Source organism: Delftia tsuruhatensis (genome assembly GCF_903815225.1).
Lineage (GTDB): Bacteria > Pseudomonadota > Gammaproteobacteria > Burkholderiales > Burkholderiaceae_C > Comamonas > Comamonas tsuruhatensis_A.
In genome coordinates this window covers 1,736,360-1,967,045 of sequence record NZ_LR813084.1, presented here as the reverse complement: position 1 = coordinate 1,967,045, position 230,686 = coordinate 1,736,360, and the positions used below count along the sequence as shown (strand labels likewise).

General features: G+C 67.5%; 189 protein-coding genes, 4 tRNA genes and 1 riboswitch (1 of these 194 only partly in view). Of the genes, 75 read left to right on the top strand and 118 right to left on the bottom strand.

Features of this window, described 5'->3' with window-relative positions; all coding sequences use genetic code 11:
• Positions 1–75 precede the first annotated feature (75 nt).
• From L1Z78_RS08835 to L1Z78_RS08820, 4 genes are all read left to right on the top strand, one after another.
• Entirely contained in the window at positions 76–1,269 is a 1,194-nt protein-coding gene (locus L1Z78_RS08835) for a citrate synthase family protein (protein ID WP_234641149.1), read from the top strand.
• A gap of 114 nt (positions 1,270–1,383) precedes the next feature.
• Complete coding sequence (locus tag L1Z78_RS08830; protein ID WP_054257309.1) at positions 1,384–1,629, top strand: type B 50S ribosomal protein L31; 246 nt, start codon at positions 1,384–1,386, stop codon at positions 1,627–1,629.
• Positions 1,630–1,797: 168 nt separating this feature from the next.
• On the top strand, positions 1,798–3,537 hold the full coding sequence (locus tag L1Z78_RS08825) for a hypothetical protein (RefSeq protein WP_234641148.1): 1,740 nt from the start codon (positions 1,798–1,800) through the stop codon (positions 3,535–3,537).
• A complete protein-coding gene (locus L1Z78_RS08820; RefSeq protein WP_234641147.1) occupies positions 3,534–4,898 on the top strand; it encodes an MATE family efflux transporter in 1,365 nt (454 codons plus the stop codon). Before L1Z78_RS08825 ends, L1Z78_RS08820 begins: the two co-directional genes overlap by 4 nt.
• Positions 4,899–4,934: 36 nt before the next feature.
• On the opposite strand, the gene phoR is transcribed toward L1Z78_RS08820, so the two are convergent.
• From phoR to pstS, 7 genes are all read right to left on the bottom strand, one after another.
• A complete protein-coding gene (gene phoR / locus L1Z78_RS08815) occupies positions 4,935–6,311 on the bottom strand; it encodes a phosphate regulon sensor histidine kinase PhoR (RefSeq protein WP_234641146.1) in 1,377 nt (458 codons plus the stop codon).
• A 122-nt stretch (positions 6,312–6,433) separates the two neighbouring features.
• The gene (phoB, locus tag L1Z78_RS08810; RefSeq protein ID WP_234641145.1) at positions 6,434–7,129 is read right to left on the bottom strand and encodes a phosphate regulon transcriptional regulator PhoB; all 696 of its coding nucleotides are present in this window, start codon (positions 7,127–7,129) and stop codon (positions 6,434–6,436) included.
• An 18-nt stretch (positions 7,130–7,147) separates the two neighbouring features.
• Positions 7,148–7,849 (bottom strand): phosphate signaling complex protein PhoU, encoded by a 702-nt coding sequence (gene phoU / locus L1Z78_RS08805; RefSeq protein WP_016447458.1) that lies wholly within the window; start codon positions 7,847–7,849, stop codon positions 7,148–7,150.
• A 10-nt stretch (positions 7,850–7,859) separates the two neighbouring features.
• On the bottom strand, positions 7,860–8,642 hold the full coding sequence (pstB, locus tag L1Z78_RS08800) for a phosphate ABC transporter ATP-binding protein PstB (RefSeq protein ID WP_234641144.1): 783 nt from the start codon (positions 8,640–8,642) through the stop codon (positions 7,860–7,862).
• Between the two features lie 31 nt (positions 8,643–8,673).
• A complete protein-coding gene (pstA, locus tag L1Z78_RS08795) occupies positions 8,674–9,537 on the bottom strand; it encodes a phosphate ABC transporter permease PstA (RefSeq protein WP_234642128.1) in 864 nt (287 codons plus the stop codon).
• A 20-nt stretch (positions 9,538–9,557) separates the two neighbouring features.
• Entirely contained in the window at positions 9,558–10,496 is a 939-nt protein-coding gene (pstC, locus tag L1Z78_RS08790; RefSeq protein WP_234642127.1) for a phosphate ABC transporter permease subunit PstC, read from the bottom strand.
• A 172-nt stretch (positions 10,497–10,668) separates the two neighbouring features.
• A complete protein-coding gene (pstS, locus tag L1Z78_RS08785) occupies positions 10,669–11,709 on the bottom strand; it encodes a phosphate ABC transporter substrate-binding protein PstS (RefSeq protein ID WP_234641143.1) in 1,041 nt (346 codons plus the stop codon).
• 243 nt (positions 11,710–11,952) lie between these two features.
• Between pstS and L1Z78_RS08780 the strand changes: the two genes are divergently transcribed.
• Positions 11,953–13,437 carry a Ppx/GppA phosphatase family protein gene (locus tag L1Z78_RS08780; protein WP_234641142.1) on the top strand — a complete coding sequence of 495 codons (1,485 nt, stop codon included), beginning with the start codon at positions 11,953–11,955 and terminating at the stop codon, positions 13,435–13,437.
• Between the two features lie 100 nt (positions 13,438–13,537).
• Here L1Z78_RS08780 and ppk1 read toward each other — a convergent pair whose 3' ends face one another.
• Positions 13,538–15,958, bottom strand: a complete 2,421-nt coding sequence (ppk1, locus tag L1Z78_RS08775; RefSeq protein WP_234641141.1) for a polyphosphate kinase 1 — start codon at positions 15,956–15,958, stop codon at positions 13,538–13,540.
• Between the two features lie 242 nt (positions 15,959–16,200).
• Between ppk1 and L1Z78_RS08770 the strand changes: the two genes are divergently transcribed.
• Together L1Z78_RS08770 and L1Z78_RS08765 are read left to right on the top strand one after the other, a co-directional pair.
• Positions 16,201–17,190, top strand: a complete 990-nt coding sequence (locus tag L1Z78_RS08770) for a Ppx/GppA family phosphatase (protein ID WP_234641140.1) — start codon at positions 16,201–16,203, stop codon at positions 17,188–17,190.
• Between the two features lie 111 nt (positions 17,191–17,301).
• Complete coding sequence (locus L1Z78_RS08765; RefSeq protein ID WP_234641139.1) at positions 17,302–19,155, top strand: EAL domain-containing protein; 1,854 nt, start codon at positions 17,302–17,304, stop codon at positions 19,153–19,155.
• 20 nt (positions 19,156–19,175) lie between these two features.
• Here the strand turns inward: L1Z78_RS08765 and glmM are convergent, their stop codons facing one another.
• From glmM to L1Z78_RS08745, 4 genes are all read right to left on the bottom strand, one after another.
• Positions 19,176–20,522, bottom strand: a complete 1,347-nt coding sequence (glmM, locus tag L1Z78_RS08760) for a phosphoglucosamine mutase (RefSeq protein WP_234641138.1) — start codon at positions 20,520–20,522, stop codon at positions 19,176–19,178.
• 20 nt (positions 20,523–20,542) lie between these two features.
• Entirely contained in the window at positions 20,543–21,379 is an 837-nt protein-coding gene (gene folP / locus L1Z78_RS08755) for a dihydropteroate synthase (protein ID WP_234641137.1), read from the bottom strand.
• Between the two features lie 135 nt (positions 21,380–21,514).
• Entirely contained in the window at positions 21,515–23,440 is a 1,926-nt protein-coding gene (gene ftsH, locus L1Z78_RS08750; protein WP_234641136.1) for an ATP-dependent zinc metalloprotease FtsH, read from the bottom strand.
• A gap of 170 nt (positions 23,441–23,610) precedes the next feature.
• Positions 23,611–24,264 carry an RlmE family RNA methyltransferase gene (locus L1Z78_RS08745; protein ID WP_234641135.1) on the bottom strand — a complete coding sequence of 218 codons (654 nt, stop codon included), beginning with the start codon at positions 24,262–24,264 and terminating at the stop codon, positions 23,611–23,613.
• Positions 24,265–24,295: 31 nt separating this feature from the next.
• On the opposite strand from L1Z78_RS08745, the gene L1Z78_RS08740 reads away from it, so the two are divergent.
• Both L1Z78_RS08740 and L1Z78_RS08735 read left to right on the top strand, forming a co-directional pair.
• Complete coding sequence (locus L1Z78_RS08740) at positions 24,296–24,769, top strand: YhbY family RNA-binding protein (protein ID WP_234641134.1); 474 nt, start codon at positions 24,296–24,298, stop codon at positions 24,767–24,769.
• 12 nt (positions 24,770–24,781) lie between these two features.
• Complete coding sequence (locus tag L1Z78_RS08735; RefSeq protein ID WP_234641133.1) at positions 24,782–25,582, top strand: glycosyltransferase; 801 nt, start codon at positions 24,782–24,784, stop codon at positions 25,580–25,582.
• A gap of 74 nt (positions 25,583–25,656) precedes the next feature.
• On the opposite strand, the gene L1Z78_RS08730 is transcribed toward L1Z78_RS08735, so the two are convergent.
• From L1Z78_RS08730 to rpsB, 20 genes are all read right to left on the bottom strand, one after another.
• A complete protein-coding gene (locus tag L1Z78_RS08730) occupies positions 25,657–26,094 on the bottom strand; it encodes a DUF4149 domain-containing protein (RefSeq protein ID WP_234641132.1) in 438 nt (145 codons plus the stop codon).
• Positions 26,095–26,115: 21 nt separating this feature from the next.
• Positions 26,116–26,592, bottom strand: coding sequence for a transcription elongation factor GreA (greA, locus tag L1Z78_RS08725; RefSeq protein ID WP_234641131.1), 477 nt, complete (start codon positions 26,590–26,592; stop codon positions 26,116–26,118).
• A gap of 250 nt (positions 26,593–26,842) precedes the next feature.
• Complete coding sequence (gene carB / locus L1Z78_RS08720; RefSeq protein WP_234641130.1) at positions 26,843–30,091, bottom strand: carbamoyl-phosphate synthase large subunit; 3,249 nt, start codon at positions 30,089–30,091, stop codon at positions 26,843–26,845.
• A complete protein-coding gene (gene carA / locus L1Z78_RS08715) occupies positions 30,084–31,256 on the bottom strand; it encodes a glutamine-hydrolyzing carbamoyl-phosphate synthase small subunit (RefSeq protein ID WP_234641129.1) in 1,173 nt (390 codons plus the stop codon). The genes carB and carA overlap by 8 nt, the downstream gene beginning before the upstream one ends.
• 173 nt (positions 31,257–31,429) lie before the next feature.
• Complete coding sequence (locus L1Z78_RS08710; RefSeq protein ID WP_234641128.1) at positions 31,430–32,221, bottom strand: TrmH family RNA methyltransferase; 792 nt, start codon at positions 32,219–32,221, stop codon at positions 31,430–31,432.
• A 58-nt stretch (positions 32,222–32,279) separates the two neighbouring features.
• Positions 32,280–32,987, bottom strand: coding sequence for a ribonuclease HII (gene rnhB, locus L1Z78_RS08705; protein ID WP_234641127.1), 708 nt, complete (start codon positions 32,985–32,987; stop codon positions 32,280–32,282).
• The gene (lpxB, locus tag L1Z78_RS08700) at positions 32,950–34,140 is read right to left on the bottom strand and encodes a lipid-A-disaccharide synthase (protein ID WP_234641126.1); all 1,191 of its coding nucleotides are present in this window, start codon (positions 34,138–34,140) and stop codon (positions 32,950–32,952) included. The genes rnhB and lpxB overlap by 38 nt, the downstream gene beginning before the upstream one ends.
• Before the next feature lie 21 nt (positions 34,141–34,161).
• Positions 34,162–34,950: an acyl-ACP--UDP-N-acetylglucosamine O-acyltransferase gene (gene lpxA / locus L1Z78_RS08695; RefSeq protein ID WP_234642126.1), complete on the bottom strand. Its 789-nt coding sequence runs from the start codon at positions 34,948–34,950 to the stop codon at positions 34,162–34,164.
• Between the two features lie 16 nt (positions 34,951–34,966).
• Positions 34,967–35,407: a 3-hydroxyacyl-ACP dehydratase FabZ gene (gene fabZ, locus L1Z78_RS08690; protein WP_234641125.1), complete on the bottom strand. Its 441-nt coding sequence runs from the start codon at positions 35,405–35,407 to the stop codon at positions 34,967–34,969.
• Complete coding sequence (lpxD, locus tag L1Z78_RS08685) at positions 35,404–36,411, bottom strand: UDP-3-O-(3-hydroxymyristoyl)glucosamine N-acyltransferase (protein ID WP_234641124.1); 1,008 nt, start codon at positions 36,409–36,411, stop codon at positions 35,404–35,406. The genes fabZ and lpxD overlap by 4 nt, the downstream gene beginning before the upstream one ends.
• 23 nt (positions 36,412–36,434) lie before the next feature.
• Positions 36,435–36,944, bottom strand: a complete 510-nt coding sequence (locus L1Z78_RS08680; RefSeq protein ID WP_234641123.1) for an OmpH family outer membrane protein — start codon at positions 36,942–36,944, stop codon at positions 36,435–36,437.
• Positions 36,944–39,241, bottom strand: a complete 2,298-nt coding sequence (bamA, locus tag L1Z78_RS08675; RefSeq protein WP_234641122.1) for an outer membrane protein assembly factor BamA — start codon at positions 39,239–39,241, stop codon at positions 36,944–36,946. The genes L1Z78_RS08680 and bamA overlap by 1 nt, the downstream gene beginning before the upstream one ends.
• Positions 39,242–39,286: 45 nt before the next feature.
• Positions 39,287–40,657, bottom strand: coding sequence for an RIP metalloprotease RseP (gene rseP / locus L1Z78_RS08670; protein ID WP_234641121.1), 1,371 nt, complete (start codon positions 40,655–40,657; stop codon positions 39,287–39,289).
• An 80-nt stretch (positions 40,658–40,737) separates the two neighbouring features.
• Positions 40,738–41,916, bottom strand: a complete 1,179-nt coding sequence (gene ispC / locus L1Z78_RS08665) for a 1-deoxy-D-xylulose-5-phosphate reductoisomerase (protein ID WP_234641120.1) — start codon at positions 41,914–41,916, stop codon at positions 40,738–40,740.
• Positions 41,913–42,767, bottom strand: a complete 855-nt coding sequence (locus L1Z78_RS08660; RefSeq protein ID WP_234641119.1) for a phosphatidate cytidylyltransferase — start codon at positions 42,765–42,767, stop codon at positions 41,913–41,915. The genes ispC and L1Z78_RS08660 overlap by 4 nt, the downstream gene beginning before the upstream one ends.
• A 13-nt stretch (positions 42,768–42,780) precedes the next feature.
• A complete protein-coding gene (gene uppS, locus L1Z78_RS08655) occupies positions 42,781–43,527 on the bottom strand; it encodes a polyprenyl diphosphate synthase (protein WP_234641118.1) in 747 nt (248 codons plus the stop codon).
• A 35-nt stretch (positions 43,528–43,562) separates the two neighbouring features.
• Positions 43,563–44,123: a ribosome recycling factor gene (gene frr, locus L1Z78_RS08650; protein WP_234641117.1), complete on the bottom strand. Its 561-nt coding sequence runs from the start codon at positions 44,121–44,123 to the stop codon at positions 43,563–43,565.
• Between the two features lie 43 nt (positions 44,124–44,166).
• Positions 44,167–44,889, bottom strand: coding sequence for a UMP kinase (gene pyrH, locus L1Z78_RS08645; RefSeq protein WP_234641116.1), 723 nt, complete (start codon positions 44,887–44,889; stop codon positions 44,167–44,169).
• A gap of 65 nt (positions 44,890–44,954) precedes the next feature.
• Positions 44,955–45,851 carry a translation elongation factor Ts gene (gene tsf, locus L1Z78_RS08640; protein ID WP_234641115.1) on the bottom strand — a complete coding sequence of 299 codons (897 nt, stop codon included), beginning with the start codon at positions 45,849–45,851 and terminating at the stop codon, positions 44,955–44,957.
• A gap of 114 nt (positions 45,852–45,965) precedes the next feature.
• On the bottom strand, positions 45,966–46,718 hold the full coding sequence (gene rpsB, locus L1Z78_RS08635) for a 30S ribosomal protein S2 (protein WP_234641114.1): 753 nt from the start codon (positions 46,716–46,718) through the stop codon (positions 45,966–45,968).
• Positions 46,719–47,085: 367 nt separating this feature from the next.
• Here rpsB and L1Z78_RS08630 point away from each other — a divergent pair, with 367 nt between their 5' ends.
• Positions 47,086–48,357 carry an NAD(P)/FAD-dependent oxidoreductase gene (locus L1Z78_RS08630; RefSeq protein WP_234641113.1) on the top strand — a complete coding sequence of 424 codons (1,272 nt, stop codon included), beginning with the start codon at positions 47,086–47,088 and terminating at the stop codon, positions 48,355–48,357.
• A gap of 30 nt (positions 48,358–48,387) precedes the next feature.
• Here the strand turns inward: L1Z78_RS08630 and L1Z78_RS08625 are convergent, their stop codons facing one another.
• Positions 48,388–49,845, bottom strand: a complete 1,458-nt coding sequence (locus L1Z78_RS08625; RefSeq protein ID WP_234641112.1) for a GGDEF domain-containing protein — start codon at positions 49,843–49,845, stop codon at positions 48,388–48,390.
• Between the two features lie 150 nt (positions 49,846–49,995).
• Here L1Z78_RS08625 and L1Z78_RS08620 point away from each other — a divergent pair, with 150 nt between their 5' ends.
• The gene (locus L1Z78_RS08620; protein WP_234641111.1) at positions 49,996–51,612 is read left to right on the top strand and encodes an NAD(P)H-hydrate dehydratase; all 1,617 of its coding nucleotides are present in this window, start codon (positions 49,996–49,998) and stop codon (positions 51,610–51,612) included.
• Between the two features lie 29 nt (positions 51,613–51,641).
• On the opposite strand, the gene rnr is transcribed toward L1Z78_RS08620, so the two are convergent.
• Positions 51,642–54,200, bottom strand: a complete 2,559-nt coding sequence (gene rnr / locus L1Z78_RS08615) for a ribonuclease R (protein ID WP_234641110.1) — start codon at positions 54,198–54,200, stop codon at positions 51,642–51,644.
• A gap of 34 nt (positions 54,201–54,234) precedes the next feature.
• Between rnr and L1Z78_RS08610 the strand changes: the two genes are divergently transcribed.
• The 4 genes from L1Z78_RS08610 (at position 54,235) to L1Z78_RS08595 (ending at position 55,028) form a co-directional block, all read left to right on the top strand.
• Positions 54,235–54,319 (top strand) — tRNA-Leu (locus L1Z78_RS08610).
• Between the two features lie 157 nt (positions 54,320–54,476).
• Positions 54,477–54,561 (top strand) — tRNA-Leu (locus L1Z78_RS08605).
• Positions 54,562–54,699: 138 nt separating this feature from the next.
• Positions 54,700–54,784: transfer RNA gene (locus L1Z78_RS08600), tRNA-Leu, on the top strand.
• 159 nt (positions 54,785–54,943) lie between these two features.
• Positions 54,944–55,028 (top strand) — tRNA-Leu (locus L1Z78_RS08595).
• A 144-nt stretch (positions 55,029–55,172) separates the two neighbouring features.
• On the opposite strand, the gene L1Z78_RS08590 is transcribed toward L1Z78_RS08595, so the two are convergent.
• Together L1Z78_RS08590 and L1Z78_RS08585 are read right to left on the bottom strand one after the other, a co-directional pair.
• A complete protein-coding gene (locus tag L1Z78_RS08590; protein WP_234642125.1) occupies positions 55,173–57,800 on the bottom strand; it encodes a DUF349 domain-containing protein in 2,628 nt (875 codons plus the stop codon).
• A 155-nt stretch (positions 57,801–57,955) separates the two neighbouring features.
• Positions 57,956–61,771: a DUF748 domain-containing protein gene (locus tag L1Z78_RS08585; protein WP_234641109.1), complete on the bottom strand. Its 3,816-nt coding sequence runs from the start codon at positions 61,769–61,771 to the stop codon at positions 57,956–57,958.
• Between the two features lie 765 nt (positions 61,772–62,536).
• On the opposite strand from L1Z78_RS08585, the gene L1Z78_RS08580 reads away from it, so the two are divergent.
• The 3 genes from L1Z78_RS08580 (at position 62,537) to nrdR (ending at position 65,530) form a co-directional block, all read left to right on the top strand.
• Positions 62,537–63,448, top strand: coding sequence for a lytic transglycosylase domain-containing protein (locus tag L1Z78_RS08580; protein WP_234641108.1), 912 nt, complete (start codon positions 62,537–62,539; stop codon positions 63,446–63,448).
• Positions 63,449–63,595: 147 nt separating this feature from the next.
• Positions 63,596–63,772: riboswitch (ZMP/ZTP riboswitch) on the top strand.
• A 34-nt stretch (positions 63,773–63,806) separates the two neighbouring features.
• Positions 63,807–65,054, top strand: a complete 1,248-nt coding sequence (gene glyA, locus L1Z78_RS08575) for a serine hydroxymethyltransferase (protein ID WP_234641107.1) — start codon at positions 63,807–63,809, stop codon at positions 65,052–65,054.
• Between the two features lie 20 nt (positions 65,055–65,074).
• Positions 65,075–65,530 (top strand): transcriptional regulator NrdR, encoded by a 456-nt coding sequence (nrdR, locus tag L1Z78_RS08570; protein WP_234641106.1) that lies wholly within the window; start codon positions 65,075–65,077, stop codon positions 65,528–65,530.
• A gap of 58 nt (positions 65,531–65,588) precedes the next feature.
• Here nrdR and aroC read toward each other — a convergent pair whose 3' ends face one another.
• The gene (gene aroC, locus L1Z78_RS08565; RefSeq protein WP_234641105.1) at positions 65,589–66,686 is read right to left on the bottom strand and encodes a chorismate synthase; all 1,098 of its coding nucleotides are present in this window, start codon (positions 66,684–66,686) and stop codon (positions 65,589–65,591) included.
• Between the two features lie 184 nt (positions 66,687–66,870).
• Between aroC and L1Z78_RS08560 the strand changes: the two genes are divergently transcribed.
• Positions 66,871–67,776: an AraC family transcriptional regulator gene (locus L1Z78_RS08560; RefSeq protein WP_234641104.1), complete on the top strand. Its 906-nt coding sequence runs from the start codon at positions 66,871–66,873 to the stop codon at positions 67,774–67,776.
• Here L1Z78_RS08560 and L1Z78_RS08555 read toward each other — a convergent pair.
• From L1Z78_RS08555 to L1Z78_RS08545, 3 genes are all read right to left on the bottom strand, one after another.
• Positions 67,763–68,758, bottom strand: a complete 996-nt coding sequence (locus L1Z78_RS08555; RefSeq protein WP_234641103.1) for a Bug family tripartite tricarboxylate transporter substrate binding protein — start codon at positions 68,756–68,758, stop codon at positions 67,763–67,765. The two genes, L1Z78_RS08560 and L1Z78_RS08555, sit on opposite strands and share 14 nt — an antisense overlap.
• A 64-nt stretch (positions 68,759–68,822) precedes the next feature.
• Positions 68,823–70,343 (bottom strand): amidase, encoded by a 1,521-nt coding sequence (locus tag L1Z78_RS08550; protein ID WP_234641102.1) that lies wholly within the window; start codon positions 70,341–70,343, stop codon positions 68,823–68,825.
• A gap of 266 nt (positions 70,344–70,609) precedes the next feature.
• Entirely contained in the window at positions 70,610–71,062 is a 453-nt protein-coding gene (locus L1Z78_RS08545; protein ID WP_234641101.1) for a CBS domain-containing protein, read from the bottom strand.
• 118 nt (positions 71,063–71,180) lie between these two features.
• Between L1Z78_RS08545 and L1Z78_RS08540 the strand changes: the two genes are divergently transcribed.
• Both L1Z78_RS08540 and L1Z78_RS08535 read left to right on the top strand, forming a co-directional pair.
• A complete protein-coding gene (locus L1Z78_RS08540; RefSeq protein WP_234641100.1) occupies positions 71,181–72,479 on the top strand; it encodes an O-acetylhomoserine aminocarboxypropyltransferase in 1,299 nt (432 codons plus the stop codon).
• Between the two features lie 18 nt (positions 72,480–72,497).
• Positions 72,498–73,307, top strand: a complete 810-nt coding sequence (locus tag L1Z78_RS08535; RefSeq protein WP_234641099.1) for an alpha/beta fold hydrolase — start codon at positions 72,498–72,500, stop codon at positions 73,305–73,307.
• A 37-nt stretch (positions 73,308–73,344) separates the two neighbouring features.
• Here the strand turns inward: L1Z78_RS08535 and L1Z78_RS08530 are convergent, their stop codons facing one another.
• The gene (locus L1Z78_RS08530; protein WP_234641098.1) at positions 73,345–74,820 is read right to left on the bottom strand and encodes an acetamidase/formamidase family protein; all 1,476 of its coding nucleotides are present in this window, start codon (positions 74,818–74,820) and stop codon (positions 73,345–73,347) included.
• 160 nt (positions 74,821–74,980) lie between these two features.
• On the opposite strand from L1Z78_RS08530, the gene L1Z78_RS08525 reads away from it, so the two are divergent.
• On the top strand, positions 74,981–77,413 hold the full coding sequence (locus tag L1Z78_RS08525) for an acetamidase/formamidase family protein (protein ID WP_234641097.1): 2,433 nt from the start codon (positions 74,981–74,983) through the stop codon (positions 77,411–77,413).
• A gap of 13 nt (positions 77,414–77,426) precedes the next feature.
• On the opposite strand, the gene L1Z78_RS08520 is transcribed toward L1Z78_RS08525, so the two are convergent.
• Positions 77,427–78,248 (bottom strand): alpha/beta fold hydrolase, encoded by an 822-nt coding sequence (locus L1Z78_RS08520; RefSeq protein ID WP_234641096.1) that lies wholly within the window; start codon positions 78,246–78,248, stop codon positions 77,427–77,429.
• A gap of 214 nt (positions 78,249–78,462) precedes the next feature.
• Between L1Z78_RS08520 and L1Z78_RS08515 the strand changes: the two genes are divergently transcribed.
• Positions 78,463–78,816 carry an Mpo1-like protein gene (locus L1Z78_RS08515; RefSeq protein WP_234641095.1) on the top strand — a complete coding sequence of 118 codons (354 nt, stop codon included), beginning with the start codon at positions 78,463–78,465 and terminating at the stop codon, positions 78,814–78,816.
• On the opposite strand, the gene L1Z78_RS08510 is transcribed toward L1Z78_RS08515, so the two are convergent.
• Entirely contained in the window at positions 78,794–80,170 is a 1,377-nt protein-coding gene (locus L1Z78_RS08510; protein ID WP_234641094.1) for a YihY family inner membrane protein, read from the bottom strand. The genes L1Z78_RS08515 and L1Z78_RS08510 overlap by 23 nt on opposite strands.
• A 107-nt stretch (positions 80,171–80,277) precedes the next feature.
• Between L1Z78_RS08510 and L1Z78_RS08505 the strand changes: the two genes are divergently transcribed.
• Positions 80,278–80,676: a DUF2069 domain-containing protein gene (locus L1Z78_RS08505; RefSeq protein ID WP_234641093.1), complete on the top strand. Its 399-nt coding sequence runs from the start codon at positions 80,278–80,280 to the stop codon at positions 80,674–80,676.
• Positions 80,677–80,719: 43 nt separating this feature from the next.
• Positions 80,720–82,141: an FAD-binding oxidoreductase gene (locus L1Z78_RS08500; RefSeq protein WP_234641092.1), complete on the top strand. Its 1,422-nt coding sequence runs from the start codon at positions 80,720–80,722 to the stop codon at positions 82,139–82,141.
• Between the two features lie 66 nt (positions 82,142–82,207).
• On the opposite strand, the gene L1Z78_RS08495 is transcribed toward L1Z78_RS08500, so the two are convergent.
• Positions 82,208–82,822, bottom strand: coding sequence for a hypothetical protein (locus L1Z78_RS08495; protein WP_234641091.1), 615 nt, complete (start codon positions 82,820–82,822; stop codon positions 82,208–82,210).
• Between the two features lie 177 nt (positions 82,823–82,999).
• On the opposite strand from L1Z78_RS08495, the gene L1Z78_RS08490 reads away from it, so the two are divergent.
• The 3 genes from L1Z78_RS08490 to L1Z78_RS08480 all read left to right on the top strand — a co-directional run bounded on the left by L1Z78_RS08490 (position 83,000) and on the right by L1Z78_RS08480 (position 85,519).
• Positions 83,000–83,824 (top strand): thymidylate synthase, encoded by an 825-nt coding sequence (locus tag L1Z78_RS08490; RefSeq protein WP_234641090.1) that lies wholly within the window; start codon positions 83,000–83,002, stop codon positions 83,822–83,824.
• 16 nt (positions 83,825–83,840) lie between these two features.
• Positions 83,841–84,341: a dihydrofolate reductase gene (locus L1Z78_RS08485; RefSeq protein ID WP_234641089.1), complete on the top strand. Its 501-nt coding sequence runs from the start codon at positions 83,841–83,843 to the stop codon at positions 84,339–84,341.
• A 95-nt stretch (positions 84,342–84,436) separates the two neighbouring features.
• Positions 84,437–85,519, top strand: a complete 1,083-nt coding sequence (locus L1Z78_RS08480) for a metallophosphoesterase (RefSeq protein WP_234641088.1) — start codon at positions 84,437–84,439, stop codon at positions 85,517–85,519.
• Positions 85,520–85,721: 202 nt separating this feature from the next.
• Here the strand turns inward: L1Z78_RS08480 and L1Z78_RS08475 are convergent, their stop codons facing one another.
• The 4 genes from L1Z78_RS08475 to hxpB all read right to left on the bottom strand — a co-directional run bounded on the left by L1Z78_RS08475 (position 85,722) and on the right by hxpB (position 91,108).
• Positions 85,722–88,331 (bottom strand): TonB-dependent siderophore receptor, encoded by a 2,610-nt coding sequence (locus L1Z78_RS08475; protein WP_234641087.1) that lies wholly within the window; start codon positions 88,329–88,331, stop codon positions 85,722–85,724.
• A 267-nt stretch (positions 88,332–88,598) separates the two neighbouring features.
• Positions 88,599–89,633 (bottom strand): FecR family protein, encoded by a 1,035-nt coding sequence (locus L1Z78_RS08470; RefSeq protein WP_234641086.1) that lies wholly within the window; start codon positions 89,631–89,633, stop codon positions 88,599–88,601.
• On the bottom strand, positions 89,630–90,250 hold the full coding sequence (locus L1Z78_RS08465; protein ID WP_234641085.1) for an RNA polymerase sigma factor: 621 nt from the start codon (positions 90,248–90,250) through the stop codon (positions 89,630–89,632). Before L1Z78_RS08465 ends, L1Z78_RS08470 begins: the two co-directional genes overlap by 4 nt.
• A 162-nt stretch (positions 90,251–90,412) precedes the next feature.
• Positions 90,413–91,108 (bottom strand): hexitol phosphatase HxpB, encoded by a 696-nt coding sequence (gene hxpB, locus L1Z78_RS08460; protein ID WP_234641084.1) that lies wholly within the window; start codon positions 91,106–91,108, stop codon positions 90,413–90,415.
• 116 nt (positions 91,109–91,224) lie between these two features.
• Here hxpB and L1Z78_RS08455 point away from each other — a divergent pair, with 116 nt between their 5' ends.
• The gene (locus L1Z78_RS08455) at positions 91,225–91,734 is read left to right on the top strand and encodes a DUF1993 domain-containing protein (protein ID WP_234641083.1); all 510 of its coding nucleotides are present in this window, start codon (positions 91,225–91,227) and stop codon (positions 91,732–91,734) included.
• 37 nt (positions 91,735–91,771) lie between these two features.
• Here the strand turns inward: L1Z78_RS08455 and L1Z78_RS08450 are convergent, their stop codons facing one another.
• From L1Z78_RS08450 to L1Z78_RS08440, 3 genes are all read right to left on the bottom strand, one after another.
• Positions 91,772–93,061, bottom strand: coding sequence for an MFS transporter (locus L1Z78_RS08450; RefSeq protein ID WP_234641082.1), 1,290 nt, complete (start codon positions 93,059–93,061; stop codon positions 91,772–91,774).
• A 105-nt stretch (positions 93,062–93,166) separates the two neighbouring features.
• Positions 93,167–96,799, bottom strand: a complete 3,633-nt coding sequence (locus tag L1Z78_RS08445) for a hydantoinase B/oxoprolinase family protein (protein WP_234641081.1) — start codon at positions 96,797–96,799, stop codon at positions 93,167–93,169.
• A 236-nt stretch (positions 96,800–97,035) separates the two neighbouring features.
• A complete protein-coding gene (locus tag L1Z78_RS08440; RefSeq protein WP_234641080.1) occupies positions 97,036–97,818 on the bottom strand; it encodes a putative hydro-lyase in 783 nt (260 codons plus the stop codon).
• 112 nt (positions 97,819–97,930) lie between these two features.
• On the opposite strand from L1Z78_RS08440, the gene L1Z78_RS08435 reads away from it, so the two are divergent.
• A complete protein-coding gene (locus L1Z78_RS08435; RefSeq protein WP_234641079.1) occupies positions 97,931–98,860 on the top strand; it encodes a LysR family transcriptional regulator in 930 nt (309 codons plus the stop codon).
• Here the strand turns inward: L1Z78_RS08435 and L1Z78_RS08430 are convergent.
• On the bottom strand, positions 98,857–99,792 hold the full coding sequence (locus tag L1Z78_RS08430) for a LysR family transcriptional regulator (RefSeq protein WP_234641078.1): 936 nt from the start codon (positions 99,790–99,792) through the stop codon (positions 98,857–98,859). The genes L1Z78_RS08435 and L1Z78_RS08430 overlap by 4 nt on opposite strands.
• 117 nt (positions 99,793–99,909) lie before the next feature.
• On the opposite strand from L1Z78_RS08430, the gene L1Z78_RS08425 reads away from it, so the two are divergent.
• Genes L1Z78_RS08425 through L1Z78_RS08395 form a run of 7 tightly spaced genes read left to right on the top strand, consistent with a single transcriptional unit; the run spans position 99,910 to position 106,226 of the window.
• Positions 99,910–100,872, top strand: coding sequence for a Bug family tripartite tricarboxylate transporter substrate binding protein (locus tag L1Z78_RS08425; protein ID WP_234641077.1), 963 nt, complete (start codon positions 99,910–99,912; stop codon positions 100,870–100,872).
• A 7-nt stretch (positions 100,873–100,879) separates the two neighbouring features.
• Positions 100,880–101,917: a 4-hydroxythreonine-4-phosphate dehydrogenase PdxA gene (locus tag L1Z78_RS08420; RefSeq protein ID WP_234641076.1), complete on the top strand. Its 1,038-nt coding sequence runs from the start codon at positions 100,880–100,882 to the stop codon at positions 101,915–101,917.
• Positions 101,918–101,941: 24 nt separating this feature from the next.
• Positions 101,942–102,952 (top strand): TRAP transporter substrate-binding protein, encoded by a 1,011-nt coding sequence (locus tag L1Z78_RS08415; protein WP_234641075.1) that lies wholly within the window; start codon positions 101,942–101,944, stop codon positions 102,950–102,952.
• A gap of 36 nt (positions 102,953–102,988) precedes the next feature.
• A complete protein-coding gene (locus tag L1Z78_RS08410) occupies positions 102,989–104,161 on the top strand; it encodes an L-rhamnonate dehydratase (protein ID WP_234641074.1) in 1,173 nt (390 codons plus the stop codon).
• Between the two features lie 11 nt (positions 104,162–104,172).
• The gene (locus L1Z78_RS08405; RefSeq protein WP_418921681.1) at positions 104,173–104,424 is read left to right on the top strand and encodes a hypothetical protein; all 252 of its coding nucleotides are present in this window, start codon (positions 104,173–104,175) and stop codon (positions 104,422–104,424) included.
• A gap of 2 nt (positions 104,425–104,426) precedes the next feature.
• Complete coding sequence (locus L1Z78_RS08400) at positions 104,427–104,927, top strand: TRAP transporter small permease (protein WP_234641073.1); 501 nt, start codon at positions 104,427–104,429, stop codon at positions 104,925–104,927.
• An 18-nt stretch (positions 104,928–104,945) separates the two neighbouring features.
• Positions 104,946–106,226 (top strand): TRAP transporter large permease subunit, encoded by a 1,281-nt coding sequence (locus L1Z78_RS08395; RefSeq protein WP_234641072.1) that lies wholly within the window; start codon positions 104,946–104,948, stop codon positions 106,224–106,226.
• A gap of 61 nt (positions 106,227–106,287) precedes the next feature.
• On the opposite strand, the gene L1Z78_RS08390 is transcribed toward L1Z78_RS08395, so the two are convergent.
• Positions 106,288–110,742: an IPTL-CTERM sorting domain-containing protein gene (locus L1Z78_RS08390; RefSeq protein ID WP_234642124.1), complete on the bottom strand. Its 4,455-nt coding sequence runs from the start codon at positions 110,740–110,742 to the stop codon at positions 106,288–106,290.
• A gap of 183 nt (positions 110,743–110,925) precedes the next feature.
• Between L1Z78_RS08390 and L1Z78_RS08385 the strand changes: the two genes are divergently transcribed.
• Together L1Z78_RS08385 and L1Z78_RS08380 are read left to right on the top strand one after the other, a co-directional pair.
• Entirely contained in the window at positions 110,926–111,279 is a 354-nt protein-coding gene (locus tag L1Z78_RS08385; RefSeq protein WP_234641071.1) for a DUF6916 family protein, read from the top strand.
• A complete protein-coding gene (locus L1Z78_RS08380) occupies positions 111,269–111,775 on the top strand; it encodes a GNAT family N-acetyltransferase (protein WP_234641070.1) in 507 nt (168 codons plus the stop codon). The genes L1Z78_RS08385 and L1Z78_RS08380 overlap by 11 nt, the downstream gene beginning before the upstream one ends.
• Here the strand turns inward: L1Z78_RS08380 and L1Z78_RS08375 are convergent.
• A complete protein-coding gene (locus L1Z78_RS08375) occupies positions 111,762–112,136 on the bottom strand; it encodes a DUF6916 family protein (protein ID WP_234641069.1) in 375 nt (124 codons plus the stop codon). The two genes, L1Z78_RS08380 and L1Z78_RS08375, sit on opposite strands and share 14 nt — an antisense overlap.
• Before the next feature lie 138 nt (positions 112,137–112,274).
• Here L1Z78_RS08375 and L1Z78_RS08370 point away from each other — a divergent pair, with 138 nt between their 5' ends.
• From L1Z78_RS08370 to L1Z78_RS08350, 5 genes are all read left to right on the top strand, one after another.
• Positions 112,275–112,748 carry a phage tail protein gene (locus tag L1Z78_RS08370; protein ID WP_234642123.1) on the top strand — a complete coding sequence of 158 codons (474 nt, stop codon included), beginning with the start codon at positions 112,275–112,277 and terminating at the stop codon, positions 112,746–112,748.
• Entirely contained in the window at positions 112,748–113,248 is a 501-nt protein-coding gene (locus tag L1Z78_RS08365; protein ID WP_234641068.1) for a phage tail protein, read from the top strand. Before L1Z78_RS08370 ends, L1Z78_RS08365 begins: the two co-directional genes overlap by 1 nt.
• A gap of 5 nt (positions 113,249–113,253) precedes the next feature.
• A complete protein-coding gene (locus tag L1Z78_RS08360) occupies positions 113,254–113,766 on the top strand; it encodes a phage tail protein (RefSeq protein WP_234641067.1) in 513 nt (170 codons plus the stop codon).
• Positions 113,767–113,773: 7 nt separating this feature from the next.
• Entirely contained in the window at positions 113,774–118,306 is a 4,533-nt protein-coding gene (locus L1Z78_RS08355) for a choice-of-anchor U domain-containing protein (protein WP_234641066.1), read from the top strand.
• Positions 118,307–118,517: 211 nt separating this feature from the next.
• On the top strand, positions 118,518–119,237 hold the full coding sequence (locus L1Z78_RS08350; RefSeq protein ID WP_234641065.1) for a Crp/Fnr family transcriptional regulator: 720 nt from the start codon (positions 118,518–118,520) through the stop codon (positions 119,235–119,237).
• 4 nt (positions 119,238–119,241) lie between these two features.
• On the opposite strand, the gene L1Z78_RS08345 is transcribed toward L1Z78_RS08350, so the two are convergent.
• Positions 119,242–120,513 carry an amidohydrolase family protein gene (locus L1Z78_RS08345; protein WP_234641064.1) on the bottom strand — a complete coding sequence of 424 codons (1,272 nt, stop codon included), beginning with the start codon at positions 120,511–120,513 and terminating at the stop codon, positions 119,242–119,244.
• Between the two features lie 63 nt (positions 120,514–120,576).
• Positions 120,577–120,816 (bottom strand): hypothetical protein, encoded by a 240-nt coding sequence (locus L1Z78_RS08340; RefSeq protein WP_234641063.1) that lies wholly within the window; start codon positions 120,814–120,816, stop codon positions 120,577–120,579.
• Positions 120,817–121,105: 289 nt separating this feature from the next.
• Here L1Z78_RS08340 and L1Z78_RS08335 point away from each other — a divergent pair, with 289 nt between their 5' ends.
• Entirely contained in the window at positions 121,106–121,531 is a 426-nt protein-coding gene (locus L1Z78_RS08335; RefSeq protein ID WP_234641062.1) for a DUF5131 family protein, read from the top strand.
• Positions 121,532–122,061: 530 nt separating this feature from the next.
• Entirely contained in the window at positions 122,062–122,838 is a 777-nt protein-coding gene (gene xth / locus L1Z78_RS08330) for an exodeoxyribonuclease III (protein WP_234641061.1), read from the top strand.
• 28 nt (positions 122,839–122,866) lie between these two features.
• Here xth and L1Z78_RS08325 read toward each other — a convergent pair whose 3' ends face one another.
• From L1Z78_RS08325 to surE, 32 genes are all read right to left on the bottom strand, one after another.
• Positions 122,867–123,586 carry a hypothetical protein gene (locus L1Z78_RS08325; protein WP_234641060.1) on the bottom strand — a complete coding sequence of 240 codons (720 nt, stop codon included), beginning with the start codon at positions 123,584–123,586 and terminating at the stop codon, positions 122,867–122,869.
• Positions 123,587–123,802: 216 nt separating this feature from the next.
• Positions 123,803–125,362 (bottom strand): nitrogen regulation protein NR(I), encoded by a 1,560-nt coding sequence (gene ntrC, locus L1Z78_RS08320; RefSeq protein WP_234641059.1) that lies wholly within the window; start codon positions 125,360–125,362, stop codon positions 123,803–123,805.
• Between the two features lie 45 nt (positions 125,363–125,407).
• Positions 125,408–126,484 (bottom strand): nitrogen regulation protein NR(II), encoded by a 1,077-nt coding sequence (gene glnL, locus L1Z78_RS08315; RefSeq protein ID WP_234641058.1) that lies wholly within the window; start codon positions 126,482–126,484, stop codon positions 125,408–125,410.
• Positions 126,485–126,514: 30 nt separating this feature from the next.
• Positions 126,515–127,021 (bottom strand): hypothetical protein, encoded by a 507-nt coding sequence (locus L1Z78_RS08310; RefSeq protein ID WP_234641057.1) that lies wholly within the window; start codon positions 127,019–127,021, stop codon positions 126,515–126,517.
• Between the two features lie 179 nt (positions 127,022–127,200).
• Positions 127,201–128,616: a type I glutamate--ammonia ligase gene (glnA, locus tag L1Z78_RS08305; protein WP_234641056.1), complete on the bottom strand. Its 1,416-nt coding sequence runs from the start codon at positions 128,614–128,616 to the stop codon at positions 127,201–127,203.
• 234 nt (positions 128,617–128,850) lie between these two features.
• Positions 128,851–129,669: a competence/damage-inducible protein A gene (locus L1Z78_RS08300; protein WP_234641055.1), complete on the bottom strand. Its 819-nt coding sequence runs from the start codon at positions 129,667–129,669 to the stop codon at positions 128,851–128,853.
• Positions 129,666–130,565: an EI24 domain-containing protein gene (locus L1Z78_RS08295; RefSeq protein ID WP_234642122.1), complete on the bottom strand. Its 900-nt coding sequence runs from the start codon at positions 130,563–130,565 to the stop codon at positions 129,666–129,668. Before L1Z78_RS08295 ends, L1Z78_RS08300 begins: the two co-directional genes overlap by 4 nt.
• A 14-nt stretch (positions 130,566–130,579) precedes the next feature.
• Complete coding sequence (locus L1Z78_RS08290; RefSeq protein WP_234641054.1) at positions 130,580–131,560, bottom strand: sterol desaturase family protein; 981 nt, start codon at positions 131,558–131,560, stop codon at positions 130,580–130,582.
• Positions 131,561–131,599: 39 nt separating this feature from the next.
• Entirely contained in the window at positions 131,600–132,418 is an 819-nt protein-coding gene (locus tag L1Z78_RS08285; RefSeq protein ID WP_234641053.1) for a polysaccharide deacetylase family protein, read from the bottom strand.
• A gap of 8 nt (positions 132,419–132,426) precedes the next feature.
• The gene (locus L1Z78_RS08280; protein ID WP_234641052.1) at positions 132,427–133,533 is read right to left on the bottom strand and encodes a beta-propeller fold lactonase family protein; all 1,107 of its coding nucleotides are present in this window, start codon (positions 133,531–133,533) and stop codon (positions 132,427–132,429) included.
• Between the two features lie 287 nt (positions 133,534–133,820).
• Positions 133,821–134,345: a phosphoribosyltransferase gene (locus L1Z78_RS08275; RefSeq protein WP_234641051.1), complete on the bottom strand. Its 525-nt coding sequence runs from the start codon at positions 134,343–134,345 to the stop codon at positions 133,821–133,823.
• A 43-nt stretch (positions 134,346–134,388) separates the two neighbouring features.
• The gene (locus tag L1Z78_RS08270; protein ID WP_234641050.1) at positions 134,389–135,765 is read right to left on the bottom strand and encodes an adenylosuccinate synthase; all 1,377 of its coding nucleotides are present in this window, start codon (positions 135,763–135,765) and stop codon (positions 134,389–134,391) included.
• A 39-nt stretch (positions 135,766–135,804) separates the two neighbouring features.
• Positions 135,805–136,953 carry an ATP phosphoribosyltransferase regulatory subunit gene (locus L1Z78_RS08265; protein WP_234641049.1) on the bottom strand — a complete coding sequence of 383 codons (1,149 nt, stop codon included), beginning with the start codon at positions 136,951–136,953 and terminating at the stop codon, positions 135,805–135,807.
• A 215-nt stretch (positions 136,954–137,168) separates the two neighbouring features.
• Positions 137,169–138,059 carry a protease modulator HflC gene (gene hflC, locus L1Z78_RS08260; RefSeq protein WP_234641048.1) on the bottom strand — a complete coding sequence of 297 codons (891 nt, stop codon included), beginning with the start codon at positions 138,057–138,059 and terminating at the stop codon, positions 137,169–137,171.
• Positions 138,060–138,071: 12 nt separating this feature from the next.
• Positions 138,072–139,448 carry an FtsH protease activity modulator HflK gene (gene hflK / locus L1Z78_RS08255; RefSeq protein ID WP_234641047.1) on the bottom strand — a complete coding sequence of 459 codons (1,377 nt, stop codon included), beginning with the start codon at positions 139,446–139,448 and terminating at the stop codon, positions 138,072–138,074.
• Between the two features lie 71 nt (positions 139,449–139,519).
• On the bottom strand, positions 139,520–140,734 hold the full coding sequence (gene hflX, locus L1Z78_RS08250; protein WP_234641046.1) for a GTPase HflX: 1,215 nt from the start codon (positions 140,732–140,734) through the stop codon (positions 139,520–139,522).
• Positions 140,735–140,801: 67 nt separating this feature from the next.
• Positions 140,802–141,053 carry an RNA chaperone Hfq gene (hfq, locus tag L1Z78_RS08245; protein ID WP_012206813.1) on the bottom strand — a complete coding sequence of 84 codons (252 nt, stop codon included), beginning with the start codon at positions 141,051–141,053 and terminating at the stop codon, positions 140,802–140,804.
• Positions 141,054–141,155: 102 nt separating this feature from the next.
• Entirely contained in the window at positions 141,156–142,502 is a 1,347-nt protein-coding gene (gene der / locus L1Z78_RS08240) for a ribosome biogenesis GTPase Der (protein ID WP_234641045.1), read from the bottom strand.
• A gap of 15 nt (positions 142,503–142,517) precedes the next feature.
• Positions 142,518–143,675: an outer membrane protein assembly factor BamB gene (bamB, locus tag L1Z78_RS08235; protein WP_234642121.1), complete on the bottom strand. Its 1,158-nt coding sequence runs from the start codon at positions 143,673–143,675 to the stop codon at positions 142,518–142,520.
• Between the two features lie 20 nt (positions 143,676–143,695).
• Entirely contained in the window at positions 143,696–144,379 is a 684-nt protein-coding gene (locus L1Z78_RS08230; RefSeq protein WP_234641044.1) for a YfgM family protein, read from the bottom strand.
• Positions 144,380–144,446: 67 nt separating this feature from the next.
• On the bottom strand, positions 144,447–145,706 hold the full coding sequence (gene hisS / locus L1Z78_RS08225) for a histidine--tRNA ligase (RefSeq protein WP_234642120.1): 1,260 nt from the start codon (positions 145,704–145,706) through the stop codon (positions 144,447–144,449).
• Between the two features lie 184 nt (positions 145,707–145,890).
• Positions 145,891–147,171: a flavodoxin-dependent (E)-4-hydroxy-3-methylbut-2-enyl-diphosphate synthase gene (gene ispG, locus L1Z78_RS08220; RefSeq protein ID WP_234642119.1), complete on the bottom strand. Its 1,281-nt coding sequence runs from the start codon at positions 147,169–147,171 to the stop codon at positions 145,891–145,893.
• Positions 147,172–147,173: 2 nt separating this feature from the next.
• Positions 147,174–148,115 (bottom strand): helix-turn-helix domain-containing protein, encoded by a 942-nt coding sequence (locus tag L1Z78_RS08215; RefSeq protein ID WP_234641043.1) that lies wholly within the window; start codon positions 148,113–148,115, stop codon positions 147,174–147,176.
• Positions 148,108–148,968 (bottom strand): type IV pilus biogenesis/stability protein PilW, encoded by an 861-nt coding sequence (gene pilW / locus L1Z78_RS08210; RefSeq protein ID WP_234641042.1) that lies wholly within the window; start codon positions 148,966–148,968, stop codon positions 148,108–148,110. Before pilW ends, L1Z78_RS08215 begins: the two co-directional genes overlap by 8 nt.
• Positions 148,969–149,016: 48 nt before the next feature.
• Positions 149,017–150,141, bottom strand: a complete 1,125-nt coding sequence (gene rlmN / locus L1Z78_RS08205) for a 23S rRNA (adenine(2503)-C(2))-methyltransferase RlmN (RefSeq protein WP_234641041.1) — start codon at positions 150,139–150,141, stop codon at positions 149,017–149,019.
• A gap of 91 nt (positions 150,142–150,232) precedes the next feature.
• Positions 150,233–150,658, bottom strand: a complete 426-nt coding sequence (gene ndk, locus L1Z78_RS08200) for a nucleoside-diphosphate kinase (RefSeq protein WP_234641040.1) — start codon at positions 150,656–150,658, stop codon at positions 150,233–150,235.
• Positions 150,659–150,764: 106 nt separating this feature from the next.
• Positions 150,765–152,168: a pseudouridine synthase gene (locus L1Z78_RS08195; RefSeq protein WP_234641039.1), complete on the bottom strand. Its 1,404-nt coding sequence runs from the start codon at positions 152,166–152,168 to the stop codon at positions 150,765–150,767.
• Entirely contained in the window at positions 152,165–153,040 is an 876-nt protein-coding gene (scpB, locus tag L1Z78_RS08190) for an SMC-Scp complex subunit ScpB (protein WP_234641038.1), read from the bottom strand. The genes L1Z78_RS08195 and scpB overlap by 4 nt, the downstream gene beginning before the upstream one ends.
• A 110-nt stretch (positions 153,041–153,150) precedes the next feature.
• Positions 153,151–154,221 (bottom strand): RluA family pseudouridine synthase, encoded by a 1,071-nt coding sequence (locus tag L1Z78_RS08185; RefSeq protein WP_234641037.1) that lies wholly within the window; start codon positions 154,219–154,221, stop codon positions 153,151–153,153.
• Positions 154,221–155,108: a peptidoglycan DD-metalloendopeptidase family protein gene (locus L1Z78_RS08180; protein WP_234641036.1), complete on the bottom strand. Its 888-nt coding sequence runs from the start codon at positions 155,106–155,108 to the stop codon at positions 154,221–154,223. Before L1Z78_RS08180 ends, L1Z78_RS08185 begins: the two co-directional genes overlap by 1 nt.
• Before the next feature lie 13 nt (positions 155,109–155,121).
• Entirely contained in the window at positions 155,122–155,910 is a 789-nt protein-coding gene (locus L1Z78_RS08175; protein WP_234641035.1) for a protein-L-isoaspartate(D-aspartate) O-methyltransferase, read from the bottom strand.
• Positions 155,907–156,701, bottom strand: a complete 795-nt coding sequence (gene surE, locus L1Z78_RS08170; protein WP_234641034.1) for a 5'/3'-nucleotidase SurE — start codon at positions 156,699–156,701, stop codon at positions 155,907–155,909. Before surE ends, L1Z78_RS08175 begins: the two co-directional genes overlap by 4 nt.
• Positions 156,702–156,814: 113 nt before the next feature.
• Here surE and L1Z78_RS08165 point away from each other — a divergent pair, with 113 nt between their 5' ends.
• The 5 genes from L1Z78_RS08165 (at position 156,815) to L1Z78_RS08145 (ending at position 164,132) form a co-directional block, all read left to right on the top strand.
• The gene (locus tag L1Z78_RS08165; protein WP_234641033.1) at positions 156,815–157,795 is read left to right on the top strand and encodes an NADPH:quinone oxidoreductase family protein; all 981 of its coding nucleotides are present in this window, start codon (positions 156,815–156,817) and stop codon (positions 157,793–157,795) included.
• 58 nt (positions 157,796–157,853) lie between these two features.
• Positions 157,854–159,440 carry a GGDEF domain-containing protein gene (locus L1Z78_RS08160; RefSeq protein WP_234641032.1) on the top strand — a complete coding sequence of 529 codons (1,587 nt, stop codon included), beginning with the start codon at positions 157,854–157,856 and terminating at the stop codon, positions 159,438–159,440.
• Positions 159,441–159,490: 50 nt separating this feature from the next.
• Positions 159,491–161,125: an alkaline phosphatase D family protein gene (locus L1Z78_RS08155; RefSeq protein WP_234641031.1), complete on the top strand. Its 1,635-nt coding sequence runs from the start codon at positions 159,491–159,493 to the stop codon at positions 161,123–161,125.
• 135 nt (positions 161,126–161,260) lie between these two features.
• Positions 161,261–162,490 carry a sodium/glutamate symporter gene (gene gltS / locus L1Z78_RS08150; protein WP_234642118.1) on the top strand — a complete coding sequence of 410 codons (1,230 nt, stop codon included), beginning with the start codon at positions 161,261–161,263 and terminating at the stop codon, positions 162,488–162,490.
• 22 nt (positions 162,491–162,512) lie between these two features.
• On the top strand, positions 162,513–164,132 hold the full coding sequence (locus L1Z78_RS08145; RefSeq protein ID WP_234641030.1) for a phospholipase D family protein: 1,620 nt from the start codon (positions 162,513–162,515) through the stop codon (positions 164,130–164,132).
• 3 nt (positions 164,133–164,135) lie between these two features.
• On the opposite strand, the gene L1Z78_RS08140 is transcribed toward L1Z78_RS08145, so the two are convergent.
• A complete protein-coding gene (locus tag L1Z78_RS08140; protein WP_234641029.1) occupies positions 164,136–165,452 on the bottom strand; it encodes an NAD(P)/FAD-dependent oxidoreductase in 1,317 nt (438 codons plus the stop codon).
• A gap of 385 nt (positions 165,453–165,837) precedes the next feature.
• Between L1Z78_RS08140 and L1Z78_RS08135 the strand changes: the two genes are divergently transcribed.
• The 3 genes from L1Z78_RS08135 to L1Z78_RS08125 are packed head-to-tail and all read left to right on the top strand — an operon-like array spanning position 165,838 to position 167,257.
• Complete coding sequence (locus tag L1Z78_RS08135) at positions 165,838–166,107, top strand: ParD-like family protein (protein WP_234641028.1); 270 nt, start codon at positions 165,838–165,840, stop codon at positions 166,105–166,107.
• Complete coding sequence (gene map, locus L1Z78_RS08130) at positions 166,104–166,910, top strand: type I methionyl aminopeptidase (protein WP_234641027.1); 807 nt, start codon at positions 166,104–166,106, stop codon at positions 166,908–166,910. The genes L1Z78_RS08135 and map overlap by 4 nt, the downstream gene beginning before the upstream one ends.
• Before the next feature lie 11 nt (positions 166,911–166,921).
• The gene (locus L1Z78_RS08125) at positions 166,922–167,257 is read left to right on the top strand and encodes an SMR family transporter (protein ID WP_234641026.1); all 336 of its coding nucleotides are present in this window, start codon (positions 166,922–166,924) and stop codon (positions 167,255–167,257) included.
• A 30-nt stretch (positions 167,258–167,287) separates the two neighbouring features.
• Here the strand turns inward: L1Z78_RS08125 and L1Z78_RS08120 are convergent, their stop codons facing one another.
• Complete coding sequence (locus L1Z78_RS08120; protein WP_234641025.1) at positions 167,288–168,934, bottom strand: acyl-CoA synthetase; 1,647 nt, start codon at positions 168,932–168,934, stop codon at positions 167,288–167,290.
• On the opposite strand from L1Z78_RS08120, the gene L1Z78_RS08115 reads away from it, so the two are divergent.
• Together L1Z78_RS08115 and L1Z78_RS08110 are read left to right on the top strand one after the other, a co-directional pair.
• Entirely contained in the window at positions 168,924–169,157 is a 234-nt protein-coding gene (locus tag L1Z78_RS08115) for a hypothetical protein (RefSeq protein ID WP_234641024.1), read from the top strand. The two genes, L1Z78_RS08120 and L1Z78_RS08115, sit on opposite strands and share 11 nt — an antisense overlap.
• Positions 169,158–169,728: 571 nt before the next feature.
• Positions 169,729–170,745: a cytochrome-c peroxidase gene (locus tag L1Z78_RS08110; protein WP_234641023.1), complete on the top strand. Its 1,017-nt coding sequence runs from the start codon at positions 169,729–169,731 to the stop codon at positions 170,743–170,745.
• 58 nt (positions 170,746–170,803) lie between these two features.
• Here the strand turns inward: L1Z78_RS08110 and L1Z78_RS08105 are convergent, their stop codons facing one another.
• On the bottom strand, positions 170,804–172,282 hold the full coding sequence (locus L1Z78_RS08105) for a hypothetical protein (protein ID WP_234641022.1): 1,479 nt from the start codon (positions 172,280–172,282) through the stop codon (positions 170,804–170,806).
• Between the two features lie 3 nt (positions 172,283–172,285).
• Positions 172,286–173,614, bottom strand: a complete 1,329-nt coding sequence (locus L1Z78_RS08100) for an SPFH domain-containing protein (RefSeq protein WP_234641021.1) — start codon at positions 173,612–173,614, stop codon at positions 172,286–172,288.
• 252 nt (positions 173,615–173,866) lie between these two features.
• Here L1Z78_RS08100 and L1Z78_RS08095 point away from each other — a divergent pair, with 252 nt between their 5' ends.
• The 4 genes from L1Z78_RS08095 (at position 173,867) to rpoD (ending at position 181,483) form a co-directional block, all read left to right on the top strand.
• On the top strand, positions 173,867–174,592 hold the full coding sequence (locus tag L1Z78_RS08095; protein WP_234641020.1) for a response regulator transcription factor: 726 nt from the start codon (positions 173,867–173,869) through the stop codon (positions 174,590–174,592).
• Complete coding sequence (locus tag L1Z78_RS08090; protein ID WP_234641019.1) at positions 174,589–176,748, top strand: sensor histidine kinase; 2,160 nt, start codon at positions 174,589–174,591, stop codon at positions 176,746–176,748. Before L1Z78_RS08095 ends, L1Z78_RS08090 begins: the two co-directional genes overlap by 4 nt.
• A gap of 60 nt (positions 176,749–176,808) precedes the next feature.
• Positions 176,809–178,809 (top strand): DNA primase, encoded by a 2,001-nt coding sequence (gene dnaG / locus L1Z78_RS08085; RefSeq protein ID WP_234641018.1) that lies wholly within the window; start codon positions 176,809–176,811, stop codon positions 178,807–178,809.
• Between the two features lie 262 nt (positions 178,810–179,071).
• Entirely contained in the window at positions 179,072–181,483 is a 2,412-nt protein-coding gene (rpoD, locus tag L1Z78_RS08080; RefSeq protein ID WP_234641017.1) for an RNA polymerase sigma factor RpoD, read from the top strand.
• A gap of 109 nt (positions 181,484–181,592) precedes the next feature.
• On the opposite strand, the gene L1Z78_RS08075 is transcribed toward rpoD, so the two are convergent.
• Positions 181,593–183,101, bottom strand: a complete 1,509-nt coding sequence (locus L1Z78_RS08075; RefSeq protein ID WP_234641016.1) for a PLP-dependent aminotransferase family protein — start codon at positions 183,099–183,101, stop codon at positions 181,593–181,595.
• A 143-nt stretch (positions 183,102–183,244) separates the two neighbouring features.
• Between L1Z78_RS08075 and gabT the strand changes: the two genes are divergently transcribed.
• The 3 genes from gabT (at position 183,245) to L1Z78_RS08060 (ending at position 187,078) form a co-directional block, all read left to right on the top strand.
• Complete coding sequence (gene gabT, locus L1Z78_RS08070) at positions 183,245–184,537, top strand: 4-aminobutyrate--2-oxoglutarate transaminase (protein WP_234641015.1); 1,293 nt, start codon at positions 183,245–183,247, stop codon at positions 184,535–184,537.
• A 19-nt stretch (positions 184,538–184,556) separates the two neighbouring features.
• The gene (locus L1Z78_RS08065) at positions 184,557–186,014 is read left to right on the top strand and encodes an NAD-dependent succinate-semialdehyde dehydrogenase (protein ID WP_234641014.1); all 1,458 of its coding nucleotides are present in this window, start codon (positions 184,557–184,559) and stop codon (positions 186,012–186,014) included.
• A 101-nt stretch (positions 186,015–186,115) separates the two neighbouring features.
• On the top strand, positions 186,116–187,078 hold the full coding sequence (locus tag L1Z78_RS08060; protein WP_234641013.1) for a ketopantoate reductase family protein: 963 nt from the start codon (positions 186,116–186,118) through the stop codon (positions 187,076–187,078).
• Here the strand turns inward: L1Z78_RS08060 and L1Z78_RS08055 are convergent.
• From L1Z78_RS08055 to L1Z78_RS08030, 6 genes are all read right to left on the bottom strand, one after another.
• Positions 187,066–189,261, bottom strand: coding sequence for a TonB-dependent receptor domain-containing protein (locus L1Z78_RS08055; RefSeq protein ID WP_234641012.1), 2,196 nt, complete (start codon positions 189,259–189,261; stop codon positions 187,066–187,068). The two genes, L1Z78_RS08060 and L1Z78_RS08055, sit on opposite strands and share 13 nt — an antisense overlap.
• 199 nt (positions 189,262–189,460) lie before the next feature.
• Positions 189,461–190,843, bottom strand: a complete 1,383-nt coding sequence (locus L1Z78_RS08050; protein WP_234641011.1) for a sulfite reductase subunit alpha — start codon at positions 190,841–190,843, stop codon at positions 189,461–189,463.
• Positions 190,844–190,888: 45 nt separating this feature from the next.
• Positions 190,889–191,968: an FAD:protein FMN transferase gene (locus L1Z78_RS08045; protein ID WP_234641010.1), complete on the bottom strand. Its 1,080-nt coding sequence runs from the start codon at positions 191,966–191,968 to the stop codon at positions 190,889–190,891.
• A gap of 17 nt (positions 191,969–191,985) precedes the next feature.
• Complete coding sequence (locus L1Z78_RS08040) at positions 191,986–192,804, bottom strand: DUF4198 domain-containing protein (RefSeq protein ID WP_234641009.1); 819 nt, start codon at positions 192,802–192,804, stop codon at positions 191,986–191,988.
• Positions 192,805–192,835: 31 nt separating this feature from the next.
• Positions 192,836–193,363, bottom strand: coding sequence for a DUF2271 domain-containing protein (locus L1Z78_RS08035; protein WP_234641008.1), 528 nt, complete (start codon positions 193,361–193,363; stop codon positions 192,836–192,838).
• A gap of 20 nt (positions 193,364–193,383) precedes the next feature.
• A complete protein-coding gene (locus tag L1Z78_RS08030; RefSeq protein WP_234641007.1) occupies positions 193,384–194,022 on the bottom strand; it encodes a PepSY-associated TM helix domain-containing protein in 639 nt (212 codons plus the stop codon).
• 199 nt (positions 194,023–194,221) lie between these two features.
• On the opposite strand from L1Z78_RS08030, the gene L1Z78_RS08025 reads away from it, so the two are divergent.
• The 7 genes from L1Z78_RS08025 to L1Z78_RS07995 all read left to right on the top strand — a co-directional run bounded on the left by L1Z78_RS08025 (position 194,222) and on the right by L1Z78_RS07995 (position 201,874).
• Complete coding sequence (locus L1Z78_RS08025) at positions 194,222–194,782, top strand: sigma-70 family RNA polymerase sigma factor (protein ID WP_234641006.1); 561 nt, start codon at positions 194,222–194,224, stop codon at positions 194,780–194,782.
• Complete coding sequence (locus tag L1Z78_RS08020) at positions 194,779–195,777, top strand: FecR domain-containing protein (protein ID WP_234641005.1); 999 nt, start codon at positions 194,779–194,781, stop codon at positions 195,775–195,777. Before L1Z78_RS08025 ends, L1Z78_RS08020 begins: the two co-directional genes overlap by 4 nt.
• 104 nt (positions 195,778–195,881) lie before the next feature.
• Positions 195,882–198,380: a TonB-dependent siderophore receptor gene (locus tag L1Z78_RS08015; RefSeq protein ID WP_234641004.1), complete on the top strand. Its 2,499-nt coding sequence runs from the start codon at positions 195,882–195,884 to the stop codon at positions 198,378–198,380.
• 264 nt (positions 198,381–198,644) lie between these two features.
• Positions 198,645–199,682 (top strand): Bug family tripartite tricarboxylate transporter substrate binding protein, encoded by a 1,038-nt coding sequence (locus L1Z78_RS08010; protein WP_234641003.1) that lies wholly within the window; start codon positions 198,645–198,647, stop codon positions 199,680–199,682.
• 141 nt (positions 199,683–199,823) lie between these two features.
• Positions 199,824–200,891 (top strand): Bug family tripartite tricarboxylate transporter substrate binding protein, encoded by a 1,068-nt coding sequence (locus L1Z78_RS08005; RefSeq protein WP_234641002.1) that lies wholly within the window; start codon positions 199,824–199,826, stop codon positions 200,889–200,891.
• A gap of 215 nt (positions 200,892–201,106) precedes the next feature.
• Positions 201,107–201,412, top strand: coding sequence for a winged helix-turn-helix transcriptional regulator (locus L1Z78_RS08000; RefSeq protein WP_234641001.1), 306 nt, complete (start codon positions 201,107–201,109; stop codon positions 201,410–201,412).
• Positions 201,413–201,520: 108 nt separating this feature from the next.
• Positions 201,521–201,874 (top strand): FKBP-type peptidyl-prolyl cis-trans isomerase, encoded by a 354-nt coding sequence (locus L1Z78_RS07995; protein ID WP_234641000.1) that lies wholly within the window; start codon positions 201,521–201,523, stop codon positions 201,872–201,874.
• Between the two features lie 69 nt (positions 201,875–201,943).
• On the opposite strand, the gene L1Z78_RS07990 is transcribed toward L1Z78_RS07995, so the two are convergent.
• The 4 genes from L1Z78_RS07990 to ppsA form a co-directional block, all read right to left on the bottom strand.
• Positions 201,944–202,441: a hypothetical protein gene (locus tag L1Z78_RS07990; protein ID WP_234640999.1), complete on the bottom strand. Its 498-nt coding sequence runs from the start codon at positions 202,439–202,441 to the stop codon at positions 201,944–201,946.
• Between the two features lie 229 nt (positions 202,442–202,670).
• Positions 202,671–204,761, bottom strand: coding sequence for a VC_2705 family sodium/solute symporter (locus L1Z78_RS07985; RefSeq protein WP_234640998.1), 2,091 nt, complete (start codon positions 204,759–204,761; stop codon positions 202,671–202,673).
• On the bottom strand, positions 204,754–205,089 hold the full coding sequence (locus tag L1Z78_RS07980) for a DUF4212 domain-containing protein (protein ID WP_234640997.1): 336 nt from the start codon (positions 205,087–205,089) through the stop codon (positions 204,754–204,756). The genes L1Z78_RS07985 and L1Z78_RS07980 overlap by 8 nt, the downstream gene beginning before the upstream one ends.
• Positions 205,090–205,105: 16 nt before the next feature.
• Positions 205,106–207,496 carry a phosphoenolpyruvate synthase gene (gene ppsA / locus L1Z78_RS07975; RefSeq protein ID WP_234640996.1) on the bottom strand — a complete coding sequence of 797 codons (2,391 nt, stop codon included), beginning with the start codon at positions 207,494–207,496 and terminating at the stop codon, positions 205,106–205,108.
• Between the two features lie 208 nt (positions 207,497–207,704).
• Here ppsA and L1Z78_RS07970 point away from each other — a divergent pair, with 208 nt between their 5' ends.
• Positions 207,705–208,526, top strand: a complete 822-nt coding sequence (locus L1Z78_RS07970; RefSeq protein WP_234640995.1) for a pyruvate, water dikinase regulatory protein — start codon at positions 207,705–207,707, stop codon at positions 208,524–208,526.
• Between the two features lie 10 nt (positions 208,527–208,536).
• On the opposite strand, the gene L1Z78_RS07965 is transcribed toward L1Z78_RS07970, so the two are convergent.
• Positions 208,537–209,481, bottom strand: a complete 945-nt coding sequence (locus tag L1Z78_RS07965) for a LysR family transcriptional regulator (RefSeq protein ID WP_234640994.1) — start codon at positions 209,479–209,481, stop codon at positions 208,537–208,539.
• A gap of 146 nt (positions 209,482–209,627) precedes the next feature.
• Here L1Z78_RS07965 and L1Z78_RS07960 point away from each other — a divergent pair, with 146 nt between their 5' ends.
• Entirely contained in the window at positions 209,628–209,903 is a 276-nt protein-coding gene (locus L1Z78_RS07960) for a DUF2798 domain-containing protein (protein ID WP_234640993.1), read from the top strand.
• Position 209,904: 1 nt separating this feature from the next.
• Here L1Z78_RS07960 and L1Z78_RS07955 read toward each other — a convergent pair whose 3' ends face one another.
• From L1Z78_RS07955 to L1Z78_RS07925, 7 genes are all read right to left on the bottom strand, one after another.
• Complete coding sequence (locus L1Z78_RS07955) at positions 209,905–210,711, bottom strand: heme ABC transporter ATP-binding protein (protein ID WP_418921680.1); 807 nt, start codon at positions 210,709–210,711, stop codon at positions 209,905–209,907.
• Between the two features lie 5 nt (positions 210,712–210,716).
• Positions 210,717–211,817 (bottom strand): FecCD family ABC transporter permease, encoded by a 1,101-nt coding sequence (locus L1Z78_RS07950; protein ID WP_418921679.1) that lies wholly within the window; start codon positions 211,815–211,817, stop codon positions 210,717–210,719.
• Positions 211,814–212,692, bottom strand: a complete 879-nt coding sequence (locus L1Z78_RS07945) for a heme/hemin ABC transporter substrate-binding protein (RefSeq protein WP_234640991.1) — start codon at positions 212,690–212,692, stop codon at positions 211,814–211,816. The genes L1Z78_RS07950 and L1Z78_RS07945 overlap by 4 nt, the downstream gene beginning before the upstream one ends.
• Positions 212,689–213,813 (bottom strand): hemin-degrading factor, encoded by a 1,125-nt coding sequence (locus L1Z78_RS07940; protein WP_234640990.1) that lies wholly within the window; start codon positions 213,811–213,813, stop codon positions 212,689–212,691. The genes L1Z78_RS07945 and L1Z78_RS07940 overlap by 4 nt, the downstream gene beginning before the upstream one ends.
• Positions 213,810–214,151: a hypothetical protein gene (locus L1Z78_RS07935; protein ID WP_234640989.1), complete on the bottom strand. Its 342-nt coding sequence runs from the start codon at positions 214,149–214,151 to the stop codon at positions 213,810–213,812. Before L1Z78_RS07935 ends, L1Z78_RS07940 begins: the two co-directional genes overlap by 4 nt.
• A 63-nt stretch (positions 214,152–214,214) precedes the next feature.
• On the bottom strand, positions 214,215–216,464 hold the full coding sequence (locus tag L1Z78_RS07930) for a TonB-dependent hemoglobin/transferrin/lactoferrin family receptor (RefSeq protein ID WP_234640988.1): 2,250 nt from the start codon (positions 216,462–216,464) through the stop codon (positions 214,215–214,217).
• Between the two features lie 180 nt (positions 216,465–216,644).
• Positions 216,645–217,673, bottom strand: a complete 1,029-nt coding sequence (locus tag L1Z78_RS07925; RefSeq protein WP_234640987.1) for a helix-turn-helix transcriptional regulator — start codon at positions 217,671–217,673, stop codon at positions 216,645–216,647.
• Positions 217,674–217,754: 81 nt separating this feature from the next.
• Here L1Z78_RS07925 and L1Z78_RS07920 point away from each other — a divergent pair, with 81 nt between their 5' ends.
• A complete protein-coding gene (locus tag L1Z78_RS07920) occupies positions 217,755–219,746 on the top strand; it encodes a TonB-dependent receptor domain-containing protein (protein WP_234640986.1) in 1,992 nt (663 codons plus the stop codon).
• A gap of 17 nt (positions 219,747–219,763) precedes the next feature.
• Positions 219,764–221,431, top strand: a complete 1,668-nt coding sequence (locus L1Z78_RS07915) for an alpha/beta hydrolase-fold protein (RefSeq protein WP_234640985.1) — start codon at positions 219,764–219,766, stop codon at positions 221,429–221,431.
• Here L1Z78_RS07915 and L1Z78_RS07910 read toward each other — a convergent pair.
• The 5 genes from L1Z78_RS07910 to L1Z78_RS07890 are packed head-to-tail and all read right to left on the bottom strand — an operon-like array spanning position 221,428 to position 227,941.
• Positions 221,428–222,216, bottom strand: a complete 789-nt coding sequence (locus L1Z78_RS07910; RefSeq protein WP_234640984.1) for an ABC transporter permease — start codon at positions 222,214–222,216, stop codon at positions 221,428–221,430. The two genes, L1Z78_RS07915 and L1Z78_RS07910, sit on opposite strands and share 4 nt — an antisense overlap.
• Positions 222,217–222,220: 4 nt before the next feature.
• Positions 222,221–222,994, bottom strand: coding sequence for an ABC transporter ATP-binding protein (locus L1Z78_RS07905; protein WP_234640983.1), 774 nt, complete (start codon positions 222,992–222,994; stop codon positions 222,221–222,223).
• Between the two features lie 25 nt (positions 222,995–223,019).
• Positions 223,020–224,033, bottom strand: coding sequence for an ABC transporter substrate-binding protein (locus L1Z78_RS07900; protein ID WP_234640982.1), 1,014 nt, complete (start codon positions 224,031–224,033; stop codon positions 223,020–223,022).
• Positions 224,034–224,078: 45 nt separating this feature from the next.
• Positions 224,079–225,824, bottom strand: a complete 1,746-nt coding sequence (locus tag L1Z78_RS07895) for a hydantoinase B/oxoprolinase family protein (protein ID WP_234640981.1) — start codon at positions 225,822–225,824, stop codon at positions 224,079–224,081.
• Positions 225,821–227,941 (bottom strand): hydantoinase/oxoprolinase family protein, encoded by a 2,121-nt coding sequence (locus tag L1Z78_RS07890; protein ID WP_234640980.1) that lies wholly within the window; start codon positions 227,939–227,941, stop codon positions 225,821–225,823. Before L1Z78_RS07890 ends, L1Z78_RS07895 begins: the two co-directional genes overlap by 4 nt.
• A 243-nt stretch (positions 227,942–228,184) precedes the next feature.
• Between L1Z78_RS07890 and L1Z78_RS07885 the strand changes: the two genes are divergently transcribed.
• The gene (locus tag L1Z78_RS07885; protein ID WP_234640979.1) at positions 228,185–228,853 is read left to right on the top strand and encodes a TetR/AcrR family transcriptional regulator; all 669 of its coding nucleotides are present in this window, start codon (positions 228,185–228,187) and stop codon (positions 228,851–228,853) included.
• A gap of 58 nt (positions 228,854–228,911) precedes the next feature.
• Here the strand turns inward: L1Z78_RS07885 and ahpF are convergent, their stop codons facing one another.
• Positions 228,912–230,468 carry an alkyl hydroperoxide reductase subunit F gene (gene ahpF / locus L1Z78_RS07880; protein ID WP_234640978.1) on the bottom strand — a complete coding sequence of 519 codons (1,557 nt, stop codon included), beginning with the start codon at positions 230,466–230,468 and terminating at the stop codon, positions 228,912–228,914.
• Positions 230,469–230,571: 103 nt separating this feature from the next.
• Positions 230,572–230,686 carry the 3' end of an alkyl hydroperoxide reductase subunit C gene (ahpC, locus tag L1Z78_RS07875; protein ID WP_234640977.1) on the bottom strand. 449 nt of this gene lie beyond the right edge of the window, so the window shows 115 of its 564 coding nt (coding positions 450–564); its start codon lies off the right edge, out of view — the gene reads right to left on this strand; it ends in the stop codon at positions 230,572–230,574.

Sequence of the window (230,686 nt, the reverse complement as noted above, 5' to 3'; positions counted from 1 at the left end):
GAAGACCTGCACCTTAGATATGCCAAAAATATTGTCAATATTGATTCAATTAATCAACATACCTATGATTCCTCCATGCCTGACTACCTGAACTCGTCCCAAGCCACGGCGTTGCTGGGCGTGAGCCGTGCCACGCTGTATGCCTATGTCAGCCGCGGACTGCTCCATGCCCACGCCGCTGACTCCCCTCGCGAAAGCCGTTATCTGCGCGACGAGGTAGAGCAGCTGGCGCGCCAGCGCGGCCAGGGGCGCAAGCCGCGCGATGTCGCGCAGGCCGCGCTCAGCTGGGGCCTGCCGGTACTGGAGTCCTCGATCACGCTCATCGAGCAAGGCCGCCTGTACTACCGCGGGGAGGACGCCGCGGACTGGGCCCGCTCGCACACGCTGGAAGAAACGGCCGCCCTGCTCTGGCAATGTCCCGTCGAAACGGCCTTCGCCGCAACCGGCGTCGAGTCCCCCGCCCTGCTGGCCGAGATGCAGGCCCGAATGGCAGGCCAGAGTTGCGAGCAGACGCTGCTGCCGCTGTTCACCATGGCCAGCGACGACACGGCCACGGCCGCCTGGCAGCAGTCGCCCGAGCGGCTGGCGGCCGGCTGCGGCGCGCTTTTGCGCCTGCTCGCCGCGTGCCTGCTGGGCACGGCGCCAGACCCGGCCCCGATCCATCTGCAGTGCGCACGCACCTGGGGGCTGGATGCGCGGGGAGCCGACCTGGTGCGAGCGGCCCTGGTGCTGTGCGCGGACCATGAACTCAATGCCTCCGGCTTTACCGCGCGCTGCGTGGCATCCACAGGAGCAAGCCTGCGCGCCGCCGTGGTGGGCGGACTGGCCGCGTTGACAGGCGGGCGCCATGGCGGCACCACCGCACGCGTCGAGGCACTCTGCGACGAATTGGGCGAGGTGGACACTCCGGCACGGCTGCACCAGCGTCTGGCGCGTGGAGAATCCCTGCCCGGCTTCGGCCACGACCTCTACCTCGAAGGCGACGTGCGCGCGGCGCTGCTGCTCGACATGCTGCCAGGGCACAGCACGGCAGCAGCCCTGGCCGCTCAGGTGATGACATTGACAGGGCAGGCGCCCTCGGTGGATTTCGCACTGGTGGCCGTGCGCAGGCACCTGCGGCTGCCGCCGGGCAGTGCCTTCGGACTGTTCGCGCTGGGCCGCTGCGCCGGCTGGCTGGCCCAGGCACAGGAGCAGCGCGCCACGCGGCAGATCATCCGACCACGTGCCGCCTACACCGGTCCCAGGCCCGCTCGCTTGGCACGGAAGTGATCGTCATGCGATAATGCAGAGCTTTTTCTTGCGGAAAGTACGCTTGATTTGAACCGCTACAAGGGTTGCAGCGGGTCAGGCACGGCTACCGCACTTGCATCAGAAGGAAAGATCATGAAAGAAGGCATCCACCCCAACTACCGCGAAGTTCTGTTCGTGGACCTGTCCAACGGCTTCAAGTTCGTGACCCGCTCCTGCGTGAACACGAAGGAAACCGAGACCTTCGAAGGCAAGGAATACCCCCTGTTCAAGCTGGACACCTCGTCCGAGTCGCACCCCTTCTACACCGGCACGCAAAAGTCGGTGGACAACATGGGCGGCCGCGTCGAGCGCTTCCGCAACCGTTTCGGCAAGAAGTAAATCCAGCTTCTCCCGACCAGAGGGCAGCCCGGGCAACCGGGCTGCCCTTTGTGTTTTGTTCGTGTCTTGTCCGCCCCGGCCAATCCATGCCGGCCCGTCGCTCTCCAGGCTTTTCAGGGGCCTTGCTTCGCGTATTCTTGCGCGGTCCCTGGCCGAAAGTTCTTCCGCGTGAACCAACCCACTCCCGCCATCGTTGCCCAAAGCGCCGTGCGCCGCCTGCCGCGCTGGTCGCTGCTGCTGCTGTGCCTGGCCTATGTCGTGCCCGGCTACGTCGGGCGCAGCCCCTGGCGCATGGCCGACATGGAGGCCTTTGGCTATATGCGGGAGCTCGCCCTGGGCCACACCTCGTGGCTGGCGCCACGCATGGCAGGTCTGCTGCCGGAGTCCGAAGGCCTGCTGTCGTACTGGCTGGGCGCGCTGGCGCTGCAGGGCGCCCCCTCCTGGTTGCACCCCGAGATGGCGGTGCGCCTGCCTTTCGCGGCCATGCTGGTGATCACCTTGATGGCCACCTGGTGGGGGGTGTACTACCTGGCGCGCACCCCTGGCGCGCGCCCGGTCGCCTTTGCGTTTGGCGGAGAGGCACAGCCCACGGACTATGCACGTGCCATGGCCGATGGCGGCCTGCTGGCCCTGGTGGCCTGCCTGGGCCTGGCCCAGCTGTCGCACGAGACCACCAGCTATGTGACACAGCTGGGCTGCGCGGCCCTGCTGTTCTTTGCCGCAGCCGCCATGCCCTATCACGGCCGCACCGCTGTCCTGGCCTTGCTGCTGGGCCTGCCCGGCCTGGCCTTGAGCGGCGCCCCCACCGTGGCCACGCTGTTCGGCCTGGGCGGCGCGGCCATGGCATGTTTTTCTCGCACCTGGGGTGACGAACCCGCGCCGCAACCCCGGGCCGCGCGCACCTGGACGGCCCTGTGGCTGGCCACGGCGGCACTGGCGGCCTTGTTGTGCTGGTGGCTGGACCAGTGGGCCTGGCGCCTGGTGGACAGCGGCACGGCCAAGGAGTGGCAAAGCCTGGTCCGGTTGCAGCTGTGGTTCATCTGGCCCGCCTGGCCGCTGGCCCTGTGGACGCTGTGGGTCTGGCGCCGGCAGATCGCCAAACCCCGGCAATACCCCCATCTGGCCCTGCCGCTGTGGTTTGCCGCCATCCCAGTGGCAGCCTCCCTGAGCACCCTGCCCGCGGACCGCGCCCTGCTGCTGGGCCTGCCGGCCGTTGCCACGCTGGCGGCCTTCGCCCTGCCCACGCTGCGCCGCAGCATCAGCGCGTTGATCGATTGGTTCACACTGCTGTTCTTCAGCGCCGCCGCCATCGGCATCTGGGTGATCTGGGTGTCGATGCAGACCGGCTTGCCCGCCAAGCCGGCCGCCAACGTGGCGCGGCTGGCGCCCCAGTTCGTCCACGAGTTCTCGCTGACGGCCTTTCTGATCGCCGTGGCGGCCACTGCCGCCTGGTGCGTGCTCGTGGCCTGGCGCACCTCGCGCAACCGCGCTGCCATCTGGAAAAGCCTGGTGTTGCCGGCCAGCGGCACCACACTGGCCTGGCTGCTGCTGATGACGCTGTGGTTGCCGCTGCTGGACCATGCGCGCAGCTTCGAGCCGCAGATCCGCCAGGTGCTGCTCAAGCTGCCCAAGGACGACGATTGCGTGCAGACCTACGGCCTGCCACGTGCCCACATCGCGGCGCTGCGCTACTACGGCAACCTCGACACGCAGCGCCTGAGCATGGCAGGGGCCGCGCGCTGCGACTGGATGGTGGCCGAGGAAGAAACCTGGCTGGACCCGCACAGCGCACGCCTGCGGGATGAATGGGAGATCACGGACCGGGTGGTACGCCCCACCGATCGCAAGGATTTCCTGCTGATTCTCAAACGCAAGCCCGAAGCGAACGGCGTCCAGGGCAGGCCATGAGCCAGCCCGCGCACGCGCAGCCGGGGGAGAGTCGCACGATTGCCCAGCACGCACTGACCGTGCTGGCGGGGCAACTGGCCGTGATGGCCTTCGGCGTGACCGACACCATCGTGGCGGGCCGCTACTCCGAGGGCGCGCTGGCCGCGCTGTCCGTGGGATCGGCCATCTTCGTGAGCGTCTATGTGTCGCTGATGGGCATCTTCCAGGCCCTGCTTCCGCTGTGGGCCGAGCAGCGTGGCGCGGGGCAGCCGCAGGCCATCGGCCGCACCCTGCGCCAGTCCATGTATCTGCTGGCCACCGTCTGCGTGCCGGGCATGGGGGTGCTGTTGTGTCCAGGTGCACTGCTGCACTGGGCCGACGTGCCGCCAGACCTGCAGATCGAAGTGCGTGCCTATCTGTACGTGCTGGCCTGGAGCCTGCCGGCCGCCTTGCTGTTTCGCATCTACAGCACCTTGAACCAGGCGCTGGGCCATCCCCTGCTGGTGACCTGGCTGCAGATGCTGTCGCTGCTGCTGAAGATTCCGCTGTCGATCTGGCTGGCCTTCGGCGGCGCCGGCCTGCCCGCCCTGGGGGCTGAAGGCTGCGCCTGGGCCACGCTGGTGGTGAACTACGCCATGGTGGCCCTGGCCATGGCCTTGGTGCGCGGCAAGGCGCTGTACGCGCCACTGGCGCTGTGGCGGCGCATGGAGGCGCCGGACTGGCGCCAGCTTGCCCAGTTCGCCCGCCTGGGCGTGCCCGCAGGCCTGGCCATCCTGGTCGAGGTGACCTCCTTCACGCTGATGGCCCTGTTCGTGGCCCGCCAGGGAACCCTGGCCTCGGCCAGCCACCAGATCGCCGCCAACCTGGCCGCCCTGTGCTACATGGTGCCGCTGTCGCTGGCCATCGCCACCAGTGCACGTGTCAGCTACTGGCGCGGCGCTGGCGACGAAGTCATGGCACGACGCCTGGTGACCATGGGCTGGCGGCTCGCGGCCCTGGCAGGGGTGCTGCTGGCTTCATTGCTGTTCCTGTCGCGCGCGGGCCTGGCCCGCATCTACAGCAGCAATCCCGAGGTGGTGGCCATTACCGCCAGCCTGCTGGCCTGGGTCGCGGCCTATCACGTGGCCGATGCGATACAGACCTTCTGCATCTTCGTGCTGCGCTGCTACCGCATCACGGTGGCACCCCTGGTGATCTACTGCCTGCTGCTGTGGGGTGGCGGGCTGGCAGGCGGGTACTGGCTGGCCTATGGTGCGGAACTGGCGCTGCCCACCTGGCTGCACCCTGGCACTCCGGCCCCTTTCTGGGCCAGCAGCGCCTGCGCCTTGCTGGTGACGGCCCTGGTGTTCAGCGCCATCGTGCGCAAGGTCACCGGCCGCTGAGCGGTGCCGGGACAGGGACAGGAACAGGGACAGGCACTATGCGGCGCGGCTTTCGCGTGCTGCAGGCGCGGCAGGGCGCACACGGCTGGACGGAAAGGTCACCGAGAATTCCGACCCCTGCCCCGGTGTACTGGTGATACCCAGCTTGGCACCATGCCGCTGCAGCACATGCTTGACGATGGCCAGCCCCAGTCCCGTACCACCCGTATCACGCGAGCGGCTGCGGTCCACACGGTAGAAGCGCTCGGTCAGCCGCGCCAGATGCTTGGGCTCGATGCCCGGCCCCGAATCCTGCACCGCAAAGCGTGCCGAGCCGTCGGGCAGTGTCTCCCAGCGCACTTCGATGCGCCCGCCTGCGGGCGTGTAGCGCATGGCATTGGCCAACAGGTTGGAGAAGGCGCTTTGCAGCTCGGCGCTGGCCCCGGCCACCTCGCCCGCTTCGGCCAGCAGTTGTGCCGAAGGAAAGCTCAGGTCGTGCGGCATGGACTGCTTGCGCGTGAGCATGGCCGACAGTCCGCGCGCCTCGTTCTCGCAGCGCTGCATGAGCTGTGCCACGGGCACCCATTCGTTGTTGCCGGGCAGCGGGCTTCCCTCCAGTCGGGACAGGGCCAGCAGATCCTCGACCAGGTGCTGCATGCGCTCGGCCTGCTGGGCCATCAGGCCCAGGTAGCGATTGCGCTCGTCGGGCTCCAACGGAAGGTTCTGCAGCGTCTCGACGAAGCCGACGAGCACGGTCAGGGGCGTGCGGATCTCGTGCGAGACGTTGGCCACGAAGTCGCGGCGCATGGCCTCGGCCTGCTCCAGCGCCGTGACGTCGCGCGCCAGCAGCAGCTTGCGTCCCTCGCCATAGCCGTACAGTTGCACCGACAGCTTGACCGGTCGCGAGGCCGTGCTTTCACGCCCTTGCATCACCAGGTCGCGCGAGAAATCCTGGGTGGCGAAGTAGGCGCTGAACTCGGGATCGCGCACCAGGTTGCCTATGCTTTGCAGCAGGTCGCGTTCGGCATCGAAACCGAACTGCCGCGCCGCAATCTGGTTGCACCATTCGATGCGTCCCTCGGCATCGAGCAGGACCACGCCATTGGGACTGGCCTGCAGGGCCGAGAGGATGTCGTTGAGCCGCTGGTCGCCCTGCTGCACCTGCTGCACGCTTTGGCGCAGCCAGCGGCGCATGCGCACACTGGCCTCGCCCCAGATGCCCGCAAGCTCGGGCGCTTCCGTCAGCTCCGACTGGCGCAGCCAGGACAGCAGGCGCATGGCATTCCAGCTGTCCACCAGCCACCATATCCAGCCGGCGACAAAAGCCCCCGCCAGGGCCGCAACGGCCTGTGCCGCCACGCCGGGGCCTGAAGCCGCCAAGGCATTCCACAGCCACCACCCCAGCAATGCGCCCGCGATCTGGGACGCCAACAAGCGAAAACCTCGCCAACCCATACTTGCGCCTTCTTTGCGTTGTTGTATTCGCTGCCCTGGACAGCGGCGCCCTGGCATGGCCCGCGAGGACCATGCGTGGATTCATGCGGATGGAGCCCGCCTCAGGCCAGCGCCTGCGCGCTGAGCCGGTAGCCGGCACCCCGCACCGTCTCGATCAAGGCACCCGCCATGCCCAGCGCCTCGCGCAGCCGCTTGACGTGCACGTCCACCGTGCGCTCCTCGATGAACACATGGTCGCCCCAGACCTTGTCCAGCAACTGTGCCCGGCTGTGCACCCGCTCGGGATGCTTCATGAGGTAGTGCAGCAGCTTGAACTCGGTGGGACCGACCTTGAGCATGTCACCCTGCCAGCTCACGCGGTGCGCGGCGGCATCGAGCACCAGTTCGCCGATGTTGACCTTGTCCTGGATCTGCTCTGGCGCGCGCCTGCGCAGCACGGCGCGGATGCGCGCCAGCAACTCCTGGGTGGAGAACGGCTTGGTGATGTAGTCATCGGCCCCCGCGTCGAGCCCCGCCACCTTGTCCGGCTCGTCGCCGCGCGCCGTGAGCATCAGGATGGGCACGGCCTTGGTGCGGCTGTCGGCGCGCCATTTGCGCGCCAGCGACAGGCCGCTGGCGCCAGGCAGCATCCAGTCGAGCAGGATCACGTCGGGCAGCACGGCATCGAGCTCGCGCTGCGCCGTCACGCCATCCTCGGCCCAGACGGGCTGAAAGCCGTTGTGGCGCAGGTTGACGGCGATCAGCTCGGCGATGGCGGGCTCGTCCTCGACGATGAGGACCATGGGCATCTTCTTCATCCGGTGTGAGCCTCCTGCTTAGAGCACTGCCGATTCGATGGCATCCATCGTCTGGTGGCGCACATCCTTGCCTTCCACCAGGTAGATGATCAGTTCGGCCACGTTCTTGGAATGGTCGCCGATGCGCTCGATGGCCTTGGCCAGGAACAGCAGGTCCAGGCTGGCCGAGATGGTGCGCGGATCTTCCATCATGTAGGTGATGAGCTTGCGCACGAAGCCGTCGAACTCCTGGTCGATCAGGTCATCCTCCTTGAGGATGGCCACGGCGGCCTTGGTATCCAGGCGCGCGAAGGCGTCCAGCGTCTTGCGCAGCAGGCCCGAGGCCATCTCGGCCGCCGTGCGCAGGTCGCCCGTGGGCAGGGAGCGAGCGGCCCCACTTTCGATGATGGACTTGACCATGCGCGCCATCTTGTGGGCCTCGTCGCCCATGCGCTCCAGATTGGCCGTGGCCTTGGAAAAGGCGATCAGCAGGCGCAGATCGCGCGCCGTGGGCTGGCGCCGGGCGATGATGGAGGACAGTTCGTGGTCTATCTCCACCTCCATGGCATTGACGCGCTTTTCCGCGGCATCGACCTGCTCGACGGCCTCGATGCTGAAGCGCGACAGCGCATAGACGGCCTGGCGGATCTGGGACTCGACAAGGCCGCCGAGCTCCATGACGCGCGCCGAGACGCGGTTCAGTTCGCTGTCGAACTGGCTGGAAAGGTGTTTTTCTGTCATCGCTTGCTCCTTAGCCGAAGCGGCCGGTGATGTAGTCCTCGGTTTCCTTGCGCTGGGGCTTGAAGAACATCTGCTCGGTGTCTCCGAACTCCACGAGGTCGCCCAGGTACATGTAGGCCGTGTAGTCGCTGCAGCGTGCCGCCTGCTGCATGTTGTGCGTCACGATGACGACGGTGTAGTCGTTCTTGAGCTCGGCGATCAGCTCCTCGATCTTGGCCGTGGAGATCGGGTCCAGGGCCGAGCAAGGCTCGTCGAGCAGCAGCACTTCGGGCTTGATGGCGATGCCGCGCGCGATGCACAGGCGCTGCTGCTGGCCACCGGACAGACCCGAGCCGCTTTGCTGCAGCTTGTCCTTGACCTCGCCCCACAGCGCGGCCTTGCGCAGCGCCCACTCGACGCGGTCGTCCATATCGGAGGCGCTGAGGTTCTCGAACAGCTTCACGCCGAAGGCGATGTTGTCGTAGATGGACATGGGAAACGGCGTGGGCTTCTGGAACACCATGCCGACCTTGGCGCGGATCAGGGCCACGTCCTGCTTGCTGGTCAGCAGGTTCTCGCCGTCCAGCATGATCTGGCCCTCCGCGCGCTGCTCGGGGTACAGCTCGAACATGCGGTTGAAGGTGCGCAGCAGCGTGGACTTGCCGCAGCCCGACGGGCCGATGAAGGCCGTGACCTTCTTCTCGGGGATGTCGAGGTTGATGCCCTTGAGGGCGTGGAACTTGCCGTAGTAGAAGTTCAGGTCGCGCACGGCCAGCTTGGCGGAGGTCGACACGGGAGAGGAAGTCGCAGTCATTGCGTGATCCTTGGGTTTGTCTTTTGCTGCATTACTTCTGGCGGGTCAGGAAACGCGCCAGGATGTTGAGGCCGAGCACCGCCACGGTGATCAGGAACACGCCGGCCCAGGCCAGCTGCTGCCAGTTTTCGTAGGGACTCATCGCGAACTTGAAGATGGTCACCGGCAGGCTGGCCATGGGCTTGGACAGGTCGGCGTTCCAGAACTGGTTGTTCAGCGCGGTGAACAGCAGCGGAGCAGTCTCGCCGGCGATGCGGGCCACGGCCAGCAGCACGCCGGTGATCACGCCCGCGCGCGCCGCGCGCAGCGTCACCAGGCTGATGACCTTCCACTTCGGGGTTCCCAGGGCATAGGCGGCCTCGCGCAGGCTGGCCGGCACCAGCACCAGCATGTTCTCGGTGGTACGGATGACGACGGGAATCACGATCAGCGCCAGCGCCACCACGCCCGCGTAACCCGAGAAGCTCTTGAAGCGCGCCACGACCACGGTGTAGACGAACAGGCCGATCACGATGGAGGGCGCGGACAGCAGGATGTCGTTGACGAAGCGCGTGGTGTTGGCAAGCCAGCCGCGCGCGTCGTACTCGGCCAGATAGACACCGGCCATCACGCCGATGGGCGTGCCCACGAAGGTGGCCAGGGCCACCATGATCAGCGAGCCGAAGATGGCGTTGGCGATGCCGCCAGCCTCATTGGGCGGCGGCGTCATCTCGCTGAACAGCGCCAGGCTCATGCCGCCGATGCCCAGCGTGATGGTTTCCCAGAGGATCCAGATCAGCCAGAACACGCCGAAGGCCATGGCCATCAGGGACAGGGTCAGCGCCACCTGGTTGAGACGCTTGCGTCGGGCGTACTTGGCCTGGCGCACACGCGCCAGCTCGGCCGCGCCGATCATCTTTGCGGAAGTGGTGGTGCTCACGAACGTGCCCCTTCATTCTTTTGCAGCCGGTTGAGCAGCACCTTGGAGCAGGCCAGCACCACGAAGGTGATGAAGAACAGCACCAGGCCCAGATAGATCAGGGATGCCTGGTGCAGGCCCTCGCCCGCTTCGGCGAATTCGTTGGCCAATGCGGAAGTGATGCTGTTGGCAGCCTCGAAGACCGACAGCGAGTTGAGCTGGTTCATGTTGCCGATCACGAAGGTCACGGCCATGGTCTCGCCCAGCGCACGGCCCAGTCCCAGCATCACGCCGCCGAGCACGCCGGTCTTGGTATAGGGCAGAACGACCTTCCAGACGACCTCCCAGGTCGTGGAGCCCAGGCCGTAGGCCGACTCCTTGAGCAGGGCCGGCGTCACTTCGAACACGTCGCGCATCACGGAAGCGATGAACGGAATGATCATGATGGCCAGGATGATGCCGGCCGACAGGATGCCGATGCCCACCGGAGGGCCGGAAACGAAGGCCTCCAGATAGGGCACGCCCTTGAACAGCGATTGCAGCGGCTGCTGCACATAGGTGGAAAGCACGGGGCCGAAGACCATCAGGCCCCACATGCCGTAGACGATGGAAGGCACGGCGGCCAGCAGTTCCACGGCCGTGCCCAGCGGGCGCTTGAGCCAGGCCGGGGACAGTTCGGTGAGGAACAGCGCGATCCCGAAGCTCACGGGCACCGCGATCAGCAATGCAATGGCCGAGGTGGCCAGCGTGCCGTAGATCATGACCAGGCCGCCGAATTCGTTCTGCACGGGGTCCCAGACGCTGCGGCCCAGGAAACTCAGGCCGTACTCATGGATGGCAGGCCAGGCGCCCACCAGCAGCGAACCCATGATGGCCAGCAGCAGGCCCAGGGTCAGCAACGCGGCCAGGCGGGCCAGGATTCCAAACAGGCGATCCGCCACGCGCCCCGACAGCATCGGAGGGCGTAGCGGAGAGGGTGTGCGTCGCTGAGGCACCTGTGCAGCGGAGGCGTTCAGCGGGTTCGGGGGCGACGTTGTGGACACGTGGAGCGCCTTTATTCGCGGGTTTAGGGAGCGGGAAGGGCCATGATGCACCTGCCGGCGGCGCGCCATGGCCCTTGTTCAGGGTTTACTTCAGGGAGATCGTGGTGCCGGAGCCGTCCTTGATCTGGCCCCAGGATTGGAAGATCACGTTCTTGACGGCGTCGGGCATGGGCACGTAGTCCAGGTCGGCGGCGGTCTTGTCGCCGGACTTGTACGCCCACTCGAAGAACTTCAGGGAAGCCGCTGCCTGGGCGGGCTTGTCCTGGGCCTTGTGCATGATGATGAAGGTGGCCGAGGTGATGGGCCATGCATCCTTGCCAGGCTGGTTGGTCAGGATCTGGTAGAAGCTCTTGGACCAGTCGGCGCCGGCAGCCGCTGCCTTGAAGGTGGCGTCGTCAGGCGAGACGAAGGCGCCGCCAGCGGTCTGCAGCTGGGTGTAGGTCAGCTTGTTCTGCTTGACGTAGGCGTACTCGACATAGCCGATCGAGTTGGGCAGACGACCCACGAAGGCGGCCACGCCCTCGTTGCCCTTGCCGCCGGCGCCCGTGGGCCAGTTCACGGCCTTGCCTTCGCCCACCTTTTCCTTCCACTCGGCATTGACCTTGGACAGGTAGTTGGTGAAGCCGAAGGTCGTGCCCGAGCCGTCGGCCCGGCGCACGGGGGCGATGGTGGCGTCAGGCAGCTCCACGCCGGGGTTCAGGGCCTTGATGGCAGCGTCATTCCACTTGGTGATCTTGCCCAGGTAGATGTCGCCCAGGACCTGACCGGTCAGCTTCAGCTGGCCGGGCTGGATACCCTTGATGTTGACCACGGGCACGATGCCGCCGATCACGGTGGGGAATTGCACCAGGCCCTTCTTGGCCAGCTCGTCGTCCTTGAGCGGCTCATCGGAGGCACCGAAGTCCACGGTCTTGGCTTCGATCTGCTTGATGCCGGCGCTGGAGCCCACGGACTGGTAGTTGATCTTCACGCCCGTGGCCTTGTGGTAGTCGGCGGCCCACTTGGAGTACAGGGGCGCCGGGAAGCTGGCGCCTGCGCCCGTGGCTTCCTGCTGTGCCAGGGCCTGGCCCAGGCCGCCAGCCGACAGGGCACCAGCCACCAGAATGTGAATCACAGACAACTTCATGTACAGACCTCTTGGGGTTGAAAGATGCGATGGCTGGACTGTAAGAAGGCTTTATGACACGGATGTGACATCGAAAAATTACGTCACAAACGGCGTTGCGTCGACTGTAAGACCCCAGTCATTGCAGTGTCACAATTTCGTCTTAGTCTTGTGCGTCGCACGAGCCGGCACCAGACGGGTGCACCCCTGCCGATGGCGGGCATGCACACTCCCGCTCGACGAATCTTGATTGGCGTTTCTTTCATGGCACCAGAATCCCTGCTCGCCGCCGTTGACCTCGGATCCAACAGCTTTCGCCTCGAAATCGGGCGTGTCGGCAGCCACCAGCGCATAGAGCGCGTGGAGTACCTCAAGGAGACGGTGCGCCAAGGCAACGGACTCAACGAGCACAATGAACTGACCCAGGAGGCCATGCAGCGCGGCTGGGACTGCCTGGCCCGCTTCGGGGAGCGCCTGGCCGGCTTCTCGCCCGAGCAGGTGCGAGCCGTGGCCACGCAGACCCTGCGCGAGGCACGCAACCGAGACATCTTCATTGCCCGCGGCAACACCCTGCTGGGCTTTCCCATCGAAGTCATCTCGGGCGAAGAAGAGGCGCGGCTGATCTACCGTGGCGTCTCCAGCCTGCTGCCGCCTTCGCCCCAGCGCCGGCTGGTGGTGGACATCGGCGGACGCTCCACCGAGGTCATCATCGGCCACCATGGCGAGGCACGCCAGGTGGCCTCCTATCCCATCGGCAGCGTGGCCTGGAGCACGCAGTTCTTTGCCGACGGCGTGCTGTCGCGCGCGCACTTCTCGGCCGCCATCAAGGCCGCCCAGGCCGCGCTGGCCCAGACCGTGTCGGCCTACCCCGGTACCGCCTGGGACTGCGCCTATGCCTCGTCCGGCACGGCCAATGCCGTCGGCGACATCCTGGCCGCCAACGGGCATTCAGCCCGGATGATCACTCCCGGCAGCCTGCGCTGGCTGCACGAGCAACTGATGGAGGCCGGACATGTGGACCGCATCCGCCTGGCCGGCCTCAAGGAAGACCGCCGCGCCGTCATCGCAGGCGGCCTGAGCATACTGATCGCCGCCCTGGGCCTGCTGGGGATCAGCGAACTCGAAGTGGCGCAGGGCGCCCTGCGCCAGGGAGCCCTGCACGACCTGCTGGAGCATGAACCGCCCGCCGACCGGGAGGCCACGGAAATTGCCGCACTGCAGTTGGACTTCGGCATCGACACGGCCCATGCCCAACGCGTGCGCGAGGTCGCGCACTGGGCATGGCAGTCCCTCCAGATCGGGTCGACGCCCGACGCCCTGGCCACCCATGCCCTGGATACGGCGGCAAGCCTCCACGAAATCGGCATGCGCATCTCCTTGAGCGGCTATCACCGCCACGGGGCCTACATCACCGAGCACTGCAGCACGGCCACCTGGCCGCTGGAGCTGCGCACGCGCATCACCCAGCTGGTGCTGGGCCACCAGGGCAAGCTGCGCAAGCTCGAGGACGCCATCGAGGATCCCGCCGTGGCCTGGCCCCTGCTGGCACTGCGCCTGGCCGTGCAGCTGTGCCATGCCCGACGCCTGCCCGACCTGCAGGGCATGCGCCTGCACCGCTCGGACGCCGTCTTTCACCTGACCGCGCCGAAGGGCTGGGCCGGCAGCTACCCGCAATCGGCACAACTGCTGCGCACCGAGGCCGTGGCCTGGCAGAAGACGCCCTGGAGCCTGCAACTGCACCTGCACTGACCTCGCACCCAGTCCAGCCGAAAGGCCCTGTCCGCACATTCACCAGCAGGGCCTTCGCCCATCGCCTCGTCGCCCGGGCGCCAGCAGTGCACCCGGTGGCTCAGGCCCTCGGCCCGTAGCGCTCCATCAGGGCACGCTGCGCACCCAGGCCGGAGGTCGGCAACGGCGCTCGATGGTAGGCGCCATCGGCTTCCAGCGTCCAGGCATCCCGGTTGTCATGCAGATAGGCGACCAGGCACTCGTCGATCACCTGCTGGCGCAATGCCGGATCACGCACGGGCCAAGCCAGCTCCACGCGGCGCATCATGTTGCGGTTCATCCAGTCGGCACTGGACAGCAGCAGTTCCTGCTGCCTGCCCCAGGCGAAGTAGAAGACGCGCGAGTGCTCGAGAAAACGGCCGATCACCGAGCGCACGCGGATATTGTCGGTCCAGCCCCTGCGCTGGGGCGGCAGCATGCAGGCGCTGCGCACGATGAGGTCGATGCGCGCCCCCTGCTGGCCTGCCCGCACCAGGGCCTGCATCAACTGCTCATCGGTCAGTGCGTTCATCTTCAGCACGATACGCGCCTCCTCGCCCCGCGCCGCCGCCTCGCCCACCCGGGCGATCAGCGCCAGCAGGCGATCGTGCAACTGGAACGGCGCGATCACCAACTGGTGCAGCCTGGGCAGACGGTTGTGGCTGGACAGATGGCTGAACACGGCATCCATGTCCGCCGTGATCTGCGCATCGCAGGTCAGTTGGCTGATGTCCGTGTACAGGCGCGCCGTGCGCACGTTGTAGTTGCCCGTGGAAAGATGTCCGTAGCGCTTGAGCTGGCCGCTGCGCTTTTCCCGGCGCGTGATGAGCAGCATCTTGGCGTGCGTCTTGAGGCCCAGCACGCCATAGACCACCTGCGCACCCAGCGCCTCCAGCTTCTCGGCGGAATTGATGTTGGCCTCCTCGTCGAAGCGCGCCTTGAGCTCCAGCACGGCCAGCACCTCCTTGCCCCGGCGCACGGCCTCGGCCAGCAGTTGCATGATCTCGGAGTCCGATCCCGTGCGATAGATGGTCTGCTTGATGGCCAGCACCTCGGGGTCGTTGACGGCTTCGCGCAGCAGCTCCAGCACACCATCGAAGCTCTCGAAGGGCTGGTGGATCAGCACGTCGCGCTTGCGCATCTGGGCCATCACCGAGCGACCCGCCTGCAACTGGTGCGGCCAGGCGGGGCGCCACGGCGGAAACAGCAGCGCAGGGTCATCCACCAGATCCACCAACTGGGATTGGCGCACCAGATTCACGGGGCCCTTGACACGGAACAGCGCCTCGGCCGGCAAGCCGAACTGCCCCAGCAGCAGGTCGGAGAGCATGGGCGAGCAGGCAAAGGAGACCTCCAGCCGCACGGCCTGGCCATAGTGGCGGTGGTGCAGCCCCTGGCGCAAGGCCATGCGCAGGTCGCTGACATCGTCTTCGTCCACCGCCAGGTCCGAATGCCGCGTGACACGGAACTGCGCGAACTCCGCCACCTCGCGCCCCGGAAACAGCTCGGCCAGATGGGCGCGCACGATGCTGGAGATGCTCACGAACAGGCGCTGCCTGCCCGCGATCTTCTCTGGCAGACGCACCAGGCGCGGCAAGGCGCGCGGCACCTTGACGATGGCCACCTCGTTGGCGCGCCCGAAGGCATCGACCCCCTTGAGGCGAACGATGAAATTCAGCGCCTTGTTGGCCACCTGGGGAAACGGATGGGACGGATCCAGCCCGACGGGCATCAACAGGGGCTGGACTTCGCGCAGGAAATACTCGCGGACCCATTTGCGCTGGGCTGCGCTGCGCTCGCCATGGGAGACCACGCGGATGCCCTGGCCGGCAAAGGCGGGCATCAGCGACTGGTTGTACAGCGCATACTGGCGGGCCACCAGTCCGTGGGCTTTGTCCATCAGGGAGCGAAAGCTCTGGAGCGTGTACGGCCCCTTGGCGTCACCCGCCTTGGCCGCCGTCACATGCGGGGCGCAACGTACCTCGAACCACTCATCGAGGTTGGACGAGACGATGCAAAGGAAGCGCAGCCGCTCCAGCAAGGGGACGTCCTCGCGCACGGCCCAGTCCAGCACCCTTTCGTTGAAGGCCAGAATGCAATGGTCACGGTCAAGAAACTGCTGCTGCACGTCATCGCTTTCCGCTGTGGCGCCCAGGCCAGTGTATGCCGCAGCCAGCGCATGCGCGGGCAGCACGGCCCCAGGCCCCGCCGTGGCCTGCGCATGCAGCTCCTGCAAGGCAGCGGACAGGCTCTTGCCCAGCGGTATCAGGGGAGCATCCTGGGAAGCAGGCGTTGCTGCCTCCCGGGCCATGCCCAGCGAAGCAGGACCTCCAGGCGCCCGGCGCGGTTCTTGTTCTGGACCGGCGGCCGCTTGGGGGTCGCCACCGGGATTCGGCGTGAATGTCTGAGGCATGGAGGCTGGAGCCCGGCCTGCACCGGACCCGGTAATCACCCCGCGAACCGCGGGTGCAGGCAGTCTGACGCCTGTTTGTGACATGTTCATGACATCAAGCCTTCCTCTCCATGACAGCCGTCACATGGCTGTGGCTGCAGCTTCGCCTCGGAACCAGGGAGTCGGTCATGCAATCGACACGCTTTCTTCACATTCTCGCTGGTCCGGTCCTGCGGGAAACCCGCCGAAACACTTCAGGCTGTCTTGCCAGGGTGCTAAGCTTGCCCTCCTGCCACGGATACCGTGGGCGGCGGCAAGCCTGCCACCGCCGCCGCGGCATTCCTCGTTTGCGCATGCCTCCTCTCTCCCCCTCCGACAATCGCCTGGCCGCCATCGATATCGGCTCCAACAGCTGCCTGCTGGCCATGGCCCGCAGTGATGGCACGCGGGTGCAACTGCTCAGCCACCGCAAGGAGGCCATACGTCTGGGAAGCGCCCTGGATGCCGAAGGGATGTTGAGCCTGGAAGCCATGCAGCGGGGCTGGGCATGCCTGGAGCGCTATGCGCAGGTGTTGGGCGATCTGCCGCGCCATCGGGTACGCGCCGTGGCCACCCAGACGTTGAGGGAGGCGGCGAACCGCCAGATCTTCCTGGTCCGGGGGCAGCACATCCTGGGATGTGCCATCGAAGTCATCGATGGAGAAGAGGAGGCACGCCTGATCTACCGGGGTGTTGCCCAGACACTGCCCAGCAGACAGCAACGGCGCCTGGTCGTGGACATCGGCGGTCGCTCGACGGAGCTGTGCCTGGGGCAGCAGCGGCAGGTGCTCCAGGCACGCTCCTTCGCATTCGGCAGCGTGACCTGGGCGATGCGGCACTTCGCCAGTGGAGAGCTGTCGGCCCAGGCCATGGCGCAAGCCGAGTCTGCCGTGGCACAGATGCTCGCCCCCCAGGCCCTGCTGTTCGCCGCCAGCCAGTGGGACCACGCCTATGGTTCCTCTGGAACGGCCGGCGCCATCGTCAAGGTGCTGGCCCATGCGCCGAATGCGGCTACGGGCTGGATCACGCGGGAAGGCCTGGACTGGCTGCACGCGCAGCTGCTGCGCGCGGGCCATGTCGACCGGGTGAACATGGACGGCCTCAAGGAAGAGTTGCGGCCCATGATCGGCGGCGGAGTGAGCGTGATGCGCGCCATCTTCTCCTGCCTGGGCATAGAGCGCATGCGTGTGACGCACGGCGCCTTGCGCCATGGCGTGCTCTATGAACTGGCGCAGCGGCTGGACATCCAGGCCAGGAGCCCCAGCCAGGAAGCAAGCATCCGCAAGAACCCTGCCGGCGCCTGATGCCCCATGGGCTTGCGCCCACCGGGCAAACGCCCAAAGGGCATTTTTCGTCGAGTGCTACACTTTGTAAGTTTTTCTTCCTTTTCCTTCACCACCGTCCACCGTTTCGCCATGTCCTCGCCGACGATTGCGTACGACTCTGTGCTCGAACGTCCGTCTTCGATGATGGCGGCGTCCCTGCAGCGCAGCCTGCGCGAACAGCAGGCCCTGCTCGACAACGCCGGCGTCGGCATCGTCTTCATCCGCCAGCGCGTCATCGTCCGCTGCAACCAATGCTATGCCGACATCTTCGGGTATCCCGGGGAACACGCGCTGGTCGGAATGAACAGCGAGCACCTGCACCCCAGCCGCGACGAATTGCGCAGCCTGGGCCGGGAGGCCTACCGGACACTGAGCGCAGGCCTGTCCTTCCGCACCCAGCGCCGCCTGCGCCGCAGGGACGGCAGCCTGTTCTGGGGCGAGCTCACGGGACGCCTCATCAATCCCGCAGATGCGCGCGAGGGCTCCATCTGGATCGTCAGCGACATCGATGAGCGCCTGCGCGCCCAACAGGCCCTGAGCCAGGCCCACGAACTGCTCGAGCAGCAGGTGCGCGACCGCACGCGCGAACTCAGCGCCACGGTGGAGAACCTGCACCGGGAGATCGCCGACCGCAAGCTGGACCAGGAGCGCATCTACTGGATGGCGCACTACGACGCGCTCACCGGCCTGCCCAACCGCACGCTGCTGGCCGAGCGCAGTGCGCGCGCGATCGAACTGGCCAAGGCCAACGACACGCCGCTGGCCGTGATGTTCCTGGACCTGGACCACTTCAAGCATGTCAATGACTCGCTGGGCCATCGCGTGGGTGACGCCCTGCTGGTGGAGATCGCACGCCGCCTGCGCGCCGTGGTGCGCGACCGCGATACCGTGGCACGCATCGGCGGCGACGAGTTCGTGCTGTTGCTGCCCGGAGCCAACGCCCAGGGCGCGGCCCGTGTGGCCGGCAAGTTGCAGGAGGCCTCGCGCCAGGCCTACCAGATCGACCGCCATGAGCTGACCATTGCCCCGTCCATGGGCATTGCCCTGTACCCGCGCGACGGCCATGACATCGATTCGCTGACGCAGGCCGCGGACGCGGCCATGTACCACGCCAAGCAGGCAGGCCGCAACACCTACCGCTTCTTCACCCCCCAGATGCAGGCCCAGTCGCTGCGGGCCCTGCAACTGGAAAACGCGCTGCGCCGCGCACTGGAACGCAATCAGCTGTACCTGCACTACCAGCCACAGATCACGCTGAGCACGGGACGCGTGCGCAGCGTGGAGGCCCTGCTGCGCTGGGAGCACCCCGAACTCGGCTCCGTCTCGCCCGCCGAGTTCATCCCGGTGGCCGAGGACAGCGGCCAGATCCTGCAGATCGGCGAATGGGTGCTTCGCAGCGCCATGAAGCAGTTGCAGGCATGGCGCAACGCAGGCCTGCACGACCTCAAGGTCGCCGTGAATCTTTCAGCCATACAGTTTCACCAGCAGCAACTTCCCGAGATCATCAATCGCATCCTGCTGGACAGCGACCTGCCTGCCGATTCGCTGGAGCTGGAGCTCACCGAGGGAGTCGCCATCCACGATCCGCACCAGGCCACGGCCACCATGGACCGGCTGCGCGAGCACGGCGTGCGCCTGGCCATGGATGACTTCGGCACCGGCTACTCCTCCCTGAGCCAGCTCAAGCGCTTCCAGATCTACAAGCTCAAGATCGACCAGTCCTTCATCCAGGACCTGGACCACGACAGCAACGACCGCGCCATCGTCAGCGCCATCATCCGCATGGCCCAGGCCCTGGGCATGCAGACCACGGCCGAGGGCGTGGAAACCGAGGCCCAGTTGCAATTCCTGCGTGAGCAGGGCTGCGACGAGGCCCAGGGCTACCACTTCAGCCGCCCCCTGGCCCCCGATGCGCTGGAGGCGTTCCTGCGCAGCCAGGCCTGAGCCAGAGGCGCTTTTCCGCCTCAGGCCACCACCGGGGAATTCTTCGCCACGCTGGCCAGCCGTTCGGCACAGCGGCTGGCCTGGTCGCCATCGCGCGCTTCCACCATCACACGCAGCAGCGGCTCCGTGCCGCTGGCACGGATCAGCACGCGGCCCGCATCGCCCAGCTCGGCCTCGACCGCCTGCGTGGCCTGTTGCAGCGATGCGTTGCGCTTCCAGTCCTGCCCGGGTTGCAGCCGCACATTGAGCAGCACCTGAGGAAACAATTGCACCGATGACAGCCACTGCGCAAGGCCCTTGCCCGAACGCACACAGGCCTGCAGCACCTGCAGCGCGCTGACCAGGCCATCGCCCGTGGTGTGCTTGTCCAGCGCCAGCAGATGGCCGGAGCCCTCCCCGCCCAACGTCCAGCCCTGGCGGTGAAGCTCCTCCAGCACATAGCGGTCGCCGACCTTGGCACGCACAAAGCCAACGCCCTGGGATTTCAGTGCCACCTCCACCGCCATGTTGGTCATCAGCGTGCCCACGGCACCGGCAACCGCTTCTCCGCGCGCAAGCCGGTCGGCCACCATCAGATACAGCAGCTCATCGCCGTTGTAGAGACGCCCTGCCGCATCCACCAGCAGCAGCCGGTCGGCATCGCCATCGAGCGCCACGCCGAAATCGGCACGGTTGGCGCGTACCGCCATGACCAGTGCCTCGGGATGGGTGGCACCCACCCCTTCATTGATGTTCAGGCCGTCGGGCGTGCAGCCTATGGCCACCACGTCGGCCCCCAGCTCATGGAAGACCTTGGGCGCAATCTGGTAGGCCGCGCCATGGGCCGCATCGACCACGATCTTCACCCCCTTGAGCGTGAGTGCATGGTCGAAGGTGCTCTTGCAGAACTCGATATAGCGACCCGCAGCATCGTCCAGGCGCCGCGCCTTGCCCAGCGCGGCGGAGTCCGCCCACACGGGGTCCTCGGCCAGTGCATGCTCGACCTCCTCCTCCCAGGCGTCGGGCAGCTTGGTGCCCTGGGCGCTGAAGAACTTGATGCCGTTGTCGTAGTAGGGGTTGTGGCTGGCGCTGATGACCACGCCCAGGCTGGCACGCTGGGCCCGCGTCAGATAGGCCACGCCCGGCGTGGGCAGGGGGCCCAGCAGCATCACATCCACTCCGGCCGAATTGAACCCGGACTCCAGCGCGCTCTCCAGCATGTAGCCTGAGATCCGCGTGTCCTTGCCGATCAGCACCAGGGGGCGGCTTTCCTTGCGCCGCAGCACACGGCCCACGGCATGCGCCAGGCGCAGCGCGAAGTCTGGGGTGATGGGCGAACGGCCGACCAGGCCGCGAATGCCGTCGGTGCCGAAGTATGTGCGTGCCATAGTGCTCCTTGTCGTGTCTTCTATGCGTTGTCCTGCATGGTCTGCCAGACCGCCAATGCTGCCACCGTATCGGCCACGTCGTGCACACGCACCACGCGCGCGCCGCGCTCTACGGCCAGCAGTGCCGCGGCCACGCTGGGCACCATGCGCTGCCCCTGCGGCAGGCCGCTGACCTGGCCCAGAGAACCCTTGCGCGACCAGCCGGCCAGCAGCGGGAAGTCTAGGCCCAGCAGTTCCAGCTGGCGTGCAAGCAGCGAAAAATTCTGTGCCACGCTCTTGCCGAAGCCGATGCCATAGTCCCAGACGATGCGCTCGCGTGCCACGCCCAGGGCCAGCAGTGCATCGCTGCGGCCTTGCAGGAAATCGCGCACGACAGGCACGGCGTCGCCCCGCATGGGACTGGCCTGCATGTCCTGCGGCGTGCCATGCATGTGCATCAGGCAGATGCCGCAGTTCGGATGCGCGGCCACCACCTGCTGCGCACCCGGCTGGCGCAGCGCCCAGATGTCGTTGACGATGTCGGCACCCAGATCAAGCACGGCCTGCATGACTTCGGGCTTGTAGGTATCGACCGAGACCGCAACGCCCAGTTGCACGGCGCCGCGCACCACGGGCAGCACGCGCCGCAACTCCTCATCCAGCGGCACGGCGGGCGACCCGGGCCGGGTGGATTCGCCGCCGATGTCCAGGATATGGGCACCTTCGCCGACCAGTTGCTCGGCATGGCGCAGGGCCTGTTGCGCAGTCGCGTGCCGCCCGCCATCGGAGAACGAATCAGGCGTCACGTTGACGATGCCCATGACCAAAGGACGCGCCAGGTCCAGAACAAAGCGGGAAGTCTGCCATTGATGCGGCATGGAATCTCCTGGAAATCTGCGCCCACGCGGCCCGGGTACAGCACGCACCGGCGCGCGCGATTGAATGGTTTGTCGAAAGCAAAAGGGCCCCTCAGGGCCCTTCGTGCGGGACTGCCCGTCCCTGCGGCAAGCGGATCAGGCCGTGGTGGGCGCGGGATCGGCGTCCACTGCGGGCGTTCCGCCGGAAGAGTTGCCACCATCGGAGGAGGACGGCGGATTGCGCGGCACCCAGTCCTTGGGCGGACGCGGCTCGCGACCGGCCATGATGTCGTCAAGCTGCTCTGCATCGATGGTTTCCCAGTCGAGCATGGCCTTGGCCATGGCGTGCATCTTGTCCGAGTTGTCCTCGATCAGCTTGCGCGCCAGCGCGTACTGCTCGTCGATGATGCGGCGCACTTCCTGGTCAACCTTCTGCATGGTCTGCTCGCTGACGTTGTTGGTCTTCGTCATGGAGCGACCCAGGAAAGGCTCGCCTTCCTGCTCCGCATAGACCATGGGGCCCAGCGCATCGGTCATGCCATAACGGGTGACCATGTCGCGCGCGATCTGCGTGGCGCGCTCGAAGTCGTTGCTCGCGCCCGTGGTCATCTGGTTCATGAACACTTCTTCGGCGATGCGGCCACCGAACAACATGGCGATCTGGTTGAGCATGAACTCCTTGTCATAGGAGTAGCGGTCCTTCTCGGGCAGGCTCATGGTCACGCCCAGGGCACGACCGCGCGGGATGATGGTGACCTTGTGCACGGGGTCGCACTTGGGCAGCAGCTTGCCGATCAGCGCGTGGCCGGCCTCATGGTAGGCCGTGTTGCGGCGCTCCTCCTCGGGCATGACCATGGTCTTGCGCTCGGGGCCCATGATGATCTTGTCCTTGGCCTTCTCGAAGTCCTGCATCTCCACGGTGCGCGCATTGCGGCGTGCAGCCATCAGGGCCGCCTCGTTGCAGAGGTTGGCAAGATCGGCCCCCGACATGCCGGGCGTGCCACGCGCGATGATGGCGGCGTTCACGTCCTGGCCCACGGGGATCTTGCGCATGTGGACATTGAGAATCTGCTCGCGGCCACGGATATCGGGCAACGTGACATACACTTGGCGGTCGAAGCGTCCAGGGCGCAGCAGGGCCGCATCCAGGATGTCGGGGCGGTTGGTCGCCGCCACGACGATCACGCCGAGGTTGGTCTCGAAGCCATCCATCTCCACCAGCATCTGGTTCAAAGTCTGCTCGCGCTCATCATTGCCGCCGCCCAGGCCCGCGCCACGCTGGCGCCCCACGGCATCGATTTCATCGATGAAGATGATGCAGGGAGCGTTCTTCTTGGCATTCTCGAACATGTCGCGCACACGGGCGGCGCCCACGCCGACGAACATTTCCACGAAGTCCGAGCCCGAGATGCTGAAGAACGGCACCTTGGCCTCGCCGGCAATGGACTTGGCCAGCAGCGTCTTGCCAGTGCCAGGAGGACCGACCAGCAACAGGCCGCGCGGAATGCGACCGCCCAGCTTCTGAAACTTGTTGGGGTCCTTGAGGAAGTCCACGACCTCCTTGACCTCCTCCTTGGCTTCGTCGCATCCGGCGACATCGGCGAAGGTCACGGTGTTGTTGTTCTCGTCGAGCATGCGCGCCTTGCTCTTGCCGAAGCTGAAGGCACCGCCCTTGCCGCCACCCTGCATCTGACGCATGAAGTAGACCCACACGCCGATCAACAGCAGCATGGGGCCCCAACTGACGAGCAGCGTCATCAGCACCGAGCCCTCCTCGCGCGGCTTGACGTCGAACTTGACGTTGTTGTTGATCAGGTCGCCCACCAGGCCGCGATCCAGATAGGTGGCCGTGGTGCGCACCTTGCGGTCGTCGTTGGTCGTGGCCACGATCTCGGTACCGCCGGGGCCTTCCTGGATGGTGGCGCTCTTGATGCGATTGCTCCGCACCTCCTCCAGGAACTCGGAGTAGCCGAGATGGGACGCGCCAGCGCCGCCGCGGGTGTCAAACTGTTTGAACACCGTAAACAGCACCATGGCGATGACCAGCCAGACGGCAATTTTTGAAAACCACTGATTGTTCAAGCGGGGCTCCAATGGGAATACAGAGAAAAGGGCTTGCAGCGTGCTCGAAGCCTATCTGCGGTCCATTTTAGGTGTTTCAAGCTGGCTGGTCGCCTATATCCCTCTATAGCAGCCATAGCTTGAAAGCGGTCTTGACCCGCATCAAGCACGCCCACGGGACGGGCCCCGGCCTACTTCAGGCCCATGCCGACCAGAAACGTCTCGGAAGACTTGTCGCGCGAGGACTTGGGCTTGACGGGCTTGACCACCTTGAAGGTCTGGCGGAACAGCGCGACCAGTTCGTCATAGGCCCCTCCGTGGAAAAGCTTCACGACCAGAGCCCCCTCGGATTTCATATGATGGATCGAAAAATCAACCGCGAGCTCGACCAGCAGGGCGATGCGCGCCGCGTCGGTCGTGCCGTTGCCCGACAGGTTGGGCGCCATGTCCGAGACCACCACGTCGGCCTTGCCGCCCTGCATCGCATCCTGCAGTTGCGCAAGCACCGGTGCCTCGCGGAAATCGCCCTGGATGTACTGCACGCCCTCGATGGGCTCCATGGGCAGCAGGTCCAGCGAGATGATGCGGCCATTGAGCTGGCCGACGGCCGCACCCTCGGGAGACAGGCGGCGGCGCACATACTGGCTCCATGCCCCGGGCGCGCAACCCAGATCCACCACGGTGGCACCGGGCCGGATGAGCTTGAACTGCTCGTCTATCTCCTTGAGCTTGTAGGCCGCGCGCGCGCGGTAGCCGTCCTTCTGGGCGGCCTTGACATAGGGGTCGTTGACGTGGCTGTTGAGCCAGGCCTTGTTGACCTTCTTGCTTTTTGTTTGGACTTTCATGCTGGATTCTTTCAGCCTCGATAATACGGCCATGCCCCAAATTCAATTGACTCCCGCCCAGCGCCGGGAACACCGCGCCAACGCACACCACCTGGACCCCGTGGTCCTCATCGGGGGTGACGGCCTGACGGCCGCCGTGCAAAAGGAGGTCAACGCCGCCCTCAATGCACATGGCCTGATCAAGGTCCGTGTCTTCAACGATGACCGCGCCGCACGCGAGCAGATGTACCTGCAACTGTGCGACGAGCTCGGCGCCGCCCCCATCCAGCACATCGGCAAGCTGCTGGTGCTGTGGCGCCCGATGCCGGAAAAGGAAAAGACCGTCGACGAGGACCGCATGCCCGGTCCACGCGACGTCAAGGTGCTCAAGTTCAGCAAGCGCGGCGGCCAGAAGCCCGAGGTCAAGCAGATCCGCGTGCTGGGCAATCAGCGCCTGACGGCCGGTGGCCAGGTCAAGCGCGCCAAGCCCAAGCAGAAGTCGGTCAAGAAGCGCCAGGCAGACTGATTGCCCGTGCCGATGACCGCAGCATCCCTTGCCGCCAGCGGGGCCGAGGCCTCGCAACCGATCTCCGCCAGCCCGGCCGCTCCCGCCCAGCAGCGCTTCGTGATCTGCATGAAGTGGGGCAAGAAGTATGGCCCGGAGTATGTCAACAGGCTCTACGCCATGGTGCGCCGGCATCTGAAGGGCGATTTTCGCTTTGTCTGCCTGACCGATGACGGCGTAGGGATTCGCGGCGAGGTCGAGTGCCTGCCGATTCCCCCGCTGAACCTGCCTGCCGGCATCCCCGAACGCGGCTGGAACAAGCTGGCCACCTTCAGCGCCGATCTGTTCGGCCTGCGTGGAACAGCCTTGTTCCTTGACGTGGATGTAGTCATCACCGGGCCGCTGGACGACTTCTTCACCGAGCCCGGCGAGTTCCTGATCATCCATGACTACAAGCGCCCCTGGCGCATCACGGGCAACTCGTCGGTCTACCGCTTCGAGCTGGGCGCTCACCCCGAGGTGCTGGATTACTTCCGCACCCATTTCGAAGAGATCCGCAACAACTTCCGCAACGAGCAGGCCTACCTGTCGGACATGCTGCACAAGCAGGGCAAGCTGCGCTACTGGCCTGCGGCCTGGTGCCCCAGCTTCAAGTACCACTGCATCCCCACCTGGCCGACCAACTACTGGGCGCCCCCCTTTGTGCCGGAAGGCGCCCGCGTGATCATCTTCCACGGCGAGTGCAACCCGCCCGATGCGCTGGCGGGCCGGCGCAACCGGCGCTTTCGCTACATCCGCCCCGCCACCTGGGTGGCCGATCACTGGCACGAGTAGGCCGCCGCCGTGTGGGCGGCCCGGCAATGAAAAATGCCCGCAGATGCGGGCATTTTTCATGGTCACGGCGAGATTCAGCGGGCAGCACTGCTGCGCCCAGGCGCGGCCACGCGCCAGAGCACCACCAGCGCGCACAGCCACTGGAGCGCATACATCACCGTGCCCACGCTGTGCCACAGCTTGAGGTTGTCGCGCGCAACGATGCGCGGCGACACGCCGTACTGGACCAGAAGCGCCAGCAGCATGCCGCCGATCACAAAGCCCAGGCAGCCCTGGGCCCAGGGCTGCAAGGCCCGCTCCTGGCGACGCCGTGACAGCACAAGCAGCACGGCAGCGCAGGCGACGGACACCCAGGTCTGCGCGGCAAACAACTGCGCCGCCATGAAGCCCGCCACGGCTGGCGTGGGCAGATGGGCGAACAGCATCGGCACGGCCATGAAGCCTATGGACGACAGGCTGCCCCACCACAAGGCGGCGGCCAGCAGGGGAATGCGCTCATGCAGGGTATTCACAGCGTCACGCCTTGGCCCGCATCAGAGATAGCGCACCGATACCACTTCATAGCGGCGCTCGCCACCGGGCGCCTGCACGACGGCGGTGTCGCCCTCTTCCTTGCCGATCAGCGCGCGTGCGATGGGGCTGGAGACATTGATCAGGCCCAGCTTGAGATCGGCCTCGTCCTCGCCCACGATCTGGTACTTGACCATGTCGCCGCTGTCCTCATCCTCGAGCTCGACCGTGGCGCCGAAGACCACGCGGCCGCCGGCATCCACGGCCGCCGGATCGATGATCTGGGCGGCGGACAGCTTGCTCTCGACTTCGGCGATGCGGCCTTCGATGAAGCCCTGGCGGTCCTTGGCAGCTTCGTACTCGGCGTTCTCGCTCAGATCACCCTGGGCACGCGCCTCGGCGATGGCCTGGATCACGGCGGGACGCTCCACGGTCTTCAGGCGGTGCAGCTCGTCCTTGAGCTTTTCGGCTCCGCGCTTGGTGATGGGGATGGTGGCCATTGAAAAGTCTCCATGTTCAGCAAACGCCGCGCGCTGCGCGGCTTCCTCGGTACGGCGGGTCCGCGTTGCAGCGGCAGGGCCTGTACCCCAAAAGCAAACCGCCGCACGTTGCCGCGCGGCGGTTTTCATCAGGTCGTCCGGTCCATTATGCCGCGTTTACCCGCCTGAAGTGGCGGGAAAACCCAACGGCACTGTCGGACAGTTGCCCAGGCTGCGCCCCGTCGAAAACCGGGGCGGCGCCGTCCCCCGATCAGGCGGCCTGCAGCTGGGCGTGCAGCTCCTGCACCGAATGCACGTCCATGTGGCCCATGGACTTCATGCCTTCGACGGCCGCTTCCGCGCCGAAGATGGTGGTGAAGGTGGTCACGCGCGCCAGCAGGGCACTGGTACGGATGGCACGCGAGTCGGCAATGGCGTTGCGGCGCTCTTCCACCGTGTTGATGACCATGACGATCTCGCCGTTCTTGATCATGTCCACGATGTGGGGGCGGCCCTCGGTGACCTTGTTGACCACCTGCACCTCGATGCCGGCCTCGGCGATGGCCGCAGCCGTGCCGCGCGTGGCGCACAGGGCAAAGCCCATGGCGGCCAGCTCCCTGGCCACGGCCACGGCGCGCGGCTTGTCGGCGTTCTTCACGGTCAGGAAGACTTTGCCCGAGGTGGGCAGCGTCACGCCGGCACCCAGCTGGCTCTTGACGAAGGCCTCGCCGAAGGTCTTGCCCACGCCCATGACTTCGCCGGTGGACTTCATCTCGGGGCCGAGGATGGTGTCCACGCCGGGGAACTTCACGAACGGGAAGACCGCTTCCTTGACGCTGAAGTACGGCGGCGTGACTTCCTTGGTGATGCCTTGCTGTGCCAGCGTGTCGCCGGCCATGCAGCGCGCAGCCACCTTGGCCAGCTGGATGCCCGTGGCCTTGGAGACGAAGGGCACGGTGCGCGAGGCGCGCGGGTTGACTTCCAGCACGTAGATCACGTCGCCTTCGGCCGTTTCCTTGATGGCGAACTGCACGTTCATGAGGCCCACCACGTTCAGCGCATTGGCCATGGCGGCGGTCTGGCGCTTGATCTCGGCCACGGTCTCGGGCTTGAGGTAGTACGGCGGCAGCGAGCAGGCGGAGTCGCCCGAGTGCACGCCGGCCTGCTCGATGTGCTCCATCACGCCGCCGATGAAGACGGCGCCTTCGCGGTCGCGCACGCAGTCCACGTCGCACTCGATGGCATTGGACAGGAAGTGGTCCAGCAGCACGGGCGAGTCATTGCTGACCTTGACGGCCTCGCGCATGTAGCGCTCCAGGTCGCGCTGCTCATGCACGATCTCCATGGCGCGGCCGCCCAGCACGTAGCTGGGGCGCACGACCAGGGGATAGCCCAGGCCGGCGGCCTTCTCCAGCGCCTCTGCCTCGGTGCGCGCCGTGGCGTTGGGGGGCTGGCGCAGGCCCAGTTCGTTGAGCAGCTTCTGGAAGCGCTCGCGGTCTTCGGCAGCGTCGATCATGTCGGGCGTGGTGCCGATGATGGGAACGCCTTCCTTTTCCAGGCCCAGCGCCAGCTTCAGCGGTGTCTGGCCACCGTACTGCACGATGACGCCGGCCGGCTTTTCGACGGCCACGACCTCGAGCACATCCTCCAGGGTGAGCGGCTCGAAGTACAAGCGGTCCGAGGTGTCGTAGTCGGTGGACACGGTCTCGGGGTTGCAGTTGACCATGATGGTCTCGTAGCCGTCCTCGCGCATGGCGAGCGCGGCGTGCACGCAGCAGTAGTCGAACTCGATGCCCTGGCCGATGCGGTTTGGACCGCCGCCCAGCACCATGATCTTCTTCTTGTCCGAAGGCGCGGCCTCGCACTCCTCGTCATAGGTCGAGTACATGTAGGCGGTATTGGTCGCGAACTCGGCGGCGCAGGTGTCCACGCGCTTGAACACGGGGCGCACGCCCAGGGCCTTGCGCGCCTCGCGCACGGCCTTGTCGCTGGTGTGCAGCAGCTTGGCCAGGCGGCGGTCGGAGAAGCCTTTTTGCTTGAGCGTGCGCAGCGTCGCGGCGTCCAGGGCCGCCAGGGCTGCGTCGCCCTTTTCCTCGTAGACCTTGTCCAGCTCGAGCTCGATCTTGACGATCTCCTCGATCTGCACCAGGAACCACTTGTCGATCTTGGTGATGTGGTGGACTTCATCCAGCGTCCAGCCGGCCGCGAAGGCATCGCCCACGTACCAGATGCGGTCGGGACCGGGCTCGCCGAGTTCCTTCTCGAGGATCTCGCGGTCCTGGGTCTTCTCGTTCATGCCGTCCACGCCGACTTCCAGGCCGCGCAGCGCCTTCTGGAAGGACTCCTGGAAGGTACGGCCGATGGCCATGACCTCGCCCACGGACTTCATCTGCGTGGTCAGGCGGTTGTCGGCGGCAGGGAACTTCTCGAAGGCGAAACGCGGGATCTTGGTGACCACGTAGTCGATCGAGGGCTCGAACGAGGCCGGCGTCTTGCCGCCCGTGATGTCGTTCTTGAGTTCGTCCAGCGTATAGCCCACGGCCAGCTTGGCGGCAACCTTGGCGATGGGAAAGCCCGTGGCCTTGGACGCCAGCGCCGAGGAACGCGACACGCGCGGATTCATCTCGATGACGATCATGCGGCCGTCCTTGGGATTCACCGAGAACTGCACGTTGGAACCACCCGTGTCCACGCCGATCTCGCGCAGCACCGCCAGCGAGGCGTTGCGCATGATCTGGTACTCCTTGTCGGTCAGGGTCTGCGCGGGGGCCACGGTGATCGAGTCGCCGGTGTGCACGCCCATGGGGTCCAGGTTCTCGATGGAGCAGATGATGATGCAGTTGTCCGCCTTGTCGCGGACCACTTCCATCTCGTACTCCTTCCAGCCCAGCAGCGATTCCTCGATCAGCAGCTCGTTGGTGGGCGAGGCTTCCAGGCCACGCTTGCAGATGGTCTCGAACTCTTCCGGGTTGTAGGCGATGCCGCCGCCCGTGCCGCCCAGCGTGAAGCTGGGGCGGATGACGGTGGGAAAGCCCACGTTCTTTTGCACGGCCCAGGCTTCGTCCATGGAATGCGCGATGCCCGAACGCGCCGAACCCAGGCCGATGCGCGTCATCGCATCCTTGAACTTGAGGCGGTCCTCGGCCTTGTCGATGGCCTCGGGCGTGGCGCCGATCAGCTCGACCTTGTACTTGTGCAGCACGCCGTTGCGCCACAGGTCCAGGGCGCAATTGAGCGCCGTCTGGCCGCCCATGGTCGGCAGGATGGCGTCGGGACGCTCCTTGGCGATGATCTTCTCGACCGTCTGCCAGGTGATGGGCTCGATGTAGGTGACGTCGGCCGTGGCCGGGTCGGTCATGATCGTGGCGGGGTTGCTGTTGATCAGGATGACCTTGTAGCCCTCCTCGCGCAGCGCCTTGCAGGCCTGCACGCCGGAGTAGTCGAATTCGCAGGCTTGGCCGATGACGATGGGGCCGGCGCCAATGATCAGAATGCTTTTGAGGTCGGTGCGCTTAGGCATTTTTGTGTTTCTCCATCAGCGCCGTGAAGCGGTCAAACAGGTAGGCGATATCGTGCGGGCCGGGCGAAGCCTCGGGGTGGCCCTGGAAGCAGAACGCGGGCTTGTCCTTGTGCTCCAGGCCCTGCAGCGTGCCGTCGAACAGGCTGACGTGCGTGGGGCGCAGGGTCTCGGGCAGCGAGTCCAGCTCCACGGCGAAACCGTGGTTCTGGCTGGTGATGCTCACGCGGCCGTTGTCCAGGTCCTTGACGGGGTGGTTGGCTCCGTGGTGGCTGTTGGCCATCTTGAAGGTCCTGGCGCCGGCGGCCAGGGCCATGATCTGGTGGCCCAGGCAGATGCCGAACACGGGCTTGCCGGAGTCCACCAGCTCCCTGGTCGCAGCAATGGCGTAGTCGCAAGGCTCCGGGTCGCCAGGGCCGTTGGACAGGAACACACCATCGGGGTTGAGCGCCAGCACATCCTTGGCGGGCGTCCTGGCCGGCACCACGGTCAGCTTGCAGCCGCGCTCGGCCAGCATGCGCAGGATGTTGAACTTCACGCCGAAGTCATAGGCCACCACGTGAAAGCGCGGCGCCTCCTGCTTGCCGTAGCCTTCGCCCAGCTTCCATTCGGTCTCGGTCCACTCGTAGGGCCTGGTGGTGGTCACCACCTGCGCCAGATCCAGGCCCTTCATGCTGGGGGCGGCCTTGGCGGCGGCCACTGCCTCGTCGATGCGCGCCTGGGTCACCTCCTCGCCGGCTGCCAGACCGACGATGGCGCCATTTTGAGCGCCCTTGTCGCGCAGCAGGCGCGTGAGCTTGCGCGTATCGATGTTGGCGATCGCCACCGTGCCGCTGCGTGCGAGATAGTCGGGCAGGGTCTCGGCTTGGCGGAAGTTGCTCGCCAGCAGCGGCAGGTTCTTAATGATCAGGCCCGCTGCATGGACCTTGCCGGCCTCGACGTCCTCCACATTGACGCCATAGTTGCCGATGTGCGGATACGTGAGCGTCACGATCTGCTGGCAGTAGCTGGGGTCGGTGAGGATTTCCTGGTAGCCGGTGATCGCCGTGTTGAAAACGACTTCACCAACCGTGGTGCCTTGCGCACCGATCGAGTTGCCAACAAAGACCGTGCCGTCTGCGAGCGCCAGGATGGCGGATGGGAATGCTCCCTTGAGAGACAAAAGCACTGGGTTCTCCGGTTCTAATTACGGTTACGCCCAGCGAGCCGCACGGACGGATCCGGTCGGGTTCAGCTTGTCTGCAAGGGGTGGCGAGGAAGCGTCGCTAGGCGTAGTGTGGAATGCTTGAAAGCCGCCCATTATAGGCTGCCAGCGCTTCAGCCTCCCGACAGGGACCGGGATTACCCTTGACGTGAGCCGGCACTCACGCTGCTCGCATGCAGGCATATGGCCGCTGCCGCAGCGACGTTCAAGGACTCCTCGCCACCGGGCTGGCCTATGCGCACATGCAGGGCCGCCTGCCGCATCAAGGCCTCGCCCACGCCCTGCCCTTCATGTCCCATGGCCCAGGCACAAGGCCAGGGCAAGGGCGCCTGCTGGATCAGTTCCCCCTGGTGGGAACTGGTCACGATCAACGGCAGGTTCAGGTCGACCAGATCGTCCGCCGAGACCGACTCGACCAGGTGCAAGCCGAAGTGCGCCCCCATGCCGGCGCGCAGCACCTTCTGGCTCCACAGGGCCGCAGTGCCCTTGAGGGCCACGACCTGGCCAAAGCCGAAGGCCGCGGCACTGCGCAGGATGGAGCCCACGTTGCCGGCATCCTGGACGCGGTCCAGCACCACCGTGGCCACACCTGCACGCAAGGCCGCCGTGGCCTGCCACTCCATCAGAAAGCCGATGCGCGCCGGAGACTCCAGCCCGCTGACTTCGGAGAACAGTGCATCGGCCAACACCACGCACTTGCCGGCCCCCTGCACCCATTGCAGCGGCACCTGGGGCCAGAAGGATTCGGCCACGACGGCCATCGCAGGCTGCACGCCGCGGGCCAGCGCCGCGCGGCACAGGTGATCGCCCTCCAGCCAGACGCGCCCCTGCTTGCGATAGGCCCCACTGTCCTGCGACAGCCTGCGCAAATCCTTGACCAGGGCGTTGTCACGGGACTGGATCAAGGTGGCAGCGGGTTGTCGGCTCATGGCAAGGCTTTCGGAGCAAGGGGAACGAAGACGCCACCGGCGCCGGAGTGGATGCCGCTCAGGCGGACAGCAGCAAGGCCTGCGCGCTCTGCGATGCAGCCGCCACACGGGCGGCGGCCAGCGGCTCGGCCATCTTGGCGATATTCACGACATGGGCCACTGGTGCGAATGAGCGCCTGTGCTCGCCGCAGGCACCGTACTGGCGCAGCGCCGCCAGATGCGCTGCCGTGCCATAGCCCTTGTGGCCGTCGAAGCCGTACTGCGGATGCTGCTCGTGCAGGCGCTCGCACCACCGATCGCGCGTGACCTTGGCGAGAATGGAGGCAGCCGAGATGGCCTGCACCAGGGAATCCCCCTTGACGATGGCTTCGGCCTGCACATCCAGCACGGGCAGTTGATTGCCATCGACCAGCACCAGCACGGGCTTCAGCCGCAGGCCCATCACGGCCCGGCGCATGGCCAGCAGCGTGGCCTGCAGGATGTTGAGGCGGTCGATCTCCTCGACCGAAGCCTCGGCGATGCTGCAGCACAACGCCTTGGCGCGTATCTCATCATAGAGAACCTCGCGGCGTGCAGCCGTGAGCTTCTTGGAGTCATTGAGCCCGTCGATGGGATTGAGGTCATCGAGGATGACGGCGGCGGCCACCACGGGGCCGGCCAGCGGGCCGCGACCCGCCTCGTCCACGCCCGCAACCAGCCCCGGCGCATGCCAGGGCAGGCGCGCCTGTTCAGGCGACAGTGGGGGCAATGATTTTCTCGATCGCATGGGCAGCCAGTTCGGCAGTATCGCGCCGCAACTCATGGTGCAGCGCTGTGAAGCGCTGCACCAGCGCCTCGACGGTTGAAGGGGAATGCTCGCAGGCCTGCAGCCATTGCAGCACGGCCTGACTCAACGCCAGGGGCGTGGCCGCATCCTGGATCAACTCAGGCACGACAAAGTCGCCGCACAGGATGTTGGGCAGGCCCACCCAGGGCTGCAGCTGCTTGCCGCGCATCAGGCGCCAGCTCCAGGGGTGCATGTTGTAGCCGATCACCATGGGACGCTTGTACAGGGCAGCCTCCAGCGTGGCCGTGCCACTGGCGATGAGCGTCACGTCACAGGCCGCCAAGGCATCATGGGACTGGCCTCGCACGATGTGCAGCGACGCCGCCATGCCGGTCTCTTCAGCGACGCGACGCAACTCGTCCAGCTGCGCAGGCACCGCAGGCACTATTATTTTAATAGCTGGCAAAGCCTTGCGAACCAAAGCGGCCGCATGAAAAAAACGCGCGGCCAGGTAACGGATCTCGGAGCGGCGGCTGCCGGGCAGCACGGCAAGCACCAGCCCCTGCTCGTCAAGGCCCAGCCTGCGGCGTGCCGCCGCGCGATCGGGATGCAGCGGAATCACGCTGGCCAGCGGATGGCCGACATAGGTGGCCTCTATGCCATGGCGCGCAAGCAGCTCAGGCTCGAATGGAAAGACGCACAGCACATGGTCGGCCGCATTGCGGATCTTCTCGACCCGGTCGGCACGCCAGGCCCAGATCGACGGACAGACGAAATGCACGGTCTTGACGCCTGCGGCACGCAGATCGGCCTCCAGACCCAGGTTGAAGTCCGGCGCATCGATGCCCACGAACACCGCCGGAGGCTGCCTGAGCAACCGTTGCCGCAATTGCCTGCGGATACCCAGGATTTCAGCCAGCCGGCGAAACACCTCCCAGCTGTAGCCGTGCACGGCCAGGCGCTCGCTGGACCACCAGGCCTCGAAGCCGCGCTGCTGCATCTGTGGCCCGCCGATGCCGAACGCCGATGCCTGCGGCCAGCGGGCCAGCAGGCCGTCCATGAGCAGGGAGGCCAGCAGATCGCCCGAGGTTTCCCCTGCGACCATGGCGATCGACGGGCCCAGGCACCTCGCAGGCGCCGCATTCTCGGTCATGCCATCCTTTCGCGCGCCGGGTCAGCGCGCAATGCCCCGGGTCGAGGCTGCCAGAAAATCCAGCATCAGCGACACATCTTCGGAAGCTTCCGGCATCTCGCCGCAAAGCTGTGCGATGGCCTCGCGGGCAGCGTCCAGCGTCAGACCCTGGCGATACAGCAGCCGGTGCATCTGCTTGACGGCCTGGATGCGCTGCGGCCCGAAGCCGCGCCGACGCAGGCCTTCGATGTTGAAACCCCGCACTGCCAGCGGATTGCCATCCACCATCATGAAGGGCGGCACGTCCTGAGAGATATGACTGGCAAAGCCGGCCATGGCATGGGCCCCCACCTTGGTGAACTGGTGCACGCCCGTCAGCCCACCCAGGATCACATGGTCGCCCACGTGCACATGACCCGCCAGCGTGGCATTGTTGGCCAGGATGGTGTGGCTGCCCACGACGCAATCGTGGGCCACATGCACGTAGGCCATGATCCAGTTGTCGCTGCCGATGCAGGTGACGCCCTGGTCCTGCACGGTTCCCGTGTTGAAGGTGCAGAACTCGCGCACCGTGTTGCGGTCCCCGATCACCAGGCGCGTGGGCTCGCCTGCATATTTCTTGTCCTGGGGCTGCGCCCCCAGGGACGCGAACTGGAAGATCCGATTGTCGCGACCGAGGCTGGTGCGGCCTTCGATCACGCAGTGGGCGCCGATCGATGTACCGGCGCCGATCTCCACATGCGGCCCGATGACGGCATAGGGGCCGACCGACACTGTCGAATCCAGCTGGGCAGCGGAATCGACCAGTGCCGTGGGGTGGATGCGTTCCATGCCAGCCATGTGCCCCTCAGCCCACGTTGCGCATGGTGCACATCAGCTCGGCTTCGCAGGCAACCTCGTCCTCGACCCTGGCCACGCCCTTGAACTTCCAGATGCCGCCGCGCACGCGGTCGATGGTGATCTCCAGCACCAGCTGGTCGCCCGGCTCCACGGGGCGCTTGAAACGCGCACCGTCGATGCCCACGAAGTAGTAGATGTTGTTCTCGTCCGGAACCTGGCCCATGGCGTCGAAGGCCAGCAGGCCCGCGGCCTGCGCCAGCGCCTCCAGGATCAGCACGCCGGGCATGACAGGACGCCCCGGGAAGTGGCCCATGAAATAGGGCTCGTTGAACGTGACGTTCTTGATCGCCCTGATGCGTGTATTGCGCTCAAGCTCCGTGACCTTGTCCACCAGCAGGAAGGGGTAGCGGTGGGGCAGTTGCTTGAGAATTGCGTGAATATCCATCATTGCGTTCCGTTATGGCCTTGATCCGCCGATTGCTGCAGTTGCCGCTCCAGGGCCTTGATGCGTTCACGCATGGAGTGCAGCTGCTTCAGCGTCGCAGCATTTTTTTCCCATTTGGCGTTTTCATCCACGGGAAACATGCCCGTGTAAACACCTGATTGTGTCAGCGAACGGGTCACCACCGTCGCCGCCGAAATATGCACCCGGTCGGCCAGTTGCAGATGGCCCAGCACGATGGCGCCGCCCCCCACGGTGCAATGCGCTCCGATGCGCGCGCTGCCGGCGACTCCCACGCACCCGGCCATCGCCGTGTGCCTGCCGACATGCACGTTGTGCCCGATCTGGATCAGGTTGTCGAGCTTGACGCCGTCCTCGATCACCGTGTCGTCCAGCGCCCCCCGGTCTATGCAGGTATTGGCCCCGATCTCCACGTCATCGCCCACCCGCACGCTGCCCAGCTGCTCGATCTTCACCCAGGCGCCATTCTCCGGTGCGAAGCCGAAGCCGTCAGCCCCCAGCACCACCCCGGAATGCAGCAGGCAGCGTGCCCCCACCTGGCAGTTCTCGCCAACGGTGACGCGCGACTTGAGCACCGTCCCGGCACCGATGCGGGCGCCAGCCTCCACGACACACAACGGCCCGATGGTGGCCGAGGCATCGATCACCGCGCTCTCGTGGACCACGGCGCTCGGATGGATGCCCGCGGGCATCACGGGCAGGCAGTTGCGCCGCCACCACTGGGTGGCGCGCGCGAAATAGGCATAAGGGTCGGGGACCACGATGCAAGGCCCACGCTGCTCTGCGAGCTCGCGCATGGCAGGCGCCACAATAACGCAGGCCGCCTCGGAGGCGGCCAGTTGCTGGCGATAGCGGGGATTGCTCAGAAAGCTGAGATCCCCGGCCCCGGCGGAATCCAGCGGCGCGATGCGGGAGATGGACACCTCCCTGTCGCCACCGACCAGTTCACCTCCGAGTGCATCGAGGATCCGGCCCAACAATACGCTCACGGCTTGCAGCCTTCGACGCCGGCTTACTTGCCGCCGCCGTTCAGCGCCTTGATCACTTTGTCAGTGATGTCGTACTTGGGGTTGATATAGACGGCTTCCTGAAGGATGACATCGTACTTCTCGGCCTCGGCCACCTGCTTGACCACCTTGTTGGCACGGTCCAGCACCTGGGCCAGCTCCTCGTTCTTGCGGGAGTTCAGGTCTTCCTGGAACTCACGGCGCTTGCGCTGGAACTCGCGGTCCTGGTCCACCAGCTGGCGCTGGCGCGAGACGCGCTGGCTCTCGGCCATGGTGGGCGCTTCGCGTTCGAATTTCTCCGATGCGCTCTTGAGTGCGTTGCCCTGGTCGACCAGTTCCTTCTCGCGCTTGGAGAACTCCTGCTCCAGCTTGGACTGCGCAGCCTTGGCGGTCGATGCCTCACGGAAGATACGGTCCGTGTTCACAAAGCCGGCCTTGAACTCCTGGGCATGTGCGGAAACGGCCATGGCGCCAAGCAGCACAGCCAGGGAAAAATGGCTAGATAGAGATTTCATTAGAAAGAGGTTCCGATTTGGAATTGCAGTCGCTGGATTCTATCCCCGGTCTGCTTGCGGATGGGTTGAGCAAAGGCCAGACGCAGCGGGCCCAGCGGGGAAATCCAGCTGATGCCGAGGCCGGTGGAAGCCCGCAGCTCACCGAGATCGAAGTTCTGGTCGGCACCGTAGACATTGCCCACGTCCAGGAATGTAAAAAGTCGCAAAGTCCTGTCATTGCCTGCACCTGGGAAGGGGACCATGAACTCGGCGTTCAGCGTCACCTTCTTGGAGCCGCCCAGGGCGAGATTTTCCTTGGTATCACGCGGCCCCAGCGAGCCCTGCTCGAAGCCTCGGACCGAACCGAGGCCGCCCGAGAAGAAGTTCTTGAACAACGGGAACGGGCGGCCGTTGAGGCCCTTGCCATAGCCCAGCTCACCGTTCAGTGCGATCGTGTACTTCTTGTTCAACGGGATGTACTGCTGGATCTGGTAGTTGGCACGCACATAGCGCGCTTCCCCTCCCACCGACCATTCGGTGTTCAGGCGCTGGTACATGCCCGAGTTGGGCGCCAGCGCGCTGTCACGATTGTCACGCGACCAGCCCAGGGTCAGCGGGATGCCGGTGTTGGCATAGCCGTACTTGTCCGCATAGTCCTTGTAGGCCTGGGGCAGATAGGTGCCGGGCTTGATCTCCGAGCGCTCCACGCCGCCGCCGAAGTACACGGTATCGACCTCGCTGAACGGAACGCCGAAGCGCACGCTGCCGCCCGATGTGACGATCTTGTAGGCCGCATCGTCATAGTAGGGACGGTCCGTGCGGTAGTACAGGTCATAGGTGCGCGAGATGCCCGTGTCCGTGAAATACGGATCGGTGGTCGACAGCACCATGGTACGGCGGTACTTGCTGGTGTTCACGTCCACGCCCAGGTAGTTGCCCGAACCGAACACGTTCTCCTGCTTGATACCGAAGGACAGCGAGACCTTCTCGGCGCTGGAGAAGCCCGCGCCCAGCTGCAGCGACCCCGTGGGCTTTTCGGCCACGGAGATCACCAGGTCCACCTGGTCGGGAGAGCCGGCCACTTCCTGGGTCTCGACATTGACTTCGGTGAAGAAGCCGAGGCGGTCCACACGGTCACGCGACAGGCGGATCTTGTCACCGTCATACCAGGAGGCCTCGTACTGGCGGAACTCGCGACGGATCACTTCATCGCGCGTGCGGTTGTTGCCACTGACGTTGATGCGACGCACATAGGCCCGGCGCGAAGGCTCGGCATGCAGAGTCAGCGCCACGCGGTTGGTGGTGCGATCGATGTCCGGCACGGCTTCGACACGCGCGAACGCAAAGCCGAAGTTGCCGAAATGCTCGGTGAAAGCCTTGGTCGTCGCTGTCACCTGATCGGCGTTGTAGGGCTCGCCGGGCTTGATCTTGACCAGGGACTTGAATTCGTCGTCACGGTCCAGGTAGTTGCCCTCCAGCTTGACGCCGGAGACCACGAAGCGCTCACCTTCGTGGATGTTCACGGTCAGCGAGATGGTCTGCTTGTCGGGCGAGATGGCCACCTGGGTGGAGTCCACCCGGAACTCCAGATAGCCCCGCTGCAGGTAGTAGGAGCGCAGCGTTTCCAGGTCGGCGTTGAGCTTGTTGCGCGCATAGCGGTCCGACTTGGTGTACCAGCTCATCCAGTTGCCGGTGTCCTGATCGAACAGGTCCTTGAGCGTGGACTCACTGAAGGCCTTGTTGCCGACGATATGGATTTCGTTGATGCGGGCGGGCTCCCCCTCGGTCACCGTGAAGGTCAGGTTGACGCGGTTGCGCTCGATGGGCGTGACCGTGGTCACGACTTCGGCACCGTAGAGGCTGCGATTGATGTACTGGCGCTTGAGCTCCTGCTCGGCGCGGTCGGCCAGTGCCTTGTCGAAGGGGCGACCCTCGGCCAGACCCACGTCACGCATGGCCTTTTGCAGGGTTTCCTTGTCGAATTCCTTGGTGCCGGCGAAGTTCACCTCGGCGATGGTGGGTCGCTCCTCGACGACGACGACGAGCACATTGCCATTGGCCTCCAGGCGGATATCCTTGAACAGGCCCAGGGCGAACAGCGAGCGGATGGCGGCGGCCCCCTTGTCGTCGTCATACTGGTCGCCCACGCGCAGCGGGATGGAAGCGAAGACCGTGCCCGGCTCCACGCGCTGCAGGCCTTCGATGCGGATGTCCTGTACCCTGAAGGGCTCCAGCGCCCAGGCTGCATTGGCAGCCAAAACCATGGCGGCCAGGGTCGACGCTGCGCGCACGCCCAGGCGATTGATACGTTTAGTCATGAGTGGATTGGCCGCTGCAGCGGCTTGCCGAAATCGGCTGAAAAGTTAGCCCCAAAGCCGGTTGATATCGTTGAAAAAGGCGACGGACATCATCATCAGCAAAACCGCCACGCCTGCACGCTGCAAGCGTCCGGCCCAGACTTCCGACACGCTGCGGCCAGTCACGCCCTCCCAAAGATAATACATCAGGTGCCCGCCATCGAGCACCGGCAGGGGGAGCAAGTTGAGAACCCCCAGGCTGATGCTGATCAGCGCCAGGAACGACAGGTATTGCACCAGCCCCATGCTGGCCGAGCGGCCCGCGTAGTCGGCGATGGTCAGTGGGCCGCTGATGTTCTTGAGCGAGGCCTCACCTATCACCATGCGCCCCATCATGCGCAGCGTCAGCGACGATAGCTCCCAGGTCCGCTGCACGCCAGCCCACAGGCCTTCCAGCGGACCGCGCTGAACCAGCGCCATCTCTGGCGCGCTGCCGATATAGGCGCTGATGCGCGCAATGCTCTCCTTGCCATCTTCCGAGCGCTCCAGGTCCGGCAACACCGGAATCTGCAGCGACTGGCCATCGCGCTCGACCAGCCACAGCTGCTGTTCGACGCGGCCCGAGGCACCCAGGCGGCGGATGAGATTGCGCAGCTGCGTGCCATCCTCCACGGCGACGGACCCCACACGCAGCACCAGATCGCCCTGGCGCAGCCCCGCTCTTTCGGCTGCGCCCCCCGCCATGACCTTGTCCAGGACTGGCGCCGTCCAGGGCCCCAGCAGCCCCAGGCGCTCGAAGAAGGCTGCATCCGGCTCACCCTGCACCTGGCCGGCCAGTGGCAGACGCAGCTCGGAAGGCGCCGTGCGGCGAGCCTGCTGGACCTCCAGACGCACGGATTCGTCATCCAGTGCGGCACGGGTCAGCAACCAGCGCAGATCGTTGAGCGAGCGCACGTCCTCCCATGCCTGATCGCCCTGGGCCGCACGCAATACGCGGTCGCCCCCCTGCACGCCCGCCACCTGAAGCAACGTGCCGGCCGGTGGCGCCGCCAGGCGCGCCACGGGCTCCTGCATGCCGACCCAGTTGACGATGGCCAGCAGCGCGACGGCGAGCACCAGATTGGCCACGGGACCGGCAGCCACGATGGCGGCACGCGCGCCCAGCGGCTGGGTGTTGAACGCCAGGTGGCGCTGGTCGGCGGGCACCTCGCCCTCGCGCTCGTCGAGCATGCGCACGTAGCCGCCCAGCGGCAGTGCGCCGATGACGAACTCCGTCTCCGAACCCTTGCGCCGCCACCGCAGGAGCGGCCGGCCGAAGCCCACGGAAAAACGCAGCACCTTCACGCCGCAGGCCACGGCGACGCGGTAGTGCCCCCATTCGTGAACGGCGATCAGCACGCCCAGCGCGACCACGAATGCGACTACGGTCAGCAACAATTGATACTCCTTTGAATCCACCGCGGCCCTGCGGGCCTCGGCCAGCGTACCGCGAAGTCAGCAGGGCCGCGCGCCGGGCATCACAGGGACCACTTGCGCACCACCGATTGAGCGACCTCGCGGGCGTGCGCATCGAGTGCCAGCAGGTCCTGCAGGCTGCCCAGTGTAGGCGGCACCAGCGATTCCAGCGTATGCATATTCACAGCATGAATACGATCAAACGACAGGCGCCTCTCGAGGAAGGCGGCCACCGCGACTTCGTTGGAGGCATTGAGCACGGCCGTGGTTCCCTCGCTGGCGCGCAGGGCCTGCCAGGACAGGTGCAGCCCCGGGAAGCGTACGGCATCCGCATCCTCGAAGGTCAGTGCGGCCAGCCGGGCGAAATCCAGTGGCGCAGCGCCGCTGGCAATGCGCCGCGGCCAGGCCAGACCGCAGGCAATGGGCACGCGCATGTCAGGCGTGCCCAGCTGCGCCAGCACCGAGGCATCCTTGAACTGCACCATGGAGTGCACGATCTGCTGCGGATGGATGACGACCTTGATTCTCTCGGGGGCCATGTCGAACAGCCAGCGCGCCTCGATCACCTCCAGCGCCTTGTTCATCATGGTGGCCGAATCCACGGAGATCTTGCGCCCCATGGAGAAGTTCGGATGCGCACAAGCCTGCTCGGGCGTGATCTCTGACAGCGTGGAGGGATCGCGCTGGCGAAAGGGTCCGCCCGATGCGGTGAGCAACAGGCTGTCCACGCGTTCGGGCCAGCTGTCCCGATCCTCGGGCAGGCACTGGAAGATGGCCGAATGCTCGCTGTCTATGGGCAGCAGGGTCGCGCCATGGCGCCGGACCGTCTCCATGAACAGCGCACCACCCACGACCAGAGCCTCCTTGTTGGCCAGCAGCAGGCGCTTGCCCGCCCGTGCGGCGGCAAGGCAAGGCGCCAGTCCGGCAGCGCCGACGATGGCCGCCATGACGGCATCCACCTCGGGATGGGCAGCGATCTGCTCCAGCGCATCCGCAGATTGCAGCACCACGGTGGCAAGCCCGTTGGCCCGCAATTGCTCGGCCAGCCGTCGAGCATGGGGGATGCTGGCCATGACAGCGTAAGCCGGCTTGAACTCGGCACACTGACGCAGCATCAGATCGACCTGCGTGGCCGCGCTGAGCGCAAAGACTTCGTATTGGTCGCGGTGGCGCGCCACCACGTCCAGCGTATTGGTACCGATGGAGCCGGTGGACCCCAGGACGGTGATTTTCTGCTTCATGAATGCGCGAAAGAGGAAAGCATCATGGCCAGCGGCAGGGTCGGCAGCAGGGCATCGACGCGATCGAGCACGCCGCCGTGGCCGGGCAACAGTCCGCTGCTGTCCTTGATACCCACGCTGCGCTTGACCAGGGACTCGACCAGGTCGCCGACCACGCTCATCGCGGCCATGAACAAAGCCGCCAGCAGCAGGAACCAGGCCCCGTGCACCAGCAGCAGCGAATAGAAACTGGGCACGGCCACCGCGTAGTGCCGGTCAGCCCATGCCCAGACCATGGCCAGCACCATGACGCCAGCCACCCCACCCCAGACGCCCTCCCAGCTCTTGCCAGGGCTGATCGATGGAGCCAGCTTGTTCCTGGTGAATTTCAAGCCCAGGGCGCGCCCCGCGAAATAGGCGAAGATGTCCGCCACCCAGACCAGCACCAGCACCGACAGCAGGAAGTTGATGCCCATCATGCGCGCCTGAACCACAGCCACCCAGGCCAGCCATAGCGCCACCACACCTCCCGCCAGACGCACAGGGGCTGCGATGCGCGGCCAACCGGCCACGCCTGCGCGCAACAAAGCCGCGCCGCCCAACACCCACGCAGCACCCGCAACCAGCCATAGCGCCGTCAGGGGCCGCTCCAGCCAGCCTGCGGCCCATGTGGCCAGGCACATCGCCGTGCAGACAGCGCCTATGCCGATGGCACCTGCGGAGCCAAAGCCGTTGATCCGCCCCCATTCCCAGGCGCCCGCGGCCATGAGCACCAGTACCACCACGGCGAACGGAATCCCCGTCGGGTAGAAGAGCGCAGGCAGCAGGATGGCCAGCAGGATCAGGGCGGTGATGACTCGCTGCTTGAGCATGGCTCCCCCTTGTTCAGGTCGTCTTCTGATCTGGCGACGACTGTTGTGACTGTTGTACTTGCGCGGAGGTCTGGCCGAAACGCCGCTCGCGCGAACCAAAGGCGGCGATGGCCTCGTCCAGGCAGGCCTCGTCGAAATCGGGCCAGAGACTGGCGCTGAAGAAAAGCTCGGAATAAGCCGCCTGCCACAGCAGGAAATTGCTGATGCGCATCTCGCCTCCGGTGCGGATCAGCAGGTCCGGATCCGGCACATGGGCCAGCGCCAGTGCCCGGTCCAGGTTTTGCGCGGTGATGGGCCGTCCCTGCTCTGCGAGGCGGGCCGCCGCCTGTGCGATGTCCCAGCGTCCACCATAGTTGAAACAGACATTGAGCACCAGGCGGCTGTTGTGTGCCGTGGCCTGCTCGGCCTGCGCAAGGCCTGCGCAGACCTTGTCCCCCAGGCCGCTGCGGTCCCCGACGAAGTGCAGGCGCACGCCGTCGCGGCTCAGTTGCTGCACTTCCTTGGCCAGGGCATTGGCCAGCAGGCTCATGAGCCCGGAGACCTCCTCCTCGGGGCGGTTCCAGTTCTCGGAGGAGAAGGCAAAGACCGTAAGAACCTGCACGCCGCGCTGGACGCAGGCACGCGCGCAGCGGCGCAGCGATTCCACGCCCTGCTTGTGCCCCGCCAGACGCGGCAGAAAGCGGCGACTGGCCCAGCGACCATTGCCATCCATGATGACGGCAATATGGCGCGGCACTGCGCCGGAGTCTTGGTATGTCAAAGGAGCAGGCCCTGAGGGAGTCGAGGCAGCCCGCCTCAAACCGCCATGATGTCTTGTTCCTTGGCGGCCACCAGCGCATCGATCTCGGCGATGTGCTTGTCGGTCAGCTTCTGGATATCGGCTTCGGAACGCTTTTGATCGTCTTCCGACGCTTCCTTGTCCTTGACCAGCTTCTTGACGGCTTCATTGGCATCGCGGCGCAGGTTGCGCACGGCCACCTTGGATGCCTCGCCTTCGTTGCGCGCCAGCTTGGTCATTTCCTTGCGGCGTTCCTCGCTCATGGGAGGCATGGGCACGCGGATCAGGTCCCCCAGCGAGGCGGGATTCAGGCCCAGGTCGCTTTCGCGGATGGCCTTCTCCACCTTGGCGGACATGCTCTTTTCCCAGGGCTGCACGCTGATGGTGCGCGCGTCCAGCAGCGTCACATTGGCCACCTGGGACAGGGGCACCATGGAGCCGTAGTACTCCACATGGATGGAGTCCAGCAGCGACGGGTTGGCACGGCCGGTGCGCACGCGCGCGAGGTTGTTCTTGAGCGCCTCGATGGACTGGCCCATCTTGGTCTCGGTGGTTTTCCGGATGTCAGCAATCGTCATGTTCTTGTTCCTTGAAGGGCGGTGCAACGCGGTATCAAAACACTCAAGCGTACACCAGCGTGCCCTCGTCATCGCCCATCACCACGCGCTTGAGTGCGCCGGGCTTGACGATGGAGAACACTCGGATGGGCAGCTTCTGGTCGCGGCACAGCGCAAAGGCAGTGGCGTCCATGATGCCCAGATTGCGCGATATGGCCTCATCGAACGCCAGCTTGGTATAGCGGGTCGCAGAGGGATTCTTCATGGGATCGTCGGTATAGACGCCGTCGACCTTGGTGGCCTTGAGCACCACTTCGGCGCCGATCTCGGCACCGCGCAGCGCGGCAGCGGTGTCCGTGGTGAAGAAAGGATTGCCGGTGCCGGCCGCGAAGACCACCACCTTGCCTTCTTCAAGGTATTGCAGCGCCTTGGGGCGCACATAGGGCTCGACGACCTGCTCGATGGCAATGGCCGACATCACCCGGGCCGTCAGGCCCTGCTTGTCCATGGCGTCGGCCAGGGCCAGCGCATTCATCACCGTGGCCAGCATGCCCATGTAGTCGGCGGTGGCGCGGTCCATTCCGACCGAGCCGCCCGCCACGCCACGGAAGATGTTCCCCCCACCGATCACCACCGCCACCTGGACACCGACCTTGGTGACTTCCGCGATCTCGGACACCATGCGCTCGATGGTCGCGCGGTTGATGCCGAAGGCGTCGTCGCCCATGAGCGCCTCACCGGACAGCTTGAGCAGGATGCGCTTGTGGGCCGGTGTGGCGTTGGACATGGTGTTTCTCCGAAATGGTGGGTGGTGATGAATGGTGAAGGGAACGGTTCAGGCGCCGAGGCGGATCAGGCGCCTGCCTTGGCAGCGGCCACCTGGGCAGCCACTTCGGCAGCGAAGTCGTCGACCTTCTTCTCGATGCCTTCGCCGACCACATACAGGGTGAAGCCCTTGACGTTGGTGTTGGCGGCCTTGAGCATCTGGGCCACGGTCTGCTTGCCGTCGGCGGCCTTCACGAAGACCTGGTCGGCCAGCGAGACTTCCTTGAGGTACTTCTGCACCGAGCCCTCGACCATCTTGGCGACGATGTCGGCGGGCTTGCCGGATTCGGCGGCCTTGGCTGCGGCGACGGTGCGCTCCTTCTCGATCAGCTCGGCGGGCACGTCGGCGCTGGTCACGGACACGGGCTTCATGGCGGCCACGTGCATGGCGACGTCCTTGGCAGCAGTGGCATCACCGTCGAACTCGACGACCACGCCGATGCGCGAGCCGTGCAGGTAGGAAGCCAGGCTGGTGCCGTCGAAACGCTTGAAACGGCGGAAAGACATGTTCTCGCCGATCTTGCCGATCAGGCCCTTGCGCACGTCTTCCAGCGTGGGGCCGAAGCCGTCCTGCTCATAGGCCAGGGCGCCCAGGGCAGCCACGTCGGCGGGGTTGTGCTCGGCGATCAGCTTGGCGGCGGCGTTGGCCATGGCGACGAAGCTGTCGTTCTTGGACACGAAGTCGGTTTCGCTGTTGACTTCGATCATGGCGCCCTTGGTGCCGTCGATGAAGGCAGCGATCACGCCCTCGGCGGTCACGCGCGAGGCAGCCTTGCCGGCCTTGGTGCCGAGCTTGACGCGCAGCAGCTCTTCCGCCTTGGCCAGGTCGCCCTCGGCTTCGGTCAGGGCCTTCTTGCATTCCATCATCGGCGCGTCGGTCTTTGCGCGCAGTTCAGCCACCATGCTTGCGGTAATTGCAGCCATCGTATTTCTCCAGTGTCAGTTCGATTCGTTACAGGATTTCGGCTTAAAAAAACGGGGCTACCCAGAGCCCCGCTTTCCTTTCAGCGACGAGGTCGCTCAGCCGGACAAGTGCGATCAGGCAGCGGATTCTTCCACTTCCACGAACTCGTCGCCGTTCTCGCCGGAAGCGGCCTTCACCACATCGGTCAGGGCAGCGGCACGGCCTTCCAGGATCGCATCGGCGATGCCCTGGGCGTACAGTTGCACGGCCTTCGCGGAGTCGTCGTTACCGGGGATGACGTAGTCGATGCCTTCGGGGTTGTGGTTGGAGTCCACCACGCCGACCAGCGGAATGCCCAGCTTCCTGGCTTCGGCCACGGCAATCTTGTGGAAGCCCACGTCGATCACGAAGATGGCGTCGGGCAGGCTGTTCATGTCCTGGATGCCACCGATGTCCTTTTCCAGCTTTTCCAGCTCGCGAACGAACATCAGCTGTTCCTTCTTGCTCATGGACTCCAGGCCGGCTTCCTGCTGGGCCTTCATTTCCTTCAGGCGCTTGATCGACGTCTTGACGGTCTTGAAGTTGGTCAGCATGCCGCCCAGCCAACGCTGGTCGACGTAGGGCACGCCAGCGCGCTGGGCTTCGGCAGCCACCAGCTCGCGGGCCTGGCGCTTGGTGCCGACCATCAGGATGGTGCCGCCATTGGACGCCAGCTGCTTGACGAACTTCTGAGCGTCCTGGAACATCGGCAGCGACTTTTCCAGGTTGATGATGTGGATCTTGTTGCGGTGGCCGAAGATGAACGGAGCCATCTTGGGGTTCCAGAAGCGGGTCTGGTGACCGAAGTGGACGCCAGCTTCCAGCATCTCGCGCATAGTGACGGACATATGAATACCTCAAAGGTTGGGTCTAAAATCCAGCCCGACAATTGCGGCACGTGCGAGAGCCGCAACACCTTGAAGGGACTGGTTTGCGATTGACTTTGCCATGGGCCCCATGGTCATTGCAGGCAGCCTTGAACAGCCCACCGCACCGACAACACCCCGACCACCTCCGGCAGCCCAAAAAGATCAGGGTCAACCCTTAGCAAAGCCGCAAGATTCTAGCACACTGCAAAGACACCTCGCCGCTCGCATCTCACCTGCGAGCGCCTGCGCCTGCCGTCGAGGCAGTGGCCGCAACATCTGCGGCCACTCCTGTAGTGATAGCTTCATCCGCTTGATAATCCAGGCACTTCAGCAGATTCCACCCAAAATGAACATCGCGATTGTGGGCGCCGGCAGCATCGGCGTTGCGACAGCCCACGCACTGGCCCAGGCCGGCCACGAGGTCACCGTCTATGAGCGCCACGGCACGGCCGCCGAAGAGGCCAGTTTCGGTCATGCCGGCTGGCTGGGCCCCAGCCTTTTGCAGCCCTGGAGCCTGCCTGGCACCTCGACCCCCCGGCGCTCACCCACCCTGCCCGGCCGCCAGGCCCTGCCACGACTGGGCTCGGGCGGCCTTGCATCCCAGCTGGGCTGGCTCTGGCAATGGCGCCAGGCACGCCGCGGCCTGCTTCGCAATGGCCAGCCCACGCCGGCCATGGCGGCGCTGGAAGCGCTGACCCAGCACAGCCAGCAACTGCAGCAATCGCTATGGCGCCAGTGGGAGTTCGATCCCGAGTACATCGCGGGCAGCCTGGTCCTACTGGGCAGCGAAGCAGAACACGAACTCCTCAAGCCCGCGCTGGCCGCGCTGGCCGAGGCCGGCACCCGCTGCGAACTCCTGGATGCCGCCCAGACCCGCCTGCGCGAGCCCTCGCTGGGAGAGGATGCACAGATCGCGGGCGCCCTCTATTTTCCTCAGGCAGGCGCGGCCAACGGACGACTTGCCACGCTCATGCAGCGCCAGGTCGCACAGACCGGTGGTGCACGGTTCGAGACACAGCGCACAGTCAGGCAACTGCTGCCCGGGGGCGGAGGACGCACGGCCCGGCTGTTGCTGCAAGACGAGGAGCAGCCGCGCACACACGAGGCCATCGTGTTGTGCGCGGGCGCCGATGCCCCCGGCCTGCTGGCCACTCAGGGCATCCGTCTGCCCCTGACCCCACTGCATGGCTACGGCGTCAGCGCCCCTCTGCGCGAGCTCAGCTACGCCCCCCGCCACGCCATCGTCGACTGGAGCGAACAGATGAACCTGGTGCGCCTGGGCCAGCGCATGCGCATCGTGGCAGGCGCCGAACTGGGACGGCGCGGCCCCATGCACGAAGCCACGCTGCAGCGCATGTACCACCGGCTCAACATGCTGTTTCCGGGCAGCGCCGTGCTGGCATCCGGCGTGCAGATCTGGCAGGGTACGCGCATGTGCACCAGCGATGGCCTGCCCTTGCTGGGCGCCAGCGGCCTGCCCGGGATCTGGCTGAACCTGGGCCACGGCAGCTGCGGGGCCGCCATTGCACAGGGATGCGCCAGCCTGCTGGCCGACCTGATCGGCCAGCGCCCCGTTTTCATGGACACCTCCCTGCTGGACCCGCGCCGTTTCGGCTGACCCTCGCCCGGGCGGCAAGAATCGCACGCATCAGAGGACGCAGGCAGCCACCACGCCATTGCGCCCCCCGGACTTGGCCGCATAGAGCGTGGCATCCGCCACCTGCAGAAACTGCTCCAGCGAGGCATCCCACCCCGCAGGGCCGGACTGCGCAAGCCCCAGACTGGCCGTCACCCGCAAGTTGGCGCCATCCTCCAGCGGCAGGGCTATGGCATCGATCGCCGCACGCAGCCGCTCGGCCACCGCCATGGCCTGCGGCTGCGAGAGGCCGGGCAGCAGGACCGCGAACTCCTCGCCCCCCAGGCGGCCGAACAGATCGGCTTCACGCAGCGCCACCAGGACACTGCGCCCGACCTCGTGCAGCACCCTGTCGCCCACCAGGTGACCATGCACATCGTTGATGCGCTTGAAATGATCCAGATCCATCATCAGCATGGACAGCGACGCCTGCGCGGCACGCTGGCGCTCCAGCATCTGCTGGGCCCGCTGCGTGAAGGCAAGCCGGCTCAACGCGCCGGTGAGGCTGTCGTGGTTGGCGGCAGCGTCGAGCCGGCGCATGGCCTCATCGCGCGAGGAATTCAGGCTGACCACCACCAGGGGCGCCATGGCCAGCAGCGTGATGCCCAGGCGCAACGAGACCGTGGCGCTCATGAAGTGATCCAGATTGGGCAGCGCCACCCAGCCCTCGGCCACCGCCGTCATCTTCCAGACGCAGACCGTCATCGTGATGAGCGCTGTGCCGAACACGTCATAGCTCAGCGCGCACCAGACCAAAGCCGGCACGGGAAAGGCCAGCGCCCCGGGGCCGCCGATCACCACTGCCGCGAAAACGCTGACCACCAGGGAAAGAATCGGCAAGGCGTGCACCAGACCGCGTCGCCAGGCACCGGAGCGCAACGAGCGTGAATGCCGCGCAGCACCCGCCCCCGGCGTCACGGCTGGCAGAGACAGCATCACCGGCAGCACGATGATGCTGTTGGCCAGCTCGGTGGTGAACCAATAGGCCATGCCAGCAACCAGTTCGCGGCCATAGAAGACTGGTGCAATGCCCGCCCCCACCACCATGGAGGCAGCAGCGGCCGCGACGCAGACCACGAACAGGAAGAACATGGCGCGGGGCTGGCGCAGGTCACGGTGATCGCCGGCATGGCGACCGAAAAGCAGGCAGCCTGTCGCCACCCCCGAGAGATTGGACGCCGTAAGCCACAGGGTGAGCGCCAGGTCGCCGCCGGTGGAGAAATCCGCCGCCAGGTAGCCGGCAGTGGCGGCCATCCAGCCATAACGCGTCGCCAGAGCGGGAAAGCGCAGGAACAACCCGAGCAAGACAGCATTGGCAGGCCAGAACGCTGCCAGAAAACCCAGGGGCCGCGTCAGGATGCCGAATATCGAGGCGGCAAAGACGACACAGAAAACGACGGCCATGGCACCCAGCACCGCTGACCAGCGGGAGTCCATGCACGCCAATGCGGCCCTGGTGGGGATCTTCATGCACTATTTTCCCTGGATGGGTGACTCTGCCCAAGACACGAATGTCACTTATCCACCGTTTCTTATATCTTGCCGCACATGGCCTGTCCATCGGATTGTGCCAGCGCAGTCCCCGCGGCGTCGCATCGCTGCTGCCGCTATGCTCGGTGGATGCTGTACATCCCTGCCCTGGCACACCGACCACAGGCCGCCACCCTTGCATCCCAGGTCGGCTGGCCCCTGTTCGACACACAGGCCACGCGCACGCTGGAGCGGCGCCTGGCTGCCACAGGCTGCGAGCCGACGCTGATGCAGCGCGCCGGCCAAGCCCTGGCCCGGCTGGCCCTGGCCCTGGCACCGCACGCGCGCACGGTCTGGATTGCCTGCGGCCCCGGCAACAATGGTGGCGACGGCCTGCAGGCCGCCGCCTGGCTTGCCCGATGGCATGCGGCACAGCCAGGCCCCATGGCCTGCCGCGTCCTCGTGACGTGCACGCGCGAGCGCGGACACATGCCCGCCGACGCACAGTCGGCCTGGGATGCCGCCACCCAGGCCGGCGTGCAGTGGACCGACACCATGCCCGAGGACATGGGAGCACAGGATCTCTGCCTGGATGCTCTGCTGGGCATCGGCCTGCAAAGCCGCAGCAGCCAGGCCCGGCCCGATCCGCGCCTGCTGGCGCTGATGCAGGCACTGCAAGCCAGTCCCTGCCCCGTACTCTGCGTGGACATCGCTTCGGGCCTGGACGCCGACAGCGGACAGTTCCTGCCCCAGTTCACGCCAAGGCACGGAGCCCGCGCAGCAAGGCATACGCTGGCCTTGCTGACATTGCAGCCCGGACTGTTCACGGGAGCCGGCCGCGATGCCTGTGGGCAGATCTGGTGGGATGACCTGGGCTGCGGCCTGCAGCAAGGCGTCGATCCGGCCGGTCCGACGGCCTGCGCCCATCTCTTCACGCCCCCGCCGGATGAGGGACAGGAGCGTCCCCATGCCAGCCACAAGGGCAGCTTTGGCGACGTGGCCGTCCTGGGTGGCGAAGGCCTGGCGCTGCGCGGCATGTCCATGGTGGGCGCGGCCTGGCTGGCCGCACTGGCCGCACTGCACGCAGGGGCCGGCCGCGTGATGCTCTCCCTGCTCGATGAAAACGCCCCGCCCGGCCAGACCGGCCCCGCCTGGCCCGAGATCATGCTGCGCAGCCCCGAAGCCCAGGACTGGCGCACTGCCACCGTGGTCTGCGGCTGCGGCGGTGGGCTGGCAGTGCGACCCTGGATGGCCCAGGTCCTGGAGCAGGCACCCCGTCTGGTGCTCGATGCCGACGGCCTCAATGCCGTGGCCGACGATCCCGCGCTGGGCCGGATGCTCGGCAGCCGCGAGCAACAGGGTTTGCAGACCGTGCTGACACCGCATCCGCTGGAAGCTGCCCGCCTGCTGGGTTGCAGCACCGCCGATGTGCAGTCCCGCAGGCTGGACGCCGCCAGGGAACTGGCACAGCGCTTCCAGTGCACGGCCCTGCTAAAGGGCTCGGGGACGGTGATTGCCTCGCGCACAGGGCTGGCGCAGGGCGTGCGCCCCACCTGCTGGATCAACCCCACGGGCAACGCCAGGCTGGCCACAGGAGGCACCGGCGATGTCCTGGCCGGATTGATCGCTGCCCTCTGGGCCCAGGGCCGCACGGCACCCGAGGCCGCCGCGCTGGCGGCCCACCGGCACGGCAGCGTGGCCGAGCAATGGCCTCGCACGCGGCCCTTCAGCGCCAGCGCACTGGCCGTGCACCTGGGACAGGGCTGAGAAGGGCCTATCCCCCTCCCCGCACCTGATCAGGCCTTGCGCCGGGACTTGGCGGGCTTGCCGACGGTGCCGGCCTTGGTCTTGACGGCGCCCAGCACCTTCTTGCCCAGGGCTCGCAGCGCCTGGACCGGCGACGGCGGCGGCAGTTGCGGCAACGGCCTGCCGGCAGCGGTCTCGGCGGTATAGACGGCATCGGCAGGCGCATCGCTGCCGCGCCTTGCGCTCTTCCTGCCCTTGCGCTGCGCCACCCCGGAAGCCTGGGCAGGAGGCTCGTGCTGCGCGGGAGCATCCGTACGCGCCTGTTGTGCGTACTCGGCCTCCAGCGCCGCCAGGTTCACGCCCTTGACCATGGCCTTGCGTGACGCCTTGCGGCCCTTGTTGCCGGCCGCCGCCGCACTGTCGGAGAAAGGTTTGGCCGGCGCATTGCGCTGGGCACGTTTGTCCCGGGCGTCGCGGCGCCCCCACTTGTCGCTGCCGTAGCCCTCCTCGCGTGCGGCAGGCCGCCCGCTGCGGGTCGTGGGCGCCTGCTCCTCACCTTCACGCACCAGCCGGAAGTCGATGCGGCGGCCATCGAGATCCACCCGGCTGACCTGCACACGCAACCGCGTGCCTATGCCATAGCGTATGCCCGAGCGTTCGCCACGCAATTCCTGGCGCGCCTCATCAAAGCGGAAGTAATCGCCACCCAGCTCGGTGATGTGGACCAGACCCTCCACGTACATGGCATCGAGCGTGACGAAAATGCCGAAGGTGGTCACGGCCGATACCGTGCCCGCGAACTCCTCGCCCAGATGCTCGCGCATGTACTTGCACTTGAGCCATGCCTCCACATCGCGGCTGGCCTCGTCGGCACGGCGCTCGTTGGCACTGCAGTGCAGGCCTGCCGCCTCCCAGGCCTGCACCTCGGCAGCCGCAGCACGCTTGCGCGGCTTTTGCCGGGGTTCGCTGACACGCGAGGCCAGGCGCTTGGCCAGCTTGGCTTCCGCCTCCCCGGGCGTGGGCAGCTCGGGCAGGTGGTAATGCGTGCCTTCGAGCTCGGCCTTGATCACGCGATGCACCAGCAGGTCCGGATAGCGGCGGATCGGGCTGGTGAAGTGGGTATAGGCATCGAACGCCAGCCCGAAGTGGCCCGAATTCTCGGGCGTGTAGAAGGCCTGCATCATGGAGCGCAGCAGCATGGTGTGGATCTGCTGCGCATCAGGCCGGTCCTTGGTCGCGTTGGCGATGGCCTGGAAGTCCGAGGTGGCGGGGTTGTCGCCGATCGACACCCCCACCCCCATGGCCTTGAGATAGTTGCGCAGGATGTCCTGCTTTTCCAGAGAAGGCTTGTCGTGCACGCGGAACAGGCCGACACGGCCGCTTTGCTCGATGAAGTCCGCGCTGCACACGTTGGCCGCCAGCATGGCCTCCTCGATCAGCTTGTGGGCCTCGTTGCGCGTGCGGGGCACGATCTTCTCGATGCGGCCGTTCTCGTCGCAGACGATCTGCGTTTCCGTGGTTTCGAAGTCCACGGCACCACGCGCCTCGCGCGCCTTGAGCAGCGCCTGGTAGACGCCGTGCAGATTCAGCAGATCGCCCACGCGCTCGCTGCGCCGTGCCGCCTCGGGGCCACGGGTATTGGCCAGGATGGCCGCCACCTCGGTATAGGTGAAACGCGCATGGCTGTGCATCACCGCCGGGTAGAACTGGTAGGCATGGACCTCCCCCTTGGCGGTGACCAGCATGTCGCAGACCATGCACAGCCTATCAACGTCGGGATTCAGTGAGCACAGGCCGTTGCTCAGCTTCTCGGGCAGCATGGGGATCACGCGGCGCGGGAAGTAGACACTGGTGGCGCGGTCATAGGCATCGACATCGATGGCGCTGCCGGTGGTCACATAGTGGCTCACATCGGCAATGGCCACCAGCAGGCGCCAGCCTTTGCTGCGCCCGACCTTGGCGGGTTCGCAATAGACGGCGTCGTCGAAGTCGCGCGCATCCTCGCCGTCAATGGTCACCAGCGGCACATCAGTCAGATCGATGCGCTTCTTGCGGTCCGCCGGCCGCACCTTGTCGGGCAGCGCCTTGGCCTGGGCCAGGCAGGCGTCGGAGAACACATGGGGCACCCCGTATTTGCGCACGGCGATCTCGATCTCCATGCCAGGATCATCGACCTCGCCCAGCACTTCGATGATGCGGCCCACGGGCTGACCGAACAGCGCAGGCGCCTCGGTCAACTCGACCACGACCACCTGGCCGATCTTGGCGGAACCCGTGGCATTGGCGGGGATCAGGATGTCCTGGCCGTAGCGCTTGTCCTCGGGAGCCACGAGCCAGACGCCGCTTTCCTGCAGGAAGCGCCCGATGATGTTGTGAGCGGGACGCTCGACGATCTCTACCACCCGCCCTTCGGGACGGCCGCGCCGATCCTGGCGCACGATGCGGACCTTGACCCGGTCCTTGTGCAGCACCGCACGCATTTCGTTGGGAGGCAGGAAGATGTCGCTTTCGCCGTCATCGCGGATGACGAAACCGTGCCCGTCTCGGTGCCCCTGCACACTGCCCCAGATCTCTTCGTTCACGTCGGCACTTTTTGCGCGAGGGTTCATTTTTTTGGTGTACAATCTAAATCTTTCCTGAGATGCCCAGGTGGCGGAATTGGTAGACGCACTAGTTTCAGGTACTAGCGGGTAACTCCGTGGAGGTTCGAGTCCTCTCCTGGGCACCAAGTTTAACGACAACCTGCAGAGGTTGCGATGAACTGAGGAACTATCTTCAACAGAAGACAGCTCCCCTGCTTCATGCCTTGGTCAACGACAGTCTCAAGAAAAATTGAAGATCAGGATCCTGATGCAGAAAATGCAGTAGAATCCCAGCTTCAGCAAGCCCAGGTGGCGGAATTGGTAGACGCACTAGTTTCAGGTACTAGCGGGTAACTCCGTGGAGGTTCGAGTCCTCTCCTGGGCACCAAATATGAAAAGGCCGTTGCGCAAGCAACGGCCTTTTTCTATTGACCTGCAAGACTGCCCCACCCAGGCTTCGAAAAAATTTTGCAACCTTCCCTGGAGCACGGTTTTCACGCCATATAATCCACGGATACTCTGAAATGCCCAGGTGGCGGAATTGGTAGACGCACTAGTTTCAGGTACTAGCGGGTAACTCCGTGGAGGTTCGAGTCCTCTCCTGGGCACCAAACATGACAAGGCCGTTGCGCAAGCAGCGGCCTTTTTCTTTGCCCGCTCCGCCCGCACGACAGCATGACCCGCACCCGGTCGGCGGATGGATAAAAAAACTTTGCAAACTGGCCTGGGGCAGAGATTTCACGCTATATAATTTGCACATACTCTGAAATGCCCAGGTGGCGGAATTGGTAGACGCACTAGTTTCAGGTACTAGCGGGTAACTCCGTGGAGGTTCGAGTCCTCTCCTGGGCACCAAAATTGACAAGGCCGTTGCGCAAGCAACGGCCTTTTTCTTTGACACCACCGGCCTCGCACCTCGGGCCATCCTTCTTTCACGCACAAGAAAAAGGAGCCCTTGGCTCCTTTTTCTTCAAGTGGGCGGGACCAGGCCCGCCATCGTCACTTGCGCAGCAGCTGCCTGAGCACATTCTGCAGGCGACGGGCATTACCCTCGTCACGGGCGGAGGCCAGCACGCGAGCCGCATCGCGGCCCCAGGTCTCCTGGGGAGAAGGATCGTTGCGGCGCGTCAGCAACTGCAGCTGCAGCGCGCGGCGCGCGGTCAGGTGCTCGGCCGGCGTGGGAACGTCGGCTGCTATCTCCAGGCGCAGCAGCGCGTCACCCGCATCGCCCTGAGGCGCCTGGCCCAGGGCCTGAGACCAGGCGCTGCGGACCTGGGGCGAGACACGGCCACCCAGTTGCTGGGCCGCAGGCAGTTGGGCCGCATCACGCGCCTGCCAGGCCGCCAGCAGCTGGGTCAGCGCTTCGCCATGGGCCTGTGCCGCGAGCTTGCGCAGCGCTTCCTGGGCATGTTCCATGGCTTCACGCTGGGCGCGGAAAGCCGGATCCGCCAGGCGGGGACCGCGATCCTCGCGAGGCTCGCGCCCTTCACGCCCGAAGCGTCCGCCCCCCTCGCGGCTGTCACGGCCATCACGACCACGTCCGCCATCGCGGCGGTCGCCAGGACGACCGGTGCGCGCGGCACCACTGTCTTCCTTCTTCATGCCCGGGCGGTCATCGCCACGCACGGCGACCACGGGGCGCACCGTCACCGGCCTGGCTGCCGCTTCTTCAGCACCATTCGCCGCCGCAGGCACCGAGGCCGCAGCAGCCTGGACGGATGCATCGGCGCGGCCGCGCAGCGCCTCCTCCAAGACCTCCACAGCGGCACGGATCTGCTGTACATCGCCCGATGCATTGGCAGCTTCCACCGCCTGCGATGCCTCCAGCACACGGCGATCATGGTCGCTGAGAGCCACCGAGGTGGCACGGGCACCACGCTCGCTGCCCTTGCGATTGAAGGCTTCGTCCAACGGCTTGCGGAAGGCATCCCAGAGCTTTTGCTCGTGCTTGCGATCCAGGGGCACAGCCTGCGCCTCGGCCTGCCAGCGCTGCTGCAGCGCCTTGACGGCATCGATGCGCAGGCTGGGCGCCGCGCCCAGGGCCGTGGCCTCGTCGATCATGGCATGACGGCGCTGCAGGCTGTCCTTCTGCGCGGCATGCAGCGGAGCCTCGGCCAGCGCCATGGCCTGCTTGAACTGGGGCTGCAGCTCGGCAAACAGCTTCTCGCCGATATGGCCGCTTTCACGCCAGCGCTCGGCGAACTGCCTGAGCGCACGTGCCGCGCCCTTCAGGTCTTCACCGTTCGCATGCTGCGCGGCCCAGGCCTTGACCTCTTCGATCAGCGCAAGACGCTGCGCCTTGGACTGGGTGGTCTCGGTGCGCAGCTTCTCGTGCCAGGCCTCCACCACCTTGTGCGCTGCGTTGCAGGCCTCGTCGAACTTCTTCCACAACGCATGGTTGGCTGCGCTGCCCTGATCGGCCAGCTTCCATTGCTCACGCAGGTTGCGCAGCGATTCCTGGATCTTGCGGCCACCCAGTGCCTGCCCTTCAGGCCGGTTCAGCAAAGCCTCCGCCTTGGCCACCAGTTCCTCGCGCAGCTTGTCGGCGTTCTGGCGCGGCCAGCCCTCGGACTCACCAGCCGCCAGCAGCGCCTCGTGCACCTGGGTGACCAGGGCATCGTCCACCAGGCGGCCATGGGCCTTGATGGCGGCACGCACAGCCAGTACGGCGGCAGAACCCGCCTGGCCCTGGCCAGCGGCCGTCTGGGCCTGCAGTTGCTCCAGCGCCTGGGTCAGGGCCGCGGCAGCTGCCGCCACCTGCTCTGCAGATGCCTTGCCCTTGGGCTGGGCCGGGCCACGGGCAGCGGCCGGTGCCTTGGCAGGCTCGGTGGCCACGGCTTCAGGAGGCAGGCCGCGCGCCACGCGCAGCTCATCCGCCCAGACGGGCACGGTCGGCAACGGTGCGGATTCATCGGCGGCTGCCGCCTCGGTCTGCGCCAGGGCCGACTGGAAGGCATCCCAGACCAGGATCAACTGCGCGCTGGCAGCCTCCAGCTGCGGCGGGAAGCGGCCATCCACACTGGCCCAGTTCCCGTCGCCGGTCAGTTCACCGGCCTGTTCCTGCCAGCGGGCCACGTCGGTGCGCAGGTTGTCCAGCACGGCCTGGGCGTCGCGCCAGGGCTTGGTGGACAGGACTTCGATGCGCTGGGCCAGCAAGACAGCCACCTCGCGCTGCACCTGGACACGGTGCTGCAGCTCCTCGATGGCCTTGACACGCTCGGCCAGCCGGGCCTTGAACTGGGACAGCGGCTCGCGCGACAGCGGCGCACCCGCCTTGGCGGCGTCACGCTGCCAGGCAGCGGCCTCGGCCGCGTTGAAGGGCGATGCGACCAGCAGCGCCTGGGCCTTTTCGGCCCATTCCACGGCGATCTTTTCCTGGTCCTTGGTACGGCGGATCTCGTCCAGGCGCTCACGCACCGCGCGGGCTGCGCCCTTGTCGCGCGCACTCAGTTCCTTGAGTACGTCCTGCAGCTGATCGACCGTGGGCTGGGTGGCCAGCCAGTCGCGGATGCGCGCGGCCCGGTCACCCGAGGTTTCAGCGGAGAAGGCGCCGCCCGTGAGCACGTCCAAGGGGTGTTGTTCAGGATTCTTGGCAGAAGCAGGGCTCACTTCAGGTGCATCGGACATGGTGCTGCGGGGGGAAAGAGAAGACATGAATCAATCGTTGAATGCCTGCCAGCCACGGGCTGCCAGACGCGGGCCGGCCGGGCTGCATGCGGGCATGCTAGCCGGACCGGGAAAACCATATTCTCGCCGTTATTTGGAGCACAGCCAAAACCGGGCTACTGCGTGGACAGGCTGAGCTGGGCGCGCGGACTCCACTCCTGGTCCTGCGAGTCCAGCCTGGGAGCTCCCAGGAACAGCCGCTCCAGCGGCAACTGCTGCTGTGCCAGATAGTCTCGCACAGCAACGCCGCGCGCCAGTGCCAGCTCCCGCATCGCGTCGTCGGGAACACTGATCTGGGCAAGCAGGAGGCTGCGCATCTGGTCCGTGGGCAGATCCTTGGCCATGCCGATGACATTGCGCGGCTTGGCAAAGTCAGATCGGCTGTACAACGCCTTGGTCAGTGTCGGCACCTCCGCTTCGGACACTTCGGTGACGGACTCCGCCGACCTGCCATCGCGCAGGGCCTGGCGGCGCTTTTGCGCCAGCAGCAGGCGATCGAGCTGCGCCTGCTTCCATGCCTCCCGGTCCTGTGCCTCGCGCGCCTCCCCGATCACGGTGAGCTTGAGCGCGGGACGTTCCTTGAGCGAGGCAACCACCTTGTCCAGGCTCTCGCGCGCCTTGGCATCGATCTGGGCACGGCCCGGCGCGAAGGCCACCACGCCCGACTCGCTGCTGCCGCCAAAGGCACCGGAGAGCAGCGAGAACGGCGCGGTGACGGCCTTCATGATCAGATTGCCGATGATCTTGAAGATGACCGGCGCCAGCCGGAACTGTGGGTCGTTGAGCGAGCCGCTGACCGGCAGATCCAGGTCGATGACCCCATTGCGGTCAGCCAGCAGCGCCACGGCCAGGCGCACGGGCAGCGAGGCCGGAGCCCCTTGCACGGGCTCGCCGAAGGTCAGCTGGTGCAGCACCAGCTTGTTGCGCGCCGTGAGCTGGCCGTCGGGTTCGATCTTGTAGTCGACGTCCATGCTGAGCTTGCCGCGCTCGATGCCGTGGCCCGCATATTTGATGGAATAGGGAGACAGAGGCGGCAGCTCCAGATCGCGCATCTGGGCACGGATGTCCAGGGCCAGCGGCTTGGCCAGCGGATTGACCTGGCCGGTGATCTCCAGGAAAGCGGTGCCCTGGGCACGGCCACGCAACTCCACATCCGCCAGTTGCGGCCCCTGCTGCCCGGAGGTCTGCTGCGACGAGAAGGCACTCAGGCGCCCTGCCAGCTCGCTGAGATCGGCCGAGTAGTTGGGCTGGATGAAGTAGTCGGAGAACTGCACCCTGCCCCCTGTCAGAACGATGGGGCCGACGTTGACGATGGGGGCCGGACCCGACGCAGGAACGGCAGCAGACGCGGCCTGCGCCGACGTGCCAGCGCCATCGGCAGCGGGCACCGCGTTCTGCGCCAGCGACTGCTCTGACTTGGCCGACTTGACGATGTCCTGCAGGTTGATGCGGCCATTGCGCTGCACGATGACACGCGCAAAGAAATCGCTGAGAGCCGTCTCGCGCACGCTCAGGCGCAGCGGCTGCGCGGGCTGCATCTGCAGATCCAGACCGCGCACGGCCAGCGTCTTCCACGCCAGCAGCTCGTCACGCAATCCCAGCCCCGAGGAAGCTGCGCGATCCGCCGTGGATTCACTGAGCACGGCGGCCACGGCACCTGCGGCAGAACGCGGCGCCGCCGGGGCGGCATCTGCGGCCTGCACAGGCGAGGCCAACGCCGAGCGCATGCGCAGTTCGCTGAGTTCGACATCGCCCTGCACGGCCAGCTCGGGTCCGACCGGCAGGCTGGCAAAGCGCAGCTGGCCGGTGAAATTGCCATCGGCACGCACCAGCTCCACATTGAGCAGGTCGGCGAAATAGGGCTCCAGCGCATGCAATGGCAGGCTGCGCGCCTGCACCTTGCCCTGAAGCGACAGCGGCGCCAGCCCCAGGTCACCGCGCAGACTCAGGGAGCCCGCCTGGACGCGGCGTCCCGACCCCACGTGGGCGGACAGCTCCAGCGGCGTGGTCGCCTGCCTGGCGGCGAGCGGTTCGATGGCTCCCAGCCGCAGGCGCAGCGAGCTCAGGTCCAGGGAGACACTGCGGGGTGCATCGGCTCCCCGCATGGGCGCAGCATCGCGCAGCGTGACCGCACCGCCATCCACCTCCACCGCCTGCAACTTCAGCGCCCAGGGCCTGGACGCGGCCTTGCCCGGGCCGGGCGGCACTGGCGCCGGCGCCGTGGTCGGCAGCCATTGCTCGTACATCCATCGGCCCTGCGTGTCGCGCGCCACGGCCACTTGCGGCTTTTGCAATGCCACGCGCCCCACGGCGACCTGCTGGCGGGCCAGATCGACCTGCACCTGGTCCAGCTGCAATTGTGCGACGGCCACCGGTGCGACCCTGTCCTTCAGGCTCAACTGCTCCACGGCAAGCCGGGCCACATGCGCCACCATGGCAGAGCCGTTCCAGCCCAGGCCGGCATCCGTCTCCAGCACGCCCGACAGCTCGGGCGCGAGATGGGCAGAGAGATAGGGCGCCGCCAGTTGAAGCGGCAGCTGCCGCGCGGAGATAGCCAGTCGGCCCTGCTTGTCGGTCAAGGCGCCACTGAGCATCAGTTGCGCAGGCTTGGCATCCGGCGCGGCCGCACCGGCCTGCAAGAGCAGGCCCGCATCGAAGCTCAGCGGCTGCTCCATGGGCCACCGTATGTCACGCGCGTGCACTGACAGTTGCCGCGCCTGCAAGGCCGCGCCAGCCTTCCCGGCGTCGGGTGCCGCATCACGCCAATGCACGGTGGCATCGGCGATCACGAGCCTGCCCAGGGCCACCTGCCACGGCTGCCGCGCATCGGTGGGCTTGTCCGGGGCCTGCTGCGGAGCATCGGCGGCCGCGCCGTCCACCGCCGCAGGCCCTTGTGCTGCGGACAGCCAGTTGATCCGGCCACGGGCATCGCGGGATGCAAAGACCTCCGGCGCGCTCCACTGCACGGATTCCAGCTCCGCAATGGACTGCAGAGGCTGCACATTCTTGAGAACGGCAGCCAGACGCTCGAAGCGCAGCAGCGGCGCACCCTCACGGTCGCGCAGTTCGGCGCCGGACAGGCTGATCTCGCCACTGATACGCACCACGGCCTGGGGATCCTGCTCGAAGGCGATGTGCAGGTTCGTGTCCAGCACGCCGGCACTCGGCCGGATGGGCGCACTGGAGGGTACGTAGCCAAGATAGGGCGCCAGGTCCACGCCCTGCCAGCTCAGGTCGACCGCGGTCCGGCGCTGGTCCGTGAAAGGCGTGCTCTGGGCGCTGGACTCGAAGCGGCTGCCATTGAGCGCAAAGGACAGATGCGGCAGGACCTTGATGTCCCGCTTGGACTCCAGGTTGCTGATGAAGGGCAGCCGCAGCTGCAACTGGTCCAGCGTGTGCTGGCGCTCCTGCAGATCATCTTGCAGTTCCACCCGGCCATCGCTGAGCGCGATGTTGTACAGCGCGAAGCCCACCGGTCCGGACGGCTCGGGATCACTGGGCTGCGACAGTCTGGCCAGCACGTCGTCCACGTCGAAATGCCCCAGGCTGCGCTGGGTCAGCCGCAGCACCGGTGCATCGACCTCGATGGCGTCCAGCACGGGCATCAGCCTCAGCAGGGACTGGATGCTGGCATTGACATAGATGCGATCGACCTGGAACTGGGATGTCGATGGCTCGTCCTGCGCCGACGCCCCTTCCTGAGCCGCCCGAGCCACACGGAGATCGCGCAGCGTCAGCTCCAGCGACCAGGGCGAAAATTCCACACGTCCCACGGTGACTGCGCGGCCGAGCCTGGCGGAGGCCTGCTTTTCCAGCTGGCTCTTGGCGATGCCAGGCACCAGCGCCCACAGCAACAGCAGCAGCAGGACAAAGACTGCAAGAGTGATGACCAGCCTGCGCAGCCAGCGGTTCCTGAAAAGAAAAGATTGCATGGGGTTCGTTAACGGATACGGCCTCTGCTGCCGGCAGGGGCCAATGGCTGCCATTGCACCAGAAATTGAAGCGCCGGCAACACCTTGGCCGGTGTCGCGGCACATTTCTTGACGTTGCAGCGCCCCTGGAACGACAAAGCCCGGAAGCCTTGAACCGGCTTCCGGGCTTTACGGCAGGCGCAAGGCCTGGCCGTTTTCCGCAGTCAAGGAGAGGATGGTCCTTGCTGCTTGGAAGCAAGAGATTGCTTCCAGGAAGGCCGCGGAGGAAGACTTGAACGACTGCGCCCGAACCGTCGGACGCCACTTTTACCCGTCTTCCGCCTTGGCGGAACGACTGCCTGAGCAGTCGCCTCCAATATAGATTTGCCCCGAGCCCTCAGGCCAGTGCTTTTGCATTTGATTGCAATTTCACGTGCACCCCGTGCAGCTCGGAAGCCGTGTATTTCGATAGCACACCAACCGCTCTCAAACCCCTTCAACCTGTGTTTGCATCCATGCTTTTTTATAATTCATCGATCTAAGAAATTCACATCATAGTATTGACCATGTATTTAGTGACCTCCTAGAATCCGCCAGCGCTCGAATAGAGCGTTTTTTGTTTCCGCTGCCTCACGACTGAGCAGATCCCGCAGGCCTGCATCGCCAAGGTGCCCAGCGCACCCCGCCTCCCGGATCCGCAGCACCCAATCCAGGGTGCCGGCCTCAACGGCCTTCGCTTCCCGGCGAAGGCCGTTTCGGGCTGGCGCCCCTAGAAAGGAAAAAGCTATGCCAGCGTCAGGAAAATTCTTCGCCGCCGCGCGAACGTTCGCCATCGATGTGGCCAACGGTTTTCTTGCCATCATCCACAACAGCTTCGCCCTGCTGGGCCTGGCTGTGGCCTTTCTGGCCATCACCTTGTTCGCCCGTCCCGATCTGCGCGATGCCGGAGAGAGCCAGTTGCGCTCCTGGCTGACCGCCCGCCAGACGGCCGAACTGGGCATGCCCGTCGAGCTCGCCGCCAGCGAGCGCGCGACGGCGACCAATCCCAAGAGCCTGCCCAAGGAGCAGGCGGCCGTGGCCTTCTGGCTCAGCAAGAAATACCGCGTGGCGCCGGAGCCCATCGCTGCCCTGGTCAGCGAGGCCTACGACCTGGGCAAGGCCAACCGCCTGGATCCCACGCTGATCCTGGCCATCATGGCGATCGAGTCGAGCTTCAACCCGTTCGCACAAAGCGCCGTGGGCGCGCAGGGTCTGATGCAGGTGATGACCACGGTGCACACCGACAAGTACGAGAACTTCGGTGGCCAGAACGCTGCGTTCGATCCCGTGAGCAATCTGCGCGTGGGCGTGCGCGTGCTCAAGGAATGCATAGAGCGCGCCGGCTCCATCGAGGGCGGCCTGCGTTACTACGTGGGCGCGGCCAATCTGCCCACCGATGGTGGCTACGCCGCCAAGGTGCTGGCCGAGCACCAGCGCCTGCGCCTTGCGGCAGGCATGCGCGCGGTGCCCTTGATGACAGCCAAGATCGAGCAGCCCAAGCCGGCGGTCCAGGTCGCGGTGACCAAGCCTGTCACACCCGCCACAGCAGCCACGGCCACCGAGGCCGCCGCCACACAGGCACCGGTACCCGTGAGCTCGGGTATTCCGTCCGTGCGCACCGAGCAGGTAGCACTGCAAACCCAGGAGCCGGCCCTGTAGCCGCGCCCCGCCGCGAGATGACGACTGGAGCTGGCCGAGGCCAGCTTTTTTCATGGTGGCCACGGCGCGCACCGCAAAGCGCCGCACGCAAAAGCGGCGTCACCGGCGCAACCGCGGCGCAAGCGGCAGCGCCGGCTCAGCTACACTAACGGGGTACGCAACTGGCGATAGGCGCAGCCGCTTCATGCAGGCTGCCGCTGACGTGGAAACCAGCAGAAGGCCCGGCAGGGACCACCTTCTGTGAACCACCGGGGAGCGTACCGCCCGGGTCCTGTCCAGACGGACGTGGCTTGGAGTGTTCCGCCGTTCGCCTGGGCAGCCCTTGGCCTCAAGGGAATTTCAAGTTCACAGGACTGCCATGTTTCAACGCACCAATACCGTCGAGAAGGTCGACGCCGAAGTCTTTGCCGCCATCCAGGCCGAAAACCTGCGCCAGCAAGAACACATCGAACTGATCGCCAGCGAGAACTACTGCTCGCCCGCCGTGATGGAAGCCCAGGGCTCCCAGCTCACCAACAAGTACGCGGAAGGCTACCCGGGCAAGCGCTACTACGGCGGCTGCGAGAACGTGGACGTGGTCGAGCAGCTCGCCATCGACCGCGTCAAGAAGCTGTTCGGCGCCGAAGCCGCCAATGTGCAGCCCAACTCCGGTTCCCAGGCCAATCAGGCCGTGCTGATGGCCTTCGCCAAGCCCGGCGACACCATCATGGGCATGAGCCTGGCCGAAGGCGGCCACCTGACGCACGGCATGCCGCTGAACATGTCGGGCAAGTGGTTCAACGTGGTCTCCTATGGCCTGAACGCCGAGGAAGCCATCGACTACGACAAGATGGAAGCCCTGGCGCGCGAGCACAAGCCGCGCATCATCGTGGCCGGCGCCTCGGCCTACGCATTGGCCATCGATTTCGAGCGCTTCGCCAAGATCGCAAGGGAAGTCGGCGCGATCTTCTGGGTGGACATGGCCCACTATGCCGGCCTGATCGCCGCAGGCGTCTACCCCAACCCCGTGCCGCACGCCGACGTGGTCACCACCACCACGCACAAGAGCCTGCGCGGCCCGCGCGGCGGCGTGATCCTGATGAAGGCCGAGCACGAGAAGGCCATCAACAGCGCCATCTTCCCCGGCCTGCAAGGCGGCCCGCTGATGCATGTCATCGCCGGCAAGGCCGTGGCCTTCAAGGAAGCACTGTCGCCCGAATTCAAGGCCTATCAGGAACAGGTCGTCAAGAATGCCAAGGTCGTCGCCGAAACGCTGACGGCCCGTGGCCTGCGCATCGTCTCCGGCCGCACGGAAAGCCATGTCATGCTGGTGGACCTTCGCGCCAAGGGCATCACGGGCAAGGCAGCCGAAGCCGCGCTGGGTGCCGCCCACATGACGATCAACAAGAACTCCATCCCCAACGACCCGGAAAAGCCCATGGTCACCAGCGGCATCCGCGTGGGCACGCCCGCCATGACCACGCGCGGCTTCAAGGAAGAGGAAGCCCGCCTGACGGCCAACCTGCTGGCCGACGTGCTGGAGAACCCGAACGACGAGGCCAACCTGGCACGCGTTCGCGCCCAGGTGGCCGAGCTGACGGCGCGCTTTCCGGTCTACGGCGCCTGAGCTGCGCATAGAGAACCGCCATGAAGTGCCCTTTCTGCAGCCATCCGGACACCCAGGTCGTGGAGACCCGCGAGGCCGAGGATGGGGGCTTCATCCGCCGTCGCCGCCAATGCGGCGGCTGCGACAAGCGCTTCACGACCTATGAGCGGCCCGAGGTCAGCTTTCCCGCCATCGCCAAGAAGGACGGGCGGCGCATCGAATACGAGCGCAACAAGTTGCTGGGCTCGTTCAAGATCGCGCTGCGCAAGCGCCCCGTGAGCACCGAACAGATCGATGCCGCCATCGAACGCATCGAGGAACGACTGCGCAACATGGGCGAGCGCGAAGTGCTGTCCAGCCGCCTGGGCGAGATGGTGATGCGCGAGCTCAAGCTGCTCGACAAGGTGGGATACATCCGCTATGCCAGCGTCTACCGCAGCTTCGAGGATGTGGACGACTTCAAGAACGTCATGGATGAGGTGCGCAATCCCGGCTGATGGCCGGGGCCTCGCAGACGAAAAAGCCGCCCTCGGGCGGCTTTTTTCTTGGGGTGCCTCAGGGGGCCGCTGCAGGAATCGGCGCCAGGCCCGAATCCACGTCTCCGCACTGGGCGCGGTGGCGCAGCGCATGGTCCATCACCACCAGTGCCAGCAGTGCCTCGGCGATGGGCGCGGCGCGGATGCCCACGCAGGGATCGTGACGGCCCTTGGTGATGACCTCGGTACTCTGACCATGCACGTCGATGGATTCGCGCGGCGTGATGATGGAGCTGGTCGGCTTGATCCCGATGCGCACCTCCAGGTCCTGGCCCGTGCTGATGCCGCCGACGATGCCACCTGCGTTGTTGCTGCGAAAACCCTCGGGACTGAGGGAATCCCCATGCGTGGTGCCGCGCTGGGCCACGCTATCGAAGCCCGCGCCGATTTCCACGGCCTTCACGGCGTTCAGCCCCATCATCGCGTAGGCGATATCGGCGTCCAGCCGGTCGTACAAGGGCTGGCCCAGGCCCACCGGCATGCCGCTGGCCTGCACGCGCAGCGCGGCGCCGCAGGAGTCGCCCGACTTGCGCAGTGCCTCCATGTACTCCTCATAGCGGGAGACATCGGCCACGGGGGCGAAAAAGGGGTTGTTGCGCACATGCTCCCAGCTCTCGAACGGCAGCGACAGCTCGCCCACCTGGGTCATGCAGGCGCGGAACTCGGTGCCGAACCTCTCCTTGAGCCACTTCTTGGCCACGGCGCCCGCGGCGACCGTGGGCGCCGTCAGGCGCGCCGAGGAACGGCCGCCGCCGCGCGGATCGCGGATGCCGTACTTCTGGAAGTAGGCATAGTCGGCATGGCCGGGCCGGAAGCTCTGCGCGATGTTGGAGTAGTCCTTGCTGCGCTGGTCGGTATTGCGGATGAGCAGCGAGATGGGCGTTCCGGTCGTCTTGCCTTCGTAGACGCCGGAGAGTATCTCCACCGCGTCGGGCTCGTTGCGCTGGGTCACGAACTTGCTGGTGCCGGGGCGGCGGCGGTCCAGGTCGAACTGGATGTCCGCTTCGCTCAGCGCCATGCCGGGCGGGCAGCCATCGATCACGCAGCCTATGGCCGGGCCGTGCGATTCGCCGAAGTTGGTGACTGTGAATAGGGTGCCGAAGGTGTTGCCGCTCATAGGCCGATGATTATGCCCGCGCCGCTGGCGGGCTTGCGCAGGGACATCGGCTGCATGGACGGCACCCTATGCTCGAAAGCTATGAGGCATCCAGATTCGATAGGTGAAAATCCGTGTGGCCGCAGGCGCCAGCCTGGGGAACACTGCCCTGTGCGCCTCGGGCGCCATGCGGGGGATTTTCCGAATGCAGGTCCATTTCGACTCGTCGCGTGTCGCCGACCGCGACAACTTCGCCAGCTACAGCGCACTCACCGATCGCCTGATGTACCCTGCCGCGCGCAGCACCCGTGCCCGCCAGCCGGAGGGTCGCATGCGCCTGGCCAGCGCGGACATCGCAGGGCTGCTGCTGCTGGAGCTCATCCGTCCGCCAGGCCGCAGCGCGCGCAGCCTGCGGCACGGACGGGTGGATGCCTGCTTCGTTTCCGTCCTCGGTGCGGGACCGGTGGTCCTGGACACGGGCGGGTACCGCACCGTCCAGAACGTCGGCGACGTCATCGTGTGGCATGCCGACCAGCCGCACGAATGGCGCTATGAGCACGGCATGTCCAGCATCTGCGTGCGCCTGCCCCTGAACTGGACGCGCATCGCGGGAGCGGACGGGTGGCGCCCCAGGGTGCTGGCGGGCTCCAGTCCCCTGGGCATCCTGGCGGCCTCCCTGGTGCGCCAGATTGCAGCGCTGCCGCAGCCCCGCTGCACGCAGGCGGCCCGCCATCTGCGTTCGGCCCTGCTGCACGGGCTGTCTGCATCGCTGTGGGCCCAGGAGCCCATCACCGGCGATCGCCTGGCCGACGCCAGGCAGTACATGCAGGCGCGGCTGGATGATGCCGAACTGACGCCGGCGCAGGTCGCACAGGCGCTGGGACTTTCAACGCGCAGTCTCGCGCGCCTGTTCGCCGCCGAGGGATCTACCCCCAGCCGCTGGCTCTGGAGCGAGCGCCTGGCCCAGGCACACCGGCTGCTGGCGCAAGGCGAGGTCGGGCGTGTGACCGACGCGGCGCTGGCCTGCGGCTTCACGAGTTTTTCGCATTTCAGCCGTGCTTTCCGGCAGGCCTACGGCATGGCCCCCAGCGCCCTGCTCAGTCGAGCTTGAGGTTGATCGCCTTGACGATGCCGCCATACAGCTCGCGGTCGGCACGGATGCGCTGGGCGAAGGCTTGCGGGGTGCTGGCGGTGACGGAGATGCTCAGCTCATCGAGCCGGCTCTTGATGGCGGGGCTGGCCAGGGCGGCCGCCATGGCGCCATGCAGCCTGTCGATCACGGCCGCCGGCGTTCCCGCGGGGGCCAGGTAACCGAACCACAGATCGATCCTGACACCGGGCACCCCCACCTCGGTCCAGGTGGGTACGTCAGGGAAATGGGGCGAACGCGTGGCACCCGCGGTGGCAATGCAGCGCATCTTGCCACCGCGCACGTGGGCGATGGCATCCGGTCCGCTGAGCATGCCGAAGTCCAGTTCGCCCGACATGATGGCGACCGACATGGGTGCCGCCCCCTTGTAGGGGACGTGGTTGAAGCGCGTGCCCGCATCGCGGTTGAACAGCTCGCCCAGGATGTGCGATATGCCACCAGGCCCCGAAGATCCGAAATTCGCGGGCTTGCCGGATTTGCCCAACGCGACCAGGTCGGCCGGCGTCTTCAGCGGCGAAGCCGTGGGCACGCAAAACAGCATGGGCGCCGTGGCGGCGATCATGATGGGCGCGAAGTCCTTTTCCACATCGTAGGGCAGCCTGGAAAAGGCGCTGGCCGCGATGGCATTGGGCCCCGGATTGCCCACCAGCAGCGTGTATCCGTCCGGTCGGGAACGGGCCACCTGGGCGGAGCCGATGGTACCCGCCGCGCCCGGCCGCGCCTCCACCACGATGGGCTGGCCCAGCGCACGCCCCATGTGCTCCCCCAGCAGGCGGGACAGCACGTCGGTGCTGCCGCCAGCGGGATAGGGGTCGATGATGGTGATACTGCGGCGTGGATAGTCGGCCGCCTGGGCCTGGGCCTGGGCCTGGGCCTGGGCCTGGGCCTGGGCCAGGAATGCGGTGAAGGCCAGGACGATGGCGCCGGCAAGGTGCTTTTTCATGCGTGTCTCCTTGGAATCGATGGCGAGGGCTGCGGTGCAGGCAGCACGGACCGCGGTGGCCGCTCTACAGGGCACGCCAGTCCACGGACTGCTCATGGGCGTGGGCGATGCGGTAGATGGTGGACTCGGCGAAATGCCGGGCCACCAGCATGGCGCCCACCGGCAGGCCGTCGATGCATCCGCAAGGCAGGGACATGGCCGGATGGCCGGTCACGTTGAACGGCAGCGTGTTGGCCACCATGCCCGCGGTCGCTTCCACGAAAGCCAGCGTCTCGGCCTGCCCTTCCGGCAGGCGCTGGGCCACCGACGGCGTGGTCGGCATCAGCAGCGCATCGAAGCCCTGTAGCAGCGCGTCGTAGCCTGCGCGCAGGCTGTGGCCGAAATTGATGGCGCGGGCATAGTAGCGGTGCCCGTTCATGCGGGTCAGGTGCGTGCCCGCCACCAGCGCGGCCCGCACGGTCAGGGGCAGCGTGTCCAGCGCCTGGGCATGCCCCTTGCGAAAGCGCACCATGAGATCCTCGGGATAGCGGTCATGGCGCCCGGTGCCGAAGCCGTCGCCACCGAACAGCGTTCGCAAGGCACCTTCCAGCAAAATGGGCCGGCATGCGCCGGCGGCACGCGCATGCACGGGCAGCGAGACGGACTCCACGGTCGCACCCAGCCGCTGCAGATGCGCTGCGGCCTGGCGCACACGCTGATGGACCCCGGGATGGGCCCCCGGCATGGCAAAGCCCTCCTCCACCACGGCGATGCGCATGCCCGCGATGGGTTGTCCCAGCGCCTCGGTATAGCGCTGCGTGCGCACGTTGCGCTGGCGCGGGTCCACGCCATCGTCGCCGGCGATCACCTCCAGCAGCAGCGCGTTGTCGGCCACGCAGTTCGTCATCGGCCCCAGGTGGTCTATGGTGGGCTCCATCGGCAGCGCGCCGGTATAGGGCACCAGGCCGAAGGTCGGTTTCATGCCGTAGATGCCGCACAGCGCCGCCGGCAGCCGGATGGAGCCTCCCTGGTCGCCACCGATGGCCATGTCCACCTGGCCGGCGCCCACCAGTGCTCCGCAGCCCGAGGAAGAGCCACCGGCCGAATAGCCTCGCCGGTGCGGGTTGTGCACGGGTCCGCTGGCACTGGTGAAGCTGTTGGCCGACAGGCACAGGTTCTCGCAGACCGCCTTGCCCTTGATACGGGCGCCAGCGGCCAGCAGCCGGGTGACCACGGTGGCATCGAAGGACGGCACGTAGCCATCGATCACGGCATTGCCGTTCATCATGGGCACGCCGGCCAGGAAGATGTTGTCCTTGAGCGCCACGCTGCGCCCGGCCAGCGCGCCCTGCGCCGCACCGACGATGTCCGTGCGGCGGTACCAGGCGTTCAGCGGATCCTGCGCCGCCTCGGGCCGCGAGGCATCTCTTGCACCCGGCGAAGGCGCCACATCGAAGGGGGTGGCATCCAGCAGCCGGTAGCAGGCGGCCAGCGGCTGCACGAGGCGGTCATAGGCATCCAGCGAGGCGCTGTCCACGGGCAGCGCGCATTGCATGGCCGCTTCGCGCAGCTGCAACCGGGAAGGGGATTCGATGGACAAGGGCACTCCTTGGAGGATGGGACGGTGTCTTCAATGTAGAAGTCCGTCGCCTGCCCTGCCTGCCCCGGCCTGCCAGCTCGCTTGACTGTGCCTGCCACATCTGGCGGGGAACACACAAAAATACCCCCCACGCTCCCCTTGCTCCGCAAGGTCCGCTGCCCCCGAGGGGGCCGCTATTTGTCTTGGGGCGGCCCGGCGACAAAAAGGCCCCGCCGCAAGGTGCGGCCGGGGCCTTGTCCGGTGGATGCGAGGGATTGCGCGCCCGGCAGGTCTCAGTCCGCGCCCTGGCGCTCGCCTTCGGGCCAGTCTCGGATGTAGGCCTTGAGCATGCGGTTCTCGAAGTTCTGGCTGTCCACCACGGCCTTGGCCACGTCGTACAGGCTGATAACACCCATCAGCATGCGCTTGTCCATCACGGGCATGTAGCGGGCGTGGCGGTCCAGCATCATGCGGCGTACCTCGTCCATCTCGGTCTCCATGGTGCAGGTCATGGGCGCGTCGTCCATGGCCGAACGCACCAGGGTCTCGCCCACGCCGCCGTGCTTGACGAAGCCCTGGATCACCTCGCGGAAAGTCAGCATGCCGACCACATCGCCATGCTCCATGACCACCAGGGAGCCGATGTCGCGCTCCGACATGACCTGGACCGCGCTGGCCAGGCTCTCGTCCGGGGACACCGTGTAGAGGGTGTTGCCCTTGACGCGCAGGATGTCACTTACTTTCATGCCCAATCTCCAAAGTTGTCTGTGTCACCGTGGTGGCGGTGAGCCGCTCCATGAGCCGCTGTCTGGCAGGAAATATAGCCCACAATGCCCGCTTGCCTTGACAACCATGGAGACAGGAATGCCCGGCTACTCGGACCCCGGCTTTGACACCCTGGCGCTGCACGCGGGCGCCCAGCCCGACCCCGCCACCGGCGCGCGCGCCACGCCCATCCATCTGACGACCTCGTTCGTCTTCGAGTCCAGCGACCATGCGGCCTCGCTGTTCAACCTGGAGCGCCCCGGCCACGTCTACAGCCGCATCTCCAATCCCACCAACGCGGTGCTGGAGCAGCGCGTCTCGGCCCTGGAAGGCGGCGTGGGCGCGATTGCGGTGGCCAGCGGCCAGGCGGCGCTGCACCTGTCGGTGGCCACGCTCATGGGCGCGGGCAGCCACATCGTGGCCAGCACGGCGCTGTACGGCGGCTCGCAGAACCTGCTGCACTACACGCTGGCGCGCTTCGGCATAGAGACCACCTTCGTCAAGCCCAGCGACATCGACGCCTGGCGCGCCGCCGTGCGCCCCAACACCCGACTGTTCTTCGGCGAGACCGTGGGCAATCCCGGCCTGGATGTGCTGGACATTCCCACCGTCTCGGCCATCGCCCATGAGGCCGGCGTGCCGCTGCTGGTGGACTCCACGCTGACCTCGCCCTGGCTGATCAAGCCTTTCGAGCACGGTGCGGACATCGTCTACCACTCGGCCACCAAGTTCCTGTCGGGCCACGGCACCGTGGTCGGCGGCATCGTGGTGGACGGCGGCAGCTTCGACTGGGAAAAGTCCGGGCGCTTCCCCGAGCTGACCCAGCCCTACGACGGCTTCCACAACATGGTGTTCAGCGAGGAAAGCAGCACCGGCGCCTTCCTGCTGCGCGCGCGCCGCGAAGGCCTGCGCGACTTCGGCGCCTGCATGAGCCCGCACACGGCCTGGCTGATCCTGCAGGGCATCGAGACCCTGCCGCTGCGCATGGAACGCCACATGCGCAATACGGAGAAGGTCGTGCAGTTCCTGGCCAGCCACCCGCTGGTCAGCCGCGTGGGCCATCCCCTTCTCGATTCACACCCCTCGCACCAGCTCGCGCAGAAGCTGCTGCCGCGTGGTGCCGGTTCGGTGTTCAGCTTCGACATCCGGGGCAACCGCAACCAGGGCAAGAAGTTCATCGAGACGCTCAAGGTCTTCAGCCACCTGGCCAACGTGGGCGACTGCCGCAGCCTGGTCATCCACCCGGCCAGCACCACGCATTTCCGCATGAGCGACGAGGCGCTGGCCGGCGCGGGCATCAGCCAGGGAACCATTCGCCTGTCCATCGGACTGGAGGATGCCGATGACCTGATCGACGATCTCAAGCGCGCCCTCAAGGCCGCCGAGAAGGCTGCATAAGAACACGGGAGAGCTGCAATGAAGATCGACGTACAGGGCCATTCCATCTACGCCTACACCGGCGGCAAGGCCTTCAATCCGGCACAGCCCACGGCCATCCTGATCCACGGAGTGCTGTGCGACCACAGCGTCTGGGCGCTGCAAAGCCGCTACCTGGCCAACCATGGCTGGAACGTGCTGGCCCTGGACCTGCCCGGCCACTGCAAGAGCGCGGGCGACGCACCCGAGAGCGTGGAGGCGGCCGCGGACTTCATCGGCCGACTGATGGACGCCGCCGGCCTGGAGCAGGCCGCGCTGGTCGGCCACAGCTGGGGCAGCCTGATCGCCATGGAGGCCGCCGCCCGCCTGGGTGCGCGCATCAGCCACCTGGTGCTGGTGGGCACGGCCTTCCCGATGAAAGTCTCGCCCGCGCTGCTGGAGTCGGCGCTGCAAACGCCCGAACAGGCCATCCACATGGTCAACGTGTTCTCGCGCGCCACGCTGGCTCCGCCCAGCGGCGCAGGCAGCTGGGTGTTCGGCGCCGGCATGGCGCTGGGCCGGCGCGTGCTGGCCAGCAACGACCGCACCAACCTGCTGCACACCGGCTTCAAGGCCTGCGACAGCTACGCCGGCGGCGAAGCCGCCATGGCGGCCCTGCAATGCCCCGTGCTGTTCGCGCTGGGCGAACAGGACCAGATGACGCCGCCCAAGGCCGCCAAGGGCCTGATCGAGGCAGCCCGGGCCGCGCAGCGCCAGGTCAGCATCGTGCACCTGCCCAGCGGCCACAACCAGATGACCGAGGCGCCCGACCAGACGCTGTTCGCCATCCGGGACTTCCTGGCACGCTGAGCCCCGGCCGGGTCTTGCCTGCCGGGCCCGGCGGCACTCACGTGCCGCGCGCGGGGAAGATGCTCTTCTTCACGAGCGCGTGCACGCCCCAGTTGCCATCCACCACCTGGGTGATGCCGAAGTCCACGGCGATCGACATCAGCGAGATGGCCTCGTCCTCGCCCAGCCCCTGGGTGGTCATGAGGAAGTGGCGCATCTTGTGATAGGCATCGCGCAGCGCCAGGTCCACGGAAGATTTCTTGAAGATCTGGTTTTGCGCATCCGGTCCCAGTTCCGCCAGGTAGTTGGCGTAACTGAAGCCGTGCAGCAGCCATTCGTCCTGGGTTTCGAGCAGCGGATAGGCCAGCTCGGCCAGCGGCGTTCCGGGCAGGTCCGCCTTCTTGTGCAGGATCAGCTGGAAAGTGCCGGTCAGCGAGCATTCGATGGCCGTGCCGCACAGCTCGGAGTCCCCCTGCGAGGCATGCGGATCGCCCACGGTGAAGTTGGCCCCCGGCACGGCCACGGGGAAATACATGGTCGCCCCCTTGCCGATGCGCCAGTTGTCGATGTTGCCGCCCGTGTGGTTGGGCGGGATGGAACTGGCCATCTCCACCTCGGCCGGCGCCACGCCGATGGTGCCGAAGTGCGGGCGCACGGGAACGCGGATATTGCGCAGCACGTTTTCGTTCTTGCTGATCGTGCGGTGGTCCACGGGCACGCCCGGATAGTCGATGGTCGGGTGGACCACGCCGAAGGGGTCGGTCTGCGGCGTCCAGCGGTAGTTGTAGACGGCGCGGGCCCAGTTGCGCTCGCCGGTCGCATCCACCTCGTAGATGGTGACCACCTCGCGCTTTCGGGGCTCGGTGAGCGTATCGCCATAGTGAAAGCCCCAGTTCGCCGCCGCGTTGCTGCCGAAGGTCCGGCCCTTGAACTGCGGGTTGCCCGAGGGGCGGGGCACCACATCGATGATGCGCACTTCCAGCACGTCGCCGGGCTGCGCGCCCTTGATGCGCACCGGCCCCGTGCAGATGTGCACGCCCTGGCCGCCGCCGGCGCCGTTCTTGGCATCCATGGGACCGGCGCCCCGGCGATCGACGCTCTTGCGCTGGCTGTCCCAGTGGAACACGCTCTCGGCGCCAGGGTCGCCACGGACCATGCGTTCGGCATCGTCATTGGCATGGTGGGTCAGCGTCTCCATGGTCACGTAGTCACCCGATTCGACTTCGACCACCGGCTTGGCCGATCTGCTGAAGTAGCCCCAGAGCACGGTGCTGGCAGAGGCGGGAATGTAGTAGTGGCTGGCCATGCCCTGGCCGGTCCGGGCGCCAGCCGTGCCCTGGGCAAAGGCCCGTGACGGCGCCATCGCGCCGCTGATGGCGCCGGCCGAGACCGCGCCGCCGCCGACCACCATGGCGTCGCGCAGGAAAGAGCGGCGCGCGACCTGGAATTCCTCGCGGATCAGCCTCTCATCGGCTGGCGAAGCGCCGTGCTGGCAGCCCGGGCCGCAGATATGTTCTTGGTGGGGGATGGTCATCGAAAATACTCCTGATGCTGTGGATCGGTGCCGGCAGCGCCAGTGTCCAGGCGAGCCGGCCCAGGCCGGTTGTTCCTGCGCGCACAAAAACTTGTCGCGTCTCCCATCTGCTGCGTCGGACTTGGACAGTCAGCGTGGGGAAGTTCATAGTTCGCCCCTGATGCACGACGATCCAAGACGCTTTTCCACCCACGCATTTCCCGATGCCCTGCGACAGGCTGCGCTCAATGAGGCGCTGTCCAGGGCCGGCATCCATGGCGAGGCACATACACCGCCAGCCACCCATCTGGCCCTGCGCAGCTCGCCGCTGGGATCGGTTTTCATCACGCTGGCCACCTCGCCGCTGACACTGCGGGGCGTGGCCACGCGGTTGCGCGGACCGGGCCTGCTCCTGTGCACCCTGCTGCAGGGCAGCGCCGAGGCGACGATCGAGGAGGCCGCGTTCCCTCTCAAGGCTGGCTCCGCCCTGCTGCTGGAGCCGGACCGGGACTGGCAACTGCGGTTGCCCGGCGATGGCCGCCTGCTGCTTGCGCGGCTGGAGTCCTCCAGCTTCCTGTTGCGCCTGCTGCGCTCGTGCCCGCCCGAGGCCAGGCACATCGGCGGGACAGGCGGCGTGGGTGCCATGTGCATGGCCATGGCGGCCTCGCTGGCAGAGCAGATCGACACCCTGGCGCAGGACGATCTGCTGTCGGTGGAGGCCACGCTCACCGACATGCTGGTCACCTGCCTGACACCCCGCGCCGGCAGCCCCGACCAGGGGCAGGCCGAGGCGACCGAGCCGCCAAGCGCCGTGCAGCTTGGCCATTTGCGCCGCATCTGCCGTGCCATCGAAACCCGGCTGGGCGATGTCGAGCTGTCCATCGATGCCATCGCCGACGCCGAAGGGCTGTCCACGCGCTATCTGCAAAAGCTGTTCAAGGGGGCGGCCACCAGCTTCAGCAGCTACCTGCGCGAGCGCCGGCTGGAGCGCTGCCGCATGGACCTGAGCAACCGCTCGCTGCAGCATCTCTCCATCGCCGAGCTGTGCTTTCGCTGGGGCTTTGGCGATGCCGCCAACTTCAGCCGTGCCTTCACGGCCCGCTATGGCCTGTCCCCCAAGGCCTATCGCACCCATCCGGCGCGCGAGCAGGATGCGCCGCCCGGCCAGCGCGGGCGTCCCTCGCCCGCCGAGAGTGTCGTGCAGGGGGCCGAACCGGCCACCGCGCGCTCGGCGCACAGCCCCTTCCAGGCCCTGTTGCGCGACCATGCACGCTATGCCCAGGCGCTGGCCCTGGTGCCCAAACGCTCGGCGCACGCAGACGGCGGCGGTGCGTCGGCCCAGCACTACTACCTGCCGGTCTCCGACAAGACCGTGCACTGGGGCTACCTGAGCCGCTCGCTCAAGCCCGTGCTGTCGGTGCGCTCGGGCGACGTGGTGACCATGGAGACGCTGACCCAGCATGCCTCGGACGACTGGGAGCGCATGATCGAAGGAGACCCGGGTGCCGAAAGCGTGTTCCACTGGACCGCAGCCCAGAAGGCCGTGGACCGGCGCGGCGCAGGCCCGATGGACGCCTCGATCTACGGCCGCGGCGCGGGCGAGGGCTTCGGCGTGCACATCTGCACCGGCCCCATCTATGTGCATGAGGCCGAGCCCGGCGACCTGCTGGAGATACGCATCCTCGACGTGCAGCCGCGCCCCAGCTGCAGCCCCGCCCACCACGGCCGTGTCTTCGGCAGCAACGCCGCCGCCTGGTGGGGCTTTCACTATCGCGACCAGATCATGGAGCCGCGCCAGCGCGAAGTGGTCACCATCTACGAAATCGACCATGCAGTGCCCGAGGAGCCGACGGCCCGCGCTGTCTACAACTACCGCTGGACGCCGCAGACCGACCCCTTCGGTGTGGTCCATGCGACCATCGACTACCCGGGCGTGCCCGTGGACCCCGCCAGCATCACCCGGCGCTTCGGCGTGCTGGACAAGGCCCGCGTGCCGCTGCGCCCGCATTTCGGCATGCTGGCCGTGGCGCCGCGCGAGGCCGGCCTGATCGACTCCATACCGCCGAGCTACTTCGGTGGCAACCTGGACAACTGGCGCGCCGGCAAGGGCGCCACCCTCTACCTGCCCGTATCGGTGCCGGGCGCGCTGTTTTCGGTGGGAGACCCGCACGCCTCCCAAGGCGACTCGGAGCTATGCGGCACGGCCATCGAATGCTCGCTGACCGGCAGCTTCGAGCTGCGGGTGCACAAGCGCGCCGCGCTGGACAACCGTTTCCTCGCGGAACTGGACCACCCTTTCCTGGAGACCGACTCCGAATGGGTGATACAGGGCTTCAGTTTCACCGACCACCTGGCCGAACTGGGCAGCCAGGCGCAGTCCCAGGTCTATCGCAAGTCATCGCTGGAAGGAGCCATGCGCGACGCCTTCCACAAGACCAGGCGCTATCTGATGCTGGCCCATGGGCTCGACGAGGACGAGGCCGTATCGCTGATCTCCGTCGCCGTGGACTTCGCCGTGACGCAAGTGGTGGACGGCAACTGGGGCGTGCACGCCGTGATCAAGAAGACGCTGTTCCCGCCCGAACTCTCGGCGTCCGCGCAGGCGGGCCGCTGAAGTTCGCCCAGGATCAGACCCGCTCCAGGAAACGGGCAATGCGCTGGGCGATGCGCTCGGGCTGCTCGCGGTGGGGCACATGGCCGCCTGCCGCGACGATCTCCACCTCCACCGGTCCACGTGCCCGGTCCCGGATGCGCTCGGGATGCACCAGGGAGCCGAACTCGTCGCGCTCTCCATGGATGACCAGCACCGGGCAGCACACCTGCTCCAGCGCCTCGTCCAGCCGGTAGCCGGCGAAAGGCTCGGACAGCCAGGTGTCGACCCAGGCCGACAGCACCCAGGCCGCCTTGTCGCCATGGTATTTGCGCAACCGGTCAAGCTGGCCGGGCCGGGCGAAGTCGTCCCGGGCAGCCCGTATGCCCTGCAACGTCCGCTCCTCCACGAAAGCCTGTGCGGACTCCGTCACGAGCGCCTTGCACTGCCCGCCAAAGCGTGCGGCCACCATGGCGGCCATGCCGCCTCCCACGCTGTGGCCCAGCACGATGAACCCCTCCAGGCCCAGCGCCTGGTGCACGGCGGCGAATGCCGTGCGCGCTTCCTCGGCCACGAAGCCCGGGCCCAGCGTCCCCGGATACGGGTCCGACTGGCCGAAGCCCAACCGGTCATAGGCCAGCACATCGCGCTGCGTGGCCTGGGCCAATTGCTGCGGGAAATCACGCCACAGCGCCACCGACCCCAGGGAATCGTGCAACAGCACGATGGGCGCACGCGCCGCGGGCCCATCACCGGATGACGGCGCCCGCCAGCGCCTGACATAGATCCGCCCCTGGGGCGTGGCAACGCGGGTTTCGCTCAAGGATTCGGGTTGATCGGTCATGCACGAGGAAAGCATCGGAGACTCCATGCCGGTCAGCGCCGGTCCGGCGGACATCATGCGCCCGCAGGCCGCAGGCAGGCGACGCCATGGCGACGCGCGGGGCCGGATGCGGCACCATTTGCATCTACGGCGGCAGTTTTTGGAGGCTGGCGCCCGTGGGTTCCCCCGCTGGCGAAGCTCCCTGCCGGCGCGTATAACGGGTGCCACCCCATGCACGCGAAGGCCTGCCATGTCCCAAGCTTCCGCCCCCCTGCCCGGCTCCGCCCCAGCGGCCGTGGACCCGCGCCAGTTCAAGAGCTTTGCCGAGTTCTATCCGTTCTACCTGCAAGAGCACAGCAACCGCACCTGCCGGCGCCTGCACTTCGCAGGTTCCACGCTGGCGCTGCTGTGCCTGTTCGCGCTGTTCCTGACGGGCAGCTTCTGGTTCCTGCTGGCCGGGCTGCTGTTCGGCTACGGCTTCGCCTGGATCGGCCATTTCGGCTTCGAGAAGAACCGACCCGCCAGCTTCAAGCGACCGCTGTACAGCTTTCGCGGCGACTGGGTCATGTGGCGCGACCTTCTCACGGGCCGGATCCCTCTGTGACGCCGGATGACGACCGTTGCCGGCCATCGAGCAGATCGGCCAGCGTCATGCCGGCCAGGCCGGTCCGCTCCCACAGCGGCTGCACCGCCTGCGAAGGCGCCAGCAGCAGCCTCTCGACCAGGGGCGCGAGCGGGGTGTGCTGCGGCTCCACGAGCAGCACATAGCGCGGCTCGGGCCCCTCGGTGGCCACCGCAGCGCCAGGCGCCTGCACCGTGCCCACCCAGTCCAGGACGGACAGCGCCTGCAGCACCGGGTCGATCTGCTGCCAATCCACGCGCAGTCGCCGGGCCAGATCACTGGCATACAGGCCCTTGGCTGGCGACCCGCGCTCCTGCGCCAGGTATTGGAGTATCTCCACGGCCATCTCGAACTGCCAGCCCTGCTGGCCCGGCATGCGCTGCACGCCGGTCATCACGATGGGCAGGTAGGCGGTGACCACGGCTCCCAGCAGCACGATGACCCAGGCCACGTAGATCCAGATCAGCAAGATGGGCAGCGTGGCGAAGGTGCCGTAGATCACCGAGTACGTGGGCACGGATGCCAGGTACAGCCCCAGCGCCTTCTTGGCCAGCTCCATGCAGGTGGCCACGAACAGTCCCCCCACCCAGGCATGGCGCCAGCGCACCGCCGTGTTCGGCACATAGTGGTACAGGCCCGCCATGCCCGCAGCCAGCGCCAGGAACTCGATGGAGTCGAAGATGAAGCGCAGCCCTTCGGGCAAGGCATTGACGAGCCCGCGCGAGGCCGACATCACATAGGAGGACAGCACCAGGCTCAGGCCCAGCACCAGTGGCCCCAGCGTGATCGCAGCCCAGTAGATCAGCACGCGCTGGCCCAGCGGCCGCAGCTGGCGCACGCGCCAGATGTTGTTGAGCGTGCGGTCGATGGTCAGGATCAGCGCGATGGCCGTGACCACCAGGATGGAGAAGCCCGCCATGCCCAGCTGGCTGGCCTTGGAGGCGAACTGCGTCAGGTAGCCCAGCACCTGGCGGGCAATGGTCTCGGGAATCAGGCTGTCGATCAGCCAGCGCTCGAGCACGACCTGCACGCGCGAGAAGATGGGAAAGGCGGTGAACAGCGCCAGCGCCACCGTGAAGAACGGCACCAGGGCCAGCACCGTGGTGAAGGTCAGGCTGCTGGCCGTCACGCCCAGCCGGTCCTCGCGAAAGCGTTCGCGCAGCGTGTGCGCGGTATTGCGCCAGGGAAAGCAGCGCAGGCGTTCGCGCCAGGATGGTGGCACCGCAGGCTCGGGCCGCTCCATCAGAGAAAGGCTGCGCTCCCGTTCGGGAGCGGGCAGTGCAACGGCACCGTCCTCCAGGCCACCGGCAGGCTCCTGCCCGGGGCCGCCGCTCATCGCCATATCTCCGCTGCAACGCGCGTGCCTGAAACGGGAACGCGCGTGACCATCCAAGCAATCACATGTTCAAAGGACAAGACCATGGCCGATATGATGCCACCCCGATGACTGATTCCATTTCCCGCCCCGGCGCCGATGTCGCCGCCACCCGCTGGCTGGCGGTCTCCAGCCTCATGGGCCTGATCGTGCTGAGCCTGGCCTGGGAACTGTGGCTGGCGCCCATGCGGCCCGGGGGCTCCTGGCTGGTGCTCAAGGCCCTGCCGCTGGCGGTCCCGCTGGTCGGCCTGCTCAAGCACCGCATGTACACCTACCGCTGGGTCAGCCTGCTGGTCTGGATCTATTTCACCGAGGGCGTCGTGCGCGCCTGGAGCGACCCCGCGCCCGGCCGCTGGCTGGCGCTGATGGAAGTTTTCCTGTGCCTGATGCTGTTCACCGCCTGCGCCCTGCATGTGCGCTGGCGCCAGCGCAGCGCGCGCCGCGCGGCCCAGGCGGTCGGCGGCTGAGTCCCCGTTTTCATGCCTTCACGTCTTTGAAAGAAGTTGCAACATGACTGCACTGCTTGAACGCCTGCGCCAGATCGTCGGCGAAGCCCATGTACTCACCGAGGGCGACCTCGTCGCCTATGAACAGGACTGGCGCCGCCGCGTGCGCGGCAAGTCCCTGGCCGTGGTGCGCCCGGCCAGCACGGCCGAGGTGGCCGCCGTGGTGCGCGAATGCGCGGCCGCAGGCACCAGCATCATCCCCCAGGGCGGCAACACCGGGCTGTCGGTGGGCTCCACGCCCGACGACAGCGGCACGCAGGTCGTGCTCAGCCTCACGCGCCTGAATGCCGTGCGCCACATCGACCGCGACAACCTGAGCTTCACCGTCGAGGCAGGCTGCATCCTGCAAAGCCTGCAGGAGCTGGCCGAGAAGGAAGGCCTGCTCTTTCCCCTGTCGCTGGCGGCCGAAGGCAGCTGCACCATTGGTGGCAACCTGGGCACGAACGCGGGCGGCACCCAGGTCGTGCGCTACGGCAACACCCGCGAGCTGTGCCTGGGCCTGGAAGTGGTCACGGCCCAGGGCGAGATCTGGGACGGCCTCAAGGGCCTGCGCAAGGACAACACCGGCTACGACCTGCGCGATCTGTTCATCGGCAGCGAGGGCACGCTGGGCATCATCACCGCAGCCACCATGAAGCTGTTTCCGCAGCCCGCTGCCCAACTCACGGCCTTTGCCGCCGTGCCATCCATGGAGGCCGCCGTGCGCCTGCTGGGCATGGCGCACCAGCACCTGGGCGCGGGCCTGACGGGCTTCGAGGTGATGGGGCAGTTCGCACTGTCCCTGGTGATCAAGCACATGCCCCAGCTGCGCGTGCCTTTTGCGGGCCTGGACGGCGCGCCTCCCTACTACGTGCTGGTCGAGAATTCGGACAGCGAGTCCGAGCAGCATGCGCGCGAGCGTTTCGAGGCGCTGCTGGAGCTGGCCTTCGAGGACGGCTGCGTGCTCGACGCCGTGGTCGCCGAAAGCCTGTCCCAGGCCCATGAGCTGTGGCATATCCGCGAGAGCATTCCCCTGGCCCAGGCCGAGGAAGGCCTGAACATCAAGCACGACATCTCCATTGCGGCATCGCGCATTCCCGCCTTCGTCGAACACACCGATGCGGTGCTGCAGCGTGAGATCCCGGGTGTGCGCCTGGTCAACTTCGGCCACCTGGGCGACGGCAACCTGCACTACAACGTGCAGGCGCCCGTGGGCGGCGACGCCAAGGCCTTCCTCAATGAGCGCGAGCACCTGGTCAACCACTTGGTCTACGAGGCCGTGGCCGAGTTCGGCGGATCGTTCTCGGCCGAGCACGGCGTGGGCGCGCTCAAGGTGGACAAGCTGCAAAAATACCAGTCCCCCGTGGCGCTTTCCATGATGCGTGCCATCAAGAACGCGCTGGACCCGCAGGGCATCATGAACCCCGGCTGCATCCTGCCGAAATAGGGTCTTGCGGGCCCAGGGACCGCGTGCCCGGCACGGACCGGACAGCGGGCCTGCGCCTTTTTCCCGTCAGGAGGCCGGCCTGGCCTCGATGTTGGCCAGCGTCTTCTTCACCTGATCGGGCCAGGGAATGTCGGCGCCGCTCACGTCGGAGAAATCATCCTGCTTGCCATCGGTCAGGAGCCATACGCGCAATGCATTGCGCGCGGGGTCGATGACGATGGCCCCCATCTCCTCCCCGCCCTGGTGCGGACGCAGTCCGACGATGCTCCAGACGTCGCCCTCCCTGGTCAGCGGACCCACGGTGCGCATATTGCTCAGCAGCGTGGGGTAGCGGCTGCCCAGCAAGGCCTTGAGCCGGTCGGCGAGCACGCTTTGCTCCAGATAGTTGATGCCGTCGTACGGATACTTGCCGATGTACTCGGCCAGGCTGTCCAGGCCGGGCTCGCCCGCCTTGGCCGTCGAGGGCAGGCGTGTCTGCGCCATGGCGGCGGTGGGCGCAGGCGGCTCCACCGTCGCCGCCTGCGCCATGCCGGGCGCCGCGGCGGCCGCCGCGTCCTGCGCCGCGGACGCCTCGGCCTTGGGCGTGGGAACGGAAGGGGAGCGCGGATCGCAGGCCGTCAGCGCCAGCATGGCGATACCCAGCGCGAAACCGGCCTGCCAGGGGGAGAGCATGGAGGACATGCGCAGGACTCCTTGTCAAAGCAGATGCAGAAAAATCCGTGGCGCCGGGGCAAGTGCCTTGGCAGAACGCCGGCGCCTGTCTGCGGGCATTGTCTCACCCGTGGCGGAACGACATGTTTCCAGGGGCATGGAAACCGTCGGACAAGATCGCATCTTCATCCAGGGATAATCCGGCTCATGAACATGACTTCCGCGCCCCGCCCCGCCCGCTCCCAGTACGAAGATTTCATGCGCCGTGTCCATGAGCACGGCGTGTCCAAGACCGACCGTACCGGCACGGGAACGCGCAGCGTGTTCGGCCACCAGATGCGCTTCGACCTGTCCGAGGGCTTTCCGCTGGTGACCACCAAGAAGGTCCACCTCAAGTCCATCATCCTGGAACTGCTGTGGTTCCTGCGCGGCGACAGCAATGTGCGCTGGCTGCAGGAACGCGGCTGCACCATCTGGGACGAATGGGCGCGCGAGGACGGCGACCTGGGCCCGGTCTACGGCGTGCAGTGGCGCAGTTGGCCCACGCCGGACGGTGGCCACATCGACCAGATCGCCGAGGTCGTCAGGCAACTCAAGACCGATCCCGACAGCCGACGCATCATCGTCAGCGCCTGGAACGTGGCCGAGCTGTCGCAGATGGCCCTCATGCCCTGCCACGCCTTCTTCCAGTTCTACGTGGCCGACGGCAAGCTCAGCTGCCAGCTCTACCAGCGCAGCGCCGACATCTTCCTGGGCGTGCCCTTCAACATCGCCAGCTATGCGCTGCTGACCCACATGCTGGCCCAGCAATGCGACCTTCAGGTGGGCGACTTCATCTGGACCGGCGGCGACTGCCACATCTACAACAACCATTTCACCCAGGTCGAGACCCAGCTGGCGCGCCAGCCTTTCGCCTACCCGACGCTGAACATCAAGCGCCGGCCGGAATCGATCTTCGACTACGCCTACGAGGACTTCGAGGTCGTGGGCTACCAGCACCACGCGCCCATCAAGGCGCCCGTGGCCGTCTGAATCCCGGGGCACGCGCATGACCGTCCATCTCATCTACGCACGCTCGGCCAACGGCGTCATCGGCAAGGACAACGCCATGCCCTGGCACCTGCCCGAGGACCTGGCCCATTTCAAGCAGCTGACCCAGGGCTCGGCCGTGGTCATGGGCCGCAAGACCTGGGACTCGCTGCCGGCCCGCTTTCGGCCGCTGCCGGGACGCACCAACATCGTCGTCACACGCCAGGCGGGCTGGTCACCCGAACCCGCCGCCCCCGGCGTGCTGCATGCCGCCAGCCTGGAGCAGGCGCTGGAGATGGGCCATCAGGCCGGCGACAGCGTCTGGGTCATGGGCGGCGCCCAGGTCTATGCCCAGGCCCTTCCGCTGGCCGACAGCATCGAGGTGACTGAAATCGAACGCGACTACGAAGGCGACGCCTTCGCTCCCACGCTGGGCCCCGAGTGGCGGGAAGCCTCGCGCAGCCGCCATGTGGCAGCCAACGGCCTGCCCTACAGCTTTGTGCGCATGCAGCGGCGCTGACACAGTCCTGTCGCAAACGGGGCTGGCGGGCACGACGGGTCTGTGCAGATAATGTCGGTTTTCCAAGCCTGCGCCGTCTTTTGCATCTTTCCGCCATGAGCCTCGTCCAGCCCCTGCCCCCCGGTCCGCTCGACATCGTCGGCGACATCCATGGCGAATCCTCGGCGCTGGAACAGTTGCTGGTGCATCTGGGATATGACGCCCAGGGCCGCCACCCCGAGGGCCGCCGCCTGGTCTTCGTGGGCGACTTCTGCGATCGTGGCCCCGACAGTCCCGGCGTGCTGGCGCTCGTCGTGCCCATGCTGGCCTCGGGCCAGGCGCTGGCCGTGCTGGGCAATCACGAGATCAACCTGCTGCGCGAGGATGCAAAGGACGGCTCTGGCTGGTTCTTCGACAGCCGCGTGGCCTCCGACACCCCCAAGTACGCGCCCTTCGCACGCATGCCTGTGAAGGAGATTCCCGCCACCCTGGGCCTGCTGGGGCGCCTGCCCATCGCACTGGAACGCGAAGACCTGCGCATCGTCCACGCGGCATGGCGTCCTCGGCAGATCGCCATGGCCCGGGAGCTGCCCCTGGGCAGTGCGCGCAGTGCCTACGACCACTACGAATCCGTCGCGGCCCAGCAGGCCCAGGTCAGCAAGGTGGCCGAACGCATGCGTGCCGAGCGGCGCCAGTGGCCCCACGACCTCGAGGACCGCAACTGGCTGCCACCCTTCCTGCCTGCGCACAGCGAGAGCGAACTGGCCAAGGCCATGGTCAACCCGCTCAAGGTGCTGACCTCGGGCGTGGAGCGCGAATGCCGCAACCCCTTCTATGCGGGCGGCAAGTGGCGCTTCGTCGAGCGCGTGGCCTGGTGGAATGAATATGAGGATGCCCAGGCCGTGGTCGTGGGCCACTACTGGCGGCGACTGAATCGCGGCGGCCCGTCATTCCACGGCGCCCAGGCCGAGAACCTCTTCGGCCAGACGGGGGCACTGTCCTGGCACGGCCGACGCGGCAATGTGTTTTGCGTGGACTACTCGGTCGGCGGCCGCTGGAACGCCCGCCTGGCGGGCGAGGACCCGCAGCAGCGTTTCAAGCTTGCCGCCATGCGCTGGCCTGAGCGCCGCCTGGTGTTCGACGACGGTGCCCAGGCGCACAGCGAGGAGTTCGGCGTTGCGGCGGCCGCTGCCGCATGACACGCGCCAGGTACGCGGCGCTTAGCGCAGCGTCAGCAGCAGCGAGCGCGGTGCGCCGTGGTAGTTGTTGCCCGACAGCGTGTTGTACGAAGGCACGTAGCAGCACTTGTCCAGCAGGTCGCTGGCGTTGGGCGCCACGCTCAGATGGTGTGCTTCCCCCTCCGAATAGAAGGGGAAGCGGCGCAGCCCCTCAAGGGGTGCCTCAGAACGTTCCGCGCAGCGTCAGCATCACATTGCGTGGCTCGCCATACCAGTTGTTGCCGCCGCTGGTGCCCACCGTGCGGTAGTAGACCTTGTCGAACAGGTTGTTCAGGTTGAGCACGGCCTGCCAGTTGCGGTTGATGCGGTACTGCACGCTGGCATTCCACACGGCATAGCCGCCCTGGCTGAACTTGAAGGGCACGGCCGCGCCATCGAACTTGCCCGTGTCAGGATTGAAGGCATTGGCCGAACCGCTCACGAAATGCGCGCTCTGGATATTGGCGCCACCGCCAATCGTCCATTGCGACAGCTCGCCGGGCAGGCGGTAGGTGCTCCACAGCTTGAACAGATGCTTGGGCGTGACGGAGTGGTAGATGCCTTCGATGCCCGGCGTCTTGTTGTGGTTGCGGTTGAAGGTGTAGCCGGCAAAGAGCTGCCAGCCGCGCGCCAGCTCGCCCGAGATCTCGCCTTCCACGCCCTGGCTGACCACCTTGCCCTTGCTCAGCGAGCAGCAGTTCAGGCCCGCGTCGCCGATGTCGGTGTTGGGGTAGGAGGGATCGGCCACGGCCTCGCCATTGCGCTCTATGCGGTACAGGGCCATGGAGGCCATCAGCCGGCCCTCGTTGAACTCGCCCTTGGCACCCAGTTCGAAATTGCGGCCCTTGATGGGGTCCAGCGGCGTGCCGGGCAAGGGCCCGCCCAGCTTGCTGGCCTGGGACTTGTGGATCTCGGCGACGCTGCCGTAGGCAGTCCAGCGGTCGTCGATGTCGTAGACCAGGCCACCGTAGGGCGTGAAGATGCCGCTCTCTCCATAGGATGACACGATGCGGCTGGTGAGATTGCCGGCCCGGTCGAAACGCAGCCAGGGCGTCTGCGTGTCGTAGCTGGCGCGGCGCGCGCCGACGATGGCGGTCAGGCGGTCCGTCAGGCTCAGGTTGAGCCGGCCGTACAGGCCTTTCTGCGTGGCGCCATAGCCCGCGAAGCTGCGCGTCTTCCAGACGAAGCTGGGCAGGGGAATGGCGCCCGGGTCGAAGCCGAACACACTGATCCCCCCTGCCGGCGTATCCACCTCGGAGAGAAAGGTGTCCTGCGTGTCGCGGATCTTGACCCAGTCCGCGCCCAAAAGCAGCCGGTGCCTGCGCCCCAGCAGGGAGAACGTTCCGCTGACGTTGGCATCCAGCGCCTTCTTGGTGGAATAGAAATCGTTGGAGAACCCGCTGAGCGCCGCGCCCAGGCCAGTCGAGGGGTCCACCGCCCCGGACATGTCCGCCAGACGGCTGTCGCTGTCGACCTTGACGTAGTTGGCATGGGCTCGGACGCGCCAGTCGCCTTGCAGCCGTTGCTCCAGCTGCGCAAACAGTTCCTTGTTGGTTCTGTCGTAGTGGCCCCATCCGGCCATCAGCGCCGTGCTGCGCGGCAGGTGCAGATCGTCGCCATTGGCCGCGCGCGGCAGGCCGCTGCGCCATGGCAGGCTGGCCGACTTGTCGTAGCTGCCGCCCAGGGTCAGCTTGGTCGCAGGCGTGAGATCGGCTTCCACGATGCCGTAGAGCAAGGTGTTGCGCGCATCGGCGTAGTCATAGAAGAACTCGCGGTCGCTGTGCGCCAGCACGGCGCGGCCGCGCACCCGGCCATCGGCAGCCAGGGGACCCGCCACATCAAGTTCGGCCCGGCGCTGGTTCCAGCTGCCCACCGAGGCCGAGGCCAGCACCTGCGGCTGTGCCGTGGGGCGCTTTCTCACCAGGTTGATGGAGCCGCCGGGCTCGCCATTGCCGCTGTACAGGCCGTCCGCGCCGCGGATCACCTGCACGCTGTCGTACATGGCCATGTTGGGGTCGAAGGTGCCCTGGCTGAAGGCATCCACCGCCGCTCCGTCGATCTGGACATTGCTGATCTGGAAGCCCCGCGCGTAAAAGCTGTTGGCCGTGCCGCCCAGGCCACCCGAGCCCGCGTAGTCCACCGTCACGCCCGTGGTCTGCTGCATCACGTCGCCCACGGAGACCAGGCCCTGGTCCTCGATGCGCTGGCGCGTGACCACGGAGATGGACTGCGGCGTCTCTCGCACGCTCTGCCCCTTGCCCAGCGACACGCGCGAGGCCGCATAGGAGCCCGAACCCTCCGTGGTATCGCCAGCGTGTGCCTGGGCCGTGACCAGCACCGTGCCCAGCGCAGCATCGGCTGCCGGCGACGGCTCCCTGGCCGGTGCCTTCAGCGTGTAGGCGCCCGGTACGGCATCGATCACGGTCACGCCCGTGCCGGCCAGCAGCCGGTCCAGCGCCTGGCGCGGCGTGAAGCGGCCCTGCAAGGCCGGCGAAGTGCGGCCTGCAACGATCTGCGGATCGAACAGCACCTGGTGCTGGGCCTGCTGCGTGAACTGGCGCAGCGCGCCGGCCAGTGGCTGGGGCGCGATGCTGAAGGCCAGCTCCCCTGCCTGGCCCGCCTGCACGGACGATGGCTGCTGCGCCTGCACCGCAGGCTGCGCCAGCGCAACCAGGGCGGCGGTTACCAGCGACGGCATCCTTGCCCGCCGCCATGGCCTGCCCCTGTGCTGAAACTCTCCTCCCCAAATGCCCGCGCCCATGGTGGCGCTGCCCTGTTCTTTTCCTGCTTGCATCCCTGCTCCTGCTGCACTGTGTCCATTGCCCGCTGTCGCGGTGTGCGCGGTGGGTGGCAGGCAGTTGAGCGTCCACCCGCCACGCACGTGCGCGGCCGTCGCGGTTGTTGGCTGAGCTGTGCACTGGGCAGCGGCCTGGCTGGCAACCATGGAGGCGAGAAATCCCGCCCTCCATGAAGGTAAAACCCGCCTTCGCGCCAAAGTGGGAATGTGGCGAGACCAGGAAAACGGGTTATTTACATTTTTTTACAAAAGAAGGGAAAGCACTCAGTGCGCCGAGATCCGCCAGCCGCCTTGCGCATCGCCCTGCACCCGCACCGGCAACAAATGGGGCAGCGAGCGCAGAAACACCTCGGGCTTGCCGGTCAGCGCCACACCGGACACGGACAGCGCGGCCAGCCCCGCATCGCCGTCCACGCGCACGGGCTGGCCCAGGTAGCGGGCCAGATCGGCTGCCACCTGGGTCAGCGGTGCCTGCTGGAACACCAGCTGGCCGCTGCGCCAGTCACCCACGGTGTCCGCGCCCGCGGTCAGCGGCTGCCGTGTGCCGTCACGGGCATCGACGGACATGCCTGCGCCCGCGCCCAGCAGCAGGCGCCGGTCGTCCGGCGAATGGCGATCGGGGCGCAGCTCCACCTTGCCCTCCAGCACCTTGACCACCAGCGCTGGCGGCCCGGCGCGCACATTGAAGGCCGTGCCCACCACGCGGACCTGGCTGGCGCCGCTGTCCACGGTGAAGGGCCGTGACCGGTCGGCCGCGACCTGGAAGAAGGCCTCGCCCTGGTCCAGCACCGTTTCGCGGCGGCGCGGGTAGTAACGCACCTGCAGCCTGGAGGAAAAATTCAGCGTGACCCGCGTGCCATCGGGCAGTTCGGCCTCGCGCACCTCGCCGGGGCCGGTGGCCATCTCGACCACATGGCTTGCGTGGTTGTCCCAGGCATACCAGCCCCCGCCCACGGCCAGCGGCATGGCCAGGGCCGCCGACAGCAAGGCAGGCGCCCAGCCGTGGCGGGTACGCTGGCGTGGCGGCGCCTGGGTGGAGCCTTGCGGCTGCGCACGCGGGCCGTCGGCCCTGGCTGGCCGCGTCGCAGGCGCATCGCTGGCCAGTGGCGGGCGGCGCAGCTGCTGCAGGTCCAGCACCGTGCGCCCCAGGCTCTGGAAGATGCTGCGGTGCTGCGGGTCGGCGGCCAGCCAGGCATCAAGTTCGCGCTCGTCGGCACCGGTCCAGTCGGCTTCGCGGCGGCGGGCGAAGAAGTCGGCGGCGCGGGCATGCAATTGCAAGCGTTGCGGGGTCAGCGTCATTCCCGGCCCTCCCCGTCCGTCGCGGCCTGCGCCAGCAGGCCCTGCATCAGGCGCATGTCTTCGGCGCTGCCATACTGCACGCGCAGCTCGCAATAGGCCATGGCCAGCGTCACATGGTTGTGCACCATGCGGCGCGAGATGCCCATGCGCTGCGCCACCTCGGTCTGCGTGAGCCCGTCGATGCTGTGCAACACGAAGGCTTCGCGGCGGCGCTCGGGCAGCTCGGCCATGGCCTGCTCCAGCCGGCCCAGGCGCTCGCGGTGGTGCGCGGCCTGCACGGGGTCCGAACCTTCGCCGGCCGGCAGTTGCTGCGCCAGTTCCATGTGTTCATCCAGCGAGACCGATTCGCGCCCCGGCACGCCCGCCGAACGGCGCCAGGCATCGTGCGATACATGGCGGGCGATCACGCGCAGATAGGGCTCCTGCTCCTCGGGCGGCAGGGCCTTGCCCGAGGCTGCATAGCGCACGAAGACCTCTTGCACCGCATCCTCCGCATCCTCGCGGTTGCGCATCTGCCGGCCCAGCAGGCGGCGCAGAGGCTGGTGCCAGCGCTCATACACGCGGGCCAGCAGCGAGGGAGCGGCATCATCGTCCGCGCCAGGCACGCGCACGCTCACGGGCAGCCTCCCGGCACGGCGGTCTGGATGCGGGCAGGCAGGCCAGCATGGGAAACGGACAGGACGAAGAAGGACGGCACGGGCGGCGATTGTACTGAGAATGGTTCTCATCAACACCTTTGCAGCCGGCACGCGCCATGCGATGCGAGTGCTGCGGATGCCTTACCGGCCCGTTGCCCCATGCAGCGCCAACAGCGTGGGCACCACCCAGTGCGGCGCAGGCTGCGCCCCGTCGAAGCATTGGTCCTCGGACGGCACGGCGATGACGGTCATGCCGGCCTGCCGCGCCGCATGTGTCCCCGAGACGGAGTCCTCGAACACCAGGCAGCGCCCGGCCGGCACGCCCAGGCATTGCGCCGCGAAGTGGTAGATGTCGGGCGCGGGCTTGCCGCGCACCACCTGCTCGGCCGAGACGATGGCGTCGAACGCCGGCCGCAGGCCCAGCGCATCCAGGGTGTGGTGGCACAAAGACAAAGGAGAGTTCGAGGCCAGCGCCACGCGCCAGCCCAGGGCGCGGCAGGCGCTCAGTGTTTCGCGCACGCCGGGCAGGGCCTGCCCATGCGCGCTGACCAGGGCCGCCACGCGCGCGACCACGCGGCTCTCCAGCTCGCGCTGACTGGGCCCCTGCCAGGGCCGGTGGGCATACCAGTGCGCGGCAACCTGCGCCGTGGTCATGGGCGCCGTCACGCGGGACATCTCGGCCGTGATGTCGATGCCGACCTCGGCAAAGGACTCGCGCTCGGCACGCTTCCAGAAGGGCTCGGAGTCTATGAGCAGGCCGTCCATGTCGAAGATGGCGGCGCCGAATCCGGCCTGGCCAAGGCCTGCGAACGAGGGAGCGGCTTCAGGGATTTGCATGGCGCGCATGCTAGCGCAGGCGGCAAGTGAAAGCAGTTGCTGTTAGCCTGTGCCGGCTGGCGATGGATGCAGATGCATGCGATTGCCAGCCCTTCACAATCCTTAGCGAGCCCGCAATGACCAGCCCCCTGTACACCGCCTCCATCCCCGTCCTGCAGCAGATGCTGCGCGCCCTGTCCGATGTGCTGAAGAAGGCCGAGGAACACGCCACGCACAAGAACATCGATCCCGATGCCCTGCTACAGGCCCGCCTGTTCCCCGACATGTTCCCGCTGGTGCGCCAGGTGCAGATTGCTGCGGACTTCGCCAAGGGCATCGCCTCGCGCCTGGCCGGCGCCGAGGTGCCTTCGTGGCCCGACACGCAGACCAGCTTTGCCGACCTGCAGGCGCTGATCGCCAAGGCGCTGGACCATGTGGGCTCGTTCGCGCCCGAACACTTCGACCAAGCCGATGGCCGCGAGATCGTGCTGCGTCCCGGCACGCCCAAGGAAAAGAAGCTGTCGGCCAGCGCCTACCTGCTGCACTACGGCCTGCCGCAGTTCTTCTTCCACGTCACCACCGCCTATGCCATCCTGCGCCACAACGGCGTGGAAGTGGGCAAGCGCGACTACATGGGCAGCTACTGACGGCGCGGCAGCCGGTGCTGAGGACTCGGCAGGCGCCTCACTGCGCCGCCAGGTCCCGCCCCCGCGTCTCGGGCAGGCACATGGCGAACAGCACCACCATCGCGTAGCCGGCCGTGGCGCAGAGGCCGATGGCCGTGCCCAGCGACAGGCCCAGCCGGTCGCTGAACACCCCCACCAGCGCCGGGAAGGTCGCACCTATGCCCCGGCCGAAGTTGTAGCAAAAGCCCTGGCCCGAGCCGCGCAGTTCATTGGGAAACAGCTCGGCCAGGAAGGCCCCCGCGCCGCTGAAGATGCCCGACATGAAGAAGCCCAGCGGAAAGCCCAGCACCAGCATCCAGGCATCGGTGATGGGCAGCAGCGTATAGGCGTAGGCCAGGCTGCCGGCGCCGACGGCGAACAGCACGAAGGCCAGGCGCCGGCCCAGCCGGTCGGAAGCGTAGGCACCGCACAGGTAGCCCGCGAAGGCCCCGGCGATGAACATGAACTGGTAGCCGCCCGAGCCCAGCACGGTCAGGTGGCGCTCGTTCTTCAGGAAGGTGGGCAGCCACACGGCGATGGCGTAGTAGCCGCCCTGCATGCCCGTGAACATCAGGCTGGCGAGCAGGGTGGTCTTGAGCATGCCGCCCTTGAAGATGTCCAGGAAGTGCCCGCTGCGCTCGCCCCGGCCCACGGCGGCGCGGGTCTTCAGATAGACCTCGGGATCCTTGACGGAACGGCGGATGAACAGGATCAGCAGCGCCGGCAGCAGGCCCAGCAGGAACATCGCGCGCCAGGCGATCTCGGGCGGCAGCAGCGAGAACAGGGCCATGGACACCAGCACGGCCGCGCCCCAGCCTATGGCCCAGCTGCTTTGCACCAGCCCCACGGCCTTGCCCCGGAAGGCCGGCCTGATGGTCTCCGCGATCAGCACCGAACCCACGGCCCATTCGCCGCCAAAGCCCAGGCCCTGCAAGGTGCGCGCCACCAGCAGCTGGCCCGGCGTCTGCGCCAGGCCGCAGGCGAAGGTGAAGAGGGCGAACACCGCGATCGTCCACTGCAGCACGCGCACACGGCCGTAGCGGTCCGCCAGGATGCCGGCCAGCCAGCCGCCCAGGGCCGAGGCCACCAGGGTCGAGGTGCCTATCAGCCCGACCTCGGTCTTGCTCATGCCCCACAGCGCCAGCAGGATGGGGGTGACCAGGGGCAGCGTGTAGTAGTCGAAGGCATCGACGGCATAGCCGCCGAACGAGGCCCCCAGCGCGCGTTTTTCCTTGCCATCGAGCTGGCCCAGCCAGTGGCCCCGGGGCGTATCGGCGGCCAGGGCCGCGGTGTCGTCAGGACGTGTCATCCGAATGTCTCCTTGCGCTTCGGTGCTCCGAAGCATCGTCGTGGCTATCTCGTCGCATGCACCAGACCCCTGTCCCGGGGCCCGGTCTTTTCTCCGGGTCGCGGGCTATGGAGCCGCCCCGTAGCCGCCACCACCCGGGGTGGAGACTTCGAACACATCGCCGGGCTGCATCTGCACGGCGCCGATGTGCGCCAGATCCAGCACCTGGCCATCGGCGCGCAGCACGCGGTTGGTGCCGGGCTGTCCCGGCGCGCCCCCGGCCATGCCAAAGGCCGGATTCAGGCGGCCGTTGGACAGGATGCTGGCCGTCATCGGCTCCAGGAAGCGCACGCGCCGCACGCCGCCATCGCCGCCACGCCAGCGCCCGGCGCCACCCGAGCCTGCCCGGATCTCATAGCTGTCCAGTCGCACGGGAAAGCGGAACTCCAGCACCTCGGGATCGGTCAGGCGCGAATTGGTCATGTGCGTCTGGACCACGCTGGTGCCGTCGAAGCCCCGCTCCGCCCGGCCCTGTGCATCCAGTACCACGCCCGCGCCGCTGCCGCCCGCGATGGTTTCGTAGTACTGGTGGCGCGCATTGCCGAAGGTGAAGTTGTTCATGGTGGGCTGGCTGCCCGCCATCACGCCCAGCGCGCCGAACAGCGCATTGGTGATGCAGGTGGATGTCTCGACGTTGCCGGCCACCACCGAGGCCGGCGGGTCCGGGTTGAGCATGGAGCCCTGGGGGATGATGACCTTGAGCGGCTTCAGGCAGCCCGCGTTCAGCGGAATGTCATCGTCCACCAGGGTGCGGAACACATACAGCACGGCGGCCATGCAGACGGCGCGCGGCGCATTGAAGTTGTGGGTCTGCTGCTCGCTGGTGCCCGAGAAATCGATGACCGCGCTGCGGTCCGCCGCATCCACGGTCACGGCCACGCGGATCCGCGCGCCGTTGTCCAGGGGCAGGGTGAACTGCCCGTCCTTGAGCCGCGTGATCACGCGGCGCACCGACTCCTCGGCATTGTCCTGCACATGGCCCATATAGGCCTGCACCACGGGCAGGCCGAACTGCGCCACCATCTTGCGCAGTTCCTGCGCACCCTTTTCGTTGGCCGCGATCTGGGCCTTCAGGTCGGCCAGATTCTGCTGCGGATTGCGGCTGGGGTATGCGCCGCTTTGCAGCAACTCGACCATCTCGCGCTCGCGCAGCACACCGCGGTCGACCAGCTTGAAGTTGTCGATCTGCACGCCCTCTTCCTCGATGCGCGTGGAAAACGGCGGCATGGAGCCGGGCGTGATGCCGCCCACGTCGGCATGGTGGCCCCGGCTGCCAACGTAGAAGGTGGGTGACGCCTCGTCGGCCACGTACACGGGCGTGATGACCGTGATGTCGGGCAGATGGGTGCCGCCCTGGTAGGGATCGTTGAGCACATAGACATCGCCCTGCGCCATGCGCCCGGCGTTCCTGCGGATCACCGTCTGGATGCTCTCGCCCATGGAGCCCAGGTGCACCGGCATGTGCGGCGCGTTGGCGATGAGGTGGCCCTCGGCATCGAACAGTGCGCAGCTGAAGTCCAGCCGCTCCTTGATGTTCACCGAGTAGGCCGTGTTCTGCAGCTGCAGGCCCATCTGCTCGGCGATGTTCATGAACAGGTTGTTGAAGACCTCCAGCAGCACCGGATCCACCGAGGTGCCGGCCGCGTACTCGACCTTGCGCGCGACCACGCGGTCCAGCACCAGATGGTCCAGCGCCGTGAGCCGCGCCAGCCAGCCGGGCTCGACCACCGTGGTGGCATTGCGCTCGGCGATGATGGCCGGGCCTGGGATGGCGTCGCCGGGCCGCAGGTCCTCGCGCACCACCAGGGCCGCGTCATGCCAGGCACCGTCGGAGTACATGCGCACGGTTTCGCGGCGCGGATGCTCGCGCGGCGGATGTTCCTGCAGCACCGGCTCGCTGGGCGCATCGCCCGCAATCACGGCTTCGACGGAAACGGCTTCCACCACCAGGCCCTTGCCCGCCATCAGGAAGGCGAACCGCTGGCGATAGGCCGACTCGAAGGCCGACCGAATGTCGTCCAGTCCGCCGAAAGGCACGGCCAGGGCGGAATCCGTGCCCTCATAGCGCACATGCACGTTGTGATGTACCTGCACGGGGCCGGCACCTACCTGCTGGCGCTCAAGCTCTGCCTTGGCAGCGTCACCCAGCGAATCCAGCGATTCCGCGATCAGCGGCAAGGCCGCAACAGACAGCGCCACCTCCATCGCCTGTTCACGAATCACCGTCTGGTCCGCCAGACCCATGCCATAGGCGCTGAGCACGCCGGCCAGCGGATGCACGAACACGCGCGACATGCCCAGCGCATCGGCCACCAGGCAGGCATGCTGGCCGCCTGCGCCGCCAAAGCACTGCAGCGTGTAGCGCGTCACGTCATAGCCGCGCGCCACGCTGATCTTCTTGATGGCATTGGCCATCTGCTGCACGGCGATGCGGATGAAGCCCTCGGCCACCTCCTCGGGCGGGCGCCCGGTCTGCCGCGCCAGCTCGCCAAAGCGCGCGCGCACCGCATCGGCGTCCAGGCGCTCGTTGGCGGCCGGGCCGAAGACGCTGGGGAAATACAGCGGCTGGATCTTGCCCACCATCACGTTGGCGTCGGTCACGGCCAGCGGGCCGCCACGGCGGTAGCTGACCGGCCCGGGGTTGGCCCCCGCGCTTTGCGGTCCCACGCGAAAGCGCGCGCCGTCATAGGCCAGCACCGAGCCGCCGCCCGCAGCCACGGTGTGGATGCTCATCATGGGCGCGCGCATGCGCACGCCCGCCACCTGGGTCTCGAACTCGCGCTCGAAGGCGCCCGCGTAGTGGCTGACATCGGTGGAGGTGCCGCCCATGTCGAAACCGATCACCCTGTCATGGCCGGCCAGGCCGGCCGTGCGCGCCATGCCCACGATGCCGCCGGCCGGCCCGCTCAGGATGGCATCCTTGCCCTGAAAGCGCGCGGCATCCGACAGACCGCCCGAGGACTGCATGAAAAACAGCTTCACGCCCGGCATCTCGCCGGCCACCTGCTGCACATAGCGGCGCAGGATGGGCGACAGATAGGCATCCACCACCGTGGTATCGCCCCGGCTCACGAACTTCATCAGCGGGCTGGTCCCGTGCGAAGTGCTGACCTGCGTGAAGCCCGCTTCGGCGGCAATGCGCGCGGCCACCTGCTCGTGCTCGGTGTAGCGGTAGCCGTGCATGAAGACGATGGCCACGCTGCGCAGGCCGCGTCCATGGGCGGCGGCCAGCGCATCCCGCAGGTGGGCCTGGTCCAGCGCCTGCACGATCCGGCCCTGGGCGTCCATGCGTTCCCGGGCCTCGACCACCTCGCGGTACAGCAGCTCGGGCAGCTGGATATGGCGGTCGAACAGGCGCGGCCGATTCTGGTAGGCGATGCGCAGTGCATCGCGGAAACCCTGCGTAGTCACCAGCAGCGTGGGCTCGCCCTTGCGCTCCAGCAGCGCATTGGTGGCCACCGTAGTGCCCATCTTCACGCACTCGACCCGGTCCGGGGTGACCGGCTCGCCGGGCTTGAGGTCCAGCAGATGGCGGATGCCGGCCACCGCCGCATCGCGGTACTGCTCGGGATTCTCGGACAGCAGCTTGTGCGTGACCAGACTGCCGTCCGGCCGCTTGCCCACCACATCGGTGAAGGTGCCGCCACGGTCTATCCAGAATTGCCAGCGCTTGTCGGGGGAAGGGGAAGCTTGTTGCATGGTGCAGGAAATCGTTTGTCTCGAATGGGAAATCGGGGAAGGCCTTGCAATGCAGCGGGGTCCGCGGCCCCTGCTCCATCACTGGCTATCGAATCTAAAAGTGCGCCCGGAGCCAGTCCATCGAGAAGTTTTCGCCCTGCCTGTTCATGAAAACTGAACAGATACGGGCCTTCCATCGCAGATTGCGCACAGCAAAAAGGCCCGCCGAAGCGGGCCTTGCGGGACGCGTGCCTGCCTCAGAAAGCGGCCAGGTGGCTGTTGCGCAGGTCGGTCACCAGCATGTGGCCCGGCGCATGGGTGATGGCAAACGGCAGCGCCGCCGAACGGATGGCCTGCTGGGGCGTCACGCCACAGGCCCAGAACACCGGGATCTCGCCGGGCCGCAGCGCCATGGGTTCGCCGAAGTCCGGGCGTTCGATATCGGCGATGCCGATCTGCGCGGGGTCGCCCAGATGCACCGGCGCGCCATGCACGCTGGGAAAGCGCGAAGTCACCTGGATGGCGCGGATGGCCTGGGCCGCCGTCATGGGCCGCATGCTCACCACCATGTGGCCGCCGAAACGGCCGGCCCGTCCGTTGGCCATGCTGGTGATGAACATGGGCGCGCCCCGGCCTTCGTCGATGTGGCGCACGGGCACGCCCGCTTCGCGCAGCGCGTCTTCGAAGGAGTAGGAGCAACCGATGACGAAGCCCACCAGATCATCGCGCCAGAGCCCGGACAGGTCATGCACCTGCTCGGGAGGCTGGCCGTCGCGCAATATCCAGTAGGCCGGCAGGTCGGTCACCAGATCGACATCGCCCAGCTCGGGCACACGGCTGCTGCCGGGCTCTGTCACGCCGATCACCGGGCAGGACTTGGGATTGAGGCGCGCGAAGCGCAGGAACTCCTCGCTGCATTCGCGCGGCACGATGGCCAGATTGCCCTGGGTGTAGCCAGGGCACTGCCCGGCGGTCTGCCCGCGAAAGCGGCCGCTGCGCACCTGCTGGCGGAATTCGGTCGGATGGGTCCAATGCGTCATGGGAGAGCCTCTATTGAATGGGGATGCCTGCCAATGTAAAAAGCAGCAGGCCGCCGGTCCATTCAGGAATTGTGCGCACCCTCCCTCACAAAAACTGAACAGCCACCGCCCCATGAACACCCGCTTCCTGGAGACCTTCGTGCTGCTGGCGCGCATCGGCAGCGTGCGCCGCGTGGCCGAACTTGTCCATGCCAGCCCCGGCGCCGTCTCCATGCGCATCCGGGGCCTCGAATCCGACCTGGGCGTGACCCTGTTCCACTGGGACCGCAAGGCCTTGCAGATCACCGAAGACGGTGCCCGGCTGCTGCGCCACGCGGAGGCCGTCATCGAGGCCACGCGCACGCTGGAGCGCGCCGCCCGATCGGGCGCGGCCCCGGGCTGCCGCATCCGCGTGGGCGTGCTGGAGACGGCGGTGCACACCGTGCTGCCCGAATTCGTCAAGGCCATGGGCACCAGCCTGCCCCATGTCGAGCTGGACCTGACGGTGGACCTGAGCACCCACCTGTCCGAACAGATGATGCGGCGCGAGCTGGACCTCATCGTGCGCACGGAAAGCAGCGTCGATCCGCAGTTCGCCGTGGTCGAAAGCCTGCTCGAAGTGCCCGTGCACTGGATCGCCCGGCGCGGCCTGGTCCCCCGGAAGGACGGCCTGCACAAGGTACTGGGCAAGCAGTTGCTCACGCAGATGCGCGGCACCGTGCCCTATGAGCAGGCCGTGGCCATGGCCCAGCACCTGGCCGCGCAGAACGGCCTGGCCTCCAGCGACCTGCGCATCACGGGTTCCCCCTCGCTGGCGGCCCTGGTCTCTCTGGTGCGCGAAGGGCTGGGCGTGGCCATCATGCACGGCATGCTGGTGGCCCCGCAGCTGGAAAGCGGCGAACTGGTCGAACTGGACCTGCCCACGCCGCCGTCCTTTCGCATCACCGCCTGGTACCCCAAGAACCCCTCGCCCGGCGTCACCGAGGCCGCACAGGTGCTGCGCCGCGTCTGCAAGAGCTATTGCCGGCGCACCAGCCCGGGCCTGGTGCGCTACATCGGTTAGGGCCCGCCATGCAGCAGCGCCAGGAACTGGGCTGCCGGCGCGCTCAGTGGCCGGTCGCGGCGCACCAGGCTGCCGTAGGCCTGCAGGCTGCGGCGCAGCCGGCAGGGCAGGATGCGCACCATGCCGTGCTGCGCATGGTCCCGCGCCACCGCTTCGGGAACCACGGCCACCAGGTCCGAGTTGCGCACCAGGTTCATGGTGGTGAGCATGGATCCGGTCTCGATCAAACCGCGCGGCAGTGGCAGGCCATGGGCCTGGAACTCCTGGTCGATCAGGCTGCGCATGGGGCTGCCTGGCGGCTGCAGCACCCAGCCATGGTCCTGCAGCGCGGCAAACGGGACGCTGCGGGCCCGGGCCAGCGGGTGATCCCTGGCCGCGATGACGGACAGGGCCTCGTCGTCGACGGGATGGAACAGATGGGCCCCATCGCCCTGCGCCAGGGGCCGGCCGATCACCACCTCGAGCACGCCTTCGGCCAGTTGGGCCAGCAGGCGGTCGCTGGTGTCCACGGCCACCTCGATGGCCAGCAGCGGCCACTGCCGCCTGAGCGCCAGCAGCGCCTGGGTCAAACGCCCCGGCGAGGCCGCCATGATGCTGCCCACGGCCAGCCGCCCGGCACTGCCTGCACGCAGCTCCTGCAACTCACGGTTCAGTGATTCCATCCCGCCACGCAGATGGCGGAAATAGCCGGTCACGCGCTCGCCAGCCTGCGTCGATCGCAAGCCCCGGCCCACGCGCTCGAACAAGGGCAGGCCCAGCGCGCTCTCCAGCTCGTGCAGCATCTTGGTGGCCGCCGGCTGGCTCAGACCCATCTGGCCGGCCGCGCCGCGCAGCGTGCCCTCCTCGTCGATGGCCAGCATCAGGGCCACCTGGCGCATGCGCAGGCGGTTGAGCAGTTGCGGCGTGCCGTCCTTGCGGTCGATGGAGCCCATAGGAAAGTTCCTGGAAATTGATTTCCCTGAGTTATCAATTCATCAGCAACTTTCAGTTTACGGCAATCAATGACCATGCCTAGCATGGGCCCACGACAAAAGCACCGGAGACAAGCCATGCAACGCCGCACCCTGCTGGCCGCAGCCACCCTGCTGCCCGGCCTCGCCCTCGCGCAATCCCCGCCCGAATGGCCCACGCGCCCGGTGCGCATGCTGGTGGGATCGGCTCCGGGCGGCGGCACCGACGCCATGGCACGGGCCGTGGCCGACCGCCTCGCGCCCCTGCTCGGTCAGCCCGTGGTCGTCGAGAACCGGCCCGGCGCCTCCAACACGCTGGCCGTGGACCTGGTGGCCAGGTCCATCGACGGCCACAGCATGGTCATGGGCGTGGTCACGGCCCATGCCATCGCGCCCCACCTGCTCAAGCTGGGCTACGACAGCAACCGCGACCTCGTGCCCGTGGCCTTCGTGGCCACGGTGGCCAACGTGCTGGTGGTGGGCAGCGGCCTGCCGGCGCCCTCGGTCCAGGCCCTGGTGGGCCTGGCGAAAAAGGAGCCGGGAAAGCTCCACTTCGCCAGCAGCGGCACCGGCAGCACCCAGCACATCGCGGCCGAGCTGTTCAAGGACGCCGCCGGCGTGGACATCACCCATGTGCCCTACAAGGGCAGCGCCGCCGCCCTGGCGGACCTGGTCGGCGGCCAGGTGCAGATGAGCTTCGACACCATGCCTTCGGTGATGGGCCAGATCAAGGCCGGCAAGCTGCGTGCCCTGGGCGTGACCTCGCCCGCCCGCAATGCCCAGCTGCCCCAGGTGCCGACGCTGGCCGAGGCCGGCGTGCCCGGCGTGGAGATCGGTGCCTGGTACGGCGTCTACATGCCCGCCGCCACGCCCAAGGCCGTGCAGGCCCGGGTACACGACGAGGTCAACAAGGTGCTGGCCCTGCCCGAGACGCGCACGCGCCTGCAGGCCGTGGGCGCCGAGCTGCAGCCCATGGGACAGGCCGAGTTCATCGCCTTCCACAACGCCGAGTACCAGCGCTTCGGCGACATCATCCGCAAAAACAATATCAAGATCGATTGAGCCCGCCATGCCCGCAAGCGAACTTCCCGTCGTCGCCCTGACCCTGGGCGACCCCGCCGGCATCGGCGCCGAACTCATCGCCCGCCTGCTGGCCCGGCCCGAGGCCACGCAGCACGCCAACATCGTTCTCGTGGGCGACCGCTGGCTGTGGCAGCAGGGCCAGCGCATTGCCGGCCTGCAGGTGCAGACCGAGACCATCAACCGCCTGGCCGGTGTGCGCAGCCGCACCGACACCGCGCGCCCCGCCTTCATTGCCGTGGACACCGTGGCGCCCGAAGCCGTGCACCAGGGCCAGGCCGGTGCCCCGGGCGGCCGCTCCGTGCTGCAGGTGCTGGACCTGTGCATGGCCGCAGCCCAAGCCGGCGCGATCGACGCCATCTGCTTTGCCCCGCTGAACAAGCAGGCCATGAAGCTGGGCGGCCTGCGCCACGAGGACGAGCTGCACCACTTCGCCGAAACCCTGGGCGTGACCGGCCATTTCTGCGAGTTCAACACGCTGGGCGATCTGTGGACGGCGCGCATCTCCTCGCATGTGCCGCTCAGGGACGTGGCCGGCCATCTGAGCGTGGAGCGCATCACCCAGGCGGCCGAGCTGATCTACCGCGCCCTGCTGGACAGCGGCGTGCACGCCCCCCGCGTGGCGGTCGCGGGCTTGAACCCCCACAACGGCGACGGCGGCACCTGCGGGCGCGAGGAGATCGACATCATCGCGCCCGCCGTGCAGGCGCTGCAGGCCCGCGACTGGCCCACGCCCGATCCGTTCCACGGCCCCTTCCCGGCCGACACCATCTTCCTGAAGGCCCGCGACGGCGCGTACCAGGCCATCGTGACCATGTACCACGACCAGGGCCAGATCGCGATCAAGCTGCTGGGCTTTTCACGCGGCGTGACCGTGCAGGGCGGGCTGCCGGTCCCCATCACCACGCCGGCCCACGGCACGGCCTATGACATCGCGGGCCAGGGCAAGGCCAGCGCCGAAGCCACCTGGCAGGCCTTTCTGATCGCCTGCCGCATGGGCGCTGCGCGCCACGGCGGCAGCCACTGAGACACCACCACCGGGAGACATGCCATGAACTTCACCTGCATCCGCACACTGGCCACGGCGGCCATTGCCGCCGCCGTGCTCGCCGGCACGGCAGCGGCCCAGCTCCGCACGCTGCGCCTGGGCCATGGCATCGCCGAGGAACATCCGCTGGGCCAGGGCGCGCTGCAGTTCGCCGCCAAGGTGCAGGAAAAGTCGGGCGGCACGCTCGCCGTCAAGGTCTACGCCGCCACGCAGCTCGGCTCGGAGTCCCAGATGGTCGCGGCCGTGCGCGGCGGCGTGCAGGACCTGGTGATCACCTCCACGGCGCCCGTGGCCACGCTGATCAAGGAGTACCTGCTGTTCGACCTGCCCTTTCTGCTGCAAAGCGAGCAGGAGGCCGACGCCCTGCTCGACGGCCCCGTGGGCACGCAGTTGCTGCAGTTGGCCCAGCCCAAGGGCATGGTGGGCCTGTGCTACTGGGAAAACGGCTTTCGCCAGGTCACCAACAGCCGGCGCGAGGTGCGCACGCTGGCCGACCTGTCGGGCCTGAAGCTGCGCACCATGCAAAACCCCGTCTACATCGACGCTTTCAAGGCCCTGGGCGCCAACGCCATCCCCATGCCCTTCACCGAGCTGTACACGGCCATGGAAACGCGGGCCATCGATGCCGAGGAAAACCCCATCGCCATCATCCACGCCAACAAGTTCTACGAAGTCCAGAAATACGTCACGCTGACCAACCACGCCTACGCACCCTATGTGGTGCTGCTGTCCAAACGCCTGTGGGACCGGCTGTCCGTCCCCGAGCGCCAGGCCCTGCGCACGGCCTGCACCGAGGCGCGCGACGGGCAGCGGGCCTTGAACCGCCGCATGACGGCCGAACTGACCGAAGGGCTCAGACAGCAGGGCATGACCATCACGGCGCTGGACCCTGCCGAGGTGCAGAAGATGCGCGAGCGGCTGCAGCCCGTCATCGACCGCTACACCCGGGACATCGGCCCCGGCCTCGTCGCCCAGGCGCGCCAGCAACTGCAGCAGCTGCGCGCCGGACAGTGAGCCATCCCCCATCCTCCCGCAACGGCCGACACTCCCATGAAAATCCAATCCGTCCGCGCCCGCGTCTACGAATGGCAGGGCAAGACCGTGCCGCCCCAGGGCCACTTCTGCGCCAACGCCATGGACCTGCTGCCAGCCTCGCAGGAGACCATGGCCAGCTTCCGCTTCCACGCCTGGACCGTGGTCGAGATCGAGACCGATGACGGCATCGTCGGCCTGGGCAACGTGGCCCTGGCGCCCCGGATCGCCAAGGCCATCATCGACGAGTACCTGGCCCCCCTGGTCATCGGCCACGACCCCTGGGACTACGAGTATCTGTGGCAGCGCATGTACCGCGCCACCCATGCCTGGGGCCGCAAGGGCGTGACCATGGCCGCCATCTCGGCCGTGGACCTGGCGATCTGGGACATCCTGGGCAAGAGCGTGGGCAAGCCCGTGTTCAAGCTGCTGGGCGGGCGCACCAAGGAAAAGATCCCCTGCTACTACAGCAAGCTGTACCGCAGCGACCTGAAGGCCATGCAGCAGGAAGCCCAGACCTTCCTGGACCAGGGTTTCAAGGCCTTCAAGATGCGCTTCGGCTACGGCCCGGCCCATCTGCAGGAGGGCGTGCGCGAGAACCTCAAGTCCGTCGAGGCCGTGCGCGAGGTCATCGGCTACGACTGCGATCTCATGCTGGAGTGCTACATGGGCTGGAACCTCGACTACGCCCGGCGCATGCTGCCCCGGCTCGAAAAGTTCGAGCCGCGCTGGCTGGAGGAACCCGTGATCGCCGACGACATCGACGGCTGCGCCGAACTCAACCGGCTCGGCAGCATCCCCATCTCGGGCGGCGAGCACGAGTTCAGCCTGCACGGCTTCCGGCAGCTGCTGGACAAGAAGGCGGTCAGCGTCGTGCAGTACGACACCAACCGCGTGGGCGGCATCACGGCCGCGCACAAGATCAATGCGCTGTGCGAGGCCTGCAGCGTGCCCGTCATCCCGCATGCGGGCCAGATGCACAACTACCACCTGACCATGAGCACGCTGGCCTCGCCCATGGCCGAGTACTTCCCCATGTTCGACGTGGAAGTCGGCAACGAGCTGTTCTGGTACCTCTTCGACGGCGAGCCCGTGGCCGACAACGGCTTTGTGCAGCTGCGGGACGACGTGCCCGGCCTGGGCCTGTCGCTCAAGACCGGGTACCTGGACCAGTTCCACATCACCGGATAAGGAGCCGCACCATGCACGGACTCTCCCGCCCCCGCCACCACGGCATCTTCCCCGTCGTGCCCACCACCTTGTACGCGGGCGGCACGCCGGACCTGGCCAGCCAGCGGCGCTGCCTGGACGTCATGATCGACTCGGGCGTGGCCAGCCCGTGCCTCCTGGCCAGCTTCTCCGGGCAATTCCTGCTGGCCGCCAAGGCGCTGGCGAGGACAGGCGGCGACATCGCGCGGCGGCTCGATCCACCGGTGCCGCGCCGGGCGGGCTGAACATGGCCGCCCGCCTTTTCATCCGCACGGTCGAATGGCTGCTGGTGGCGCTGCTGGGCCTGATGGTGGTGCTGGTCTTCGGCAACGTGGTGCTGCGCTACGGCTTCAACACGGGCTGGGTGTTTTCCGAGGAAGTCTCGCGCTTCCTGTTCATGTGGCTGACCCTGCTGGGCGCGCTGCTGGCCCTGCACCACGGAGGCCACCTGGGCATGAACAGCGTGGTCGCCGCCCTGCCCGTGGCCGGGCAGCGCGTGCTGCGCTTCATCGGCGACCTGGCGATGCTGGGCTGCTGCACCCTGCTGGCCTGGGGCACCTGGCTGCAGGTGGTGCTGGCCATGGACGAGCGCGCGCCCGTCACCGGCATCCCCATGGGCATCGTCTTTTCCGCGCTGCTGGTGTGCAGCCTGGGCATGGCGCTGATGCTGGCGCACGGCCTGTGGCGCCAGGCCACGGGCCGCATGCCGGCCTGCGAGCTGGTGCGCGGTGGCGACGCCGTCGAATGAAGTCCGAGGGAATGCCCCATGACCATCGCCGTCTTCCTGTCCTCGCTGCTGGGCGCCATGGGCCTGGGCATGCCGATTGCCTTCGCGCTGCTGGTGTGCGGCATCTGCCTGATGCTGTACCTGGGCCACTTCGACGCCCAGATCCTGGCGCAGAACCTGCTGGAGGGCAGCAACAACTACCCGCTGATGGCCGTGCCCTTCTTCATGCTGGCCGGCGAGCTGATGAACGCGGGCGGCCTGTCGCAGCGCATCATCGCCCTGGCCCAGGCCCTGGTCGGCCATGTGCGCGGCGGCCTGGGCTACGTGGCCATCCTCGGCGCCCTGGTCATGGCCAGCATCTCGGGCTCGGCCGTGGCCGACACGGCCGCGCTGGCCGCCGTGCTGATCCCGCTGATGCGCCAGGGCGGCTACGACATCCCGCGCTCGGCGGGCTTGATCGCCGCCGGCGGCATCATCGCGCCCGTGATCCCGCCGTCCATCGGCTTCGTGGTGTTCGGCGTGGCCGCCCAGGTGTCCATCACCAAACTGTTCCTGGCGGGCATCGTGCCCGGCCTGCTCATGGGGCTGACGCTGTGGGCCACCTGGTGGCTGTGCGCGCGGCGCGAGGCACCGGCCGTGCAGGAGCGGCGCTTCAGCGGGCGCGAACTGCTGCGTGCGCTGCGCGACGGCGTGTGGGCCCTGGTCCTGCCCGTGGTCATCATCGGCGGCATGAAGATGGGCGTCTTCACCCCCACCGAGGCCGCCGTGGTCGCCGCCGTCTACGCGCTGGCCGTGGGCCTGCTCGTCTACCGCCAACTGCACTGGCGCATGCTGCCGCAGCTCATGCTGTCGGCCGCGCGCACCTCCAGCGTGGTCATGTTCCTCGTGGCCTGCGCCATGGTCTCGGCCTGGCTGATCACCATCGCCGACATCCCGGCCCAGGTCGGCACCCTGCTGCAGCCCTTCATGGACAACCAGATCCTGCTGGTGTTCATGATGATGGCCCTGGTCGTCGCCGTGGGCACGGCGCTGGACTTCATGCCCACCGTGCTCATCCTCACGCCCGTGCTCATGCCCTTGGTCCGGCAGGCCGGCATCGAACCCATCTACTTCGGCGTGCTGTTCATCATGAACAACGCCATCGGCCTGCTCACGCCGCCCGTGGGCACGGTGCTCAACGTCGTGGCCGGCGTGGCGCGCACGGACCTGGGCCGCGTCACGCGCGGCGTATGGCCCTTCCTGGCGGCCCAGGTCGCCCTGCTGCTGCTGTTCATCCTGTTCCCGTCCCTGGTCATGGTGCCGGCGCGCTGGCTCCAATGAGCCCCGGCGGGGGCCGTACGGAGCGGGCGGACCTTTGCCATGGCCCGCCGCTCATCGCCACTCATCGCCGTCTGCGCCGCCCCCCCAGCCAGGCCAGGCCCAGGGCCAGCAGGCCGGTCGCCCACGGGGACAGCACAGGGATGGGCGCAGCGGATGCGGGCACCGCTGGCGCATTCAGGATGGCCAGGCCACCCGGGTCGGTGATCCGTCCATCGTTCGATCCGTCGGTGTCACCCTGGCCACCATCGGTGAGGTCGATCGTCACCGAATTCGGCCCCACGGGCGTCACAGGAATCTGATGCCAGTGCGCAGCGCCTGCCGGCGTGCTGCGGCCATATTTCCAATACTCCGCCCCGGCCGGCACGGCGGATGGATAGTCGATGCGCACACGCACGGTATTGCCTGTACCCACGTTCTCAAGCACGAAGCTGGTCAAGCCGAACGGGAAACTGCGCCCTTGCAATGCAGGCACACCGGCTGCGGACGCATCGCTGAAGGCGGCCTGCGAGAAATAGGCATGGGCAGGCAGTGCCTGGGCCGCTGACTGGACCGAGACAGCCACGGAGCCCGATCCACCGGGCGTGGCCCCGCTGACGGCCAAGGGGCCGGCACCGCCGGCCAACCCGCCCGCTCCCACCGGCGCTGCCGTATTGCGCAAGGCGAAGCTGGCCGAGGCGCCAGCCGCTGCAGCGTTTACAACGTAGCCCCCCTCCGTGCCGTTGGCGGCAAGCACGGTCTCGGCATAGCCGTTGGTATCCGTGCCGACCAGGACCTGCGCCAGTCCCCCCGCAAAGCGGGCAGAGGCTCCCGTGCCCGGCGCGGTGAATGTCACGGCACGCCCGGCCAATGCCGTGCCTGCCGCGTCCTGCAGGCGCACGCGCAGCCTCTGCGTGAATGCCGAGCCCACAGGCGCCGACTGCGGTGTGCCCGAGGCCACGCTCAGCACGCCAGGCGCCGCGCAAGTCTGGGCATCCGCGAAGGTTTGAGGGAAAGGTGTATTGGTGATGCCCGTGATGGCGATGTCGTCCACCTCCCATCCTTGCGCGCCTCCGGACATGTCGGTATGAATGACCCAGGCCAGGCGCACGCGCTGACCTGCATAGGCCGTGCCCAGGTTCAGCGCCTCGGCTTCCATGGCGGGCCAGAACCTGCTCTGTCCCACATAGGCGGGCTGCCCTTGCGCCGGATTGCCGGAGCCCACATGGAGCGTGTCCGAATAGCCGGGCGCCATGATGCGCTTCCAGGTGAGGCCATCATCGGTGGAGAGCATCAGCTGGCCGCCGTCGTAGTAGTCGCTGCCACTCTGTTCGAAGCGGTAGCGGTGCCTGAACGACACTCCGAAGTCGCCCGAAGCGGCGACCTGCAACGGTGGTGTGCGCAACCAGTGAGATCCCGGAGCATGGGGCGAACCGCCGCCATAGAGGCGGTTGGACGCACCGTCGGCCCGCACACCCCAGTTGTCCGCATAGTCAGGCAGGCTGCTGCCGGGCTGCATGGCACTGGGAACAGCCTGCCCATCATCCATCGTCAGGCGGTCCGGTATCGCGTCGATGTGCAATGGCAGGTCCAACTGCCCCTGAACCGGTCCGGCTTCCTGCTCCGCATGGCTGAGCATGGCCGTGACACGCGCATTGGCAGGCGACGACAGGCCATCGAGCCGTATGCGCACCGCCATCACCCGGGTCTGACCCGCCTCCATGGCCGGCACATCGACCGTGGAGCCGTCGGGAAATGACAGGCCCGCCACGCTGGTCGACAGCTGCAGGCTGGCCACCGGCACCTGCTGCGCGCCACGATTGCGCAACGCAAGGCGCAGCACCCCGGTTTCACCGCTGTCGAGGATGGTATCGGCATCACAACGCTGGCTGCCGGCACCTGACATGTCCAGGTCCATGGAGTCCAGTTCCAGCGCGCCCCCTGCGGAAAAGCTCTCGATCACACCCACGTTGGTTGCAGAGTAGCGGTCGGCCATGGACCGTGCCCAGATACCGGCGCCGCGCTTGGCGAAAGCCCGCAGGAAGCGCTGGTAGTCGGCTGGGTCTTCGGCCTGCGCGGCCGCCAGCAGTGCGTCGCGAGCCTCCGTCAACAGCGGATTGACGGGCGTGAGCTTGTAGCCCGTCACCAGATAGCGCTTCATGCGGTCCTGGGCGTCCTGGAACGGATGGGCGTTGAGCAACGCCACATAGCATTCCCACAGCATGCTGGCCCAGACTTCGCCCATGTTGTGGATTTCAGCGTTGTCGGTGAAAAAGGCGGGAGCTGGGCTGGCAGGCAGCGGTGTGCCGCTTTGTATGTGCTTGAATGTCAGAGGATTCCTGACCAGATCCGTGGAATATGGATAGCGGCGCAGACCATATAACGCCGTATTGCCGATGTCTGCCCCGCCGGGGCCTTCGACAAAGCCCATCGAGTAGGCCGCAATGCTGTATGCCCCCTGGAATCGGTCATTGCCCGGGTGGTTGCGATCCTGGTCGGTAGCTGTCATCAGCAGGGAATGGAAGTCCCCCCAGCCCTCGCCCAGGCCCTGCGCGTGGCTGCTGACCAGGCCGCTGGCATTGCCGATCAGCCGATTGCTGATGAAATGCCCCCATTCATGGGCGACGATGCTGCTGTCCAGCGCACTGCTTCGCTCCGTGCTCAGGCCCACAAGGCGCAGCGGCACGGCTTCGCCCGCCGCCAGCCGTGATTTCCAGGCATTGCCCGCGGACTGTGGGACATGGACCGAGGGGATCGTGATGACCCCCGCAGGATTGCCGGAGCCCATCCGGATCGGCGCATCCGCGACGGTGTTGATGACGGCCACGCCCGCCGCGCCCGCGTTCTGCGCCGCGAGCACCTTGATATCGAAGCTGCAGGACCCACCATCCACCAGCACGATCCTGCCAGCCACTTCGGCGGCATTGAAGAGCGCGGAGCATGCCACCGGCGGCTGGGCGCTCACCAGGTCCGAGGCCACGTTGAACTGCCCCGGACCGAAGTCCGCGCCAGCGACGGGCACCGGACCCGCCAGCGCAGACGGCGATAGCACCGCTGCGCTGACACCGCGGTTGTTGAAGCGGTACATGCGCATACGGGACGACGCGCCATCGGCCCGCGTCAGCATATTGGCATTGTTCGTTCCATCGAAGTCCAGTGCCTGCGCCAGCAGGGCGTCCCCCCCCAGGCCACCCCGGCCGAAATTCTCATGCTGTGCATTGCCTGAGGCCTCGTCGAAGCCCGCGCCATAGAACCAGTCATGCAGCCAGTTGGTCACATAGAACAGTTGAACCACCGAAGCCGCCGCCTGGGTCCTGTCGGCGAGCGGCCCCCGGGCCAGGTCATAGCGATGATCGAAAACCCCCGGTGCCGTTGCGCAGGCCCGGAAATCCGACACCAAGGGGCCCGTGCATTCTTCGGCATCCATGGGCCCCATGCCATCTGGCGCGACGAGATTGGCAAAAGCCCGCACGTTGTTGCCATCTGTCAGTGTGGCGCCGGGGGGCAGCCAGGGGTCGGCGGCCCGGCCTCCGGACACGAGGTCGGGCGCCACCAGCGGAGGCGCATAGCCATCGGCCTGGCCCGTGGGGTGGGGCACGCCGTTGCGCCCCTGCGGACCGGGGTGAGGCACGCCCGTGACAGGATCGGCCCATACACGGTAGCCATGGGCATGTGCCGACTGGTTGCTGCGCAGCAGCAGCCGTCCATCGTCCGCTGCGACCACGTAGGCATAGCCATGCTCCTGGTCCTGCTCCCGCACCAGCAATTCCACGTAGAAGGCAGCGACCAGACCCTGAGGCAGGCGGAACCAGACCGGCTTGACGCGTGCCGGCTCCTGGAGCACGGCACCTTCGGAGCCTTGGACACCTTCAGGCAAGGCCAGCCAACGGTAGGGGCCGGCTTCAGCAGGGACCACAGCGCCGGCCTCCTGCAGCAGACGGGCCACCTCGGGTGCAAAGCCATAGTCCTGAAGTGCGCGGGCAACGGCCTCGGCAGCGCCCAATCGGGCCGTTCCCGACGCCGGGGCCAGCGCCGTGCTGCCCAGATAGCCGCCAATGGCCGTGGCCTGGGCATGGCCATCCAGCAGCACCGTGGCCTGCTCACGAAAGACCTCCACACCGTCGCGCTGGTTGCCCAGCCGCACTAGATGTGCTCCTGTGGCCAGGGCCTGCACATGGCCCAGCGGTGCGGCGTCGACTTCCCGGGAGGTAAGGCCGTAGAGACCGGCCAGCGCCTTGAGCTCACGGCGCGCGGCACCTTCGGCGTTCAAGGCCGACGCCTGCGCTCGGACCTCTCCCCGCCGCCCCACCCCATCGGCGCGCAGTTGAACGAAGGTGGGCAAGCCCAGGCGCTCTTCGCGCGAGAGCTTCTGGACGCGCTCGGGCAATGCTTGCGCACGCTCGGACTGCGCCCTCATGACCACAGGTGCTTCGCCCAGGGCATCGATGGGGGCAAGCTGGCGCGCGTACACCGGCGACCATGCCAGGAGCATGGAGGATGCCACCGCACCCAATGACAAGACGGGGCGGTTGTAGGCCATGAAATCGAGCACATGGCGACAAGCAGAGGCAGCAGCGGCAACGTTGTCCATGGCATGGGATGCTGCCTCGACTTGCGCCATTGAACAATCGCCTGAACGGGAAAGTTCCTGTCAGCCGCAGCCGCCAGTGTTCGACAGCCTGCGCTATGCTGGCGCCCCTGCCTGGCTCTTCTCGAAAACCCCATGAATACGCAGAACACCCTGGAACCGGAACCTGGCGACGCGCTCTATGCACGCATCCTCGACTGGGACGAGGCCCGGGCCATGGACGGGCAGACCGTGAGCTTCCACGTGCCGGGCGCGGAGCAGGGCATGGCCATCGAGATGCAACTGGTGCAGGTCGAGCAGAAGGCGCACGAAACGCCCGGCGTGCGACAGTTCTCGCTGGTGTTCCGCGGCCCGCGCACGCCCCAATTGGCCCAGCGCACCTACCGGGTACGCCACGCACAGCGCGGCGACTTCGCTATCTTCATCACGCCCGTCGGCCAGTCGGCCACGCATACCGACTACGAGGCCTGCTTCTCCCATGCCGCTTGACTTGCCGCCACCGGCGGTGGAGGGCGTGCGGCTGCGCCTGGTCGAGGCCTCGGACATCCCCTTCCTGCGCGCGCTGTACCGCCAGGTGCGGGAGGCGGAGCTGGCGCCCGTGCCCTGGAGCGAAGCCCAGAAGCAGGCCTTCTGCGACGCACAGTTCACGTTGCAGGACCTGCACTACCGCAAGCACTACACGCACACGGCATTCTTCGTGATCGAGCGCGCCGGCTCACCCGTCGGGCGCCTGTACCTCAACCATGCGCCCGGCCCCCTGGGTCTGATGGATATCTCGCTGCTGGCCAGCGCCCGCGGCCAGGGCCTGGGCGGCGCGCTCATGCGATGGCTGGTGGACTGGGCGGACGGCACGCGGCGCGACATGCAGCTGTTCGTGGAAGCGGACAACCCTGCCCGGCGCATGTATGAGCGCCTGGGGTTCGCAGACGAGGGGCAGGAAGGCATTTACCTGCGCATGCGCAGGCCCGCGCTCAGCCGCGGTTGAAGACGGCCTCCACTCGCCGCCCCCGGGCGTCGCCGGGGCTCAGGAAAACGGCATGGCGACCCAGCGCGGGATGGGATATCTCCCAGGTGTCCTGCGCCGGCGGGACGCCGTCGCCCAGCTCGAAAACGGCGCTGAACGAGCGCTCCCCCTCCCGGGCATGCGGCAAATCCTCGAGGGCGAGCAGCCGCAGCCGCACCCCGGACTTCTCGACGGAAAAATCCTGGCCCAGCAAGGGTTGAAAGTGGCGCCGGCACAACTGCTGTGCCGTGGCGGCCGGGGCCGCCAGGGGGGCCGCGGCCACGGCCACGGCCGCGGGCAGCACGCCCGCAGCCCGCATGAAAGCACGTCTTCCCGTCTTCATCTGACCCTTTCCTGGGGCGCAGCGGCAGCAAAAAAACCACCACACTCTTGGTTCGCATACTAAACTCTTTTGCAATTATTAACGATTACTCACTCCCCCCGATTCGCCATGGCTCAACCCTACCTTGGGGAAATCCGCATGTTCGCCGGCACCTTCGCGCCCGTCGGCTGGCGATTCTGCGAAGGACAAGAGTTGCCCATCTCCGAGAACCAAGCCCTGTTCAACCTGATCGGCACGACCTATGGCGGTGACGGGCAAAGCACCTTCGCCCTGCCGGACCTGCGCGGGCGCATTCCCCTGCATATGGGCAACAGCTACACGCTGGCCGAAACCGGCGGAGTGGAAGAAGTCACGCTCACGGTCAACCAGTTGCCCGCGCACACCCATCCCGTGCCGGCATCCTCGGGCACGGGCTACCTGGCCTCGCCGCAGAACGCCGTGTTCGCCAAGCACCGCGACCACAAGGCCTTCGTGAACGCCATGCCCGACCAGCCCATGCAGCTGTCCATGGTCAGCGCGGCCGGCGGCTCCCAGCCGCACACCAACATGCCGCCCTACCTCTGCGTGAACTTCATCATTTCGCTGTTTGGCCTTTACCCGAGTCCCAACTGATGGCAGAACCCTTCCTCGGAGAGATCCGCGTCTTCTCCTTCAACTTCGCACCCAAGGGCTGGGCCATCTGCAATGGGCAGCTGCTGCCCATCAACCAGAACCAGGGCCTGTTTTCGCTGCTGGGCACCAGCTATGGAGGCGATGGCCGGGTGACCTTCGCGCTGCCCGACCTGCGCGCGCGCATGCCCATGCACCAGGGCATTGGCTACACGCAGGGCCAGAGCGGGGGCGAAGCCGCGCATACGCTGACGCTTGCGGAGATGCCTGCCCACACGCACGCCCTCCAGGCCACCACCGCCACCGGGCAGGCCACCTCGCCTGCGGGCACCAGCAACCTGCCGGCTGCATCGCGCGGCCACTACGCACAAAGCGGGGACGCCACCCTGCACTCGTCCACGCTGGCCAGCGTGGGCGGCGGCCAGGCGCACCTGAACATGCCGCCGTTCCTGGTGCTGAATTTCTGCATCTCGCTGGTCGGCATCTTCCCTTCTCTGAACTGAACACCATGGCAGACCCCTTCGTTGCCGAAATCCGCATCGTCGGCTTCAACTTCGCGCCCAAGGGCTGGGCCCTGTGCAACGGCCAGCTTCTGCCGCTGTCCCAGAACACGGCCCTGTTCTCGTTGCTGGGCACCACCTACGGCGGCAATGGCCAATCCAACTTCGCGCTGCCGGACATCCAGGGGAAGTTCCCCATGCATCCCGGCCAGGGGCCGGGACTGTCCCAGCACGACCTGGGCGAGACAGGCGGCAGCGAGACGGTGACCCTGCTGGAGTCGGAGATCCCCTCGCACAGCCACGGCGCGCGCGCAGGCGCCGCCGGCGGCGCTGCCGTGGCCAGTCCTTCCTCGGCCGGCCTGGGAACCGCTCCCACGCGCCCCTATGCCGCGCCGCCGGCCACGGCCACCATGGCGCCCCCGCTGGTGGCCGGCGGCAGCCAGCCCCACAACAACCTGCCTCCCTACCTCACGATGAACTTCGTCATCGCCCTGCAGGGCGTCTTCCCTGCGCGTCCCTGAGCACACCATGCGCAGTCCTATCGCGGCCCTGGCCCTGTCGTCCTTCATCGCGGGGGCCCAGGCCGATCCCCTGGTCCAGCGCGAGTTCTCCGGACGCGACAACCGCTTCATCGAAATGCCCGGGGCCGGCTTCCGGGCCATGGCAGGGGGCCGGCACATCCGCTTCGATGCGCAGGGCATGAGCATCGACCTGCCGGAGCAGGCCGCCACGGCCGTGCAAAGCCAGGCGTCCGGTCTGTCGGCCACGGCCCGCAGCCTGAGCGTACGGCCCTCTTCCCGATTGCGATACAGCTTCGAGGGCGGCACCTCCTCCGCACCCCAGGGCGTGCGTCCCTCTGCCACGCTCTACCACTGGCTGGTCGGCCAGGCCTCCGAATGGCGCACGGGCCTCAGAAGCTACGGCGCGCTGGGCTACCGCGGCGTCTGGCCCGGCATCGATGCCGTCTTCCAGGGCGAGCCCGGTGGCTTCAAGTACCAGTTCGAGCTGGCACCCGGCGCCGATGCGGCGCAGGTCTGGTTGCGCGTGGAAGGCGCCACCGACGCGCGCATCCTGCCTTCTGGCGCGCTGGAGTGGAGCCTGGGCGATGGGCATTTCACCGATGACGCGCCCCTGGTCTACCAGATGCGGGGACAGGCCCGTGTGGACGTGCCGGCCAGCTATCGCCTGGAGCGGCTGGACGCCAGCACCTGGCGCGTGGGCTTCACGCTCGGCAGCCATGACAAGGGTCTGCCCCTGGTCATCGATCCGGCCTGGACCGGCTACTCGGGCCTGGTGGGCGGCAACTCCGCCGACCAGGTCAACGCCGTGGTGCGCGATGGCGACGGCAACACCTATGCCTGCGGTGTCACGCGCACCAATGCAGGTGGAATCAGACGCGACGAGGATGCCTTTGTCGTCCGGTTCGCAGCCAATGGCACGCCGCAGGCCGTGACCTATCTGGGAGGAAACGCAGACGATGCCTGCAACGGCCTGGCCATCGACTTCGCAGGACGCATCCTGCTGGCGGGCGGCACGGAATCGCTCGACTTCCCCCTGCGGGGTGCGGACGGCAACGGCGGCCTGCGCCGCAGCAAAAGCACGCAAGACCGCGATGCCTTTGTCGCGCGACTGGCATCGGACGGCGCCAGCATCGACTATTCGGGGCTTGTGGGGGGCAGCGGCGATGACCAGGCCAACGGCCTGGCCGTGGATTGGCAGGGCCGTGCCTATGTGACCGGCTTCACCGCCGGCAACGGCTTTCCCGCCGTCAACGGTCCTTCGCTGACCCACGGCGGCGGACCGGCCGGATCGGAAGGACTGGACGCCTTCGTGGCCCGTGTCGATGCCCTTGGCACCCGCCTGGAGTATGCCGGCTATCTGGGTGGCGATGGCGGCGCCGACATCGGCCATGCCATCGCGGTGGATGGCAATGGCAGCGCCTATGTGGTCGGCGCCACGGACTCGTCGGCCGGCCTGCCGGCCGTGGGCGGATTCCGCACACAGACCAATGCACGCGACACGGATGCCTCCGATGGCTTCGCCGCCAGGATCAGCGAGGATGGAAGGTCCCTCGTCTACTTCACGCTGCTGACCGGCGCCGCCCCCGGTGCGGACAGGGCCCTGGCCCTGAGCCTGCTGCCTGGTGGATCGCTGCTGGTGGGAGGCGAAACCGAGTCCGAAGCCTTCCCCGCGGACAATGGCGGCGCACGCCATGGCGCGGGCCCGCAGACCACGCGCGGCGCGGGCATGGACGGCTTCCTGCTGCGGCTGGGGCCCGGGGGTGACCAGGTGCCGGCGGCCACCTATCTGGGCGGCGGCGGCTACGACAGCGTGCAGGCCGTGGCCAGCGATGGCATGGCATGGTATGCCACGGGCAGCACCAGCAACGGCACCGGATTTCCAACCCGGCAGCAAAGCGGCCTGTCCGTCAGCCCGGCGGGCAAGCAGGATGGTTTCCTGGCCAGGATCGATGCCGCGACCCCGGCCAGCTGGAGCTATGCGGGATTCCTGGGCACGTCCGAGAACGATGCCATGCGCAGCCTGCATGCCGCCACGGTGCAGGGCTGGACCATCCTGTCCGTGGGCGGCGCCACGACGACCGCCGGACTGTCCGATGGCCTGGTGCTGCGCATCGACCCCTTCGGTCCGCCCGCAGCCATGGTCATACAGTCCGGCTCGGCACAGTCCACCCGCATCCGGCAGCCCTTCGCGCAACCGCTGTCGGTACTGGTCACGGATGTCGACGGCCAGCCGCTGTCCAACATCGTGGTGAGCTTCACCGCTCCGGCATCCACGGGGGCATCCACCACGTTTGCCACGACGGCCACGGCCACCACCAATGCATCCGGCATCGCATCGCTGCCCGCCGTGGCCAACCAGTTTGCCGGCAGCTATGCCGTGACCGCCGTGGCCGGATCGGCCCAGGCCACGCTCTCGCTGACCAATGACAAGGGCACGCAGGACACGCTGGTGGCAAGCGCCGCCCAGCCGACCCTGCCCTACGGCGGCAACACCACGCTCGGCGCCAGCGGCGGCTCGGGCACGGGCGCCGTCAGCTATGCGGTGACGGCGGGCGCCGCCAGCTGCGCCATCGTGGACAACACCGTCACGGCCACCGCCGTGGGTAGCTGCACCGTCACCGTCACCAAGGCCGGGGATGCCAACTACCTGGCCGCCACCACCACCATCGACCTCTCGGTCGTCAAGGCCCAGCAGCCCGCGCTGACGGCCACGGCCACGCCTGGCACGTTGCCGGTGTTCGGCACGGCGGCGTTGTCGACCTCCGGCGGGGCCGGGTCCGGCGCCGTGGGCTTCGCCATCACCGACGGCGCGGCGTTCTGCTCGGTCAACGGCACCACGCTCACGGCCCAGGGCACGGGCTCCTGCACCGTGACCGCCACCAGGCTCGGTGATGCCAACTTCCACGATGCCATCGCGGCCACCGTGGTCACCGTGACGCCCGCCGCCCAGTCGCCGTTGAGCGTGCAGGCCGCGCCATCGACCGTGGCCTACGGCAGCACGGCCACGCTGGGCACCACGGGAGGATCGGGCAGCGGCGCCGTCTCCTACCAGGTCACGGACGGCGCCGCGTTCTGCTCCCTGGCGGGAGACCAGTTGAGCGCGACGGGCGTGGGCACCTGCACCATCTTGGCCACCAAGGCCGGCGATGCCAACCACCAGGCCACCAGCGCCAGCATGCTGTTCACCGTGACCAGGGCGGCGCAGGCGACGCTGTCGGTGCAGGCCGTGCCTGCGGCCATCGCCTTCGGCGGCAGCTCGCAACTGGGCACGGCGGGCGGCTCCGGCACGGGCAGCGTGAGCTACGGCGTCAGCGGGCCGTGCAGCATCGTGGGCACCACGCTCACGGGCACGGGCGTAGGCGCCTGCACGGTCACGGCCACCAAGGCCGCGGACGCCAGCTACGAACAGGCCAGCGCCACCACCTCGGTGACCGTGTCGCAGGCTTCCCAGGCCCTGCTGTCCGTGGTGGCCACGCCTTCCAGCATCACCAAGGGTGCCACCAGCACGGTCATGGCCTCGGGCGGCAGCGGCACCGGCGCCGTCACCTACGCGCTGACCTCGGGCGCAGGCAGCTGCTCCCTGGCGGGCACCACGGTCACGGGCACGGCGGTGGGCAACTGCACGGTGACAGCCACCAAGGCGGCGGATGCCAACCATGCCGAGGCCACGGCCTCGACGCAGATCGTGGTCGGCAAGAGTGCGCAGAGCATCAGCTTTGTCTTCTCCAGCCTGCGCTACCTTCACCCCCAGGCCCTGTCCCTGGCCAGTGCCGCCCAGGCCAGCTCCGGACTGCCGGTGAGCTTCAGCAGCCTGACCAGCCAGACCTGCGTGGTGGCCGGGTCGTCGCTGCGGATGATGGCCCAGGGACAGTGCACGGTGCGAGCCAGCCAGGCCGGCGACGCCGAGTACGCGGCGGCAGCGCCAGTGGATCAGAGCTTCATGATCGAGCTGCCGCCTCACTCGTCCGGTACCGTACAAGGGGCCATAGGGGGTGTGACAGTCACCGCACAGATCGCCACGGGCAGCCCCTGGGTCTTCACCCCCTCGGGCACAGGCCCCTCGCAGACTGCCGGATTCATCGCGCTGCAAGGGCACGCCAGGTCCCCCGCAGATGCCCCCCCCGCACATTTGCGGTTCCCCCTGGGCCTGTTCGATTTCACCGCAATGAACGGCGCACCAGGATCGGCCATGAGGGTCACGCTGACCTATCCGGACAGGCTACCTGACGGCGCCCAGTACTGGAAATACGGCCCCACGACCGACAACCCTTCGCCGCACTGGTACCGTTTCATGGGGGCGCAGTTCTCCAACAACACCGTGACGCTGACCATCGAGGACGGCAAGCACGGTGACGACGACATGGACGTGAACGCCTTCATCAGCGATCCGGGCGGCGTTGCCGTGATGGCCGCGGCTGCCGGTGGCACCCCGGCCGCCATTCCCGCGCTCTCCCTGTGGGGCCGGTGGTTGCTGGTGGTGCTGATGGCGGGTGCCACCGCCCTGGCCATGCGCAGCCTCCGCCAGCGTCGGACCCGCTGAGCGGATCGGTCGCGCGCAGGGAAGGCCCTGGCAGCCTCCCTGCGTGCACGGCTTTCAACACCGCCGAGGAACGCGCCGGCTACCGCGAAACATGGCGCGACGGGCGCGAGCGTGCCACGGGGCCGCCATGTGGCGTCCGACCATGGATCCACGCTCTAAAATCGCCACCGATTGGAGACAACCGGTTTTGCCAACCACTACCCAAGAGCCCATGCTCACCCCCGCCGAGCGCGAGGCCATCAACACCGGCCCGTGGTTCAACAGCCTCTCGCCCTCGCTGCGCCACGACATCCTGCGCCAGACCACCGTGAAGCGGCTCAGGGACGGGGCGCTGATCTATGCACGCGGCGATGAGCCGCATCGCTGGTATGCCTGCGCCCAGGGGGCCGTGCGCATGAGCTCCACCAGCCTGTCGGGGCGACAGACCACCCTGGCCTATGTGGAGCCCGGCGCCTGGTTCGGCGCCATGTCCGTCTTCCTGGACGAGCCACGCACCCGCGACGCCCACGCCCATGGCGACACCACGCTGCTGTGCCTGGACAAGGACCGCTTTCACGCCCTCCTGACCGCCCATACCGGGTTCTATGACGCGCTGCTGCGCCTGCAGGCACGGCGCATCCGCCAGACCTACAGCCTGGTGGAAGATCTCAACACCCTGCCGCTGCGCGCACGCCTGGCCAAGCAGTTGCTGCACCTGTCGCGCAGCTATGGCACGCACACGCTGGACGATCCGCGCGAGTTGCGCATCGGCCTGCAGCTGGTTCAGGAGGAGCTGGCCCAGCTGCTGGGCGCCTCGCGCCAGCGCGTGAACCAGGAACTCAAGCGCATGGAGCGTGACCATTGCATACGCGTGGATCCCCAGGGGCTGGTGATCCGGGACCTCGCCGCATTGCAGTCCATCGTCCGCGAAGCCAGCCTGGCGGGCGCCTGAATGTTCACCTGCGCCAGTCGGTCTGCGCCGCACGCCCGGGCAGATGCAGCGTGGCCGTCGCGGCCGGCGTCTCGGCCAGCAGCCGCCCCTTGCGAAACACCTTCAACCGGGTGGCGCGCAGCCGGATCGCCTCGGCCACGTCACCGGCCTGCAGCAGCACGAAACTGGCCTCGCAGCCGGCCGCGAGGCCGTAGCCGTCAAGGCGCATGACGCGGGCCGCGCGCGTGGTCACGGCCTCGAAGCAGTCGCGCAGGCCGTCCTGGTCCGTCATCTGCGCCACGTGCAGGCCCATGTGGGCCACTTCCAGCATGTCGCCCGATCCCATGCCGTACCAGGGGTCCATCACGCAGTCGTGGCCGAAGGCCACGTTGACGCCGGCGGCCAGCAGCTCGGGCACACGCGCCATGCCCCGGCGCCTGGGATAACTGTCCTGGCGTCCCTGCAGCGTGATGTTGATCAGCGGGTTGGCCACCACACTGACGCCGCTCTCGGCGATCAGCGGCAGCAGCTTGCTCACGTAGTAGTTGTCCATGCTGTGCATGGAGGTGCAGTGCGAGCCATTGACGCGGCCCTGCAGCCCCAGGCGCTGGGCCTCGAAGGCCAGGGTCTCGATGTGGCGCGACAGCGGATCATCCGACTCGTCGCAGTGCATGTCCACCGGCAGGCCGCGCTCTGCCGCCAGCTCGCACAGCAGGCGGACGCTGGCCGCGCCCTCGGCCATGGTGCGCTCGAAGTGCGGGATGCCACCGACCACATCCACCCCCTTGTCCAGCGCGCGCCTGAGGTTCTCGACGCCGCCCGGGCTTCGCAGCACGCCGTCCTGCGGAAAGGCGACCAGCTGCAGGTCGATGAAGGGCGCGACCCGGCGCCTGACCTCCAGCAGCGCGTCCACCGCCAGCAGGCGCGCGTCGCTGGTGTCCACATGGCTGCGTATGGCCAGCAGGCCCTTGGCCACCGCCCAGTCGCAATAGGCCAGCGCACGCTCGATGAGCGCCTCGGCCGTGAGCAGGGGCTTGAGTTCGCCCCACAACGCAATGCCTTCGAGCAGGGTGCCGCTCCGGTTGACGCGCGGCAGGCCGTGGCTGAGCGTCGCGTCCATGTGGAAGTGCGGATCGACGAAGGGCGGTGCAACCAGCTGATGCTGCGCATCGACGACCACATGGGCGGGCGCCACAAGGCCGGGCGTGACCTCGGCGATGCGCTCGCCCTGCACGGCGATGGACATGTCCTGCCGCCCATCGGGCAGCGTGGCGTGGGTGAGGAGAAGATCGAGCATGGGCGTATTCTGGTCCAGGGCCGGGGGACGTTGCGGTTCGGCGCTGGCCCTTGCGACACTGCTTCACGAGGCCAGCGTGATGGCACGGCACCCTTTCAACAGCCCCGCACGCCCCAGCGCGAATGCCTCGGTGCAGACGCTGGCCACGCGCCGCACCAATGGCGCCACGGATAAAAGCCATCGCGCGAGATCTCCATCATCGAGCGAATGCAATACGGCCTGCGTATTTTCACCGGCCACGATGACGGAGGCGGTGAGCGACACGGCCAGACGCAGGAGCATGCCCGGGAAATCGCGCACCACGCACACGCGCCTTCTGCAGGCCCAACGCGCGGACTTCCTCCCGCGCCTAGAGCGCGAGGCCCGAGCGGCCGTAGCCAGCACCATCGAAGCAGCAGCGGCCAGGCATCTCGCAGAAATGCGGCTGGCGGCCGACGTGGACGCCATTCGGCGATCAGGCACCTGGCTCATCGGCGTCGATATGGCTTCAGGGCCGGACACCAGCCATGTATGGCGGCTGCCATGACGCAGCCGCGCGCATCCATCAACCAGCCCCGCCCTTGAGCGGGGCTTCTCATTTCTGGAGAGCCACATGGCCGAAAACACCAAGATCGAATGGGCAGACCACACCTGGAATCCCTGGGAGGGTTGCCAGAAGGTCGGGCCTGGCTGCGACCACTGCTATGCCGATACGCGCAACGCGCGCCTTGGCGATGGCCAGGCCGTGAACTGGGGCCCAGGCGCGCGGCCCATGCATCCAGACCGGGCCAGCAGCCTGCGCGACCAGTGCAACGCTGCCGGCGTGCCCTTCCTGTTCAAGCAATGGGGCGAGTGGCTGCCCGCCAAGGAAGGCCGCAGCGTCACTGGCAAGACCCTGGTGCTGGAGGGTGCCGCGCCCTTCACCTCGCACTCAGAGTGGCACGCCTTCCCTGACGGCCAGCAACTGGCACGCATCGGCAAGAAGGCCACAGGCCGGCTGCTCGATGGCCGCACCTGGGATGGCGTCCCTGCGCCGTGAGTGCGCCCGTCAACTCCTGGGAGACAGCCGACAAGGCCTACCAGGCACACCACTTCGCCTGCCCCCCGTGCTGCTCCGCTGGCGCAATGCCGGGGCATCAGGGACGCAGCCCCGAAGGGCAGACGCTCTGGACCCAATACCTCAATGCCGGCGATCCACCGCACTTCACATGGCTGCGCCAGCGCCAAAGGACACGAACATGAGAACGCAACCCACCAACACCATCGCAGCCGAGTTGCCACCTGCTCACAAGATCAGCACGGCATGCGCCAAACTGGATATTTCCCGCGCCACAATCTACCGGATGGCAAAGGCTGGACAACTGGAGCTTATTCGCGTCAGCAAGGGAGCTACGCGAGTCACGGACGAAAGTCTCCGCAGAGTTCTCAATGCGAGGCAACCGGCCCCTGAGCCGTGCCCGCGAGGTTGACCGAGTGACGTGCTTTTTTTTGGGTAGCTAGATGGGTAGCTAAAACCAAAAAAGCAAAACACCTCACACAACCAATTGATCTAAAAAGGATATTTCAGATATGAAAATCGCGACGTGGAATGTCAACTCCCTTTCCGTGCGCCTGCCCCAGGTGCTGGCCTGGCTGGAGGCCAACCCTGTGGATGCGCTGGGCCTGCAGGAACTCAAGCTGACTGACGACAAGTTCCCGCTGCAGGCTCTGGAGGCCGCCGGCTATCACGCGGTCAGCCATGGCCAGAAGACCTACAACGGCGTGGCCTGGCTGTCGCGCACACCGGTTCGGGACGTGGTACGCAACATCCCCGGGCTCGATGACGATCAGGCGCGCATCATTGGCGCCACCACCGACTCCCCTTTCGGCCCCGTGCGCCTGATCAACGGCTATTTCGTCAATGGCCAGGCGCCGGGCACCGACAAGTTCGCCTACAAGATGCGCTGGCTGCAGGCCTTGCAGGATTGGGTGCGAGGCGAAATGGCGGCCCACCCGCGCCTGGTGCTGGTGGGCGACTTCAACGTGGCGCCCGAGGACCGAGACTCCTACGATCCCGTCGGCCTCAAGGACACGATCCACCATACGGTCGAAGAACGCGCCCATTTCCAGGCGCTGCTGCAACTGGGACTGACCGATGCCTTCCGCATGTTCGAGCAGCCGGACAAAAGCTACTCCTGGTGGGACTACCGCATGCTGGGCTTCCAGAAGAACAGGGGCCTTCGCATCGACCATATCCTGGTCAGCGAAGCCCTGCGCGGCAGCGTCACGGCCTGCTCCGTGGACCGTGCGCCACGCAAGAATCCGCAGCCCAGCGACCATGCGCCCGTGGTGGTGACGCTGGCCTGAGCGCCCCGAGCGCCATCCGCCAGCGCGGCTACAGCATGTAGCGCCTCAGCCAGTGGATGGCTTCGATGTGGCCGCGCAGCATCAGGGATTGGCGATGCAGGGTTTCGCTCAATGCCCGGGGCAGGCGTGATTTCTCGGCCTCCTCATAGGCACTGAGCCATTGCTGCTGGCAGATCTCGGCTTGGTCCAGCACATAGTCCGCGCCCTCGCGCCGCCCCAGCAGCCCGTCCCAGAAGGCGTTGCGCTTGAGCGCGGCCCGGCTTTCGCTGGCGGGCAGCACCGCGCCGCCGCTGGAGCCGATGGCGCGCTCCAGGTCTTCGACGAGGATCTGGCTCGCATTGAAGTGGCGCGCCAGCACCTGGCCTATCAGGCCCTGCGGCATGGGCTCCATGCACTCGCCTAGCCGGGCATGGGCCTGTCGGCCCAGTGCCAGCACGGCATTGAGCAAGGCCGTGGTCTGAAGGCCCAGGGACGTGGGCAGGGGTTGTACCGGGATTTGCTGGCGGGCCTGCAGCCAGGCGGCCTGCACGGCATCCCGCACCTGGGTCCAGTGCAGCAGGCTGCTGCCCCGCACGCGCTCCCAGCATTCTTCCAGCCGGGCTTCCACGGCCGCGAAATCCTGCTGTGCGTACTGCTTGCTGAGCGCAGCCTCCCTGCCCAGAGCGTAGGCGGGCCGGTACTGGTCATAGCCCCGGCCGGAAACGAAATAGGGCTCCAGGAAGTAGCGGCCATGCCAGTAGGCATCCACCGGTTCCGTGGGCCTCGGCAATGGGACGCCCTGGCGGCCGGGCTTGGCCTTCCTGGGCCAGAAATGAGAGAGAACTGTAGGCACGGCGGGTCGGGACGCAAGCCCTTCCAACGAAGATGGCTCATTGTCCCGAGTCCCTGGAGACGTGATCGTCAGCCCCTCCTGCGCGACCCTGTAGGAGCCAGCCCCTTGCCGTGGCAGGGGCCGACGGGCCGCCTACTCGAAGGCGTCCTCGTCCATGCCCAGCTCCTGCAGCTTGCGGGTGATGGTGTTGCGCCCTATGCCCAGGCGTTGCGCGGCCTCCACCCGCCGCCCATGGGTGACGGCCAGGGCCGATCGGATCAATTGCGCCTCGAAGCGCCGCGACAGCTGGTCCCAGACCTCGCCATGCCCGTGGACCTGGGTGTGCTCCAGCAACTGGCGCGCCTGCTGGCCCAGCAGGTGGACCCAGTCCGCATCGCCAACACCCTGCGCCAGATCATGGGCCGGGGCCGGAGGGTGCATGCCAGGCATGGCGCCACGACCGCCTTCGTCGGGCGGCGCCGAAGGCGCGGCTGCCAGGGCCGCGAGCGCTGCGCCACTGCCCACCGGGTGCGGGGCCTCACCCAGCACCTCGGGAGGCAGGTCCTTGAGCGAGATCACCTGGGCCGGCGCCATCACGGTCAGCCAATGGCAGATGTTCTCCAGCTGGCGGACGTTGCCGGGAAACGCGAAAGCCTGCAGCCGCTGCATGGCATCGACGCCCATGCGCTTGGGCTCGACACCGAGCTGCCGCGCGCTTTGCTGCAGGAAGTGGCGCGCCAGCATGGGCACGTCCTCGCTGCGTTCGCGCAGAGCCGGCAGGCGCAGCCGGATGACGTTGAGCCGGTGGAACAGATCCTCGCGGAAGGCGCCGTTGCGCACACGCTGCTCCAGGTCCTGATGGGTGGCAGCGATGACACGCACGTGGGCTTTGACGGCCTGGTGGCCACCCACGCGGTAGAAATGCCCGTCCGACAGCACGCGCAACAGCCGCGTCTGCAGATCGAACGGCATGTCGCCGATTTCGTCGAGAAACAGCGTGCCACCCTCGGCCTGCTCGAAACGACCGCGCCGCTGGGTCTGGGCCCCGGTGAAGGCACCTCGCTCATGTCCGAACAGCTCGGATTCGAGCAGGTCCTTGGGAATGGCCGCGGTGTTGATGGCCACGAAAGGGCCTCCCGCCACGGGCGAATGCTTGTGCAGCGCCCGCGCCACCAGCTCCTTGCCTGAGCCGGATTCGCCCGTGATCAGCACCGTGACCTGGCTCTGGCTGAGACGGCCGATGGCGCGAAACACGTCCTGCATGGCGGGCGCCTGGCCCAGCATCTCGGCCTGCAACGGGGCCTGGGCCTCGGCCACATCCTCGCGCAGGCTTTCCTCGACGGCACGCCGGATCAGTTCCACGGCCTTGGGCAGGTCGAAGGGCTTGGGCAGGTATTCGAAGGCTCCGCGCTGGAAGGCCGATACGGCGCTGTCCAGGTCGGAGTACGCGGTCATGATGATGACGGGCAGGCCGGGCTGCTGGGCACGGATCTGCTCGAGCAGCTCCAGCCCCGAGCCACCGGGCATGCGGATGTCGCTGACCAGCACCTGGGGGGGCTGGCGCGCCGGGTCGCCGGCATCGACATCGGACAGTGCCGTGAGCACATCGCGGGCCTGGATGAAGCTGCGCGTGGCCCAGCCTTCCCGGCCCAGCGCCTTTTCCAGCACGAAGCGGATGGAAGGGTCATCATCCACGATCCAGATCGGTTTCATTGGTGGTGCGTCCTTCCCTTGTTGCAATGTTGATTTCCGGGGGCCTCAAGGCAGGGGGATGAGGATGCGGAAATCCGTGCGGCCCGGCTGGCTTTCACATTCGATCAGCCCCTGGTGGCGCTGCACGAAGGTCTGCGCCAATGTCAGCCCCAGTCCCGAACCGCCATCCCTTCCCGATACCAGCGGATAGAAGATCCGCTCCTTGATGGCATCGGGAACGCCTGGCCCGTTGTCGATCACATGCAATTCCAATGCCAACCGGTAGCGTTGGCGGCCGAAAGTGACCTGGCGGGCCACGCGGGTACGCAAGATGATTTCCGCATCACCCGCGGCGATGCGCTCGTGCAGGGCTTGCGCTGCGTTCTGGACGATGTTGAGCACGGCCTGGATCAGCTGGGCGCTGTCGCCGCGGAACTCGGGGATGGAGATGTCGTAGTCGCGCGTGATGGCCAGCCCCGAAGGATGCTCGACCAGCACCAGCGATCGCACGCGCTCGCAGACTTCGTGGATGTTGACATCGCCCACTTCGTGCGGATGGCGGTGCGGGGCCAGCAGCCGGTCCACCAGCGCCTGCAGGCGGTCGGCTTCATGGATGATGACTTCGGTGTACTCGCGCAGCTCGGGCGCGTCCAGATCCATCTGCAGCAGCTGCGCGGCGCCACGGATGCCGCCCAGGGGGTTCTTGATCTCGTGGGCCAGGTTGCGGATCAGTTCCTTGTGTGCCTGGGCCTGCTCGCGCAGACGCTCCTCGCGGTCCTGCCGGGCCTGCTGTTCCAGCGGCCAGAACTCCACCAGGACATGGCCAGGCCGCTCGGCCAGGGAGACGGTGACATGCACGGGAAGCGCATCACCGGCCACGCGGTGCAGGCTGGCCTCGAAGCGCAGCGCCGCGAAGTCGTTGTCCTGCGCGCCGCGCAAGGCCTTGTCCAGCAGGGATGGTTCGGTGAAGCAGGCCGCCAGTTCACTGCCTTCGAGCATGCGGCGCGACAGGCCCAGCGCATTCTCCAGGGCCGCATTGGCGAACAGCACGGCACCGCGCTCGTCGAGCACGGCCATCAGCGTGCACAGCAGATCAAGGGCCTGGTAGGACGCCGGGGCCGCCGGTCTGAGACCCTCGGTCATGACAAGGTGCTCCCGGCCCGCGCGGGGCCGTCAGTTCTTGGGAAGCCGGTCCAGTTCACGCCGGATGCCGGCGACATCGCCTTCCTGGCGGGTGATGCTGCTCTTGAGCTGCTCGACGCGCTCCTGGTAGCCCTGGGGATTGCGCAACTCCAGTGCGGTGCGCTGCGGATTGCCATCGTTGTACTCCTGACGCAGCTGTGTCAGCTTCTCCTGGGCACGGGCCAGCTCGCTTTCCAGGATGGTCCGCGCATCGGAGTCACGGGCCCGCTGGGCGCTGCTGTTGACCTTGGCCGGCGCGGGCGATCCCGCCGCCGGGGCCGCCGTGCCGCGTGGCGCCTGGCTGCCGCCCGAGGCCGCGGCCGGCTTGCCGCCGCCATGGATCACGGTCACATGCCCGCCGTCCACCGGCTTGCAGCCCTTGGCCTTGGCCTGGCTGGCATTGTTGGTGTACTCGTTGCCGCACCGGTAGATCACATCCTGGGACCAGGCCCCCACCGACAGCAGGGGAAGCAGCAGTGACACAAACAGTTTCTTCATTCCATTCCCTCGGATAGCCAGGTCGGAAGGGCCCGGCTTGTCCGGGCAAGTATCGCTCCATCTTCCGGGCTGGGCGCCATTTCTTGAGCGGGCCAGCCCCTTTTGGTTCCCTGCCCAGCATACCGAGGTCCTCTCCGAAAGCAAAAAGGCGGCTTGCGCCGCCTTTTCGCCTGCCCGCCTTACAGCGAGAAGTACATGTCGTACTCGACCGGGTGCACGGCCTGGCGGTAGCGCGTGACTTCGGTCATCTTCAGGTCGATGTAGGCATCGAGCATGCTGTCCGAGAACACGCCGCCCTTGGTCAGGAACGAGCGGTCGGCATCCAGCGCTTCCAGGGCCTGGTCCAGGCTGTGGCAGACCGTGGGCACCAGCTTGTCCTCTTCGGGCGGCAGGTGGTACAGGTCCTTGGTAGCGGCTTCGCCGGGATGGATCTTGTTTTCCACGCCGTCCAGGCCGGCCATCAGCAGGGCCGAGAAGCCCAGGTAGGGGTTCATCAGCGGATCGGGGAAGCGGGCCTCGACGCGGCGGGCCTTGGGGTTGGCCACGTAGGGGATGCGGATCGATGCCGAGCGGTTCTTGGCCGAGTAGGCCAGCTTCACCGGGGCTTCGAAGCCGGGGACCAGGCGCTTGTAGCTGTTGGTGCCGGGGTTGGTGATGGCGTTCAAGGCACGGGCGTGCTTGATGATGCCGCCGATGTAGTACAGCGCGAAGTCGGACAGGCCTGCATAGCCGTCACCGGCGAACAGGTTCTTGCCATCCTTCCAGACGGACTGGTGCACGTGCATGCCCGAGCCGTTGTCGCCCGGATAGGGCTTGGGCATGAAGGTCGCGGTCTTGCCGTAGGTGTTGGCCACGTTCCAGATCACGTACTTCATGACCTGGGTCCAGTCGGCGCGCTCGACCAGGGTCGAGAAGCGCGTGCCGATCTCGTTCTGGCCGGCGCCCGCCACTTCGTGGTGGAACACTTCGACGGGGATGCCCAGCTGTTCGAGCAGCAGCACCATTTCGGCGCGCAGATCCTGGGTGCTGTCCACGGGGGGCACGGGGAAGTAGCCGCCCTTGACGCGCGGACGGTGGCCGCGGTTGCCGGACTCGAACTTGGCGCCGGAGTTCCAGGGAGCCTCGTACTCTTCGATTTCATAGAAGGTGCTGCCGGGTTCGGTGTTCCAGCGCACGCCGTCGAAGATGAAGAATTCGGGCTCGGGACCGAAGTAGGCGGTATCGCCCAGGCCCGAGGCCTTCAGGTAGGCTTCGGCGCGCTTGGCCACGGAGCGGGGGTCGCGGTCATAGGCCTTGCCGTCGCCGGGCTCGATCACGTCGCACTGCAGGAACAGGGTGGTCTCTTCGAAGAAGGGGTCGATGTTCGCGGTGCTGGGGTCGGGCATCAGCTGCATGTCCGATGCCTCGATGCCCTTCCAGCCGGCCACCGACGAGCCGTCGAAGGCATGGCCGGAGGTGAACTTGTCTTCGTCGAAGTGCGACACCGGCACCGTGACGTGCTGCTCCTTGCCGCGGGTGTCCGTAAAACGAAGGTCCACGAATTTGACCTCGTTCTCCTTCACCATGTTCATCACGTCTGCAACGGTCTTTGCCATCAGATCTCTCCTGCCAATCTGGCTGATCAAAAAAGATAAAAACTTCTAAGCAGTTTGCGTGCCAGGCTGCATCCATTGGGTGCACACCCGCAGACTGGCACCTGCTTGGCGCGCCAGCCCCGTGATTCTGCCGCTGGAAAGCAGACTTTTGGATGAGATTGCGGTGACAGCCGGTTTTGCCGGAGAAGGCATCGTTTCACCAAATCGGTGCAGATTCCACGGCAACGTCGTAACTCAGATATTGCGCACCAATTCAGGGCCAAGATCTGCACCAAATGAGTGCAGACCTTCCAGCAGGGTGGGCCAGGCCTTGGTCACGGCCCCGGCCTCGCCCTTGACACCCAGCTCGATGTGGCGCCCATGCTTTGCATCGTCGACGCTGGGCAGGCTGAACACCTTGACGCCGGGGTGGTCGCGTTCGATGGCCACCATCAGCGGCGTCAGCGTCGCCTCCATGCCGCCGTAGACGATGACCGAGTGCTCCCGGTGTACCGCGCTGTGAAAGTGCCTGGCGTAGCGCTGCTCCAGCACCCACTCGACCATGGGCCAGGCCATGACCGGAAAGCCTGGCACGAAGTGCACGGTCCCTGCCGTGCCGCAGCACGAAAAGCCCGGGATCTTGTTGTAGGTGTTGGGAATGATGCGTGCGCCTTCGGGGAAGTTGCCCATCTGCAGGCGGTGCAGGTTGTCTGCGCGCTGGGGTTCGTAGGGCTTGCCCTCCTCGGCGGCCACGTCGCGCATGCGTTCACGGATCAGGGCCACGGCCTCGGGGTGCAGGGCCAGCGGCACGCCCAGGGCCTCGGCTGCGCATTGGCGCGTATGGTCGTCGGGCGTGGCGCCGATGCCCCCGAAGCTGAAGACCACGGCCTGCGAGGCAAAGGCGCGGCGCAGCGCGTCGGTGATGCGCGCCCTGTCATCGCCTACATACTCGGCGTGGCCCAGCGACAGGCCGCGAGCGCCCAGCAGTTCGATCAGTTTGGGCAGGTGCTTGTCGGCACGCTTGCCCGACAGGATTTCGTCTCCGATGATGAGTGCGCCGACTTGAAGGGTCATGGGTTCTTTTCTTGCGGGGTGGATGTGGAGAGCGATCCGCCGTCCTCCTGCGCCACATCCGGTGCGTAGGGGATGACGGGCGCGTCGGGAACCGAGGGCTGCTCCTGGCGCATGCGCTCCAGCGCCGCCAGGCAGAAGTGGGCGAACCACAGCGAGGAGAAAGCGAAGATCAGGGCGTAGATCCAGATGGCCACGGGAATCAGCACCCAGAAGGCAGCGATGAAGACCACGCCCGAAGCCCAGACGATGGCCGGCGCGGCGCCCAGATAGCCGCAGACCACGCCCATGAGCATCAGAGCCAGGCGGTGGCGCAGGAACAGGCTGCGGCGTTCGGGCTTGCTGGCGTGGGCGGACAGGGCGTCGAAGGCCATGACGCGGTAGGTCAGCCAGCCCCAGATCAGCGGCGGGATCACCACCACCAGTGGCGGCACGAACCACAGCGGCACCGATACCAGCAGCGCGATCAGCGCGATCAGCGAGGAGCCGGCCGACCACAGCAGGCTGCCGATCATCGTCGCTCCCTGGCGGCGCTCCAGCGCCGGGAAGCGGCGCCGGGCCACCAGCTCGACCAGGGCCGGCGTCATGAACAGCGCCACCAGCAGCAGCGAGACCACGACCAGCACGGGCGTGACGGAGAGCACGACCAGCACCGGCGCCACCAGCGCAGGTGCCGATGGCACTCCCAGCCAGGACCAGACCGTGCCCAGCCAGCCCACGCCCTGCAGCAGGCCCTCCGTCCAGACCACGGCATCGGCCCAGAAGAAATAGCCGAGCAGCCAGGCCGAGAGGGCCATGAACAGCAAGGGAAACAGCGACCACGCGATCACCCGCCTATGCAGGCAATACGCCATCGCACGCCAAAAGGAGTCGAGTAGCAGGCCCATGGAGGCAAGCATACCCAAGCCCGCGCTCAAGCGCGACCCATCAACCTCAGGATCCCACGCCATTGCTGGGACCAGAAGCCCTGCCCATAGTCGCGCAACTGGCCCCGGGCATTGGGCTGTACCTGATCGCGCACGCCCGTGGCATCGAAGCGCAGCTCGAAGTTGGCCGTGCCGAAAAGCATGTCCCACCAGGGCAGCAGCACGCCGAAGTTGTTGCCGTGCGCGCGCTTGTTGCGCACGGGAGCCATGGGCTCGTGGCCTATGCCGATGGCATGGTGGCGGCGGTGAAAGCGCGGGCTGATCCACAGCCGCTCGCCGATGCTGCCGAACCAGACACGCAGGTTGGCGTGCTGAAAGCTCTCGCTGAGCTGGGTGAAGGCCACGATGGCGACGAACTGGCCCGGCGCCACGCCGATCAATTGGGCCACCAGGACGATGATGGTGTCGCGGATCACGTCATCGAGCAGGTGGTTGCGGTTGTCGCTCCAGACCGTCATCTGGCGCTGCGAGTGGTGCAGCGCGTGCAGCTTCCACCACCAGCCGATGCTGTGCTGGCCACGGTGTATCCAGTAGTCCAGGAAGTCAAAGGCCAGCAGGTAGATGATCAGGCTGACCCAGGCCAGGTCGGTGACGCCGGGCCACACGCCATCGAGGTGAAAGCTCGGCAGCCCCCAGACATGCAGGCGGCCCATGAGCTCGTCCCACAGCGGATCCAGCGTGAAGAACAGCGCCAGACGAAACAGGCCCAGCCGGTGGACCAGGGTGTAGATGATGTCCACGTGGATGGCGCGACGGTCGGTGACGGGCTCGACGGGCCGCCAGTACTGCAGCGGCGCGATCACCGCCACCATGATGAAGATCTGCAGCAGGCCCACCAGCAGCCAGCCCGTGGCCGTGTAGCCGTCCTCCAGCAGGTTGGCCAGCCCCAGATTGAACAGCAGGGGCTGGACCACGCCTTCGTACAGCAATTGCTGCGCATTACCGAACCACTGAATCCACCAATCCACGCCATGCCCCCCTTGCCCGCCACGCCTTGCGCGCGGACGTCATGCGAATTTTGCTATCCAATCCCGGTAGTCGGGATGTTCCCGCAGCGAGCGGAAACAGAACCCCTGCTTGAGCAGGCCCGTGATCAAAGGTTCCAGCACGGCCGGTGCCCAGGGGTCCTTGCGCGACCAGATGCCCAGATGGGCCAGCAGGATGTCGCCGCTGCGGATGTTCTTGAGCGCCTGGGCCAGCAATTGCGCATTCGGGTAGCGGTCGCTGGGCAGCTCATCGCCCAGAAAACCTGCACGGGACCAGCCCACGTGCATGTAGCCCCCCTGCCGTGCAGCGTCGATCAGCGCAGGCGAGGTCTTGCCACCGGGTGCGCGGAACAGCGGCAGGGGCTTGCGCCCGGTGATCTGCTGCAGCCGCTGGGCGGATCGGCGGATCTCGTCGCAGTAGCCGGCGGCATCGACGGTGAAGTCCTGGTTGGCGCGCGGCCCCGCAGAAGGCCTCACGCGAAAGCCCGTGACGGGTCCGCCCTTTGCGTCGCGCAGATCGCCGCGCCAGTACATGTGGTCGTAGGTGTGCGAGGCGAATTCGTGGCCCTCGCCAGCGCGCGCGCGCCACCAGGGCGCCCAGGTCTCGCCCAGGCTCCCATCCCCCTGCTGCGTGGCCTCGTTGGCCGCGAAGAAGGTCACGGACACGCCGTGGCGCTTGAGCACGTCGGCCACGAAGTCGGCGATCCCCATATGGCCCGTGTCGAAGGTCAGGTAGACGGCCTTGGCACAGCCCGTGCCCTGCCCCGCCGCCTGCGCGGGGCGCAGCAGGCCGAAGGCGGCTGCGCCGGCCAGCGATTGCGCGAAGAGCCTGCGGTCCATGTCCGCGCTCAACGCTGGGCGTGGGCCAGGGTCCACACGCCGTGCGGCGACTTGCCGACCTTGACCTGCTGGACCACCTTCCTCTCCACGGTGTCGATGACCGAGAGCTTGCGCGCCCAGCGCGAGCTGACCAGCAGGTAGCGGCCATCGGCGGAGACATCCATGCAGTCGGGGCCGCCCGGTGCCGGGTAGCTGTCCACGACCTGGTTGGTCTGCATGTCGATCTTGCTGATGGTGTTGGCCACGCGATTGCTCACGTACAGATGACGGCCGTCGCCGGCAGCGCGCATGGCATGTGCTCCGGCGGCCGTCTTGATGCGCGCCACGCTGCGCGGCTCGGGACCGGTGATGTCGAACACCTCCACGCTGTCGCTGCCGGTCAGGCCGATGAACAGCTTGGTACCGTCGGGGCTGCCATAGAGGTCGGCCGGCATGGCGCCCGTTGGCACGCGCGCCTTGATGGTCTGGGTGGCGATGTCGATGGCGACCAGAGCGTCGCTGTCCTGCATGGTCGAGTAGACCGTGGCGCTCTTGGCGTCGATCCACAGATGGCTGGGAGTCTTGCCCGTGGGCACGCGCTTGACCAGTTGCGGGTTCTGGCCGTCCCAGCGGTAGATGTCGATGTGGTTGAGGCGATTGGCCGCCGTGATGAACCACTTCATGTCCGGGCTGAAGCGCAGGTGGTAGGGGTCGATGATGTCGCGGATCACGCGCTGCACCTCGCCGGTGCGCGGATCGACCAGGGTCAGCGTGTCACCCAGGGCGTTGGCCACGACCAGCGACTTCTCGTCGGGCGTGAGATACAGGTGGTGCGGCTCCTTGCCCGTGGGGATGCGCGCGGTTTCCTGCCAGGTCACCGGGTCGATGACGCTGATATTGGCGTCCAGCGAATTGAGCACGAAGACGGGCGTCGGCCCCTGGACCCTGGGGGGCGGCGTCACGCGCGCCGGGGCAGCCGCAGGCACGGAAGGCGCCGCAGGATTGGCGGCCGCTTGGGCGGCCGATACCGGCGCAGCCATGGCAGCCGTGGCTGCTGCGGCACGGGCCGACCTGGATCCGGGCAGGGAGGCCACGGCCAGCCAGGCCAGCGCACCGCCGCCCACAACCACAGCCACAGCCGCGCTCAAGCGCCCGACGGAAAGACGTTTCACAAAGCACCACCTTCTGAGAATGTGCGCAGTTTAGCTGCGCCAATCAGCCCTCGAACGCTGCGGGGCTTCGGCTTTTGCTGCTGTGCGAAAAACCGACATTTGAACGACGTTCGACCGGGATATCACCGCAAACCACGCCATTCCATGACCTGCATCAAGGCAACCGGGCGCATCGGCCAATGCGCCGTACAAAGGCAAAGGGAGCCGAAAGGCTCCCTTTGCAGGTATCCATCATCTGGCGCGCAGTGGCGTCAGATCTTCCACTTTTCCATGAGCTTTTCGGGGCGCATGGTGTCGTAGTGCTCGAAGGGCTGGTGGATCCAGGGATTGGTCGGCAGGAAGTCCACCGAATAGTCGGGCGTGAAGGTCGACAGGCCCTTGGTCCAGATCACGGCGCTGCGCAACTCGGTGATCGGAGGATAGTTGGTCTTGAGCATGGCGATCACGGCGTTCAGCGTGTGGCCCGAATCAGCCAGGTCATCGACCAGCAGCACGCGGCCCGCGATCTCGCCCTTGGGCGTGGTGATGAAGCGCGCGATGTCCAGATGGCCCTGCACCGTGCCGGCCTCGGCACGGTAGGAGCTGGTGGACATGATGGCCAGCGGCTTGTCGAAGATGCGGCTGAGCATGTCGCCGGGGCGCAGGCCACCACGGGCCAGGCAGAGAATGGTGTCGAATTCCCAGCCGGACTGGTGCACTTTGATCGCGAGCTTCTCGATCAGTCCGTGATACTCGTCGTAGCTCACATACAGGTGTTGACCGTCTTCCGTCAGCATGGAATGGCTCCTGGTTCAATCTTGGGGTTCGGCCGCCAGCGGATCACTGGGCGGCGTAGGGGTTCTGCATCAGGATGGTGTGGTCCCGGTCGGGGCTGGTGGACACCATGGCGATGGGCACGCCCGTCACCTCCTCGATGCGCTCCAGATAGCGGCGGGCGTTGGCCGGCAGCTTGTCATAGTCGGTCACGCCCACGGTGGACTCGGTCCAGCCGGGGATGGACTCGTAGATGGGCTTGCAGCGCGCGATCTCGTCGGCGCCCATGGGCAGCAGGTCGATCTTCTCGCCGTCCAGCTCGTAGCCCACGCACAGCTGCAGCTCCTGCAGGCCGTCGAGCACGTCCAGCTTGGTGATGCACAGACCCGACAGGCCGTTGACCTGGGCGCTGCGCTTGAGCAGTGCGGCGTCGAACCAGCCGCAGCGGCGCGAGCGGCCGGTGGTCACGCCCTTCTCGGCGCCCACGGTGCTCATGTGCCAGCCTGGCGTGCCTTCCTTTTCCCAATCCAGTTCGGTGGGGAAAGGGCCGCCGCCCACACGGGTGCAGTAGGCCTTGGTGATGCCCAGGATGTAGTGCAGCATGCCGGGGCCCACGCCCGAACCTGCAGCCGCATTGCCGGCCACGCAGTTGGACGAGGTGACATAGGGATAGGTGCCGTGGTCCACATCCAGCAGCGTGCCCTGGGCGCCCTCGAACAGCAGGTTGCCGCCTTCGGCGTGCACGGCGTTGAGCTCGCGCGAGACGTCGGCCATCATGGGCTTGAGCAGTTCGGCATGGCGCATGGCCTCTTCGTACACGGCGTCGAACTGGACTTCACCCTCCTGGATGTAGGGCTTGAGCGCATCACCGAACGTGAAGTTCTTCGAACCCAGCACGTTGACCAGGATGTGGTTGTGCAGGGCCAGCAGCTCGCGCAGCTTGGCGGCGAAGCGCTCGGGGTACTTGAGGTCCTGCACGCGCAGCGCGCGGCGGGCGATCTTGTCTTCGTAGGCAGGGCCGATACCGCGGCCGGTGGTGCCGATCTTCTCGGTGCCGCCCTGCTCGCGCGCGGCCTCGCGCGCCACGTCCAGCGCCGAGTGGAAGGGCAGGATCAGCGGGCAGGCCTCGGACACGCGCAGGCGGTCGCGCACCTGCACGCCGGCCTTCTCCAGGCCTTCGATTTCCTCGAACAGCTTGGCGGCCGACAGCACCACGCCGTTGCCGATGTAGCACTTCACGCCGGGGCGCATGATGCCGCTGGGAATCAGGTGCAGGGCCGTCTTGACGCCGTTGATGACCAGCGTGTGGCCGGCGTTGTGGCCGCCCTGGAAGCGGACCACGCCCTGGGCGCTTTCGGTCAGCCAGTCCACCAGCTTGCCCTTGCCTTCGTCACCCCACTGGGTGCCGACCACGACCACGTTGCGACCTTTGGTAGCTTTCATATTCAAATCCGATGAAATCCGAAGAAATTGACAAATGCGTCAGATGGCCTGCACGGCCCACCGCCCTGCGATCTGCATGAGCTCACGGTCGCAGTGGAACTCGTCCACTTCACTCTCATGCCCGGGCAGCACGCAGACCACGGTCTCGCCCTGCCGGCGCAATGCCGCGATGGCGGCAGCGACCTGCGGATCGTCGCCCCAGGGCGCGCGGATGGCGGCCTTGAGCGGACGCTCGGGCACCACGGCCACGAGCTGCTTGACATCCAGGCTGAAGCCCGCGGCAGGCCGGTTGCGGCCGAAGACCGCACCCACCTCGTCGTAGCGCCCGCCACGCACCAGTGCATCGCTGGCACCGGGCACGAAGATGGCGAAACGCGTGCCGCTGTAATAGGCATAGCCGCGCAGATCGGCCAGATCGAAGCTCACGTTAACGCCGGCCAGGCGCTGGGCCAGCCAGCGCAGCTGATCCAGCAGCGGGCGCACGCCGGCCGTGCGCGCAAGCAGCTGCTCGGCACGGTCCAGCACGTCGATGCCGCCGTACAGCTGCAGCAGGGCCATCAGGCCCTCGCGCGAGGCCGCGGGGAAGTCACGCGTCAGGCGATCGAGCTCGCTGGCGTCCTTGGCGGCCAGCGCGGCATGCACGCCGCGCAGCACCTGCATGTCGACCATGACACCGGCCAGCAGGCTGCGCACGATGCGCACGTCAGCCAGGTCCACGTTGATGTCCGTGACGCCCGCGCTGCGCAGGCAGTCCAGCGCCAGGTGCAGCGCCTCCAGATCAGCCTCCATGCCCTGGTGGCCATAGATCTCCGCGCCGAACTGCAGCGGCTCGCGCGTGGCGCGGGGACGGTCGGGGCGGGCATGGACGACGGGGCCGCAATAGCACAGGCGCGTGAGCCCCTTGCGGTTGAGCAGATGGGCGTCGATGCGGGCGACCTGCTGTGTGGTGTCGGCACGCAGGCCCATGGTGCGGCCCGTGAGCTGGTCGATCAGCTTGCAGGTCTGCAGGTCCAGCGCCTCCCCTGTGCCGGTGAGCAGGGATTCGAGGTATTCCAGCATCGGCGGCATGACCAGTTCATAGCCGTAGCCGCGCGCGGTATCGAGCAGGCCTCGACGCAATTCTTCGATGTGCCGGGCCTCGGAAGGCAAGACATCGGCGATGTGATCCGGCAGGACCCAAGCAGACATGGAAAAAGGGGGAGGCTGTTAAAAACGTGATTCTACCGGCTGTTGCGGGCACACCCAAATTGGGGGTGACCCAAGCCCCATGAAGCGCGTTCGGTATTCCGAACCGGCGCCGCGGCCACCAGCGGCCGCCCCCAAAAAAAACGGCGCCCCGGATCGGGGCGCCGTGCGCGGGCCAGGCGGTGCTGCCGCTCAGGCCCCGGGCCCAGTTGGCCCTGCTACTTGCCGCTGCTGCCGCCGTTGCGGTAGGCCTTGAAGAAGTCGGTCTGCGAAGGATCGAGCACCAGCACATCGCTCTTCTTGGCAAAGCTGGCCTTGTAGGCTTCCAGGCTTCGGTAGAACTGCGCGAACTGCGCATCCTTGCCGAAGGCTTCGGCATAGATGCGCGCGGCCTCCGCATCGCCCTCGCCCTTGACCTTCTGCGCATCGCGGTAGGCATTGGCAACCGTGATCTCGCGCTGGCGGTCGGCCTCGGCGCGGATCTTCTCGCCCTCGGCAGCGCCGGTGGAGCGCAGTTCGTTGGCCACGCGCTTGCGCTCCGCCTCCATGCGGCGGTAGACCGATTCCGTGATGGTCTCGGCGTAGTCCACGCGCGTGATGCGCACATCGACCACATCCACACCCCAGGGCTTGGCACCGCGCACGGTCTCCAGCACTTCGCGCTTGACGTCGTTCATCAGCGCATCGCGCTTGCTGGACAGCAGCTCGCGCACGGTGCGGCGGTTGATCTCCTCCTGGAAGGCGTTGCGCACCACGCGGTTGAGCTGCATGGCACCAGCCGATTCATCCAGGCCCACGTTGCGGATGTACTCCGATGGATCGGAGATGCGCCAGCGCACGTACCAGTCGATGACCACGCGCTGCTTTTCCGCAGTGAGCATGGGCTCGGTGTCGGTGCTGTCGAGCGTCAGCAGGCGTTTGTCGATGTAGCGCACGTTCTGGAACGGGGGCGGCATCTTGATGTTGAGGCCGGGCTCGGTGATCACTTCCTTGATCTGTCCCAGGGCATAGACCACGCCGAACTGGCGCTGGTCCACGACGAACAGCATGGAGCTGAGCAGCGCAAGCGCCAGAAGAATGCTGGTGATGAAAAATCCGACTCGGTTCACTTGGGCTGCTCCTCAGCGTGCTTCGCGGTCACGGCTGCGACTGCTGTCGCGGCTGCGCGCATCGTTCGAAAGGCCGGGAATGACCGCAGGCGCGGGGGCCTGGGTGCCGGCGGCCGAGGCGTCGGCGGCCGGCACATTGGCGCTCACGCTCTGCATGATCTTGTCCAGCGGCAGGTACAGCAGGTTGGAGCCCTGACGCGACTCGACCATCACCTTTGTCACGTTGCCGTAGATCTGCTGCATGGTCTCGAGGTACATGCGGTCACGCGTGACCTGAGGCGCCTTCTGGTATTCGGCGAACACCGAGCTGAAGCGCTGCGCATCACCCTGAGCCTGGGCGACGATGCGGGCCTTGTAGCCGTTGGCCTCCTCCAGCAGGCGCGCTGCCGAACCGGCCGCGCGCGGCACCACGTCATTGGCATAGGCCTGGGCCTCGTTCTTGGCACGCTCGCGCTCCTGGCCCGCGCGAAGCACGTCGTCGAAGGCCGCCTGCACCTGCTCGGGCGGACGCACGCCGCCTTGCTGCAAATTGATGCCCACGACTTCCACGCCGACCTTGTAGCGGTCCAGGATGGTCTGCATCAGGTCGCGCACGCGCGGCGCGATCTGGTCGCGCTCCTCGGCCAGCGCCGTGTCCATGCGCATCTTGCCCACGACTTCGCGCACGGCGGTCTCGGCAGCCTGGACCACGGCCTCGGACGGGTTCTTGCTCTCGAACAGCCAGGCGCGTGCGTCGCTCAGGCGATACTGGACGGCGAACTTGATCTCGACGATGTTCTCGTCCTCGGTGAGCATGGCCGACTCGCGCAGGCCCGTGCTCTTGATGATGTTGTCGCGTCCCACGTCGGCCGAGCGGATCTGCGTCACGAACACCAGCTCATGGCGCTGGATCGGGTACGGCAGGCGCCAGTTGATGCCGGCGCCCACGGTGCTCTTGTACCTGCCGAACTGGGTGATGACAGCCTGCTGGCCTTCCTGGACGATGAAGATGCCGGTGCCCATCCAGATGATGAAGGCGATGCCCGCGATCAGGCCCACGCCCATGCCCGCGCTGCGCATGTCCGGCGGCTGGCTGCCGCCGCCATTGCGGATGGGCGGCTGGCCACGGCCACCGCCCGGCTTGCCGCCGAACAGGCCCGACAGCTTGCGGTTGAGGTCGCGCCACAGCTCATCGAGATCCGGCGGCTGCCCGCTGCCGGACGACGAAGGCCGGTTGTCGCGGCTGGGCTCTGCGGGCGGGGGCGGCGGCGCGGGACGGTCCGCCTCGGGGCGAGGAGCATCGTCGTTCTTGTCGTCGCCACGTCCCCAGCGCGGATCATTCAGGTTGAACATCCCGCGAAGGCGTTGCGGCAGCATCGCCCAGCGATGGGCGCGTTGTGAAAGATTCATGCGAGAAGTCTCGGTTTCTTCGGTAAAGACAGGGACCCAATCGGCATTTTGCCCAATCAGGGCGCTAGCCCCTAGTATTCGGCGTCCTGCCCAGGGGGCATCGCGCCATCCACCTCTTCTTCGCCCTGCCCTCCGCCGGGGTGTGACTGGGCATGCTCGGCTGCCGCTCGCAACGCATGCTCGGCCAGCAACTGCCGCAGCTGCGGCAGCCCTTCACCGGAGCGGGCACTGACGAACACCCGTGCAACAGGCAGTCCGTCGAGCTCGTACTGATCCTGCAACTGCGCCGGACGCCGCTCGGGATCCACGGCATCCAATTTGTTGAAGACCAGCACCAGAGGCACCTCCTGCGCACCGATTTCCGCCAGAACTTTCTGGACTTGTTGGATTTGTTCCGGGAAATTCGGGTTGGAGGCATCGACCACGTGCAGCAGCAGATCGGCATCGATCGCTTCCTGCAGCGTGGCCTGGAATGCATCGACCAGGCCGTGCGGCAGGTCGCGGATGAAGCCCACGGTATCAGACAGGGATACCGATTGCTGGGCCTCGGTCAGGTACAGCTGGCGCGTGGTCGTGTCCAGCGTGGCGAACAGCTGGTCGGCCGCATAGGCGCGCGCCTTGACCAGCGCGTTGAACAGCGTGGACTTGCCCGCGTTGGTGTAGCCGACCAGGGAGACGTTGAAGATGCCATGGCGCTCGCGCCGGCGCCGCTGCGTGGCGCGCTGCTTCTTGACTTTCTGCAGCCGCTCCTTGGTGCGCTTGATCGACTCGTCGATCATGCGGCGGTCCAGTTCGATCTGCTTTTCACCGGGACCGCCGCGTCCGCCGATGCCGCCCATCTGCCTCTCCAGGTGGGTCCAGCGCCGTACGAGGCGCGTGGCCACGTATTGCAGCCGCGCCAACTCCACCTGCAGCTTGCCCTCATGGCTGCGCGCGCGCTGCGCGAAGATCTCCAGGATCAGCAGCGTGCGGTCGTTGACCGGCATCTGCAGATGGCGTTCCAGGTTGCGTTGCTGGGCCGGGCTCAGCGCCTGGTCGAACAGCACCTCGGTGGCGCCATGCATCTGGGCCAGCATGCGGATCTCGTCGGCCTTGCCGCTGCCCACGAACAGCGCCGCATCGGGCACCTTGCGCTTGCAGGTCAGCCGGGCGACCGGGCGCAGGCCGGCGGTTCCAGCCAGAAGGCCCAGCTCTTCGAGCTCGCCATCGAAATGGGGAAAGCCGAAATCCACGCCCACCAGCAGAACTGGCGTTGGCGTGGTCCGGTCAAAGGATTCTGAACTCAAGAAAAGCCTCTCCCGAAGGGTGAGGAAGCTCCCCGGCGGTGCGGGGAGTCGTCGGGGCGCCGCGGGCTCAAGCGCTGGCGTCGCTGCCGGCAGCTTCGGCCGTGGAGAAGTTCACGGCGCGGCCGGGAACGATGGTGGAGATGGCGTGCTTGTACACCATCTGGGTCACGGTGTTGCGCAGCAGCACCACATACTGGTCGAAGGATTCGATCTGGCCTTGCAGCTTGATGCCGTTGACGAGGTAGATGGACACCGGCACATGTTCGCGGCGCAGCGCGTTCAGGAACGGGTCTTGGAGGAGTTGGCCTTTGTTGCTCACGATATTCTCCGTGTTCGAAGAGTGTTGTTGTAAACCGACACCTTACCACAGTGTTTTGGGGCCCTTGTCTGCACAGGGTTTTCCCCTAAGCACCATGGCTTGTCACTTGTCCTTGTCGGCGAAGGGATTATGAGAGGTTTTCAACTCGATCCGCAACGGCGTGCCGACCAAATTGAATTCCTTTCGGAAACGCCCTTCGAGGAAGCGCTTGTAGGCCTCCGTCACATGCTCGAGCGAGTTGCCATGTATGACGATGACCGGCGGGTTCATGCCACCCTGGTGGGCATAGCGCATCTTGGGACGGTAGATGCCGACCTTCTTGGGTGTCTGGAACTGCACGGCCTCCATCAGCAGGCGCGTGAGCACCGGCGTGGGCATCTTGCAGGTCGCGGCCTTGTGCGCCTGGATGATGGAGTTCCACAGCGGGCCCAGGCCCTGGCGCTTCTCGGCCGAGATGAAATGCAGCGGCGCGAACTTGAGAAAGGACAGACGCGTCTCGATCGAGCGCTCCAGCATCTGGCGCTGGTAGTCGTCGACCGCATCCCATTTGTTCACGGCCAGCACCACGGCGCGGCCGCTTTCGAGCACGTAGCCGGCAATGTGCGCATCCTGGTCGGTCACGCCCTGCGTGGCATCGATGAGCAGCAGCACCACGTTGGCACTTTCGATCGCCTGCAGCGTCTTGACCACGGAGAACTTCTCGATGGCCTCGAACACCCTGCCCTTGCGACGCAGGCCCGCCGTGTCGATGAGCTCGAACTTCTGGCCGGCGCGCTCGAAGGGCACGGAGATCGCATCGCGCGTGGTGCCAGGCATGTCGAAGGCCACCAGGCGCTCCTCGCCCAGCCAGGTGTTGATCAGCGTGGACTTGCCCACGTTGGGACGCCCGGCGACGGTCAGGCGGATGGGTTTCTGGCCCACATCCGCGAAGGGGTCGTCCTCCTCGGGCTCGGGCAGATTCAGCTGCCCCAGCGCGAGGTCGATCAGGCCGCGCACCCCTTGCCCGTGCGCCGCCGATACGGGCAGGACGTCACCCAGGCCCAGTTCGTAGAACTCGGTCAGTTGAACGCCTTCCTTCATGCCCTCGGCCTTGTTGGCCACGAGCACGCAAGGCTTGCCCAGACGGCGCAGATACTTGGCAATGTCATGGTCCTGGGCGGACATGCCCAGGCGCGCATCGACGACGAAGACCACCACGTCGGCCTCGGCCACGGCCTGCTGGGTCTGGCGCGCCATCTCCTTGAAGATGCCGCTGGACGCGTCAGGCTCGAAACCGCCAGTGTCGATCACGATGTACTCGTGCTTGCCCTGGCGGCCCTGTCCATAGTGGCGGTCACGCGTGAGGCCCGCGAAATCCGCGACGATTGCATCCCTCGACTTGGTCAGCCGATTGAACAGCGTCGATTTGCCCACATTGGGTCGCCCTACCAGGGCAATAACTGGCTTCATTCCCGAAAATACCTATCAATCCGGCCGGAAGCCGTACACAGTTCCGCTGCGGCTCACCACCACCAGCGTATTGGCGGCCGCCACCGGGGCCGAGGCCAGGCCGGAGTCGTCCGTCTTCAGACGCGCCAGCGCCTGTCCATCCGTCTTGGACAGCAGGTGCACCACGCCATAGTCATCACCGAAAACCACCGAACGGCCCAGCATCAGCGGCGCCGTCAGGCGTCGGTGCTGGAGCTGGTCGATGGACCACAGGCGCGAGCCATCGCCACGGCGCCAGGCCTGCACGGTGCCATTGCTTTCAGCGCCGAAAACGGCATCGGCATCGCCATCGATGCCGTCCGCCCCCTTGGATGGCTGGGTCCAGCGCACCGATGCATTCTGGGTGTCCACGCAGCCCACGCTGGCCTGGAAGGCCCTTGCGCACACGCTGTCGCCGACACGGCTGACCCGGCCCACGAGGTCCACCAGGCGCTCCACGTCATTCGTGCCACGCGGGCTGGCCAGCGGGGCCTCCCAGCGCACCGCGCCGGTGTCGGGGTCGATCCCGACCATGCGACCCGACAGGCCGGCCACCAGGGTATTGCCCACGGCCATCAGCACGCCGGGCTGGCGCAACACCAGCGGCTCGCCAGGACGCTGGGTGGTCCACAGCTTGCGGCCATTGGCGGCATCGAAGGCTGCCAGCGAGCGGTCGGCCGCCAGCACGAAGACGCGACCACCGGCCACCAGCGGCGGCGTATAGGCAGCGGCGGGCAGCGGCTGCTTCCACAGCTGCCTGCCCTGCTCGAAGACGATGACCTGGTTGCTGCGCGTGAGCACGGCCTGGCGCTGGGCATCGCCGCCCACGCCTGCGGTCAGCGGCTCGCCGACCACGAAGCGAGACAGCTGGCTGCCGTTGCGCGCATCCAGGGCAGTGATGCTGCCGTCCTTGGCTGCGATCAGCAGCGTGTCGCCCTGGACGTGGATATCGGTGGCCAGCGGCACTTCCGCGCCCAGCTTGGCCGTCCACGCCTGGTGCACGGCCAGCAGGCCCGGGTTGGGGCCCAATTCCTGGGGCTTGGGCTTGGTGTCGCTGCTGAACCACGAGGACACCGTGGAGCAGCCGCCCAGGGCGCCGGCCAGCAGGCCCAGCGCCATCCAGCGCGCCACGCCACGCGGGCGGGCGATCGCAATCAGTTGATCAGCCGAAGTTTTCAAGGTTGCTTCTCCGAGGTCGACGTCCTGGCCTGCGCCAGCACGGTGGGCTCAGCGCCCAGGGCGTTGAGCTTGAACTCGATCAGGCGCGCGTAGTCGACGCCCTTTTCCATGGCCGCATGGGCGCGCTGGTACTGCTCGACGGCTTCGGCGCGCTTGTCCTGGGCCGCGTAGATGTCGCCACGGCGGTCGGCCACGATGCCTGCAAAGGATTCGGGCATGCTGCCTTCCAGCGCCTTGAGCGCTTCGTCGTACTGATGTTGCTGCTCCAGCACGGCGCTCAGGCGCAGCTTGGCAAGGGCCTTGTAGCCATCGTCGCCCTTGTCGGCCACCCAGGCCAGGGCAGCCTTGGCGTCATCGAGCCTGCCTTCGTCCACGGCCGCCTTGGCCAGCAGCAGCCCGGCCTGGGCCGCCTGCGTGGTACCGGCATATTTATCCTTGAGGTCGGCAAAGGCCTGGCCCGCACGGGCCGAGTCCTTGCTTGCAAGCGCCACATCGACGGCGTGCGACAGGGCAGCGGCCTGCGTGGCCTGGCGCTTTTCCCAGTACTGGTAGCCATTCCAGCCGGCAAAGCCGACAAACACCACCACCAGCACGCCGGTGATCAGCGTGCCCCAGGTATTCCAGAAATGCTTGAGCTGCTCTATCTGCTCTTGTTCTTCGAGATCGAAATGGTTTGCCATGGATCGTCTGTGTCGCTTTATGTATGGAGGTCGCCGAAGCGGTGGCTTGGAAAGCTGCCTGCGCGGATCAGGCCGCCGATTGTAGGGTGGCGGCCCATTGGGCCGCATCGGCCAGGGCTTGCTGCACCTGCTGGCCTGCGCCATCGCGCAGCGACTTGACGGTGACCAGGCCCTGCTGGAGTTCGTCGGCCCCGAAGATCAGCGCGAAATGCGCGCCGCTGGCATCGGCCTTCTTGAACTGGGACTTCATGCTGCCCATGCCTTCTGCACCGGCGGCGTGCATCTGTACCCGCACGCCGGCTTCACGCAGCTGTTGCAGCGTGCGCAGCGCCACCGGCATGGCCGATGCATCGGGCACGATGGCGTAGGCATGCAAGGTGGGCGCGGGGATGTCCGTGCCCAGTTCCTTGACGAGTTCGAGCACGCGCTCCACGCCCAGGGCCCAGCCGACGGCCGGCGCGCTCTTGCCTCCGACCTGCTCGATCAGATAGTCGTAGCGGCCGCCCGCGCAGATCGTGCCCTGCGAGCCCAGCAGGTCGGTGACGAACTCGAACACCGTCAGGTTGTAGTAGTCCAGGCCGCGCACCAGGCGCGGGTTCACGGTCCAGGGCACGCCGTTGGCGTCCAGGATGGCCTTGAGTCCGTCGAAGTGGGCCAGCGAGGCCTCGCCCAGGAAGTCCAGCAGGCGCGGCGCGCCGTTGACCATTTCCTGCATGGCGGGGTTCTTGGTGTCCAGCACGCGCAGCGGGTTGCTGTACATGCGGCGCCTGGCCTCCTCGTCCATCACGTCCTGGTGCTGCTCCAGGTAGGCGATCAGGGCCTCGCGGTGGGCCTTGCGCTCCTCGGGCTGGCCCAGGCTGTTGATCTCCAGGCGCCACTGGGTCAGGCCCAGCTGCTTCCACAGGGAAATCGCCAGCATGATGAGCTCGGCATCCACGTCGGGGCCGGCGAAACCCAGGGCCTCGGCGCCGATCTGGTGGAACTGGCGGTAGCGGCCGCGCTGCGGGCGCTCATGGCGGAACATGGGCCCCATGTACCACATGCGCTTGCCGCCGTCGTACAGCAGATTGTTCTCGATGGTGGCACGCACCAGACTGGCCGTGCCCTCGGGGCGCAGCGTCAGGTGCTCGCCATTGAGCCGGTCCTCGAAGGAGTACATCTCCTTTTCGACGATGTCGGTCACCTCGCCGATGCCGCGCACGAACAGCTGCGTATGCTCGACGATGGGCGTGCGCACATTGCGGTAGGCAAAGCGCGCCATCAATTCGCGCACCTGCGCTTCCAGCCATTCCCAGCGGGCGGACTCGGCGGGAAGAATGTCGTTCATGCCTTTGACGGCGGAGAGTTTTTCGGGTTTGGCCACGTTTTTCTCGTTCGATGGATGCTCGGAATCAGGCGCCGGACACGCTTTTTTGCTCAAGGTTTTCAATGCACACACCGCATGAAAACCTTTGAAACACGGCGTGGTGCGCTATCTATTTTGCAATAACTGCAATGTCCGGCGCCGCCACTCAGGCGGACGCGGCGGTGGCGCCATAAGTGCGCGCCACATAGTCCTCGACCAGGACCTGGAACTCTTCGGCAATGCGCTCGCCGCGCAGCGTCATGGCTTTCTCGCCGTCGATGTAGACGGGCGCGGCGGGCGCCTCCCCCGTGCCGGGCAGGCTGATGCCGATGTTGGCGTGCTTGCTCTCGCCAGGGCCGTTGACGATGCATCCCATCACGGCGACCTTCATGGCCTCCACCCCTGGATACTTCATGCGCCACAGCGGCATCTGACCACGCAGGTAGTCATCGATCTGCTTGGCCAGTTCCTGGAAGGTGGTGCTGGTCGTGCGCCCGCAGCCCGGGCAAGCCGTGACGCTGGGCACGAAGATGCGCAGGCCCAGGGCTTGCAGGATCTCGGAGGCGACCACCACTTCCTGGGTCCGCGCCTCGCCGGGCTGGGGCGTGAGCGACACGCGGATGGTGTCGCCGATGCCCTCCTGCAGCAGTACCGACAGCGCGGCGGCCGAGGCCACCGTGCCCTTGGTACCCATGCCGGCCTCGGTCAGACCCAGGTGCAGCGCATAGTCGCAGCGCTGCGCCAGCGCCCGATAGACCGAGATCAGGTCCTGCACGCCGCTGACCTTGCACGACAGGATGATGTTGTCTCCGTTCAGGCCCATGGATTCGGCCAGCCGCGCGGAGTCGACGGCCGAGGAGATCAATGCCTCGAACATGACCTGGCGCGTGTCCCAGGGCTGGGCACGGCGCGAGTTCTCGTCCATGAGGCGTGCCATCAGCTCCTGGTCCAGCGAGCCCCAGTTGACGCCGATGCGCACGGCCTTGTCATACCGTGCCGCCGCCTCGATCATCTGGCCGAACTGCCTGTCCTTCTTGTCGCCCTTGCCGACGTTGCCGGGGTTGATGCGGTATTTGGACAATGCCTCGGCGCAGGCCGGGTAATCGGTCAGCAGGCGGTGGCCGTTGTAGTGGAAGTCACCGACCAGGGGCACGTACTCGCCCATGCGGTCGAGCTGCTCGCGGATGTAGGGCACGGCGGCCGCGGCCTCGGGCGTGTTGACGGTGATGCGCACCATCTCCGAGCCGGCCTGGGCCAGCTGGCGCACCTGGATGGCCGTCTCGACCGCGTCCACCGTGTCGGTGTTGGTCATGGACTGCACGCGCACGGGCGCATCGCCGCCCACCGTGACGACGTTGTTGCGCCAGACCACGCGGGCCTGGCGGGACTTGCGCGGCAGCGGCGAGGAGATCGCGATCGGCTGCTGCGTGGAGGAAAAATCTTGCACTGTCACTTCACCTCAAAGCGGGCTACGTTGTCGCGGGTGGTCCTGGCCACTTCCAGCAGTTCGCCACGCACGCGCACTTCGGTACCGCTGGCGTTCCCGACGATGACCGACAGCGGCGGCGCCCCATCGGCGCTGACGGTCTCGCCAGCCTCCAGCGTCTTTTGCAGCACCACGCGGCCATTGGCATCCTTGACCTGCACCCACGATTGTGCGCTGGCCTTCATGACCAGCACACCACCAGGCGTTTGGGCCGTGGCAGCGGCCACCTCTGCGGATGGCGCGGGCACGGCTGTGGCAGCCGGCTCCACGCTCCCCGCCGGCGCCGGTACAGCGGCGAGCTCCGGCGCCGCAGCGGGCGCCTCGGCCGACGCTGCGGCCTGGGGAGCGACGGGCTCCTGCGCGGCCGCGGGTTCGGATACGACAGCCGCCGGCGGCACGAGGGCCACGGCATTGGAGGAGTCCGTGCGCGCCTCCTCGGCATCGCCTTCCTGCTTGGGCAGGAAGTACACGGCGGCGGCGGCGGCCAGCAGCAGCAGCACGATGATGGCGACCTTGCGCGAGCCGTTTTCACGGCCCAGCGGCGTACCGGCCGCCTTGAAGGAGCGTTCCTTGAACGTGGCGTTGATGCCGCCCCGGTCGTCGGCCAGACTCTTGAGCTGGGTGCGCGGCAGCAACGCCAGCACCTGCGCGGAATCCATGCGCAGGGTGCGGCAGATGCTCTGGGCCAGGGCCCGCATGAAGACATGGTCCTGGAATGCGGCATGGTCATCCGCCTCCAGCGCCTCCAGCTTGGGAGCCGGGACCTTGAGCGCGGCCGCCAGACCTGCCAGAGACAGGCCCGCCGCCTCGCGCGCCTGGCGCAGCAGCATGCCCGCCGTCACTGAAGTTTGTGCGTTCTCGCCTTGCGTACCTGTTTCGTCATGCACCGCCGACACCTCACTCATTGAATGCTCCACGCTCGTAGGCCAGCCATTGGCGGGACTCCGGGAAGCGCTGGTGCAGCTGGTCCGCCAGCTGCCGCATCGCCGCAGATTGCTGCAGCGCCCTCTCTATCTTGATACCCAGCCACAGGCTTTCCGCATTGGACTGGGGGCTGCCGTTCAGGCGGCGGATGTAGAACTGCGCCCGCCGGGCGTCGCCTGCTTGCAGCATCACATTGCTCAGGTGGTAGGCGATGACGGGATTGCCGGGATCGAGCTCGTAGCCCTTGAGCAGCGCCTGTTGGGCATCGGGCAGCAGGCCGGCCTGCTGCAGGCACAGGCCCTTGGCCATCCAGGTCTTGGGGCGCTCCAGGTAGCCGGGCTGGACCAGGGCCTTGTCCAGCCATTGCTGGGCTTCCGCGTACTGCTTGCGCTGGCACAGCAGCCAGCCGTAGTTGTGCAGCAGATCGCCATCCTGGGGGCGCAGAGCGACGGCCTTGCGCAGGCTGGCATCCGCCTGCTCCCAATCCTGGTTGCGCATGTAGATCAGTCCCAGCAGGCCATAGCCATCGGCCGACCCGGGGTCCGAGGCCAGCGCCTGGTTCACCTCCTCCAGGGCCACATCGATGCGGCCGGCCTGAAAGTAGGAAGCCGCCAGCTCCAGGCGGATCGCTGCCCGGCGGCGGGGGTCGGCCTCTGCGGCCGAGGCCATCGGCGCGTTGGAGACGGAAGAAGCGTTGCTGGCACCCGAAGTCGCCGGAGAAACCTGGGACTGCTTGCTGGCACAGCCCGCCAAGGCAAGAACCAGCACGGGTACGGCCCAGAGCATGTATCCACCCACATCCCCCGTTCGCAGCTGCCGAGCCACTGACTTCATGAACTGTCCTTTGTTCCGTTGGGCGTGCCCTGCACGCTCCAGGTCCTCTCAAGGCATCTGCTTGAGAACGATGGTGCGCTGCCTTGCCATGCGCTCGGCAGCGCGCGTACGGTCCTTGACATCACCAGCCAGCTGGCCGCAGGCCGCGTCGATGTCGTCGCCGCGTGTCTTGCGCACCGTGGTCACGATGCCGGCATTGCTCAGCAGGCTGGCGAATTCCGTCACCCGTGCCGCGGGTGAGCGCAGCAACCCGGAAGCCGGAAAGGGGTTGAACGGGATCAGGTTGAACTTGCACCAGCTGCGGCCGTCGCCACGCGCGCGGACCAACTCTATCAGTTGGCGTGCATGCTCGGGCTGGTCATTGACGCCATCGAGCATGCAATATTCGAACGTGATGAAGTCACGCGGCGCGAATTGCAGGTATCGCTCGCAGGCATCGAGCAGTTCGCGGATCGGATACTTGCGGTTCAGCGGCACCAGTGGATCGCGCAGTTCGTCATTGGGCGCATGCAGCGACACAGCCAGCGCCACGGCGCAATCCTGGGACAGCCGGTCCATCATGGGCACCACGCCCGAGGTGGAGACCGTCACGCGGCGGCGCGACAGGCCATAGCCATGGTCGTCCAGCATCACGCGCAACGCCGGCACCAGGGCCGTGTAGTTCTGCAGCGGCTCGCCCATGCCCATCATCACCACGTTGGAGATGACGCGCTCGCTGCCCGTGCCCAGGCGCTTGCGCAGCGCATGCTCCGCATACCAGAGCTGGGCCAGGATCTCGCCCGTGCCCAGGTTGCGGCTGAAACCCTGGTGGCCCGTGGAACAAAAACGGCAACCCACGGCACAGCCGGCCTGGGACGACACGCACAGCGTGCCACGATCATCCTCGGGAATGAAAACGGATTCGACGGCATTGCCGTCGCCCACGTCGAACAGCCACTTGACCGTTCCATCGGCGGACACATGCTCGGTCAGCACCGGCAAGGCCGTGATGTGGGCTCGCGCCTTGAGCTTTTCGCGCAGGGACTTGGCCAGGTCGCTCATCTGGTCGAAGTCGCTGGCGCCACGCTGGTGGATCCAGCGAAACAGCTGCGTTGCGCGGAAACGCTTCTCGCCGAGCTGCTCGCAATATGCGGCCAGTCCGTCGAGATCAAAATCTAGCAAATTGGTATTCATGTCGGCAGGCCTGTGCCACGCCGCTCTCGGCTCTTCCGCGGCAGGCAGGCCTGCACCGGACAGGCCATGACGGCCGCGGAAGACGCGGGGATCAGCGCGAGTAGACGTTCATGCCGGGGAAGAAGAATGCCACTTCCACGGCTGCAGTTTCAGCAGCGTCCGAGCCGTGCACGGCGTTGGCGTCGATGCTGTCGGCGAAGTCGGCGCGGATCGTGCCCTTCTCGGCCTTCTTGGGGTCGGTGGCGCCCATCAGTTCGCGGTTCTTCAGGATGGCGTTCTCGCCTTCCAGGGCCTGGATCATCACGGGGCCGGAGACCATGAAGTCCACCAGGTCCTTGAAGAAGGGACGCTCCTTGTGGACGGCGTAGAACTGCTCGGCTTCGCCGCGCGACAGGTGCACCATCTTGGCGGCGATGACCTTCAGGCCTGCGCCTTCGAAGCGTGCGTAGATCTGGCCGATCACGTTCTTGGCAACGGCGTCGGGCTTGATGATGGAAAGAGTACGTTCGATGGCCATTTGAATGGTTCCTAATCAGGGTTACTATGGATTTTTGTCAATCAGACAAAACCGTTGATTCTAGCTGTGCCGCCAAAGTCCTTGATGACATCCGGATGAGCCGCCCTCAGCGGCCGCCCCGGCGTCCACCGCCGGGGTTGCGCTTGGCATTCTGGCGCGCTCGCACCAGGCTGTCCGTGCCGATGTAGCCGACCGAGGTGCGCATGGGATCGGGCTGCTGGCCACCGCCCTGCCCCCGGCCACCCGCGCCGCGACCGCCCTGGCCACCTTGCCCCGCGGGCTTGCCACCCTTGGCCGCAGGCCTGGGACGCTGACCATCGAGCATGGCATTGGGCGCAGGACGGTTGCCGTCGAAATAGCGGCCTCCCCCCTCGCGACGCGGCGCACTGCGATCCGCCGCGCCACGGCGGGCGCCGTTGTTCGCGCCCTTGGGCGCTGCCGGTGCACGCGCCTTGACGCCAGCGGCAGACATCAATGCCTGGATGTCCGCCTGATCAAGCTCCACCCATGCGCCCCGCTTGAGTCCACGCGGCAGCACCATGGCGCCATAGCGGATCCGGATCAGCCGGCTGACGGCATGGCCCACGGCCTCGAACATGCGGCGCACCTCGCGGTTGCGACCCTCGGAGATCGTGACGCGGTACCAGCAGTTGGCCCCCTCGCCGCCGCCGTCCTCGATGGAGCCGAAGGCCGCCTCCCCGTCCTCCAGCTGCACGCCATCGGTCAGGCGCTGCTTTTCTTCCTTGCTCAGTGCCCCCAGCACGCGGGCCGCATACTCACGCTCCAGACCGAAACGCGGGTGCATGAGCGAGTTCGCCAGCTCGCCCGAGCTGGTGAACAGCAGCAGGCCCTCGGTATTCAGGTCCAGGCGGCCCACGGACTGCCATTTGCCATGCTGCAGGCGCGGCAGCTTGCGGAACACCGTGGGACGGTTTTGCGGATCGTCGTGCGTGACGACCTCGCCCACGGGCTTGTGGTAGGCGATGACGCGCGCCGGCGGCGGCTCGATGCGAAAGCGGATGGGCTGGCCGTTGACCTTGATCTGGTCGCCGAACTGGATGCGCTGGCCCACGTGGGCCGGCTCATTGTTGACCGAGATGCGGCCTTCGAGAATCAGTTGCTCCATCTCCAGGCGCGAACCCAGACCGGCCTGGGCCAGCACCTTGTGCAGCTTGGGCGAATCGACCTGGGGCAGCAGCACGCGCTTGGCGGGCGGGGTATCGCCGCGCTCCTCGGCGGCATCGAATTCACCTGAGACCACATCGGCGAAACCGTAGCCCTCGACCGCAGCGGCTGGCACCTCATGCGCGCCCTGTGTCTCATCCTCCACCGGCGCCTCGCCAGCCTCCTGCGACACGGCGGCGGGACGTGGCTTGCGCGCAGGCCTGGCACCAGGCCGGGCCTCGGGCCTGGAAGCGCGGGAACGCGCAGGCCGGGCCTTGGGTTCGGCGCCGGTTTCTTCGGACGCCGGCTTGGCGCCCTGGTCATTGGAGATGTCACTACCCATCATGGCTTTCCTTCATCGGCCTGCATTGCAGCGCCGTCCGTATCCGTTGTATCTGTCGCCGTGTCCGCCGCGCCTGCCGCATCCGGCATGTCCGGCATATCCACCACATCCATCGACTGTGCCGGCGGTGCCTGCGGACCGCACTCCTCGGCCGACTCCTGCGCGTCTTCCGAATCCAGCGGAACCTGCTCCAGCAGCCCCGGCCCGTCTGCCTGTCCGCCCTCCTGCCCGCCATGGACCGCGGGGACCTCGTCCGGCCCCCAGCCTTGCACGGGTGGCTGCTCGACGACCTCACCTGCCTCCTGGGCCTGCTGCGGGTCGCCGCCAGCCTCCTCCAGCGCCTTGAACAGGCTTTGCTGAGATTCCGGCTCCTCGAGCATGGGCAACTGGTCCAGCGACTGCAATCCCAGGTCGTCCAGGAACTGGCGTGTCGTCGCGAACAGCGATGGCCGGCCCACGGTTTCCCGGTGACCGATCACCTCCACCCAGCCCCGGTCCTCCAGCTGCTTGATGATCAGGCTGTTGACCGTCACGCCGCGGATATCCTCGATGTCGCCGCGCGTCACCGGCTGGCGATAGGCGATGATGGCCAGCGTCTCCAGGGCAGCCCGGGTATAGCGGGGCGGCTTCTCGGGGTGCAGCCGGTCCAGGTAGATGCGCATCTCCGGCCGGCTCTGGAAACGCCAGCCCGACGCCACCTGCACCAGCTCCACGCCTTTTTGCGCCCACTCCTTTTGCAGGTCCAGCAGCAGGTCCTTCAGCGTATCGGAGCCCAGCACGTCATCGAACAGCGTGCGCAACTCCCGCAACGTGACAGGCTGCGGCGCGCAGATCAATGCAGTTTCCAGGACCCGCTTGGCATCTACCGTATTCATGGCTCAGCGTCTCGGGAACAAAGGCGCATGCGCCGCCAAAGAAGGCAGCCGGGGAGCGCCGGATCAAAGAAGAGGAAGCAAGCGCTCCACAGATGCCATGCGGGTGATGGTCAGAGGCTTTGCGCAGGATTGTAGCTCAGCCCCCAGTTTTTCAGTGCCTGCGCCATATCGGCAGGCAGGGGCGCATGCAGCACCAGCTCCTGCCCCGTTGCTGGATGCCTGAAGGCCAGCCGGAATGCATGCAGCGCCTGGCGCCTGAGCCCGCCGGCCTCGCGACCGCCATAGACGGCGTCCGCCACCAGGGGATGGCCCAGCGAAGCCATGTGCACCCGGATCTGATGCGTGCGCCCGGTATGCAGGGTGCAGCGGACGAGACAGATCTCGTCATTGCCATCGAGCCAGTCGAAGTCCGTGCGGGCCGTCTTGCCCGCATGCTGGGCCAGGTCCACCACGGCCATGCGCAGCCGGTTGCGCGGATCGCGGCCGATGGGGGCATCGACCTTGCGGTGCCTGTGCGGGCCCCAGGCCTTGTGGCCCATGGCCAGATACTGGCGGCTGACGTCGCGTGCGGCGATCATGGCCACCAGCGCATCCATGGTGGCACGGCTGCGTGCAACGACCATCAGGCCGCTGGTGTCCTTGTCCAGGCGGTGCACGATGCCGGCGCGCGGAACTTCCCGCGCCCTGGGATCACGCCCCAGCAAGCCATTGAGCAGGGTACCGGTCCAGTTGCCGGGCGCCGGGTGCACGACCAGGCCCGCGGGCTTGTTGACGACCAGCAGGTGCTCGTCCTCGTACACCACGTCCAGCGCCATGTCCTCGGGCTGGAAGGCCATGCTCTGCTGCGTGGGCCGCATCTCCAGCACCAGACGGTCGCCGGCTGCGACCTTGGTGGACGGCTTGCCCAGTTCACGCCCGTTGAGCGCGACCGCCCCCTGCGCCAGCAACTGCTGGAGGTAGCTGCGAGAGAACTCGGGCACGCACTCGGCCAGCACCTTGTCCACGCGCAGGCCATGCTGGGCCGCCGGGACGGCGATCTCACGCAGCTCGGAGGCCGAAGCCTCGACCTCCCCGCCGTCGGCCTCGTCCTCGCCGGATACCCAAGGCTGCTCGCCGGGCGCAGAAGAAACAAGCCCCTGCGGGGCAGGGGCTTGTCCGGTTGGCCTGGTCACGCGGGCCATCAGCGCGAAGGCAGGTAGCGAGAGGGATCGACAGGCTTGCCCTGGCGACGCACCTCGAAATGCAGCTTGACGCGGTCGGCGTCGGTGCTGCCCATCTCGGCGATCTTCTGGCCCTTGCGCACGGTCTGGTCTTCCTTGACCAGCAGCGTCTGGTTGTGCGCGTAGGCCGTCAGGTAGGTGTTGTTGTGCTTGAGGATGATCAGGTTGCCGTAGCCCCGCAGGCCGGCGCCCGCATAGACCACGCGGCCGTCGGCCGCGGCGACCACGGCATCCCCGGCCTTGCCTGCAATGTCATAGCCCTTGTTGCGCGCCTCGTCGAAGCCGGCGATCAGGCTGCCCGAGGCAGGCCAGATGAAGTCCACGTCGTCGGCGCCCTTGGCGGCCGGCGCGGGAGCGGGGGCGGGGGCCGGAGCCGGCGCAGGGGCCGGCGTGGCCGTCGAGGATGCCGGAGGCAGCGGCGTGGCCACCACGGGCGAGCCGCTGGGCGTGGACGAAGAGGAGGACGAGGACCGCGTGCTGCCGCTGTCCGAGCTGGCCACCGAGGTGGCGGTCGGCGGCACGACGCGCACCACCTGGCCGACTTCGATCAGGTTGGGGTTCTCCAGGTTGTTCCAGCGCGCGATGTCCTTCCAGCTCTGGCCGGTTTCCAGGCCGATCCGGATCAGCGTGTCACCGGGCTTGATCGTGTAGTAGCCGGGCTTGCCGGCGTTCTCGACGCCGGGCAGCGGCTTGACGGCTGCGGACGGAGCGGAAGTGGAAGCGGAGCCGGAGGTCGACGTTCCACGGTCCTCCACGGGAGCCCTGTTCACTTGGGACGTGCAGCCGGCCAGAACCATGCCGGCAAGCACCACCGTTCCCCAAGCCCCAAGACTTCGCGATACCAACATAAGTTATTCCCTTCTAGGCGATGCCCGATTTTAGGGGGACAAAGTTCACGGCCTCCAAAATCGACTGCGTAAACCCGTGTGAACTCTTGTCAATCACCAGCAGTGCCTGCTTACCGCCCGTAACCACCATGGGCGCGACGAGCCGTCCGCCCACCGCCAATTGGTCGCACCAGGCCGAGGGCATGCTCTCGCCGCCGGCGGCCGAGATGATGCCGGCATAGGGCGCACCGCTGCCATAGCCTTCCATGCCGTCGCCGAAGATCAGGTGGACATTGGTCAGGCGCCAGGGGCGCAGGTTGCTGCGCGCCTTCTCGTGCAGGCCGCGCAGACGCTCTATCGAATAGACCTCGCGCGCCACGCGCGCCAGCACGGCCGCCTGGTAGCCGCAGCCCGTGCCGATCTCCAGCACGCGGCCCAGGCTCGACTTCGCAGCTTCCGCCCCCAGCAGCAGCTCGGTCATGCGCGCCACCACGCTGGGCTTGGAAATCGTCTGGCCCAGGCCTATGGGCAGGCTGGTGTCCTCGTAGGCCTGGTTGACCAGGGCGCTGTCCACGAAACGGTGGCGCTCCACCGCCCCCATGGCGGCCAGCACGGCCGGCGACTGTATGCCACTGGCGGCCAGCCGCTGCACCATGCGCGCGCGCACGGCGGCGGAATCCAGCCCTATGCCAGAGGGCTGGACCGGGGGCCGCGCGCCGGCCGGCGCCAGCGCGGAGCGTGCCGGGGCCGCGCGCGATGCGGGCGGCGGGGTCTGGGCCGAGCGCGCCACCCACGAGGGAACTCCCGGACGACGCTCGCTCACGGCTGCACCACCCCATCCTGCGCAGCCAGGCCGGCCGACGCCAGCCTGGCTGCGGTCTGTGCCCAGTAGCCCAGGTTGTCATGGTCGGTCAGATCCACCTTGAGCGGCGTCACCGACATATGGCCATGGGCCGTGGCATGGAAATCCGTGCCCTCGGAGTCGTCCTTGGCCGCGCCCGCGCTGCCGATCCAGTACATGGTTTCGCCGCGCGGGCTTTCCTGCGTGATCACGCGCTCGGCCGCGTGGCGCCGCCCCAGGCGGCACAGCTTCAGCGGCTTGAGGGCGGACAGCGGCATGTTGGGGATGTTCACGTTCAGCAGCCAGGGCGACAGTCCGATCAGCTGCTGCGATTGCATGTCCATGACCAGCTGGCGCGCGGCCGCGGCCGCCGCCTCGATCTCGGCCCAGCCCTTGTCGACCTGGGAGAAGGCGATCGCGGGAATGCCGAACAGAAATCCCTCCATGGCGGCACCCACGGTGCCCGAGTAGATGGTGTCGTCGCCCATGTTGGCGCCGTTGTTGATGCCCGAGACCACCAGGTCCGGCCGGTAGCCCAGCAGGCCCGTCAGCGCGATGTGCACGCAGTCGGCCGGCGTGCCGTTGACGTAGCGGAAACCGTTGTGGGCCCGGTGCACGTACAGCGGTGCGTTGAGCGTCAGGGCATTGGATTTGGCGCTGTTGTTGTGCTCCGGCGCCACCACCTCGACCTCGGCCACCGTGCGCAGCGCCTCGTGCAAGGCCTGGATGCCGGGCGCCTGATAGCCGTCGTCGTTACAAATGAGAATCTTCATGGATACAGCAGGGATTGCTGCGGATTGTAGGCGCGCGCCTCGTCGCCCGAGGGACAGGAGGCTTTCCCGCCACACTCCTATCATCGGCAGCGCATTCGAACACAGGAGACAACATGCACGCTTGGCTTTGCACCACGCCCACGGGCGTCGACCAATTGCAGTGGACACAGCTGCCCACGCCCACGCCGGGCCCCGGGCAGGTGCTGCTCGAAGTCAAGGCGGCCAGCCTGAACTTCCCCGATCTGCTGATCGTGCAGAACAAGTACCAGATGAAGCCGGAGCTGCCTTTCGTGCCGGGCTCCGAATACGCGGGCGTGGTGCAGGCCGTGGGCGAGGGAGTCACCCACCTGGCCGTGGGCCAGCGCGTGGCCTGCCTGTCGGGCACGGGCGGCTTCGGCACGCACACGCTGGCGCCGGCAGCGCTGTGCATGCCGCTGCCCGACGGTTTCAGCTTCGTGGACGCGGCCGCCTTCATCATGACCTATGCCACCTCCCACCACGCGCTGATCGACCGGGGCCAGTTGCGCGCGGGCGAGACCGTGCTGGTGCTGGGCGCGGCCGGCGGCGTGGGCACGGCCGCCATACAGATCGCCAAGGCGGCCGGCGCGCGCGTGATCGCGGCCGCATCCACCGATGAAAAGTGCGCACTGTGCAAGGCCCAGGGCGCCGACGCCACCATCAACTACAGCCAGGGCGACCTGCGCGCGGCCATCAAGGAGGCCACGGGCGGCAAGGGCCCTGACGTGGTCTACGACCCCGTGGGCGGCGACTTCGCCGAACCGGTGTTTCGCTCCATCGCCTGGCGCGGCCGCTACCTGATCGTCGGCTTCGCGGCGGGCCCCATCCCTGCCCTGCCGCTGAACCTGCCGCTGCTCAAGGGGGCCTCGCTGGTCGGCGTCTTCTGGGGCGATTTCTCGCGGCGCGAGCCCAAGGCCAATGCCGCCATGATGCAGGAGCTGGCCCAGTGGTACGGCCAGGGGAAGATCAAGCCCGTCATCGACCGCACCATGCCCATGGCCGAACTGCATGCCGCCTATGCGCGCATGGGCTCGCGGCAGGTCCAGGGCAAGCTGGTGATGGTCAACGAAGTCTGACAAGGGCGCCGGCCATGCCACACTGGAGGGCATTGCATTTCGAAACAACTGCCCACCCATGGCCGAGCGCTCCGCTTCCGAACTGGCACGCGAAACCCTGCGGCAACTGGCGCTGAACCGCCTGCCGCCAACCCCGGAAAACTACACCCGGCTCTATGAGCAGGCGGCAGGAGAGCCGGGCCCGGCCAGCTTTCCCCAGGGGCCGCTGCGCCATGTCCATGCGTTGCTGCCGGCGCAGACGCCCGCGCAAAGGCGCCTGCGCGATCAGTTGGGCACCGCCATAGAGCGCAGTGACTGGCTGGGTCTCCAGCAGGTGATCACGGCCTATGCCAATGCGGCCCTGCTGCCCCCATCGCCCGACACCAGGCCGGTGGAGCTGCCGGCGCCACCGCCCGTGCAGGCCCTGCCCGACGACCTGGCCCAGCAGCTGGCGCGGCGCTTCGAGGCCCTGTCCACCCTGCTGGACCCGCAGGATGCCAAGGCACGGCAGCTGCACCAGCAACTCATGGAGCAGCTGCGATCGGCGCCCGTGGATGCAGTCCAGCTGGCGCGGCGACTGCATGACCAGCACTACCCGCTGTCGTTCTCCATCGCCGACCAGATGCAGGTCCTGCAATTGATGCAGGAACTGCTGCAGACCCTGGTCCAGCATCTGGCCCAGGACCCCGCGCACGGCAGTTGGCTTGCACCGCAGCTGACCGCCATCGAGCAGGCCATCACCCCGCCGCTGTCGGCCGCCCCCCTGGCCGAGGCCCGGCGCGAGCTGCAGACCCTGATCCTGCGGCGCATGCAGCTGCAGGACGGCATGGCCGCCGCGCAGCAGGCCCTCAAGGACATGCTCGGAGGCTTCGTCCAGCACCTGGCGCAGATCACACGCAGCAACGAGACCCTGGGGGCGCGCATGGAGGAAGCGGCCCGGCAGCTGGATGGCATCCAGCGTCTGGAAGACGCCGCCCCGCTGCTGCAGCAGGTGCTGGAGGCCACGCGGACCATGGCCGCCGGCAGCCGCGTGGCGCAGGAGGAGTTGCAGGCGCTGCGCAGCCACGTGGATGCCTGCGAGGCCCGCATCGAAGCCCTGCAGCAGGAACTGGACGAAGCCGCGCGACGGGCGCGCCATGACGTGCTCACGGGCCAGCTCAACCGCATGGGCGTGAGCGAGGCGCTGGATCGCGAGGTCGCACGCGCACAGCGCCATGGCCAGCCACTGAGTGTCGCCCTGCTGGACATGGACGGCATGCAGGCCCTCAATGCGCAACTGGGCCATGCCCTGGGCGACGCCGCGCTGGCCCATGTGGCCCAGCTGACGCGCCAGGGCCTGCGCCCGGAAGATGTGCTCGGCCGCTATGAGGGCCAGGCCTTCGTGCTGCTGCTTCCGCAGACCCCGGAGGCAGCCGCCGTGCAGGCGCTGCTGCGTCTGCTGCAAATGCTGGAGCAGGCTCCACTGTCTGCTCCCGGCCAGTCCGCGCCACACGCCCTGAGCTTCAGCGCAGGCGTGGCCCAGTTGCAAAGCCACGAAAACGGCATGGACGTGCTGCGCCGCGCCGATACCGCCATGCTCCAGGCCAAGGCGCGCGGCAAGCGCAGCATTGCCACCGCATCGGGAGCACAATGGCAGGCAGGCGAAGGCGCGGGCACCGGCCACTGAGCCTGCCACCCGCATCTTCCTGTCTCTTGCGCCACCAGCCCCGAATTGCCATGCCCCTGCCCTTCAGCGCCCCCGTCCCTGCACCGCGGCGCCAATTCCTGGTGGGAGCGGGCCTGGCCACGGCGCTGGGCCAGTTGCCCGCCTGGGCCCGGCTGGGCGAGCGGCCGGCGCACAATCCCTTCACGCTGGGCGTGGCCAGCGGCGATCCCGAACCCGACAACGTGCTGCTGTGGACACGCGTGACGCCGCCGCTGTCCCAGCTGGGCGAGGCCGACACGGCAGCCATGCCCGCCCTGCGGATCCGCTGGGAACTGGCCCATGACCCGCTGTTCCGTCAGATCGTGCGCAGCGGCGAGGCCATGGCCCAGCCCGAATGGGGCCACGGCGTGCACGTGCAGGTCAATGGCCTGGCGCCCGACCGCTGGTACCACTACCGCTTCATGCTGGGTCAGGCCACCAGCACCACGGGCCGCTGCCGCACGGCGCCTGCTCCCGGCAGCATGCCCCAGCGGCTGCGCGTGGCCTACGCATCCTGCCAACGCTGGGAGCACGGCTACTACGCCGCCTGGCGCCAGGTGGTGCAGGACGCGCCGGACCTGGTGCTGTTCCTGGGCGACTACATCTACGAGTACGCCACGCCCGCCATGACGCTGGGCCTGGCGCGCACCCACAGCCTGCGCGCCGCCCAGACCCTGCAGGACTACCGCGACCGATATGCGCTGCACAAGAGCGATCCGCTGCTGCAGGCCGCCCATGCGTTGTGCAACTGGTGCGTGGGCTGGGACGACCATGAGGTCGAGAACAACTACGCCGGCGACCAGGGCCGCGGCGACATGGCTCGTTTCCTGGCCCGGCGCATGGCGGCCTGGCAGGCCTTCTACGAAAACATGCCGCTGCGCGCCAACGCGTTGACGGCTGCGGGCGCCAGCCATGCAGGCGCAGGCCTTCAGCTCTACCGCAGCCTGCAATGGGGCCGGCTGGCCAGGCTGCACCTGCTCGATGGCCGCCAGTACCGCAGCGCACAGGCCTGCCGCACCGAGGGCGAAGCCGACAAAGGCAGTGTGCGACCGGCAGAATGCGCGGCCCTGTCGGACACGGCACGCAGCTTCCTGGGCTGGACGCAGGAGCAATGGCTGTACAGGCAACTGGCCGAAGATGCGCGCCAGCAGGCACATGACGGCCCGCGCTGGAGCATCCTGGCCCAGCCGACCCTGCTGTCCGCGCACCGCCCCCCTTCGGGCACCCAGGCCACGGACAGCTGGGACGGCTACCCGGCCGCGCGCCAGCGCCTGGTGCGCCATCTCACGCCCGGCGCCCAGCCCGTGCCGCGCAACAGCGTGCTGCTGGGCGGCGACCTGCACCAGAATTACGTCTGCAACGTGCATGCGGACCCCGAAGCCGCGCCCGAACGGGGCAATCCCATCGTCGCCAGCGAGTTCTGCAGCACCTCGATCACCTCACGCAGCGGAACCACGCAGGCCAAGGTCGATGCCATCGCCGCCCACAACCCGCAGGTGCTCTACGCACGCTGCGAGGAGCGCGGGTACGGTCTGGCCGACATCACGCCCGAGCGCTGGACCAGCGAACTGCGCGCCGTGGCCAACCCCCTGCGTGCCGACAGCCGCGTCTACACGCTGGCCCGATTCACCGTGGAAGACCGACGACCCGGCCCGGTGGCCGCCTGACGACTCGCTGACACCCAGCTTGATACAGGGGCACTTTCCGCGAACAGGTTCATCACTGGCTATCCTGGCATCTCCACCGGACATGCCGCCCATCGTATGAAGAGCAGTCTTTTCGACCGCCTCCAACTGCAAGCCATGAACCTGACCTTCAGTGCCTACTACACCCTGATCTTCGCCGCCCTCGTCCTGCTGCTGGGCAAATGGCTGGTCCAGCGCCTGCGCGTGCTGCGCGAGTTCAACATTCCGGAGCCCGTGGCGGGCGGACTGGTCGTCGCCGCGGCCCTGTTCGCGCTCAACCAGGCCCTGGGCTACACCTTCAGCTTCAGCACCGAGTTGCAGACCGCGTTCATGCTGGTGTTCTTTGCCTCCATCGGCCTGAGCGCCAATTTCGCCAAGCTGCGCGAAGGCGGGCGCGCCCTGCTGCTTTTCCTCGCCGTGGTGGCCGCCTTCATCTGTGTGCAGGATCTGGTGGGCGTGAGCCTGGCCTCGCTGCTGGGCCTGGATCCCCGCTTCGGCCTGATCGCGGGCTCCATCACCCTGACGGGCGGGCATGGCACGGCCGGCGCCTGGGGCCAGGTCTTCGAGCGCGAATACGGCATCCAGGGCGCGGTCACGCTGGGCATCGCCTGCGCCACCTTCGGGCTGGTCATCGGAGGCCTGATCGGCGGGCCGCTGGCCAAGGCCCTGGTCACTCGCCGCAAGCTGGCGCCGGCGGACCCGGCCGTGGCGCCCGAGCGTCAGCCGCCGCTGGGCGAGAACGCCGCGCATGGCGGCTTCGAGAACCCCGAGCAGACCCGGCTGATCACCACCAGCGCCGCCATAGAGACACTGGCCTTGTTCGCCGGCTGCCTGGGCTTCGCCGAATTCATGACGCAGTTCACGGCGGGCACCCTGTTCTCCCTGCCCACCTTCGTCTGGGCACTGGCCGGCGGGGTCGTGATCCGCAATGCCCTGGACTATGTCTTTCACTTCCAGGTGTTCGACCGGGCCATCGATGTCTTCGGCAATGCCTCTCTGTCGATCTACCTGGCCATGGCCCTGCTGTCGCTCAAGCTCTGGGAGCTGGCGGGACTGGCGGCGCCACTGATGGTGATCCTGGCCGCGCAGACCTTGGTCATGGGCCTGTATGCCGCGCTGGTGACCTTCCGCGTCATGGGGGGCAACTATGATGCGGCCGTGCTGGCCGCCGGCCATTGCGGTTTCGGCATGGGTGCCACGCCCACGGCCGTGGCCAACATGCAGGCCATCACCAACCGGTACGGCCCCTCGCACAAGGCTTTTCTGATCGTGCCCATGGTGGGCGCGTTTTTCGTCGATATCGTCAACGCGACGGTGATCCAGCTGTTCATCCGCTGGCTGCACTGACACAGGAAACACCCACAACGACATGCCCCTGCTGCGCCGCGCCCTTGCCACCTCCCAGGCCCTGTGCCTCGTCCTGCTGCTCGCCGGCTGCAGCCTGCCCCCGCTGGCCGGACGCAGCGAATCCACGGCGCTGCCGCCCGAGACCGCCCAGGCCACGCTGCTGGGCGAGGCGCTGGCGCCGCTGCTGGCCGAGCACCCGGGATTCAATGGCATCCACGCCCTGTCCGACGCGCACAATGCCTTCGCTGCGCGCGCTCTGCTGGCGCGGGCGGCCCAGCGCACTCTGGATGTGCAGTACTACATCTGGCGTGGCGACACCACGGGCCATCTGCTGCTGGACGAACTGCGCCGCGCCGCCGACCGGGGGGTGCGCGTGCGCCTGCTGCTGGACGATGGCGGCACGGCCGGCCTGGACACCCCGCTCGCCGCCCTGGACCAGCACCCGCAGATCGAGGTTCGGCTGTTCAACCCCTTCGCGCAGCGCACGCCCAAGGCCCTGGGCTATGTGACCGATTTCTCGCGCACCCAGCGGCGCATGCACAACAAGAGCTTCACGGCCGACAGCCAGGCCAGCATCGTGGGCGGGCGCAACATCGGCGACGAGTACTTCGCGGCCACGGACGGCGTGCTGTTCGCCGACCTGGACGTGGTGGCCCTGGGGCCGGTGGTGGCGGACATCTCGCACTCCTTCGACCAGTACTGGGCCAGTGCCTCGGCCTATCCCGTGGACCGGCTGCTGCCCCATCTGCCCGAATACGCCGTGGCGCGCGCCTATGAGGCCCTGGCCACCGAAGTGCAACGCCCCGAAGCCCAGGCCTATGTGGACGCCATCGCGCATAGCCCGTTCACGCACGAGCTGCTGGCCGGCAAGCTGCCGCTGCACTGGGCCCGCGCCACCCTGGTCAGCGACGACCCGGCCAAGGTACTGGGCCAGGCGCCTCGGGACGGACTGCTGATCACCCAGCTGGCACCCGCCATCGGCCAGCCCCGGCGCCAGCTGGATCTGGTCTCGCCCTATTTCGTGCCCACCGAGGCAGGCGTGCGCGCGCTGGCCGACCTGCGCCGACAGGGCATTGCCGTGCGCGTGCTCACCAACAGCCTGGAAGCCACGGATGTGGCCGTGGTCCATGCCGGCTATGCCCGCTACCGCCGTCCGCTGATCGAGCATGGCGTGCAACTGTACGAGCTGCGCCGCCAGATCGGCGGACAGGAGGACCCCGGCTCCGGCGAAGACTTGCCGAAACGGGCCCCGGCCTCGCCGGCCGCCGCCTCGGGCGTGGGCTCGGGCAGCCGGCCGGGCAGCTCGGGCTCCAGCCTGCACGCCAAGACCTTTGCCGTCGATGGCGAGCGCATCTTCGTGGGCTCGTTCAACTTCGACCCCCGCTCGGCCCACCTGAACACCGAGATGGGCCTGTTGATCGACAGCCCCGCAATGGCGGCCCAGATGAGCCGCATGCTGGACCGGAGCCTGCCCTCGGCCGCCTACCATGTGCAGCTCGACGCGCAGGACCGTCTGAGCTGGACGACCGAAAGCGGGTCGCCCCCCGCGCCGGTCACCACGACGACGGAGCCCGGCAGCAGCGTGCTCAGGCGCCTGATGCTGCGCGTGCTGGGCTGGCTGCCGATCGAGGATCTGCTCTGAGGCTCAATCGAGCCGGATCGAGGGGCGCAGCCGCGAGTTCATCAGATCGACCAGCCACAGCAGGCCACCGCGCCAGAACCCGTACAGCCGCGCCTGGTGCGAACGGTACAGCATGATGTGGCTCAGCATGGCCATGCGGCCACGGATCACGCCGCCGTTGAACAGGCCGAACTTGCCCAGCGAGCCATAGGCGTCATAGTGGGCCAGCGAGACCAGGGCCCCGAAGTCGCGGTAGGCAAAGCCGCCGGGCCGAAAGCCCGGCTCCTCCAGCACGCGTGGCAGCGTCTCGATCAGATAGCGCGCCTGCTGGTGCGCCACCTGGGCCGTGGGCGGCAGCGGCGTGCTGGCGCCGGGCAGCGTGAAGCTGGCGCAGTCCCCCACGGCGTAGATCGCCGGGTCGCTGGTCTGCAAGCCTCCATTGACCTGGAGCTGGTTGCCCGGCGTGGTCTCCAGGCCGAGCCGGGCCAGGAAGGCCGGCGCCTTCACACCTGCGGCCCAGACGCGCAGGCCGGCAGCCACGAATTCGCCGCTGGCCAGCATGAAGCCCTCCTCGCTGGCCGATTGCACGCGGCCGTTGACGATCACGGAGACCCCCAGGGCCTGCAGACGCAGGCGCGTGGCCTCGGAGATTTCTTCGGGGAAGCCGGGCAGCAACCGCGGCCCGGCCTCGATCAGCACGATGCCGAAGCGAGCCGCCGCTCCCAGGGCGCCGTAGGCGGTCGCGCTCTCGGCCAGTTGCACCAGTTCGGCCGCCAGCTCCACACCGGTGGCACCGCCGCCCACGATGGCCACACGCAATGGCTCGCCGCTGGTCATGCAGCGCACCATGCGCAGGCGGATCTCGCTGTTGAAGGCATCGGCCTTGCGGCGCGAATCGATCATGAAGCAGTGCTCGCCCACGCCCGGCGTGCCGAAGTCGTTGGCCCCGCTGCCCACGGCGATCACCAGGCGGTCATAGGCGATGCGGCGGCCCGGCACGATCTCGCGGCCATCGGGCGCCTCGATGGGCGCCAGCAGCACCTCGCGCGACGCGCGGTCCAGGCCGCACATCTCCCCGGGCTGGTAGGCGAAGCTGGCATCGCTGGCCTGGGCCAGGTAGGTGGTCTGCTGCTGGGCCAGATCGCGCGTGCCTGCGGCAATGGTGTGCAGCATGGGCTTCCAGACATGGGCCGAGTCGCTGTCCACCAGCGTCACCGAGCCGATGGCCGCCCCGCGCCGCTTGCCCAGCGCCGTGGCGATCTCCAGCCCCGCCACGCCGCCGCCCACGACGACGATGCGCGCCCCGCCCACGCCCGAACCCGCTGCCTGTTCCTTGCCCATTGCCGCTCCCCGCCGGAAAGCCCTGCCACACGCACCACGCGCCGGCTTGCGGGCCATCGCTCCAGCCATGCCTTGATTCTTGTCAGTTCGGGTAGCTGGGGGCGCTCTAGGGGTAAGCCCCAGATCTGCAACAGATATCTGATAGAAGACCTGCATAGTGGGACCACTGGGTCTTGTACAGGAGCAGCTCCGCAGGAATGTTTCGCATTCCCCAAGATGCGCTCCAAGAGAAGCCTTGTAGCTATCAATAGCGAAGCAATAGTTGGTTTGCGCGTGCAAACCCGCCGGACCAGGCCTGCCGGATCGCGCGAATCTCCCACATCCAGGCACGCGATTTGCGATTGTCAATATACGAAACGTATATTCCTCGTATGATCGCGATCCCATGGGAATCGTCAAAATCTCCGACCAACTGCACGACCAGATACGCCTGTCCAGCGCGGCCCTGGGTCGATCCATCAACGCCCAGGCCGAGCACTGGCTGCGTGTCGGCCAACTGGCCGAGCACCACCCCCATCTCGACTACGCGGGCATCTGCGCCCTGCTGCTCCAGGAGGCCGCAGCCACGCTCAAGCAGGCAGAACAGTCGCTGCAGCCAGCCGATCCGACGGCGCGCAGGCCACGGCCCGTGCGGCTGGCAGGAGGCCTGCAATGAAGCACGGGAAACTGCGCAGCGTCCCGCTGCACGATGCCGCCGACATCGAGAAATCGCGCACTGCCGGCGGCCTGGCCGCCCGCGTGCTGCAGATGCTGGTGCCCCACGTGCAGCCCGGCGTCAGCACCGGGCACCTGGACCGGCTGTGCCATGACTTCATCGTGGACGAACTGCGCTGCGTGCCCACCAATGTGGGCTACCACGGCTTTCCCAAGGCGGTCTGCACCTCGCCCAACCACGTGGTCTGCCACGGCATCCCCGACGCCAGGCAGATCCTGCGCGAGGGCGACATCCTCAACGTCGACGTGGCCGTGACCACGCCCGAGGGCTGGATAGGCGACACCAGCCGCATGTACTACCTGGGCCAGCCCTCCAACCAGGCCAGGCGCCTCGTGGAGACCACCTACGAGGCCCTGCTGGCCGGCATCCGCGCCGTGCGCCCCGGCGCCACGCTGGGCGACATCGGCCATGCCATCCAGAGCGTGGCCCACCGCGAGCGCTTCAGCGTGGTGCGCGAGTACTGCGGCCACGGCATCGGCAAGGTCTACCACGATGATCCGCAGGTGCTGCACTACGGCCAGCCCGGCCAGGGCATGGTGCTGGAGCCCGGCATGATCTTCACCATCGAGCCCATGCTCAACGCAGGCAAGGCCGCCACGCGCGAGCTCAACGACGGCTGGACCGTGATCACCAACGACAAGTCGCTGTCGGCCCAGTGGGAACACATGGTGGCCGTGACCGAGACCGGCTTCGACGTGCTCACGCGCTGGCCCGAAGGCACCGGCAGCTACGCCCCCATCTGAGCGGAACGCGCATGGCTTCCAACTACCTCTACCTGGGGCTGGCCATCGTCGCCGAAGTCGCCGCCACCTCCTGCCTCAAGCAGTCCGAAGGCTTCACGCGGCTGTGGCCCAGCGTGGTCACCGTCATCGGCTACGCGCTGGCCTTCTACTTCCTGTCGCTGACGCTGCGCACCGTGCCCACGGGCGTGGCCTACGCCATCTGGTCGGGCGCGGGCATCGTGCTGATCTCGCTGGTCGGCTGGCTGTGGCAGGGCCAGGCGCTGGACTGGCCGGCGCTGCTGGGCATGGGCATGATCGTGGCCGGCGTGCTGGTCATCCAGCTGTTTTCGAAGACGGCGGGGCACTGAGCCCGCCGCCTGCCAGGCCGTGCCCGGTCCTCAGCCCGTGATGGCCCGGGCCGAGCCCGCCTGCCGGCGCAGCTCGAACTTCTGGATCTTGCCCGTGCTGGTCTTGGGCAGTTCTCCAAAGACCACGGCGCGCGGCACCTTGTAGCCGGCCAGGTGCTGCTTGCAATGGGCCACGATGTCCTCGGCCGTCGTGGTGGCGCCGGCCTTCAGCTCGATGAAGGCGCAGGGCGTCTCCCCCCACCTGGGATCGGGCTTGGCGACCACGGCCGCGGCCAGCACGGCCGGATGGCGGTAGAGCACGTCCTCGACTTCGATGGAGGAGATGTTCTCGCCGCCCGAGATGATGATGTCCTTGCTGCGGTCCTTGATCTGGATGTAGCCGTCGGGATGCTGCACGGCCAGATCGCCCGTGTGGAACCAGCCGCCGCGGAAGGCCTCGTCGGTGGCCTGCGGATTCTTGAGATAGCCCTTCATGGCGATGTTGCCCTGGAACATGATCTCGCCCATGGTCTGGCCGTCGTGGGGCACGGGCTCCATGGTCTCGGGGTCCAGCACGCTGGCCGAGCGCTGCAGGTGGTAGCGCACGCCCTGGCGCGAATTCAGGCGAGCACGCTCGCCGATGTCCAGCCCGTCCCAGGACGCATGCCTGGCGCAGACCGTGGCCGGACCATAGACCTCGGTCAGGCCGTAGACATGGGTGATGTCGAAACCCAGTTGCTCCATGCCCTCGATCATCGAGGCCGGCGGCGCAGCGCCCGCCACCATGGCCTTGACCCCGGCGGGCACGCCCTCCTTCATGGCCTGCGGCGCGTTGACCAGCAGGCCATGCACGATGGGTGCGCCGCAGTAGTGGGTCACGCCATGGTCGCGGATGGCGTCGAAGATGGCCTGGGCCTCCACGCGGCGCAGGCAGACATTGACGCCGGCGCGTGCGGCCACGGTCCAGGGAAAGCACCAGCCATTGCAGTGGAACATGGGCAGGGTCCACAGGTAGACCGCATGCTTGGGCATGTCCCACTCCAGCACATTGCTGATGGCATTGATGGCCGCGCCCCGGTGGTGATAGACCACGCCCTTGGGGTTGCCCGTGGTTCCGCTGGTGTAGTTCAGCGCGATGGCGTCCCACTCGTCGGCCGGGGGCTGCCAGTCGAAATCCGCATCACCGCCCGCCACGAACTCGTCATAGTCCACGCTGCCCACCTGCTGGGCAGCCGGGCCGTAGAGCGCATCCTCGACCTGGATCACCAGCAGTGGCGCGGTACGCTGGCGCAGCTGGAGCGCCTTGGCCACCACGCCCGCGAACTCCGGGTCCACGATCAACGCCCGGGCCTCGCCATGGTCCAGCATGAAGGCAATGGTCTCGGCATCGAGCCGCGTGTTCAATGTATTGAGCACGGCGCCGGCCATGGGCACGCCGAAATGCGCCTCCACCATGGGCGGTGTATTGGGCAGCATCACGGCCACGGTGTCGTTCTTGCCGATCCCGGCCTTTTGCAGGCTGCTTGCCAGTTGGCGGCAGCGTGCATAGGTCTGGCTCCAACTGCGGCGCAACTCGCCGTGGACCACGGCCAGCCGCTCGGGATAGACCTCGGCGGTGCGGGCAATGAAGCCCAGGGGGCTGAGCGGTGCGTGGTTGGCGCTGTTGCGGTCCAGGTGCTGGTCGTACATGCTGGTCATCAGGGTCTCCGGTTCGCAGGGATTCTTGGTTCTTGGTCAGGCCCGCGGCGCGGACCTGGCGAAACCTCAAGATATAGCAAGACAGGCTTACAAAAGCTTGATGCGCGAGCGCCGGTCCCACTGCGCCAATGCCCTGATAACCAAAGCATGGTGCATGGTCTTTCGTGAATTCCACGGTTTTCAGAATTTCATGAAAATCATGAATATCCATATGAATCAATGATCTTGTCGATCATCACAGGCCCTGCAAGCTGTCCCGCAAGTGACTGATTTTTTCGAGTCATCTATAAGACATCATTTATCAGAGGATGCGCACGCGGGCCCTCTGCTTCACTCTTAGAATCGCCGCATGGATTCGCCTGCCGGCAGCGCTGCCAGGCATCCGAGGAGTTCTTAGAGGAGTCGCCTGGCAACGCTCCAGGCATCGTTGGAGACGAGCCTGCACCCCACCGGTGCAGGCTTTTTTTTGTCGCCGGGCCGACCCAAGACAAAAGGCGGCCCCCTCGGGGGGCAGCGGACCTTGCACAGCAAGGGGAGCGTGGGGGTTTTTTGTCGCCGGACCGCCCCAAGACAAAAAGCGGCCCCCATGGGGGCAGCGGACCTTGCGGAGCAAAGGGAGCGTGGGGGCACTACTTTGCCCCGCTCGGCCTTGCGGCCCGGCTGGCCTGCTTGAGCCAGCGCAATGGCCACCGCTCCCGCCTGGCCTAGATTGGAGGCGGGCCGCAGTGCAACCGATAGCCCGCCAAGGCAGTCCCGCACACGGCCCGCATCCAATAACAAACAGCGGGAGCCCCATGACACAACGCACTCCTTTCTCCGTTCGCCCATTGGCGGCGGCCCTGATCGCCGCCGCCTGCTGCCTTGGCGCGCAGGCAGCCCAGCCGAACGAACCGATACAGCCCGTCGCGCCTGCCAAGGTGGCCAACCCGGCCATGGTGGAGCTGGGCAAGAAACTGTTCTTCGATCCCCGCCTGTCCCGCTCGGGCTTCATCTCCTGCAACTCCTGCCACAACCTGAGCATGGGCGGCAGCGACAACCTCAAGACCTCCATCGGCCACAACTGGCAAAAGGGGCCCATCAACTCACCTACCGTCCTCAACTCCAGCATGAACCTGGCCCAGTTCTGGGATGGCCGGGCCAAGGACCTCAAGGAGCAGGCCGGCGGCCCCATCGCCAACCCCGGCGAGATGGCCTTCACGCATGAGCTGGCCGTGGACATGCTGGCCTCCATCCCGGCCTACCGCGCCGAATTCAGGAAGGTCTTCCGCAAGGAGCCCCTGACCATCGACCAGGTCACGGACGCCATCGCCGCCTTCGAGGAAACGCTGGTCACGCCCGATGCGCGCTTCGACCAGTGGCTCAAGGGCAACCGCAAGGCGCTGAGCCAGGACGAGCTGGCCGGCTACAGGCTGTTCAAGGAAAGCGGCTGCGTGGCCTGCCACAACGGCCCGGCCGTGGGCGGCAACTCCTTCCAGAAGATGGGCATCGTCGAGCCCTACAAGGCCAGCGTGGATGCGCAGGGCCGCTCGGCCGTCACCGGCAACGACGCGGACCGCTTCAACTTCAAGGTACCCACGCTGCGCAACGTGGAGCTGACCTACCCCTACTTCCACGACGGCGCTGCCGACACCCTGGCCCAGGCCGTGGACGTGATGGGCCGGCTACAGCTGGGCCGCAAGTTCAGCGAGGACGAGAACGCCAAGATCGTGGCCTTCCTCAAGACCCTGACCGGCGAGCAGCCGCGCATGGTCCTGCCCATCCTGCCGCCGTCCAGCGATACCACGCCCCGTCCCAGGCCCTTCGATCAATGAGCCGCGAAAAAAAGCAGGCCGCCCCGGACGGGCGGCCTGCGGAGCCTGCGGATCGGATTCAGCGCAGACTCAGCGTCTGCCGCTTCCAGGCGGGGTCCTGCCAGCGCTGGAACAGCGGCAAGGCCGACACGTCGTGCGTGACACGCTCGGTGGTCAGGCCGTCGAGCATCAGCACCTCGAAGGCCTTGCGATAGCGGCCCTGGCCGCGGGACTCGCGCGCCACGAGCATGCGCTGGCCGCCGGGCACCCAGCCGGCCCATTCGGCCACTCCGATCTCGGGCACGGTGGCGGCCGGGGGCAAGACGTCGGCCAGCCAGCCTGCCTCGGTCTTGCGCAGCACCCACAGCTCGCGCCAGCCCTCCATGGGCTGCACCGCCAGCGCCACGGCCGAGCCCTCGCGGTTGGTGCTGGCGGACGCGGTCCACACCACGCCATAGGTGCAGCGGCGCAGCAGCGGGGCCTTCGCGTCGTGGCGGGCATCCACCAGCAGGACACAGGTTTCACCGGGAGCGCCGGGCTCGGTCAGCAGCGTGGGACGGCCGCCCGCCGGAGCCATGGCGGCCGCAGCCGGGGTGGGCACCAGCGCCCAGCGCACGGCGCTCACCCGCATGGCCGCGTTGTTGTATTCGCTCTGGTCCTCGTCGGGCAGCTCGGCCTTGCCCACGCCGGTCAGCTCGGCCAGGGCACGGGCGGCCGAGGTGGCAACGGCGGGGTCGCCGGCATTCTTTCGCGCCTGCTGGAAAGCCATGGCGCTCCATACGCTGGCGCGGCGCATCTGCACGCGGTTGCGCAGATAGCCCGGCAGGCCGGCCACATCCACGCGCTCCAGCACATCGGTCTGCCAGGCCAACAGCCCGGCGCGCTCGTGCACGGGCAGATCGGGGCTCACGCATTCGGGCCGGGTCAGCGCCAGGGCGGCGCGGGCGCGCTGGGGCGCGTCCGCAGACGGCATCGCCAGCACGCGGCGGAAGAACTCGCCTTCGTAGCAGACCTGCATGCGGCCTTCGACCTCATGGGTCGCAAACCGCAAGCCATAGCCCTGGGCCACGTCCAGATGGGCCGACAGCGTGGCGCCGGAGGCCTTGCCCGGTGCCGCCGCCGATGCGCGGCGCGCCAGCCGGTCGGCAAAGCCGCCCAGGGCGTCGAAGGCCTGTACCCCCTCGGCACCGGCCAGCGCCTTGGCGGGCGCGGCCTGCAGATAGGCGGCGGCGAGGCCGATGCCCAGCGCCTCGGCGCCCGGCGTCTCCTGCATGAAGCGCAGCACGGCCAGCAAAGCCGGGGCCTCGGCTTCGGTCAGATCCACGCGGCGCACATCGCTGGCGCGGATGAAGCCGCCGCGCTCGCGCTTGTGGTCCCAGACCTGGAGGTAGTCGAGGCGCTCGCCGCGCACTTCCAGCACCTCGCCCTGCCAGAGGCTGGCCTGCTGCTGTGCGCCGTCGCGCGGCGACGCGCGCAGGCTGGCCTGGTCCTGCACCACGATGGCGCTGCCCATGCTGGCCGCCATGGCGGCGACGGCAAGAGTGGAGACGGTGATCATGGTTCATTGCTCCTGGCTGGAGGCATCTTCGCCGGCCATGGAGGCCGCGCCCGCCTGCGCATTGCGGCTGCCGCCGAGCAGTGCCGCGCCGATGAAGTCACCGTTGGTCGGCGGGGGCGCGATGATGACCTGGATCTTGTCCGAGAGCTTGTCGGCCAGCGTCTTCTGCACGAGCAACGGGTAGCGCGTGACCAGCGTGCCTTCGCGCGCCATCTGCTCGGCATTGACCTTGCCCAGGCGGTCCAGGCGGAAGGCCTCGGCCTCGGCCAGTTTCTGGCGCGCATCGGCTTCGCCGCTGGCTTCGATGCGCCGGGCCTGGGCACTGCCCTCGGCCGCCTTCACGCGTGCCACGCGCTCGGCCTCCGCCTCGAGCTGGCGCTGCTCGATCTGCCGCTGCTTGAAGGGCAGCACATGCTTCATGGCCTCTTCCTGGGCGCGGGCGGCGATCACCTGCTCGCGGGCTGCGGCCTCGGCAGCCACTTCGCGGCGCACCTTGTCGGCCGCGGCGTCCAGCTCGGTTTCCTTGACGCGCTTGTCCTTGAGCTCCAGCGTGTAGCGCATCTTCTCCGAGGCCAGTTCCTCGGCCAGCAGGCTGTCCATGCCGCGGCGGTATTCGGCGGGAAGGTCCACCTTGCCGATCTGTATGCTGCGCAGCGTCACGCCATCGGCCGCCAGGCGCGCGCGCAATTCAGTCTCCATGATCTGTGCGATCTCGGCACGCTTGGACGAGAAGATCTCGCGCACGGTGTAGCGGGCGAACACCTTGTAGACCAGGCCCTGCACGGCGGGCTCCACGATGTCGGCGGCGATGTCGGCGGGCAGGTTGCCGGTCCGCACGGCAGGCGATGCGGGATCGAGCGCATAGCGCACATTCAGGTCCAGGCCCAGCGACAGGCCTTCGACCGATTGCAGCGGGGCGCTGCCGTTGGCGGAACGCATGGCCTCGGGACGGTAGCTCTGGTCGCGCAGCGAGAAGACACGCACCGTGTGCAGGCCGGGCAGCACCCACACGCTGGCATCGCGCCAGAGGCTGACATCGCCCGTGAACTGGTTCAGGCGCACACCCAGCTCGCCCTGGGCCAGGTGCTGCACGGGCGGGTTGCGCACCAGCAGCATGCCAGCCACCGCCACCACGGAGCCGGCGGCCAGCCAGCGCACGGTACGGGCCGACGGCAGCATGCAGGCCCAGTTCACCGGCGTGCGGTGGATGGCGCTGCCTGCCGATGCCCCCCCGTCCTGTGCTGCCTCGGCGATGCTCTCGCCGTCCGCGCCCAGGCGGGCAAAGCGGCGACCTTTCAGGGCCTGCATGATGCGGTTCCAGGTGGCTTTCATGGCGTTCTCTCTCTCTCGGATGTGGTTCGGTGTTGTGGCTGTTGGCTGTTTCTGAGCCACCGCCGATGGGTGGCTCATTGAGGACCGATTGTTCGGATCCACCCCGGAAGCAACAATGCGGCGCCCGGCCCAATGCACTCACGCCGACGGAGCAGTCGTTCCGGGCGCGGAAGAAAAACTCACACGCAGGCGGGCGCGGGCTCGGGATAATCCGGACCACACCCCCGTTGCCCCACCTCCCCCCGAGCCCCCATGACCCGTATCGCCGTGATCGAAGACGACCTGCCCACCAGCAACCAGTTGGCGGGATGGATACGCAGCGCGCGCAGCGGCATCGAGATCGACCAGTGGTTCACGCGCGACGAGGCCGAGGCCGCCCTGGCCCGCGAGCGCTACGACGCCGTGGTCCTGGACATCGAACTGGGCCGCGAGCGCCATGCGGGCGTGGCCCTGATCAATGCCATCAACAAGCTCGGCCAGGGCACGCCGGTGCTGGTGGTTTCGGCCATGCCCGCCGCCATCTACCGCAGCATCATGAAGGCGCTGGATGCCTGGGACTACCTGCAAAAGACCACCTTCGAGGAAGCCGACTTCATCGAGACCTTCCTGGACATCCTGCGCACCACGCAGCGCACGGCGCCAGCCGCCGCGCAGGCGGCCGCCCTGCCCGCGGGGGACGCCCTGGTGCTGGATCCGCTGTGGCAACGCACACCCACATGGCGCGGCGAGCGGATCAACCTGCCGCTCACGGCCCAGCGCATCCTGGCCACGCTGCACCAGCGCAGCGGCGAGGTGGTCTCCTACGACGAGCTGTTCGAGGTGGTCAAGAGCGGCCGCAACCGCGACAACGTGCGCAAGCATGTGAGCACCATCCGCGAGGCCCTGCGCGAGGTGGACCCGGGCTTCGAAGGCATAGAGAACGTGCCCATGCGCGGATTTCGCTGGGTGGGCCAGGCCGGCACGCCGCCACGCGCATGAAGCGGCTGCTCAACCCCGTGCTGGAGGTGCCGCGCCTGGGCCTGCCCGCGTTCCGCCGCCGCATCCTGGTGCGCGGCGTCTTCCTGCTTCTGGCCACGGCCACGGTGGCCCTGAGCGTTGTCGTGCTCAAGGACGAGAAGGACCGCGCCTGGCAGGCCTACCAGCATGGCTTCGTGCGCAGCCAGGCCGAGGTCATGGCCCGGCTGCGCCATCCCTCGGGGCGGCTGGCCTTGCTCAATGCCGGCCACCTGGGCCAGGGCGTGACGCCGCTGGCGCCGCTGCTGCTGCCCTACGCGGCCATCGACTTCGACGATCCGCAAAAATCCCAGCAGGCCGTGGAGATGGCGGGCTGCTCGGTGCAGTACCCCGATGGCGCCGCTCTGTGCGCGGCCATCGGCAACAACCCCTACGCAGGCGGCTTCATCTATCTGGTGGGCAGTTTTTTTGCGGGCGACCTGGTCCCGCGGGAACGCGGCTCCCGCCTGCCCGCCGACGCCCACCGCGCGCACATCACGCTGGACATGCGCGGCAGCACCTACCAGTGGATCGCCCCCTACGAGGCCATGCCGCCCAAGGGCGGCCAGGGCGTGCATGGCCGGCTCACGGGCTTCGTGGACAACGGCACGCCCCAGCTCGACGCCCGCGCCAGGCCGGTGCGCGACTTCCGTGGCTGGCTCTGGCAGAACGGCCACTGCCGCGACCTGCCCGGCGGGGACCGCAACTCCGCCGAAGGGCAAGGCGCCACGCCCGCGCCGGACTGCCTGCGCCGCACGCACTATTCCATCCGCCTGCCGGTCGAGCTGTTCCGCGAAGCCCTGTTCCGGCGGGACGTGCGCCCGGTCTGGCCACCCGAGGACCTGGGCAGCATGCGTGTGCGGGTGCAGATGCTGGCGCCTGGCGAGGCCGCGCCCCCCTTGTTCGACAGCAATGCGCCCGGCGCGCAGCTGGCGGCGTCGCTGGACGATCTCTCGCGCAGCCTGCTGCCCGGCGAGCGCGTGCAGATCCGCAGGCTGGGCGGCGACGAAGCCGCCACCATCACGCTCAAGGGCCAGGAACTGCAGGCCGCGCCCTCGGCGCCATGGCTGCTGCGCCTCATCCGCTGGCTGCCGCTGGACGCGGCAGGCATGTCCACCGCTCCCGTCATTCCCACCGGGCAGGACATCCTGGACACCCCCACCGGCAACTATGCCGTCAGTTTCCAGGGCCATCCCCGGGACGTGGAACAGGGGCTGGCGGCCGTGGCCACGCGCCTGTCCTGGTACCTGGGGGCCATGCTGGCGGCCATCGCGCTTGCCTGGCTGGTGATCGAGCTGGGACTGATCCGCCGCGTGATGGCCCTGACCCGGCGCGCCGCCGCCGTGTCCTACAACGTGCAGGATGGCCAGGCCGCCCCCCGCCTGGGCGATCTCGAGGTTTCGGACCTGCGCGGCTCGGATGAGCTGGGCATCCTGGCCGGAGGCCTCGCAGACCTGCTCCAGCGTGTCAAGGACGATCTGCAGCGCGAACAGCTGCGCGCCCAGCAGGAGCGCGACATGTGGCATGCCGTGGGCCACGAGATCATGTCGCCGCTGCAATCGCTGATGGTGCTGCATGGGCCCGACGATCCCGGCCACCGCTACGTGCGGCGCATGCAGCAGGCCGTGCACGTGCTGTATGGCACGGCCTCGCCGGCCGAGGCGCTGCAGGCCGCCACCCTGCCCCAGGGCCGGCTGGACCTGGACGCCTTCCTGTCCCATGTGGCCGCCAACGCCCACTTCGCGGACATCTCCGACGTCGTCTACCAGACCGGTGCCGGTGCCGTGATCGTGCGGGCCGACGAGTTCGCGCTGGAGGACGTGGTGACCCACATCCTGCGCAACGCCGACAGCTACCGGCCGGCGGGCACGCCCATCACGCTGTCGCTGTCGGCCTCGGAATCCACGGCCAGCGCCACGCTGCACAACCAGGGCGCCACCATTGCCGAAGAGCTCCTGGACCGCATCTTCGAGCTGGGCGTGTCCGCCCCCGACCAGCCGGCGCCTGCGGGCGGCAGCGAGCACCGGGGCCAGGGCCTCTTCGTAGCCAAGACCTACATGGCCAAGATGGGCGGCACCATCGGCGTGCGCAATACCAGCGATGGCGTGGCCTTCACGCTGACCTTCCAGCGCCTGGGCTGAGGACCGGCCCGCAGTGCCCCCGGGACCTGCTGGAAAGCCCCGCGCAGGCACAATACGCGGGTGTCCATCCCCCAATCGTTCATCCAGGAATTGCTCTCGCGCGTCGACGTGGTCGACATCGTGGGCCGCTACGTGCAGCTCAAGAAGGGCGGAGCCAACTTCATGGGCCTGTGCCCCTTCCACAGCGAGAAGTCGCCCTCCTTCACCGTGAGCCCCAGCAAGCAGTTCTACCACTGCTTCGGCTGCGGCAAGAACGGCAATGCCATCGGCTTTCTGATGGACCACGCCGGCATGGGCTTCGTCGAGGCCGTGCAGGATCTGGCGGGCCAGGTCGGCCTGCAGGTGCCGCAGGACGACATCAGCCCGGCCGAGCGCGAGCGCCAGGCCGCGCAAAAGCAGAAACAGGCCACGCTCACCGATGTGCTGGAAAAGGCCGGCGAGGCCTTTCGCAAGCACCTGAAGGCCTCGCCCCAGGCGATCGACTATCTCAAGCGCCGGGGCGTCTCGGGCGAGACCGCCCGGCGCTTCGGCCTGGGCTATGCGCCTGCCGGCTGGCGCACCCTGGCCAGCGTCTTCCCCCACTACGACGATCCGCAGCTGGAGGAGTCAGGCCTGGTCATCGTCGGGGAGGACGACAACAAGCGCTACGACCGCTTCCGCGACCGGCTGATGTTCCCCATCCGCAACGTCAAGGGCGAATGCATAGGCTTCGGCGGACGTGTCTTCGGCGACGAAAAACCCAAGTACCTCAACTCGCCCGAAACCCCGGTCTTTCACAAGGGCCGCGAGCTCTATGGCCTGTTCGAGGCGCGCACGGCCCTGCGCGACATGGGCTACGTGCTGGTGACGGAAGGCTACATGGACGTGGTGGCCCTGGCCCAGCTCGGCTTCGCCAATGCCGTGGCCACGCTGGGAACGGCCTGCACACCCGACCATGTGCACAAGCTGTTTCGCTTCACCGACGCCGTGGTCTTCAGCTTCGACGGCGACGCGGCCGGCCGGCGCGCGGCACGCAAGGCGCTGGATGCCGCCCTGCCCTATGCGGGCGACACGCGCAGCGTCAAATTCCTGTTCCTGCCCTCGGAGCATGATCCGGACAGCTTCATCCGCGAATACGGCAGCGAGGCCTTTGCCCGCTATGTGGGCGATGCGCTGCCGCTGAGCCGCTTTCTCATCGAAGCCGCCAGCGAAGGCTGCGACCTGGGCCAGGCCGAAGGCCGCGCCCACATGGCCAACAACGCCCGCCCGCTGTGGACGGCCCTGCCCGACGGTGCGCTCAAGCGCCAGCTGCTGGGCGAGATCGCCGGGCTCGTGCAACTGGACGCACGCGACCTCTCCGACCTCTGGTCCCAGGAAGCCGCCCGCGGCGGCCCGGCCCGGGGCTCCGTGGCCGCCGCCCAGCATCCGAGCCAGGCGGGCCACGCTTCCGCTCCCGACTGGGGCCATCCTGCGGAATACGGCGATGCATCGGGCTGGCCCGGGCGCAGCGGACAGGGCGGCGCGGCTGGCGGCTGGCGTGGCGGCGAGCCCGGGCGCGGGGGCAGGAAGCCCTGGAGCCGCAAGCCCTGGGACAAGGGCGGCCGCGGCGACTTCAACCCGCCGCCCATCGGCCCGCGCGGCACCCCTGCCACGCGCACCGATCAGGCAGCTCGCCTGTTGATGGCCCACATGGAGTTCATGGAGGAGCTCACCCACGAGGACTTCGAGGCGCTGGCCCGCTGCGCGGGCAGCCATGGCGCCTTGTTCCGGTGGATGGAATCGCTGTTCCAGGAATCGGGCCCGCGGCCCTTCGCCCTGCTGCGCGAGCAGTTGCGCGGCCTGCCCCATGAGGCCCTGGCCGACAAGCTCATGAGCGGCCCCCATGCCCATCCGGAGGGCGAGCTGCCGGAGCTGCGCCGCGAACTGCGCGGCGTGCTCAACCGCATCGTCATCGATCACATCAAGGCCCAGATCGAGGAAGCGGTACGCGACATGGCGCGCGACCCCAGCGCCGCCCAGCGCCTGCGCGACCTCTATGCCCGACAACAGGCCCTGGAAAACCAGATGCGCTCTGCCTCTTGAAATCGAGATAAGCCGATATAATTAAGGGCTATCGGCAAGAGCGACAGCAGCACCTCCGGCCCGGGCCCCGTGATGAAATCACGTGATTGGCAGCAACTGCACGGCCCAATATCCCGCAAGGACTGCACACCAAATGTTCGCCCAGACATCTTGCCTGGATTTTTTCTGCTTCCCTGGCGGGCACAGCATGTCCGCGCGCGCCTCGCCGGCGCTTGTTTGAGTTTCCGTTTTGTGTGTGTTCGCTCCTGACCGTGAGGTGTTCATGCCCGTTTCAAAGTCCGTGAAGTCCAAGCAGGCCCCCGAAGCTCCAGCGAAGCCCAAGACTTCGACACCCTCTTCAGCCAAGGCCGCTGCAGGATCGAAGAGCGCCGCATCTGCGGCCAAAGCAAAGAAAGATACCGACGTGGTTACCAAGTCACAAGCCGAACTCAAAGCCATGGCCGACGAGCTGCTCGCCGCCGCGACCCCCAAGCGCGGCCGCAAGAAGGCCGCCGAAGGCGACGACGCCCCCGCACAGACCGAGAAGAAGCCCGCAGCCGCCAGGAAGGCCCCCGCCAAGGCGGCAGCCGCCCCTGCCACCGCCAAGGTGCCAGCCAAGCGCGGGCGCAAGCCCAAGGCCAAGGAATCCGACGACGACATGGACGATGCCGACCTGTCGGACATCGACAGCGACCTCGAAGGCGACGGCGAAGGCGAGAGCGAGGTGGAGATCGAGGTGGAGGCCGAGTCCTCCTCGACACCCGCCGAGAAGGTCAAGCCGCTGCGCATGAAGATCAGCAAGGCCAAGGAACGGGCCTTGATGAAGGAATTCGGCCTGGACGAGACCGTCCTGACCGAAGAGGAAATGTCCACCCGCCGCCAGCGCCTGAAGGCGCTGATCAAGCTGGGCAAGACCCGCGGCTACCTGACGCACAGCGAGATCAACGACCACCTGCCCGACAAGCTGGTCGATGCCGAGACGCTGGAAGTCGTGATCTCCATGCTCAACGACATGGGCGTGGCCGTCTACGAGCAGACCCCCGACGCGGAGACCCTGCTGCTGAACAACACCGGCCAGTCCGCCACCACCGAAGAGGAAGCCGAGGAAGAAGCCGAGGCGGCCCTGTCCACGGTGGACTCCGAATTCGGCCGCACCACCGACCCCGTGCGCATGTACATGCGCGAAATGGGCACGGTGGAGCTGCTCACGCGTGAAGGCGAAATCGAGATCGCCAAGCGCATCGAAGGCGGCCTGATGGACATGATGGAGGCGATTTCCGCCTCCCCGGCCACCATCGCCGAGATCCTGGCCATGTCCGAGGAGATCCGCGAGGGCAAGGTCGTCATCTCCACCATCGTGGACGGTTTCGTCAACGCCAACGAGAACGACGACTATGTGGCCGAGGAAGACTTCGACGAGTACGACGAAGAGGACGATGACGACGGCAAGGGCGGCTCCAAGGCGCTGACCAAGAAGCTCGAGGAACTCAAGAACGAGGCGCTGCGCCGCTTCGACGCCATGCGCGAGAACTTCGACAAGATGCACAAGGTGTACGACAAGGAAGGCTACGGCACGCCCACGTACATGAAGGTGCAGAAGGCCCTGACCGAAGAGCTGATGACCATCCGCTTCACGGCCAAGACCATCGAGAAGCTCTGCGACCTCGTGCGCGCCCAGGTGGACGACGTGCGCAAGAAGGAACGCGAGCTGCGCAAGATCATCGTGGACAAGTGCGGCATGCCGCAGGAAACCTTCATTGCCCAGTTCCCGCCCAACCTGCTGAACCTGCAGTGGGTGGTGCAGCAGGTCGCGGCCGGCAAGCCCTGGAGCAACGTGCTCGAGCGCAACATCCCGCCCGTGCAGGAGCTGCAGCAGAACCTGATCGACCTGCAGTCGCGCGTGGTCGTGCCGCTGGACGAGCTCAAGCGCATCAACAAGCGCATGAACGACGGCGAGCGCGCCAGCCGCGATGCCAAGAAGGAGATGATCGAGGCCAATCTGCGCCTGGTGATCTCCATCGCCAAGAAGTACACGAACCGTGGCCTGCAGTTCCTGGACCTGATCCAGGAGGGCAACATCGGCCTGATGAAGGCCGTGGACAAGTTCGAATACCGCCGCGGCTACAAGTTCTCGACCTACGCCACGTGGTGGATCCGCCAGGCCATCACGCGCTCGATCGCCGACCAGGCGCGCACCATCCGCATCCCGGTGCACATGATCGAGACCATCAACAAGATGAACCGCATCTCGCGCCAGCATCTGCAGGAGTTCGGCTTCGAGCCCGACGCCTCCATCCTGGCCGCGAAGATGGAGATCCCCGAGGACAAGATCCGCAAGATCATGAAGATCGCCAAGGAGCCGATCTCCATGGAGACACCGATCGGCGACGACGACGACTCCCACCTGGGCGATTTCATCGAGGACACCAACAACACCGCGCCCGTGGATGCCGCCATGCAGGCCGGCCTGCGCGACGTGGTCAAGGACATCCTCGACGGCCTGACCCCGCGCGAAGCCAAGGTGCTGCGCATGCGCTTCGGCATCGAGATGTCCACCGACCACACGCTGGAGGAAGTGGGCAAGCAGTTCGACGTCACGCGCGAGCGCATCCGCCAGATCGAAGCCAAGGCCCTGCGCAAGCTCAAGCACCCCAGCCGCTCGGACAAGCTGCGCAGCTTCATCGACTCGCTGTAAGCGCCTGGCATGCCGGCCCCGACCGGCAGCAGCCTCCCATGCAAAAGCCCCGCACTTCCGTGTGGGGCTTTTGTTTTATGCGGCGCCGGAGGGCGACGAAGTCCTGGAGTCAGGCACGCGCCACCCGGCTTGCACGCAGCACCGCCAGCATCCGGAAGAACGCCGTACCCATTTCATGCTCGGCCACACAGGCGTAGCCCAGCAGCAGGCCGTACCGCTTGCCAGGCCCTGCGTAATAGCGCGAGAGCGGCTTGACGAGAACATCGGCCTGCCGAAGGTCGCGGGCCAGCGCCACATCGTCCTGCAAGCCCGGCAGCGGCATGACGAAGTGCAGACCCGCATCGCTTTCCACCCAGGGCAGGTAGGCAGCGCCCAGGTAGCGCTCGATCAGGCCCAGCAGCATCCTGCGGCGCTTGCCGTAGAGCAGGCGCATCTTGCGGATGTGGGCGGCGTAATGGCCTTCGCCGATCAGTTCGGCCACCACGTGCTGGCTGAGCTGATGGCCTTCACGGTACAGTTCGGCATGCAGCGTCTGCAACGCCGGCCCCAGGGAGGGCGGCAGCACCATGTAGCCCATGCGCAGGCCCGGGTACAGCGTCTTGCTGAAGGTTCCGATGTAGATCACCGGTGCGTCCTCCTCCATGCCCTGCATGCTGGGCACGGGGCTGCCCGAGAAGCGGAACTCGCTGTCGTAGTCATCCTCGACGATCCAGGCACCCACCCTGCGCGCATAGGCAATCAGCGCACGGCGCCGCGCCATGCTCATGACGGCTCCCAGCGGATATTGGTGCGAAGGCGTGACGAAGATCAGCCGGGGCACGGGCAGGCCTTCGGGCAATTGCATGCCCTCCTCGTCCACGGGCACGCTGCGCATGTCCAGCCCGTGCTGCATGCGCAGCACATTGGCGATGCCCCAATATCCAGGCTCCTCCATCCAGACACAGTCACCGGGATTGGTCAGGCTGCGCACCACCAGATCGATGGCCTGGTGCACCCCCTCGGTGACCAGGATCTGCCCGGCCTCGCAATGCACCGAGCGCGCCACCCGCAAATGTCCGCTCAAGGCCTGCTTGAGCGGGTCCACGCCGCCACGCGTGCCGTAGGTCAGCAATTGCGGACCGGCGTGGCGCAGCAGGCGGTGATGGATGCGGGCATAGACGGCGCGCGGGAACAGGGTCACATCGGGAACGCCAGGCATGAAGGCGCCCCACTGCCTGTCGGAGGCCGAGGCGTGCGCCAGCAGCGCCTCGGCCTGCCGGGACAGGCCTGCCAGGCGTTCGGTCGGCCCGGTGCCGCGCACCGAGGGCTTTCGTCCACCGGTAGCCAGCAGGGCCGAGGGAAGGATGTCCGCCACATAGGTGCCGCTGCCCACCTGGCCATGGACATAGCCCTCCACCTGCAACTGCTCATACGCATGGTTGACCGTGTTGCGCGAGACCGCCAGTTCCCGTGCGAGGTCCCGCGACGCGGGCAGACGGCTGCGCGGCCCCAGCGCACCGCTGTCTATGACATGGCGGATGGCATGGTAGAGCCGGCGATTGAGCGGGTCGCCTTCAGCGCCCATGTCCCGCCAGCCCATCTGCTGGATGAGGTCCGTGCATACGGAGGGTTTTGCCATGCCTGTGCCTTGTGCCTGCCTTGTGTCTTTCCTGCGCCGATGGAGCCCTGATTGGACCCATCATTCTTCCGATAACTGGACCCATTCGAGGATCCAATCGGCACTATAACTGGAGCCTTCCCAGCCACACCGGAGACTCCTTCATGTCCACCAACCAGCAACTCCAGAACCGCCGCATCGCCGCCATGCCCCGTGGCGTGGGCGTGATGTGCGGCTTCCATGCCGTGCAGGCCGACAACGCCCTGCTGACGGATGCCGAAGGCCGCCAGTACATCGACTTCGCCGCCGGCATCGCCGTGCTCAACACCGGCCACCGCCACCCGCGCGTGGTGCAGGCGGTGCAGCAGCAGCTCGAACGCTTCACGCACACGGCATTCCAGATCGTCCCCTACGAAAGTGCCATCGCACTGGCCGAGCGCATCAACGCGCTGGCCCCCATCGACGGCCCCGCCAAGACAGCTTTCTTCACCACGGGCGCCGAGGCCGTGGAAAACGCCGTCAAGATCGCGCGCAACGCCACGGGCCGCTCCGCCGTGATCGCCTTCCAGGGCGCTTTCCACGGCCGCACCCAGCTGGGCATGGCGCTGACGGGCAAGGTGGCACCCTACAAACAGGGCTTCGGGCCCATGCCGGGCGAGGTCTTCCATGCGCCCTTCCCCAGCGTGCAGGCCGGCGTGAGCGTGCAGCAGTCGCTGGATGCCATCGCCATGCTGCTCAAGACCTCGGTGGATCCGCAACGGGTGGCCGCCATCATCGTGGAACCCGTGCAGGGTGAGGGCGGCTTCAATCCCGTGCCCGCCGCCTTGTTCGAAGGCCTGCGCGCCCTGTGCGACCAGCACGGCATGCTGCTGATCGCCGACGAGGTGCAAACCGGCTTCGCGCGCACGGGCAGGCTGTTCGCCATGGAGCACCACCGCGTCAAGGCCGACCTGATCACCATGGCCAAGAGCCTGGGCGGCGGCCTGCCGATCTCGGGCGTGGTGGGCCGTGCCGCCGTCATGGACGCGCCGGCCCCCGGCGGCCTGGGCGGCACCTATGCGGGCAATCCGCTGGCGGTGGCGGCGGCCCATGCCGTGCTCGACGTCATCGACGAAGAGCAGCTGTGCCAGCGCGCCCAGGTGCTTGGCGACCGGCTGCGCGCACGGCTGCATGCCCGCCAGAAGCAGGATGCCGGCCTGGCCGAGGTGCGCGGACTGGGATCGATGCTGGCCGTGGAACTGCGCGACCCGGGCACCGGCGCACCCGACGCGCAGCGCGTGTCCGCCATCGTCCGGCACGCGCAGGAGCAGGGCCTGCTGCTGCTGACCTGCGGCCTCTACGGCAATGCCATCCGGTTCCTCTACCCGCTCACGATTGCGGACGCCCTGTTCGACGAGGCACTGGACATCATCGAGCAGGCCATCGTCCACACCGCCCCCCAGACAGTCGCCGCATAAACCTGTCCCAAGAGTCCCCATGAATCTTTCCCTGCAACGCCCCGATCTGTTCCGCCAGGCCTGCCTGCTCGCCGAAGGCTGGCACCCCGTGGGATCCGGCCCGGCCATCGATGTCTTCAATCCCGCCACAGGCGAGCGCCTGGGCCGAGTGCCCGCACTCACCCAGCAGGACACCACGGCCGCCATCGCCGCAGCCGAGCACGCCCTGCCCTCCTGGGCCGCCCTGACGGGCAAGCAGCGCGCCGCCCTGCTGCACCGCTGGTTCGAGCTGATGCTGGCCCACCAGGAGGACCTCGCACGCCTGATGACGCTGGAGCAGGGCAAGCCCCTGGCCGAGTCGCGTGGCGAGATCGCCTATGCGGCCTCCTTCATCGAATGGTTCGCCGAGGAAGGCAAGCGCGTCGACGGCGAACTGCTGCAATCCCCCAATGCCGGCCAGCAGTTGCTCACGCTGCGCGAGCCCATCGGCGTGTGCGCCGCCATCACGCCCTGGAACTTCCCGGCCGCCATGATCACGCGCAAGGCCGGCCCCGCCCTGGCCGCCGGCTGCACCATGCTGGTCAAGCCGGCCGAGAGCACGCCGTTCACGGCGCTGGCCCTGGCGGTGCTGGCCGAGGAGGCCGGCATTCCCGCCGGCGTGTTCCAGGTGCTGACGGGCCACCCGCAGGCCGTGGGCCAGGCGCTGACCGAAAGCCCCGTCGTGCGCAAGCTCAGCTTCACCGGCTCGACCGCCACGGGCCGGCTGCTGATGCGCCAGTGCAGCGACACGGTCAAGAAGCTGTCGCTGGAGCTGGGCGGCAACGCGCCACTCATCGTCTTCGATGACGCGGACCTGGACCAGGCCGTGGCCGGCATCGTCGCCTCCAAGTTCCGCAACGCGGGCCAGACCTGCGTCTGCGCCAACCGCATCTATGTACATGACCGCATCCACGACGAACTCGCGCGCCGCCTGGCGCTGGCCATGGCCGGGTTCAAGGTCGGCAACGGGCTGGAGCCCGGCGTGACGCATGGGCCGCTGATCAATGAGGCCGCCGTGCAGAAGGTGGAAAGCCATGTGGCCGACGCGCTGTCCAAGGGCGCACGCCTGCTGGCCGGCGGCAGGCGCCCCGTGCCCGGTCAGCTGTTCTTCGAGCCCACGCTGCTGGCCGACGTGGACGACAGCATGCTGGTCTGCGAGGAAGAGACCTTCGGCCCGCTGGCGCCGCTGTTCCGCTTCCATGACGAGCAGGAGGTGGTGCGCCGCGCCAACGACACCATCTACGGCCTGGCCGCCTATCTGTTCACCAATGACCATCGCCGCATCTGGCGCGTGTCCCGAGCGCTCGAATACGGCATGGTGGGCATCAACACCGGCCTGATCTCCAACGAGGTCGCGCCCTTCGGCGGCGTCAAGCAGTCAGGGCTGGGCCGGGAAGGCTCGCGCCACGGCATCGAGGAATACCTGGAGACCAAGTACCTGTGCCTGCAGACGGCATGAGCCACGAGCCACGGTAGGCGGCCCCACAGGGAAGACGGCATGGGCCTTTGATGGAGGCTTGGCTAGACTGGACACCCTTCCAGGCTCATGCGACCTCCACCATGGACTCTTCTTCCGCCACCGCCACCACCGCGCCGCAGTTGCGCATCGCCGTCATGGGCGCAGGCGCCGTGGGCTGCTATTTCGGCGCACTGCTGGCGCGCGCCGGTCACCAGGTCACGCTGATTGGCCGTCCCGCCCATGTGCAGGCCGTTCAGCAGCATGGCCTGCGGCTGCAGACGGCGGCGCTGGACGTGCAGGTCCCCATGCAGGCATCGACCGAGGCCAGCGCCGTGCGCGATGCCGATGTGGTGATGTTCTGCGTCAAGTCCACGGCCACCGAGGAGGCGGCCCGCGAGATGCAGCCGCACCTGGCGCCGGGCGCCCTGGTGCTGACCATGCAAAACGGCGTGGACAACGACGAGCGCGTGCGCGCCGTGCTGGGCTCGTCCGTGGCCGTGGCGGCCGCCGTGGTCTATGTGGCCACGGCCATGGCCGGTCCCGGCCATGTGCGCCACTTCGGGCGTGGCGAGCTGGTCATCGCGCCGTCTGCACTCAGCGAACAGGTGGCCCTGCAATTTGGCGCGGCGGGCATTGCCGTGCAGGTATCGCCCGATGTACGCGGCGCGCTGTGGGCCAAGCTGGTGATCAACTGCGCCTACAACGCGCTGTCGGCGCTGTGCCAGCTGCCCTACGGCCCGCTGGTGCAGGCGCCCGGCGTGGCGGACGTGGTGGACGACGTGGTGGCCGAATGCCTGGCCGTGGCAAGGGCCGACGGCGTGGCCCTGCCCGGCGACGTGCCCGCTGCCGTGCGGGGCCTGCCGGCCACCATGCCGGGCCAGTTCTCGTCCACTGCCCAGGACCTGGCGCTGGGCAAGCCCAGCGAAATCGACCACCTGAACGGCTACGTGGTGCGGCGCGGCGAGGCCCTGGGCGTGGCCACGCCGCTGAACCGTGCGCTGCAGGTGCTGGTCAGGCTGGCACCGTCACGCGGACAGACCAGCCCTGCATCTCAGAACTCGTAGTTGGCCGAAACCCAGAGACGGCGGCCTTCCATGTTGTTGACGTAGCGGTTGCGCCATTCCACGGTGGGGCGCTGGCCCGGCACCGTGTACGGCTGGTAGTCCAGGAAGTCCTTGTTGAACAGGTTGTAGATGGCCGCGTTGATGGTGAACTGCTTGTTCACGCGGTAGCTGCCGCCCAGGTGGAACTGGGTGTAGGGCTTGAAGTCACCCAGCACGGCCTTGGCCGCCTGGGAGCCGGCGCTGGTGCCGGGATCGCGGAAACGCTCGCTGCGATACTCGGCGCGCAGCCACAGGTTCCACTGGGCGCCGGGCGCCCAGTTCAGGCGGGCGTTGAGCGCGTGCCTGGGCGTGTCGGTCAGCGGGCGGCCCTGGTTGGGGCCGCTCTTTTGCTCGCTCTTGGTGAAGGTGTAGTTGGCCGTGGCGTTCCAGCCCTGGGCCAGCGGCACGCGCGTGCTCAGCTCCAGGCCGCGCGTGACGGCCTCGTCCACGTTGATGGACTGGCCGAAGGTATCCACCAGGGGCCATGTGCCGAAGCTCACGCAGCCAGGGCGATTGGGGGCCGCAGCAAAGTCGCAGTTGAGCAGGCCAGGCCCGCTGGTGATCTTGTCCTTGAACTCGTTGTTGAACACCGTGGCGCTGGCCGCAAAGCCCGTGGGGCTGTCGAAGTACACGCCCAGCTCGGTGGTGCGACTGGTCTCGGGCTTGAGATTGGGGCTGCCCACCAGCGGCAGACGGCCCTGCTGGCCGAAGCCGTTGATGCCGGGCGCCAGCTGCTCCACGCGCGGCGTCTTGTAGCCGTTGCTGATGCCGCCCTTGACCGTCCACTGCGGCGCGGCGTTCCAGACGCCGTAGATGCGCGGGCTGAGCTTGCCGCCGAACAGGCTGTGGCGGTCGTAGCGGGCGCCCAGCGTGAGCTTGAAGGCATCGGTCAGGCTCCATTCGTCCTCGGCAAACAGGGCCTTCTGCGTGAAGGCGAACTTGCTCGGCGCCACACCGTCCTTCATCTCGGCATCCCACCACTGGCCGCCCAGCGTGGTCAGGTGGCTGCCCCAGGGCAGGACGAGCTTGCTGTCCAGCACCTTGCTTTCCACTTCCAGCGTGCGCGCGGCGCCCGGCGTCGCACCCGGCGTTCCCGGAGGGATGGTGCGGCCCAGGGTCTCGGTGCGGTTGACCATGAAGCTGGTGTCCCAGGTTCCGAAGCCGTAGCGGCCGGTATGGGCCAGCGTGAACTGGTCGCGGTTGTATTTCTGCTCGGGGCCGTAGCCTCCCTGCAGGCCCAGCGTACCGAGCTGGCCGCGCGAGTTGTCATAGGTCTGGCGGCCCGCATCGATGTCCAGCGTGATGTCGTGATAGCGGTTGGGCGTCAGCGCCAGGCGCATGCCCAGGCTGTCCACGTCGGACTTGACGGGGTTGCCGCCCATGGTGACCGGGACCAGGCCGTTTCCGGAGGGCATGAAGATCTCGGAGGCGCCGCGGCGCTGCATGCTGCCCCACACGGACAGGCCCAGCAGTTCCTCCTTGATCGGGCCGCTCAGGTAGAACTTGCCCGACTTCACGTCGCCGAACTCCGACTCCTGCTGCAGCGTGTAGTCGGCGCTGACGCTGCCGCTCCAGGTCTTGCCGACCTTGCGCGTGATGATGTTGATCACGCCACCCATGGCGTCCGAACCGTAGAGCGTGGACATGGGGCCGCGGATGACCTCGATGCGCTCGATGGCGCCGAGGGGCGGCATGAAGCTGGTCTGGGTCTCGCCGAAACCGTTGGGCGTGACATTGCCGGCCGCGTTCTGGCGGCGGCCGTCGATCAGCACCAGGGTGTAGTCGCTGGGCATGCCGCGCATGCTGATGTTCAGGCCGCCGGTCTTGCCGGCCGCAGCGCCCACGTCGATGCCCTCCACGCTTTCGAGCGCGTCGGTCAGGCTGCCGAAGCGGCCCTTGGCCAGTTCCTCGCGCGGGATGACGGTGATGGAGGCCGGCGCCTCCTTGATGTCCTGCTCGAAGCCCGAGGCGGAGACCACGACTTCACGCAGCTCGGTGGCCGATGCACCATGGCCTTGCGCCTGGCCTTGCGCCTGGGCTTGAGCTTGGGCCGATGCGGCGCCGGCCGCGCAAATGGCGGCGACAAGAACGGCAAGAGAGGAAGGACGCGACGGAAGAACTCCGTGCACAGGGCGGTTCGACATGCAGACACTCCAGAAACGGAAAACGGGCCAGGGGCCCGTACAACTCGCTTTGAAATGTTTGGTTATGCGATGCGAAGGGGATATGTAACGAAATTATATAAGCATTGAGAATCATTTTCATTCTCATGCCGGCCATAGGCAGACTCTGTAGCAATAAAGCGACGCCTGCGGGAGAGACCGTGGCCGCGGCACGGCGCCATCAATAGACATCGCGCCGGTAGCGGCCGCTGCGCAGCAGTTGCTCCATGAGCGCTTCGCCCAGCAACTCGTGCAAGGCCTGGTCCACCCCCTGGGCCATGCCCTGCAGGCTGCCGCAGACGTAGATGGCGGCGCCCTGCCCCACCACCCATTGGCGCAGTTCCTCGCCCGCCTGGCGCAGCCGGTCCTGCACGTAGACGCGGCCACCCGCATCGCGGGAGAAAGCCAGGTCCAGGCGCTGGAGCACGCCGCCCTGCTGCCAGGCCTGGAGCTCGTCGCCGTACAGCAGGTCGTGCGCGGCATTGCGTTCACCGAACAGCAGCCAGTTGGGGCCGGCACCCATGGCCGCGCGTGCGCGCAGGTGGCTGCGCAGGCCGGCCAGGCCCGTGCCGTTGCCCACCAGCACCAACGGACGCCGCCGGTTCTCCTCCAGCCGGAAATTGCGGTGGGCACGCAGGCGCATGGACACGGCTTGGCCGACCTGCGCGCCCTGCGTCAGCCATCCCGAGGCCAGGCCCGGCGAGCCATCGTCGCGCCGCGCCTGGCGCACCAGCAGGTGCACGCGGCCGTCTTCGGCGATGGAGGCGATGGAGTATTCACGCGGGTGCTGCGGATCCGAAGGCGGGCAGACCTGGACAAGGTCACCAGACTCCCACTGTGCGGGCTCCGCAGAAGGCGGCGGCTGCAGCTCGATGTGGAAGACGGCCTCGCCCGCGCTGCCGGGGTTCATGTGGCGGCGCGCGGCCAGCGTCCATTCACCGAAGACGGGCGTCTCCCAGGCCGGCATGTCGCCCAGGCTGCTGACCTGGGTCAGCTGGTGCTGCCAGGCCGTCAGCGCCTCCTGCGCGCCATTGTCCATGTCGACGCGCTCGAACCAGGGCCTCGCGCCACCCTCCTGCAGCCAGGCATCGAGCGCGCGGCCGAAGCCACAGTACCGCGCGTACTGGCGGTCACCCAGCGCCAGCAGGCCGTATTGCAGATGGGACAGATCCAGGCCGGTGCCCATGATGCGTGACAGGAAGAGCGACGCGTTGTCGGGCGGGTCCCCCTCGCCATAGGTGCTGGCGATGAACAGCGCACGTTGCGTACGTGCCAGCAACGCGGCATCGACGGCATCCAGCGCGCACAGGTGCACGCTTTCGCCGGCCGTGTGCAGCAGGCGCGCCGTCTCGCGCGCCAGTTCCTCGGCCTGCCCGGTCTGGCTGGCGTAGGCCACCAGCAAAGGCACGGTGCCTTCGCGTGCGCAGGCCAGCTCGGCGGCCTCCTGGCGCGCGCGCTCGCGCTGGCACCGCTGGCGCCACCAGATGGCGGCGCACATGGCCGCATAGAGCAAGACCAGGGCGATGGCTGCAAGAACACGCAGCCCGGGTTCGGACAAGGACATGGCGGAAGCCGGAAATCTACGGCACGAAAAAAGAAGACGCAGTGCTCATGGCATCTGCGCGGCAAAGGCCGATGTCATCGCCACAGCCGGACCCTGCGGCGTGCGCTCGCACAGCAGTGCCGCCACGCCGCGCTGTTCGGCGAAGTCCAGACCCTGGCGCGGCCCCAGCACGGTGAGCACGGTGGCCAGGGCATCGGCCTGCATGCACTCGGCATGCAGCACGGTGACGCTGGCCAGCGCATGGGCCACGGGTTCGCCGCTGCGCGGATCGATGGTGTGGGAGTAGCGACGCCCGCCCTGCTCGAAGGCATGCCAGTGGTCACCCGAGGTGGCGATAGCCATGTCCTTCAAGGCCAGCGTCATGGGCACACCCTGGTCGGCCATGCCGGCCACGGCCACACGCCAGGCCTGCCCGCCGGGCCGCCGGCCTCGTGCACGCAACTCCCCGCCGACTTCGACGAGGAAGTCCGCATGGCCCAGGGCCGCGAGCCGCTCGGCCACGAGGTCCACCGCATAGCCCTTGGCGATGCCGCTGAAGTCCACATGGACCGCTCCGGGCTGCAGCGCGCGGCCCCGGGGCCTGTCGAGCGCAATGCGCTGCCAGCCCACGCGCTCGCGCGCCCGCCGCAGTGCCTGCGCATCGGGAATCTCTGCGACATGCTCCTGCCGCGCGCGCGGACCGAACCCCCACAGGTCGACCAGCGGACCCACGGTCGGGTCCCAGGCGCCGCCGCTGGCACTGGCCCAGTCGCAGGCGCAGGTCAGCACGGCGAAGAATTCAGGGGGCAGCACATGCCAGCTGCCTGCCTCGGCGCGGTTGAAGCGCGAGAGGTCGGAGTCCTCCTCCCAGTTGCTCATCTGGCGCACGACCAGGGCCAGCGCGTCTTCGATGGCCTGGCGCGCCGCGTCCAGCGGCAGGAAACCGGGGTTGTGCAGGCGCACGCTCCAGGTCGTGCCCATGGCCTCGCCCGCGAGGGTCTGCAACGCGGCCGGGTCGGCACGGCGCAGGACCCCGGCCCCGTAGCCGCCCGAGGCAAAAGACGCCGCACCGCCCGCCGGGGCCGGCGCGACAGGGCCCCGGCCCGCGCCGCCCTGGAGCAGGGCCGGCGCGAAGCGCACGCGCATGGGCGGGGCCGGCGGGGTCAGGGCAGGACCTCGAAGGTGCCGACGTAGGACAGGCGGCGTTCCTTGGCCTGGGGCAGCGAGGTCTTGTCGTCCTGGGCATCGGCGTCCACCCAGTACATGCCGGCGCTGGGCCAGGTCACGCTGAACTCGCCCTTGGCATCGGTGGTGGCCTTGATCTCGCCCTTGCTGTCGCGGTAGCGCGTGGCGCCGGGCACCAGCACGACTTCGAGGTTGGCGGCGGGCTTGCCGTCCACATGGAAGGCGAACGTGGCCTTCTCGCCCTTGACCAGGTCATTGGGGTGTGTGACGGCCACCAGCTCCAGCCCCTTGCCCGAGGGCTTGACCGCGCTGGGCTTGCCCACGGTCACGAAGGTCTCGATACGGCCCACGGACTGGGTCACCTTCAGGTCCTGCGCGTCGGCGGGCACGTCGGCCGCGAACTTCTCGGGGGAACCGCGCCAGCGCCGGTTCTGGCCCGTGGCCTTGTCCTTCCAGGAGGCGAACAGGCCGTCGTTGACGATGGCCAGGCGGTAGGTGCCGGACTGCTGGAGGTCCAGGTCGAACACGCTGCGCAGCTTGCCGCGGTGGGCATTCTGGGGCGCCACGGCCGAGCCGTCGGGCGCGGAGACCACCAGGTTGTCCAGGCCCAGCGGCACGTGGTTGAAGAAGAACAGGTCGTTGGAGACGGCGGCATCCACCGTGATCCACTCGGCCTTGGACAGCACCGTGGTCGAGGGCAGCAGCCACAGGTTGTGCGCCTGGGCGGCCTGGAAGGCGCCGCAGGCGATGGCCAGGCTGGCGGCCAGGCGGACGGCGAAGCGGGTCTTGGACTTCATGAAGGTTTCCTCTCTTCGTTGGTGGTGGGGTTCAAGGCTTGAGTTCGACGCTGATCTCGCCCAGCTCGCTGCTGCCCTTTGCGCCCAGCTTCTCGGCCTTGGCGGCCGGCCAGGTGAAGGGCACGGTGACCACTTCACGGCCGCCGACCTCGCGTGCGGCCTCGACCACGAGTTTGTATTCGCCGGGCGGCAGCTTGGCCAGCGGGTTGCTGCCTTCGGTGAAGCTCAGCTGGTGCTTGCCCACGGGGCGCGTGGGGCTGGTCACGCCATCGATGGGCAGGGTGAGGTCGCGGCCCGTGCGGCGCCACCACTGGCGCATGTCCTTGAGCCACTTCGTGCCCTCGGCATTCTTCATCTTCACGTCGTACCAGACCGACAGCGTGGTGGCGACGCTCGCATCGGGGCGCTCGATCCACACGGCCACATAGGGGCGGTGGTATTCGGCAACGTCCAGGCGCGGCACTTCCACGCCCACGTTCAGGCCGGCGGCAAAGGCCGGCACCGCGCCCAGGCAGGCGCCGAGCGCCATGGTGTAGCGCAGGCAGAGATGCGGATTCATAGGCAAGGCTCTTTCGGTTCTCAGTGGATCAACAGGAGGGCCAGCAGCATGGGGATCACCAGCCCCATGCCGACCATGGGCCAGGTGAAGGGACGGTTGCCCGCGTGCATCTTGAGGATGAACAGGCCCGTGATGGTGAACACCAGGCAGGCTGCGGCGAAGATGTCGATGAACCAGCCCCAGGCCGCGCCCGTGTTGCGGCCCTTGTGCAGGTCGTTCAGGTAGGCGATCCAGCCCCGGTCGGTGCGTTCGTATTCGGCCTCGCCATCGGCCAGGGCCACGCGCACCCAGGCGTCGCCGCCGGGCCGGGGAAGAGAGACATAGAGCTCGTCGGCCGTCCACTCGGCCTCGCGGCCTTCGGCCTCCAGCCCCCATTGGCCGCGCACCCAGTCGGCGAACGGAGCGGGCACGGGAGCGCGGTCGCCCGACTGGCCTGCCTGCTGCGCGACCAGCTGGATGCGCAACGCGTCGGGAATGGACGCCTCGCCACGCACGATGCGCGGCCTGGACTCGATCTGCCCCGCGTGGTTGAGCGTGAACCCCGTGACGGCGAACAGCAGCATGCCGATCAGGCACAGCGCGGAGCTGACCCAATGCCACTCGTGCAGTGTCTTGAGCCAGTAGGAACGGCGCCGAGGGTCCGGTTTGGGGGAAGTCATCGCAACAGAAAAGGCGGCAGCACCACAGGCAGGCAACCATCACGGGTATGGCCACGGGCACATGGAAAGGAAAAGGCCGAGGGATTCTACAGCCAGCAAATAAGAATTGATCGCATTTACACAAGCTTTACGGGCCCAATCGTCCCGAGCGCCATGGGAGGTCGCGCCATGTCGGCATGATGACTCGCTTAAAATAAGAATGCTTATCAGTTGCATCTCACTCATCGACCGTCTCCATCGCCACGCCGTCCCCTCCTCCGTGACTCCCCACCAGGCCCTGACCCATCTCTACCAGCAGCACCATGGCTGGCTGCGCACCTGGCTGCAGCGCCGCCTGGGCCATGCGGGCGACGCCGCCGACTTCGCCCAGGACACCTACGTGCGCGTGATCGAATCGCGCACCGAGCTGTCGCAGATCCGCGAGCCCCGGGCCTTCCTGACCACGGTGGCCAAGCGCGTGGTGGCCAACCACCTGCGCCGCAGGGAAATAGAGCGCGCCTACCTGGACATGCTGGCACACCAGCCCGAACCGCTGGCCCCCTCGCCGGAAGAACGCGCCATCGTGCTGGAGACACTGTGCGAGCTGGACCGCCTGCTCGACGGCCTGCCGCCCAAGGTGCGCGCCGCCTTCCTGCACGCACAGCTCGACGGCATGGCCTATGCCGAGATCGCCCGGCGGCTGCAGGTCTCGGTCAGCTCGGTCAAGCAATACATGGCGCGCGCCATCCGCCACTGCTATTTCCCGGACCGGACCCCATGACGCAGCACAGGCAGGCCGACAGTGCAGCCCGCCCCGATGCCGCGCTACCACCCGAAGTGGTGGACAGCGCGGTGGACTGGCTGGTGCGGCTGTGGTCGGGAACGGCCACCGACACCGAACGGGCGCAGTGGCAGGCCTGGCGGGCCGCCCATCCGCTGCACGAGCGCGCCTGGCAGCGCATCGAGGCCACGGATGCCCGGCTCAGAGGCCCGCTCAGCGGCGAGCTGGCCTCGGCCACGCTGTCGCGCAGCCGCAGGGCGGCACAGTCGCGCCGCAAATGGCTGGCCGGCATGGCGGGCCTGGCCAGCGCAGGCACCCTGGCCTGGAGCGTGCACGGCGGCCGGACCTGGCAGGCCTGGACCGCCGATGCCAGCACCGCCACGGGCGAGCGGCGCCAGATGCAGCTGCCCGACGGCACACGCCTGTTCCTCAACACCGGCACGGCCATCGACCTGGCCTATGACGACCGCCAGCGCCGCGTGCTGCTGCTGCGCGGTGAACTGCTGGTCACCACCGCCCACGACACCGCCGCGCCGGCACGCCCCTTTCTGGTGGAGACGCCGGCGGGCAGCCTTCGCGCGCTGGGAACGCGCTTTTCGGTACGCCATGGCGCGGACACCGGAGACACACGGTTCACCGTCTTCGAGGGCGCGGTGCAGGCGCGCAGCCATGCGGGCGCCACCTTGCGCGTGAACGCCGGCGAAGCCGCCCGCCTGACCGCAACCCAGGTCCGGCCCGACGGGCCAGCCGGCGAGGGGCCGGGCTGGGATGAGGGCGTGATCGTCGCCTCGGACATGCGCCTGGACGCCTTCGTCGCGGAACTGCGCCGCTACCGGCCCGGGCTGATCACGCTGTCGCCCGAGGTGTCCGCACTGCGCCTGTCGGGCGTCTTCCCGCTGGACGACACCGACCGCATCCTGCAGTCGCTGGTGCAGGTACTGCCCGTGCGCGTCCACGTACCCGTTCGCTACTGGGTGCGCATCGGCCCGGCGTGACGCGGGCCTGCACCTTTTCGGGTTTCGCGTGACAAGCAGGGTGAGGCGCCACATCGCGCCGCCGAACACCGCCCTTTCCCTCTTGTTTCACCGAACGGACGACCATGCCCGACCTCCACCACCCGCACCGCAGCCCTGCCTGCACGACCCGCTCCGGCGCACGTCCGGCTCCATCCGCGCCGGCCGCCGGCCTGTCCGCAATGGCCCTGGCGCTGGCCACCGCGCTGGCCACCCTGGCCGTACAGCCAGCGCCCGCCCATGCCCAGGCGGTGGGTGAGCGCAGCCAGTCCTACGATATTGCGGCCGGTCCGCTGGAGGCAGCGCTCACGCGCTTCGCCAAGGCCTCGGGCGTGCTGCTGGCCTATACGCCGGATCTCGTGCGCGACCTGCACAGCCCCGGCCTTCAGGGCAGCCATGCGCCCTCCCAGGCACTGGCCCTGCTGCTCACGGGCACGGGCCTGTCGGCCGCCAGCACGGGCAACGGCAGCTTCACGCTGCGCCGCACCTCCCCACCGGCCGTCACGCCGCAGGGCGCTGCCGCAGGAGCCACCACGCTGGCGGAGGTGCGCGTCACGGCCAAGGCCGAACTCGGCAGCAGCACCGAAGGCACGGGCGCCTACACCGCCACCGGCCCCAGCAGCACGGCCACGGGACTGGGCCTGTCACTGCGCGAGACGCCGCAGTCCGTCAGCGTGATGACACGCCAGCGCATGGATGACTTCAAGCTGGAGACGCTGACCGATGCGCTGGAGCAGACACCCGGCGTGGCCGTGGTGCGCCAAAGCGACATGACCACCTTCAACGTGCGCGGCTCCACGGTCAACCTGCAGACCGACGGCAGCCGCCAGCTCAGCAACGGCTGGGGCTGGAACACCCACATCATGTATTCGCTGGACGACCTGGCCGAGATCGACCGCATCGAGGTACTCAAGGGCTCGTCGGGCCTGATCAACGGCGACGGCGCCTATGGCGCCACCGTGAACCTGATCCGCAAGCGCCCCACGCGCGACTTCCAGGCCAGCGTGATGGCCGGCGCGGGCAGTTGGGGCACCTACCGCGCCGATGCCGATATCGCGGGCCCGCTCAATGCCGACGCCAGCCTGCGCGGCCGCCTCGTGGCCTCGCGCAAGAGCGGCGACAGCTTCCGCGACCACCAGCACAGCAACAGCTCCATGCTCTACGGCACGCTGGAGTACGACCTCACGCCCGACACCCTGTTGAGCGCCGGCATCACCTACCGCCAGCGCGAGCTGCGCGGCTCGGGCGGCACCACGCCGATCCAGGGCTACACGGGCACCGGCCAGTTCGTCGGCTGGATGCCGCGCTCGCTGAACATCGCCGCTCCCTGGTCGGGCTACGAGCAGGAATCGCTCAACGGCTTCGCGCGCCTGGAGCATCGCTTCGCCAGCGGCTGGAAGGCCAGGCTGCAGATGTCGCATGAAACAGTAAAGACGCCGGACATGCAGATCGGCCTGCTGCGCTATGCCCTGCCAAGCTCGGCCCAGTTCGCGGCCTACAAGGACATCCACTCGCGCAACCAGAACGTCAGCATCGACCTGCAAGGACCGTTCACGCTGTTCGGGCGCGAGCACGAACTGCTGGTCGGCGCAGGGGCCGCCCGCAACCGCACCACGCTGCTGCGCGGCGCGCGCCCCGGCCTGAACCTGCCCGAGGTGGATTTCACCCAGGGTGGCGGCGCCATTCCCGCGCCGGCCGACAACATTCCCTACTCCAACGACCTGTTCAGCAACCGACGCAGCTATCTCTACAGCGCGGCAAGGTTCCATCTTGCCGACCCCCTCAAGCTGATCGCGGGCCTGCGCGTTACCAACTACGACCAGAAGGATGTCACCGACATCAGCTGGTACAACTACCAGCTGCGCGAGCACGGCGTGGTCACGCCCTACGCCGGCCTGGTGTATGACGTGAGTCCGAACATCTCGGTCTATGGCAGCTACGCCAGCATCTTCAAGGCACAAAGCGCCAAGGACCTGCAGGAGCGCACCCTGCCGCCCGAGGAAGGCCTGACCTACGAGATCGGCGCCAAGGGCGAGTTCTTCGACAAGCGCCTGAACGCCAGCATCGCCCACTTCTGGATGCGCACCGACAACACGGCCGTGGAAGACGGGCTGATGCCCGGCGGCGACACGGCCTACCGCGCCGTCCAGGGCGCACGCAGGCGCGGCTTCGAGCTGGAGCTGTCGGGCGAGCTGGCCAGGGGCTGGCAGGCCCAGGGCAGCTACGTGACCATCAACAGCAACCTGGACAACGCCTCCACCAGTCCGCGCCACCAGTTCAAGCTGGGCACCACCTACCGCTTCGCGCAGGGCTCGCTGTCCGGCCTGACCGTGGGCGGCGCCGCACGCTGGCAGAGCGCCATCTCCACGAGCCGGGGCGAGGCCACGCTGCGCCAGGATGCCTTCTGGGTGCTGGACCTGATGGCGCGCTACCAGATCAACCGCCAGCTCAGCGTCTCGGCCAACATCAACAACCTGCTGGACAAGCACTACTTCGCGGGCGTGACCAACTTCAACGCCCAGGGGCTGTACTACACCTGGGGGGCGCCGCGCAGCGTCAACGTGAGCATGCGATACGACTTCTGAGGAGGATGCGGGCCCTGCGCTGTCGTGCATGGCCAACGCCCATCCGGCGCAATGTGTGCAGACAAGCCCCGCGGTGGCTCAGGACTCCCGCACCAGAATGCAGGTCCATGGCCCCGCGCATTCGTGTGACGGAAGCCATCCCCGGGGCCATCGCCCCGGTGGACGTGCCACCAGACATCGCGCCGACATCCGAGCATGTTCACTGGCCCCATCAGCCCCGCCTGCCGCCCTGGGCACCGCAGCCGCGAACCGATTGGAGACAACATGCGCCTTGCCCCCGACCCGCCATCCGAAGCGTCCGCCGGGCCTGCGGCGCGGGATGCCGCACCGCCCCGCCGCCGCCTGCTCGCCCAGGGCGCGGCCCTGGCCGTCCTGTGCTCGCCGCTGGCCCGGCCCGCGACCGGCGCCGCCCGGCGCGTGGCCTCCAGCCTGCGCATCGTGATCCCGGCCAATGCCGGTGGGGGCTGGGACCAGACCGGCCGCGCCCTGGGCGCGGCCCTGGTGGCCTGCGGCGCGGCCGAGCGCGTGGAGTACGAGAACGTGGGCGGCAAGGGCGGCACCATCGGCCTGGCCCGGTTTGCCGAACGCCATGGCGATGATCCCGATGCACTGCTGATCGGCGGCATGGTCATGGTCGGCGCCGTCGCGCTGCAAAAGCCCGCCGTCAACATGTCGCACATACAGCCGATTGCCCGGCTGACCAGCGACTACCTGGTCGTCGCCGTGCCTGCGGATTCGCCCATCCGCAATGCCAGGGACCTGGTCGCGGCGCTGCGCGCCGACCCGGCCCGCCAGTCCTTCGCAGGCGGCTCGGCCGGCGGCGTGGACCACATGTTTGTCTACCTGCTCGCACGCGCAGCCAAGGCCGACCCCGCGCATCTGGTCTACAAGCCGTTTCCCGGCGGCGCCCAGGTGATCGAGGCCCTGCTCAAGGGCGATGCCCGCATGGGTGTCTCCGGCTACAGCGAGTTCAGCGAGGCACTGGCCGGCGGCAGGCTGCGCGCCATCGGTGTATCCGCGCGCCGCGAACTGTTCGGCCTGCCCTCCTTTCGCAAGCAGGGCCTGGACGCCGACATGGCCAACTGGCGCGCCGTCTTCACGGGCAGGCAGGTGGGCGCGGCACGCGTCCAGGCCCTGCTGGACGCCGTGAAGCAGGCCACGCAGCACGACAGCTGGCAGCGCGCGCTGCGCCACAACCGTTGGGAGCCCTCCTGGCAGGCCGGCCGCGACTTCAGCAGTTTTCTGGAGCAGGAACACACCATGGCCAGCGCCATGACCTATCTGCTGAAGCTCAGGAACTGAGGTGGCACTATGGCAGACCGCGCAACCTGGCGGTGGCGGGCGGTACTGCGTTGTGTCAAGCAGCTGACGCATATGCTTACATAATCTGCCTTTCTGATTCATTTGCGCCCACAATGGCGCGCGAACCCGATTGGAGACTGCATGCGCCTTCCGAGCTTTTCGCAAACCACCGCCAACGCCACCGGTGGCCCGCGCCCGAACCGCCGCCAGATGCTGGCCCAGGGCGCTGCCCTGGCCATGCTGTGCTCTCCGTTGGCCCAGGCCGCGCCGCCAGCGGCCGCGCCTGCTGCCCATGCGCCGCGCGCTGCCGGTGGAGCCCAGCGCGTGGCCTCCAGCCTGCGCATCGTGATCCCGGCCAATGCCGGTGGGGGCTGGGACCAGACCGGCCGCGCCCTGGGCGCGGCCCTGGTGGCCTGCGGCGCGGCCGAGCGCGTGGAGTACGAGAACGTGGGCGGCAAGGGCGGCACCATCGGCCTGGCCCGGTTTGCCGAACGCCATGGCGATGATCCCGATGCACTGCTGATCGGCGGCATGGTCATGGTCGGCGCCGTCGCGCTGCAAAAGCCCGCCGTCAACATGTCGCACATACAGCCGATTGCCCGGCTGACCAGCGACTACCTGGTCGTCGCCGTGCCTGCGGATTCGCCCATCCGCAATGCCAGGGACCTGGTCGCGGCGCTGCGCGCCGACCTGGCCCGCCAGTCCTTCGCAGGCGGCTCCGCCGGCGGCGTGGACCACATGTTCGCCGGCCTGCTCACACGCGCGGCGAAGGCCGCGCCCGAGCATCTGGTCTACAAACCGTTTCCCGGCGGCGCCCAGGTGGTCGAGGCCCTGCTCAAGGGTGATGCCCGCATGGGTGTCTCCGGCTACAGCGAGTTCAGCGAGGCACTGGCCAGCGGCAAGCTGCGCGCCATCGGCGTGTCCTCGCGCCGCAGCCTGTTCGGCCTGCCCTCCTTCCGCGAACAAGGCCTGGACGCCGACATGGCCAACTGGCGCGCCGTCTTCACGGGCAAGCAGGTGAGCGCGGCACGCGCCCAGGCCCTGCTGGGCGCGGTGGAGCAGGCCACGCAGCACGACATCTGGCAACGCGCACTGCGCCAGAACCGTTGGGAGCCCTCCTGGCAGGCCGGCCGCGACTTCAGTGGCTTCCTCGAACTGGAGCACACCACGGCCAGCGTCATGACCTATCTGCTGAAACTCAAGAGTTGAGGCTGTTCGCGGCCCTCGATGCGCGTGGCGGGACTGCAACACAGGTCCGGAAATCAGCGTATTCCTGTAGCGTGGGGCATTGCCGCTGTGGATTTTGAGCTACCAAACTTGTAGCAAAATGGATCCAGAGCTATAGTTCCCCGGGACTTGGCTCGGCGCGCCTGCCCCCACAGGCACCGCCGGCCCACACACACCATTGCGCAAGGAGAAGCGTCATGAGCTCCAAGGAAAACGCTGCCATCAACCAGCTGTTCGAGAAACTCGAATGCCGCTACGCGTTGCGCGTGCTGTGGGCGTTGCGCGATGGCCATCCTCAGACCTTTCGCCTGCTGCAAGACAGCGTGGGGGGCATCACGCCCAACACGCTGAACACCCGCATCAAGGAGCTGCGTGAATGCGGGCTGCTGGAGCATGGCTCCGATGGCTATACCGTGACGCTCTCGGGCCAGGACCTGCTCAAGCGCCTGTCCGATGTGCAGGCCTTCGCCAACCGCTGGGTGGCGGCGCGCGCCAAGAAGTGACGCCCGGCCGGCCATGGCACGGCCATGGCGCCCCTCTCCTCTTGAAGGGCCGGCGGATCGCCGCGAGGCCCTTCATACTCCCCCTTCTCTCTCACAAGGAATACCACCATGGCTTTCACCACCACCGCATCCGGCCTGCAATATGAAGACACCGTCGTGGGCGATGGCGCCGAGGCGCAGCGCGGCAAGAGCGTGACCGTGCACTACACCGGCTGGCTCTACGACAATGGCGTGCAGGGCGCCAAGTTCGACTCCAGCAAGGACCGCAACGACCCCTTCGTCTTCCCCCTGGGCGCCGGCATGGTGATCAAGGGCTGGGACGAAGGTGTGCAAGGCATGAAGGTCGGTGGCCAGCGCACGCTGATCATTCCGGCCGAGCTGGGCTACGGCGCTCGCGGTGCTGGCGGCGTGATCCCGCCGAATGCCACGCTCAAGTTCGACGTGGAGCTGCTGGCCGTCTGATGCACGGACCCTGGCCTGCGGCCATCGCAGATTCGAGGCAGGGTGCGATCGCGCCCTGCCTTTTTTCTTTCAGGCAGGCGTGCCGAACAGCGCCTCGTGCAGCGGCGCATAGCTGGCCGGGCTGGCGGCCTCGCGCAGACGGGGTGCCAGCGCCACGAGCTGGTCATAGCCCATGGCCGCCTCGACCGCGAGATTCAGGCGAAAGCCCTTGAGCCCCAGCCCTGCCGTGATGGCCACGGCCAGCGGATAGGCATTGCGGTAGCGCACGGCCAGCGAGGGCTCGGACGGCGCCGACGGCAGAGGGACCGCCGCATCTCCCGGCGACGGCGCGGCAACGGCGACCACGCCCAGGCCCGGCCCGCCCGCCTCACGCGGCGCCAGCCATTCGCGCTCCACCAGCGCCAGGATCTCGTCCTGCGTCACCCCCATGCCGCCGACAGCCTCCAGCACCTGCGCAAGGCTGCGTTGCCCATCGAACAGCAGGAAGGCCGAACGCAGCCGGGGCGAGAGGTCGGCATGGCGCTCCTTGAAGGCCTGTTGGCCGGCGGGCGTTTTCACGAGATGCATGGCGGGCGGAATTCTCTGCGAGGGATGGGACACGGCTCGCAGAGTGTCATGAGCCTCCGCGCCCCAAAAGCGGGTTTTCCAGCACGGATTGAGCGCGATGCGGACGGCTTGTCAGCTCGAACGCTACAAAAAATGCAGCATGAATTCTTCATGAATAAAGAGTTTCATACCCAAACAAGGCCGGAACCTTTGCCAGCTGGGCAGGTGCCGCTGCGACTTCTGATATAGATCAAAGCCCTGCGCCGACCGGTCTGGGGGCAGTGCCGCGCCTTCCCGGATCAAGGCAGCTGATCAGCCAGGTCATGAGCAGGCCTGCCGGCACGCCGAAGACACCCGATGAGATCGGCTGTATGCCCCACCACAGGCTGGCGTGCAGCGCCTCGGGCAGCACGGGCTTGAGCGCGGGCACATGCGAGACCATGTAGTAGACGGTGACGCCCAGCCCTGCCAGCATGCCCGCCACGGCGCCGCGCCGCGTGGTGCCGCGCCAGAAGATGCCCAGCACCATGGCCGGCACGAAGGCCGAAGCCGCCAGCGAGAACGAGGCCGTGACCATGGGAAGGATGTCCGAGGAGCGGCGCGATGCCACGAAGGCAGCCGACAGGGCCACCACCAGCAGCGCGAACTTGGACAGGATCACGCGCTGCTCGGGCGAGGCGCGACGGCGGCGTGCACGGAAGTACAGGTCGCGCACCAGCGCGTTGCTGATGGTCAGCAGCAGGCCGTCGGCCGTGGACAGCGCGGCGGCCAGCCCGCCGGCCGCGACCAGCCCCGAGACCACATAGGGCATGCCGCCCAGCTCGGGCGTGGCCAGCATGATGAGGTCGGCGCCCATGCGGATCTCGCCGAACTGCAGGATGCCGTCGCCATTGACATCCTCCACCGCCAGCAGCGAAGTGTCCACCCGGGACCACTGGGCCATCCAGTTGGGCAGTTCGTCGAAGCGTATGCCGACGAGGTTGTTCATGACCTCGAACTTGACCAGCACGGCCATGGCCGGCGCGCTCATGTAGAGAACGCCGATGAAGAACAGCGTCCAGCCCACGGAGGCCCGCGCACCCGAGACCGAGGGGGCCGTGTAGTAGCGCGTGAGCAGGTGCGGCAGGCCGGCCGTGCCGGCCATCAGGCAGAACATCAGCGCCAGGAAGTTGCGCCGGCTGTCCTCGTAGGCCTGCTGCTCCTCGGGAGAGCCGCCGGGGTCGCCCGCGAAAGGCAGGCTGTGCAGCGGTATGCCGCCCAGAGGTCGCTCGCGCTCCCGCATCTCCTGCAGCTGGCGGGTCCACAGGGCGCGTGCCGCGGCCTCGTCACGCGGCATGGCGGCCAGTTCGCGGCTGGCGGCCATGATGGCACCGATGTCGCCACTGCGCGTGCGCAGTTCGCGGATGCGCTCGGCCAGCGCCTGGCGCTCGGCGGCGAGCACGCGCGGCACGTCCTTGAGCTTGTCTTCCAGCACCTCGGCGCGCGTGCGGTAGGCCGCGATCACCTCCTGCTCTGCCGGCGAATCGAGCAGACGCTGCTCCATCTGCGCGATCTGGCTGAGCTGCGTCGTGTAGGCCCAGGGCGCCACGGGATTGCCCATCTGCCGGTAGGCCAGCCAGGACACGGGGATCAGAAAGGCCAGCAGGATCACCACGTACTGCGCGACCTGGGTCCAGGTGATGGCACGCATTCCGCCCAGAAAGGAGCACAGCAGCACACCGCCCAGGCCCAGCATGATGCCGATCTCGAACTGCACGCCCGTCAGCCGCGATGCGATCAGGCCCACGCCGTAGATCTGCGCCACCACATAGGTGAACGAGCACATCACGGCCGCCAGCGCCGCGATCACGCGCGGCCAGCGCCCGCCGTAGCGCTGCTGGAAGAAATCGGGAATGGTGTAGAGCTTCATCGCCCGCAGGTGCGGCGCGATCAGCATGGCGACCAGGCAAAAGCCGCCCGTCCAGCCCAGCAGGTAGGCCAGCCCGCCGGCCTGGCCCGGCACGCCGGCAAAGCCCTGCAGGTACAGCGCCCCCGACAGGCTGATGAAGGAGGCCGCGCTGACCCAGTCCGCCGCGGCCGCCATGCCGTTGTAGAACGGCGGGATGCGCCGGCCAGCGACGTAGTACTCGTCGGGGTCGCTGGTGCGCAGATAGACGCCGATGGCCGCGTAGACCATGACGGTGAAGAACAGGAAGATGGGGCCGATCCAGTGGCGCGACAGGCCTTGGTCCTCTGCCCAGAACATCAGCGCCAGAAAGCCCAGCACGCCCAGCATGTACAAGGCCACGATGCGGTGCAGGCGCCAGTGGTAGGCCGACGACAGCGGCACGCGCTCAGCCATGGGAGGCCGGAGCGCAGGGATCCTGGCCGGTGGCCCGGGCCTCGCGGCGTTCGAAATGGTCCATGGACAGACAGTAGACGATGACGATGGCCAGGAACATCAGGACTGCCCCCTGGGCCGCGAACCAGTAGGCCAGCGGCCAGCCGGGCATCAGCGACTGCAGCTCGCGTGCGTAGTAGCAGGCCCCGAAGGACACGGCAACCCAGACCGCGAGCAGCACGGCCTTGAGCCACAGGTGGTGGACATCATGCAGGTCGGGGGCGAAGGTCTGGCCTTCGGAGTCGCCCCCGACGGCGTCGTCATGCAAATTCGCGGGCGGCGTATGCATGGCGACGCTCAGCCGCTTACTGCGCCAGGCGCTGCCAGGTCGCGACCACGCTGTCCGGGTTCAGCGAGATCGAGGCGATGCCCTCGTCTGCCAGCCACTGGGCAAAGTCGGGATGGTCCGACGGGCCCTGGCCGCAGATGCCCACGTACTTGCCCTGGTCCAGGCAGGCCTTGATGGCGCGCGACAGCATCTTGCGCACGGCGGGATCGCGCTCGTCGAAGTCGGCCGCCAGCAGCTCCAGGCCCGAGTCGCGGTCCAGGCCCAGCGTCAGCTGGGTCAGGTCGTTGGAGCCGATGGAGAAGCCGTCGAAGAACTCGAGGAACTCGTCGGCCAGGATGGCGTTGGAGGGCACCTCGCACATCATGATGAGCTTGAGGCCGTTGTCGCCGCGCTTGAGGCCATTGGCCGCCAGCAGCCCGGTCACGCGCTCGGCCTGCTTGAGCGTGCGCACGAAGGGGATCATGATCTGCACGTTGGTCAGGCCCATGTCCTCGCGCACGCGGCGCAGCGCCTCGCACTCCATGCGGAAGGCCTCGCCGAAGTCCTCGGAGATGTAACGCGCCGCGCCACGGAAGCCCAGCATGGGATTTTCTTCCTCGGGCTCGTAGCGGCTGCCGCCGATGAGCTTGCGGTACTCGTTGGACTTGAAGTCCGACATGCGCACGATCACGGGCTTGGGCCAGAAGGCGGCGGCAATCGTCGCCACGCCTTCGGCGACCTTGTCCACGTAGAAGGCGCGCGGCGAGGCATGGCCACGCGCCACGGACTCCACGGCCTTCTTGAGGTCGGCATCGACGGCGGGGTAGTCCAGGATGGCCTTGGGGTGCACGCCGATGTTGTTGTTGATGATGAACTCCAGGCGCGCCAGGCCCACGCCCTCGTTGGGCAGCTGGGCGAAGTCGAAGGCCAGCTGGGGGTTGCCCACGTTCATCATGATCTTGGTCTTGATGGCGGGCATCTCGCCGCGCTGGACCTCGGTGACCTCGGTCTCGATCAGGCCGTCATAGATCTTGCCGGTGTCGCCTTCGGCGCAGCTGACGGTGACCAGGGTGCCGTCCTTGAGCAGGTCGGTGGCGTTGCCGCAGCCGACCACGGCCGGAATGCCCAGCTCGCGCGCAATGATGGCCGCGTGGCAGGTACGGCCGCCACGGTTGGTGACGATGGCCGAGGCGCGCTTCATCACCGGCTCCCAGTTGGGATCGGTCATGTCGGTCACCAGCACGTCGCCGGGCTGGACCTGGTCCATGTGGGCGATGTCATTGACCAGACGCACCGGGCCCGTGCCGATCTTCTGGCCGATGGCGCGGCCTTCGGCCAGCACATTGCCCGTGCCCTTGAGGGCGTAGCGCTGCTCGGCCTGGCCCTTGGCCTGGCTCTTCACGGTCTCGGGGCGCGCCTGCAGGATGTAGAGCTGGCCGTCCGTGCCGTCCTTGCCCCACTCGATGTCCATGGGGCGGCCGTAGTGCTGCTCGATGACCAGGGCGTAGTGGGCCAGCTGCTGCACGTCCTCGTCGGACAGCGAGTAGCGGTTGCGCAGTTCGTGGGCCACGTCGGTGGTCTTGACCAGCTTGCCGCTGGCAGCCTTTTCCTCGGGCGAGGCGAAGACCATCTGGATCAGCTTGGAGCCCAGGTTGCGGCGGATCAAGGCCTTCTTGCCGGCCTTGAGCATGGGCTTGTGCACGTAGAACTCGTCGGGATTGACGGCGCCCTGCACCACGGTCTCGCCCAGGCCGTAGCTGGAGGTGATGAAGACCACGTCCTCGAAGCCGGACTCGGTGTCGATGGTGAACATCACGCCGGCCGCGCCCAGGTCGGAGCGCACCATGCGCTGCACGCCCGCGGACAGGGCCACCACGTCATGGGCGAAGCCCTTGTGCACGCGGTAGGAGATGGCGCGGTCGTTGTACAGCGAGGCGAACACTTCCTTCATCTTGTGCAGCACCGACTCGATGCCCACCACGTTCAGGAAGGTTTCCTGCTGGCCCGCGAACGAAGCGTCGGGAAGGTCCTCGGCCGTGGCCGAGGAGCGCACGGCGAACGAGGCCGCCTCGTTGCCGCCCTGCAGGCGCACGAATTCCTCGCGGATGGCCTGCTCCAGGTCGGCCGGGAAGGGCTGGTTCTCGACCAGGGCGCGAATTTCGGCGCCGACCTGGGCCAGGGCACGCACGTCCTCGACGTCGAGCGCGGCCAGCTTGGCGCTGATCTTGTCGGCCAGGCCGTCATGGGCCAGGAACTGGCGGAAGGCATGGGCCGTGGTGGCAAAGCCCGTGGGCACGCGCACGCCCTGCGGCAGCTGCGAGATCATTTCGCCGAGCGAGGCGTTCTTGCCGCCTACGGACTCGACATCCGTCATCCTCAGTTTTTCGAAGGGAACGACGAGGGCGGTGGCCTCGAACAGTTGAGACATGGGAAAGCTCCGGAAGTTAAAAACGGTAGCGCGCCGCCACTGCCAGATGGGCCGTGCACGGTCATTCCACCCACGCCGGCGTGCGCGAGGCTTTGCTGTTCTGGTTGGAGGCCGGCAGCGAGCATGGATGGGAAATTGGGAATAATGGGCGCCATTGTAGGCGTTTGCCGTGAACCGACGGCAGCCCCCCGTCCAGAGCCCGACCACCATGCACACCCACACCATCTTCGTCATCTCCGACGGCACCGGCATCACCGCGGAGACGTTCGGCACGGCCATCATGGCCCAGTTCGACACCAAGTCGCGCCTGGTGCGCATCCCCTTCGTGGACACCATGGACAAGGTCCACCAGGCCGTGCGCCAGATCAACCACGTGGCCGAGTCCGAGAGCCACAAGCCCATCGTCTTCACCACCCTGGTCAACCAGGACATGCTCGACCTGATCGAGACCCAGTGCAAGGGCAAGGTCTTCGACATGTTCGGCACCTTCGTGCGCCCGCTGGAACTGGAGCTGGGCCAGAAGTCGCTGCACCGCGTGGGACGCTTCGCCGACATCAGCGAAAGCAAGGAATACCTGGAGCGCATGGAGGCCATCAACTACACGCTGGCCCACGACGACGGCCAGACCCACCAGGACCTGACGGGCGCCGACGTGATCCTGGTCGGCGTCTCGCGCAGCGGCAAGACCCCCACCAGCCTGTACCTGGCCATGCAGTTCGGGCTGAAGGTCGCCAACTACCCGCTGATCCCCGAGGATTTCGAGCGCAAGCAGCTACCGCCGGCCCTGGTGCCCTACCGCAAGAAGCTGTTCGGCCTGACCATCGACCCGCAGCGCCTGTCCAGCATCCGCAACGAGCGCCGGCCCGACTCCAGGTACGCGAGCCTGGCCAACTGCCGCTACGAGGTGGCCGAGGCCGAATCCATGATGCGCCGCAGCGGCATCCAGTGGCTGTCGAGCACGACCAAGTCCATCGAGGAAATCGCCACCACCATCCTCCAGGAAGTGCTGCCCCAGCATCTGGGGCACTGACCCCGCGCGCTCAGGCCGGGGCGCTCCAGCGGAGCATGGGCTGCTGCGGCAGCGTCTCGACCAGGTAGTCCACCAGGGCGCGCACCTTGGTCGGCACGTACTGCCGATCTCGGAAGCAGGCGAAGAAGTCCAGCGTGGTGTCCTCGAAATGCAGCTGCGTCCCGCGCGTGGGCCGCAGGGACAGCGGCTGCAGCAGGCCTTCGCGCATGTATCGGTGGGCGATGAAACTGCCTATCCAGACGATGCCCCCGCCAGCCACGGCCATCTCGGTCAGCGCATCGATGTCGCTGGCGATGGCGGCGATGCGCAATTGCGGGTCCACGCGCTTGCCATCACGCGAAAAGGGCCAGCGCATGAAGCGCCCGTCGGCCTCGCGGCGGTACATCAGGCAGGCATGCTCCAGCAGGTCCTCGGCCGTCTGCGGGCAGCCATGGGCCTGAAGGTAGGCCGGCGCCGCGCACAGCACGCGCGGCACGGCGGCCAGTTGCCGCACCGCCATGCCGGGCTCCAGCACGTCGCGGTAGCGCACGCTGATGTCCACATCCTCCTTGAGCACATCCACCTGGCGGTCCACGATCAGCAGTTCCAGCGCCACCCGCGGGTGCTGCGCAGCAAAGGCCGGCAGCAGCGGCGCCAGCACGTGGCGGCCGAAGGCGGCCATGCAGGCGATGCGCAAACGCCCCTGCAGCTCGCCATGCAGCAGCGAGAGGTCGGACTGCGCCTTCTCCAGCTCCTGCAACACCGGCCCCACGCGCGCCAGGTAGCGCTCACCCGCCTCGGTCAATGCCATGGAGCGCGTGGTGCGCGTGATCAGCCGCGTGCCCAGTTCACGCTCCAGGCGCGCGATGTTCTGGCTCGCCGCAGCCGGTGAAATACCCAGTTGGCGGGCAGCCGAGGCGATGGAGCCACCCTCCAGCGCCTTGACAAAGGTCTCTATGGATCGCAGATTAGGCACAAAAAACGATGGATGAAAAACGGATTCGTCAATATAGCTTACGAGTGAACCAAGCTCGAGACCCCTACTGCGCAGACCGCCCATTGCATACAGTCAGGCCCTTCCAGCGCCATTGCGCCAGTGCCCCGACCGGTCTGCCTTCATCCATGCCCGATACCACCTTCGCCTCCTCCGCCACCGCAGCCCGCCGCAGCCGCAAGCTGCACCGACGCTTCGCCCCCGTCGTCTTCGCCTTCTACATGTCGGGCATCATGGCCTTCCTGATGTGCTGCGCCATCGTCGGCGCCAACAGCGGCCTGGGTGCGGACTACCTGCGCCGCGTGCTCCAGGCCTATCTGCTGGCCATGCCCGTGGCCTTCGTCTGCGTGATGGTGGTGCGCCCCCTGGTCGGCAAGCTGGTGGCGGCCACCGTGCAGCCTTGAATCAGCCGGCGAACAGGAATTGCCGGGCGCCGTCGCTGCTGTAGGCCACATCGCAGCGCATGCCCCAGACCTGCTGCACCAGCTCGGGTCGCAGCACCTGCAGTGCAGGGCCCCAGGACACGCTGCCCGCGCCCAGCACGAGCACGTCGTCGGCATAGCGCAGCGCCAGGTTCAGGTCGTGCATCACGGCCACCACGCCCACCCCCTGCTCCACAGCCCAGCGCCGCAGCAAGCCCATGCTCTGGTGCTGGTGGGCCAGGTCCAGCGCAGCCATGGGCTCGTCCAGCAGCAGCCAGCGCGCACTGCCGTCGGCCGGCGGCTCCCAGATCTGGGCCAGGGCCCGCGCCAGATGGGTGCGGGCGCGCTCGCCACCGGACAAGGTGTTGATGCTGCGCGAGGCCAGATGCGCCACGCCGGTCAGCGCCATCGCCTCGCGGGCGATTCCGGCTTCGTTGCAGCCGGGCCGGGCACGGTGCGGATAGCGCCCCAGTTCCACCACCTCCAGGGCCGAGAAGTCGAACGCCACCGCGCAATCCTGGGGCATGACGGCACGCCGCATGGCCAGCGCCTCGGGCGCATGGCGGCGCAGTGGCCGGCCGTCCTGCCAGACTTCGCCGCACTGGGGTACATGCTGGCCCACGAGCATGGACATCAGCGTGGACTTGCCCGCGCCGTTGGGCCCCAGGATGGCCGTCAGGCGCCCGGCAAGCAGTTGCGCATCCACGGTAGCCAGGCGCGGGCCGCGCCCTACGCCCACGCCCATGGCCCGGCATTCGAGCATGGCGACAGGTTCAGACCGGATCTCCATGCCGCTCATACCTTGTTGCGGAACTGGCGCAGCATCAGCAGGAACAGCGGCACGCCGATGAAGGCCGTGAGCACACCCAGCGGCAGCTCGGCGGGCTTGACCACGGTACGCGCCACGGCATCGGCCGTGACCACCAGCGACCCGCCCAGCAGCGCCGAGCCCGGCAGCACCACGCGGTGGTCAGGTCCGGCCACGATCCGCACCCAGTGCGGCGCCACCAGGCCGATGAAGCCGATCACGCCGGTGGTCGCCGTCACGGCGCCCACGGCCAGTGCCGCCACGAGCACGGCGCGGCGCTTGGTGCGCTCCACGGCCACGCCCAGCAGGCTGGCCTGCGCCTCGCCCAGCGCGATGGCATTGAGGGGCCGCGCCAGCGCCAGCCCCATGGCAAGGCTTGCCGCCACGGCCACCCCCACCAGGGCGACGGCGCTCCATCGCGCCGCCCCCAGGCTGCCCAGCAACCACATCTGCAGATTGCGCAACTGCTCGTCCGTGGAGATGAAGCTCAGAAACCCCAGACCTGCACCGGCCAGGGCGTTGACCGCCACGCCCGCCAGCAGCATCAGCCCCATGCGTGTGCCGCCCGAGGCCTGGCCCAGCGCATAGACCAGCGAGGTCACCATCAGCCCGCCGGCAAACGCCATGGCGATCAGCGTCCAGCTGCCCATCACGTGGGGCAGTGCGGGAAACCAGCGACTGCCCAGCACGATGGACAGCGCTGCAGCCAGGGCCGCGCCGCTGCTGACGCCGATCAGCACCGGATCGGCCAGCGGATTGCGGAACAGGCCCTGCATCAGTGCGCCCGCCAGCCCCAGCCCGGCCCCCGTGGCCACGCCCAGCAGCAGGCGTGGCAGGCGGATGCCGAAGAACACCAGATGCTCGGGCCCGCCCGCGCCATTGCCCGTGGCGGCCTCCCACAGCAGGGACGGCAAGCGCCCGGGCGCGATGGCATAGGCGCCCGTGGCGCTGCCGGCCACCAGAGCCAGCACCAGCATCAGGCCACCCAGCGCCAGCGCGGGACCTCGCCCCAGCCGGCCCGCGCCCGGGCGGCGACCCCAGCCGCCCGGCAGCGAGGCCGGCGCCTGCCTCTTGGCCAGCCCGGTCATGGCCGGGCCCGGCTGGTCAGCTGCTGCATGCGCACATGAAGTTCGCGCACGGCCTGGGGGAGGCGGGGGCCGAAGCCCAGCAGTTGGTTGGCCTCCAGCGCCACCAGTGCCTTGCGCACAAAAGCCGGCGTCAGGGCCAGTTCCGGCCTTCGCCAGAAGGCGATCTCTCCGCCCAGCGCCTCGATGCCTTGCGTGGTGCCGACCAGCACCTCGGGCGCGGCGGCGGCCATGGCTTCGGCCGTGAGCGGACGGTAGCCCTGGAACTCGACCACGGCATTGTTGCCGCCTGCCATGGCGATCAGCGCATCGGCCGCCGTGCCGCGCCCGGAAACCATGGGGGCGCCGCTGTGCGAGAGGATGAACAGCGCGCGCGGCCTGCGCCCGGCCCGGTCCACCTGCTGCCGCACCGCGGCCCATTCGGCATCCAGCCGGGCCTGAAGCGCATGCGCCTGCTCGGCGCGGCCCGTCTCCAGCCCCGCCAGTGCCAGCTTGGCCTGCACCTCGGCCCAGTCATGGCGCGCGGGAATCAGCGAAACACGCACGCCAGCCTGGCGAACCTGCTCCAGCACCACGGCCGGCCCCGCCTCGTCCGTACCGATCACGGCATCGGGCCTGAGCGACAGCAGTCCCTCGGCAGAGAGCTGGCGCACATAGCCTACCTTGGGCGTCTTCTGCGCCGCCTCGGGGAACAGGCTGGTCGTGTCCGTGCCGACCAGCAGGCCCTGTGCGCCCAGCAGATAGACCATTTCCGTCAGCGCCCCGCTCAATGAGACCAGGCGCCGCGCCGCAGGCTGCGCCGCCACCGGCCAGGGCATCAGGACTGCGCCCGCCCCGCCTGCGCCCAGCCATCGCAGGGCCTTGCGGCGCGCCCTCATGCGGGCACCCCGGCTGCAAGGCGCGGCAGGCCGGCCACCAGTTCGCGCCACGCCGGCAGCTCGGGATTGCCGGGCTTGCGTTCACCGAAGAACATGGCCATCAGTTCGCCCCGGCCATCGAAGGCTTCGACCGACGTGACCACGCCGTCGGCGGTGGGCTTTTGCACGGCCCAGACACTGGCAATCATGTCGCAGCGCAGGTGCAGGTTGAAGCCGGGGTCCATCACATTGATCCACCGCGCGCCACCCGGCGTATCCATGGGCTGGATGTTGTGCACGGGGCCGCTATGGATCTGGATGCATCCACCGCTGCCCACGAAGACCATGATGGGCAGGCCATCCACGGCCGCATCGCCGAGCAGTTGGGCCACGGACTCGGGCAACAGGCGCGCACAGTGGCGGGGAACCAGTCGCAGGGCCTGTTGGCGCTCGACGCCGAAGCAGCGCAGCAGATCGAAGAATTCGTGCGTGTCCTGCATGCCGTCCCAGGCCTGGGCCAGGCCGGCCACATCGATGTCCGCATCGTCACGAGGCAAGGGCTGTGGCAGGGCACGGCGAAACAGGTAGCAGGCGCTGGGTTCGGCGAAGCGCGCCACCAGCGCGTCCCAGGCCTCCAGGTCGGTGGCCTCGCGCGCATGGACCTTGTGTACGGCCCGGCCCTGGGCATTGAAGAATTGCAGGCTGCGCATGGGAGGCCTGCCGGCCTTGGCGGCCTGCTCGGTCACGGCATAGCCGGCATGCCATTGCGCGAAGAACAGCCGCAGGTCGATCTCGCGACCCAGGGCCAGGCCCACGCCGCCGTTGGCCGAAAGCTTCTGGTAGACGCCGATCTTCTCATGCACCGTGGATTCGTTGCGCGTGAGCGCCATGACAGGACCGCAGTCCTGCAGCGCTTTCAGGAGATCCAGCCATTCGGCCCGCAGCGGCACGGCCAGGGGGTTTCCATCGTGCTGCCCCGCATGCGCGGCGATGGCAGCGCCTTCGGGCAGTCCCAGCGATTCGGCCGCCTCCTTGGCGCGCAGCCCGTCCATGCGCGCCTGGGCGAAGCGCTGGCGAACTGCGGGAGCATCCACGGGAATCAACTGCTCGCCCTGGGCGGTCTCTCGGACGGAGGTGTTCATTGCAAGGTATCCAGAGGGGCGTGCCAGAGCACAGGGGGGACGGGCTGGACCGTGGGCTCGGCACGGCGCGAGCGCATGGGGGCGCCTGCGTCTGCCACGGCCTGCCAGCGCTGGCGCAGGCGCGAGAGCAAGGCGCGCATGTCGTCGGAAAAGCCCCCCGTGCAGACCAGGCTCTCGAGCTGCTCGGCCACCCGCGCAGCCATCAGCGGCCGGTGGGCCTCGCAGCAGCCATGGCCGAAGCCCGTCATCAGGGCCAGCGTGGCGGCGAGCGCCGCCTCGCTCTCGGCCAGCAGGTATTCCTCGTCCTGTGCAAGGCTCTCACTGTGGGATGGGTGCATTCGGTTCTCCTTGCATTGCATGCTTGCACGCTGTACATGCGCGGCGCCAGACGGCGCCACGCTTCAGAAATCCTTGACCAGCGAGACGCGCACATGGCGACCCGGCTGGCTGTAGGCATCGGCGATGGCCGTGCCGGCCGCCAGGCCGCGCACGTCGGCCCAGCGCCAGTACTTCCTGTCGGTCAGGTTGTAGATGCCCGCGTTCAGGCGCAGGTCGGGACGGATGCGCCACTGGGCACTCAGGTCGGCCACGGTGGCCGAGGGACTGAGCCAGGCGGCGCTGCCATTGGAGACGTCGCCGGCCTTCTTGCCGCTCCAGCGCGAGACATTGAGCTGCACGCCCACGGCCGAATGCTCGTAGCGCACGCCCAGCACCAGTTGCTGCGGGGAGATGCTGTCCAGCGGCTTGTCGGCCTGCGTGTCCTTGCCGTCGGTATGGCCATAGGCCAGCCGCGTCTGCCAGTTGCCGCCGGCCCAGCGCCCCCAGTCGTAGTCGGCCTTGAGTTCGAAGCCGCTGATGCGGGCACGGCCCACGTTGACGGACTGGAAGACGGCGGGATTGGAGGGATTGCCGAACTGGCCGGCCACCTGCTGCTGATCGACGATGAAGTCCTTGTAGCGGCCCGTGAACACCGCGGCGTCGACGCGCAGCCGGTCCATGCGCCCCTTCAGGCCCAACTCGAAGCTCCGGCTTTTCTCGGGCCGCAAATTGGGGTTGGGAATGCTCTTGTAGAAAGCGACCGGGTTCTCGAAGAAGGCATTGATCTGGCCGGCATTGGGCGCCCGGAATCCCGCCGCCACGTTGCCATAGACCGACCAGGCGGGGCTGGCCTGCAGCATCACGCCCAGCTTGGGCGTGACGGCCGAGTCGGAGTTGCTGGCCACCGGCGGCACAAAGCCCGTCTGCCTGGGCTTGATGCTGTAGTGCTCGGCACGCAGGCCGGGCGTCACGCTCCAGGGGCCGTTGTGCAGTTCGGCCTGGGCGAACAGGGCCGTTGCGGTTTCGGTGGTGTCGGGGAATCGCTTGAGCGGAAAGCTTTCACCGACCGGCGGAGTGACACCGTTCTGCTCGTTGACGACCTTGTTGCGCATGAAGTCCACCCCATAGGTGAATTTCCCGCTGGCGGAAGGACTCCAGCGCAGCAGGCGGCTGGCCTGGGCATGCAGCTGCATGGCGCCTTCGTCATAGGTCACGTCGCGTGCACGGTAAGGCAGGCCGATGCGGGTCTCGTCGGCGAATTCGCGGGCATCGGACTTCTGGTAGCTGGCCATGAGCTGCAGCTCGTCGGCCAGCGCCATGCCCAACTGCTGCCACTGGCCCTGCCAGCTGGCACGCCAGCGCTTCATGCTCGTGCGTGCGTCGGAATTGGCCACCGTGCTGGTGCGGGCCGACAGCAGCTGGTAGTCGGCACGCTTGTCCACGTTCTCCAGCGTGAACACATGCTTTTGCGCGGCACTGGGCGTGAAGACCAGGCGACCCATCAGCGAACTGCTGCGGTCCTTTTCCGGGTTGGGCGTGGTGCGCGCGGCCCCCGGCACGTTGTTGGTGCCCATGTTCTCCAGCGCGCTGGAGCGGCCCAGGCCGGCGGACAGCAACCAGCTCCACTCGGGACCGGCGCGGCCGGCCAGCGTGGCGCCGATCTTGCGGCCGTTGTCCGAGCCGTCATAGCTGGTGGCGATGCGCCCGCCGAAGGCCTTGTCCTTGCCCAGCAGGTCATCGGGCTGCACGGTCACGAAATTGACCAGGCCGCCCATGCCGTCCGAGCCGTACAGCGCGGGCGTGGAGCCGCGCAGGATTTCCACGCGCTGCACCAGGCCCAGGTCCAGGTAGTCGCGGCCGAAGCTGTTTGCGCTGAAGCTGTAGCTGCGCGGCAGACGCACGCCGTCCACCAGCATGAGCACGCGGTTGCCTTCGAGGCCCCGGATGTTGAAGCCACCGTTCTGGTCACGCCCCGTGGACGAGCCCGCCATGGAGAAGCGCGCCGGGCTGCGCGGCACATCGACATTGGGCAGCAGGTTGACCATCTCGCGGATGTCGCTGGCCTGCTCGCTCTCCATGCGATGGGCATCGATCACGTCGATGCTCATGGGCAGGCTGTCGGGATCCTGTTCCTCCCGGCTGGCGCTGATCACCACATCCTTGAGCACGGGTGCGCGCAGCCCCGCCCCCGAGGCCTGGGCCAGCAGCAGGGGATCGGGCGTTGCTGCGTCCTGCGCCATGGCGGCTCCTGCGCACAGCAGGAGACAGGCCAGGGCCAGTGGGCGCAACGCCATGGGCGTGCCGGGTCGGGTGGATGTGGTGCCAGAAGCCATGTCGAATCCCTCTGTGTCGAATGCGAATTCCGAGGGCTGGCTTGCGATGGCGGCGGCGGGCACGGGGCCTGCCTGCGGCACTGGCGGTGCTGGCTGGATACGTGAATTATATGCGAATGCTTCTCATTAACCCAATCACAAGCCCTGCAAACCCCGGCAAGGCGCATGCCCCCGTCCGGTTCAAACGGTCAGCCCCGGCTTGGCAAAAGAAGGCACCATGCCGAACTGCGCCCGGAATGCCGCAGCGAAATGCGTGGTGCTGCGATAGCCCGCGATCTGCGCGGCCTGGGCCACGCTGGCACGCCCCTGCTCCAGCGCCAGGCGGGCGCGCTCCAGGCGCCGGGCACGCACGAAGCGGCCCAGGCTCTGCCCATCGGCCACGGAGGGGAAATGCCGCTGCAAGTGGGCCTGGCTCATGCCCGCGTGGCGGGCGATGGCGGCCAGGTCCATGCCATCGGCGGCTGCGGTGGCCAGCCAATCGCGCAGCGCCACCAGCCGGGCCAGTTGGCGCACGCCGGGCACGGGCAGGCGCCTGTCCGCCGCTGGCGCCCCCGCTTCCACGGCCTGGATGGCCTCGGACAGGATCTCCATGAAGCGGCTCTGACACCACAGCAACTGTGCCGAAGGCGGCAGCGAGCAGCCGCGATGCAGTTGCTCGGCCAGTGCCAGCGCCTTGGGCGAGGGCTGCCAGGGCGCCACGGCCAGGTGCCGGGCGGCGAACTGCGCCATCGCCCCCTGCAGCACGCCCATGCGGGTCAGCCATTCGGGCGACAGCGTCAGCACCAGCTTGCGCTCGCTGCGGCCCGCACGCCACTGGCGCATGAAGCGGTCGGTACGCGCCAGCGCCAGCATGGCGCCACGGCACGCACCCTCTTGCGCCCGCAGATGAAAGCGCCGCTCTCCATAGGACAGTTCGGTCTCCCCGGCCAGCACGATGACGATCTTGACGCCCGGATACAGCAGGTTGGAGGTGCGCATGCTGCACAGGTCCTGGACTTCGGTGCGGTACAGCAGCATGCCCGGCTGCGGTTCCAGCACCTGCATGCGCCCGCGCAGCACGTCGGTGGTCGCGGTCACGCCACGGTCGCCCACGATGTATTCCCGGCCCAGAGGATCCAGCGAGCGCTCGATATCGGGCACATGGATGAGGCCGCCCTCTTCTGAGGAAAAAGCAGAGCTGCCGGAGGCAAAAACAGAGAGGGTGCCCATGGACGCAAGCCAGGAAAAAACAAGCAATAAATAAAATTGATTCTCATTTGAACACATAACTCCCGGGGAGATCCTTCCATCATGAAACCCGTCTTGCGCCTTGCCCTGCGCCCTCTTTCGCTGGCCTGCCTGTCGGCGGTCGCCGCCATGGCCCAGGCCGGACAGCAGGAGCCGCCCCTGCCCACCATCGTGGTCACGGCCAGCGGCAACGCGCAGGAGATCCAGGATGCGCCGGCCAGCATCTCGGTGCTCACGGCCGATGATTTGCGCACGCGCCCGGCCCATGAACTGTCCGAACTGCTCACGGGCATCGAGGGCGTGACGCTCAACCGCACGGGCAACGGCACGCCGACCATCCAGATCCGGGGGTTTGACGCGGCCTACACGCTGATGCTGATCGACGGCAAGCGCGTCAACGCCAGCACCTCCATGTTCCGTGGCGGCGCGGGCTACGACTCGGGCTGGGTGCCGCTGGACGACATCGAGCGCGTGGAGGTGGTGCGCGGCCCCATGTCCTCGCTGTACGGCGCCGATGCCATCGGCGGCGTGGTCAACATCATCACCAGGCCCGTCGGAAAGGCCTGGAAGGGATCGGTCACCACCGAGGCCGTTCTCAGCGCAGACCGCGACCTGGCCGACAGCCAGAAGCTGGGCTTTTCCATGAGCGGCCCGCTGATCGACGAGCGGCTGGGCCTCAAGCTCTACGGCAACTACGACCACCGCGCGCCCAGCGATGCGCGGGACCCGCTGAACAACCCGGTCACGCCGCTGTTCGGCCGCATCCTGAACCGCCACGCGGGCGGCCAGTTGTCCTGGCGACCCGATGCGCGCCAGACCGTCACGCTGGATGCCGACCTCGGCAGCAAGGACCATGGCGGCTACACCATGGAGCGCGACGCGTTCTCGCTGCGCCACAAGGGCAGCTGGGGTCGGGCCAGCACCGAGCTGACGCTGGCCTCGGACGAAATCCGCAACCTCAAGGGCATGGTGGATGCCCAGGTCAACCCCAACCACTCCAACACCTATTCGCTCAACGGCAAGCTCAGCTTCGCGGCCTTCGGCAACCAGTTCCTGACCATGGGGATCGATGCCCGCAAGGAGCGCCTGTGGGACCCCGTCAACCTCAGCGGCTGGCCGGGCGCACAGGCCAGCGCGGCCGCACCGTCCACCTCGGTGAACCAGTACGCCATCTTCATCGAGGACGAAATCCGCATCACCGAGCGCCTGGCGCTGACCCTGGGCAACCGCTTCGACCACCACCAGAACTTTGGCGGGCACCACAGCCCGCGCGCCTATGGCGTATTCCATCTGAACGATGCCTGGACCCTCAAGGGCGGCGTCTCGCGCGCCTTCCGCACGCCCACGCTGGTGCAAAACAGTCCGAACTGGGGATCGGTGTCCTGCGGCAGTGCCACCACGGGCTGCTACATCATCGGCAGCCGCGATCTCAAGCCGGAAACCGCACTGAGCAAGGAGATCGGCGTGCAGTATGCGAGAGGCGCCCACAGCGCCAGCCTGATGCTGTTCGATACCCGGCTGCGCAACATGATCGACATCGACAGCCGCACGCGCGACCCGCTGCTGGCGCCACAGTTCGACAACTTCGTGGGCTTCCTGCCCGATGGGCGCCCCATCTTCAGCTACCAGAACATCAACAGTGCGCGCACGCGCGGTGTGGAAGCCAGCTGGAAATGGCAGGCCATGGCCGACCTCGGCATCAAGACAGCCTATACCTACCTCGACGCGAAGAACACCAGCAAGGCCCAGGCCACTCGGCTGATCAACCGCTCGCGCCACAACGTCCACGTCGCGGCCGACTGGCGCGTGAACGGGCGCTGGAGCCTGGGCGCGGCCTGGCGCCTGCAAAGCGAGCAGCCGCTGAACACGGCGGGCACGGTGCGCAAGGGCGGCTACGGCATCGTGGATCTGAGCGCGGCCTGGCAATTCAGCAAGGACTCCAGCCTGCGCACGGGCGTTCTCAACCTCGGCGACCGCACGTTCGAGCGCAGCGCAGGCAACGACTACAGCGAACTGGGCCGGCGTTTCTACGTCTCGCTGCACTCGCGCTTTTGAGCATGCGCATTTCTTGCATGATTCGCGGCCTCGTGGCCGCCACCCTGCTCGCCGGCATGGTGGCGGCACAGGCCCAGGAGCAACAGGCCTGGTCGGTGCAGGTCGATGCCGAGGCAGGCCAGTTGCTGTCCTGGCGCATGGACGGCGGCACACATGCCCATGAAATCGAGCTGCTGGGCCCCGACGGCCGCCTGCTGCGCGCCTGGCCCGCCACGCACAACGGGATACAGGAGCCGGCCTGGGTCGCGCCCGCCACGGGCCGCTACCGGCTGCTGGCCCGCAACCCCTTCTTCGATGCCGCGCCCGCGCCGCGCTGGCAGTTGCTGGCCAGCGGGCCGGCCCTTGCCGATGCAAGCCCCACGGCAGAGGCAGAGCGGCCGCTCAGCGCCCGACTGCGCCAGCTGCAGGCCGAGCTGGCACAGGCCGCGCCCGAGCGCAGGGCCGGACTGCTGCAGCGCTTCTGGCAGCAAGTGCAGGCCACGGGCACGCCGCTGCTGGAAGCCTCGCCTGCGGGGGCGGACGAAGTGCTGGCCACCTTTCTGTGGCGTGCGCCCGAGCCCCACGTGGACGCGGCCCACCGCATCGAAATCGAATGGGCCATGCGCTCCGAAGACAGCTTCACCCTTCAGCGGCTCGCCGGCACCGACATCTGGCACCTGAGCCTGCCGCTGCCACGCGGCCTGCGCGCGGCCTATCAACTGGTCGTGGATACGCCGCAATGGCCGGGCGCAGACAGTCCGCCCAGGCGCCCGCAGCGCATGAAGGCCCGGCAACTGGCCAGCCAGCGCGATGTCCTCAACCCGCACCGCTGGCACGCGGGCCTGCCCGGCCTTGCGGCCGACGGCCCGGCAGCACTCCACGCCCACCGCTCGGTGCTGGAGATCCCTGCGCAAGGCATGCGCCACAAGGCCTCGCTCCAGCCCGATGCGACACGGCCCCTTGCGGGCCGGATCGAGCATCTGCGCTTTGCCAGCCATGCGCGGGGCGACGAACGCAGTCTGTCGCTGTACCTGCCACCCGGCACCCACGCGCCCGGCAGCCTGCCGCTGCTGGTGCTGTTCGACCGCGAAGCCTATCTGTCGCGCGTGCAGATCGACCGGCGGCTGGACCAGTGGATTGCCCAGGGCCGCATCCCGCCGTTGGCAACCCTGCTGATCGCCAACCCCACGCAGGCCGATCGCGGCCGGGAGCTGCCGCCCAATGGCGACGCATTCGGCGACATGCTGGCCCACGAACTCCTGCCCTGGATACGGGAACGCCACCCACAGCTGGCGCGCGACGCCGCGCAGGTGGTGGTGGCCGGCTCCAGCTATGGCGGCCTGGCGGCGGGCTGGATGGGCTTTGCGCACCCTGACGTGTTCGGCAACGTGCTGTCGCTGTCAGGCTCGTACTGGTGGACCCCCGAGGCGGCAGGCCCGCGCAACCGCTGGGCCGAGGGCGACTGGTTCATGCGCCAGGTGGCCGCCGCGCCCGCCCGCGCCGTGCGCTGGCACCTCAGTGCAGGCCTGCTGGAGCGCGGCGTGGGCGGCGAAGGCGGGCTGGTGGACAACAACCGCCATCTGCGCAATGTGCTGCAGGCCAGGGGCTACCGCGTGAGCTACCGTGAATTCGCGGGCGGCCATGACTACTACGCCTGGGGCGAGGAGATCGCCATCGGGCTGCAGGCGCTGCTGGGCAGCCGCTAGCTTGCCGGGGCAGGCTTCTCGCGCTGCGAGGCATGCCAGCGCAGGCAGCGGGCCTCGGCCGCCTCGATGGCCTTGAACAGCGCCACGCCCAGCAGGCACAGCAGGGCCAGCGCGACGAAGACCGTCGAGGTGTCGAAGCTGCCCTGGGCCACGAGGATGACATGGCCCAGCCCGGCCTCGCCCGCCACGAACTCGCCCACGATGGTGCCCACCAGCGCGAACGACACGCCGACCTTCATGCCCGCGAAGAGGCTGGGCAAGGCGTTGGGAAAGCGGATCTTCCAGAGCATGCTGGCGCGTGAGGCCTGGTTGACACGGGCCATGTCCAGCATGTCCGGGTCGGTGGAACGCAGGCCCAGCACCGTGTCGATGAGGATGGGGAAGATGGCGATGAGCATGGCGATCGCCACCTTGGGCGCCGCGCCCGTTCCCATCCAGATCACGAACAGTGGCGCCAGTGCCACCTTGGGCACGGCGTTGAGCGCCACCAGCAGCGAATACAGCGTGCGATCCAGCAGCCGCGAGTAGACGATGCCTATGGCCGCCGCCACGCCCAGCACCAGCGCCAGCGCGAAGCCGAGCAAGGTGGTGCGCAGGGTGTCCAGGCTTTGCAGCAGCAGGTAGCCCGGCTGCGCGGCGAACTGCGCAGCGATCCGCGATGGCGCAGGCAGCAGGAATTCGCGGATGCCCAGCCCGCGCACGGCCGCCTCCCAGAACACCAGCAGCGCGGCCAGGGTGGCGATGGCCTGCCAGCTGCGCCGGGTATGGATCCAGATGTGTTTCATGCATTCACCCCTTGCAGACGCCCAGGTCGCGGAAAGTTTCACGGATACGGGCCACATAGGCGGCAAACGCCGGGGTCTCGCGCACCTGCAGGCCGCGCGGGCGCTCAAGGTCGATGTCCACGACGTCGGCCACGCGGCCCGGGCCGCGCGCCATCATCACCACGCGGCTGCCCAGGAACACGGCCTCGGAGATGGAGTGCGTGATGAAGACCACCGTCTTGCCCGTGGCCAGCCAGGTGCGCTGCAGCTCGGCATTGAGTTCGTCGCGCGTGAACGGGTCCAGCGCGCCAAAGGGCTCGTCCATCAGCAGCAACTGCGGATCCAGCAGCAGGGCACGGCAGATGGACACGCGCTGGCGCATGCCGCCCGACAGCTCGCGCGGGTAGCGGTCCAGGAAGGCCGACAGGCCGAACAGGCCCAGCAGCTCGCGCGCCCGCGGCTCGAAGGCGCGCCGGTCGCGGCCATGGAATTCGGCCGCCACGAGCACGTTGTCCAGGATGCAGCGCCACTCCAGCAGCAGGTCGCGCTGGAAGACCACGCCCATGTCCTCGGGCGGCCGCGTGATGTCCTGGCCACGCAGCGCCAGGCGGCCGCCGGAGATGGGCTCCAGCCCGGCCATGCAGCGCATCAGCGTGCTCTTGCCGCAGCCGCTGGGCCCGACGATGCAGACGAACTCGCCCTCGGCAATGCCCAGGTCGATCTGGTGCAGCGCCACGATGGGTTGGCGCTCGGACACATAGGTCTTGTCGAGCCGCTCGATTTCGAGGAAGGCGGTCACAGGTGTACTCCTTGCTGTGGACGGTTCAGGCAGCCAGGAGCGCATTGCTGTAGTAGTCCGATGGCTTGCGGCCGGGCCTGATCTGCCCGGTCTGCTCCAGGGAACGGATGGCAGCGGCCCAGTCGGCATCGCTTTGCTGACCGAAGGGCAACTGGCGGACGCTGGGACTTTCGAGGAAGGGACGGTAGGCCAGGATCTGGCCGCGCAGCACGTCCGCATCCAGGCGGGCATTGGGGCGCTGCGCAAGAATGGCGGCCACGGCCTCGTCCACGTGTGCCTGGCCATTGCCGCCGTGGATGTACTGCCAGGCACGCACCTGCACCTGCACGAACTTCGCGATGGCATCGCGCCGGGTCGCCAGCACCTGGGGCGCCACGGCCAGGCCGTAGCTGGGAAAGCTGATGCCACTGTCGCCCAGCAGCAGCGCCGAGGCCTTGCGCGTCTTGCGCACCATGGGCTGGCCGAACGGCGCCTGCGACAGGAATCCGTCGCTGTTGCCCGAGGCATAGGTGGAGATCATGGCGCTGGGCGCCACCATGGCCAGGTGGATGCTGCCCTTGCCCATGCCGTTGGCCTTGAGGAAGGGCTCGATGAACGGCGCCCAGGGGCTGGTGGTGAAGCACACCAGCTTCTTGCCGGCCAGGTCCCTGGGCGTCCTGACCTGCTGCGCCTCGTCGACCAGCACGGCCAGGTCGCCGGTGCGCGCAAAGCCCGCGACCGATATCAGGTCCAGACCGTTTTCCTTGGCCACGGCCATGGTGCCCAGGGCCACCTGGCCGATGTCGGCCTGGCCGGCCGCCAGCAACTGCAGGGTGGAGATGGTGCCCGTCCCGTCCTGTATCTCCACATCCAGGCCCTGGTCCTTGAACAGGCCTTTTTGCAGCGCCAGGTGCATGGCCGCATGCATGCCCCAGGGCGAAAAATCGAGGCGCACGCGCAACCGCGCGGCGCCCTGGGCATGGGCCGGCAGGCCACCCAGCGACAGGGCGGGCGCGGCCAGCATGGCAGCCAGGCCCTGGTTGAGGATGCGTCGTTTCATGGCATGTCTCCGATATCGAGGGGATCGTGGGGTGTCGTGGAGATATCAATCGGCGCGCGATGCGCGCAGCACCTCGGTGGCGGCCAGGTCGGCCAGGCCGGTGTGCGGATCGAGCACGGCCGCGTAGTGCTCGCGCACGAAGTCGGCGCTGAGCTTGTGGTTCCACACGTCGTGCTCCAGCTCGGCCAGGGGGCGCAGCAAGGGATCGCCGAAGCCGCCGCCGCCGGGCTGCACATGCGTCACGCGGTCGCCGCGCGCGATCTGCATGCCGACCTTGCTGGCCAACGCCTGGTCGGCGCCGTCGCGGGTCAGCGTGTTCGATGCAGCACGCGCCGGCCCGCCGCCTTGCAGGCCGTAGGGCCTGAACTTCATGCGGTCGGCGCGCAGTTGCAGCAGCACGTCGTCGGCCAGCACGCGGTAGCTGCGGCGTATGCCCAGGCCGCCCCGGTAGCGGCCGGCGCCGCAGGAGTCGGGCTCCATCTCATAGGCCTCCACGCGCACCGGGTGCTGTGCCTCCAGCGTCTCGACCGGCGTGTTCGACAGGTTCTGCGAGGCATTGGTGATGGCCTCGACCCCATCGGCATGCGGGCGCGCGCCCCAGGCGCCGCAGATCATGTCCACGATGATGTAGGGCTTGCCCGCGTCGTCCTGGCCCGACAGGCAGACCACGGTGTTGCCGCCTTCGCCCGCCGCCGGGATGCGGTCGGGCACGACCTGGGCCAGGGCGCCCAGCATCGCGTCGAACACGCGGTAGCCCGTGAGCGCACGTGCCGCCACGGCCGCCGGCTCCACCGGGTTGAGCACGCTGCCCTCGGGCACATGGATGCGCACGCAGCGGAACACGCCCGCATTGTTGGGCACGTCACCCTTGAGCGCACAGCGCACGCTGAGGTAGGTGCAGGAATGGGTGTAGGAGCAGGTCGAGTTGATGGCCGCGCGCACCTGCGGGGACGAGCCCGTGTAGTCCACGCTGACATGGTCCTCGTGCACGGTCAGCGCCACGCGGATGGCAATGGGCTCGGGCGACAGGCCGTCGTCGTCGATGAAATCCTCGAAGAAGAAAGTGCCCTTGGGCCACTGGCGGATCTCGGCGCGCGTCAGGCGCTCGGCATAGTCCAGCAACTCGGCGAAGTAGGCGCGCGTGGAAACGCGGCCATAGCGGTCGAACAGGCCCGTCAACTCACGCACGCCCACCTGGCAGGCCGCGTACTGGGCGCGCAGGTCGCCCAGCACGCGGTCGGGCACGCGCACGTTCTGGGCGATGACGCGCTCCATGGTGTCGTTGACCACGCCGCCCTCGTAGAGCTTGAGCACGGGGATGCGCAGCCCTTCCTGGTAGATCTCGGTGGAGTCGCTGGCATTGGAGCCCGGCACGCGCCCGCCCACATCGGTGTGGTGGCAGATCACCACGCAAAAGCCTTCGAGCTGCGCCTGGTAGAAGAAGGGCACGAACATGAAGATGTCCGGCAGGTGCATGCCGCCCTGGTAGGGGTCGTTGACGATGACCGCGTCGCCAGGGGCCAGCCGGCCGTCGTAGCGCGCCTTCACCGCCGCCATGGCCTCGGGAATGGCGCCCAGGTGCAGCGCGATGGTCTTGGCCTGGGCGATCATCCGGCCCTCGCGGTCACAGAGGGCGGCCGAGTAGTCCATCACATCCTTGACGATCTCCGAGCGCGCGGTGCGCAGCACGGTGTAGGCCACCTCGTCCACGATGGCATCCATGGCGTTCTTGACGACGGCGAAGGTGATGGGATCGATGGCCGTATCGCTGGCGGCGACGGTGGCATTCATGGGGCTTGCTCCTCAAGGTCGATGATGATGTTGCCCACCGCGTCGGCGCGCACGCTGCAGTGCGGCGGCACGACGATGGTGGTGTCGTAGGACTCGATGACCAGCGGGCCCGGCACGGGCTCGCGGCCCAGTGCGGCGCGTGGCATCACGCGGGTCGCCTGCGGCGGCTGGCCGGCCTCGAAGCTCACGGCGCGCATGCCCTCCCCGCCCTGCAGGGCCGTGCCATCGACCTGGCAGGTTGCAAAGTCCAGACGGTGCCGGCTGCGCCCGCGCGCCGAGACGCGCAGGTTGACCAGCTCCAGCGGCTCGTCGCTGCGGTAGCCGAAGGTCTGGTGGTACAGGGCCTGGAAGTCGCGCACCAGTGCGGCCATGGCTGCGGTGCCGAAGTCGCCGGATGCCAGCGGCACCGTGAGTTCGGAGCTTTGGCCCAGATAGCGCAGGTCGGCCGCCAGCACGGTGCTCGCGTCCTCGCGTCCATAGCCTTCCGAGGCCAGCACCGCCAGGCCCCGGTCACCCAGTTCTGCCGCCATGGTCTGCAGCGCCTCGGGCAGGCAGTCGGCCAGCGGCCGGAGCACGGCTTTCACGAAGTGGTGTTCGGCATCGGCCGACAGCATGCCGGCCGAGCAGAAGACGCCGGCCATGATGGGCGCGATCACGCGGCGTATGCCCAGCAGGCGCGCCACGGACACGGCATGCAGCGGGCCGCCGCCGCCGAAGGCGATCATGGACATGTCGCGCGGATCGCGGCCGCGCTCCACCGTGACGGCGCGGATGGCACGCGCCATGTTGACGTTGGCCACCTGGCGTATGCCGTGCGCGGCGGCCAGCGCATCCAGCCCCAGCGGCGCGCCCACATGGCGCTCGATGGCCGCCTGCGACAGCTCGGGCCGTACCGGCAGGCTGCCGCCCGCCAGCGCGCGCGGGTTGAGGTAGCCCAGCACCATGTTGGCATCGGTGACCGTGGGCCGTTCGTTGCCGTTGCCATAGCAGGCCGGACCCGGCACGGCCCCCGCCGACTCCGGTCCCACGCACAGCAGGCCGCCGCCGTCGATCCCGGCGATGGAGCCGCCGCCCGCGCCGACCTCGGCGATGTCGATGGCCGGCACCTTGAGCACATAGCCCCCGCCCTTGACAAAGCGGCTGGGCGCGCTGATGCCGTCGCGGAACTCGTATTCGTTGGTCAGCGAGGCCTGTCCGCCCGCGATGATCGAGGCCTTGGCCGTGGTACCGCCCATGTCGAAGACGATGAGGTCCTGGTCGCCGCCGAGCTGGCCGATCTGCACCGCCCCTGCCACGCCACCGGCAGGCCCGGAGGCGACCGCGAACACCGGCTTGTCGGTGGCCGAGGCAATGCCCATCATGCCGCCGTTGGAGGCCATGACCTGCAACGAGGCCGTCACGCCCATGCGCTGCAGGTCCTGGCGCAGGCGGGCCAGATAGCTGCGCATGGCCGGCAGGATGTAGGCGTTGACCACGGTGGTGCTGGTGCGCTCGTACTCCTTGATCTCGGGCAGCACTTCGCAGGACACGCTCAGCAGCAGGTCGGGGAAATGCGCCTGCAGCAGCGCCTTGGCGGCCAGCTCGTGCACGGGGTTGATGTAGCTGTTGAGAAAGCACACGGCCATGGCCTGCGCTCCCTCGTCCACCAGCTCGCGCGCCTGGGCCAGCAGGTGCGCCTCGTCCAGCGCGGTGACGATGCGGCCCCGCGCATCGATGCGCTCGCGGATGCCGCGTCGCCAGCGGCGCGGCGACAGCGGCTCCGGCTTGGACCAGGCCAGGTCGAACATGGTCGGCGTGCGGATGCGGCCGATCTCCAGCACATCACGGAATCCCTCGGTGGTCAGCACCCCGGTGTTCGCACCCACCTTTTGCAGGATGGTGTTGGACGCCGTGGTCGTGCCGTGGACGATCTCGGTGATGTCGCCCGCAGCGATGCCGGCCTGCTCGATCAGCGCGCCCAGCCCCTGGACGATGGCGCGACCCAGGTCATCGCTCGTGGTCGATGTCTTGTTCACGAACAGCCGGCCATCGGGCATGGCCAGCACGATGTCCGTGAACGTTCCGCCGATGTCGCAACCGACCCGGACCCCCCTGCGCTCCTGCGTTGCCAGATTCATCTGTCACTCCATTTCATGCGCCTTGCGGCGGATCGTCCATCACTGTTCGAGCGAGGCTGGCAGCAGCTCCGTTGAATCGATCAAGACACTCAACTAACTAACTAGCTAGTACCATTAAGATGAAATGTAGGAGACGGAACGCAGGACTGTCAACGCATTGCGCCCTCCGTGGTTTCCCTGGATGTGCGCACGAAGTCTGTAAACTCGACGCCGGTTTCCCGTTTGACCCCATACCCCCCAGCCATGACAGAAACGCCCCTGGCCAAAACGAAGAAACGTCCCCGCAACGCGCAGGCGAGCCGCGAACGCATCCTCAAGTTCGCGAGCAAGGAGTTCGCTGCGCGCGGCTATGACGGCGCGCGCATCGACGCCATCGTGGCGCGCTGCAAGGTCAGCAAGAACCTGATCTACCACTACTTCGATGGCAAGGAGGCCTTGTTCATCGAGGTCATGGAGCAGGCCTACGGCGCCATGCGCGAGCGGCAAAACGAGCTGGCGCTCACCGGCGAGGACCCCGTGGCCGACATGCGCGAGCTGGTCATGAAGACCACGCGGCACTTCCTGGACCAGCCCGACTTCCTGCACCTGCTGTCCACGGAGAACCTGCACAAGGCATCGCACATCCGCAAGTCCAGGCAGATTCCCGCCATGTTCAATCCGCTGCGCACGGCACTGGCCGAGGTGCTGCAAAAAGGCAAGGACCAGGGTGTGTTCCGCCAGGATGCCGACTGGGTCAACCTCTACGTGTCGATCTCGGGGCTGGGCTCGTACTTCATCACCAACCGCTATACCCTGTCCTACGTGCTGGACGTGGACCTGGGCGCGCCCGAACGCATCGAAGGCCGCCTGGCCCATGTGGCCGACATGGTGCTCAGCTACCTGTGCGATACCAGCGGGGACAAGCGGCGATAAAGCCAGAAAAAAGGGCCCGGATGCCTGAGCATCCGGGCCCTTTTCCCGCCTGGCCGGGTCAATGCCGGATCAGGTGGTCGAAGGCCGACAGTGCAGCCGTGGAGCCGGCGCCCGCAGCGATGATGATCTGCTTGTACGGGACATTCGTGCAGTCGCCGGCACCGAACACGCCAGGCACGCTGGTATGGCCCTTGGCGTCGATCACGATCTCGCCGAAGCGCGTCAGCTCCACCGTGCCCTTGAGCCAGTCGGTGTTGGGCAGCAGGCCGATCTGCACGAAGATGCCTTCGAGCGCCACGGTCCTGACTTCCTCGGTCGTGCGGTCCTTGTAGGTCAGGCCCGTGACCTTCTTGCCATCGCCGTTGACCTCGGTGGTCTGGGCGTTGAGGATGACCGTGACGTTGGGCAGGCTGCGCAGCTTCTTTTGCAGCACGGCGTCGGCCTTGAGCTCGCCGGCGAATTCCAGCAGGGTCACGCTGCGCACGATGCCGGCCAGATCGATGGCGGCTTCCACGCCCGAGTTGCCGCCGCCGATCACGGCCACGTCCTTGCCCTTGAACAGCGGGCCGTCGCAGTGCGGGCAGTAGGTCACGCCCTTGGTGCGGTACTTGTCCTCGCCGGGCACGTTCATGTTGCGCCAGCGCGCGCCGGTCGAGAGGATCACGGTCTTGGCCTTGAGGCTGGCGCCCGAGGCGGTCTGCACCTCGATCAGGCCGCCTTCCGTGGCGGCCGGAATCAGCTTCGAGGCGGTCTGCAGGTTCATGATGTCGACCTCGTAGTCGCGCACATGGCGCTCCATCGCGGCCGCCAGTTGCGGGCCTTCGGTCTTGGACACGGAGATGAAGTTCTCGATGTCCACGGTGTCCAGCACCTGGCCGCCGAAACGCTCGGCGGCGATGCCGGTGCGGATGCCCTTGCGTGCCGCATAGATGGCCGCTGCCGCGCCGGCCGGGCCGCCACCGACGATCAGCACGTCGAAGGCGTCCTTGGCGGAGATCCTGGCCGCCTCACGCGCAGCGGCGCCGGTGTCGACCTTGGCGACGATCTCGGCCAGCTCCATGCGGCCCTGGCCGAAGCGCTCGCCGTTGACGAAGACCGTGGGCACGCCCATGACCTCGCGCTGCTCCACTTCCTTCTGGAACAGGCCGCCGTCGATGGCGGTGTGCGTGATCCTGGGGTTGAGCACGGACATCAGGTTCAGCGCCTGCACCACGTCCGGGCAGTTGTGGCAGGACAGCGAGTAATAGGTCTCGAAGTGCAGCGGCACGTCGATGTTGCGCACCTGCTCCAGCAGTTCGGCCGATTCCTTGGAGGGATGGCCGCCGACCTGCAGCAGGGCCAGCACCAGGGAGGTGAATTCATGGCCCAGGGGGACACCTGCGAAACGCACGCCGGTGTCCACGCCGGGATTGGTGATCAGGAACGAGGGCTTGCGCACGTCGGCGTCGTTGTGCTCGACGACGGTGATCTTGTCGCTCAGCTCGCGGATTTCCAGCAGCAGTTCCTTCAGCTCGCGCGCACCCTGGCTGTCATCCAGCGAAGCCACCAGCTCCACCGGACGCTGCAGGCGCTCCAGGTAGGCCTGCAATTGGGCTTTCAGGTTGTTGTCAAGCATGTCGGACTCCTAGGGAAATACGAATTTTCGGAAAAAAAAGCCCGGGCGCCAGGCACCCGGGCGTCTTCAACAGTTCAACTGTGAACAGGAAGCGGCGTACCGCTTAGATCTTGCCGACCAGGTCCAGCGAAGGAGCCAGGGTCTTGGCGCCTTCTTCCCACTTGGCGGGGCAGACTTCACCGGGGTGGTTGCGCACGTACTGGGCAGCCTTGACCTTG

What these genes read in the sequence shown, in the direction of transcription:
- L1Z78_RS08835 (WP_234641149.1), top strand. Translation starts at nt 76, where the DNA reads ATGCCTGACTACCTGAACTCGTCCCAAGCCACGGCGTTGCTGGGCGTG.
- L1Z78_RS08830 (WP_054257309.1), top strand. Translation starts at nt 1,384, where the DNA reads ATGAAAGAAGGCATCCACCCCAACTACCGCGAAGTTCTGTTCGTGGAC.
- L1Z78_RS08820 (WP_234641147.1), top strand. Translation starts at nt 3,534, where the DNA reads ATGAGCCAGCCCGCGCACGCGCAGCCGGGGGAGAGTCGCACGATTGCC.
- phoB (WP_234641145.1), bottom strand. Translation starts at nt 7,129, where the DNA reads ATGAAGAAGATGCCCATGGTCCTCATCGTCGAGGACGAGCCCGCCATC.
- phoU (WP_016447458.1), bottom strand. Translation starts at nt 7,849, where the DNA reads ATGACAGAAAAACACCTTTCCAGCCAGTTCGACAGCGAACTGAACCGC.
- pstB (WP_234641144.1), bottom strand. Translation starts at nt 8,642, where the DNA reads ATGACTGCGACTTCCTCTCCCGTGTCGACCTCCGCCAAGCTGGCCGTG.
- pstA (WP_234642128.1), bottom strand. Translation starts at nt 9,537, where the DNA reads ATGATCGGCGCGGCCGAGCTGGCGCGTGTGCGCCAGGCCAAGTACGCC.
- pstC (WP_234642127.1), bottom strand. Translation starts at nt 10,496, where the DNA reads ATGCTGTCGGGGCGCGTGGCGGATCGCCTGTTTGGAATCCTGGCCCGC.
- pstS (WP_234641143.1), bottom strand. Translation starts at nt 11,709, where the DNA reads ATGAAGTTGTCTGTGATTCACATTCTGGTGGCTGGTGCCCTGTCGGCT.
- L1Z78_RS08780 (WP_234641142.1), top strand. Translation starts at nt 11,953, where the DNA reads ATGGCACCAGAATCCCTGCTCGCCGCCGTTGACCTCGGATCCAACAGC.
- ppk1 (WP_234641141.1), bottom strand. Translation starts at nt 15,958, where the DNA reads ATGAACATGTCACAAACAGGCGTCAGACTGCCTGCACCCGCGGTTCGC.
- L1Z78_RS08770 (WP_234641140.1), top strand. Translation starts at nt 16,201, where the DNA reads ATGCCTCCTCTCTCCCCCTCCGACAATCGCCTGGCCGCCATCGATATC.
- L1Z78_RS08765 (WP_234641139.1), top strand. Translation starts at nt 17,302, where the DNA reads ATGTCCTCGCCGACGATTGCGTACGACTCTGTGCTCGAACGTCCGTCT.
- glmM (WP_234641138.1), bottom strand. Translation starts at nt 20,522, where the DNA reads ATGGCACGCACATACTTCGGCACCGACGGCATTCGCGGCCTGGTCGGC.
- folP (WP_234641137.1), bottom strand. Translation starts at nt 21,379, where the DNA reads ATGCCGCATCAATGGCAGACTTCCCGCTTTGTTCTGGACCTGGCGCGT.
- L1Z78_RS08745 (WP_234641135.1), bottom strand. Translation starts at nt 24,264, where the DNA reads ATGAAAGTCCAAACAAAAAGCAAGAAGGTCAACAAGGCCTGGCTCAAC.
- L1Z78_RS08740 (WP_234641134.1), top strand. Translation starts at nt 24,296, where the DNA reads ATGCCCCAAATTCAATTGACTCCCGCCCAGCGCCGGGAACACCGCGCC.
- L1Z78_RS08735 (WP_234641133.1), top strand. Translation starts at nt 24,782, where the DNA reads ATGACCGCAGCATCCCTTGCCGCCAGCGGGGCCGAGGCCTCGCAACCG.
- greA (WP_234641131.1), bottom strand. Translation starts at nt 26,592, where the DNA reads ATGGCCACCATCCCCATCACCAAGCGCGGAGCCGAAAAGCTCAAGGAC.
- carB (WP_234641130.1), bottom strand. Translation starts at nt 30,091, where the DNA reads ATGCCTAAGCGCACCGACCTCAAAAGCATTCTGATCATTGGCGCCGGC.
- L1Z78_RS08710 (WP_234641128.1), bottom strand. Translation starts at nt 32,221, where the DNA reads ATGAGCCGACAACCCGCTGCCACCTTGATCCAGTCCCGTGACAACGCC.
- rnhB (WP_234641127.1), bottom strand. Translation starts at nt 32,987, where the DNA reads ATGCGATCGAGAAAATCATTGCCCCCACTGTCGCCTGAACAGGCGCGC.
- lpxB (WP_234641126.1), bottom strand. Translation starts at nt 34,140, where the DNA reads ATGACCGAGAATGCGGCGCCTGCGAGGTGCCTGGGCCCGTCGATCGCC.
- lpxA (WP_234642126.1), bottom strand. Translation starts at nt 34,950, where the DNA reads ATGGAACGCATCCACCCCACGGCACTGGTCGATTCCGCTGCCCAGCTG.
- fabZ (WP_234641125.1), bottom strand. Translation starts at nt 35,407, where the DNA reads ATGATGGATATTCACGCAATTCTCAAGCAACTGCCCCACCGCTACCCC.
- L1Z78_RS08680 (WP_234641123.1), bottom strand. Translation starts at nt 36,944, where the DNA reads ATGAAATCTCTATCTAGCCATTTTTCCCTGGCTGTGCTGCTTGGCGCC.
- bamA (WP_234641122.1), bottom strand. Translation starts at nt 39,241, where the DNA reads ATGACTAAACGTATCAATCGCCTGGGCGTGCGCGCAGCGTCGACCCTG.
- ispC (WP_234641120.1), bottom strand. Translation starts at nt 41,916, where the DNA reads ATGAAGCAGAAAATCACCGTCCTGGGGTCCACCGGCTCCATCGGTACC.
- L1Z78_RS08660 (WP_234641119.1), bottom strand. Translation starts at nt 42,767, where the DNA reads ATGCTCAAGCAGCGAGTCATCACCGCCCTGATCCTGCTGGCCATCCTG.
- frr (WP_234641117.1), bottom strand. Translation starts at nt 44,123, where the DNA reads ATGACGATTGCTGACATCCGGAAAACCACCGAGACCAAGATGGGCCAG.
- pyrH (WP_234641116.1), bottom strand. Translation starts at nt 44,889, where the DNA reads ATGTCCAACGCCACACCGGCCCACAAGCGCATCCTGCTCAAGCTGTCC.
- tsf (WP_234641115.1), bottom strand. Translation starts at nt 45,851, where the DNA reads ATGGCTGCAATTACCGCAAGCATGGTGGCTGAACTGCGCGCAAAGACC.
- rpsB (WP_234641114.1), bottom strand. Translation starts at nt 46,718, where the DNA reads ATGTCCGTCACTATGCGCGAGATGCTGGAAGCTGGCGTCCACTTCGGT.
- L1Z78_RS08630 (WP_234641113.1), top strand. Translation starts at nt 47,086, where the DNA reads ATGAACATCGCGATTGTGGGCGCCGGCAGCATCGGCGTTGCGACAGCC.
- L1Z78_RS08625 (WP_234641112.1), bottom strand. Translation starts at nt 49,845, where the DNA reads ATGAAGATCCCCACCAGGGCCGCATTGGCGTGCATGGACTCCCGCTGG.
- L1Z78_RS08620 (WP_234641111.1), top strand. Translation starts at nt 49,996, where the DNA reads ATGCTGTACATCCCTGCCCTGGCACACCGACCACAGGCCGCCACCCTT.
- rnr (WP_234641110.1), bottom strand. Translation starts at nt 54,200, where the DNA reads ATGAACCCTCGCGCAAAAAGTGCCGACGTGAACGAAGAGATCTGGGGC.
- L1Z78_RS08590 (WP_234642125.1), bottom strand. Translation starts at nt 57,800, where the DNA reads ATGTCCGATGCACCTGAAGTGAGCCCTGCTTCTGCCAAGAATCCTGAA.
- L1Z78_RS08585 (WP_234641109.1), bottom strand. Translation starts at nt 61,771, where the DNA reads ATGCAATCTTTTCTTTTCAGGAACCGCTGGCTGCGCAGGCTGGTCATC.
- L1Z78_RS08580 (WP_234641108.1), top strand. Translation starts at nt 62,537, where the DNA reads ATGCCAGCGTCAGGAAAATTCTTCGCCGCCGCGCGAACGTTCGCCATC.
- glyA (WP_234641107.1), top strand. Translation starts at nt 63,807, where the DNA reads ATGTTTCAACGCACCAATACCGTCGAGAAGGTCGACGCCGAAGTCTTT.
- nrdR (WP_234641106.1), top strand. Translation starts at nt 65,075, where the DNA reads ATGAAGTGCCCTTTCTGCAGCCATCCGGACACCCAGGTCGTGGAGACC.
- aroC (WP_234641105.1), bottom strand. Translation starts at nt 66,686, where the DNA reads ATGAGCGGCAACACCTTCGGCACCCTATTCACAGTCACCAACTTCGGC.
- L1Z78_RS08560 (WP_234641104.1), top strand. Translation starts at nt 66,871, where the DNA reads ATGCAGGTCCATTTCGACTCGTCGCGTGTCGCCGACCGCGACAACTTC.
- L1Z78_RS08555 (WP_234641103.1), bottom strand. Translation starts at nt 68,758, where the DNA reads ATGAAAAAGCACCTTGCCGGCGCCATCGTCCTGGCCTTCACCGCATTC.
- L1Z78_RS08545 (WP_234641101.1), bottom strand. Translation starts at nt 71,062, where the DNA reads ATGAAAGTAAGTGACATCCTGCGCGTCAAGGGCAACACCCTCTACACG.
- L1Z78_RS08540 (WP_234641100.1), top strand. Translation starts at nt 71,181, where the DNA reads ATGCCCGGCTACTCGGACCCCGGCTTTGACACCCTGGCGCTGCACGCG.
- L1Z78_RS08535 (WP_234641099.1), top strand. Translation starts at nt 72,498, where the DNA reads ATGAAGATCGACGTACAGGGCCATTCCATCTACGCCTACACCGGCGGC.
- L1Z78_RS08530 (WP_234641098.1), bottom strand. Translation starts at nt 74,820, where the DNA reads ATGACCATCCCCCACCAAGAACATATCTGCGGCCCGGGCTGCCAGCAC.
- L1Z78_RS08525 (WP_234641097.1), top strand. Translation starts at nt 74,981, where the DNA reads ATGCACGACGATCCAAGACGCTTTTCCACCCACGCATTTCCCGATGCC.
- L1Z78_RS08520 (WP_234641096.1), bottom strand. Translation starts at nt 78,248, where the DNA reads ATGCTTTCCTCGTGCATGACCGATCAACCCGAATCCTTGAGCGAAACC.
- L1Z78_RS08515 (WP_234641095.1), top strand. Translation starts at nt 78,463, where the DNA reads ATGTCCCAAGCTTCCGCCCCCCTGCCCGGCTCCGCCCCAGCGGCCGTG.
- L1Z78_RS08510 (WP_234641094.1), bottom strand. Translation starts at nt 80,170, where the DNA reads ATGAGCGGCGGCCCCGGGCAGGAGCCTGCCGGTGGCCTGGAGGACGGT.
- L1Z78_RS08505 (WP_234641093.1), top strand. Translation starts at nt 80,278, where the DNA reads ATGACTGATTCCATTTCCCGCCCCGGCGCCGATGTCGCCGCCACCCGC.
- L1Z78_RS08500 (WP_234641092.1), top strand. Translation starts at nt 80,720, where the DNA reads ATGACTGCACTGCTTGAACGCCTGCGCCAGATCGTCGGCGAAGCCCAT.
- L1Z78_RS08495 (WP_234641091.1), bottom strand. Translation starts at nt 82,822, where the DNA reads ATGTCCTCCATGCTCTCCCCCTGGCAGGCCGGTTTCGCGCTGGGTATC.
- L1Z78_RS08490 (WP_234641090.1), top strand. Translation starts at nt 83,000, where the DNA reads ATGAACATGACTTCCGCGCCCCGCCCCGCCCGCTCCCAGTACGAAGAT.
- L1Z78_RS08485 (WP_234641089.1), top strand. Translation starts at nt 83,841, where the DNA reads ATGACCGTCCATCTCATCTACGCACGCTCGGCCAACGGCGTCATCGGC.
- L1Z78_RS08480 (WP_234641088.1), top strand. Translation starts at nt 84,437, where the DNA reads ATGAGCCTCGTCCAGCCCCTGCCCCCCGGTCCGCTCGACATCGTCGGC.
- L1Z78_RS08475 (WP_234641087.1), bottom strand. Translation starts at nt 88,331, where the DNA reads ATGCAAGCAGGAAAAGAACAGGGCAGCGCCACCATGGGCGCGGGCATT.
- L1Z78_RS08470 (WP_234641086.1), bottom strand. Translation starts at nt 89,633, where the DNA reads ATGACGCTGACCCCGCAACGCTTGCAATTGCATGCCCGCGCCGCCGAC.
- hxpB (WP_234641084.1), bottom strand. Translation starts at nt 91,108, where the DNA reads ATGCAAATCCCTGAAGCCGCTCCCTCGTTCGCAGGCCTTGGCCAGGCC.
- L1Z78_RS08455 (WP_234641083.1), top strand. Translation starts at nt 91,225, where the DNA reads ATGACCAGCCCCCTGTACACCGCCTCCATCCCCGTCCTGCAGCAGATG.
- L1Z78_RS08450 (WP_234641082.1), bottom strand. Translation starts at nt 93,061, where the DNA reads ATGACACGTCCTGACGACACCGCGGCCCTGGCCGCCGATACGCCCCGG.
- L1Z78_RS08445 (WP_234641081.1), bottom strand. Translation starts at nt 96,799, where the DNA reads ATGCAACAAGCTTCCCCTTCCCCCGACAAGCGCTGGCAATTCTGGATA.
- L1Z78_RS08440 (WP_234641080.1), bottom strand. Translation starts at nt 97,818, where the DNA reads ATGACGCATTGGACCCATCCGACCGAATTCCGCCAGCAGGTGCGCAGC.
- L1Z78_RS08435 (WP_234641079.1), top strand. Translation starts at nt 97,931, where the DNA reads ATGAACACCCGCTTCCTGGAGACCTTCGTGCTGCTGGCGCGCATCGGC.
- L1Z78_RS08430 (WP_234641078.1), bottom strand. Translation starts at nt 99,792, where the DNA reads ATGGGCTCCATCGACCGCAAGGACGGCACGCCGCAACTGCTCAACCGC.
- L1Z78_RS08425 (WP_234641077.1), top strand. Translation starts at nt 99,910, where the DNA reads ATGCAACGCCGCACCCTGCTGGCCGCAGCCACCCTGCTGCCCGGCCTC.
- L1Z78_RS08420 (WP_234641076.1), top strand. Translation starts at nt 100,880, where the DNA reads ATGCCCGCAAGCGAACTTCCCGTCGTCGCCCTGACCCTGGGCGACCCC.
- L1Z78_RS08415 (WP_234641075.1), top strand. Translation starts at nt 101,942, where the DNA reads ATGAACTTCACCTGCATCCGCACACTGGCCACGGCGGCCATTGCCGCC.
- L1Z78_RS08410 (WP_234641074.1), top strand. Translation starts at nt 102,989, where the DNA reads ATGAAAATCCAATCCGTCCGCGCCCGCGTCTACGAATGGCAGGGCAAG.
- L1Z78_RS08405 (WP_418921681.1), top strand. Translation starts at nt 104,173, where the DNA reads ATGCACGGACTCTCCCGCCCCCGCCACCACGGCATCTTCCCCGTCGTG.
- L1Z78_RS08400 (WP_234641073.1), top strand. Translation starts at nt 104,427, where the DNA reads ATGGCCGCCCGCCTTTTCATCCGCACGGTCGAATGGCTGCTGGTGGCG.
- L1Z78_RS08395 (WP_234641072.1), top strand. Translation starts at nt 104,946, where the DNA reads ATGACCATCGCCGTCTTCCTGTCCTCGCTGCTGGGCGCCATGGGCCTG.
- L1Z78_RS08390 (WP_234642124.1), bottom strand. Translation starts at nt 110,742, where the DNA reads ATGGCCTACAACCGCCCCGTCTTGTCATTGGGTGCGGTGGCATCCTCC.
- L1Z78_RS08385 (WP_234641071.1), top strand. Translation starts at nt 110,926, where the DNA reads ATGAATACGCAGAACACCCTGGAACCGGAACCTGGCGACGCGCTCTAT.
- L1Z78_RS08380 (WP_234641070.1), top strand. Translation starts at nt 111,269, where the DNA reads ATGCCGCTTGACTTGCCGCCACCGGCGGTGGAGGGCGTGCGGCTGCGC.
- L1Z78_RS08375 (WP_234641069.1), bottom strand. Translation starts at nt 112,136, where the DNA reads ATGAAGACGGGAAGACGTGCTTTCATGCGGGCTGCGGGCGTGCTGCCC.
- L1Z78_RS08370 (WP_234642123.1), top strand. Translation starts at nt 112,275, where the DNA reads ATGTTCGCCGGCACCTTCGCGCCCGTCGGCTGGCGATTCTGCGAAGGA.
- L1Z78_RS08365 (WP_234641068.1), top strand. Translation starts at nt 112,748, where the DNA reads ATGGCAGAACCCTTCCTCGGAGAGATCCGCGTCTTCTCCTTCAACTTC.
- L1Z78_RS08360 (WP_234641067.1), top strand. Translation starts at nt 113,254, where the DNA reads ATGGCAGACCCCTTCGTTGCCGAAATCCGCATCGTCGGCTTCAACTTC.
- L1Z78_RS08355 (WP_234641066.1), top strand. Translation starts at nt 113,774, where the DNA reads ATGCGCAGTCCTATCGCGGCCCTGGCCCTGTCGTCCTTCATCGCGGGG.
- L1Z78_RS08350 (WP_234641065.1), top strand. Translation starts at nt 118,518, where the DNA reads ATGCTCACCCCCGCCGAGCGCGAGGCCATCAACACCGGCCCGTGGTTC.
- L1Z78_RS08345 (WP_234641064.1), bottom strand. Translation starts at nt 120,513, where the DNA reads ATGCTCGATCTTCTCCTCACCCACGCCACGCTGCCCGATGGGCGGCAG.
- L1Z78_RS08335 (WP_234641062.1), top strand. Translation starts at nt 121,106, where the DNA reads ATGGCCGAAAACACCAAGATCGAATGGGCAGACCACACCTGGAATCCC.
- xth (WP_234641061.1), top strand. Translation starts at nt 122,062, where the DNA reads ATGAAAATCGCGACGTGGAATGTCAACTCCCTTTCCGTGCGCCTGCCC.
- ntrC (WP_234641059.1), bottom strand. Translation starts at nt 125,362, where the DNA reads ATGAAACCGATCTGGATCGTGGATGATGACCCTTCCATCCGCTTCGTG.
- glnL (WP_234641058.1), bottom strand. Translation starts at nt 126,484, where the DNA reads ATGACCGAGGGTCTCAGACCGGCGGCCCCGGCGTCCTACCAGGCCCTT.
- L1Z78_RS08310 (WP_234641057.1), bottom strand. Translation starts at nt 127,021, where the DNA reads ATGAAGAAACTGTTTGTGTCACTGCTGCTTCCCCTGCTGTCGGTGGGG.
- glnA (WP_234641056.1), bottom strand. Translation starts at nt 128,616, where the DNA reads ATGGCAAAGACCGTTGCAGACGTGATGAACATGGTGAAGGAGAACGAG.
- L1Z78_RS08300 (WP_234641055.1), bottom strand. Translation starts at nt 129,669, where the DNA reads ATGACCCTTCAAGTCGGCGCACTCATCATCGGAGACGAAATCCTGTCG.
- L1Z78_RS08295 (WP_234642122.1), bottom strand. Translation starts at nt 130,565, where the DNA reads ATGCTTGCCTCCATGGGCCTGCTACTCGACTCCTTTTGGCGTGCGATG.
- L1Z78_RS08285 (WP_234641053.1), bottom strand. Translation starts at nt 132,418, where the DNA reads ATGGACCGCAGGCTCTTCGCGCAATCGCTGGCCGGCGCAGCCGCCTTC.
- L1Z78_RS08275 (WP_234641051.1), bottom strand. Translation starts at nt 134,345, where the DNA reads ATGCTGACGGAAGACGGTCAACACCTGTATGTGAGCTACGACGAGTAT.
- L1Z78_RS08270 (WP_234641050.1), bottom strand. Translation starts at nt 135,765, where the DNA reads ATGAAAGCTACCAAAGGTCGCAACGTGGTCGTGGTCGGCACCCAGTGG.
- L1Z78_RS08265 (WP_234641049.1), bottom strand. Translation starts at nt 136,953, where the DNA reads ATGTCTGCTTGGGTCCTGCCGGATCACATCGCCGATGTCTTGCCTTCC.
- hflK (WP_234641047.1), bottom strand. Translation starts at nt 139,448, where the DNA reads ATGAATCTTTCACAACGCGCCCATCGCTGGGCGATGCTGCCGCAACGC.
- der (WP_234641045.1), bottom strand. Translation starts at nt 142,502, where the DNA reads ATGAAGCCAGTTATTGCCCTGGTAGGGCGACCCAATGTGGGCAAATCG.
- L1Z78_RS08230 (WP_234641044.1), bottom strand. Translation starts at nt 144,379, where the DNA reads ATGGCAAACCATTTCGATCTCGAAGAACAAGAGCAGATAGAGCAGCTC.
- hisS (WP_234642120.1), bottom strand. Translation starts at nt 145,706, where the DNA reads ATGAACGACATTCTTCCCGCCGAGTCCGCCCGCTGGGAATGGCTGGAA.
- L1Z78_RS08215 (WP_234641043.1), bottom strand. Translation starts at nt 148,115, where the DNA reads ATGAGTGAGGTGTCGGCGGTGCATGACGAAACAGGTACGCAAGGCGAG.
- pilW (WP_234641042.1), bottom strand. Translation starts at nt 148,968, where the DNA reads ATGAAGTCAGTGGCTCGGCAGCTGCGAACGGGGGATGTGGGTGGATAC.
- rlmN (WP_234641041.1), bottom strand. Translation starts at nt 150,141, where the DNA reads ATGAATACCAATTTGCTAGATTTTGATCTCGACGGACTGGCCGCATAT.
- ndk (WP_234641040.1), bottom strand. Translation starts at nt 150,658, where the DNA reads ATGGCCATCGAACGTACTCTTTCCATCATCAAGCCCGACGCCGTTGCC.
- L1Z78_RS08195 (WP_234641039.1), bottom strand. Translation starts at nt 152,168, where the DNA reads ATGATGGGTAGTGACATCTCCAATGACCAGGGCGCCAAGCCGGCGTCC.
- scpB (WP_234641038.1), bottom strand. Translation starts at nt 153,040, where the DNA reads ATGAATACGGTAGATGCCAAGCGGGTCCTGGAAACTGCATTGATCTGC.
- L1Z78_RS08185 (WP_234641037.1), bottom strand. Translation starts at nt 154,221, where the DNA reads ATGGCCCGCGTGACCAGGCCAACCGGACAAGCCCCTGCCCCGCAGGGG.
- L1Z78_RS08180 (WP_234641036.1), bottom strand. Translation starts at nt 155,108, where the DNA reads ATGTTGGTATCGCGAAGTCTTGGGGCTTGGGGAACGGTGGTGCTTGCC.
- surE (WP_234641034.1), bottom strand. Translation starts at nt 156,701, where the DNA reads ATGAAGATTCTCATTTGTAACGACGACGGCTATCAGGCGCCCGGCATC.
- L1Z78_RS08165 (WP_234641033.1), top strand. Translation starts at nt 156,815, where the DNA reads ATGCACGCTTGGCTTTGCACCACGCCCACGGGCGTCGACCAATTGCAG.
- L1Z78_RS08160 (WP_234641032.1), top strand. Translation starts at nt 157,854, where the DNA reads ATGGCCGAGCGCTCCGCTTCCGAACTGGCACGCGAAACCCTGCGGCAA.
- L1Z78_RS08155 (WP_234641031.1), top strand. Translation starts at nt 159,491, where the DNA reads ATGCCCCTGCCCTTCAGCGCCCCCGTCCCTGCACCGCGGCGCCAATTC.
- gltS (WP_234642118.1), top strand. Translation starts at nt 161,261, where the DNA reads ATGAACCTGACCTTCAGTGCCTACTACACCCTGATCTTCGCCGCCCTC.
- L1Z78_RS08145 (WP_234641030.1), top strand. Translation starts at nt 162,513, where the DNA reads ATGCCCCTGCTGCGCCGCGCCCTTGCCACCTCCCAGGCCCTGTGCCTC.
- L1Z78_RS08140 (WP_234641029.1), bottom strand. Translation starts at nt 165,452, where the DNA reads ATGGGCAAGGAACAGGCAGCGGGTTCGGGCGTGGGCGGGGCGCGCATC.
- L1Z78_RS08135 (WP_234641028.1), top strand. Translation starts at nt 165,838, where the DNA reads ATGGGAATCGTCAAAATCTCCGACCAACTGCACGACCAGATACGCCTG.
- map (WP_234641027.1), top strand. Translation starts at nt 166,104, where the DNA reads ATGAAGCACGGGAAACTGCGCAGCGTCCCGCTGCACGATGCCGCCGAC.
- L1Z78_RS08125 (WP_234641026.1), top strand. Translation starts at nt 166,922, where the DNA reads ATGGCTTCCAACTACCTCTACCTGGGGCTGGCCATCGTCGCCGAAGTC.
- L1Z78_RS08115 (WP_234641024.1), top strand. Translation starts at nt 168,924, where the DNA reads ATGCTGGTCATCAGGGTCTCCGGTTCGCAGGGATTCTTGGTTCTTGGT.
- L1Z78_RS08120 (WP_234641025.1), bottom strand. Translation starts at nt 168,934, where the DNA reads ATGACCAGCATGTACGACCAGCACCTGGACCGCAACAGCGCCAACCAC.
- L1Z78_RS08110 (WP_234641023.1), top strand. Translation starts at nt 169,729, where the DNA reads ATGACACAACGCACTCCTTTCTCCGTTCGCCCATTGGCGGCGGCCCTG.
- L1Z78_RS08105 (WP_234641022.1), bottom strand. Translation starts at nt 172,282, where the DNA reads ATGATCACCGTCTCCACTCTTGCCGTCGCCGCCATGGCGGCCAGCATG.
- L1Z78_RS08100 (WP_234641021.1), bottom strand. Translation starts at nt 173,614, where the DNA reads ATGAAAGCCACCTGGAACCGCATCATGCAGGCCCTGAAAGGTCGCCGC.
- L1Z78_RS08095 (WP_234641020.1), top strand. Translation starts at nt 173,867, where the DNA reads ATGACCCGTATCGCCGTGATCGAAGACGACCTGCCCACCAGCAACCAG.
- L1Z78_RS08090 (WP_234641019.1), top strand. Translation starts at nt 174,589, where the DNA reads ATGAAGCGGCTGCTCAACCCCGTGCTGGAGGTGCCGCGCCTGGGCCTG.
- rpoD (WP_234641017.1), top strand. Translation starts at nt 179,072, where the DNA reads ATGCCCGTTTCAAAGTCCGTGAAGTCCAAGCAGGCCCCCGAAGCTCCA.
- L1Z78_RS08075 (WP_234641016.1), bottom strand. Translation starts at nt 183,101, where the DNA reads ATGGCAAAACCCTCCGTATGCACGGACCTCATCCAGCAGATGGGCTGG.
- gabT (WP_234641015.1), top strand. Translation starts at nt 183,245, where the DNA reads ATGTCCACCAACCAGCAACTCCAGAACCGCCGCATCGCCGCCATGCCC.
- L1Z78_RS08065 (WP_234641014.1), top strand. Translation starts at nt 184,557, where the DNA reads ATGAATCTTTCCCTGCAACGCCCCGATCTGTTCCGCCAGGCCTGCCTG.
- L1Z78_RS08060 (WP_234641013.1), top strand. Translation starts at nt 186,116, where the DNA reads ATGGACTCTTCTTCCGCCACCGCCACCACCGCGCCGCAGTTGCGCATC.
- L1Z78_RS08055 (WP_234641012.1), bottom strand. Translation starts at nt 189,261, where the DNA reads ATGTCGAACCGCCCTGTGCACGGAGTTCTTCCGTCGCGTCCTTCCTCT.
- L1Z78_RS08050 (WP_234641011.1), bottom strand. Translation starts at nt 190,843, where the DNA reads ATGTCCTTGTCCGAACCCGGGCTGCGTGTTCTTGCAGCCATCGCCCTG.
- L1Z78_RS08045 (WP_234641010.1), bottom strand. Translation starts at nt 191,968, where the DNA reads ATGCGCGTGCGCTTCGCGCCGGCCCTGCTCCAGGGCGGCGCGGGCCGG.
- L1Z78_RS08040 (WP_234641009.1), bottom strand. Translation starts at nt 192,804, where the DNA reads ATGAAGTCCAAGACCCGCTTCGCCGTCCGCCTGGCCGCCAGCCTGGCC.
- L1Z78_RS08035 (WP_234641008.1), bottom strand. Translation starts at nt 193,363, where the DNA reads ATGAATCCGCATCTCTGCCTGCGCTACACCATGGCGCTCGGCGCCTGC.
- L1Z78_RS08030 (WP_234641007.1), bottom strand. Translation starts at nt 194,022, where the DNA reads ATGACTTCCCCCAAACCGGACCCTCGGCGCCGTTCCTACTGGCTCAAG.
- L1Z78_RS08025 (WP_234641006.1), top strand. Translation starts at nt 194,222, where the DNA reads ATGCTTATCAGTTGCATCTCACTCATCGACCGTCTCCATCGCCACGCC.
- L1Z78_RS08020 (WP_234641005.1), top strand. Translation starts at nt 194,779, where the DNA reads ATGACGCAGCACAGGCAGGCCGACAGTGCAGCCCGCCCCGATGCCGCG.
- L1Z78_RS08015 (WP_234641004.1), top strand. Translation starts at nt 195,882, where the DNA reads ATGCCCGACCTCCACCACCCGCACCGCAGCCCTGCCTGCACGACCCGC.
- L1Z78_RS08010 (WP_234641003.1), top strand. Translation starts at nt 198,645, where the DNA reads ATGCGCCTTGCCCCCGACCCGCCATCCGAAGCGTCCGCCGGGCCTGCG.
- L1Z78_RS08005 (WP_234641002.1), top strand. Translation starts at nt 199,824, where the DNA reads ATGCGCCTTCCGAGCTTTTCGCAAACCACCGCCAACGCCACCGGTGGC.
- L1Z78_RS08000 (WP_234641001.1), top strand. Translation starts at nt 201,107, where the DNA reads ATGAGCTCCAAGGAAAACGCTGCCATCAACCAGCTGTTCGAGAAACTC.
- L1Z78_RS07995 (WP_234641000.1), top strand. Translation starts at nt 201,521, where the DNA reads ATGGCTTTCACCACCACCGCATCCGGCCTGCAATATGAAGACACCGTC.
- L1Z78_RS07990 (WP_234640999.1), bottom strand. Translation starts at nt 202,441, where the DNA reads ATGCATCTCGTGAAAACGCCCGCCGGCCAACAGGCCTTCAAGGAGCGC.
- L1Z78_RS07985 (WP_234640998.1), bottom strand. Translation starts at nt 204,761, where the DNA reads ATGGCTGAGCGCGTGCCGCTGTCGTCGGCCTACCACTGGCGCCTGCAC.
- L1Z78_RS07980 (WP_234640997.1), bottom strand. Translation starts at nt 205,089, where the DNA reads ATGCATACGCCGCCCGCGAATTTGCATGACGACGCCGTCGGGGGCGAC.
- ppsA (WP_234640996.1), bottom strand. Translation starts at nt 207,496, where the DNA reads ATGTCTCAACTGTTCGAGGCCACCGCCCTCGTCGTTCCCTTCGAAAAA.
- L1Z78_RS07970 (WP_234640995.1), top strand. Translation starts at nt 207,705, where the DNA reads ATGCACACCCACACCATCTTCGTCATCTCCGACGGCACCGGCATCACC.
- L1Z78_RS07960 (WP_234640993.1), top strand. Translation starts at nt 209,628, where the DNA reads ATGCCCGATACCACCTTCGCCTCCTCCGCCACCGCAGCCCGCCGCAGC.
- L1Z78_RS07955 (WP_418921680.1), bottom strand. Translation starts at nt 210,711, where the DNA reads ATGGAGATCCGGTCTGAACCTGTCGCCATGCTCGAATGCCGGGCCATG.
- L1Z78_RS07950 (WP_418921679.1), bottom strand. Translation starts at nt 211,817, where the DNA reads ATGACCGGGCTGGCCAAGAGGCAGGCGCCGGCCTCGCTGCCGGGCGGC.
- L1Z78_RS07945 (WP_234640991.1), bottom strand. Translation starts at nt 212,692, where the DNA reads ATGAGGGCGCGCCGCAAGGCCCTGCGATGGCTGGGCGCAGGCGGGGCG.
- L1Z78_RS07940 (WP_234640990.1), bottom strand. Translation starts at nt 213,813, where the DNA reads ATGAACACCTCCGTCCGAGAGACCGCCCAGGGCGAGCAGTTGATTCCC.
- L1Z78_RS07935 (WP_234640989.1), bottom strand. Translation starts at nt 214,151, where the DNA reads ATGCACCCATCCCACAGTGAGAGCCTTGCACAGGACGAGGAATACCTG.
- L1Z78_RS07930 (WP_234640988.1), bottom strand. Translation starts at nt 216,464, where the DNA reads ATGGCTTCTGGCACCACATCCACCCGACCCGGCACGCCCATGGCGTTG.
- L1Z78_RS07925 (WP_234640987.1), bottom strand. Translation starts at nt 217,673, where the DNA reads ATGGGCACCCTCTCTGTTTTTGCCTCCGGCAGCTCTGCTTTTTCCTCA.
- L1Z78_RS07920 (WP_234640986.1), top strand. Translation starts at nt 217,755, where the DNA reads ATGAAACCCGTCTTGCGCCTTGCCCTGCGCCCTCTTTCGCTGGCCTGC.
- L1Z78_RS07915 (WP_234640985.1), top strand. Translation starts at nt 219,764, where the DNA reads ATGATTCGCGGCCTCGTGGCCGCCACCCTGCTCGCCGGCATGGTGGCG.
- L1Z78_RS07910 (WP_234640984.1), bottom strand. Translation starts at nt 222,216, where the DNA reads ATGAAACACATCTGGATCCATACCCGGCGCAGCTGGCAGGCCATCGCC.
- L1Z78_RS07900 (WP_234640982.1), bottom strand. Translation starts at nt 224,033, where the DNA reads ATGAAACGACGCATCCTCAACCAGGGCCTGGCTGCCATGCTGGCCGCG.
- L1Z78_RS07895 (WP_234640981.1), bottom strand. Translation starts at nt 225,824, where the DNA reads ATGAATGCCACCGTCGCCGCCAGCGATACGGCCATCGATCCCATCACC.
- L1Z78_RS07890 (WP_234640980.1), bottom strand. Translation starts at nt 227,941, where the DNA reads ATGAATCTGGCAACGCAGGAGCGCAGGGGGGTCCGGGTCGGTTGCGAC.
- L1Z78_RS07885 (WP_234640979.1), top strand. Translation starts at nt 228,185, where the DNA reads ATGACAGAAACGCCCCTGGCCAAAACGAAGAAACGTCCCCGCAACGCG.
- ahpF (WP_234640978.1), bottom strand. Translation starts at nt 230,468, where the DNA reads ATGCTTGACAACAACCTGAAAGCCCAATTGCAGGCCTACCTGGAGCGC.